205 protein-coding genes and 8 pseudogenes are annotated in these 223,707 nt (G+C 71.4%); 94 read left to right on the plus strand and 119 right to left on the minus strand.

Going from position 1 to position 223,707, the window contains the following annotated elements; genetic code table 11:
- Nucleotides 1-635, minus strand: a 635-nt coding sequence (locus ABZX61_RS43640) for a LacI family DNA-binding transcriptional regulator (RefSeq protein ID WP_355203298.1), incomplete at its 3' end; no start/stop codon positions are given.
- 113 nt (nt 636-748) lie between these two features.
- Between ABZX61_RS43640 and ABZX61_RS43645 the strand changes: the two genes are divergently transcribed.
- Nucleotides 749-1,834 (plus strand): helix-turn-helix domain-containing protein, encoded by a 1,086-nt coding sequence (locus tag ABZX61_RS43645; RefSeq protein ID WP_355203301.1) that lies wholly within the window; start codon nt 749-751, stop codon nt 1,832-1,834.
- 4 nt (nt 1,835-1,838) lie between these two features.
- Here the strand turns inward: ABZX61_RS43645 and ABZX61_RS43650 are convergent, their stop codons facing one another.
- From ABZX61_RS43650 to ABZX61_RS43675, 6 genes are all read right to left on the minus strand, one after another.
- Nucleotides 1,839-3,665, minus strand: coding sequence for a rhamnogalacturonan lyase (locus ABZX61_RS43650; RefSeq protein WP_355203304.1), 1,827 nt, complete (start codon nt 3,663-3,665; stop codon nt 1,839-1,841).
- 243 nt (nt 3,666-3,908) lie between these two features.
- Nucleotides 3,909-4,925, minus strand: a complete 1,017-nt coding sequence (locus tag ABZX61_RS43655) for an aminotransferase class V-fold PLP-dependent enzyme (protein WP_355203307.1) — start codon at nt 4,923-4,925, stop codon at nt 3,909-3,911.
- Nucleotides 4,926-4,956: 31 nt separating this feature from the next.
- A complete protein-coding gene (locus ABZX61_RS43660) occupies nt 4,957-6,462 on the minus strand; it encodes a protein kinase (RefSeq protein WP_355203310.1) in 1,506 nt (501 codons plus the stop codon).
- Nucleotides 6,459-7,790 (minus strand): serine/threonine-protein kinase, encoded by a 1,332-nt coding sequence (locus tag ABZX61_RS43665; RefSeq protein WP_355203312.1) that lies wholly within the window; start codon nt 7,788-7,790, stop codon nt 6,459-6,461. The genes ABZX61_RS43660 and ABZX61_RS43665 overlap by 4 nt, the downstream gene beginning before the upstream one ends.
- Nucleotides 7,787-9,499, minus strand: a complete 1,713-nt coding sequence (locus ABZX61_RS43670; RefSeq protein WP_355203315.1) for a serine/threonine-protein kinase — start codon at nt 9,497-9,499, stop codon at nt 7,787-7,789. The genes ABZX61_RS43665 and ABZX61_RS43670 overlap by 4 nt, the downstream gene beginning before the upstream one ends.
- A gap of 1 nt (nt 9,500) precedes the next feature.
- Entirely contained in the window at nt 9,501-11,069 is a 1,569-nt protein-coding gene (locus tag ABZX61_RS43675; RefSeq protein WP_355203318.1) for a serine/threonine-protein kinase, read from the minus strand.
- A gap of 96 nt (nt 11,070-11,165) precedes the next feature.
- Here ABZX61_RS43675 and ABZX61_RS43680 point away from each other — a divergent pair, with 96 nt between their 5' ends.
- Nucleotides 11,166-12,164, plus strand: a complete 999-nt coding sequence (locus ABZX61_RS43680) for a winged helix-turn-helix domain-containing protein (RefSeq protein ID WP_355203321.1) — start codon at nt 11,166-11,168, stop codon at nt 12,162-12,164.
- A gap of 109 nt (nt 12,165-12,273) precedes the next feature.
- Here the strand turns inward: ABZX61_RS43680 and ABZX61_RS43685 are convergent, their stop codons facing one another.
- The 7 genes from ABZX61_RS43685 to ABZX61_RS43715 all read right to left on the minus strand — a co-directional run bounded on the left by ABZX61_RS43685 (nt 12,274) and on the right by ABZX61_RS43715 (nt 21,942).
- Nucleotides 12,274-13,113, minus strand: a complete 840-nt coding sequence (locus ABZX61_RS43685; protein WP_355203324.1) for a helix-turn-helix domain-containing protein — start codon at nt 13,111-13,113, stop codon at nt 12,274-12,276.
- A gap of 111 nt (nt 13,114-13,224) precedes the next feature.
- Nucleotides 13,225-14,718 carry a carboxylesterase family protein gene (locus ABZX61_RS43690; RefSeq protein WP_355203327.1) on the minus strand — a complete coding sequence of 498 codons (1,494 nt, stop codon included), beginning with the start codon at nt 14,716-14,718 and terminating at the stop codon, nt 13,225-13,227.
- Between the two features lie 153 nt (nt 14,719-14,871).
- A complete protein-coding gene (locus tag ABZX61_RS43695) occupies nt 14,872-17,643 on the minus strand; it encodes a discoidin domain-containing protein (protein ID WP_355203330.1) in 2,772 nt (923 codons plus the stop codon).
- The gene (locus ABZX61_RS43700) at nt 17,640-18,941 is read right to left on the minus strand and encodes a Gfo/Idh/MocA family oxidoreductase (RefSeq protein WP_355203333.1); all 1,302 of its coding nucleotides are present in this window, start codon (nt 18,939-18,941) and stop codon (nt 17,640-17,642) included. The genes ABZX61_RS43695 and ABZX61_RS43700 overlap by 4 nt, the downstream gene beginning before the upstream one ends.
- Nucleotides 18,938-19,753: a carbohydrate ABC transporter permease gene (locus ABZX61_RS43705; RefSeq protein ID WP_355203336.1), complete on the minus strand. Its 816-nt coding sequence runs from the start codon at nt 19,751-19,753 to the stop codon at nt 18,938-18,940. The genes ABZX61_RS43700 and ABZX61_RS43705 overlap by 4 nt, the downstream gene beginning before the upstream one ends.
- Nucleotides 19,750-20,649: a sugar ABC transporter permease gene (locus ABZX61_RS43710; protein ID WP_355203339.1), complete on the minus strand. Its 900-nt coding sequence runs from the start codon at nt 20,647-20,649 to the stop codon at nt 19,750-19,752. The genes ABZX61_RS43705 and ABZX61_RS43710 overlap by 4 nt, the downstream gene beginning before the upstream one ends.
- The gene (locus ABZX61_RS43715) at nt 20,650-21,942 is read right to left on the minus strand and encodes an extracellular solute-binding protein (protein WP_355203342.1); all 1,293 of its coding nucleotides are present in this window, start codon (nt 21,940-21,942) and stop codon (nt 20,650-20,652) included. It lies immediately after the preceding gene.
- A gap of 103 nt (nt 21,943-22,045) precedes the next feature.
- Here ABZX61_RS43715 and ABZX61_RS43720 point away from each other — a divergent pair, with 103 nt between their 5' ends.
- The 3 genes from ABZX61_RS43720 to ABZX61_RS43730 are packed head-to-tail and all read left to right on the plus strand — an operon-like array spanning nt 22,046 to nt 25,473.
- The gene (locus ABZX61_RS43720) at nt 22,046-23,176 is read left to right on the plus strand and encodes an ROK family protein (RefSeq protein ID WP_355203345.1); all 1,131 of its coding nucleotides are present in this window, start codon (nt 22,046-22,048) and stop codon (nt 23,174-23,176) included.
- On the plus strand, nt 23,173-24,285 hold the full coding sequence (locus ABZX61_RS43725; RefSeq protein ID WP_355203347.1) for an ABC transporter substrate-binding protein: 1,113 nt from the start codon (nt 23,173-23,175) through the stop codon (nt 24,283-24,285). Before ABZX61_RS43720 ends, ABZX61_RS43725 begins: the two co-directional genes overlap by 4 nt.
- Before the next feature lie 45 nt (nt 24,286-24,330).
- A complete protein-coding gene (locus ABZX61_RS43730; RefSeq protein WP_355203350.1) occupies nt 24,331-25,473 on the plus strand; it encodes an FAD-dependent oxidoreductase in 1,143 nt (380 codons plus the stop codon).
- Nucleotides 25,474-25,492: 19 nt separating this feature from the next.
- Here the strand turns inward: ABZX61_RS43730 and ABZX61_RS43735 are convergent, their stop codons facing one another.
- Nucleotides 25,493-26,686: an erythromycin esterase family protein gene (locus ABZX61_RS43735; protein ID WP_355203352.1), complete on the minus strand. Its 1,194-nt coding sequence runs from the start codon at nt 26,684-26,686 to the stop codon at nt 25,493-25,495.
- Between the two features lie 42 nt (nt 26,687-26,728).
- On the opposite strand from ABZX61_RS43735, the gene ABZX61_RS43740 reads away from it, so the two are divergent.
- Together ABZX61_RS43740 and rph are read left to right on the plus strand one after the other, a co-directional pair.
- Complete coding sequence (locus tag ABZX61_RS43740) at nt 26,729-27,481, plus strand: TioE family transcriptional regulator (RefSeq protein ID WP_355203355.1); 753 nt, start codon at nt 26,729-26,731, stop codon at nt 27,479-27,481.
- A gap of 31 nt (nt 27,482-27,512) precedes the next feature.
- On the plus strand, nt 27,513-30,167 hold the full coding sequence (gene rph, locus ABZX61_RS43745) for a rifamycin-inactivating phosphotransferase (protein ID WP_355203358.1): 2,655 nt from the start codon (nt 27,513-27,515) through the stop codon (nt 30,165-30,167).
- A 42-nt stretch (nt 30,168-30,209) separates the two neighbouring features.
- Here rph and ABZX61_RS43750 read toward each other — a convergent pair whose 3' ends face one another.
- Nucleotides 30,210-31,343: an epoxide hydrolase gene (locus tag ABZX61_RS43750; protein ID WP_355203361.1), complete on the minus strand. Its 1,134-nt coding sequence runs from the start codon at nt 31,341-31,343 to the stop codon at nt 30,210-30,212.
- An 88-nt stretch (nt 31,344-31,431) separates the two neighbouring features.
- Between ABZX61_RS43750 and ABZX61_RS43755 the strand changes: the two genes are divergently transcribed.
- Both ABZX61_RS43755 and ABZX61_RS43760 read left to right on the plus strand, forming a co-directional pair.
- The gene (locus ABZX61_RS43755; RefSeq protein WP_350736510.1) at nt 31,432-32,412 is read left to right on the plus strand and encodes a YafY family protein; all 981 of its coding nucleotides are present in this window, start codon (nt 31,432-31,434) and stop codon (nt 32,410-32,412) included.
- A gap of 10 nt (nt 32,413-32,422) precedes the next feature.
- Nucleotides 32,423-32,998, plus strand: coding sequence for a TetR/AcrR family transcriptional regulator (locus ABZX61_RS43760; protein WP_355203364.1), 576 nt, complete (start codon nt 32,423-32,425; stop codon nt 32,996-32,998).
- Between the two features lie 3 nt (nt 32,999-33,001).
- Here ABZX61_RS43760 and ABZX61_RS43765 read toward each other — a convergent pair whose 3' ends face one another.
- Entirely contained in the window at nt 33,002-33,979 is a 978-nt protein-coding gene (locus ABZX61_RS43765) for an Lrp/AsnC family transcriptional regulator (protein WP_355203367.1), read from the minus strand.
- Nucleotides 33,980-34,110: 131 nt separating this feature from the next.
- Between ABZX61_RS43765 and ABZX61_RS43770 the strand changes: the two genes are divergently transcribed.
- The 3 genes from ABZX61_RS43770 (at nt 34,111) to ABZX61_RS43780 (ending at nt 39,346) form a co-directional block, all read left to right on the plus strand.
- Nucleotides 34,111-35,565, plus strand: coding sequence for an MFS transporter (locus tag ABZX61_RS43770; protein WP_355203370.1), 1,455 nt, complete (start codon nt 34,111-34,113; stop codon nt 35,563-35,565).
- A gap of 93 nt (nt 35,566-35,658) precedes the next feature.
- On the plus strand, nt 35,659-38,214 hold the full coding sequence (locus ABZX61_RS43775) for a DUF6493 family protein (RefSeq protein ID WP_355203373.1): 2,556 nt from the start codon (nt 35,659-35,661) through the stop codon (nt 38,212-38,214).
- A 13-nt stretch (nt 38,215-38,227) separates the two neighbouring features.
- Nucleotides 38,228-39,346 carry a phosphotransferase gene (locus ABZX61_RS43780; RefSeq protein WP_355203376.1) on the plus strand — a complete coding sequence of 373 codons (1,119 nt, stop codon included), beginning with the start codon at nt 38,228-38,230 and terminating at the stop codon, nt 39,344-39,346.
- A 181-nt stretch (nt 39,347-39,527) separates the two neighbouring features.
- On the opposite strand, the gene ABZX61_RS43785 is transcribed toward ABZX61_RS43780, so the two are convergent.
- Nucleotides 39,528-40,535: a hypothetical protein gene (locus tag ABZX61_RS43785; protein ID WP_355203379.1), complete on the minus strand. Its 1,008-nt coding sequence runs from the start codon at nt 40,533-40,535 to the stop codon at nt 39,528-39,530.
- 382 nt (nt 40,536-40,917) lie between these two features.
- On the opposite strand from ABZX61_RS43785, the gene ABZX61_RS43790 reads away from it, so the two are divergent.
- Nucleotides 40,918-41,229 (plus strand): hypothetical protein, encoded by a 312-nt coding sequence (locus tag ABZX61_RS43790; RefSeq protein WP_355203382.1) that lies wholly within the window; start codon nt 40,918-40,920, stop codon nt 41,227-41,229.
- A gap of 16 nt (nt 41,230-41,245) precedes the next feature.
- Here ABZX61_RS43790 and ABZX61_RS43795 read toward each other — a convergent pair whose 3' ends face one another.
- Nucleotides 41,246-42,223, minus strand: coding sequence for an NmrA/HSCARG family protein (locus tag ABZX61_RS43795; RefSeq protein WP_355203385.1), 978 nt, complete (start codon nt 42,221-42,223; stop codon nt 41,246-41,248).
- A 100-nt stretch (nt 42,224-42,323) separates the two neighbouring features.
- Between ABZX61_RS43795 and ABZX61_RS43800 the strand changes: the two genes are divergently transcribed.
- Together ABZX61_RS43800 and ABZX61_RS43805 are read left to right on the plus strand one after the other, a co-directional pair.
- Nucleotides 42,324-43,145 (plus strand): helix-turn-helix transcriptional regulator, encoded by an 822-nt coding sequence (locus ABZX61_RS43800; protein WP_350736484.1) that lies wholly within the window; start codon nt 42,324-42,326, stop codon nt 43,143-43,145.
- A 451-nt stretch (nt 43,146-43,596) separates the two neighbouring features.
- Nucleotides 43,597-44,493, plus strand: coding sequence for a LysR substrate-binding domain-containing protein (locus ABZX61_RS43805; protein ID WP_355203389.1), 897 nt, complete (start codon nt 43,597-43,599; stop codon nt 44,491-44,493).
- A gap of 188 nt (nt 44,494-44,681) precedes the next feature.
- Here ABZX61_RS43805 and ABZX61_RS43810 read toward each other — a convergent pair whose 3' ends face one another.
- From ABZX61_RS43810 to ABZX61_RS43820, 3 genes are all read right to left on the minus strand, one after another.
- Nucleotides 44,682-45,929 (minus strand): FAD-dependent oxidoreductase, encoded by a 1,248-nt coding sequence (locus tag ABZX61_RS43810; RefSeq protein WP_355203392.1) that lies wholly within the window; start codon nt 45,927-45,929, stop codon nt 44,682-44,684.
- Nucleotides 45,930-46,047: 118 nt separating this feature from the next.
- The gene (locus ABZX61_RS43815) at nt 46,048-46,611 is read right to left on the minus strand and encodes a YceI family protein (protein ID WP_355203395.1); all 564 of its coding nucleotides are present in this window, start codon (nt 46,609-46,611) and stop codon (nt 46,048-46,050) included.
- A gap of 62 nt (nt 46,612-46,673) precedes the next feature.
- A complete protein-coding gene (locus ABZX61_RS43820; protein WP_355203398.1) occupies nt 46,674-47,114 on the minus strand; it encodes a nuclear transport factor 2 family protein in 441 nt (146 codons plus the stop codon).
- A gap of 447 nt (nt 47,115-47,561) precedes the next feature.
- Between ABZX61_RS43820 and ABZX61_RS43825 the strand changes: the two genes are divergently transcribed.
- The 3 genes from ABZX61_RS43825 (at nt 47,562) to ABZX61_RS43835 (ending at nt 48,479) form a co-directional block, all read left to right on the plus strand.
- The gene (locus tag ABZX61_RS43825) at nt 47,562-47,723 is read left to right on the plus strand and encodes a cytochrome ubiquinol oxidase subunit I (protein ID WP_355203401.1); all 162 of its coding nucleotides are present in this window, start codon (nt 47,562-47,564) and stop codon (nt 47,721-47,723) included.
- Nucleotides 47,720-47,812, plus strand: a complete 93-nt coding sequence (locus ABZX61_RS43830) for a cytochrome ubiquinol oxidase subunit I (RefSeq protein WP_355203404.1) — start codon at nt 47,720-47,722, stop codon at nt 47,810-47,812. Before ABZX61_RS43825 ends, ABZX61_RS43830 begins: the two co-directional genes overlap by 4 nt.
- Before the next feature lie 103 nt (nt 47,813-47,915).
- Complete coding sequence (locus ABZX61_RS43835; RefSeq protein WP_355203407.1) at nt 47,916-48,479, plus strand: dihydrofolate reductase family protein; 564 nt, start codon at nt 47,916-47,918, stop codon at nt 48,477-48,479.
- Between the two features lie 40 nt (nt 48,480-48,519).
- On the opposite strand, the gene ABZX61_RS43840 is transcribed toward ABZX61_RS43835, so the two are convergent.
- The 4 genes from ABZX61_RS43840 to ABZX61_RS43855 all read right to left on the minus strand — a co-directional run bounded on the left by ABZX61_RS43840 (nt 48,520) and on the right by ABZX61_RS43855 (nt 50,610).
- Nucleotides 48,520-48,675: a hypothetical protein gene (locus tag ABZX61_RS43840; protein WP_355203410.1), complete on the minus strand. Its 156-nt coding sequence runs from the start codon at nt 48,673-48,675 to the stop codon at nt 48,520-48,522.
- Nucleotides 48,657-49,685 carry a methyltransferase gene (locus ABZX61_RS43845; protein WP_355203412.1) on the minus strand — a complete coding sequence of 343 codons (1,029 nt, stop codon included), beginning with the start codon at nt 49,683-49,685 and terminating at the stop codon, nt 48,657-48,659. The genes ABZX61_RS43840 and ABZX61_RS43845 overlap by 19 nt, the downstream gene beginning before the upstream one ends.
- A gap of 123 nt (nt 49,686-49,808) precedes the next feature.
- Entirely contained in the window at nt 49,809-50,225 is a 417-nt protein-coding gene (locus ABZX61_RS43850) for a VOC family protein (protein ID WP_350736462.1), read from the minus strand.
- A 10-nt stretch (nt 50,226-50,235) separates the two neighbouring features.
- Complete coding sequence (locus ABZX61_RS43855) at nt 50,236-50,610, minus strand: helix-turn-helix transcriptional regulator (RefSeq protein ID WP_350736641.1); 375 nt, start codon at nt 50,608-50,610, stop codon at nt 50,236-50,238.
- A gap of 170 nt (nt 50,611-50,780) precedes the next feature.
- Here ABZX61_RS43855 and ABZX61_RS43860 point away from each other — a divergent pair, with 170 nt between their 5' ends.
- The 5 genes from ABZX61_RS43860 (at nt 50,781) to ABZX61_RS43880 (ending at nt 57,019) form a co-directional block, all read left to right on the plus strand.
- Entirely contained in the window at nt 50,781-51,137 is a 357-nt protein-coding gene (locus tag ABZX61_RS43860) for a VOC family protein (protein ID WP_355203415.1), read from the plus strand.
- 101 nt (nt 51,138-51,238) lie between these two features.
- Nucleotides 51,239-53,632: an excinuclease ABC subunit UvrA gene (locus ABZX61_RS43865; protein WP_355203418.1), complete on the plus strand. Its 2,394-nt coding sequence runs from the start codon at nt 51,239-51,241 to the stop codon at nt 53,630-53,632.
- Nucleotides 53,633-53,704: 72 nt separating this feature from the next.
- Entirely contained in the window at nt 53,705-55,135 is a 1,431-nt protein-coding gene (gene purB, locus ABZX61_RS43870; RefSeq protein WP_350736453.1) for an adenylosuccinate lyase, read from the plus strand.
- A 6-nt stretch (nt 55,136-55,141) separates the two neighbouring features.
- Complete coding sequence (locus ABZX61_RS43875) at nt 55,142-55,876, plus strand: GNAT family N-acetyltransferase (protein ID WP_355203421.1); 735 nt, start codon at nt 55,142-55,144, stop codon at nt 55,874-55,876.
- A 90-nt stretch (nt 55,877-55,966) separates the two neighbouring features.
- Nucleotides 55,967-57,019 (plus strand): DUF4037 domain-containing protein, encoded by a 1,053-nt coding sequence (locus tag ABZX61_RS43880; protein ID WP_355203975.1) that lies wholly within the window; start codon nt 55,967-55,969, stop codon nt 57,017-57,019.
- A 56-nt stretch (nt 57,020-57,075) separates the two neighbouring features.
- Here ABZX61_RS43880 and ABZX61_RS43885 read toward each other — a convergent pair whose 3' ends face one another.
- Together ABZX61_RS43885 and ABZX61_RS43890 are read right to left on the minus strand one after the other, a co-directional pair.
- Nucleotides 57,076-57,876: an SRPBCC domain-containing protein gene (locus tag ABZX61_RS43885; RefSeq protein WP_355203424.1), complete on the minus strand. Its 801-nt coding sequence runs from the start codon at nt 57,874-57,876 to the stop codon at nt 57,076-57,078.
- The gene (locus tag ABZX61_RS43890) at nt 57,873-58,187 is read right to left on the minus strand and encodes a metalloregulator ArsR/SmtB family transcription factor (RefSeq protein WP_350736441.1); all 315 of its coding nucleotides are present in this window, start codon (nt 58,185-58,187) and stop codon (nt 57,873-57,875) included. The genes ABZX61_RS43885 and ABZX61_RS43890 overlap by 4 nt, the downstream gene beginning before the upstream one ends.
- A gap of 89 nt (nt 58,188-58,276) precedes the next feature.
- Between ABZX61_RS43890 and ABZX61_RS43895 the strand changes: the two genes are divergently transcribed.
- The 5 genes from ABZX61_RS43895 to ABZX61_RS43915 all read left to right on the plus strand — a co-directional run bounded on the left by ABZX61_RS43895 (nt 58,277) and on the right by ABZX61_RS43915 (nt 61,545).
- Nucleotides 58,277-59,062, plus strand: coding sequence for a MerR family transcriptional regulator (locus ABZX61_RS43895; RefSeq protein WP_355203428.1), 786 nt, complete (start codon nt 58,277-58,279; stop codon nt 59,060-59,062).
- On the plus strand, nt 59,059-59,571 hold the full coding sequence (locus ABZX61_RS43900) for a hypothetical protein (RefSeq protein WP_355203431.1): 513 nt from the start codon (nt 59,059-59,061) through the stop codon (nt 59,569-59,571). Before ABZX61_RS43895 ends, ABZX61_RS43900 begins: the two co-directional genes overlap by 4 nt.
- A 200-nt stretch (nt 59,572-59,771) precedes the next feature.
- Complete coding sequence (locus ABZX61_RS43905) at nt 59,772-60,860, plus strand: hypothetical protein (protein WP_355203433.1); 1,089 nt, start codon at nt 59,772-59,774, stop codon at nt 60,858-60,860.
- A gap of 104 nt (nt 60,861-60,964) precedes the next feature.
- Complete coding sequence (locus ABZX61_RS43910; protein WP_350736431.1) at nt 60,965-61,156, plus strand: DUF5999 family protein; 192 nt, start codon at nt 60,965-60,967, stop codon at nt 61,154-61,156.
- Nucleotides 61,153-61,545, plus strand: coding sequence for an ATP-binding protein (locus tag ABZX61_RS43915; RefSeq protein ID WP_355203436.1), 393 nt, complete (start codon nt 61,153-61,155; stop codon nt 61,543-61,545). Before ABZX61_RS43910 ends, ABZX61_RS43915 begins: the two co-directional genes overlap by 4 nt.
- A 4-nt stretch (nt 61,546-61,549) precedes the next feature.
- On the opposite strand, the gene ABZX61_RS43920 is transcribed toward ABZX61_RS43915, so the two are convergent.
- Nucleotides 61,550-62,158 carry a hypothetical protein gene (locus ABZX61_RS43920; RefSeq protein ID WP_355203439.1) on the minus strand — a complete coding sequence of 203 codons (609 nt, stop codon included), beginning with the start codon at nt 62,156-62,158 and terminating at the stop codon, nt 61,550-61,552.
- A gap of 205 nt (nt 62,159-62,363) precedes the next feature.
- Between ABZX61_RS43920 and ABZX61_RS43925 the strand changes: the two genes are divergently transcribed.
- Nucleotides 62,364-64,691 (plus strand): LuxR C-terminal-related transcriptional regulator, encoded by a 2,328-nt coding sequence (locus ABZX61_RS43925; protein WP_355203442.1) that lies wholly within the window; start codon nt 62,364-62,366, stop codon nt 64,689-64,691.
- Nucleotides 64,692-64,932: 241 nt separating this feature from the next.
- Here the strand turns inward: ABZX61_RS43925 and ABZX61_RS43930 are convergent, their stop codons facing one another.
- On the minus strand, nt 64,933-65,442 hold the full coding sequence (locus tag ABZX61_RS43930; protein ID WP_355203445.1) for a hypothetical protein: 510 nt from the start codon (nt 65,440-65,442) through the stop codon (nt 64,933-64,935).
- Between the two features lie 229 nt (nt 65,443-65,671).
- Between ABZX61_RS43930 and ABZX61_RS43935 the strand changes: the two genes are divergently transcribed.
- Both ABZX61_RS43935 and ABZX61_RS43940 read left to right on the plus strand, forming a co-directional pair.
- A complete protein-coding gene (locus ABZX61_RS43935) occupies nt 65,672-66,292 on the plus strand; it encodes a TetR/AcrR family transcriptional regulator (protein WP_355203448.1) in 621 nt (206 codons plus the stop codon).
- A 365-nt stretch (nt 66,293-66,657) separates the two neighbouring features.
- Entirely contained in the window at nt 66,658-67,191 is a 534-nt protein-coding gene (locus tag ABZX61_RS43940) for a DUF1062 domain-containing protein (protein WP_355203451.1), read from the plus strand.
- 119 nt (nt 67,192-67,310) lie between these two features.
- Here ABZX61_RS43940 and ABZX61_RS43945 read toward each other — a convergent pair whose 3' ends face one another.
- Nucleotides 67,311-67,685: a VOC family protein gene (locus ABZX61_RS43945; protein WP_355203977.1), complete on the minus strand. Its 375-nt coding sequence runs from the start codon at nt 67,683-67,685 to the stop codon at nt 67,311-67,313.
- Nucleotides 67,686-68,256: 571 nt separating this feature from the next.
- Between ABZX61_RS43945 and ABZX61_RS43950 the strand changes: the two genes are divergently transcribed.
- Nucleotides 68,257-68,964: an SDR family oxidoreductase gene (locus tag ABZX61_RS43950; protein WP_355203454.1), complete on the plus strand. Its 708-nt coding sequence runs from the start codon at nt 68,257-68,259 to the stop codon at nt 68,962-68,964.
- A gap of 14 nt (nt 68,965-68,978) precedes the next feature.
- A complete protein-coding gene (locus ABZX61_RS43955) occupies nt 68,979-69,341 on the plus strand; it encodes a nuclear transport factor 2 family protein (RefSeq protein WP_355203457.1) in 363 nt (120 codons plus the stop codon).
- Nucleotides 69,342-69,403: 62 nt separating this feature from the next.
- Here the strand turns inward: ABZX61_RS43955 and ABZX61_RS43960 are convergent, their stop codons facing one another.
- Nucleotides 69,404-69,736 (minus strand): YnfA family protein, encoded by a 333-nt coding sequence (locus tag ABZX61_RS43960; protein WP_350736405.1) that lies wholly within the window; start codon nt 69,734-69,736, stop codon nt 69,404-69,406.
- Between the two features lie 104 nt (nt 69,737-69,840).
- On the opposite strand from ABZX61_RS43960, the gene ABZX61_RS43965 reads away from it, so the two are divergent.
- The 6 genes from ABZX61_RS43965 (at nt 69,841) to ABZX61_RS43990 (ending at nt 76,749) form a co-directional block, all read left to right on the plus strand.
- The gene (locus ABZX61_RS43965) at nt 69,841-70,497 is read left to right on the plus strand and encodes a DUF402 domain-containing protein (protein WP_355203460.1); all 657 of its coding nucleotides are present in this window, start codon (nt 69,841-69,843) and stop codon (nt 70,495-70,497) included.
- A 156-nt stretch (nt 70,498-70,653) separates the two neighbouring features.
- A complete protein-coding gene (locus tag ABZX61_RS43970) occupies nt 70,654-72,390 on the plus strand; it encodes an NAD-dependent malic enzyme (RefSeq protein WP_355203463.1) in 1,737 nt (578 codons plus the stop codon).
- Nucleotides 72,387-73,847: a class II fumarate hydratase gene (locus ABZX61_RS43975; protein ID WP_355203466.1), complete on the plus strand. Its 1,461-nt coding sequence runs from the start codon at nt 72,387-72,389 to the stop codon at nt 73,845-73,847. Before ABZX61_RS43970 ends, ABZX61_RS43975 begins: the two co-directional genes overlap by 4 nt.
- Nucleotides 73,848-73,992: 145 nt before the next feature.
- The gene (locus tag ABZX61_RS43980) at nt 73,993-74,748 is read left to right on the plus strand and encodes a hypothetical protein (RefSeq protein WP_355203469.1); all 756 of its coding nucleotides are present in this window, start codon (nt 73,993-73,995) and stop codon (nt 74,746-74,748) included.
- 328 nt (nt 74,749-75,076) lie between these two features.
- Nucleotides 75,077-75,928 carry a hypothetical protein gene (locus tag ABZX61_RS43985; RefSeq protein WP_355203472.1) on the plus strand — a complete coding sequence of 284 codons (852 nt, stop codon included), beginning with the start codon at nt 75,077-75,079 and terminating at the stop codon, nt 75,926-75,928.
- On the plus strand, nt 75,925-76,749 hold the full coding sequence (locus ABZX61_RS43990; protein WP_355203475.1) for a hypothetical protein: 825 nt from the start codon (nt 75,925-75,927) through the stop codon (nt 76,747-76,749). The genes ABZX61_RS43985 and ABZX61_RS43990 overlap by 4 nt, the downstream gene beginning before the upstream one ends.
- 292 nt (nt 76,750-77,041) lie before the next feature.
- Here the strand turns inward: ABZX61_RS43990 and ABZX61_RS43995 are convergent, their stop codons facing one another.
- The gene (locus tag ABZX61_RS43995) at nt 77,042-78,001 is read right to left on the minus strand and encodes a zinc-binding alcohol dehydrogenase family protein (protein WP_355203478.1); all 960 of its coding nucleotides are present in this window, start codon (nt 77,999-78,001) and stop codon (nt 77,042-77,044) included.
- Nucleotides 77,998-78,258 carry a hypothetical protein gene (locus ABZX61_RS44000; protein ID WP_355203481.1) on the minus strand — a complete coding sequence of 87 codons (261 nt, stop codon included), beginning with the start codon at nt 78,256-78,258 and terminating at the stop codon, nt 77,998-78,000. Before ABZX61_RS44000 ends, ABZX61_RS43995 begins: the two co-directional genes overlap by 4 nt.
- An 81-nt stretch (nt 78,259-78,339) precedes the next feature.
- Between ABZX61_RS44000 and ABZX61_RS44005 the strand changes: the two genes are divergently transcribed.
- Nucleotides 78,340-78,972 carry a TetR/AcrR family transcriptional regulator C-terminal domain-containing protein gene (locus tag ABZX61_RS44005; protein ID WP_355203484.1) on the plus strand — a complete coding sequence of 211 codons (633 nt, stop codon included), beginning with the start codon at nt 78,340-78,342 and terminating at the stop codon, nt 78,970-78,972.
- A gap of 47 nt (nt 78,973-79,019) precedes the next feature.
- Complete coding sequence (locus ABZX61_RS44010; RefSeq protein WP_355203487.1) at nt 79,020-79,205, plus strand: hypothetical protein; 186 nt, start codon at nt 79,020-79,022, stop codon at nt 79,203-79,205.
- Between the two features lie 319 nt (nt 79,206-79,524).
- Here ABZX61_RS44010 and ABZX61_RS44015 read toward each other — a convergent pair whose 3' ends face one another.
- The 13 genes from ABZX61_RS44015 to ABZX61_RS44075 all read right to left on the minus strand — a co-directional run bounded on the left by ABZX61_RS44015 (nt 79,525) and on the right by ABZX61_RS44075 (nt 90,622).
- A complete protein-coding gene (locus tag ABZX61_RS44015) occupies nt 79,525-80,325 on the minus strand; it encodes a MerR family transcriptional regulator (protein WP_355203490.1) in 801 nt (266 codons plus the stop codon).
- 9 nt (nt 80,326-80,334) lie between these two features.
- On the minus strand, nt 80,335-81,129 hold the full coding sequence (locus tag ABZX61_RS44020; RefSeq protein WP_355203493.1) for an ABC transporter permease: 795 nt from the start codon (nt 81,127-81,129) through the stop codon (nt 80,335-80,337).
- Nucleotides 81,126-82,073 carry an ATP-binding cassette domain-containing protein gene (locus ABZX61_RS44025; protein WP_355203496.1) on the minus strand — a complete coding sequence of 316 codons (948 nt, stop codon included), beginning with the start codon at nt 82,071-82,073 and terminating at the stop codon, nt 81,126-81,128. Before ABZX61_RS44025 ends, ABZX61_RS44020 begins: the two co-directional genes overlap by 4 nt.
- A 134-nt stretch (nt 82,074-82,207) precedes the next feature.
- Nucleotides 82,208-82,459 carry a helix-turn-helix transcriptional regulator gene (locus ABZX61_RS44030; protein WP_355203499.1) on the minus strand — a complete coding sequence of 84 codons (252 nt, stop codon included), beginning with the start codon at nt 82,457-82,459 and terminating at the stop codon, nt 82,208-82,210.
- A 76-nt stretch (nt 82,460-82,535) separates the two neighbouring features.
- Nucleotides 82,536-83,540 (minus strand): tyrosine-type recombinase/integrase, encoded by a 1,005-nt coding sequence (locus ABZX61_RS44035; RefSeq protein ID WP_350736364.1) that lies wholly within the window; start codon nt 83,538-83,540, stop codon nt 82,536-82,538.
- Between the two features lie 122 nt (nt 83,541-83,662).
- Nucleotides 83,663-85,192 carry a UDP-N-acetylglucosamine 1-carboxyvinyltransferase gene (locus ABZX61_RS44040; protein WP_350736361.1) on the minus strand — a complete coding sequence of 510 codons (1,530 nt, stop codon included), beginning with the start codon at nt 85,190-85,192 and terminating at the stop codon, nt 83,663-83,665.
- Nucleotides 85,193-85,208: 16 nt separating this feature from the next.
- A complete protein-coding gene (locus tag ABZX61_RS44045; protein WP_355203503.1) occupies nt 85,209-86,912 on the minus strand; it encodes an enoyl-CoA hydratase-related protein in 1,704 nt (567 codons plus the stop codon).
- A 521-nt stretch (nt 86,913-87,433) separates the two neighbouring features.
- Nucleotides 87,434-87,688 carry a hypothetical protein gene (locus ABZX61_RS44050; protein ID WP_350736356.1) on the minus strand — a complete coding sequence of 85 codons (255 nt, stop codon included), beginning with the start codon at nt 87,686-87,688 and terminating at the stop codon, nt 87,434-87,436.
- Between the two features lie 676 nt (nt 87,689-88,364).
- Nucleotides 88,365-88,739 carry a nuclear transport factor 2 family protein gene (locus ABZX61_RS44055; RefSeq protein WP_350736353.1) on the minus strand — a complete coding sequence of 125 codons (375 nt, stop codon included), beginning with the start codon at nt 88,737-88,739 and terminating at the stop codon, nt 88,365-88,367.
- A gap of 98 nt (nt 88,740-88,837) precedes the next feature.
- The gene (locus tag ABZX61_RS44060) at nt 88,838-89,131 is read right to left on the minus strand and encodes a DUF952 domain-containing protein (protein ID WP_355203506.1); all 294 of its coding nucleotides are present in this window, start codon (nt 89,129-89,131) and stop codon (nt 88,838-88,840) included.
- Nucleotides 89,128-89,682, minus strand: coding sequence for a GNAT family N-acetyltransferase (locus tag ABZX61_RS44065; RefSeq protein ID WP_355203509.1), 555 nt, complete (start codon nt 89,680-89,682; stop codon nt 89,128-89,130). The genes ABZX61_RS44060 and ABZX61_RS44065 overlap by 4 nt, the downstream gene beginning before the upstream one ends.
- A 20-nt stretch (nt 89,683-89,702) precedes the next feature.
- Nucleotides 89,703-90,302, minus strand: a complete 600-nt coding sequence (locus tag ABZX61_RS44070) for a TetR family transcriptional regulator (RefSeq protein ID WP_355203512.1) — start codon at nt 90,300-90,302, stop codon at nt 89,703-89,705.
- A complete protein-coding gene (locus tag ABZX61_RS44075) occupies nt 90,299-90,622 on the minus strand; it encodes a multidrug efflux SMR transporter (RefSeq protein WP_350736343.1) in 324 nt (107 codons plus the stop codon). Before ABZX61_RS44075 ends, ABZX61_RS44070 begins: the two co-directional genes overlap by 4 nt.
- Nucleotides 90,623-90,728: 106 nt before the next feature.
- On the opposite strand from ABZX61_RS44075, the gene ABZX61_RS44080 reads away from it, so the two are divergent.
- A complete protein-coding gene (locus ABZX61_RS44080) occupies nt 90,729-91,706 on the plus strand; it encodes a radical SAM protein (RefSeq protein ID WP_355203515.1) in 978 nt (325 codons plus the stop codon).
- 42 nt (nt 91,707-91,748) lie between these two features.
- Here the strand turns inward: ABZX61_RS44080 and ABZX61_RS44085 are convergent, their stop codons facing one another.
- The 17 genes from ABZX61_RS44085 to ABZX61_RS44165 all read right to left on the minus strand — a co-directional run bounded on the left by ABZX61_RS44085 (nt 91,749) and on the right by ABZX61_RS44165 (nt 110,301).
- Complete coding sequence (locus ABZX61_RS44085; RefSeq protein ID WP_350736337.1) at nt 91,749-92,396, minus strand: response regulator transcription factor; 648 nt, start codon at nt 92,394-92,396, stop codon at nt 91,749-91,751.
- A 138-nt stretch (nt 92,397-92,534) separates the two neighbouring features.
- Nucleotides 92,535-93,722, minus strand: a complete 1,188-nt coding sequence (locus tag ABZX61_RS44090) for a M20 family metallopeptidase (protein ID WP_355203518.1) — start codon at nt 93,720-93,722, stop codon at nt 92,535-92,537.
- A complete protein-coding gene (locus ABZX61_RS44095; RefSeq protein WP_355203521.1) occupies nt 93,719-95,056 on the minus strand; it encodes a SagB family peptide dehydrogenase in 1,338 nt (445 codons plus the stop codon). Before ABZX61_RS44095 ends, ABZX61_RS44090 begins: the two co-directional genes overlap by 4 nt.
- Nucleotides 95,053-96,432 carry a pitrilysin family protein gene (locus tag ABZX61_RS44100; RefSeq protein WP_355203524.1) on the minus strand — a complete coding sequence of 460 codons (1,380 nt, stop codon included), beginning with the start codon at nt 96,430-96,432 and terminating at the stop codon, nt 95,053-95,055. Before ABZX61_RS44100 ends, ABZX61_RS44095 begins: the two co-directional genes overlap by 4 nt.
- A 10-nt stretch (nt 96,433-96,442) precedes the next feature.
- Entirely contained in the window at nt 96,443-97,699 is a 1,257-nt protein-coding gene (locus tag ABZX61_RS44105) for a pitrilysin family protein (RefSeq protein ID WP_355203527.1), read from the minus strand.
- 73 nt (nt 97,700-97,772) lie between these two features.
- On the minus strand, nt 97,773-97,988 hold the full coding sequence (locus tag ABZX61_RS44110) for a hypothetical protein (RefSeq protein ID WP_355203530.1): 216 nt from the start codon (nt 97,986-97,988) through the stop codon (nt 97,773-97,775).
- Between the two features lie 186 nt (nt 97,989-98,174).
- Nucleotides 98,175-101,171: an AAA family ATPase gene (locus tag ABZX61_RS44115; protein WP_355203533.1), complete on the minus strand. Its 2,997-nt coding sequence runs from the start codon at nt 101,169-101,171 to the stop codon at nt 98,175-98,177.
- Nucleotides 101,168-101,353 carry an aroma-sacti cluster domain-containing protein gene (locus ABZX61_RS44120; RefSeq protein WP_355203536.1) on the minus strand — a complete coding sequence of 62 codons (186 nt, stop codon included), beginning with the start codon at nt 101,351-101,353 and terminating at the stop codon, nt 101,168-101,170. Before ABZX61_RS44120 ends, ABZX61_RS44115 begins: the two co-directional genes overlap by 4 nt.
- Entirely contained in the window at nt 101,350-102,036 is a 687-nt protein-coding gene (locus ABZX61_RS44125; protein WP_355203539.1) for an iron-containing redox enzyme family protein, read from the minus strand. The genes ABZX61_RS44120 and ABZX61_RS44125 overlap by 4 nt, the downstream gene beginning before the upstream one ends.
- Nucleotides 102,026-103,018 (minus strand): 4Fe-4S cluster-binding domain-containing protein, encoded by a 993-nt coding sequence (locus ABZX61_RS44130; RefSeq protein ID WP_355203542.1) that lies wholly within the window; start codon nt 103,016-103,018, stop codon nt 102,026-102,028. Before ABZX61_RS44130 ends, ABZX61_RS44125 begins: the two co-directional genes overlap by 11 nt.
- Nucleotides 103,006-104,097, minus strand: a complete 1,092-nt coding sequence (locus tag ABZX61_RS44135) for a hypothetical protein (RefSeq protein ID WP_355203545.1) — start codon at nt 104,095-104,097, stop codon at nt 103,006-103,008. The genes ABZX61_RS44130 and ABZX61_RS44135 overlap by 13 nt, the downstream gene beginning before the upstream one ends.
- A 7-nt stretch (nt 104,098-104,104) precedes the next feature.
- Nucleotides 104,105-104,752: a GAF domain-containing protein gene (locus ABZX61_RS44140; protein ID WP_355203548.1), complete on the minus strand. Its 648-nt coding sequence runs from the start codon at nt 104,750-104,752 to the stop codon at nt 104,105-104,107.
- An 8-nt stretch (nt 104,753-104,760) separates the two neighbouring features.
- On the minus strand, nt 104,761-105,579 hold the full coding sequence (locus ABZX61_RS44145; RefSeq protein ID WP_355203551.1) for a S8 family serine peptidase: 819 nt from the start codon (nt 105,577-105,579) through the stop codon (nt 104,761-104,763).
- A complete protein-coding gene (locus ABZX61_RS44150; protein WP_355203554.1) occupies nt 105,576-106,901 on the minus strand; it encodes an MFS transporter in 1,326 nt (441 codons plus the stop codon). Before ABZX61_RS44150 ends, ABZX61_RS44145 begins: the two co-directional genes overlap by 4 nt.
- A 19-nt stretch (nt 106,902-106,920) precedes the next feature.
- Nucleotides 106,921-108,153, minus strand: a complete 1,233-nt coding sequence (locus ABZX61_RS44155) for a YcaO-like family protein (protein WP_355203557.1) — start codon at nt 108,151-108,153, stop codon at nt 106,921-106,923.
- Nucleotides 108,135-108,962 (minus strand): TOMM precursor leader peptide-binding protein, encoded by an 828-nt coding sequence (locus ABZX61_RS44160; protein ID WP_355203560.1) that lies wholly within the window; start codon nt 108,960-108,962, stop codon nt 108,135-108,137. The genes ABZX61_RS44155 and ABZX61_RS44160 overlap by 19 nt, the downstream gene beginning before the upstream one ends.
- Nucleotides 108,955-110,301, minus strand: coding sequence for a radical SAM protein (locus ABZX61_RS44165; protein WP_355203563.1), 1,347 nt, complete (start codon nt 110,299-110,301; stop codon nt 108,955-108,957). The genes ABZX61_RS44160 and ABZX61_RS44165 overlap by 8 nt, the downstream gene beginning before the upstream one ends.
- A 146-nt stretch (nt 110,302-110,447) precedes the next feature.
- Here ABZX61_RS44165 and ABZX61_RS44170 point away from each other — a divergent pair, with 146 nt between their 5' ends.
- From ABZX61_RS44170 to ABZX61_RS44185, 4 genes are read left to right on the plus strand one after another with little or no spacing between them, the layout of a single operon-like run.
- Nucleotides 110,448-111,350 (plus strand): TIGR03621 family F420-dependent LLM class oxidoreductase, encoded by a 903-nt coding sequence (locus ABZX61_RS44170; protein ID WP_355203566.1) that lies wholly within the window; start codon nt 110,448-110,450, stop codon nt 111,348-111,350.
- A complete protein-coding gene (locus ABZX61_RS44175) occupies nt 111,350-112,687 on the plus strand; it encodes a YcaO-like family protein (protein WP_355203568.1) in 1,338 nt (445 codons plus the stop codon). Before ABZX61_RS44170 ends, ABZX61_RS44175 begins: the two co-directional genes overlap by 1 nt.
- Nucleotides 112,666-113,346 carry a TOMM precursor leader peptide-binding protein gene (locus ABZX61_RS44180; RefSeq protein ID WP_355203570.1) on the plus strand — a complete coding sequence of 227 codons (681 nt, stop codon included), beginning with the start codon at nt 112,666-112,668 and terminating at the stop codon, nt 113,344-113,346. Before ABZX61_RS44175 ends, ABZX61_RS44180 begins: the two co-directional genes overlap by 22 nt.
- A 14-nt stretch (nt 113,347-113,360) precedes the next feature.
- Nucleotides 113,361-114,986, plus strand: a complete 1,626-nt coding sequence (locus ABZX61_RS44185) for a DUF692 family multinuclear iron-containing protein (protein WP_355203573.1) — start codon at nt 113,361-113,363, stop codon at nt 114,984-114,986.
- A gap of 15 nt (nt 114,987-115,001) precedes the next feature.
- Here the strand turns inward: ABZX61_RS44185 and ABZX61_RS44190 are convergent, their stop codons facing one another.
- The 4 genes from ABZX61_RS44190 to ABZX61_RS44205 form a co-directional block, all read right to left on the minus strand.
- Nucleotides 115,002-117,875 carry a BTAD domain-containing putative transcriptional regulator gene (locus tag ABZX61_RS44190; RefSeq protein ID WP_355203575.1) on the minus strand — a complete coding sequence of 958 codons (2,874 nt, stop codon included), beginning with the start codon at nt 117,873-117,875 and terminating at the stop codon, nt 115,002-115,004.
- Between the two features lie 130 nt (nt 117,876-118,005).
- Nucleotides 118,006-118,524, minus strand: coding sequence for a GNAT family N-acetyltransferase (locus ABZX61_RS44195; protein WP_355203578.1), 519 nt, complete (start codon nt 118,522-118,524; stop codon nt 118,006-118,008).
- A 1-nt stretch (nt 118,525) separates the two neighbouring features.
- Nucleotides 118,526-119,734, minus strand: a complete 1,209-nt coding sequence (locus ABZX61_RS44200) for an Ig-like domain-containing protein (protein ID WP_355203581.1) — start codon at nt 119,732-119,734, stop codon at nt 118,526-118,528.
- A gap of 122 nt (nt 119,735-119,856) precedes the next feature.
- Complete coding sequence (locus ABZX61_RS44205; protein ID WP_355203584.1) at nt 119,857-122,016, minus strand: ATP-dependent RecD-like DNA helicase; 2,160 nt, start codon at nt 122,014-122,016, stop codon at nt 119,857-119,859.
- A gap of 171 nt (nt 122,017-122,187) precedes the next feature.
- Between ABZX61_RS44205 and ABZX61_RS44210 the strand changes: the two genes are divergently transcribed.
- Entirely contained in the window at nt 122,188-122,511 is a 324-nt protein-coding gene (locus tag ABZX61_RS44210) for a GntR family transcriptional regulator (protein WP_355203587.1), read from the plus strand.
- 550 nt (nt 122,512-123,061) lie between these two features.
- Here the strand turns inward: ABZX61_RS44210 and ABZX61_RS44215 are convergent.
- The 3 genes from ABZX61_RS44215 to ABZX61_RS44225 are packed head-to-tail and all read right to left on the minus strand — an operon-like array spanning nt 123,062 to nt 126,439.
- Nucleotides 123,062-124,369 (minus strand): FAD-dependent oxidoreductase, encoded by a 1,308-nt coding sequence (locus ABZX61_RS44215; RefSeq protein ID WP_355203590.1) that lies wholly within the window; start codon nt 124,367-124,369, stop codon nt 123,062-123,064.
- Nucleotides 124,359-125,213, minus strand: a complete 855-nt coding sequence (locus tag ABZX61_RS44220; protein WP_355203593.1) for an alpha/beta hydrolase-fold protein — start codon at nt 125,211-125,213, stop codon at nt 124,359-124,361. Before ABZX61_RS44220 ends, ABZX61_RS44215 begins: the two co-directional genes overlap by 11 nt.
- Nucleotides 125,210-126,439: an amidohydrolase family protein gene (locus ABZX61_RS44225; protein ID WP_355203596.1), complete on the minus strand. Its 1,230-nt coding sequence runs from the start codon at nt 126,437-126,439 to the stop codon at nt 125,210-125,212. The genes ABZX61_RS44220 and ABZX61_RS44225 overlap by 4 nt, the downstream gene beginning before the upstream one ends.
- A 93-nt stretch (nt 126,440-126,532) precedes the next feature.
- Between ABZX61_RS44225 and ABZX61_RS44230 the strand changes: the two genes are divergently transcribed.
- Nucleotides 126,533-127,186: a TetR/AcrR family transcriptional regulator gene (locus tag ABZX61_RS44230; RefSeq protein WP_355203599.1), complete on the plus strand. Its 654-nt coding sequence runs from the start codon at nt 126,533-126,535 to the stop codon at nt 127,184-127,186.
- A gap of 18 nt (nt 127,187-127,204) precedes the next feature.
- Nucleotides 127,205-127,372, plus strand: a complete 168-nt coding sequence (locus ABZX61_RS44235) for a recombinase family protein (protein WP_355203980.1) — start codon at nt 127,205-127,207, stop codon at nt 127,370-127,372.
- Nucleotides 127,373-127,469: 97 nt separating this feature from the next.
- On the opposite strand, the pseudogene ABZX61_RS44240 reads toward ABZX61_RS44235, so the two are convergent.
- A pseudogene (locus ABZX61_RS44240) lies at nt 127,470-127,706 on the minus strand (DUF4158 domain-containing protein); the annotation flags it as partial.
- 286 nt (nt 127,707-127,992) lie between these two features.
- Nucleotides 127,993-128,655: a dihydrofolate reductase family protein gene (locus tag ABZX61_RS44245; RefSeq protein WP_355203601.1), complete on the minus strand. Its 663-nt coding sequence runs from the start codon at nt 128,653-128,655 to the stop codon at nt 127,993-127,995.
- A 133-nt stretch (nt 128,656-128,788) separates the two neighbouring features.
- Between ABZX61_RS44245 and ABZX61_RS44250 the strand changes: the two genes are divergently transcribed.
- Nucleotides 128,789-129,481 (plus strand): TetR/AcrR family transcriptional regulator, encoded by a 693-nt coding sequence (locus ABZX61_RS44250; RefSeq protein ID WP_355203602.1) that lies wholly within the window; start codon nt 128,789-128,791, stop codon nt 129,479-129,481.
- 256 nt (nt 129,482-129,737) lie between these two features.
- Here ABZX61_RS44250 and ABZX61_RS44255 read toward each other — a convergent pair.
- Both ABZX61_RS44255 and ABZX61_RS44260 read right to left on the minus strand, forming a co-directional pair.
- Nucleotides 129,738-130,064 (minus strand): annotated as a pseudogene (locus ABZX61_RS44255) (TetR/AcrR family transcriptional regulator); the annotation flags it as partial.
- Between the two features lie 591 nt (nt 130,065-130,655).
- Nucleotides 130,656-131,267 carry a DUF4158 domain-containing protein gene (locus ABZX61_RS44260; RefSeq protein ID WP_355203605.1) on the minus strand — a complete coding sequence of 204 codons (612 nt, stop codon included), beginning with the start codon at nt 131,265-131,267 and terminating at the stop codon, nt 130,656-130,658.
- 292 nt (nt 131,268-131,559) lie between these two features.
- Between ABZX61_RS44260 and ABZX61_RS44265 the strand changes: the two genes are divergently transcribed.
- Nucleotides 131,560-131,949, plus strand: coding sequence for a hypothetical protein (locus ABZX61_RS44265; RefSeq protein WP_355203608.1), 390 nt, complete (start codon nt 131,560-131,562; stop codon nt 131,947-131,949).
- Between the two features lie 24 nt (nt 131,950-131,973).
- Here the strand turns inward: ABZX61_RS44265 and ABZX61_RS44270 are convergent, their stop codons facing one another.
- On the minus strand, nt 131,974-132,255 hold the full coding sequence (locus ABZX61_RS44270; RefSeq protein WP_355203611.1) for a hypothetical protein: 282 nt from the start codon (nt 132,253-132,255) through the stop codon (nt 131,974-131,976).
- 13 nt (nt 132,256-132,268) lie between these two features.
- Nucleotides 132,269-132,661 (minus strand): hypothetical protein, encoded by a 393-nt coding sequence (locus ABZX61_RS44275; RefSeq protein WP_355203614.1) that lies wholly within the window; start codon nt 132,659-132,661, stop codon nt 132,269-132,271.
- A gap of 340 nt (nt 132,662-133,001) precedes the next feature.
- Here ABZX61_RS44275 and ABZX61_RS44280 point away from each other — a divergent pair, with 340 nt between their 5' ends.
- The gene (locus tag ABZX61_RS44280; protein ID WP_355203617.1) at nt 133,002-133,421 is read left to right on the plus strand and encodes a hypothetical protein; all 420 of its coding nucleotides are present in this window, start codon (nt 133,002-133,004) and stop codon (nt 133,419-133,421) included.
- A 33-nt stretch (nt 133,422-133,454) separates the two neighbouring features.
- Here the strand turns inward: ABZX61_RS44280 and ABZX61_RS44285 are convergent, their stop codons facing one another.
- Complete coding sequence (locus tag ABZX61_RS44285; protein ID WP_355203620.1) at nt 133,455-134,594, minus strand: tyrosine-type recombinase/integrase; 1,140 nt, start codon at nt 134,592-134,594, stop codon at nt 133,455-133,457.
- Nucleotides 134,595-135,044: 450 nt separating this feature from the next.
- On the opposite strand from ABZX61_RS44285, the gene ABZX61_RS44290 reads away from it, so the two are divergent.
- The gene (locus ABZX61_RS44290; protein WP_355203623.1) at nt 135,045-136,487 is read left to right on the plus strand and encodes an MFS transporter; all 1,443 of its coding nucleotides are present in this window, start codon (nt 135,045-135,047) and stop codon (nt 136,485-136,487) included.
- A 38-nt stretch (nt 136,488-136,525) separates the two neighbouring features.
- Nucleotides 136,526-136,915 (plus strand): cupin, encoded by a 390-nt coding sequence (locus tag ABZX61_RS44295; RefSeq protein ID WP_350736276.1) that lies wholly within the window; start codon nt 136,526-136,528, stop codon nt 136,913-136,915.
- 20 nt (nt 136,916-136,935) lie between these two features.
- Here ABZX61_RS44295 and ABZX61_RS44300 read toward each other — a convergent pair whose 3' ends face one another.
- From ABZX61_RS44300 to ABZX61_RS44310, 3 genes are all read right to left on the minus strand, one after another.
- Nucleotides 136,936-137,193 (minus strand): hypothetical protein, encoded by a 258-nt coding sequence (locus ABZX61_RS44300; RefSeq protein ID WP_355203626.1) that lies wholly within the window; start codon nt 137,191-137,193, stop codon nt 136,936-136,938.
- A gap of 225 nt (nt 137,194-137,418) precedes the next feature.
- Nucleotides 137,419-137,685: a hypothetical protein gene (locus ABZX61_RS44305; protein ID WP_355203628.1), complete on the minus strand. Its 267-nt coding sequence runs from the start codon at nt 137,683-137,685 to the stop codon at nt 137,419-137,421.
- A 29-nt stretch (nt 137,686-137,714) separates the two neighbouring features.
- Nucleotides 137,715-138,263, minus strand: coding sequence for a YciI family protein (locus tag ABZX61_RS44310; protein ID WP_355203630.1), 549 nt, complete (start codon nt 138,261-138,263; stop codon nt 137,715-137,717).
- A 261-nt stretch (nt 138,264-138,524) separates the two neighbouring features.
- Between ABZX61_RS44310 and ABZX61_RS44315 the strand changes: the two genes are divergently transcribed.
- Nucleotides 138,525-138,704: a hypothetical protein gene (locus ABZX61_RS44315; protein ID WP_355203632.1), complete on the plus strand. Its 180-nt coding sequence runs from the start codon at nt 138,525-138,527 to the stop codon at nt 138,702-138,704.
- A 71-nt stretch (nt 138,705-138,775) separates the two neighbouring features.
- On the opposite strand, the gene ABZX61_RS44320 is transcribed toward ABZX61_RS44315, so the two are convergent.
- Nucleotides 138,776-139,375 (minus strand): helix-turn-helix domain-containing protein, encoded by a 600-nt coding sequence (locus ABZX61_RS44320; protein ID WP_355203634.1) that lies wholly within the window; start codon nt 139,373-139,375, stop codon nt 138,776-138,778.
- Between the two features lie 112 nt (nt 139,376-139,487).
- Here ABZX61_RS44320 and ABZX61_RS44325 point away from each other — a divergent pair, with 112 nt between their 5' ends.
- The 4 genes from ABZX61_RS44325 (at nt 139,488) to ABZX61_RS44340 (ending at nt 144,088) form a co-directional block, all read left to right on the plus strand.
- Nucleotides 139,488-140,390, plus strand: coding sequence for an NmrA family NAD(P)-binding protein (locus ABZX61_RS44325; protein WP_355203637.1), 903 nt, complete (start codon nt 139,488-139,490; stop codon nt 140,388-140,390).
- Nucleotides 140,387-141,253 (plus strand): TIGR03620 family F420-dependent LLM class oxidoreductase, encoded by an 867-nt coding sequence (locus ABZX61_RS44330; protein ID WP_355203639.1) that lies wholly within the window; start codon nt 140,387-140,389, stop codon nt 141,251-141,253. Before ABZX61_RS44325 ends, ABZX61_RS44330 begins: the two co-directional genes overlap by 4 nt.
- 355 nt (nt 141,254-141,608) lie before the next feature.
- Nucleotides 141,609-143,174 (plus strand): serine hydrolase domain-containing protein, encoded by a 1,566-nt coding sequence (locus tag ABZX61_RS44335; RefSeq protein ID WP_355203642.1) that lies wholly within the window; start codon nt 141,609-141,611, stop codon nt 143,172-143,174.
- 131 nt (nt 143,175-143,305) lie between these two features.
- Nucleotides 143,306-144,088 carry a MerR family transcriptional regulator gene (locus ABZX61_RS44340; RefSeq protein ID WP_355203644.1) on the plus strand — a complete coding sequence of 261 codons (783 nt, stop codon included), beginning with the start codon at nt 143,306-143,308 and terminating at the stop codon, nt 144,086-144,088.
- A 386-nt stretch (nt 144,089-144,474) separates the two neighbouring features.
- Here ABZX61_RS44340 and ABZX61_RS44345 read toward each other — a convergent pair whose 3' ends face one another.
- From ABZX61_RS44345 to ABZX61_RS44410, 14 genes are all read right to left on the minus strand, one after another.
- Nucleotides 144,475-145,383: a MerR family transcriptional regulator gene (locus tag ABZX61_RS44345; RefSeq protein WP_355203646.1), complete on the minus strand. Its 909-nt coding sequence runs from the start codon at nt 145,381-145,383 to the stop codon at nt 144,475-144,477.
- 138 nt (nt 145,384-145,521) lie between these two features.
- Nucleotides 145,522-146,937, minus strand: coding sequence for an MFS transporter (locus tag ABZX61_RS44350; RefSeq protein WP_355203649.1), 1,416 nt, complete (start codon nt 146,935-146,937; stop codon nt 145,522-145,524).
- 120 nt (nt 146,938-147,057) lie between these two features.
- Complete coding sequence (locus tag ABZX61_RS44355) at nt 147,058-148,044, minus strand: NAD-dependent epimerase/dehydratase family protein (RefSeq protein ID WP_355203652.1); 987 nt, start codon at nt 148,042-148,044, stop codon at nt 147,058-147,060.
- Between the two features lie 124 nt (nt 148,045-148,168).
- Nucleotides 148,169-148,678, minus strand: a complete 510-nt coding sequence (locus ABZX61_RS44360) for an N-acetyltransferase (RefSeq protein ID WP_355203983.1) — start codon at nt 148,676-148,678, stop codon at nt 148,169-148,171.
- 530 nt (nt 148,679-149,208) lie between these two features.
- Nucleotides 149,209-150,291 (minus strand): ribosome small subunit-dependent GTPase A, encoded by a 1,083-nt coding sequence (gene rsgA, locus ABZX61_RS44365; protein ID WP_355203655.1) that lies wholly within the window; start codon nt 150,289-150,291, stop codon nt 149,209-149,211.
- Between the two features lie 237 nt (nt 150,292-150,528).
- The gene (locus ABZX61_RS44370) at nt 150,529-151,017 is read right to left on the minus strand and encodes an Ohr family peroxiredoxin (protein WP_355203658.1); all 489 of its coding nucleotides are present in this window, start codon (nt 151,015-151,017) and stop codon (nt 150,529-150,531) included.
- 50 nt (nt 151,018-151,067) lie between these two features.
- Nucleotides 151,068-151,778: a hypothetical protein gene (locus tag ABZX61_RS44375; RefSeq protein ID WP_355203661.1), complete on the minus strand. Its 711-nt coding sequence runs from the start codon at nt 151,776-151,778 to the stop codon at nt 151,068-151,070.
- 168 nt (nt 151,779-151,946) lie between these two features.
- Nucleotides 151,947-152,843 carry an RNA polymerase sigma-70 factor gene (locus ABZX61_RS44380; protein ID WP_350743416.1) on the minus strand — a complete coding sequence of 299 codons (897 nt, stop codon included), beginning with the start codon at nt 152,841-152,843 and terminating at the stop codon, nt 151,947-151,949.
- 65 nt (nt 152,844-152,908) lie between these two features.
- Nucleotides 152,909-153,463 (minus strand): alpha/beta hydrolase, encoded by a 555-nt coding sequence (locus ABZX61_RS44385; protein WP_355203664.1) that lies wholly within the window; start codon nt 153,461-153,463, stop codon nt 152,909-152,911.
- Nucleotides 153,460-155,232 carry a ferritin-like domain-containing protein gene (locus tag ABZX61_RS44390; RefSeq protein WP_355203667.1) on the minus strand — a complete coding sequence of 591 codons (1,773 nt, stop codon included), beginning with the start codon at nt 155,230-155,232 and terminating at the stop codon, nt 153,460-153,462. The genes ABZX61_RS44385 and ABZX61_RS44390 overlap by 4 nt, the downstream gene beginning before the upstream one ends.
- Before the next feature lie 34 nt (nt 155,233-155,266).
- Entirely contained in the window at nt 155,267-155,497 is a 231-nt protein-coding gene (locus ABZX61_RS44395; RefSeq protein ID WP_355203670.1) for a hypothetical protein, read from the minus strand.
- A complete protein-coding gene (locus ABZX61_RS44400) occupies nt 155,494-156,285 on the minus strand; it encodes a class I SAM-dependent methyltransferase (RefSeq protein WP_355203672.1) in 792 nt (263 codons plus the stop codon). The genes ABZX61_RS44395 and ABZX61_RS44400 overlap by 4 nt, the downstream gene beginning before the upstream one ends.
- 155 nt (nt 156,286-156,440) lie before the next feature.
- Nucleotides 156,441-157,196, minus strand: coding sequence for an SDR family oxidoreductase (locus ABZX61_RS44405; RefSeq protein WP_355203675.1), 756 nt, complete (start codon nt 157,194-157,196; stop codon nt 156,441-156,443).
- Between the two features lie 140 nt (nt 157,197-157,336).
- Nucleotides 157,337-159,067: an FAD-dependent oxidoreductase gene (locus ABZX61_RS44410; RefSeq protein ID WP_355203678.1), complete on the minus strand. Its 1,731-nt coding sequence runs from the start codon at nt 159,065-159,067 to the stop codon at nt 157,337-157,339.
- Nucleotides 159,068-159,246: 179 nt separating this feature from the next.
- On the opposite strand from ABZX61_RS44410, the pseudogene ABZX61_RS44415 reads away from it, so the two are divergent.
- Nucleotides 159,247-159,717: pseudogene (locus tag ABZX61_RS44415) on the plus strand (sigma-70 family RNA polymerase sigma factor); the annotation flags it as partial.
- A 474-nt stretch (nt 159,718-160,191) separates the two neighbouring features.
- Here ABZX61_RS44415 and ABZX61_RS44420 read toward each other — a convergent pair.
- From ABZX61_RS44420 to ABZX61_RS44445, 6 genes are all read right to left on the minus strand, one after another.
- Nucleotides 160,192-160,989 (minus strand): Cof-type HAD-IIB family hydrolase, encoded by a 798-nt coding sequence (locus ABZX61_RS44420; protein ID WP_355203681.1) that lies wholly within the window; start codon nt 160,987-160,989, stop codon nt 160,192-160,194.
- Entirely contained in the window at nt 160,986-162,188 is a 1,203-nt protein-coding gene (locus tag ABZX61_RS44425; protein WP_355203684.1) for an MFS transporter, read from the minus strand. Before ABZX61_RS44425 ends, ABZX61_RS44420 begins: the two co-directional genes overlap by 4 nt.
- On the minus strand, nt 162,188-163,144 hold the full coding sequence (locus ABZX61_RS44430; RefSeq protein ID WP_355203687.1) for a hypothetical protein: 957 nt from the start codon (nt 163,142-163,144) through the stop codon (nt 162,188-162,190). The genes ABZX61_RS44425 and ABZX61_RS44430 overlap by 1 nt, the downstream gene beginning before the upstream one ends.
- Complete coding sequence (locus ABZX61_RS44435) at nt 163,141-164,295, minus strand: NAD(P)-dependent oxidoreductase (protein ID WP_355203690.1); 1,155 nt, start codon at nt 164,293-164,295, stop codon at nt 163,141-163,143. The genes ABZX61_RS44430 and ABZX61_RS44435 overlap by 4 nt, the downstream gene beginning before the upstream one ends.
- A 61-nt stretch (nt 164,296-164,356) precedes the next feature.
- Complete coding sequence (locus ABZX61_RS44440) at nt 164,357-165,058, minus strand: SDR family NAD(P)-dependent oxidoreductase (RefSeq protein ID WP_355203693.1); 702 nt, start codon at nt 165,056-165,058, stop codon at nt 164,357-164,359.
- Nucleotides 165,055-165,765 carry a phosphoribosylaminoimidazolesuccinocarboxamide synthase gene (locus ABZX61_RS44445; RefSeq protein ID WP_355203696.1) on the minus strand — a complete coding sequence of 237 codons (711 nt, stop codon included), beginning with the start codon at nt 165,763-165,765 and terminating at the stop codon, nt 165,055-165,057. Before ABZX61_RS44445 ends, ABZX61_RS44440 begins: the two co-directional genes overlap by 4 nt.
- 269 nt (nt 165,766-166,034) lie before the next feature.
- Here ABZX61_RS44445 and ABZX61_RS44450 point away from each other — a divergent pair, with 269 nt between their 5' ends.
- The 4 genes from ABZX61_RS44450 to ABZX61_RS44465 are packed head-to-tail and all read left to right on the plus strand — an operon-like array spanning nt 166,035 to nt 172,480.
- Nucleotides 166,035-167,588 carry a hypothetical protein gene (locus ABZX61_RS44450; RefSeq protein WP_355203699.1) on the plus strand — a complete coding sequence of 518 codons (1,554 nt, stop codon included), beginning with the start codon at nt 166,035-166,037 and terminating at the stop codon, nt 167,586-167,588.
- An 18-nt stretch (nt 167,589-167,606) separates the two neighbouring features.
- Nucleotides 167,607-168,938, plus strand: a complete 1,332-nt coding sequence (locus ABZX61_RS44455; RefSeq protein WP_355203702.1) for a serine hydrolase domain-containing protein — start codon at nt 167,607-167,609, stop codon at nt 168,936-168,938.
- Between the two features lie 39 nt (nt 168,939-168,977).
- On the plus strand, nt 168,978-172,061 hold the full coding sequence (locus ABZX61_RS44460; protein ID WP_355203705.1) for a BTAD domain-containing putative transcriptional regulator: 3,084 nt from the start codon (nt 168,978-168,980) through the stop codon (nt 172,059-172,061).
- Entirely contained in the window at nt 172,055-172,480 is a 426-nt protein-coding gene (locus ABZX61_RS44465) for an SRPBCC family protein (RefSeq protein ID WP_355203708.1), read from the plus strand. Before ABZX61_RS44460 ends, ABZX61_RS44465 begins: the two co-directional genes overlap by 7 nt.
- Nucleotides 172,481-172,483: 3 nt before the next feature.
- Here the strand turns inward: ABZX61_RS44465 and ABZX61_RS44470 are convergent, their stop codons facing one another.
- Nucleotides 172,484-173,170, minus strand: a complete 687-nt coding sequence (locus ABZX61_RS44470; RefSeq protein WP_355203711.1) for a gamma-glutamyl-gamma-aminobutyrate hydrolase family protein — start codon at nt 173,168-173,170, stop codon at nt 172,484-172,486.
- Between the two features lie 70 nt (nt 173,171-173,240).
- Between ABZX61_RS44470 and ABZX61_RS44475 the strand changes: the two genes are divergently transcribed.
- The 3 genes from ABZX61_RS44475 (at nt 173,241) to ABZX61_RS44485 (ending at nt 175,963) form a co-directional block, all read left to right on the plus strand.
- Entirely contained in the window at nt 173,241-174,107 is an 867-nt protein-coding gene (locus tag ABZX61_RS44475) for a LysR family transcriptional regulator (RefSeq protein ID WP_350742632.1), read from the plus strand.
- Between the two features lie 72 nt (nt 174,108-174,179).
- Complete coding sequence (locus ABZX61_RS44480; RefSeq protein WP_355203715.1) at nt 174,180-175,127, plus strand: ATP-binding cassette domain-containing protein; 948 nt, start codon at nt 174,180-174,182, stop codon at nt 175,125-175,127.
- Entirely contained in the window at nt 175,124-175,963 is an 840-nt protein-coding gene (locus tag ABZX61_RS44485; RefSeq protein WP_355203718.1) for an ABC transporter permease, read from the plus strand. Before ABZX61_RS44480 ends, ABZX61_RS44485 begins: the two co-directional genes overlap by 4 nt.
- A gap of 4 nt (nt 175,964-175,967) precedes the next feature.
- On the opposite strand, the gene ABZX61_RS44490 is transcribed toward ABZX61_RS44485, so the two are convergent.
- Entirely contained in the window at nt 175,968-177,083 is a 1,116-nt protein-coding gene (locus ABZX61_RS44490; protein ID WP_355203721.1) for an SWIM zinc finger family protein, read from the minus strand.
- Nucleotides 177,080-179,809: a DEAD/DEAH box helicase gene (locus ABZX61_RS44495; protein ID WP_355203724.1), complete on the minus strand. Its 2,730-nt coding sequence runs from the start codon at nt 179,807-179,809 to the stop codon at nt 177,080-177,082. Before ABZX61_RS44495 ends, ABZX61_RS44490 begins: the two co-directional genes overlap by 4 nt.
- A 101-nt stretch (nt 179,810-179,910) precedes the next feature.
- Here ABZX61_RS44495 and ABZX61_RS44500 point away from each other — a divergent pair, with 101 nt between their 5' ends.
- Genes ABZX61_RS44500 through ABZX61_RS44510 form a run of 3 tightly spaced genes read left to right on the plus strand, consistent with a single transcriptional unit; the run spans nt 179,911 to nt 182,232 of the window.
- A complete protein-coding gene (locus ABZX61_RS44500) occupies nt 179,911-180,528 on the plus strand; it encodes a DedA family protein (RefSeq protein WP_350742642.1) in 618 nt (205 codons plus the stop codon).
- Nucleotides 180,512-181,597, plus strand: coding sequence for a histidine kinase (locus tag ABZX61_RS44505; RefSeq protein WP_355203727.1), 1,086 nt, complete (start codon nt 180,512-180,514; stop codon nt 181,595-181,597). Before ABZX61_RS44500 ends, ABZX61_RS44505 begins: the two co-directional genes overlap by 17 nt.
- Nucleotides 181,588-182,232 carry a response regulator transcription factor gene (locus ABZX61_RS44510; protein WP_192784190.1) on the plus strand — a complete coding sequence of 215 codons (645 nt, stop codon included), beginning with the start codon at nt 181,588-181,590 and terminating at the stop codon, nt 182,230-182,232. Before ABZX61_RS44505 ends, ABZX61_RS44510 begins: the two co-directional genes overlap by 10 nt.
- Before the next feature lie 50 nt (nt 182,233-182,282).
- Here the strand turns inward: ABZX61_RS44510 and ABZX61_RS44515 are convergent, their stop codons facing one another.
- Entirely contained in the window at nt 182,283-183,785 is a 1,503-nt protein-coding gene (locus ABZX61_RS44515) for an FAD-dependent oxidoreductase (protein WP_355203730.1), read from the minus strand.
- A 125-nt stretch (nt 183,786-183,910) separates the two neighbouring features.
- Between ABZX61_RS44515 and ABZX61_RS44520 the strand changes: the two genes are divergently transcribed.
- On the plus strand, nt 183,911-187,111 hold the full coding sequence (locus tag ABZX61_RS44520) for a BTAD domain-containing putative transcriptional regulator (protein ID WP_355203733.1): 3,201 nt from the start codon (nt 183,911-183,913) through the stop codon (nt 187,109-187,111).
- Between the two features lie 212 nt (nt 187,112-187,323).
- Here ABZX61_RS44520 and ABZX61_RS44525 read toward each other — a convergent pair whose 3' ends face one another.
- Nucleotides 187,324-187,743: an SDR family NAD(P)-dependent oxidoreductase gene (locus tag ABZX61_RS44525; RefSeq protein WP_355203736.1), complete on the minus strand. Its 420-nt coding sequence runs from the start codon at nt 187,741-187,743 to the stop codon at nt 187,324-187,326.
- Nucleotides 187,744-188,362: 619 nt separating this feature from the next.
- Between ABZX61_RS44525 and ABZX61_RS44530 the strand changes: the two genes are divergently transcribed.
- The 9 genes and pseudogenes from ABZX61_RS44530 (at nt 188,363) to ABZX61_RS44570 (ending at nt 198,005) form a co-directional block, all read left to right on the plus strand.
- Nucleotides 188,363-190,774 carry a xanthine dehydrogenase family protein molybdopterin-binding subunit gene (locus tag ABZX61_RS44530; protein WP_355203738.1) on the plus strand — a complete coding sequence of 804 codons (2,412 nt, stop codon included), beginning with the start codon at nt 188,363-188,365 and terminating at the stop codon, nt 190,772-190,774.
- A complete protein-coding gene (locus ABZX61_RS44535) occupies nt 190,771-191,709 on the plus strand; it encodes an FAD binding domain-containing protein (RefSeq protein ID WP_355203741.1) in 939 nt (312 codons plus the stop codon). The genes ABZX61_RS44530 and ABZX61_RS44535 overlap by 4 nt, the downstream gene beginning before the upstream one ends.
- On the plus strand, nt 191,709-192,191 hold the full coding sequence (locus ABZX61_RS44540; RefSeq protein WP_350742241.1) for a (2Fe-2S)-binding protein: 483 nt from the start codon (nt 191,709-191,711) through the stop codon (nt 192,189-192,191). Before ABZX61_RS44535 ends, ABZX61_RS44540 begins: the two co-directional genes overlap by 1 nt.
- Before the next feature lie 388 nt (nt 192,192-192,579).
- A pseudogene (locus ABZX61_RS44545) lies at nt 192,580-193,080 on the plus strand (IS21 family transposase); the annotation flags it as partial.
- Nucleotides 193,077-193,421 carry a hypothetical protein gene (locus tag ABZX61_RS44550; protein ID WP_355203744.1) on the plus strand — a complete coding sequence of 115 codons (345 nt, stop codon included), beginning with the start codon at nt 193,077-193,079 and terminating at the stop codon, nt 193,419-193,421. The pseudogene ABZX61_RS44545 and the gene ABZX61_RS44550, both read left to right, overlap by 4 nt.
- The gene (locus ABZX61_RS44555) at nt 193,376-193,882 is read left to right on the plus strand and encodes an ATP-binding protein (protein ID WP_355203985.1); all 507 of its coding nucleotides are present in this window, start codon (nt 193,376-193,378) and stop codon (nt 193,880-193,882) included. The genes ABZX61_RS44550 and ABZX61_RS44555 overlap by 46 nt, the downstream gene beginning before the upstream one ends.
- 972 nt (nt 193,883-194,854) lie before the next feature.
- Nucleotides 194,855-195,460 carry a TetR/AcrR family transcriptional regulator gene (locus ABZX61_RS44560; RefSeq protein WP_355203747.1) on the plus strand — a complete coding sequence of 202 codons (606 nt, stop codon included), beginning with the start codon at nt 194,855-194,857 and terminating at the stop codon, nt 195,458-195,460.
- On the plus strand, nt 195,457-196,248 hold the full coding sequence (locus ABZX61_RS44565; RefSeq protein ID WP_355203750.1) for an ABC transporter ATP-binding protein: 792 nt from the start codon (nt 195,457-195,459) through the stop codon (nt 196,246-196,248). Before ABZX61_RS44560 ends, ABZX61_RS44565 begins: the two co-directional genes overlap by 4 nt.
- Complete coding sequence (locus tag ABZX61_RS44570) at nt 196,233-198,005, plus strand: hypothetical protein (RefSeq protein WP_355203753.1); 1,773 nt, start codon at nt 196,233-196,235, stop codon at nt 198,003-198,005. The genes ABZX61_RS44565 and ABZX61_RS44570 overlap by 16 nt, the downstream gene beginning before the upstream one ends.
- Nucleotides 198,006-198,093: 88 nt before the next feature.
- Here the strand turns inward: ABZX61_RS44570 and ABZX61_RS44575 are convergent.
- Nucleotides 198,094-198,563, minus strand: a pseudogene (locus ABZX61_RS44575) (DUF899 family protein).
- Between ABZX61_RS44575 and ABZX61_RS44580 the strand changes: the two are divergent.
- Nucleotides 198,555-199,181, plus strand: a complete 627-nt coding sequence (locus tag ABZX61_RS44580; RefSeq protein WP_355203756.1) for a pentapeptide repeat-containing protein — start codon at nt 198,555-198,557, stop codon at nt 199,179-199,181. The pseudogene ABZX61_RS44575 and the gene ABZX61_RS44580 sit on opposite strands and share 9 nt — an antisense overlap.
- 335 nt (nt 199,182-199,516) lie before the next feature.
- Here the strand turns inward: ABZX61_RS44580 and ABZX61_RS44585 are convergent, their stop codons facing one another.
- Together ABZX61_RS44585 and ABZX61_RS44590 are read right to left on the minus strand one after the other, a co-directional pair.
- Nucleotides 199,517-200,083, minus strand: a complete 567-nt coding sequence (locus ABZX61_RS44585) for a hypothetical protein (protein WP_355203759.1) — start codon at nt 200,081-200,083, stop codon at nt 199,517-199,519.
- Nucleotides 200,084-200,296: 213 nt separating this feature from the next.
- Nucleotides 200,297-203,533, minus strand: coding sequence for a tetratricopeptide repeat protein (locus tag ABZX61_RS44590; protein WP_355203762.1), 3,237 nt, complete (start codon nt 203,531-203,533; stop codon nt 200,297-200,299).
- On the opposite strand from ABZX61_RS44590, the gene ABZX61_RS44595 reads away from it, so the two are divergent.
- On the plus strand, nt 203,532-203,843 hold the full coding sequence (locus ABZX61_RS44595; RefSeq protein WP_355203765.1) for a hypothetical protein: 312 nt from the start codon (nt 203,532-203,534) through the stop codon (nt 203,841-203,843). The two genes, ABZX61_RS44590 and ABZX61_RS44595, sit on opposite strands and share 2 nt — an antisense overlap.
- Before the next feature lie 873 nt (nt 203,844-204,716).
- Nucleotides 204,717-204,974: a hypothetical protein gene (locus tag ABZX61_RS44600; RefSeq protein WP_355203768.1), complete on the plus strand. Its 258-nt coding sequence runs from the start codon at nt 204,717-204,719 to the stop codon at nt 204,972-204,974.
- Nucleotides 204,975-205,349: 375 nt separating this feature from the next.
- On the opposite strand, the gene ABZX61_RS44605 is transcribed toward ABZX61_RS44600, so the two are convergent.
- Nucleotides 205,350-205,715 carry a hypothetical protein gene (locus tag ABZX61_RS44605; protein WP_355203771.1) on the minus strand — a complete coding sequence of 122 codons (366 nt, stop codon included), beginning with the start codon at nt 205,713-205,715 and terminating at the stop codon, nt 205,350-205,352.
- A gap of 919 nt (nt 205,716-206,634) precedes the next feature.
- On the opposite strand from ABZX61_RS44605, the gene ABZX61_RS44610 reads away from it, so the two are divergent.
- The gene (locus ABZX61_RS44610) at nt 206,635-206,988 is read left to right on the plus strand and encodes a hypothetical protein (RefSeq protein ID WP_355203774.1); all 354 of its coding nucleotides are present in this window, start codon (nt 206,635-206,637) and stop codon (nt 206,986-206,988) included.
- 547 nt (nt 206,989-207,535) lie between these two features.
- On the opposite strand, the gene ABZX61_RS44615 is transcribed toward ABZX61_RS44610, so the two are convergent.
- Together ABZX61_RS44615 and ABZX61_RS44620 are read right to left on the minus strand one after the other, a co-directional pair.
- A complete protein-coding gene (locus ABZX61_RS44615) occupies nt 207,536-208,555 on the minus strand; it encodes a serine hydrolase domain-containing protein (RefSeq protein ID WP_355203776.1) in 1,020 nt (339 codons plus the stop codon).
- Nucleotides 208,556-208,622: 67 nt separating this feature from the next.
- Nucleotides 208,623-208,745 (minus strand): annotated as a pseudogene (locus ABZX61_RS44620) (transposase); the annotation flags it as partial.
- A gap of 345 nt (nt 208,746-209,090) precedes the next feature.
- Here ABZX61_RS44620 and ABZX61_RS44625 point away from each other — a divergent pair.
- Nucleotides 209,091-210,231: pseudogene (locus tag ABZX61_RS44625) on the plus strand (Tn3 family transposase); the annotation flags it as partial.
- Between the two features lie 384 nt (nt 210,232-210,615).
- Here the strand turns inward: ABZX61_RS44625 and ABZX61_RS44630 are convergent.
- A complete protein-coding gene (locus tag ABZX61_RS44630) occupies nt 210,616-211,185 on the minus strand; it encodes a TetR/AcrR family transcriptional regulator (RefSeq protein ID WP_355203779.1) in 570 nt (189 codons plus the stop codon).
- A gap of 90 nt (nt 211,186-211,275) precedes the next feature.
- On the opposite strand from ABZX61_RS44630, the gene ABZX61_RS44635 reads away from it, so the two are divergent.
- Nucleotides 211,276-212,241, plus strand: coding sequence for a 2-dehydropantoate 2-reductase N-terminal domain-containing protein (locus tag ABZX61_RS44635; RefSeq protein WP_355203782.1), 966 nt, complete (start codon nt 211,276-211,278; stop codon nt 212,239-212,241).
- Between the two features lie 135 nt (nt 212,242-212,376).
- On the opposite strand, the gene ABZX61_RS44640 is transcribed toward ABZX61_RS44635, so the two are convergent.
- From ABZX61_RS44640 to ABZX61_RS44650, 3 genes are all read right to left on the minus strand, one after another.
- The gene (locus ABZX61_RS44640) at nt 212,377-212,502 is read right to left on the minus strand and encodes a hypothetical protein (RefSeq protein WP_355203785.1); all 126 of its coding nucleotides are present in this window, start codon (nt 212,500-212,502) and stop codon (nt 212,377-212,379) included.
- A 215-nt stretch (nt 212,503-212,717) separates the two neighbouring features.
- Entirely contained in the window at nt 212,718-213,650 is a 933-nt protein-coding gene (locus ABZX61_RS44645) for an oxidoreductase (protein WP_355203788.1), read from the minus strand.
- Nucleotides 213,647-214,156, minus strand: coding sequence for a hypothetical protein (locus tag ABZX61_RS44650; protein ID WP_355203791.1), 510 nt, complete (start codon nt 214,154-214,156; stop codon nt 213,647-213,649). Before ABZX61_RS44650 ends, ABZX61_RS44645 begins: the two co-directional genes overlap by 4 nt.
- Before the next feature lie 176 nt (nt 214,157-214,332).
- Between ABZX61_RS44650 and ABZX61_RS44655 the strand changes: the two genes are divergently transcribed.
- From ABZX61_RS44655 to ABZX61_RS44665, 3 genes are all read left to right on the plus strand, one after another.
- Entirely contained in the window at nt 214,333-214,665 is a 333-nt protein-coding gene (locus tag ABZX61_RS44655) for a hypothetical protein (protein WP_355203796.1), read from the plus strand.
- Between the two features lie 133 nt (nt 214,666-214,798).
- Nucleotides 214,799-215,584 (plus strand): hypothetical protein, encoded by a 786-nt coding sequence (locus ABZX61_RS44660; protein WP_355203799.1) that lies wholly within the window; start codon nt 214,799-214,801, stop codon nt 215,582-215,584.
- 472 nt (nt 215,585-216,056) lie between these two features.
- Entirely contained in the window at nt 216,057-216,842 is a 786-nt protein-coding gene (locus tag ABZX61_RS44665) for an SDR family oxidoreductase (RefSeq protein ID WP_355203801.1), read from the plus strand.
- A gap of 185 nt (nt 216,843-217,027) precedes the next feature.
- Here the strand turns inward: ABZX61_RS44665 and ABZX61_RS44670 are convergent.
- Nucleotides 217,028-217,135, minus strand: a pseudogene (locus ABZX61_RS44670) (IS630 family transposase); the annotation flags it as partial.
- Nucleotides 217,136-217,389: 254 nt separating this feature from the next.
- Between ABZX61_RS44670 and ABZX61_RS44675 the strand changes: the two are divergent.
- Both ABZX61_RS44675 and ABZX61_RS44680 read left to right on the plus strand, forming a co-directional pair.
- On the plus strand, nt 217,390-218,217 hold the full coding sequence (locus tag ABZX61_RS44675) for an alpha/beta hydrolase (protein ID WP_355203804.1): 828 nt from the start codon (nt 217,390-217,392) through the stop codon (nt 218,215-218,217).
- Between the two features lie 1,359 nt (nt 218,218-219,576).
- On the plus strand, nt 219,577-220,140 hold the full coding sequence (locus ABZX61_RS44680) for a dihydrofolate reductase family protein (RefSeq protein WP_350742258.1): 564 nt from the start codon (nt 219,577-219,579) through the stop codon (nt 220,138-220,140).
- 325 nt (nt 220,141-220,465) lie between these two features.
- On the opposite strand, the gene ABZX61_RS44685 is transcribed toward ABZX61_RS44680, so the two are convergent.
- A complete protein-coding gene (locus tag ABZX61_RS44685) occupies nt 220,466-221,479 on the minus strand; it encodes an RNA polymerase subunit sigma-70 (protein ID WP_355203807.1) in 1,014 nt (337 codons plus the stop codon).
- 552 nt (nt 221,480-222,031) lie between these two features.
- Between ABZX61_RS44685 and ABZX61_RS44690 the strand changes: the two genes are divergently transcribed.
- The 3 genes from ABZX61_RS44690 (at nt 222,032) to ABZX61_RS44700 (ending at nt 223,422) form a co-directional block, all read left to right on the plus strand.
- Nucleotides 222,032-222,367, plus strand: a complete 336-nt coding sequence (locus ABZX61_RS44690; RefSeq protein ID WP_355203810.1) for a hypothetical protein — start codon at nt 222,032-222,034, stop codon at nt 222,365-222,367.
- 125 nt (nt 222,368-222,492) lie between these two features.
- Entirely contained in the window at nt 222,493-222,672 is a 180-nt protein-coding gene (locus ABZX61_RS44695; RefSeq protein ID WP_355203812.1) for a hotdog domain-containing protein, read from the plus strand.
- 339 nt (nt 222,673-223,011) lie between these two features.
- Nucleotides 223,012-223,422 (plus strand): hypothetical protein, encoded by a 411-nt coding sequence (locus tag ABZX61_RS44700; RefSeq protein ID WP_355203815.1) that lies wholly within the window; start codon nt 223,012-223,014, stop codon nt 223,420-223,422.
- Nucleotides 223,423-223,707: the final 285 nt, after the last annotated feature.

Raw genomic sequence — 223,707 nt, forward strand, 5'->3', positions numbered from 1 at the left:
CCGGCGGCGGCCAGCGCCTCCCGCCAGCCGCGCGCCCGGTCGCGCGCCGCCGGCCACCGGTGCGGCCCCGCGACGTGCCAGACGGTGGCGTGCCCCAGGCCGAGCAGGTGCTCGGTCGCCTGCCTGCCCGCTTCCACGCCGGACGGGCCGGTGACCACCACGCGCGGCCCGTCGAGCCCGGGGATCGGCCGGAAGCTCAGCACGGGCACGTCCGGGTCGACGCGCAGGTCCTGGTCCCCGTCGATCGGGTCGGAGATCACGACGGCGTCCACGCCCTGGGCCAGCAGCGACTCGACCGCGCTCGTGACGGCGCCGCCCTCGCCCGCGTAGGCGACCGCGAACGCGTACCCGATCTGCCTGGCCTGCCGCTCCAGGGCGACGAGCAGGGACGCCGGGCCGTAGAGCGAGCTGCCGATCGAGGCGACCCCGATGCGGTGGAAGCGGCCCAGGTGGAGCGCCCTGGCCGCGGTGTTGCGGCGGTAGCCGAGCTCGCGCGCCGCGGCCAGCACCCGCTCGCGGACCTCCTCGGTGACGTACGGCTCGCCGTTGAGCACCCGCGAGACCGTCTTCTGCGACACGCCCGCGAGGGCGGCGACGTCGGTGCTGCTCGGGGGCCTTCGCCTGGCGTCGGACACTCGCGGCTCCTGGGTTATGACTACGTAGTCAGATTCGCCTGTGGGACGTGTCGATGTCAAGAGCGGGCTATCATCAGATGATGTGAACATCTGAATGATGGGAGTGTGGCTCGATGGTCAGGCTGACCCGGGCGCAGCAGCAGGAACGCACCCGAGCGGCCGTGCTGGCGGCCGCGAGGGAGGAGTTCGCCGAGCGCGGATACGCCGAGGCCAAGGTCGACCGGATCGCTGAACGGGCCGAGCTGACCCGCGGCGCGGTCTACTCGAACTTCCCGAGCAAGCGCGCCCTCTACCTGGCGGTCCTGGTCGGCTCGATCGGGCCCGTGGCGGCCGAGGAGGGCCCGCCGCCGTCCGGCGTGGCCGAGGCGCTGGGCGCGTTCGCCCGCGTGTGGCTCGAACGGCTGCCCCTGACCGGCGACACGTCCGCCGGGGGCAGGCTGCAGTCGCGCTCGCTGGCCGGGGTGTTCGACGACGAACCCGGCCGCGCCGCGCTGGGGCAGCTCGGCAGGCTGGAGGCGCTGCTGCTCGCCCTCGCGCTGGAGCCGCGCGCGCCGGGCCACGCGCGGCGGGTGCGGCTGGCCGAGCTGGTCCTCACGCTGCTGAGCGGAGCCGCTCACCTGGCCGAGACGGCGCCCGGCTTCGGCGACCCCTTCGACGTGGCCCGCGCCTGCCGGCACCTGGCCGGCCTCGACCTCGCCGACACGTGGGACCCGCCCCACCTGCCCTACGTCACCCCCGCACGAGCCGTCCAGGACACCTGGGAGCCGCCCGCGGAGCTACCGGACGAGCTCACCGGCCGCCGGACGAGGTTCGACGCCGACGGCGTGATCGCCGTCCTGGGGACCGGCCGGCTGGAGGCGGCCGAGGAGGCCGTCCGCGCCGCCCGCCCGGGGGATCGCGTCACCATCGCCGTGGCGACCGGCGATCCCGCCGAACTGGGGCGGCTCGTACGGCTCAGGATCGGCGACCTCGCCGGCAGCCTGCGCCGGGTGTTCGGCCCGGATCCCCGGCCGGGCCTGCACCTCGTTCTCGACGAGCACGCCGCCGTCGCCTCGGCCGCCGGGATCCCGGACGCGGACGACGCCACCGAGGCCGCGGTACGCGTCCACGCGGGCCGGATCGTCGCCCGCGCCCACGGCCGGGGCGCCGCCCACGCCGCGGCCGTCACCGGACCCGCCCTCCCCCGTACCGACCAGTAGTGCGTCAGCGGACGTAGATGTTCGGTCTGGGCGGGGTGGGCATGCCGTCGCCGATGAAGAAGCTCGTGTGCGGCGGCTGGTTGTAGGCGGTGTTCTGCCACGCGACCGACACCCGGTAGAGCGGGTCGTGCATCAGGGTGTAGATGCGGCGGTCCGTGGGCGTGGTCGTGGCGTAGATCCGCAGGGCGCGGTTGTCGCTGGTGGGCCAGACGACCTCTTCGCGCCAGTCGCCGAACAGGTCCGCCGACAGCGACGGGGTGGCCTTGGTGCCGTTGTTGGAGTGCACGCCGGAGGCGGTCAGCAGGCGGGTGTCGCCGCTGGTGCCGTACTTGTCGATCCTGGTCTGGTCGAGCAGCTCCCGGAGCGGGTCGGCGTCCCACCAGATGAGGAAGTTGACCGAGGACGGCTTGCGGCCGGCGTTGTTGCCGGTGACGCTGCGCAGATTGCCGTCGGCCGCGGACCAGAACTCACTGGCGATCCTGACCATCGAGATGTCGCCGGCCACGCCGCGGCCGTTGTCGCCGTTGGCGGGGGTGGACCAGAGGATCTGGCCGGTGCGCGGGTCGATGTAGAGCGAGGACGGCTGGGAGCCCGACTCGCTCACCTTGAAGTACTCCAGACCCGCCCTGCCCGGGTCGAAGTCGCCCAGGTGCTGGGCGTCGCCGTGGCCGGTGCCCGTGGTCCACATGCCGGTGCCGTTGTCGTTGACGGCCATGGCGCCGTACACGATCTCGTCCCTGCCGTCCTGGTCGACGTCCCCGACGGACAGGCTGTGGCTGCCCTGGCCGGTCCACTGGGAGCCCGCCGAGTTGCTGTCGAACGTCCAGCGCTTGGTGAGCGTGCCGTTGCGGAAGTCCCAGGCGGCGATGACGGAACGGGTGTAGTAGCCGCGGGCCATGATCAGCGAGGGGCGTTCGCCGTCCAGGTACGCGGTGCCGGCCAGGAAGCGGTCCACCCGGTTGCCGTACGAGTCGCCCCAGCTCGACACGGTGCCGCGGGGCGGGTCGTAGGAGACCGTGGACCTGGCGGCGCCGGTCTGGCCGTCGAACATCGTCAGGTATTCGGGGCCGGACAGGACGTAGCCGCTGGAGTTGCGGTAGTCGGCCGACGCGTTGCCGATGACCGTGCCCACGCCGTCCCTGGTGCCGTCGGCGGTCTTCATCGCGACCTCGGCCCGGCCGTCGCCGTCGTAGTCGTACACCTGGAACTGGGTGTAGTGGGCGCCCGCGCGGATGTTGCGGCCCAGGTCGATGCGCCACAGGCGGGTGCCGTCCAGCCGGTACGCGTCCACGTACACGTTGCCGGTGTAGCCCGACTGGGAGTTGTCCTTGGCGTTGGTCGGGTCCCACTTGAGCACGATCTCGTACCGGCCGTCGCCGTCCACGTCGCCCACGCTGGCGTCGTTGGCGTTGTAGGTGTAGGCGACCCCGTCCGGCGTCGTGCCGCCCGACGGCGGCTGGATCGGCACGTCGAGGTGCGAGCCGCCGGTGAAGCGGAGCGAGGCGGGCGAGGCTGCCTGCTCGGCCCCGCCGACCACCGCCCTGACCGTGTACGAGGCGTCGGCGGCGGCGCCGTTGTCGAGATAGTTGGTGGAGGCGGTGAGGTTCGTGGCGACCCTGGTCGAGCCCCGGTACACGTTGAAGGCCACGCCGTCGGGGTCGGTGCCGAGCAGCCGCCAGGACACGAGGTTGCCCGAACCGGACCGGACGCTGGTCAGGCCGCGGTCGAGGTCCTCCATCTGCTTCGTGGGCGGGGCGGCGTGGGCGGGGACACCGCTGATCGTCGTAGCCAGGGCGAGGACTGCCGCCGCGCCGGCCAGTCGTAAGCGCATTCGCTCGGTTCCCTTCTTGGTAAGCGCTTTCCCGATGGGCGAAAAAGAAAGTTTCATCGGGGTGTTAGCGTTAACGGACGCAGGCCGGGACCGCGGATGTCAGGGACGAATGTCAGACCTGCGGAAATGGCCACAATGTCTCCTCGTCGGCAAACGGGGTCGCCGCGTCCGCGGCCCGGCGTATTAAAGCGGCCCCGTCTCCCGCTCGCAAGGGTCCGCTGTCATGACCGAGTCACGGCCTCGTCAGGTGAGGGCGTCCAGCGCGCGGTCGACGTCGTCGGCGGTGGTGTAGACGTGGAAGCTGGCCCGCACCTTGCCCGCCCGCACGGCCGCGCGGATGCCGGCCGCCTCCAGGCGCTCGCCGGGGGCGTCCACGGAGACGATGGCCGAGTCGGACGGTTCGAGGCCGAGCCCGGCCCTGAAACGGTTGGCGAGGGCGACATTGTGGTCGCGGATCCGCTCGACGCCGAGCTCGTCGAGCAGCTCGATGGCCGGGGCGGCGCCGACGTACGAGAACCAGGCCGGCGACAGGTCGAACGCGCGGGCGTCCGGCGCGAGCCGCAGCGGCGGGCCGTAGTAGGAGCCGCCCTCGTCGGCCCCGGCGTACCAGTTGGCCGCCAGCGGGCGCATGCGCTCGCGCAGGCGGGGCGACAGGTAGCCGAACGCGGCCCCGCGCGGCGCCATCAGCCACTTGTACGCGGCGCAGGCCAGCGCGTCGATGCCCTCGACCCGGACCGGCAGCCAGCCGCAGGCCTGGGAGGAGTCGGCGATGACCAGCGCGTCGTGGGCCCGGGCGGCGGCCACGATGTCCTGGAGCGGGGCGACGTACCCGGTGGCGGACTGGACGAGGCTGAAGGCGACGGCGTCGGTGGAGCCGGTGACGGCGTCGGCCAGCCGGTCGGCGGGCACGGTCTCGACCTCGGCGGCCACCGCCCACGGAAACAGGTTGCTGGTGAACTCGATCTCCGGCACCAGGACGCGCGCGCCCGGCGGCAGCGCGGTGGCGACCGTGGACATGATCTGGGAGGCGGTGGAGCTGACGGTGATGTCGGCGACAGGCGCGCCGACGAGCCGGGCGAAGGCGGCGCGGGAACGGCCCACCGAGGCGTCCCATGGTTTCCAGTCGCCGCTGCCGTGCCGCCATTCGGTGAGGACGGCTTGGAGCTCTTCGAAGGCGTGGCGAGGGGGCAGGCCGTAGGAGGCGGTGTTGAGCCAGCCGGGGTCGGCGTCCCAGAGGTCGTGCGCCGAGGCGATGTCCATGGGGCCAGCCTAAGGTCGCCGGCCGCCGGTTTCAGTTGGGGCGTTTCAGCAGGCGGCCGATGACCAGGCGGGTGAGCTTCTCGGCGTTCCCGGCTATGGAGCCGTCCGGGTCGACGCCCACCGAGCGGCCGTACTCGACCGTTCCCTGGAGGTTGCTCAGCCGGAACTCGTACGTCACCTTGTACCGTCTGAGGCTGCTCGTCGCGGCGTCGGTGTAGGTGAACGCGTCGTGGGCCAGGCCGTCGACCTCGCGGTAGTTCGTGTGCAGCCGGGACGCGACCCGCTTCGAGAGGTCGAACGTGGCGTCCGACATCGTCTCGCTGTCCAGCGTGTTCAGCGTGATGGACAGCTCGCCGCGCTTGGCCTCCGGGATCGCGTAGTCGCTCTTCCACGAGCACGAGGTGAAGTCGCCCTTGACGTACGTGAACGGTTTGCCCGCCGAGGGGGCGAGCTCCCGTACGAGGTCGTCGGAGACCAGCTTGCACGGTTCGGGGGGTTTGGCGAACGGCGGGATGTCGTCCGGCACGGGCGCGGCGGCCGGGCCCGTGCCGGAGGCGGCGGCCGGGGGCGCCGCGGTGGCGCCGACGGGGACGAGCAGCGCGAGACCCGCGCCCAGGACCGCGGCGACGGCCACGGCGGGGATGAGAGCGGCCGGCCTGACGCGCGTCGAGCCCTTGGCCGGGGCCGGGGGAGGGGCGGGGGCGTCGGCGGGGACGGGCCGGCCGACGATCTCGACGCCGCCGACCGTGACGGTCGCGACCTCGAAGGCCGGCCGCGCGGCGGCGCCCCGCAGGGCCGCGTGGACGGCGGCCGCGTCCGGGCGGCGGGCCGAGTCGGGGTCGAGGAGGTCGCGCAGGAGGGCGGTGAACGGGTCCTTCGCCTCGATCGCGATCCCCTGCCGGACGGCCTCCGCGGTGGCGGCGGGTGTGGCCCGGACGAAGGGCGGCCTGCCGAGCGCCGCCGCGTAGAGGATCGCGCCGAGCGCCCAAAGGTCGGCGGCAGGCTCCGGCACGACCCCGTCACCGTCGTCGGGGGTGGGCTCCGGTGCCGTGAAGCCGGGCAGCCTGGCGGCCGTTACGGTGGCCAGGGCCGGGATGGCGAAGTCGTTCAGCACCACGTGGCCGCCCGGGGCCAGCAGGACGTTGCCCGGGTGCAGGTTGCCGTGGGTGACGCCGTGCCGGTGCGCGTACGTCAGCGCGTCCAGCACGCGCAGGCCGATCGCGGCGGCCGCGGCCGGGCCGAGGGCGGCGCGCTGGTGGAGTTCGGCGCGCAGGGACCAGCCGTTGACGATCGGGGAGAGGATCCACACCTCGGCGCCGACGCCGACGACCTCGTGGACGGGGTGGATCGACGGGTGCCGCAGGCTCCCCGCGGCCATGGCCTGCCGGCGTACCTCGTCGAAGTCGGCCCGGCCCTCCGGGAGCGGCAGGCGCTTGGCCGCCACCTCCATGCCGGTGCGGCGGTCGAACACCCGCAGAGCGCGGCCGGGCGCGCCCTGGGCGAGGGGGCCGATCGGGTGGAAGCGGTCGCCGCTCATGATTTCCCCTGGAGTCTGGCCGCGGTGGTGCGTGCCGCGCGCATGGCGGTGTCCCGCATCTCGGAGGTGACCGCGGAGCCGTTCCCCATCACGGACACCTCGATCACCATCGTGCGGACACGCAGCCAGACGTTGCTGCTCACGCTGGACAGGATGCCCACGGTGGTGTCCTGGGAGAAGCACTCGTCGCCGAGGCCGGGCACGTTCTTGACGGGGGTGGTGACCGCGCGCTCCACCTTCGAGGTGCCGGTCTGCGACTGCCGGCGTATGCGGAGGGCGTCGAACACCTTGCGCGCGGTGTCCACGTTCGGCTGGGTCTTGATCGTGACGCCGGCGCCGTCCACGGTGACGGAGCACGTGGACGACTTGCTCGGCAGCACCCGGTCCGTGGGGACGACCACCGCGCACGGGTCGGGGGAGGGGGCCGCCGCCGCGGTCCGGGACCGGCTCGGGGTCGCGGTCGGGGTGGCGGGGGTGGTGGTGGCGGTCGAGTGGCGGGTCGCGGTGCCGGGTCTGGCGACGGCGAGGGCCGCCACGGTGGCCACGAGCGCGGTCGCGGCGGTGACCGACACCCAGAGCGTACGGCGCCCGCTCGCGGACCTGACCTCGGTGGGCACGGTCCGCACCTCGGCCGCGACGGCCGCCGCGCGGGCCGCCGCCTCGGCGAGGACGGCACGGACCTCCGCCCCGTCGCGCGCCCGGTAGAGCGCGGCCCGGAACGCGGCCGCCTCCCGCAGCTGGGGAAGGAGCGCTGGGGAGGCGGCCGCGTTGCCCGGGTGGGGCGTGGAGCCCCCGTCCAGGGCGAACATGAGGGTGGTGACGAGCATGCGCACATCGAGGGCGGGGGCGGCGTCCGGCGTGGTGGTGCCGAGGCCCGCGAGGACGGTCTCGCCGGTGGCGGCGATGAGGACGTTGTCCGGCGTGACCGCGCCGTGCACGTGCCCGTGCGCGTGGACGACGGCCAGCGCGTCGAGCAGTCGCAGCCCCATCGCGGCGATCCGGCCCGGCTCCAGCGGCCCCTCGGCGGCGGTGATCCGGTCGAGCGAGCCGCCCCTGATGAGGTCCATGACGACCCAGGGCTGAGGGCCGGAGGTGAGGACGTCGTGCACGGTGACGAGCCCGGGATGGCTCAGCGACGCCGCGAACCTGGCCTCGGCCAGCACCCGCTCCCGCTCACCCGCCCCTGAGCCCGGCCGGGCGGTGGTGAGGGGGATTCGCTTGACGGCCACGTCGCGGTGCAGGACCTCGTCCCTGGCCAGCCAGGTGCCGCCGCCCGGGCCGAGCGGCTCGACCAGGGTGTAGCGTCCCGCCAGTACGGTGCCCCTCATCGCGTCAGCGCCTCGACGACCGAACGGGCCGCGGCGCCCGCCTGCTCGGGCAGGGTGGGGTCCTTGGCGACCTCACGCCGCAGCGTCAGCTTGGCCACCAGGTTGCTCACCCGGAAGACGATCGCGACCTCGGTCTGCGGCCGGCGATCGTCGGTGACGGTCCACGTCATCGCCTCGTCGCCGAGCCCCTTGAGGTCGGTGATCTCGGAGCTCTTGCCCAGGGAGGAGTATTTCCTGCTCCGTTCGGCCTCGTCGCGCCGCGAGTTGAAGTCGTCGGCGGCCAGCGCGATCTCCGCATGGGTGCCGGTCGGCTCCTGCATCTCCAGTTCGAGCCGCAGCGACCGGGATTCCTTGGCCAGGCTCTGATGCCAGGTGCATTCGGCGTTCTCCCTCGGCATGATCAGCGCCTTCGGGACGGCCTTGGCGGCCTGCTCCGGGGTGAGGAGGCCGCACGCGCGCGGGATTGCGGCGAACCGCCCCGCCCCGTCCGTCGCCGACGGTGCGGCGGCGACGGACGCGGGGGCCGCCGCGGAGGTTCTCCCGAGCTGGGGTACGACGACCGCGCCCGCGCCCACCAGGGCCGCGACGGCCAGGGCGCCCAGCACGACCGGTAGCCGCACCCCGGGCGGGGTGGCCCGCGGCGGTTCGGGAAGTACGGCTGTAGCGGCCGGCCCCTGCACGACCGCCTCCAGCCAGCCCCGGAGCCGTTCTGCACCGGGACGCTTGTGTGGATCCTTGTCCAGCGCGGCGGCCAGCACCGGCCACAGCACGCTCCCCGAAGGGGTGGGTGGCTCGGTGAGGACGGCGCTCAGCGTGGCGACGGCGCTGTCCCTGGCGAACGGGCCGCGCCCTTCGACGGCGGTGTAGAGGGTGGCGGCCAGCGACCACAGATCCGAGGCCGGTCCCGCGGCCCCTGACCAGGCATCCGATCCGGGCCCGGCGGCTCGTGGCGACGTCGGGCCGGTCGGCTGGATGGCGGTCCGATCCGCAGGCCCCGCACCGGTCGGGTCGGTGGGTTGAACCACGGTCCGGTCGGTGGCGTGACCATCGCTCGGGCCTGTGGGCTGGATGAGGGTGTGGTCCGTGGCGGGGACGTGGTCTGTGGTGCGGGCGTGCTCTGCGCTGGGAGCGTGGCCTGTGCTGGGCGCGTGGCCTGTGCCGGGAGCGTGCAGGCATTCGGGGGCCGTGTAGCCGGGGGTGCCGACCGGTGTGCCGGGCAGGCCGCCGACCAGGGTGGCGATGCCGAAGTCCGTCAGCACCACGCGCCCGTCCCCCGCCAGCAGCACGTTGGCCGGCTTGACGTCGCGATGCAGCACCCCCGCCGCGTGCGTGGCCGCCAGTGCGGACAGCACCCGCAGCCCGATCTCGGCCGCGCGGCGCGCGGGCAGCGGCCCGTTCTCGCGGAGGACCTGCTCCAGGGACGGCCCGTGGACCAGCTCCATCACGATCGCCGGATCCCCGTCCTCGACGATCAGGTCGTGCACGGCCACGATCGAGGGATGCCGCAGCGCGGCGGCCGTCCTCGCCTCGGCCAGCGCGCGGTCGCACAGGGCGGCCCGCGACGCGGCGTCCAGCCCGGGGGCCAGCCGCACCCGCTTGACCGCCACCTCCCGCCCCAGGCTCTCGTCGCGGGCGCGCCAGACGACGCCCATGCCGCCCTCGCCGACGGGCTCGATGAGCCGGTACCTGCCTCCGATCAGCGACGTCATGTCACCTCCGCCTGCTAAGCGCGGCGGCCGTGAGGTTGGCGGCCCGCAGCGCGGCCGAGCGCACCCGCGCCGCCTCCGTGCCGTCGAAGTCGACGTACTCGACCTCCACCACCATGTTGCTGACCCGGAACACGACGTTGGACCTCACCATGGTGCCCGACTTCCGCTCGGAGACGTCGTACTGGAACGCCTCCTCACCGACCCCGGCGACCGGGGTGGCGGCGGTGGACGTGGTGCCGATCGGCCACTGCATCCCGACGGAGCCCCACTGCCACACCCCGCCGCTGGACGCGTCGCCGTTGATGGTCCGCTTGTTGAGGAACTCCTCGTGGGCCTCCACGGGGAGGGCCTCCCAGTAGTCCTTGTTCTGGGCCTTCGTGGGCTTGACGGAGAGCCCGACCTTCCGCTTCGTCCAGGCGCAGCCGTCCTCCTCGTGGTCGCGCTTCAGCTCGCGCCCGTACGCCGTCTCCTTGACCTGCGCGCCGGTGAGCAGCGTGCAGAAGTCGACCGGCACCGTGAACCTGCCCTTCGCCGGCTCCTTCGCCGGCAGGGTTGCGGCCGGGGGAGCGGCGGCGGACGCGGGCGGGGCGGCCGCGCGGGGCGGCGGCGGGTCAGGGGTGTCGCGGGCGACGCCGTACCAGGCGAGGGTCCCGACGACGGCGAGCCCGGCGACGGCGGCGGCCACCGGAACGGCCCTGCCGAGGTGCGGGCGCGGACGCCGGGGACGGTCTATGGGAGCCGGTACGCCGGAGGCGGCGGCCTCCAGCCACCGGCCCGCCGGCGCGGGGTCCGGGCGGTCGGCGGCCTCGCGCGACAACATGCGCAGCAGCACCGGCCCCAGCGCCGCACCCGCCCGCGCGGACGGCCTCGGATCCTCGGTGAGCACCCGGTGCAGCGTCGCCAGCGGTGACGCGGTGTGGAACGGCGAGGTGCCCTCCACCGCCGTGTACAGCGTGGCGGCCAGCGACCACAGGTCCGACTGCGGCCCGCCGCGCTCGCCCCGCAACCGCTCCGGCGCGATGAACCCCGGCGAGCCGATCAGCAGCCCCGACTGCGTGATGGTGACCTGGCCGTCGATCCTGGCGATGCCGAAGTCCGTCAGCACCGCCCGGCCGTCGTCGCACAGGAACACGTTGCCGGGCTTGACGTCGCGGTGCTGGATGCCCTGCCGGTGCGCGACCGACAGGGCCGTCAGCAGGTCGGCGCCGAGCCGGGCCACCCGCTGCGGCGCCCATGGGCCGTCGTCGCGGATCGAGTCCTGCAGCGTGCGCCCGCGCAGCAGCTCCATGACGATCCACGGGCGGCCGTCCTCGGAGAACACGTCGTGGACGGTGGCGATGCCCGGATGGCTCAGCCGCGCCGCCGCGTACGCCTCCCGCACCGTGCGCTCGCACAGCTCGGCGCGCTCCTCCGCCGCGATGTCGGGCGAGAGCAGCACCTCCTTGACCGCGACCTCGCGGTCGAGCGTCTCGTCACGGGCGAGCCAGACGGTGCCCATGCCGCCTCGGCCGAGCGCCCGGATCAGCCGGTAGCGCTCGGATAACAGGGACTCGGGGGGATTGTCGATCATCGTTGGTCACATGGTGGTCGTTGGTACGATGCCTCGGCCAGACCCTTTGCAGCCTAGTGAAAACAAGCTGCTCGCCGGTGTCCGAGAAGAGGGTTCGTGGGGCTGCTGCGCATTCATTTCACGGCGGACGACGTGGCGCGCACGACAGTGGCCGCGGGCGCGGACCCGTTGTGGGAGGTCGTGCTCAGCAGTTTCCGGCTGCAGGACAAGGACAAGGCGCCGGCCTTCCGGCCCTGGGAGCGCGCCCTGCGCGAGAGCCCGGCCAGGCTTTCCAGGATGGCCTCCGGCCTGCGCTGGCTGACCGCGCTGGCGCCCGAGGCGCCGTACTTCCCCGACTTCCTCACGCCGGCGGCGGCCCGCGAGGGTCTGCAGGCCGGGCTCGACGCGTTGCGCGCCACCCCGAGCCGCCGGTTCCGCCACGAGCTGGAGCTGCTCGCCCGGCACGTGCCCATCCCCGCCTGGCTGGGCGCGCTCGCCGACCGCCCGTCCGCGCCCGTGGCCGAGCTGGCCGCCGCCCTGGCCGGCTACCACGCCGCGGCCATCGCCCCGTACCACGACCTCATCCAGCCCGCGGTGGAGGCCGACCGGGCCTGGCGCGCCGGTCACCTGCTCAACTCCGGCGTGGAGGGCCTGCTGAGCAGCATGAAGCCGATGATGCGCTGGCGCTCGCCGGTACTGGAGGTCGACTACAGCGTGGACCGCGACCTGCACCTGCACGGCCGGGGGCTGACGCTGGTGCCGTCCTTCTTCTGCCGCCGCGTGCCGGTCTCGCTGGCCGACCCCGAACTGCCGCCGGTGCTGATCTATCCCATCGACGCCGCGTTCCGGTGGCAGCCGGGCGAGCGGACGCCGGGCTCGGTGGAGGCGCTGATCGGCGCAGCCCGCGCCGCCGTCCTGCAGGCCGCCGACGGCGGGGCCACCACCACGGAGCTGGCGCGGCGGGCGGGCGTGTCGCTGGCGGCGGCCAGCCGGCACGCGAAGGTGCTGCGGGAGGCGGGCCTGATCAGGAGCGTGCGCCGGGGCCCCGCCGTGCTCAACCTGCTGACCCCGCTGGGCAGCGGCCTGCTCGGGCCTGTGCCGCCGGCCTCGAAGTAGCGGTCCTGTTCGAAATGCCAGGCCTGCCCGCGCCACCTGGATCTACGGGTGCGGTTCCGCGAGCTTCGCGTGTGTCGCGGCGCCGGTGAAGAGGTGCCCATGCAGGAGTTCATCGATGGCGCCACGCGACGTCGTCGAGTGCGAGGAACGGCGAGAGCGCGACCGCGGTCGGCGTCATCCCGGCGAAGGCCACGACGTCTCTGTGAAGGTGCGACTGGTCGGCGTAGCCGCTTTCCGCCGCCACCGAGGCGGCACGGTGGCCGGCGGCGAGACGGTGGGCCGCGTGGTCGAAGCGGATGAGCTGGGCGACCCGCTTGGGGGTGAGGCCGACCTGGGCGCGGAACCGAGACCAGAGGCGCTTACGGCTCCATCCGGTCTCGGTGACCAGTCGTTCGACCCGGATCCGCCCTCGGGCGGCCACCATCTGCCCCCAGGAGAAGGCGACTTCCGGGTCGACAGCCCGGCCCGCGTCCTCCCGCCGGGCAAGCGCGGCCTCCGCGATCGCGAATCGCTCCTCCCACGACCCGGCGGCACGCAGTCGCTCCTGGGTTCGTACGGCGTCTCGTCCCCAAAGGTCATCGAGGGCGACCACCGTCCCGCCCAGCTCCGAGGAGGCGCCCAGGACCGCGTGCGCGACCATCGGCGAAAGCCGCACCTGGAGGCACTCGGAGCTTCTGGCCATCCCCCGCCCTCGGGCCCCGTTGGGTGCGAGTCCGGCGACGACGCGTTCTCGCTGCCGCGCACCACGGCCGTCCTCGACGACGAACGGCTGGTCGCCGAGGTCGAAGATCACCGTGACCGCGGGGTGCGGGACCAGCGCGACGTCGCGGAACTCGTTCGCCCGGTCGCTGAACCCCGCCATCACGACCCCCGGCAGCCGGCCGGGCCGCGACGGGACCGTGATCTGCCATCGAGGCGCACCGGCGCGAACCGGCTCGGCTGGTCGCACGCCGACATGGTAGTTCGCGGTGTCCACAACGCGACAATCCCCGGTCAGCGGCGAGCTGCCGGCCGGTGGCCGAGTCGGGCCGCACGGCCGGTCACCGGATGACAAGCCCGGTCAGAGCCGGCCGGTCCACACCTCGCGCTCGGCACCGCCGGGGTCGTCGACCACGGTGATTCCTTCGTCGATCAGCGCGGTGGCCCGGCCGGCCAGGTCGTATCGGGGCCAGCCGGGGTCGCCGTCGGCGACGAAGCGGACCCAGGCGCCGTGGGCCGTATCGGCGACGACCTGTGGTGGGTCGTCGCCGATGAGTGCGTGGCTCGACTCCTCATCGAGGAGGTCGAACACGTACGGGAGCTCCACGGCGTGGGCGGCGCCGAGGCGGCCGGCGAAGTTCGGCGACTCGTGGTCGAAGCGGTACATCCAGGTGTCGGCCTCGCCGGCCTCGAGGCGTGCCTCGGCGACCCGGATCGCCGGAACCCGGACGAAGCAGTCGGTGGTCACGGCGGCGAGCAGGTCGCCGCTGCTCGCACCCGGCCGCGCCGCCCGGTAGCGCTCGACCGTCCCGCCGGGCGCGCCGAGGGCGCCCACGACCGCGGCCAGGATGGGCTCGTCGACGATGTCGATCATGCCGGTGGGGACGAGGCCGATCCGGGTGTCGTCCCGGTTCCACCCGGCCAGGAGCCGTACGCCGCTGCCGGCGCCCTTCCTCAACGCGTCGAGCGGATGGTCGGGCAGGGTGTCGCCGTCGACGACCGGGGCGAAGGGGAGGCTCGCCCACCTGGCCGGATCCGAGGCGGCCTGGACCTCCTTGAAGAGGACGGACGCCGCCCGCCCGAGCCGTTCGGCCGGCACCTCGCCGAAGGCCTCGCGGGTCGGGGCCACCCCGAGCGACTCGGCCAGCCTTGAGGCGACGCCCGCGGCGGCCTCGGCCGTGAGCGTCTGGGCGACCGCCCCGCTCTGGGTGACCGCCTGGCGGAACAGTCCTCGGGCGCGGGGCATGGCCATGAGAGTGACGACGCTCATGGCCCCGGCGGACTGGCCGGCGACGGTCACCCTCCCCGGATCGCCGCCGAACGCGGCGATGTTGCCCTGGACCCACTCGAGCGCGGCGATCTGGTCCAGCAGTCCCAGGTTGGCGGTGCCGTCATCGAGGTGGAGGAAGCCCTCGGCGCCGAGCCGGTAGTTGATCGTGACGCACACGACCCCGTCGCGGGCGAAGGACGTGCCGCGGTAGCCGGCGACGGATCCGGACCCCTGCGTGAACATACCGCCGTGGATCCAGACCAGCACCGGCAGGCCGGATCCCCCGGGATCGGGGGTCCACACGTTGAGGTTCAGGCATTCCTCGCCAGGGATCACGACCTCCGGGAACAGCGCCGCGCTCTCCAGGCCGTCGTCGCCCTTCGGGCAGGTCGGCCCGTAATCGGCGGCGCGGCGCTCGCCCTCCCACCGCGCGGGTGGCTCCGGAGGCCGCATGCGGCGCGCTCCGAAGGGCGGGGCGGCGTACGGGATCCCGAGGAACGCCGCCACTCCCCGGTCCGTCCGGCCCCGCAGCCGGCCAGTCGCCACCTGAGCCCCTGGCGCGCTGTCCACGGTGTTCGTCATCATCTCTCCCGTCGCTCGGAGCTCCGCGGCCGTCGCACGTGGAGCCGTGCCTGACGCGAGATCGAGCATCACAAGCGCGGGGCCAGGGTGTCTTGGACGAATGTTCCGTCGCAGGAGACGGCGCGGGCCCGCGAACGGGCCCGCGCATGAGCGTGGTCAGCGGGCGGACGCCGTGTAGGTGTGGCCCGGCTGGGTGTCGAAGGCGAAGGTCGTCTCGCCGGTGTTCGTGGCGCGGCCGAAGGTGAGCGGCACGGGCCGGTGCGTGGCGGTGTCCACCACGACCGGGCGGCCCGAGCGCCACGGGCTCGCCAGGGTCGCCCGTCCGCCCTTCTCGCTGGTCAGCGTGATGGGCGAGACCTCGCGTCCGGCTCGCCGCTCGGCGGAGAGCAGAAACGCGCCCTTGGCGCGCAGTCGTACGAACGTGCCGTCACGGCCGGCGGGCCAGTCCGGGAAGACCCGGATCACGCCCTCGAACGTCTGCAGGAACATCGAGTTCACGGTTTCGAGCGAGCCCGAGGTCTCCAGGCCGCCGCCCGACTGCGCCACGGTCAGGTTCGGCCGCCACAACAGCTTGATCACGGCCGTGAACTTGCCGATGAGGTCCTCGGGATCCCAGCCCGCGCGGGCCGCGATGGTGAACGTCTTCGGGAACCCGTTGATGGAGGAACCGCGCGACCCCGGCAGGAACGGATCCACCCATTCCAGGGTGTTCCGCACCTTCCGCAGCTGTTCCGGGTCGCCGCCGATGGCCAGGTTGTCGCTCGGGTGGACGACGCCCTCCAGGTTGATGGGCTGGTCGTTCTTGTTGAGCAGCGCGTTGCCCTTGATGGGGTTCTCGATCTTGGTGGCGAGCAGGATGACGTCCAGGCCGTCCATGGTCGCCGTCGGGTACGGCGCCAGGTCGTCCAGGTGGCCCTGCCAGACCGGCCGCAGCTCCGCGTCCACCCCGAGCACCCGGCTGTACTCGATCAGCGCGGTCAGCGTCCGCCGGATGTAGCCGAGGTCGTAGGTCGAGTCGACGTCGTCGCCGCCCTCGTTCACGGCGCTGTTCAGGACGTGGTACTTGCCGTCGTCGCCCTTGACCACGTAATCCATCCAGAACTCACCCAGTTCCTTCAGGAACGGGTAGGCCGTGGTGCGCAGGAACTCCTCGTCCCGGGTGTACTCCCAGTTCCACAGGAACGGGATGGCGGCGAATGTCCCGTTGGTCTTCTGGTCGGCGAGCTTCTTCGGCGACTTGGGGCCGGTCACCGGGACCTCGGCGGGGGCGGGACGGGTCTGGTTGTACGGGTAGATGGTCCGGCTGAAGGTCAGCCCCTTGTACCCGGCGGCATGAGTGGTGTTGCGTTGGTACGGAAGCTCGGCCACCACCGTCTTGTAGTAGGGGGCGGCCAGCTCGGGCCGGTTGGCGGAGTAGACGCCGTAGAACGGGGCCTGGGTGTTGTAGTTCAGCCAGTAGCGGTTGGAGCCGCCGGTCTGGTCGATGGTGCGCCACGGCGAATAGGTGCCGGGCAGGAACGAGCCCGCGCGGCTGGCGGCGCCCATCGCGTACAGGGCGCCGTAGTAGTACTTGTTGAGGATCGGGTCGCCGGTGTCGACGTACGACCTCAGCCAGAACCGCTTCCACCACTCGCGGTGCGCGGACCGGGCCCGGTCGAGGTCACGGCCGTCGAGGCCGTGCACCCGGTCCACCGCCTCGGTGACGAAGTCGTTCAGCGGCGTGGGGTTGGCGTAGCCGCCGTTGCCGTGCAGCGTGGTGACCAGCCGCACGGGCCGGCCGGGGGCCAGCTCGAAGGCGAGGCGGGCGAGGTTGCCCGACGGCGTGCTCGCGGTGACCGGGGTGCGCGAGCCGATGACCCTGGCCGACGCGGCCGCCTTGGACACCCAGCCGCTCTCGCCGTCCGCGCCGGTCGTGCGGGTGATCCACACCTGACCGTCCCCGGCGACCCCCGTCGTGCCGGCGGGCACGGTCAGGTCGGCCTGGAGCGGCAGCGGCTGCGCGCCGTCGGGGATCGACAGCTCGGTGACCAGCAGGTTCTCGCCGTCGGCGGTCCAGGTGCGGGTGCTCAGCACCCGGCCGTCAACCGTCTGGGAGCCGCGGACCTCCCCGTTGAGGATGTCCTGCCGCTGGCGGTAGTTCGGGTCGTCGCCGAGTGCGCCGGTGAGGACGTTCCGCTGGCCGTCGAACAGCTGCAGGTCCCGGACGAAAGCCTTCTGATTCGGGTCGGCGGGGTCGCGCACCGCACCCGTGACCAGCAGGCGCACGTGGCGGGCGGTGAAGGCGGGCACGGTCCGGTCGGTCAGCTCGGCCGTGTTGCCCGTGACCGTGTCCACGTCGGTCCAGGTGACGCCGTCGTCGCTCTTCTGCAGGGCGAAGCTCCGGGTGTTGAGCGCCTGGAAGTTGGCGGCCCTGCCCTGGTAGCCGTTGTGCCTGACCACCCAGCGGTCGACCGCCTTCACCCCGCCCAGGTCGACGGTGACCCATTGCGGGTCGGACGCGCTCGCGCCGGTCCGCGACACCCAGCGGGTCTCGGGGTCTCCGTCGATCACGCAGGCGGCGGTGCACTCGAGGGTGTCCTTCGCGGCGGGGGTGGCCGCGGCGTGCGCGGGGCCGATGGAGATCGTGCCGAACGGCAGCTGCCCGTTGCCGCTGTGCCAGAAGTCGGACTTGGACAGGTAGTACGTCTGCCGCTGGTCGCGGGCGTCGGACGTGACGTGCAGGTCGCCGTTGCCCAGGAGCAGGCCGGCGGTGTAGCGGGCGGTCTGCACGGCGTTGAGGGCCGGGGGAGCGGTGTAGGCGTCGTCGATGGCCGACAGGAGCTTGCGGATGTCCTGCCACTCCGACGCGCCGGCCTGGGCGGGCGCCGGAGTGAGGCCGACCACCGAGGTGGTCAGCACGGCGAGGGCGAGCAGGGCGCGGTGCCTCATAGGGGGTGCTCTCCGTTCGAGAGGGTTTGTACGGTCGCGGTACGGCGGGCCCGTTCGGCGGCGAAGACCACGCGGTGGCTGTCGACGCTCTCCTGGATCCCGGACAGGATCAGCTCGGGCCGCCCCTCGTGCAGGGCGGTGACGAACGACTCGATCAGGGCGGCGTCGCCGCCGGCGTGGCCTTCCGCCGCGCTGGAGCCGTCCAGCGAGGTGTCGATGATGGTCGTTTCTTCCGACAAAAAGTCATAAATGCGGATAAAGCGGCCGTCGCCGGTCAGCTGGCCCGCGGTGCCGAACAGCTTGGTGTGCCGGTTCTCCAGCGGCGTGAACGCGGTCATCGTGAACGACGCGGTGACCCCGCCCTCGTACTCGATGGTCACCACCTGGTGGTCCACCACGTCGTTGTCGCTGGCGTACACGCAGCGCCCGTAGGGGCCTTCGGCCAGCGCCGCGGTGACCGCCTCCTCGGTGAGCGGGCCGCCCGTCATGACCCGGGTGAAGTACTGCTTGGTGCCGCCGTCGCGCAGCCCGTCGCGGTAGAGCCGCACGGCCGAGTACGGGCACCCGGGCTCGATCGGGCACTCCAGGCACCGGTCGGCGGCGCCCGGAGGCCGCCGTTCGGCGCGGAAGTGGCGCAGCCCGCCGAAGGAGGACACGCGCTCGGCCCTGCGCCCCACGACGTGGCCCAGCCAGTCGATGTCGTGACACGACTTGGCCAGCAGCGCGAACGTGGCCTCGTCCGCGCGCCGCCAGTTGCCGCGGACGAACGAGTGCGCGAAGTGGTACCACCCGACCGGCTCCAGGTGCTCCACGCTCACGACGTCGCCGATCCGGGGGAGCACCTCGCGGAGCCTGCGCGTGTAGGGGGTGTAGCGCATGACGTGGCAGATCGCGATCATGGCGCCGGTACGGGCCGCCGCCTCGCCGATGGCCACCGTGTCCGCCTCGGTGGGGGCGATGGGCTTCTCCAGCAGGATGTCGTAGCCCTGCTCGGCGAAGACCTCGGCCGGCGCCAGGTGATCGGCGTCCAGCGTGGCCACGATCACCGCGTCGGCGATCCTGCCGAGGCCGGCCAGCTCCTTCCAGTCGCGGAAGACCCGCTCGGGCGGGAGCGCGTGGCGTGCCGCGAACTCCTGCCGGGCGGCCGCGCGCGGCTCCGCCACCGCCACGATCCGCGCCCGGTCCGGCCGGCGCGCGGCCAGCTCGGCGTAGGCCGTGCCGCGCGCGCCCGCGCCCACCACGGCCAGGGTGATCGGCCGGTCGAGGGCCTCCCCGATGTGGTCCCTCAAGTTGATCATCCTTTGACCGCTCCCCCGGTGAGTCCTTTGACGAAGTGCTTCTGCAGCGCGAAGTAGAAGATGAGGATGGGCAGGGCCGACAGCACCATCAGGCCGAACATGTCGCCGTAGTCCCGCTGGAACTGGCCGAGCGCGCGGTAGACGCCCACGGTGACCGTGGTGCCGCCGGCCGGGCCGAGGATGATGAGCGGGTTGAGGAAGTCGTTCCAGATCCACACGCCCAGGAAGATCAGCACGCTGGCCGTGGCCGGGCGCAACAGCGGGAAGACCACCCGCCAGAACGTGCCGAACGGGCCCGCCCCGTCGATCGAGGCGGCCTGCTCCAGCTCGACCGGGATGGCCCGGATGAAACCGGAGAAGACGAACACCCCGAACGGCACGTAGTACCCGACGTTGAACAGCACCAGCCCGCTGATCGTGCCCATCAGGCCGGTCAGGTTGAGCACCTGCGTGACCGGCACCAGGATCACCTGCGGCGGGATCATCAGCCCGGCCAGCAGCACCAGCAGCGTGATCCGCGCGAAGCGCGACGGGGTGCGGCAGATGTAGTGGCCCAGCATGGCCGACACGACCGTGAGGATCACGATCGACAGCAGGGTCACGGAGACGCTGTTGATCAGCCCGTTCCAGAACAGGTGGTCGGGGCGCGTCAGCGCCTGCGTGAGGTTGTCCAGCGTCGGCGGGATCGGCGGCGCCGCCGGGGAGGCGGTGATGTCCGGCCCGTGCTTGAAGACGTTGGCCACGACCAGGTAGAGCGGCAGGAAGAACGCGCCGGCCACCACGATCGAGACCAGCGGGCGCAGCCACTTCACAGGTCCACCTCCCTGCGGTTGAGCAGGCGCAGCGCGACGGCGGAGACCGTCGCGACGATCACGAGCATGAGGATCGCCATCGCCGAGGACTCGCCCGTGCGGTTGGCGGTGAAGCCGACCTGGATGACGTTGAAGGCCACGGTCGCCGTGGTGCCCAGCCCCGGACCGCCCGCCGTCAGCACCTGGATGTGGTCGTACGCCTTGAACCCGGTGATCAGCAGCATCACCGTGTTCGTGGTTAGCGCGGGCGCCAGGAGCGGCCAGGTGACCTTGCGGAAGCGGGTCCAGGAGCCCGCGCCGTCGATGGCCGCCGCCTCGTGCAGCGACTGAGGCACGCCCTGCAGCGCGGCCAGGTAGACCACCGAGCAGAAGCCGAGCATCTGCCAGCTGATGATGAAGCCGATGGAGTACAGCGCCAGGTCGGGGTCCGACAGCCAGCCGACGCGGACCCCGAGCAGCCGGTTGACCAGGCCCTCGTCCTGCAGCATGGCCATCCACACCACGCTCACCACCACCGAGCTCAGCACGACGGGGACGAAGAAGACGCTGCGCAGCGCCCGGTAGAGCCAGCCGGCGCGGTCGAGCAGCACGGCCACGCCGACGCCGGCCACGTTGGGCACGATCACGATGATCAGCGTCAGGATCGTGGTGACCTTCAACGAGGTCAGGAAGGACGGGTCGGCCAGCAGGCGCAGGTAGTTGTCCGGCCCGACGAAGCGCGTCCGCGTGGCGAACAGGCTGGCGTCGGTGAGGCTGTAGCCGAAGCTGAGCAGGATCGGCGCGAGCACGAAGCAGGCGTAGACCAGCACGCCCGGGGCGACGAAGCTCAGCAGGTACGTCAGCCGCTGCCAGGGGACGGCCGCGGTGCGCGCGGCGGCCCGCTTGTCGGGGAACATCTACCGGCCGCCCGCCTTGACCCACTCCGCGTCCAGCGCCTTCGCCGCCGCGGCGCCGTCGGTCTTGCCCGCGATGATCTCCTGGGCCAGCGCGAACACCTTGTCGCCCACGCCCGGCAGCAGCGAGTCGTCGCCGGTCTCGACCGTGAAGGCGTTGACCGCCTTGCCCGCCTTGAACACCTCGAGCGTGGCGTTGTAGACCGGGCCCATCGGCGGCGGCTGGTAGCCGTTGATCGCGATGATGGCCGCGTCGCTCCTGACGAGCACGTCGTTGTTGGCGGCGTCCTGATTGAACTCCAGCGCGAACGTCCTGGCCGCCTCGAGGTTCCTGGATCTGGCGTTCACGATGGGGCCACCGCCCGTGTACGAGGGCACCACCACCTGGCCGTCGTCGGTGGGCCAGGCGAAGACGCCGATCTCGAAGGGCGGCTTGCCGGCGCCGGCCCCCGCGTCGGCCCCTGCGTCGGCTGCGGCGGCGAACCAGGACCCCATCGGGTACATCGCGCCCTTGCCGTCCAGGAACGCCTTCTCGGTCGACGGGTAGTCGCGCGACAGCCCGGCCTTGTCGACGTACCCCTTCCCGACCAGGTCGGCGAACTTCTGGGTCGCCTTGACGAAGGCCGGGTCGCCGAACCTGACCTGCCCGGCGCGCCGCTTGACCAGGAAGTCCGGCTGCCGGGCGTAGACGTCGGCGCCGACGAGCGCGATCCAGATGTAGCCGGCCGCGAACGCGTCCTTGCCACCGCCGCCCACCACGAACGGGTTGATTCCCTTGGCCTTGAGCTTGGCCGAGACGTCGAGCAGCTCCGGGTAGGTCTTCGGCGGCGCGTCGACGCCGGCCTCGGCGAAGAGCTTCTTGTTGTAGTAGACCAGCGGGGTCGGCTGGGAGTTGTAGGGGAGCTGGTAGATCTTGCCGCCCAGCGGGTTGGAGCGCGGGTGGGCGTAGTTCTTCAGCTCCTCCTCGCTCCAGGCGTACAGGTTGCCGCTCTCCGCGAGCCCGCTGGGCGCGATGGCCTGCATGACGTCGGGCAGCTGACCCGAGGCGAGCAGCTGCTTGGCGTACGCGTTGCGCTCGCCCGCGCTCGGCGCCACGAGCTTCTTCACGGCGATGTCGGGGTGCTTGTCGGTGACGCGCTTGATGGCCGCGTCCCAGTACTCCGGCGTCAGGTTGGGCGTCTCGAACACCAGGAAGGAGATCTCCTTCTTGCCGTTCGCCACTGGCTGCTGTGACCCTGCCGGCGCGCACGCGGCGAGTGTCAGGGCAGCGGTGGCCAGCACGATGGCCTTGTTCACCTGGGGTCCTCTCTAGGGGGTGGCCGACCGGCGGCACCGCGCCGCGGGTGGGTCTTATTTTTAGTAGTTCCTCAAATAATTCGCAATGCCCTACCATCGGATCGTGACCTTGACCGGACAGGATCCGGCGCTCCTGCGCCGCCTCAACGCCGCCGCCGTGCTGCGCACGCTGCACGCCGCGGACGAGCTGACCCTGACGCAGCTCGTGAAGACCACCTCCATCTCCCGGGCGACCGTCGAGGACGTCATCGCCGGGCTCGACGAGCTCGTCGAGGAGGTCGGCATCAAGGTCGGGGATCCGCGCCCGGTCGGCCGGCCGGCCAAGCGCTACCGCTTCCGCGCGGAGGCCGGCCACGTCGTCGGCCTCGACATCGGCCCGCACAAGGTCCTGGCGCTCACCGCCGACCTCAAGGGGCGCATCGTCGACCGCAGGCGCACGGTCGTCACCCCCGAGACCGGCACCGCCGACAGGATCGCGGCGGCCAGGTCGGTGGTGCGCAGGACGCTCCGCGCGGTCGGCGTCGAGCCCGGCCAGGTACGCGCGCTGGGGGTGGCTACGACGGGCGTGGTCGACCCCGCCGATGGCCGGATACTGATCAGCGACCGGCTGCCCGGCTGGGCGGGTGTCGACCTGCCCGCCGCGCTCGACGGCCTCGCGGACGGCCCGGTCCTGGTGGGCAACGACACCAACCTGGCCGCGCTGGCCGAGCACTGGTGCGGCGCCGCCGTCGGTGCGAAGGACGTGATCTGCCTGCTGGCCGGGCGCAGCGTCGCGGCGGGCCTGCTCATCGGCGGCAAGCTGCACGCGGGCCGCAACGGAGCGGCGGGGGAGATCGGCGTCATGCGCGCCTTCGGGTGGTACACCGCGTTCGACCGATTCCTCGCCTACGGCGGGGACGCCCCCTCCGGGGAGGCGGCCGTGCGGGTGTTCGAGGCCGTGCGGGAGGGCGATGCGGAGGCCGCGGCCATCGTCCGCGCCTTCGCCCGCGACCTCGCCAAGGGTGTCGGCGCCGCGGTGCTCACGATGGACCCGGAACTGGTCGTCCTGGGCGGCGGCCTGTCGGGCGCGGGCGAGCTGCTGGCCGCGCCCCTGCGCGAGGAGCTCGCCGAGCTCTGCCTGTTCCCCGTGCGCGTGGAGAGCTCGGAGCTGGGCGGCGAGTCCGTCGCGCTCGGGGCGGTACGGCTGGCGCTCGACCACGCCGAGCACGCGATGTTCGGCGTGGGCCCCGCATGACCATCGGCCCATCGCCACCTGGAGCGGAGCGGGCTGACGGATCACCCGTCCAGATCGGCGCTCTCGTTCCGCTGACCCGGCCGGGCTGGGTCGAGGCGGGCCGGCACCTGCTCGCCGGACTCGAGCTGGCCGTTCGCGAGGTCAACGACGCCGGCGGGAGCGCCGGAAGACCGCTCGAGCTGGTGGTCCGAGACACCGCGGCTGATCCGCAGAAGGCCGCGGCGGCCGTGGACGAACTGGCCGGCCTGGGCGTGGCCGCCTTGGCGGGGGAGTATCACAGTGTCGTCGCTCGCGCCGCCGCCGCCCGGGCCGACGCCCTCGGCCTGCCGTTCCTCTGCTCGTCGGCGGTTCTCGACACGCTCACCGAGCAGCCGACGCGATGGGTCGCGCGCCTGGCCCCGGCGCAGTCCCACGGCTGGCAGATCTACGCGGACCACCTCCTCGGCGCCGGCCACAGCCGCATCGCCGTAGCAGCCGACCCGAGCGTCTACTGGGCATCCGGGACCCGCATCCTGCGGGACCACCTCGCTCCACGCGGCGGCACCGTCATCGAGCTCGACATGCGCGCGCTCACCCCCGCGGCCGTGTGCGACGAACTCGCCGGCAATCGCGCGACAGCCCTCCTTCTTCTGGTCGGCCACCCGGAGCCGGCGGTGCCGATCGTCAAGTCCGTCCGCCGCGACCGGCGCCTCGCCGAGATCATGATCGGTGCTCCGGCCGGGCAACCGGAGTTCGCCGGATGGGCGAGGTCGCTGGGCGGCGACGGCGCCGCGATCCCGTTCTTGCGCTACCTGCCCGAGCGCCTCGGCCCACTCGGTACGCGAGTCGAGACGGCCCTGCGCGAGCGGCTGGCCGAAGTGCCCTCCTTCGTCGCCTTCGAGGGCTACGACACCATCACGGTCCTGGCCGAGATGCTGCGTACGTACGGCGCGGACCGGGCGCGCACCGCCGGATCCTGGCCGCGCGTCGCGGTCGAAGGCACCCGCGGGCAGATCCGGTTCTCCCGCACGCCGGGCATCAGCGTCTGGCAGTGGGCCTGGACGCCGGTCCAGGTCGTTGATCGGGATCCGGCGGAACCGGATCGCTTTCGGGTCCTTCACGCCGGCTGAGAGAGCACGGAGGTCACAATTGACCTCTAAACGGAAGGAGTCAGCGTGCGAGTCGTCGTCATCGGTGCGGGGGTGGTCGGAGCGGCGGTCGCGGCGGGACTCACCCGGCGCGGCGCGCAGGTCACCGTCCTGGAGGCGCGTACTCCGGGATCCGGTACGACCTCCACGTCCCTGGCGTGGGTCAATGCCAACGACAAGACGCCCAAGGAGTACTTCGACCTCAACCACGCCGCCGTCCGGGCGCACCACCGGCTCCCCGGCGACTGGTTCTTCCCCACGGGCAACCTCGAGTGCGCGGTCTCCGACGAGCACAAGGAACGCCTGGAGGCCCGCGTACAGCGGCTGGCCGGCATGGGCTACCCGGTCGAGCGGATCACCGCCGCGCGCGCCTTGACCCTGGAGCCCGACCTGGTGCCCCCGCCTCCCGGCACCGAGTACGTGTTCTTCCCCGAGGAGGCGCACGTGCACCCGCTGCGCCTGCTCGGGAGCCTGCTCGGCGAGGCCCGCGACGCCGGGGCCGCGCTCGCGTGCGGGGCCGAGGTGACCGCGATCGAGACCTCGTCGTCGGGCGTCAAGGTGACGGCGGCCGACGGGCGGGCCTTCGACGGCGACCTGGTGGTCACCTGCGCCGGTCGCTGGACGCAGGGGGTGGCGGCGCTGGCCGGGGCCGAGGTGCCCATGCTCGACCCGGCGGTGTCCGGCGCGGTCACCAACGGTTTCCTCGTCACCACGACCCCGGTGCCCGCCCGCCTGTCCCGCGTGCTCCATTCCGACGGGCTCAACCTGCGGCCGGACGGGGGCGGGCGGCTGCTGCTGCAGTCGCTGCCGCTGGACGGGCGGGCGGACCCGGCGGTCCCGGTGCCCGGCGACGTCCAGGACTCGATCCTGGCCCTGATGGCGCGCGTGCTGCGGGCCGTGGACGGGGCCACGGTGGAGCGGGCGGTGGTCGGCCGGCGGGCGATGCCGGGGGACGGGCTCACGGTGGCGGGTTTCGCGGACGCGGAGCGGCGCGTGTACACGGTGGCCACGCACAGCGGGGTCACGGTGGCGCCGCTGCTCATGGGGGAGGTGGCGGGGGAGGTGTACGGCGAGGAGTCGCCGCTGCTGGCGCCGTTCCGGCCGTCCCGCTTCGCCGACGGCACCGCCGGCCCCGCCCCTGCCCCGGCGCGGCGGCCGGGACAGCAGTAGGGTCCTCGGAAAGGCGTGGTTACCCGGTCTTGAGGAAGAGGATGCCGTCGGTCGTGTGCACCTGGCCGGGGTCCAGGGCGAAGTAGCCCGAGCTCGTGTCGGTCTGGGGAGTCAGCTCGATGCCCTCCAGCGCCCCGGCCAGGCGTTCGGAGGCGATGAGGTAACCGCCGTGCGGCAGGGTGGCGTGCAGGACGCCTTCCAGGGTGTCCGGCGGGGTCGCCGCGCCGCCCGCGGTCGAGGCGATGAAGGCGTACGCCTCGCCCAGCTGCGCCGCGACGATCGAGCCGGCGCTCCACCACTCCAGCAGCAGGTCGCCGCCCTGCCAGCCCTCCGTCTGCCAGACACTCCTGTCCCGCTGGAGGTGCCGGTTGTGGGCGTGGACCAGCGCCGGGCCGTAGCGGGGTGCGATCGCCAGGAGGTTCTCGGCCATCATCGTGTCCCGCAGCCCCATGAGGCGCATGACCCTGGTCGGCGACGTGTCCGCCATCCCCGCGTGGTAGCGGAGCAGGCCCGTGGCCGTACGCCCGAACAGGCAGGCCCGCCACCACGCCTCCCGCGAGGTCGCGGCGATCAGGCGCGGTGAGTCCGCCGTGAGCAGGGCCACGAGGTCGTCCGCCATGAGGCGCAGCTCGACGGCGTCGGGCGAGCGGCCGACGGACTGCGCGGGGTCCATGGTGGCGGCGGGGTTCGTCCACCGGGAGTCGGCGCCGAGCAGCCGGTCGACGGCGTCGAAGGACGGCACGTCGAGGTGGGCGGCGAGATAGCCGTGCAGCCCGGCGAGGGCCGGACGGGGGCTGCCGGGCCCGGCCAGCTCGAGCGGCCCGTCGAAGCCGAAGAAGCGGATCCGCTCGGCCGCGGGCCGGTGCCGGTTGTGCTCCCGCATCCAGCTCACGAGCTCCCGGTCGGCGGCCGAGCCGCCGAGCCCGTGACTGAAGCCGCGCCGCATGACGTCGTCGAGCGTCCCCACGCCCTCCGTGACGTACGCGTCCACGACCAGCGCCGCGAGGCAGTCGCTCTCGATCGCGATCGACCGATGGCCCTCGTGCTCCACGAGGTGGCGGAAGGCCTCGTTGCGCTGCCGGAGGAACGCCTCCTCGCCGTGCGTGGGCTCGCCGAGGCCGAGCAGGCGTGGCGGGGCCGGGAACGACCTGAGCAGCTTCGTGATCGCGGCGCCCTCGAAGGGCCAGCCGGAGTCAAGGATCGCGGATTCCATGCCTTCAACCGTATCGTTGAACCTTCTGTGTAAACTTTGCCCATGCCCCGCGAGCGACTCCGGCCCGTGGATCTGGCGCGCGAGCACGGCCTGTCCACGCAGGCGATCCGCAACTACGAAGAGGCGGGCATCCTCCCGCCGGCCGCGCGCACTCCCCACGGCTACCGCACCTATACCCCCGTCCACCGGGAGGCCCTGCGCGCCTTCCTCGCCCTGATCCCCGGCCACGGCCACCAGACGGCCACCTCGATCATGCGGGAGGTGAACGGAGGCGCGGTCGAGGAGGCCCTGCGGCTCATCGACGAGAGCCACGCGCAGCTGCTCGACGACCGCCGGACGCTGCAGGCCGTGGAGCGGGCGCTGCGCGACCTGACGGCGGAGGAGCGGCCCGGAGCGCCGGCGCCGGTGGAGCGGCCCGGGCCCGGCGGCGTCACCTTCATCGGCCCGCTGGCCAGGAGGCTCGGCATCAGGCCCGCGACGCTGCGCAAGTGGGAGCGCGCCGGGCTGGTCAACCCGAGCCGCGACCCTCAAACCGGCTACCGCGTCTACACGGCCGCCGACGTGCGCGACGTCCGGCTGGCCCACCAGCTCAGACGCGGCGGCTACCTGCTCGAACAGATCGCCCCGCTGCTCGCCCAGGTGCGCTCCGCCGGGGGGATCGCGCCCCTGGAGGCGACCCTGCGCGACTGGCAGACCCGGCTGACGGCCCGTGGCCGCGCCATGCTGACCGGCGCCGCCGGGCTCGACGCGTACCTGGGTCACCCCGGAGGTCCCGCCGCGGTCGCGGAGGATTAAGATACAGGGCAGCTCTGTATCCTAATTGGCCATGACAGGCAGACGGGAACACGCCATGGGTGCCTACGTGCTCGGCTTCCACGACATCGACAAGACGCTTCTCCCCCTGGTCGGCGGCAAGGGGGCCAACCTCGGCGAGTTGTCCGCCGTCGAGGGGGTGCGAGTGCCGCCGGGCTTCTGCGTCACCACCGAGGCCTACCGCGCGGTCGTCGAGTCGGACGCGACGATCGCCGCGCTGATCGACGGGCTCTCCGGGCTGCGCGCGGACGACCGCGCCGGGATCGCCGAGGCGTCCGCCCGTCTCCGGGAGGCCGTCGAGACGCTGCCCGTACCGGCCGAGATCGAGGACGACATTCTGCGCCGCCTCGGGGAGCTCGGCGACGTGCCCTGCGCGGTGCGCTCCAGCGCCACCGCCGAGGACCTGCCGTCCAGCTCGTTCGCCGGGCAGCAGGACACGTACCTGAACGTCAGGGGAGCCCCTGCGGTGCTCGCGAGCGTGCGGCGCTGCTGGGCGTCGCTGTTCACCGACCGGGCGGTGGCGTACCGGATCAAGAGCGGCTTCGAGCACCGCGCGGTGCGCGTGTCCGTGGTCGTGCAGCAGATGGTCTTCCCCGAGGCGGCGGGCATCATGTTCACCGCCGACCCGGTGACGTGCAACCGGAAGGTGGTCTCGATCGACGCCGGGTTCGGCCTCGGGGAGGCGTTCGTGTCGGGCGTGGCGAACGCCGACAACTACCGCGTACGCGCGGGCGAGATCGCCACGCGCAACGTCGTCACCCAGGACATCGAGCTGCGCCCGTCCCCGGACGGCGGCACGGAGGAGCGGGAGATCGAGCCCGCGCGCCGGCACGTGCAGACCCTGAGCGACGAGCAGATCCTCCGCCTCGAACGCCTCGGCCGCCGCATCGAGAGCCACTTCGGCCGCCCGCAGGACATCGAGTGGGGCCTGGCCGGCGGCGAGTTCCAGATCCTGCAGAGCCGCCCGATCACCACCCTCTACCCGGTGCCCGGGACGGCCGACGGCAAGAACCACGTCTTCATGTCGTACGGCCACCGCCAGATGATGACCGACGCCTTCAAGCCCCTGGGCCTGTCGCTGTTCGCGCTCCTGCACGACCGGCTGGGCCGCTCGGCGGGGACGGTGTCCGGCAGCCGGTTCTACAAGGACGTCTCGCCCGAGCTGTCCTCGTCGTGGGCGCGCGCGGTCACGCTCAAGAGCCTCGGCCAGGTGGACGTCCTCATGGCCAACGCCCTGCGCCAGGTCCTGACCAGGAAGGACTTCGTGCGCGACCTGGCCCACGGCAAGACCTCGATGCTGGACTTCGGCGAGGGCGGGCTGCTGCCGATGGCCCGCCAATATCTGAAGATGTCCGGCAAGGACGACACCGAGGCCGTGCCCGAGCTGATCGCCGAGAACGAGCGGACCGTCGAGGAGCTGCGCCGCGGCATCGCGGGCAAGTCGGGGGACGAGCTGTTCGCGTACATCCTGGACGACCACGACGTGCTGGCCCGGCTCACGTTCGACCCGCGCAGCGTGGCGGCGGCCTTCGTCGGCATCCAGGCGGTGAACTGGGTCAACAAGCGCATGAAGGCCTGGCTCGGCGTGCAGAACGCCGCCGACGCCATCGCCCAGTCCGCCGACCACAACGTGGTGGCCGCCATGGGCCTCGACCTGCTGGACGTCGCGGACGCCGTCCGCCCCTACCCGGCGGTGGTCGAGCACCTCGAACGCGCCGGCCGGGACACGCTCCTCACCGGGCTCGACGGCCTGGAGGGCGGTCCCGAGGCCCGCCGCGCCCTTGAGGGCTACCTGCGCACGTACGGGATGCACTGCTCGGGCGACATCGACGTCACCCGGACCCGGTGGAGCGAGGACCCCACCCAGCTCGTCCCGCTCCTGCTGAGCAACGTCCGCAACTTCGCGCCCGGCGAGCGCGCCCGCAAGGTCGAACGCGGCCGCGCCGAGGCCGAGAGCACCATCGCCGGCCTGCTGGAACGCCTCAGGGCGCTGCCGGGCGGTGAGCGGAAGGCGAAGAAGGCGGCCCGGCAGATGAGCCTCATCCGCCACTTCATCGGCTACCGCGAGTACTCCAAGCACGCGCTGCTCCAGCGCTACGAGCTGTACAAGCGGGCGCTGCTCGCCGAGGCCGCCGAGCTCGTCGCCCGCGGGGTGATCAGGGAGCCGCAGGACGTGTACTTCCTGTCGCTGGAGGAGTTCAGGGAGGTCGTGCGGAGCGGGAGGATCGACCCCGCGCTCGTCGACGGGCGGCGGGAGGCGTTCGAGGAGGACCGGAAGCTGACGCCGCCGCGCGTCATCACCTCCGAGGGCGAGGTGATCTCCGGCGAGTACGACACCGGCGCCCTGCCCGAAGGCGCGCTGGCGGGCATCGCCGTGTCGTCGGGCGTCGTCGAGGGGCGCGCCCGCATCGTGCTGAGCATGGACGAGGCGGACGTCGAGGAGGGCGACATCCTCGTCACCGTCTACACCGACCCGAGCTGGTCGCCGCTGTTCGTCTCGGTCAAGGGCGTCGTGATGGAGGTCGGCGGGGTGATGACCCACGGCGCCGTGGTCGCCAGGGAGTACGGCCTGCCCGCGGTCGTCGGCGTGGAGAACGCCACCCGGCGCATCGAGGACGGCCGGCTCATCCGCGTCAACGGCACCGAGGGCTACGTCGAACTCCTCTGACCCTGGTGCGGCCGCGTCACCGGCGCGGCCGCACCAGGAAAGTCAGCGGACCTTGGCGAAGAACGCGCGCAGGTCGGCCGCCAGGCGGCCGGGCTGCTCCATGGCGACGAAGTGGTGTCCGGCCGTGTTGTCCTCCGGCCAGTGCAGGATGGTGTTGTACCGCTCGGCGAGCCGCCGGATCCCGGGCGGCCCGCTGTAGACGCCGGTCGGCGCCGCCGTCTGCCCCTTCGGCCAGCCGAAGCCCGTGCTCTCGTAGTAGGGCCAGGACGAGGTGCCGAAGGTCCCGGTGAGCCAGTAGAGGCTCACGTTCGTCAGGAGGAGGTCGCGGTCGATCACCTCCTCCGGCGTCTTGGCCGCGACGGTGAACTCCTTGAACTTGTGCGTCATCCAGGCCAGCGCCCCGACCGGGGAGTCGTGCCAGCCGTAGGCGAAGGTCGCCGGCGCCGCGCGCAGCAGCCCATGGTGGTCCACGCCGTTCATCCAGTCCTGCTCCTGCAGCCGGGCGAACGCCGCCCGCTCGTCCTCGGTCATCTCCGGGACGTCGTCCTGGGTGGGGAAGCCGAGCCCGCTGATGACGTAGACGCCGATCACGTGTTCCGGGTCGGTCGTGGCGACCTCCGGGGCGACGTACGCGCCGTAATCGCCGCCCTGGGTGCCGTAGCGGTCGTACCCGAGGCGGCGCATCAGCTCCGCCCAGATCCGCGCCACGCGCGTGACGTCCCAGCCCGTCTCGCGCGGCGGCGCGGAGAACCCGAACCCGGGCAGCGACGGCACGACGACGTGGAACGCCTGGGCGGGGTCGCCGCCGTGCGCGCGGGGGTCGGTGAGAAGCTCGATCAGGTCGGCGAACTCCACGAAGGAGTTCGGCCAGCCGTGCGTGAGGATGAGCGGCAGGGCGTCCGGCTCGGCGGAGCGCACGTGCAGGAAATGGATGTCCTGACCGTCGATCTCCGTCATGAACTGCGGGAACCCGTTCAGCCGCGCCTCGTGCCGGCGCCAGTCGTAGCCGTCGCGCCAGTAGGCGGCCAGCTCCTCGAGGTGGGCGGCGGGGACGCCGCGGCTCCAGCCCTCACCCGGCAGCTGCCGGGACCACCGGGTACGGGCCAGCCGGTCGTTCAGGTCGTCCAGGTCGGCCTGGGGGATGTGAATGTGAAAAGGGCGGATCTCGGTGCCCATGATTGTCCTCCTGCGGTCGCGATGACGTGCCGACAGTAGGAGCCATCTAGGTCGATCCATGTCCTACATGGCACGCATACTTGGACTCATGAGCGACACCCCCGCACGGCTGCTCGCGCTGCTGTCGTTGCTGCAGACCCCGCGCGAATGGCCCGGCAGTGAGCTGGCCGAGCGGCTGGAGGTCAGCCCTCGCACGGTCCGCCGCGACATCGACCGCCTGCGCGAGCTCGGCTACCCGGTGCAGGCGACGATGGGGGCGGCGGGCGGCTACCGGCTCATCGCCGGCAAGGCCATGCCGCCGCTGCTGCTGGACGACGAGGAGGCGGTGGCCATCGCGGTGGGCCTGCGCATGGCGGCCGGGCAGCCGGTGGACGGCATGGAGGAGGCCTCCGTGCGCGCTCTGGCCAAGCTGGAGCAGGTGCTGCCGGCCCGGCTGCGGCAGCGCGTCGGCGCGCTCGGGGCCGCCACGGTGTCGATGACGGCCGCGAACGGGCCGAGCGTCGATCCGCAGAACCTGGCGGTGCTCGCCTGGACGGCTGCCAACCGCGAACGCCTGCGCTTCGACTACCAGGCGAACGACGGCAGCCGGTCCAGCCGGCTGGTCGAGCCCTATCGCCTGGTGGCCGGCGGGCGCCGCTGGTATCTGCTCGCGTACGACAACGACCGCGACGACTGGCGGATCTTCCGCGTCGACCGGCTCAGCGCCCCGCGGCCGACCGGCGTCCGGTTCGCGCCCCGCGAACCGCCCGAGCCGGACGCGGCCGCCTTCATCACCCGCAAGATCTACTCGCTCGCCCCCACCTACGAGGTGCGGGCCACCCTGCGCCTGCCGGCCGAGGAGGCGATCGAGCGGCTCGGCGCCGCTCCGGGCGACGTCCGGCCCCTGGACGGGCACAGCTGCGAGCTGCACGGACACGCCGACACCCTAGAGTGGCTGGCCGCGCGGCTGCTCATGCTCGGCTGCGAGTTCGAGGTGCACGAGCCGCCGGAGCTGCTGGCGTACCTGCGGGCGGTTGGCGGCCGCGCCGTCCGGGCCGCCGGTGTTGCCGCGGGCTTTACTGACCTGTAAGTATGGGCGGATGGAGGATCGGCGGCTCAGTCCGGGCGGGCAGCGGTTGCTGGAGGTGGCGACCGAGGTCTTCTACGCCGAGGGCATCCGCGCGACCGGCGTCGACACGCTGGTGGAGCGGGCCGGGGTGTCCAAGCCGACCCTGTACGCCCAGTTCGGGTCCAAGGAGAACCTCGTGGCTGCGGTCCTCGCCCGCCGCAGCGCCGCCCGGCAGGCCGCCCTGGGCGCGTACCTGGCCGGCAGCGGGGTCCGGGGCGGGCAGGCGGTGCTGGCGGTCTTCGACTGGCTGGCCGAGGGACACGGCCGCGAGGGCTTTCGCGGGTGCCCGTTCACCAACGCGGCGGTCGAGCTGCCCGATCCCGGGCATCCGGCGCGGGCGGTGATCTCGGCCTACAAGTCGTGGCTGCGCGGGACGCTCGCCACGCTGGCCGGGCAGGCGGGCCTGGCGCGGCCCGAAGAGGTGGGCGACGCGTTGCTGCTGCTCATCGACGGCGCCAACGCGCGCGTGGTGGTCGACGACGACCGTACGGCGATGCTGCGCGCCAGGGCGGCGGCGGCCAGGCTGATCGGCGCGGCCGGCTCGTGAGGGTCAGACGCCGGGCCGGAGCGGTCCGGCGTGCTTGATGGTCTGCAGGACGGGGGCGGTCTCGATGGTGCGGATCTCGGGCAACGCCCCCAGCCGGTGGGTGATGTAGCGGTGCAGGTGATCGGTGCCGGAGCACAGCGCGTGGGCCAGCAGGTTGGTGGGGCCGGTGGTGTGGGCGACGGCGGCGAGCTCGTCGTGGCCCGCCAGGGCGGTGGCGACCTGGTCGAGGTGCGCCGGGGCGATCGCCATCCAGAGCACCGCCTGGGTCGCGACGCCGAGGGGGACGGGGTCGATCTCGAGGTCGAAGAAGATCGTGCCGTGGGCGCGCAGGTCGGCCAGGCGCCGCGCCACCGTGGCCTCGGACCAGCCCGTGCTCCTGGCGAGGTCGGCGTAGCCGGCCCGGCCGTCATGGCGCAGGGCATCCAGCAGGGCCTGGTCGGCGCGATCCAGTGAAGGCCGGCCCGACGGCGCTGCGGGCACGTCAGCCGCGGCCGGCCTGAGCTGCCGCTGCTGTCCCTCGTCGAGGGTCTGGGCGATGCCCTGCCACGCGGTGGGCCCGCCGCGGTAGGGGTGGAGCAGGTACTGGGCGGAGACCGACGTGATCCCCGCCTTCCTGGGCAGGTCGTGCAGCAGCATCGAGGGCGGGTCGTCCACGCCGTGCGGGACGTGGACCATGGCGAAGATCTCGGTGCCGCCGGACAGCAGCTTGATCCATGACGTGTCGGGCCGCCGGGCCAGGGCCTGGGCGAGGGTACGGGTCGCGACCGGGCTGGTGGTGAGGCGGACCACCCACTGGCTGCGCCCCACCCGGGACGGGTCGGGCAGCCCGACGACGCGCAGGGAGGCGTTCGCGCGCAGCCGCTGGTAGCGGCGGGCCACGGTCTGGGTGGACACGCCCAGCGCCCGGGCGATGGCGCTGAACGGCGCCCGCCCGTCGATGTGCAGAGCATGGATCAAACCGCGGTCCAGATCGTCGAGCATGAGCAAATCATGCATGAAATCCGGCTTCGTGGAAAAATTGCCCGAACATCTCGGGCATTGTGGAATCGCCGATGCCGGTGGCCGCAGCCTTGGTCGCGGAAGTCATCCGTACGACTGAGGGGGACTGGGACATGCCGGTTCGGGAGGATCCGACGGTGGCCTACCGGTGGCGGTGGGTCGTGCTGGGCGCGCTGCTGACCGCTGAGGCGATGAACGTGCTGGACTCGACGATCGTGCAGGTCGCGGCGCCGGTGATCCGCGCCGGGCTCGGCGGCTCCGAGTCCGCCATCCAGTGGTTCAGCTCGGCCTACACGCTGCCGTTCGCGGCGTTCCTGATCTTGGGTGGCCGGTTGGGGGACATGATCGGCCGCAAGCGGGTGTTCCTGATCGGGATCGCGGGGTTCACGCTGGCGTCGTTGTGCTGCGCGCTGGCGCCCGGCGCGGGCGTGCTGATCGGCGCGCGGGCGCTCCAGGGCACGGCCGCCGCCTTGATCATCCCGCAGACGATCGGGTTGATCCGCTCCATGTTCGCCGGAGCCGAGCTGGCCAGGGCGATGAGCACCATCGGGCCCGTCATGGGCCTGTCGGTGATCTTCGGGCCGATACTCGGGGCCGTGCTCACCCACGCCGACCTGTTCGGCTCGTCGTGGCGGTCGGCGTTCCTGGTCAACGTGCCCCTCGCCGTGGCCGTGCTCGCCACCGGACCCTTGCTCCGCGAGGACCGGGCCGCGCGGCCGCCTCGCCTGGACCTGACCGGTACCGGGCTGGCGGTGCTGGGCGCCGGGCTGGTGGTCTACCCGCTCATCGAGGGCGGCGACGCCGTCCGGCCGGGGTGGGGCGCGGTCCTGCTCGTCGCCGGGGTTTTCGTCCTGGTGGCGTTCGGGCTCCACCAGCGTCGCCGGGCCCGGCGGGGGCGTGCTCCCCTGGTCGAGCCGAGCCTGTTCGGCGAGCGGGTCTTCCCGGCCGCGCTGGCGACCTCGACGCTGCTGTTCGCGGTGACCAACGGGCTGATGCTGGTCGTCGTGCTGCAGGTGCAGCTCGGCCTGGGCCGCGACGTCCTGACCGCCGGGCTGACCCTGCTCCCGTGGTCGGTCGGGCTGGCGATCTCCTCCGGGATCGTGGGCGCGCGGATGACGCCGCGCCGCCTGTCACGGGTCATGTTCGCCGGGCTCGCCGTCCTGTTCGCCGGGGTCCTCGGGGCTCTGGCCGCCTACGCGGGCGCGTACTCGTGGCCGCTGCTCGTGGCGCTGGCGGTGTGCGGGGCCGGGAACGGCATGATCACCGTCCCGTTCTTCACCGCCGCCCTGGCGCGCCTGCACCCCCATCAGGTCGGGTCGGCGGCCGGTCTGCTCAACGCCGTCCAGCAGTTCGGCGGCACGCTGGGGATCGCGCTGCTCGGCAGCGTCTTCCTGCACGGCCTGGGCGGCGGCTCGGACGCGAACGCCGCGGCGGCGCCGGCGTTCGGGCTCGGCCTCGTGCTGCTGGCCGCCACGGCCGTCGCCGCGGCGTTCATGAGGGCCCCCGTCGCCCCCGAGCCGGAGCGGGAGCGCGCGGCCGCGGGCGAGCCGACCCGATCCAGGCTCTGACCCCGTCGAAGGGCTGGTCGGCGCGCGGGGCCCGAGATTGTCGTGGGTGATCGCTAGGGTCACCGTCATGGTTGACGCAGCGGAGGTGTGGTCATGCGCCGGTTCTTCCCGGTCCGCATCGGAGGTGGCCGGATGAGCGCGTGGGAGCACCTGCTGAAGACGGCCAAGGGCGGTGACGTGGCCCGCGTCTTCCGCCTGCTCCTGGAGCTGGACGCCGACGATCGCAAGGCGGTGGCGGCGCAGCTGCCGCGCCACCTGTCGGGGCTGCGGGTGGAGGATTGGTGGTCCTGGCGGCACCAGCTCAGGCCGTTGCGGCTGGTGGGCGCGGCGTGCCTGGGCGGCGCGGCGGCCGTCACGGCGTGGCTGTTCAGACGCGAGTTCCAGTGGGTCGAGAGCGACGACGAGCGCGTGATCCTGCTGCTGCGGCAGCGGCCGGCCGGGTGGCGGGCCGACGTGGCCCGCCGCATCGCCGCCCGCCTGCGCCTCAACGACATGCGCTGCTGGGAGGTGGCCGCGGCGCTCGTGCGCGAGACCGGGATCGAGCCGCCGGACGGCGACGCGTTCATGGTGGGCTGGTTACGCGCGCTCCACCCGGGGACGGCGGCCACCGATCCGCTGTTCACCGCGTTCGCGCCGCGGCTCTTCGAGGTCGACGGCCTGGGCGAGGCCCTTCCCGCGCAGGTGGGGACCGTCGCCCGGCTCGTCGAGGGCGGCCTGCTGGAGCGCAAACCGGTCATCGACGGCATCGTGGGGCGGCTGCTGCGTGACGGGCCGTCGGCGCTGAGCGCCCTGGCCGTCCTGCACGATCGGCTCGACCTCGACATCGACGAGTCCGCCGAGCGGGCCAGAGACTACACCCGGCTGCTGCCCGCCGGGCCGGTGGCGGTGGCCGACCTGGCGCTGGCGCAGCTGCGGCGGCTGGAGGAGGCGGGGCGGCTGGAGGAGGAGCTGTTCGCCGAGGCGATGGAGGCGCTGGCGTTCCGGCCGGAGAAGAAGCTGCTGCGCGCGGCCCTGTCGTGGGCGGGCGACGCCGTGCTGCGTGACGCCCGCCGCGCGGACGTCGTGCTGGCCGCCATGTCCCTGATCTTCGCGCAGGACACGCTGGCGTTGCAGGAGCGGGCCGTGCGGCTGGCCGTCAAGCTGGCCCCGCGGGCGGGGGAGGCCGGCCGGGAGGCGGTGCGGCAGGCGGCGGCCGGGCTGCCCGAGGAGCTGCTGGAGCGGGTCTCGGCGGCGTACGGGGGTGACATCGCCGCCGAGGAGGTGATCGTCACGCCGCTGCCGGCGGTGGGGCAAGGGCCGGCGTTGCCGCTGCCGTACGCCTCGCCGGACCAGCTCGTACGCGCGGTGAGCGTCCCCGAGGTGGATCCGCACACGTACGAACGCCTGCTGGCCGGGCTGGTCGAGTGGTCGCATCGGGCGCCCGACGCGCTGCGCGAGGCGTTACGTCCCTGGCTGGAGCCGTTCGATTCGATCTTCTTCGGTCACAACCGCGAGGACCCGGTCCACGCCGTGCGCCGGGCGTTCCTGGCGTTCGCCGCGCCCGGGGCCGGGGATGCGCTGCCCAAGGACGCCATCCGGCAGCCGCCGACCCTGGGCGGGTTCAAGCAGCTCTACTTCGGCCGCGCGGCCGAGCTCGCGCGCTCGTTCGAGGAGGGCGACGGCTACCCGGTCCTGCTGGCCACACCCACGGCGGGCAGCGGCCACGTCGATCCCGGGGTGCTGCTCGACCGCCTCGAGCTGCTGGAGGCCGCCGGGGCGCGGGCACTGCCCGGCGACCTGGTCCAGGCCCTGCTGCGGCTGCCCCGCGACCTGCCCGACGCGTGCGTGCGGCGGGCGCGGCGGCTGACCTCCGAGGCGGGCCGCGCGTGCGCCGCCTGGATGCGCGACGGCGGGGCCCCCGATCCGCGGGTGACGGTCCACCTGCGCAAGGAGCGTAACGGCTACTACCTGTCGGGTATGCCGGCCCTGCGCCCTGTGCTGGACGTGCCGGACGATCTTCCCGAGGAGCTCCGCCCGCTCTACCGGCCGGAGGCCGGCTACGCGTTCACGCTCGAGTGGTGGCCGCTCGCCATGCCCTCGCACCCGGAGATCGTGGCCGCGCACATGGTCTGGATGATGTCGATCTGCATCGACTCCAGCGAGGCGCAGACGCAGTCGCTGGTCGGCCTGGCCCACGCCGACGGGCCGCTCGGCAGCGCCGTGGCGCACGCGCTGGCGTGCGGCATGGGCCACGAGAACGCCGCCGACCGCGCCGCGGCCACCGACGCCCTCCTGACGCTGGCCGCCCGCGGCCGGGTTCCGGCGCAGGCGCTGGCGGAGACGCTCACCAAGCTGGTCGCCGAGGGGTTCCTCAAGCTCAACCGGGTGGTGTCGGTGCTCGACGACGCCACGCAGGCCGGGGCGCACGAGGCGGTGTGGGAGGTGGTCGTACGGCTCCTGCCCGGGCTGCTGCCCCAGGAGGGCGAACGGCCCCGCGCAGGCGCGGCCGACCTCCTGGCGGCGGGGGCTCGGGCGGCCAGGATCGCCGGCGTACGGGCCGAGCTGCCGGACGTGGCGGCGGTGGCGGCCCGCAAGGGGTCGAGCAGGCTGGTCCAGGAGGCGCGGCGGCTGCAGCACCTGGTCGCCCTCCCTAAGAAATCTACTTTGTAAAGGCGCCGGGCTGATGATCATCCTCGATCCCACGGAAAGCAGCCTTGTCAGCAAGGTCGAGACGCTGCTGTCGCCTGCCACCATCGTCGGGTGGCGGCGGCTGGAGCCCTGGGCGGTCGCGCGGGCGGAGCTGAGCGGCTCGCACGGCTCGGTGATCGTGAAGTGGATGCGGCCCCATGCACCCGGCCCCGACCGTTCGGAGCCGTGGCGGCTGCGGAGCGAGGTGGCCGCCTTGGGGTTCCTGTCCGACGATCTCGGCGTGCGGCTGGCGCCGAGGGTGGTGGCGGCGGATCCGGCGGCGGGGCTGGTGGTGCTGGAGGATCTGGCGCCGCGGGTGCCGTTGGACGGCCTGCTGCGGGCGGACGGGGCGGCGGCGCACGGGGAGCGGCTGGCGGCGTTCGCCCGGGTGCGCGGTGAGCTCAACGCCGTGACCGCCGGCCGGGCTGAGGTCTATTACGCGCGCAGGGCGGCTCTGGGGGCGGTCGATCGGGTGGCGGACTGCGCGGGGAGGTTCGCGAGGTTCCGGGAGGAGGGGCGGCTGCAGGTCGCGGCCTTGGGGGTGGAGGTCGCCGGTGGTGCTGAGCGGGAGCTGGCGGTGGTGCTGGAGGAGCTGGGGGATCCGGGGCCTTTTCTGGCGTTGAGCAACGGGGATCCGGAGGCGAACAACGTTCTCGTGCGGGCGCCGGGGGCGCCGGACGCTCGGGTGATCGATTTCGAGTTCGCCGGGTTCACGCATGCCCTGCATGACGCGGTCTGCCTGTACGTTCCGGGTCCCGCGTGGCTGTCGGTGGACGGGCGGATGGGGGAGGCGTATCGGCGGGCTCTGGCCGTGGGGGTGCCGGAGGCGGAGGATGATCGGCGGTTCGGGTTCGGGCTGGCGGCGGCGTGCTTCTCCTACGTGTTGCTGCGGTTGCAGCGGTTGTCGCAGGTGGATGGGCGGGCGGCGGGTGATGACAGCCGGGTGCAGCTGGTGGCGACGGTGGAGGCGGCGGCCCGGGTGGCGGAGTCGTTCGGCGTGCTGCTGGGGCTGGCCGGGTGGTGCTGGCGGGTGGGCGAGGCGCTGCGGCGGCGGTGGCCGGACGCGGATGTGGACGTGGCGAAGTTAACGCCGTTCGCGCCGCGCCGCCGGTGAGAGGGCCGCCGGTGAGAGGACCGTCTGCGGTGTAGCGGTCCCGGTGGGGACGGCCGACCCCGGTATCGCCTGTGTGGTGTGGCAGGTCGTGCCGGAGCGGCCGTCCCTGGTGCGGGAGCGCAGGCGGGGGTGGCGCTGCTGGTCGACGATGATCGCGGTGGTCGGCCCGTCCCGTACGGGGTCAGGCGGTGATGTCGGCTTCGATGTGGGTGACGGCGGTCATGGCGCCGTAGGCGAGCAGGAAGACGGTGCAGTGGTCGCTGAAGCGGCGGTCGGTGGCGCGCCAGGCGGCGACGTGCTCGTCGGTGATGGCGTGCGGCGCCAGGCCGGCGAGGACCGCGACCCGCGCCCCCGCCCGCTCGTCCGGTGTCAGGCCCGCCAGCTGCCGGTCGAGCCGGTCGCCGACCGGCAGCAGGCGGCCCCGGTGCTCGGCGATCACCTCGGCCGTGACGTCCGCGGCCTCAGGCGTGAGCAGGCCGGCGCCCTGGGCGGCGGTGGCGGTGAGGGCGGCGTACGCGGCGCCGATCGGGTGGTCGGCCGCCCACGGCGGGGGTGGCGCGGTGGGCAGCCCGTCCAGCAGGGGGAGCGTGGCGCCGGGGCGCAGGTCCTGGTCGAGCGGGCGCAGGACGGGGGCGCCGTCGAAGGGCGGTTCGTCGTCGGGGGCCAGGGTGCCGGGGGTCAGCCCGGCGGGCAGCATGGCGGCCGCGACCCGGTCGACGAAGTGCGTGAACAGGAGCGTGCCGAGGAATTCGGCGGCTTCGGGTCCGGCGGGGAACGGGGGCCGTTGCGGCTGCCGGGTGGCCACTCCGGTGGAGGCGGCCCAGTCCAGCAGGGCGGCGAGCCTGGCGTCGGCGGGCGGGTCGCCGCGTTCGATGGCCTCGGCCAGGTGCGGCTCGCCCAGCAGGCGCAGCACCGACAGGAACGCCTGGATGTCATAGTCGAGGTCGTTGGCCTGCGCCGCGCCCAGCGCCACGACGGCCTTCTCCAGCGCCGGGGCGTCGCCGGCCAGTTGGCTCTCGCGCATGAGCGACCAGCCCGCGGCCATGAGCTCGGGGGAGGGCGACATCATCATCACGGCCGGTCCGATGCTGCTGAACTCGGCGTTGACCTGCGCGTACACCTCGGCCACCACGCCGCGGGCGCGGTGCGGGAGGACGGGGGTGATGTGCCGTACCAGGGTCGATGACATGGGGCGATGCCTTTCTTCCGGATGAGGTGTCGAGCATCGCGGTCCGGGCGTGGTGGTGTCGTCGTCCCGGTGACGTCACCGGCCTATACTCCCCGGGGGGTATCGGGAGGAGCGGCTACAGCGGGTGGAGTACGGACGACGACACCGCCACCGAAGGTCGGGCGTGGCCGGGCAGGCGACGGCGCTCGGCCACGCGGTCGGGTTCGCCCTCGACATGCGGTGCTCGACATGCGGTGCTCGACATGCGGTGCTCGACATGCCGTGGGAGAAGCTGCGGGCGCGACACCGCCCCTGCGCTTGAGGCGTCGAGGAGGGTCGTGGCCGGGCGTCCGTGAAAGGATCGTGGATGGACGCCGTCGTCTCCCGTGAAGGACGTGGTCGGATGCGCCGTTACAGGAACGGCAAGGTCGCGGCTGTGCTCGCCGTCGTCTACGCCGCTCTGGTGCTGGTTCTCGGCGTGGTCTCGCTGGTGATCCTGCTGACGGTGCGGGATCCGATCCTGCTGAGCGGCGTCGCGCTCATCGGCGTCACCTTCCCCCTCGGCTGGCTGATCTGGTGGGGATGGGACCTGGTGCCGCCTCAGATCGCGAACCCGGTGCTGCTCACCGTGGTCCTGGCCGGCGCCGGTCTGCTGCAGGCGTGGTTGATCTGGCGGATCTTCCGGGGGCGCCCTGTCCCCGGAGACGGAGTGTGATCGTCCGCCGCGGCCGTCAGATGGCGGCCGTGATCTCGTCGCGGTGCTCGTTCAGCCAGTCGTCGAGGGAGCGCAGCCGGGGGTTGAGCTCGCGTACCAGGCCGAGGTCGCGTACGCCGGTGAAGTAGGCGGACGCCTCGGAGTAGAACTCGAACATGTTGCCGATCTCGACGGCGCCGGGGAATCCGGCGGCCCGCATCTGGTCGTAGGTCAGCGGCGCGTAGGTCACCGGCTCGCCGAGCAACGTGGTGAACTTCTCCGCGAGCTCCTTGCCGTCGGCGTGCTCCCCGGCGATGCTCACGGTGCGGCCGACGAACTCCGGGCCCCGCCGGAAGATGCCCAGCGCGGTGCGGCCGATGTCCTCGGCGGCGATCATGGACATCGGGTTGCCCGCCATGGGCAGGGTCAGCACGAGGCGGCCGCTCGCGTCGCGGTGTGGGCTCTGTCCCTGGAGGAAGGCCTCGTAGTAGAAGGTGGTCTGCAGGAACGTGGTCGGCACGCCGAGACCGGTGAAGGCCGCGTTGGCCTCGGCCTTGGCGTCGAAGTGCGGCACCGCGTACTCCCCGAGCAGCGTCGGCACCCGGCGGCCCAGGTGGGCGAAGTGCGGCCGGGTGTCCTCGAGCGTGGACCACACGACGTGCCTGAGCGCGGCGGCCTTGGCGGCGCGGGCGGCCGCGTGCGCCTGGTCGATCTCCATGCGGGCGGCATCGCGGGCGGCCTCCTGCTCGGGGGTGCGCCGGGCCCAGAAGTTGGTCACGACGTACGCGCCCCAGGCCCCGGCGAAGGCGTGATGCGCGCTGTCCTCGTCGTCGAGGTCGGCGTACACGACCTCGGCGCCCTGCTCGGCCAGGGCGCGGGCCTGCGGGGAGGCGGTGTCGCGGGTGAGGGCGCGGACGGTGAACGGTCCGTCGGGGTCGGCGAGGATGGCGCGGACCAGTCCGCCGCCCTGCGCTCCGGTGGCCCCGACCACAGCGATGATCTTCTTGTCGGTCATGCCTTCACCTTGGCGGCGTTCTCGCGCGGGCGCCTGCCCCTGTCCTGGGTACCCATGCCAGGGGATGGGAGCGGCCGGCGGATGTGGCGACAATGGGGGCATGGGAGAGCAGCTGGGGGAGTTCCTTCGCGCCCGCCGTGCCGCGTTGACGCCCGAGGCCGGCGGCGTGCCGACCTACGGCATGGCGCGCCGGGTGCCGGGCCTGCGCCGCGACGAGGTGGCGCAGCTGGCCGGGATCAGCGTGAACTACTACACGCGCCTGGAGCAGGGCGAGAGTCATCAGATGTCGGACTCGGTGCTGGAGGCGCTGGGCAACGCCTTCCAGCTGACCGCCGATGAGCGCATGCACCTGGTGCGGCTCGCCCGTCCCGAACAGGTGCAGGTGGCGCGCCGGCCCTACGGCCCCGAGCGGCTGCGTCCGTCGGTGGTGGCGCTGGTGGAGGGGGTCGCCGACCAGGCGGCGATCATCCTCGGCAGGTACTTCGACCTGCTCGGCGGCAACCGGCTCGGCTACGCGCTGTACGGCCTGAACCCCGGTCAGCGGGTGAACCTGGCCAAGAGGATGTTCCTCGACCCGGCCATGCGCGACCTGTATCCCGACTGGGAGACGCACGCCGGCGAGGTCGCCGCCTACCTGCGCATGGCCACCGGCGACATGCCGGACGATCCTCTGCTGGCCGAGCTGATCGGCGAGCTGAGCATCAAGAGCCCCGACTTCACCCGCGTCTGGGGCGGCCAGCGGGTCGCCGAGTGCACCTACTCGGTACGGCGGATCAACCATCCCCTCGTCGGGCCGCTGGAGCTCAACGAGGAGACCATGCGCGTGCCCGACGACCCCGGCCAGCGGATCCTCTTCCTCGGCGCAGCGCCCGGGACGGACTCGGCCGAGCGCCTGCGGCTGCTCGACTCGCTGAGCGCCTGACCGCGGGGGCGAGGGCAGCAGGATCATCAGCGCCACCAGCACGGCCGCGGCCGGCTCGCCCCAGAACAGGACGTCGGTGATGGCCGCCGCGGTCGCCTCCGGGCTCGGGGCGCGGCCCTGGAGCTGCCGGGTCAGGAGGTTGCCGAAGATCGCCACGCCGAGCGAGAGGCCCAGCCCGCGGACGGACACCGTGGCCGAGGTGGTGGCGGCCAGATCCGCGGGGGAGGCCGCGTTCTGCGCGAGGACGACCAGGTTTCGGTCTCATCCGACCCGTGGCATGTCGCGCCGATCCTGAGGCATTCGCCCGCATGCCTCAGGTGTGCCAGACAGCCGGCGCTTGTCCCGTGAGGGATCCTCCCCACTCGATGTGCGAACAGATCCAGACACCATGGCTCACAGGCTATCTTGACTATGGTTAATATCGCCGGAGTGCTATGTACCTGGAGACGTGATGGAGTTGAACTCGCTCAGGCAGTTCCTGGTGGTGGCGCGGCTGGAACACCTCAGCGGCGCGGCCGAGGAGCTTCGCGTCGCCCAGCCGTCGCTGAGCCGTACCATCGCCAGGCTGGAGAGCGAGCTGCGCACACCACTGTTCGACCGGAGCGGCCGGCTGCGGCTGAACGACGCGGGCAAGCTCTTCCGCGATTACGTCGAACGCTCCCTGGGGGAGCTGGATGCGGGGCGGCGAGCCGTCGCCGAGGCCGTCAGCGAGGGTGTGGGCACCGTACGACTCGCGTCGGAGACCTTCCTCACGCTCACCGGGCCGCTGGCGGCCTTCAAACGAGCTCACCCGACCATCGAGGTCGAACTCCGCTGGATGGCGGCCGAGGACATGGGCCGTCACCTGCGGGCCCAGGACGTTGACCTGTGCGTCGCCTCCCAGCCGATTTCCGCTGAGGGCCTGGAGGCGGTCCAACTGCTCGATGAGGCGGTCGGTGTAGCCACGCCGCTCGGCCATCCGCTGGCGAGCCGTACGTCGGTGAGCATCGACGAGCTCACCGGCCAGCCCTTCGTCAGCGCCCGCAAAGGGCACTGGCAACGCCGGCTCCTGGACCGGCTCTTCGCCGCACGAGACCATACCCCGAAGATCGTCTGCGAGGTCGACGAGCCCAGTGCCATCGCGGCCCTGATCAGCGCTGGGCTCGGCATCGGTCTCGTCCCCGCCTTCGCCCGGACCGGCTCCACGCGGGTCCCGGCCGCCTGGGTCCCTGTCGACAGCCCTGACTGCCGACGCGCGGTCGCCCTGTACTGGGGCGCCGGCAGCCACCTGTCCACCGCCGCCCGCCTGATGCGCACCACGATCGCCAACTGGAACTGGATCACCGGCGAACCACAGGAGAAGCGCTAAGGGGGTCCGGCCGGCGACGTCGACGATGTGAGGCGTGATCCGCTCGCCGCTTCGATCGGGCGGTGCGCGGTGACGACCAGCCCTCCGCCGTCGGTGGCCGCCCACGGGGCTCGCAGCCGAGAGAGCAGCCTGGTACTCGCGCCGCCCTGGCCTGATTCGGCCCCTTTGGCCTGTCGTACGAAAGGGTCTCACGAGGTACGGCTCGGCGCGTTCGGCAGGAGGTTCAGCAAGGGGGTGTCGGGGTCGGCGAGTTGTTGCGGGTCGGCGGGGTGCCCGGTGGCGATGAGGGTGCGCAGGTGATCGGCGGCGCCCCGGTTGTCGATGGTCAGGGCGGCCACGGGGATGCGGCGGTCGAGCCAGAACGCGGTGAATCCGTGAGTGGCGTGCTCGCCGCGGGTGATGATGCGGTCCCAGGTCGTGGGGAGTCCGAGGTATTCGAGGGTGGAACCGTACTGGGTGGAGAAGAAGTAGGGGACGTGGCCGATGGTCGAAGGCTTGCCGACCATGGTGGCCGCGGCGGCGGTGCCGTGGATCACGGCGTTGTCCCAGTGTTCGATCCGTACGGGGTTCAGGTAGCGCGGGTGCTGGTGGCGGGTGACGTCGCCGGCGGCCACGGCGGCCGGGTGCGAGGTGCGCAGGTGCTCGTCGGTGAGGATGCCGCCGTCGACGTGCAGCCCCGCTGCCTGGGCGAGTTCGGTGTTGGGGGTGGCGCCGATGCCGACGATGACGAGGTCGGCGGGGATCGTCCGTCCGGTGATGGTCTGGACGGCTTCGACCGAGCGCGTGCCGAGGATGGCCTCGACGCCGTCGCCGAGGAGCAGGTTCACGCCATGGTCGCGGTGCCGGCGGGCGATGAGGCCCCCGATCCGGTAGCCCAGCACGTGGTAGAGCGGTGTGGGCAGGGGGTCGATGACGGTGGTGTGGTTGCCGAAGGTACGACTGGCGGCCACGAGTTCGGAGCCGAGCCAGCCGGCGCCGATGACGACGACATTGCCGGCCGCGCGCAGGGCCGTGGCCAGGCGTTCGCTGTCGTCGCGGTTGCGCAGGTAGTAGACGCCGTCGAGATCGGCGCCCGGCACCTGGAGGCGGCGCGGGCGGGCGCCGGTGGCGATCAGCACCCGGGCGAAGGGGAACACGGTGCCGTCGCCTAGCCGTACCCGCCGGGCGTCCAGGTCGAGGGCGGTGGCGGGGGCGCCGAGTGCCAGCGCGATGTCCTGGTCGGCGTAGAACTGCGGCTTCAGGACGTCGAGGTCAGCGGGCCCCGTGGTGCCCAGGAGGTAGCCCTTGGACAGGGCAGGGCGTTGGTACGGCAGGTGGGGTTCGTCGCCGACGAGGGTGATCGGCCCGTCGTAGCCGTGGTCGAGCCGCAGGGCCTGGGCGGCCTTCGCGCCGGACAGGCTCGCTCCGATGATGACGATGCCGGGATCAGTGCTCATGGCAATCCTCCAAAGCTCGACGAGGCGCTGAACCACAGGGGGGCGTCCCGATCCCACTCGGTCGAACCGCGGAATCGGGACACCACACGATCGGTGGTTGGGGGCCGTCCGGGCCGGGTCACTTCTGGAGAACGGCCTGGACCTCGAGGCTGATCGACACCTTGTCGCCGACCACGACGCCACCGGCTTCCATCGGGGTACTGATGTCAATGCCGAAGTCGCGCCGGTTGATCTCCGCGGTCGCGGAGAAGCCGGCCCGCTGTGCACCCCACTGGTCCGAGCCGAACCCGTTCACCTCGACGGCCAGCGGTACCTGCCGCGTGACGCCGTGCAACGTCAGCTCACCGTCGATGGCCCAACCGTCGCGGGTCTGGCGGATGCCGGTCGAGCGGTAGCTCATCGTCGGGTACTTGTCGATCTCGAGATAGTCGGCGGTGCGCAGGTGGTTGTCACGCATTTCGTGGCCGGTGTCGATGGACGCAAGGTCGATCGTCGCGGCCACCGACGAGCCCAGCAGGTCCTCGCTCGTGACGATCGTGACGTCGTAGGTGGTGAACCGGCCACGCGTCTTGCTGATCATGAGATGACGGACGGTGAAAGCGATCTCGGAGTGCACCGGGTCGGCTTTCCAGGTGCCGACCAGATAACCCGGGATCTCGACGGTCGCGGGGACGGGGATCATGGCTTTCCTCCATGGATGGGGTGCCGCGGTGACGCGGCGCAGGGGGGAGTGGGGCGGCAGGATCAGGGCTCGAGATCGACAACGCCTTTGCCGCTGGAGATGTCGAGCGGCACCGAGACCTGGTCGTGCACGATCAACCAGGTGCCGTCGATCTTCTGGAGGCAGTAGGTGACCCTGACCCACATACCGCTCGTCGCCGTCCCGTTCTTCAGCGTGCCGCTGAGACGAGCGAACGCGTGCCCGAACGCCACATCATCGCCCACAGTGAGCGCCAGGTCGCGAACCTCATAAGTCACACGCTCGAAGAACGTAAACACGGGCGCCCAGTTCTTGAGCTTCGCCTCGATCCCCACATGCTGGAGCGGCGGCTCGATGTCGAAGGACACGATGTCCGTTGCGTAAAGCCGCTTCAGACCCTCGAGATCCTTGCCTTGGAGCCCTTCGACGATCTTGCCGACCAGCTGGCGGATCTTGGCTTCATCTACCTCGCGTTGCGTGGGCATCGCTACCCCAGCCCTTCCCTTTGCGGCGGAATCTTGGCTTCTCACACCTCCGACGCTATGGCTCTGGAGTTATCTTGTCTAAGATTAATATTGCTATGGCGTTATGCTCCGGGTGCCATGATGGAGTGCTGCCGGGCCGCGATGCGCTTCGCATCGCCTGGCCGTACCGCCGCTGGGCTGGAGAGGGCGAGCCGGGCGCGCCTCCGTTCGATCGCAGCGGCCTGGCCCTCTGCTGACGACACGGGCAAGCTCAAGCTCTTCTGCGTCGAACGCCCCTTGGGCGAGCCAATGCGGGGTGGCGAGCTGGATGGGGGCCCTCAGCGAGGGACTATGCATTTCGAGTTATCTGTTCATGGCAAAGCCGGTCTTTGACGGCATAAGCGCCTATCCTCTACGGTCGCAATGGCGCCCACATCACGCCACTGCACCAGGAAGGCCGCACGCACCATGAGCGCTGCGGATCTGGCCCGACTCCACTTCGCGGCCACCACCGGCATCCACTGGCTGTTCGTGATCCTCACGATGGGCCTGGTCCCCATCGTGGCGATCATGCACACCTGGGCCACGTTCACCCGAGATCTCGCCAAAGCGGCCGTACGCAGCGCATGACGCGCTTCTGGGGCCAGCTCTACCTCCTCGACCACGCCGTCGGCATCGCCACCGGCATCGTCATGGAGTTCCAGTTCGGGCTCAGCTGAAGCGCTCGGCCGGAGCGCTCTTCCAGCCCAGATAGCCGGCGGGTCGTACGGGCGCGCCGCTACGCTCTGGATCACCACCCCTCGGCCCGGAAGGAAGCACCTCGTGCGCACGTTCAAACTCCAGGTCCAGATGACCGTCGACGGTTACATGGCCGGCCCGAAGGGCGAGATGGACTGGCTGAACTTCCCGTGGACCGACGACATCAACGCCTACATCGGCGCGCTCACCGACCCCGTCGACTGCATCGTGCTGGGCCGCAGGCTCGCCGAGGGGTTCATCCCGGCGTGGGCGGCCGGGCCCGAGGGTGAGGACCAGAAGTCCATCGACAAGATGAACGACACGCCCAAGGTCGTCATCTCCAACACCCTCACCGAGTCGCCGTGGGAGAACGCCGTGGTCGCGGGTGGTGACCTCGCCGAGATCGTCAACGGGCTCAAGGCCCGGCCGGGCGGCGACATGATCGCCTATGGTGGTGGCACGCTCGTGTCGAGCCTGATCGCCCAGGGGCTGCTCGACGAGCTCCACCTGTTCGTCAACCCGGTGGCCATCGGCTCCGGGATGCCGGTGTTCGGCGACGCCGGCGACTACAAGTGGCTGCGCCTGGTCGCGGCCCGGCCGTTCGACTGCGGGATCACCGCGTTGCACTACGAACCGAAGCGCGCCTGAACCCGCCGCCGCCAACGGGCCCGGCGGCTTCCGCGCCGGCCTAACCGACGAGGTCGGCAAGCTCCTGCGCGGTGGCCCGGATGTGCCGCTGTCCGTTCTCGGTCTGCACCGTGATCGCGAGCATGGCGTCCACTCTGGCACAGGCCACCGACAATTCCGGGCCGCGCGCGAGGATCGTCAGGTGGCGGGGACGCACTCGATGACGGTGTGCCACGGTGGGATGTCGTGCACGGCGGCGACCCGCAGTTCGGCGGTCGCGGCCAGCGTCCGGTAGTCGTCGAGGGTCCGTTCCCGGCCGCCGGTCAGGACCAGCATCCGCAGGTTCATCTCCGCGAACATGGCCGGATCGACCTCCGAGGTGCTGGGCGACTCGAGGATCAGCACCCGTCCGTGCGGGCCCGCGGCGCCGGCGCAGCGGCGCAGGATGGTGGTCGCCTCGGCGTCGGCCCAGTCGTGCAGCACCCGGTTGAGCACGTACGCGTCGGCGCCGGTGGGCAGTTCGTCGAAGAAGCTGCGCCCGACCGTCTCGCACCGGTCCGCCAGTCCGTGCTCGGCCAGGTAGCGCTGCCCGCGTGAGACGGTGTCCGGCAGGTCGATCAGCAGACCGCGCAGGCCGTCGTGGCGCAGCAGCAGTTCGGCCAGCAGCCTGCCGGTGCCGCCGCCGACGTCGGCCACCCGGCCCAGCGCCGGCCAGTCGTAGCCCTCCGCCAGCTCGCGGCCCGCGGCGTTGACCGCCATCGTCGCGTCGAAGGACGCGCTCAGCTCGGGATCGGCGTCGAGGTGGTCCCAGAACGGCGCCCCGAACACCGCCGGCCAGGCCGGCAGGCCGGTCCGCACCGTGTCCTGCAGGCCGGTGAAGGCCAGGTCCATCCGGCCGCCGAACCCGTCCAGGTCGAGCCACCGCCACGCCGCGGACGGGTGGTCGCGGCGCAGCAGGGCGGCGGTCGCGTTCACCGCGAACGTGCCGGGCCGGGGCTCGGTGAACACGCCGCGGCCGACGAGGTGACGCAGCACCCGGCCCAGCGCGTCGGGGTCGGCGCCGGCGCGGGCGGCCAGGTCGTCGAGGTCGGAGCCGTGCTCGTCCACCAGGTCGGGCAGCCGCAGGGTCACGGCCACCCGGAGTGCCATCGGGGTCATCAGGTCCATCAGCGGCGTCAGGGCCCGCCATGCGGCGGCCCCGTCCAGGGGGGTGTCGTCGCTCGTCATGCACTTATCATGCGCCCCAGCTTACGAATCTACATTGTAAAGGGCATGGGGCTGTGGACAACCGACCGCGCAAGAGCAACCCCCAAAGCCCCGACATGGGGCGGCTGTGCTGCTCCGCGGGGCTTACTTGGCGAGGGTCTGGTTGAAGCGCAGCATGTTGCCGGCGGGGTCGCGGAAGGCGCAGTCGCGGACGCCGTAGAACTGGTCCATCGGCTCCTGCAGCACCTCGCCGCCCGCGGCGCTGATGCGCTCGAAGGTGGCGTCGCAGTCGTCCGTGGTGAAGATGATGCCGCGCAGCAGGCCTTTGGCCATCAGCTCGGCCATGGCTTGCTTGTCGGCCGGTGAGGCGTTGGGGTCGGCGAGTGGTGGTTCGAGGACGATGTCCACGTCCGGCTGGGAGGGTGACCCGATGGTCACCCAGCGCATTCCCTCGTATCCGACGTCGTTACGTACCTCCAGACCGAGGACGTCGCGGTAGAAGGCGAGGGCCTTGTCGTGGTCGTCGACGGCGATGAAGCAGGTGGAGAGCTTGATGTCCATGCGCTTCAGCCTATGGGCGGGCGGAGGGGCCCGCTTCTCCGTTCCTGACCGGTCGCGTGTAGATCTTGGCCATGCAGGCGGGGATGTCGGCGGCGTGGTCGTGGTCGCGGGCCCGGTAGGCGCTGGGGCTCTCGCCGACCAGCTGGGTGAATCGGGTGCTGAACGACCCGAGTGACGTACAGCCGACCGCGAAGCAGACCTCGGTGACGGAGAGGTCGCCGCGCCGCAGCAGTGCTTTGGCGCGCTCGATGCGGCGGGTCATCAGGTAGCTGTAGGGCGTCTCGCCGAAGGCGGCGCGGAAGCTGCGGGAGAAGTGGCCCGACGACATCAGGGCGTCACGCGCCAGTGCCGGGACGTCGAGGGGCTCGGCGTAGTCGCGGTCCATCCGGTCGCGGGCCCGCCGCAGCCGGACGAGATCGTCGAGGTCCTGCCGTCTCACCTGGTCAGTTTCTCACAGGATCCGGGCGCGACCGGTCAGGAATGGAGAAGCGCGCATCGGTAGGGTGCGGCTAGCGTGACCAGCACAGACCTCACCTTTTCGAACAGGAGTGAACCATGAGCGACTCTTCCACCCAGGGGATCAAGACGGTGCTGCACCCGGTGGCGGACCTGGCGAAGGCCAAGGTGGTGTACGCGGCCCTGCTGGGCGTCGAGCCGGTGGCCGACGGGCCCTACTACGTCGGTTTCGAGGCCGCGGGCCAGCACATCGGGCTGGTGCCGGCCGGTGGACCGCAGGCGATGACCTCGCCGGTGGCCTACTGGCACGTGCTGGACATCGAGGCGAAGCTGGCCGAGGTGACCGCTGCCGGTGCCACCGTGAAGGACCCCGTGCGCGACGTCGGCGGCGGCCGTCTGGTGGCCACCGTGACCGACCCCGATGGCAACGTGCTGGGGCTGCTTCAGGATCAGTGAGCGGGGGGTTCCCGCTCACCGTACTGACACCAAATACCAGACATAATGCTCGAAACTGGTCGGATCGAGCCAGGCGGTCCTGCCCAACAGATGGAGAGACGATGAGCAAGGCCACGAGGACGGACCCGCAGTCGCCTGCGCCGCACGTTGCCGACAGCCACGATCTGATCCGCGTGCACGGCGCACGCGAGAACAACCTCAAGGATGTCAGCATCGAGATCCCGAAGCGCCGGCTGACGGTGTTCACGGGGGTCTCCGGCTCGGGCAAGAGCTCGCTGGTGTTCAACACGATCGCCGCGGAGTCGCAGCGGATGATCAACGAGACGTACAGCACGTTCGTGCAGGGCTTCATGCCGACGCTGGCGCGGCCCGAGGTCGACGTGCTGGACGGGCTGACCACCGCGATCATCGTCGACCAGCAGCGCATGGGCGCCGACCCCCGCTCCACGGTCGGCACCGCCACCGACGCCAACGCGATGCTGCGCATCCTGTTCAGCCGGCTCGGGCGGCCGCACATCGGCTCACCCAACGCCTTCTCCTTCAACGTCCCCTCGGTACGGGCGAGCGGCGCGATCACCGTCGAGCGCGGCGCCAAGAAGACGGAGGTGCAGACCTTCACCCGCACCGGCGGCATGTGCACGCGCTGCGAAGGCCGGGGCGCGGTCTCCGACATCGACCTCACCCAGCTCTACGACGACTCCAAGTCGCTGGCCGAGGGCGCGTTCACCATCCCGGGCTGGAAGTCCGACAGCTTCTTCACCGTGCGGGTCTACGCCGAGTCCGGCCTGCTCGATCCGGACAAGCCGATCCGCGACTTCACCAAGAAGGAGATGCAGGACTTCCTCTACCGGGAGCCGACCAAGGTGAAGGTCGAGGGCGTGAACCTCACCTTCGAGGGGCTGATCCCCAAGATCCAGAAGTCGTTCCTGTCCAAGGACCGGGAGGCGATGCAGCCGCACATCCGGGAGTTCGTGGACCGGGCGGTGACCTTCACCACCTGCCCCGAGTGCGACGGCACCCGGCTCAGCGAGGCGGCCCGCTCCTCGCGGATCGACGGCGTCAACATCGCCGACGCGTGCTCGATGCAGATCAGCGACCTGGCCGAATGGATCCGCGGCCTCGAGGAGTCGTCGGTGGCGCCGCTGCTGGCGATGCTGCTGCGCACGCTGGAGTCGTTCGTGGAGATCGGGCTGGGCTACCTGTCGCTGGAGCGGCCGGCGGGCACGCTGTCGGGCGGCGAGGCGCAGCGGGTCAAGATGATCCGCCACCTCGGCTCCTCGCTCACCGACACCACCTACGTCTTCGACGAGCCCACCATCGGCCTGCACCCCCACGACATCCAGCGGATGAACGACCTGCTGCGCCGGCTGCGCGACAAGGGCAACACGGTGCTCGTCGTGGAGCACAAGCCGGAGGCGATCGCGATCGCCGATCACGTCGTCGACCTGGGCCCCGGCGCCGGTACGGCGGGCGGCACCGTCTGCTTCGAGGGCACCGTCGAGGGGCTGCGGGCCAGCGGCACCGTCACCGGCCGCCACCTCGACGACCGGGCCGCCCTCAAGGAGAGCGTGCGCAAGCCCACCGGCACGCTGGAGATCCGCGGCGCGAGCGCGAACAACCTGCGCGAGGTCGACGTCGACATCCCCCTCGGGGTGCTGGCCGTCGTCACCGGTGTCGCCGGCTCCGGCAAGAGTTCGCTGGTGCACGGGTCGATCCCGGCCGGCGCGGGTGTGGTGTCGATCGACCAGGGTGCGATCCGCGGCTCGCGGCGCAGCAACCCGGCGACCTACACCGGCCTGCTCGACCCGATCCGCAAGGCGTTCGCGAAGGCCAACGGGGTGAAGCCGGCGCTGTTCAGCGCCAACTCCGAGGGCGCCTGCCCCGCCTGCAACGGCGCCGGCGTCATCTTCACCGACCTGGCGATGATGGCGGGCGTCTCCACGGTGTGCGAGGAGTGTGACGGCAAGCGGTTCCAGGCCTCGGTGCTGGAGCACCGCCTCGGCGGCCGTGACATCAGTGAGGTGCTGGCGATGCCGGTGGCCGAGGCCGAGGAGTTCTTCGGCGCCGGTGAGGCGCGTACGCCGGCCGCGCACGCCATCCTCGGGCGGCTCGCCGACGTCGGGCTCGGCTATGTGAGCCTCGGCCAGCCGCTCACCACGCTGTCCGGCGGCGAGCGGCAGCGGCTCAAGCTGGCCACCCGCATGGCCGACAAGGGCGGCGTGTACGTCCTGGACGAGCCGACGACGGGCCTGCACCTGGCGGACGTCGAGCAGTTGCTCGGCCTGCTGGACCGGCTGGTCGACTCCGGCAAGTCGGTCATCGTCATCGAGCACCACCAGGCGGTCATGGCGCACGCCGACTGGATCATCGATCTCGGCCCGGGCGCCGGTCACGACGGCGGCCGGATCGTGTTCGAGGGCACGCCCGCCGATCTCGTCGCGGCCCGCTCCACCCTCACCGGTGAGCATCTGGCGGCCTACGTCGGCGCCTTCTAGTCAGGGCGTGATCGCGGCGCTCGCGTGGCCTGGTGCCGTGCGGGCGCGGGCGTGTGAATAGACTTGTCCGACGTGACGTCCAAGCCGCGTATCCCGAATGTCCTGGCCTCGCGTTATGCCTCGCCGGACCTGGCCCGCCTGTGGTCCCCCGAGTACAAGATCATCGCTGAGCGGCGGTTGTGGCTGGCGGTGTTGCGGGCGCAGGCCGAGCTGGGGGTGACGGTCCCGCAGGGCGCGGTCGACGACTACGAGAAGGTGGTCGAGCAGGTCGACGTCGAGTCGATCGCGGCGCGTGAGCGGGTGACGCGGCACGACGTGAAGGCGCGCATCGAGGAGTTCAACGCGCTGGCCGGGCACGAGCAGGTGCACAAGGGGATGACCTCGCGTGACCTGACCGAGAACGTCGAGCAGTTGCAGATCCGTGACAGCCTGCTGCTGGTGCGCGACCGGGTGGTGGCGTTGCTGGGGCGCCTGGCGTCGCTGGCCGAGGAGCACAAGGCCACGGTGGTCGCCGGGCGCTCGCACAACGTGGCGGCGCAGGCGACCACGCTGGGCAAGCGTTTCGCGTCGGCGGCCGACGAACTGCTGGTGGCCTACCGGCGGCTGGAGGAGCTGATCGGCCGCTACCCGCTGCGCGGGATCAAGGGGCCGGTGGGCACCGCGCAGGACATGCTCGATCTTCTGGGCGGCGATCTGGGCAAGCTGGCCGAGCTGGAGGAGAAGGTGGCCGCGCACCTGGGGTTCGCGCACCGCTTCACCAGCGTGGGGCAGGTTTATCCGCGTTCGCTGGACTTCGAGGTGGTGACGGCGCTGGTGCAGCTGGCGGCGGCGCCGTCGTCGCTGGCCAAGACGATCCGGCTGATGGCCGGGCACGAGCTGGTCACCGAGGGGTTCAAGGAGGGGCAGGTCGGCTCGTCGGCGATGCCCCACAAGATGAACACCCGCTCCTGCGAGCGGGTCAACGGCCTGGCCGTGGTGCTGCGGGGGTACGCCTCGATGGCGGGCGAGCTGGCGGGCGACCAGTGGAACGAGGGTGACGTGTCGTGCTCGGTGGTGCGCCGGGTGGCGCTGCCGGATGCGTTCTTCGCCTTCGACGGGCTGGTGGAGACGATGTTGACGGTGCTGGACGAGTTCGGCGCCTTCCCGGCGGTCATCGCCGCCGAGCTGGACCGCTACCTGCCGTTCCTGGCCACGACGAAGATGCTCATGGCGGCGGTGCGGGCCGGGGTGGGCCGGGAGAGCGCGCACGAGGTGATCAAGGAGCACGCGGTCGGGGCGGCGCTGGCGATGCGCTCGCGCGGCGCCGGCAACGAGCTGCTCGACCAGCTGGCGGCCGACACCCGCTTCCCGCTGGACCGGGCCCACTTGGAGGCGCTGCTGGCCGACCAGGTGTCGTTCACCGGCGCGGCCGCCGATCAGGTGGAGGCCGTCGCCCGGCAGGTGGGCGAGGTCGTGACGGCGCACCCGGAGGCGGCGGCCTACCGGCCCGGCGCCATCCTGTAACGAGCTGTGGCGATACGGGAGTTACGCGACGACGCCGAGGTGCGCGCCGCGTGCGGTGACGACGACCTGCTGGTGTGGGTGGCGCAGGGGCTGCGCGGCGGCGCGCGGGCGTGGGCGCTGGGCGGGGCGGTGGTGGCCGCCGGCCCAGGGGCCTCGCGCCGCGACCGGCTGGGCGTGTGGGGTCCGGCCTCGGACGCGGTGGAGCTGGTCGGGTACGCGCTGGCCGAGCTGGGGCCCTCCTACCGGCCGTTCGGGGAGCTGGAGCTGGTACGCGAGGTGACGGCCAAGCTCGACGGCCTGCGCGAGTCCGGGACGTTCTCCTGGATGAGCCTGCCGGCGCTGGACGGCCCCGCTCCCGGCGGGGTGGGCTGGCTGGAGCCGGAGGCCGAGGACGAGGTCGCGGCGCTGCTGGCGGCTGATGCGCCCGACTCCTACGCGGTGCCCGGCATCGCCGGGGTGCGGCGGTGGGCCGGGGTGCGCGTCGGCGGCGAGCTGGCGGCGGTGGCGGCCGATGCCTGGCCGGCGCCCAGCGTGGGGCTGCTGGCCGGGGTGGCGACGAAGGCGGGCCTGCGGGGGCGTGGGCTGGCCGATCGGGTGTGCCGGTGGGCGTCGGCGGAGTTGCTGGCCGCCTACGGGCGGGCGGCGCTGATGGTCGACGACGGCAACGTGGCGGCCGTCACGATCTATGAGCGGATCGGCTACCGGCGCCGGCGGGTGATGGCCTCTCACGTGGCCGGCTGACTCCCTGGCTGACCCCCCGGCTGACTCCAGGGCGGGCGCCGGGAAAATCGGGTGAGGTTCGGGCGGCGCTGGGGCAGAGTTGACGGCGTGATGTCCGATTTTGTACCAGGTATCGAGTTGTCCCGCGCCTTCTACGGCGAGGTGGTGGCGCCTTTGGTGTCCGGGGTCGCGCACAGTGCGGCGTTGATCGGGCCGGGGTCGGAGGTGCTGGAGTTCGACACGGCCCGCTCGGCCGATCATGACTGGGGGCCGCGGGTGCTGGTTTTCGTGGCGCCCGGGATGGCGCCCGAGGTGCAGGCGAAGGTGGTGGCGGGCCTGCCGGAGCGGTTCGGCGGGTTTCCGACCGTGTTCGGCTATCACGGCAGCGTGCAGCCCGGGGTGGCGGTGACGGAGCTGGGGTCGTGGCTGGTGGAGCGGCTGGGTTTCGATCCGCGTGAGGGGGTGTCGCTGCTGGACTGGTTGTCGGCGCCGTGGCAGAGCCTGGCCGAGGTGACGCGGGGCGAGGTGTTCCACGACGGGCTGGAGGCCGCCGTTCCCGGGGGCGGGCTGGAGACGGCCCGGGCGGCGTTGCGCTGGTATCCCGAGGATGTGTGGCGGTATGTGCTGGCGTGTCAGTGGCGGCGGATCGCGCAGGAGGAGCCGTTCCCGGGCCGATGTGGCGAGGTGGGCGATGAGCTGGGCTCGGCCGTGGTGGGGGCGCGGCTGGCGCGGGAGGTGATGCGGCTGGCGCTGCTGTTGCGGCGGCGCTACCCGCCGTACGCGAAATGGCTCGGCAGCGCGCTGGCGCGCATGCCGGGCTCGACGGAGCTGGGGGAGTGCCTGGGGGCGGCGGTGGCGGCGCGCTCCTGGCGGGAGCGGCAGGAGGGGCTGTCGGGGGCGTACGCGCGGGTGGCGGCGCTGCAGAACCGGGTGGGGCTGGCCGAGCGGCTGGATGAGCGGGTACGGGGGTTCTTCGACCGGCCGTTCGAGGTGATCGGCGGGGACCGGTTCGCGCAGGCGCTGCTGGAGTCGGTGTCGGACCCGGTGATCAGGGGGTTGCCCCTGGTGGGGTGCGTGGATCAGCTGTCGGATTCGACGGACCTGCTGACGGCGCCGGGGCGGGCGCGGGCGATGACGGCGGCGGTTCTCGGCCTCCAAGGTTAGTGATCTACATTGTAAAGGGCGTGGGTGATTGCACCGCCCTCTTCACCCTTTCAAAATCACAGATCCACCAGGGAGGAAGCCAGCTCCTCGACGTGGATGCGCCAGGCGTCGAGGGTGGTGGTGTCGCCGGTGTGGGTGACGATGAGCCGGGCGCCCTGGCCGGTGCCCTGGGTGAGCTCCCAGCGGACGGGGCCGGTCGGGGTGTCGTATTCGAGGAGTTTGGCGCTCTCGGCGCGGGTGACCGGCCCGGGTCGGAGGCCGGGTGCGGTGAAGGGGGCGGGCGGCGGGTCGCCGGGGGTGGCGTCGTCGCCGTTGAGCAGGTGCCAGATGTCTTCGGCGGGGCGGGTGAGCTGGCGTTCGACGCGTACGTCGCCGTTTGCGGCGGTGGCGGGGACGAGGCCGAGGATGGCGACGTAGTCCTCGTGGAGGCGGGCGAACTCGGCGGGTTGTTTGTCGGCTGGTTGCTGGGCGGGGCGTTCGTCGAGGGTGTGGAGCAGGGCCGTGAGGCAGGTGTGCCAGCCGGAGGCGAAGCTGGCGGCGCCGTGGTGGTCGGTGAAGGTGTGGGTGAAGGTGAGGATGCTGGCGCGGGGGCCGTCGGGGTGGATTTCCCAGCGGAGTTCGTCCTCGCCCCAGGTGTGGGCGTAGGTGTGGGGTGGGTTGTTCTCGGTGATGTGGCCGTCGGGTCCGAAGCCGTAGTTGATGCGGTCGCCGTGGATGGTGATGGTGGCGGGGAACCAGTGGGCGAGGTGTTCGGGCTGGGTGATGGCGCGCCAGACCTTTTCGGGTGGGTGGGGGAGGCGGCGTTGCATGCGCAGGGTGGTGCGGCCGTCGGGGTGGATGGTGAGGTTTTCGTTCATCGGTCGTCTTCCTCTTCCATGGTGTCGAGGTGGTGTTCGAGTCGGTCGAGGCTGTGGTTCCAGAGTTTGCGGTATGGGGTGAGCCAGGCGTCGATTTCGGCGAGGGGGGCGGGGCGGAGTTCGTACCAGCGGCGTTGGGCGTCTTTGCGGACGGTGACGAGGCCGGCTTCGCGCAGGACTCGGAGGTGTTTGGAGGTGCCGGGTTGGGTGAGGCCGAGGTGGGTGGTGAGTTCGCTGACGAGGCGGGGGCGTTCGAGGAGGAGGTCGAGGATGTGGCGGCGGGCGGGTTCCGCGAGCACGTCGAAGCGCATGGCTCGTTAATATACCCGCTTGGCTATATGCCTGCAAGGGCATGTATTGGTCGTGGAGCGGGCTGGACTCTCCCTCGGTGGGAGGGTCCATGCTGGTGCGCGTGGACGAGGAGTTGCTGCCGATCGGGCAGTTCGCCCGGTTGGGGCGGTTGAGTGTGAAGCAGTTGCGTCACTATGACGAGCTGGGGTTGTTGCGGCCGGCGCAGGTGGACGCGGTGACGGGTTACCGGTTTTACCGGGCGTCGCAGGCTCGGGTGGCGTTGTCGATCGCGTTGCTGCGGTCGCTGGACGTGCCGCTGGCGGTGGTGGGTGAGGTGCTGGCGGGCGGGGCGCAGGCGCTTGAAGGGGTCAGGGAGGAGTTGGAGGCGGAGCTGGCGCGGCGGCGTCGTACGCTCGCGTCGCTGGAGCGGGTGATGGCGCAGGGGTTGCCGTCGGTGCCGGTGCGGGTGGTGGAGGAGCCGGCGCGGCGGGTGGCGGTGGCGACCGAGCGGGCGGCGGGGCCGGAGGATGTGGGGCGGGCGGCGTCGGCGGCGTTGTCGCGTCTGCTGGGGCCTGCCGGGCCGGTTCAGCTGATCGGGTTGTTCCCGGTGGATTTCGGTGAGGTGTTCGACGTGGAGGCCGCCCGGGTGCTCGGGGACGGGGAGGGCGGTGGGGGTGCGCCGGTGCGGGTGTTGCCGGGGGGCAGGTTCGCCTGTGCGACGCATGTGGGGCCTTATGACCAGATGTCTCTGACGGCGCATGCGGTGCTGGCCTGGTGTGGTGAGCGCCGGTGTGCGGTTCGGGGGCCGATTCGCGAGGTGTACGTGTCGGATCCGGCCGTGACCTCGCCTGAGTATCTCGTTACGCATCTGATGATCTGTTTGGAGGAGTCATGAGTCCTGAGCTGGCCACGTACGGTCCGGTGACCTGCCTGAATGTGACGGGCATGGGTGAGCCGGGCGGGAGTGAGCACGTGTCGGCCATCGGTGCGCTGTATGCGGTGGCGGCGGGGATGGGCGGTCCGGCGGGGCCGCTGGAGGGGTTGTGGTTCGTGGAGGACGAGCGTCCGGGGCTGGAGGTGCCGCGGGAGTTGTGGCGCTGGCATCTGCTGCTGCCGCTGGCGGGGGTGCCGGAGGCGGGGCTGGTGGAGCGGGCGCGGGAGGGTGCGCGTTCGTCGGGGGCGGCGGTGGATCGGGTGCGGGTGGCGACGTTCACGGAGGGTGAGTGTGTGGAGGTGCTGCATGTGGGTGCCTTCAGTGAGGAGTATCGGTCGTTGGCGGTGATGGAGGCGTTCATGGCGGAGCGGGGGCTGGTGCCCAATGGGCTGCATCATGAGGTGTATTTGACGGCGTTCGATGGTCCGGAGCCGCGTACGGTGCTGCGTCAGCCGGTGCGTCCGGGCTGAGGGGTCTCGCGGGGGCCGGTGGGGCGGGGTTAGCATGGCCGATGGCGGCCGTCCCCGCCCAGCCTCCGGCTACCCGCCCCAGCCGGGTCACCTGATGGAGGCAAAGGGAGGTTCACCTCTCGGACGGAGGATCTGCCGGTTGGTCGTGCGTCTGCCGCGCCGGTGGCTGGGGGCGCCGCGGCGGCGTTCGGGAGATGTTCATGACCAAGCAGGCGGATTTCAAGCGGCGGGTGCGTGCCCGTATGGCCAAGACGGGGGAGTCGTACGCGGTGGCGCGCCGCCGGCTCCTGGGCGAGCAGGACTGGCTGGGGGCGCTGCACATCAGTAACGGTGACGGCACCGATCTGGCGGGCACGGGGCTGGCCCGGCGCATCGTGTTCTGGCGGGATGTGCTGCACGAGGGGCCGGTTCCGGCGGTGGGGCGGGAGGAGTTGCGCCGGGTCAGGGCCGCGTTCCTGGTGGGGGCGGGCGCCGATGACCGCGGTGAGGGGCTGCGGATGTTCGTGGAGCGGGATGCGGCTGTGGAGGCCAACCGGGGCGGCGAGTATGTGCTGTGGTTCGAGGCTGATCTGTACGATCAGTTGCAGATCGTGGAGATTCTCGCCTGGCTGGCGGAGTTGGGGGTGCCGGCCGAGGCTGTCACGTTGATCTGTATCGGGGAGCATCCTGGCATCGCGCGGTTCGGCGGCTTGGGTGAGTTGCGTGCGGAGCAGTTGCGGGAGTTGCCGTCGACGCGGGCGTGCGCGAGGTTGTCGCCGGCGGCGCTGGAGTTGGCGACCCGGGCGTGGGCGGCTTTTCGTGCTCCGACGCCGGAGGGTCTGCCGGGTGTCGCGGCGGTCCGCTCGGGTGAGTTGCGTTTCCTGGGTGAGGCGTTCGAGCGTCTGTGCCGGGAGTATCCCTCCACCCGTGACGGGCTCTCCCTCACCGAGCGCCGGGTCCTGGCCGCTGCGGCGCAGGAGGGTTCGGCCGGGGACGTCTTCGTGCGTGCCACGGCCCGGGAGGCGCGCCGGTATCTGGGGGACACGTGGTGTTTCGCGATGATGGATCGCCTGGCGGGGGCGCCGTATCCGCTGCTGGATCTGCGGCCCGCCGGCGGGCCGGTCGGATGGGCGACGGTGGTGGGTCTGACCGCCGTGGGCGCGCGGGTGCTGGCGGGTGAGGAGGATCATGTGCGGTTGAACGGCGTGGACCGCTGGATCGGTGGGGTGCACCTGAGTGGCCGGGATGTGCGGTGGCGGTGGGATGAGGGCCGGGAGGCGCTGACGACAATAGGTACCTACCAGACGTAGGTACCTATAAGGGTATTTTTCACCTCTTCTTGGCGTGGTGTTGTGAGGCACGTTGGAAGCGTACGGATAACCAGCTGGATGCGAGGAACGGGGGAATCCGCACCATGTGTACGCACCAGCCTCCCTGTCCTCCGGCGAACTCCGCCGCTCACCAGGCCGCGCGCCTGGTCGCCTACCACCCCGAGCAGGGATGGGGACTGCTGTGCAACGGGGTGGTGTTCTTCGACGACACCGGCGAGCTGCTGCCCGACGGGCGCAGCATCGTCCCGGCGGCCGTCCTGGAGCGGGCCGCGTGAGCGCCGCGCGGGCGTCGTGGACGTTCACCGCCCAGGCGCACTCGGTGCGCCGGGCCCGGCACGCCGCCCGCGCCCAGCTCGCGGAGTGGGGGCTGCAGCAGGCGTGCGACCACGCCGAGCTGCTGATCAGCGAGCTGGTCACCAACGCGGTCCGGCACGCGCGGGGCCTGGTGCGCATGAGCCTGTCGGCGGCCGACGGGCTGCTGCGCTGCGAGGTGGAGGACTCTAGTCCGGTGCCGCCGAGCCCGCGTGCCGCCTGCCGCGACGACGAGGGCTCGCGCGGGCTGCTGCTGGTGGAGGTGCTCTCCTCCGGCTGGGGCAGCGTTCCCACGGGCCGGGGCAAGCTGGTCTGGTTCGAGGTGCCCGTACGGATGCCGGCCCATGTGTGAGCGGTTAGCGCGGCGAGTACAGCCACGGCTCGCGCAGGTCGAAGAAGTCCACGTCGGAGACGAACAGTTCCTGCCAGGCCCGCAGCAGCTCGCGGATCGCCGGCGGTTGCAGCTTGTCCTCTCCCTGCCGGGCCGCCACCTCGCTGGTGAAGTAGGCGGTCTCGACGCAGCTGTCCTGACCGCACAGCGCGGCGGTGGCGCCGATGAGGTCCGTACGGAAGGCCGCCAGCTCCTCCTGCCCCTGCTGCAGCACCTCGCGCACCCGCGCGTGGTCGCGCACCCGCCCCTGCAGCACCTGGACGAACCCCGCCTCATCGGACCCGCCGCCCAGGATTTCGATGACCTCGTCGCATTCGAGGAAGGTCACCTCGCCGGCGAACAGTTTCGCGGTCTCCACCCACCACTGCCCCTGCTCGGGCCGGTCGGCGTTGCGGTGCGCGAGCTCTCGCCCGGCGAAGCGGGCGACGTTGACGAACAGGCCGTCGTCGGTGACGCCGGCCGTGGTGCCCAGCCAGCCCTGCGCGCCGGGCGAGAGCTCGCGCACCCACCGCTCCAGCGCCTGGTGCAGATCGTCGACCTCGATCGCCCGGCCCTCGATGACCTGGATGAACATGGTCTGCTCCCCTCCCTCCCTCCACGCTAGGAGCGGCCGGCCGTCAAGGTCGAGACGCCGTTACACCATGCGATGGCCAAAACTTGTTGTGGGTTCTTGACCGTGCTCGTCTGGGATAACGGCCGCGACATAACCTGGGGGCGACGACGTGGGATGCGGGCCGACGGCAGCGCCGGCCGCGTCGCGGAAGGCGCCAATGACAGCGGTGACTGCCAGCACCTACGGAGGGCGGCCCAACGGCGGGCTGCCGGCCGAGGTGACGAGTTTCGTGGGGCGTCGGCACGAGGTGGCCGAGGTCAAACAGCTGCTGTCCGCCTCCAGGGCCGTCACGCTGACCGGCGTGGGCGGCGTCGGCAAGACGCGGCTGGCGGTGCGGGTCGGCCAGGACGTGCGGCGGGCCTTCCGGGACGGGGTGTGGCTGGTGGAGCTGGCCGAGCTGGACGGCCCGGCCATGCTCGCCGAGGCCGTGGCCGAGGCGCTGGAGATCCGCGACCACACCGGCGACACGCCGATGCGGGTGCTGACCTGTCATCTGCGCGACAAGCAGGCGCTGCTGATCCTCGACAACTGCGAGCACATGATCGCCGAGTGTGCGGCGCTGAGCGACGCGCTGCTGCGGGCGGCGCCGGATCTGCGGGTGCTGGCCACCAGCCGGCAGGCGATGGGCATCGCCGGCGAGCAGGCGGTGCCCGTGTCGCCGTTGCCGCTGCCGGATCTTCAGGTGCCGCTGGAGAAGCTGATCCGGCAGGACGCGGTCCGGCTGTTCGCCGAACGCGCCCGTGCCGTGCTGCCGTCCTTCACCGTCACGGAGGACAACCGGGAGGTCGTCACCCGGATCGTGCGCCTGCTGGACGGGCTGCCGCTGGCGATCGAGCTGGCGGCGGTGCGGCTGCGGGCCCTGTCGGTCGGGCAGCTGCTCGACCGGCTCGACGACCGCTTCCGCCTGCTGACCGGAGGGTCGAGGGCGGTGCTGCCCCGGCATCAGACGCTGCGGGCGCTGATCGATTGGAGTTACGCGCTGTGTTCGCAAGAAGAACGCCTGTTGTGGGAACGGGCCTCGGTGTTCGCGGGGGGCCTGGATCTGGAGGCGGCCGAGGCGGTGTGCGGCGAGGACGGGATCGACCCGCGGGACGTCCTCGACCTGGTGATCGGCCTGGTGGACAAGTCCGTGCTGATACGAGAGGACCATCCGGGCGGCGTACGCTACCGGATGCTGGAGACGCTGCGGCAGTACGGTCGCGAACGGCTCACGGGCTCCGGCTGCGAGCCCGCCCTGCAGCGACGGCACCGCACTTATTACCGCGATCTGGCGGCGCGGGCCAGGGCGGAGCTGTTCGGGCCCGGCCAGGTGGCGTGGTTCGCCCGGCTGCGGCGCGAGCATGCCAACCTGCGGGCCGCCCTGGACAGCTGGCTGAACACGCCGGAGGAGGCCCGCGCGGGGCTGAGCATGTCCGGCGACCTGCTGTATCACTGGATCACCAGTTATTACCTGGCTGAGGGGCGCGGCTGGCTGGAGCAGGCGCTGGCCGCCGACACCGAGCCCAGCCCGGTGCGGGCCGGCGCCCTGTGGGCCGGCAGCTGGCTGGCGATCATTCAGGCCGACATACCGGCCGCCACCGCCCTGCTCGAGGAGAGCCGCCGGCTCGGCGAGGAGCTGCAGGACGAGCCGGTGCTGGCCTACGTGGCCCTGTTCCGCGGAATGGTGGCCATGTGCGAGGGGCGAACGGAAGCCGCGATCGAGCTATACAGGGACGCCCTTGCCCGCCATCGCCGTACCGGCGACCCGGTCGGGATCGCGCTGTCGCTCATCCGGCTGACGCTCGCCCACTCGTTCCTGGGTGACTCCTCGGCCGCCATCGCGGCGGGCGAGGAGTGCCTGGCCGAGTGCGAGGCCTATGGGGAGGGCTGGCACAAGGCGTACACGACGATGGCGCTGGGCGTGCAGGTGTGGCGCCAGGGGGATCTGGAGCGGGCGACCGAGCTGGAGAAGCAGAGCCTGACCTTCAACCGCGCGGTAGGCGACCCGCTCGGCGCGGGCGTCAACATCGAGGCGCTGGCCTGGATCGCCGCCAGCCAGGGCCGTCACCAGCGGGCGGCCCGCCTGCTGGGCGTGCTGGAGACCATGTGGAGCTGTGCCGGGGCGCCGCTGTCGGGGTACGGGCATCTGGCCCGTTACCACGACGACTGTGACCGGGCGATGCGTGAGGTGCTGGGGGAGGCGGCGTTCGAGTCGGCCGTGCGGCACGGGGCGCGTCTGCCGCTGGAGGAGGCTCTGGCCTACGCCCTGGAGGAGGACAGGCCCGAGCGGCCCGCCAAGGCGGCGGAGGAGACGCCGTTGACGCGGCGGGAGAAGGAGATCGCCGAGCTGGTCGCCCAGGGGATGACGAACAAGGAGATCGCGGCGTCCCTGGTGATCGCGCAGCGTACGGCGGAGGGGCACATCGAGCACATCTTGACCAAGCTGGGGTTCAACTCGCGGGCGCAGATCGCGGTGTGGGTGGGGGAGCGGGCCCGGGCCAACGGGCACGGCTGAGGATCGGTGCTGAGGGGTCGGTGCTGAGGAGGCGGGAACCGGCTCCAGGGTGAGGGCCGGTTCCGGCCGTCGGCGGTGTCAGTAGGGCAGTGCCCGTCCTGACGGGGTCCGCAGGTCCACACCCTGGGCGGGGCGGCGCGTCGGCCGCTTGGAGACGCGGATCCTTGTGTGGCGCACGATGCGTCGTTCCTTTCCTCGGTGCCGCTCGGGCGGCAGGTACGGGTGTACGTGCCGGGCGGGCTCAGGCGGGCTCGCAGGCGCGGTCGCCGGTGACGAGTTCGAACCAGACGACCTTGCCGGCGACCCCCCAGCAGCAGGCCAGCCGGGCCAGCACCGGGTTGTGCCCGCGATCGGCGGCCTTGCGGCACGATGCGGTGAAGGCGAGCGCGCTGCGGTCGTCCTCGATCTCGCAGCGCAGCAGGTCGTCCTCGACCCACAGTGAGAGCCTGACCTTGGCGGTGGCGTGCCGCAGGGCGTCGGCGACCAGCGCGCCGACCAGCAGGTCGGCGTTCTTGGCGTGTTCGCACAACCCCCAGGCGGCCAACCGGACCGCGGTCATGCGCCGCGCGCTCGGCACCGCCGAAGGCCGTGCCGACAGCAGCCACGAGGCCGAGCGGTCCTGCCCCGCCCACCCGGCGCGAACGGCCAGGCCGTCCCCCATGGCCAGGAGCCCGTTCCAGGACAGCAGGCGCAGCGTGGGCTGCTGTCCGGCGGTGCCGTGCTCGATGTGCGGCTGCAACATGGCTGGCACGTGTATCGTCTCCTCCCCGTGTTGGCGCATGTGTTCAGAGACACGTTTAGCTTCGCTCCGACCCACCCACGGGGAAGACGGGATAAATCCCCATATGGGTACCTATTCACCCGTATGTCCGTACGGGGATGTCCGCGCCACGACCGGATGATCAAGGACGTGACCTGCACCGGAAGGGCCACCCAGGACGGCCCCGCGGATAGTAGTCGACCGGTCGTAAACTGGCCTCATGGGCCGAACCAGTGATGCTCGCGAGCGGATCCTGAGCGCCGCACGCTCGCTCATCGAGACGCATGGTTACTCGGCCCTGGGGGTGGCCGAGATCTGCCGGGCGGCCGGCGTGCCCAAGGGCAGCTTCTACTACTTCTTCGACTCCAAGGAGTCCCTCGCGCTGGCCGTCATCGATGAGCACTGGGCCGCTCAGCAGCGCGCCTGGGAGACCGCTCTCAACGGTGAGGCGCGGCCGCTGCCCCGGCTGCGCCGCTTGTTCGAGGAGACGGAGGCCGGCCTGCGTACCGCCCAGCAGAGCTGCGGCACCGTCTCGGGGTGCCTGTTCGGCAACCTCACCCTGGAGATGAGCAACCAGACCGAGGCCATCCGCACCCGGCTGCAGGAGATCTTCGACGCGCAGGTCGAGATGGTCGCAGCGGTCATCGCCGAGGCTCTTGAGCGGCAGGAGGTCGAGGTGGCCGACCCCCGGGAGGCCGCGCGGGCGGTGGTCGCCCAGCTCGAGGGCCAGGTGCTGTTCGCCAAGCTCTACAACAGCACCCACCGGCTCGGCCCCTTGTGGGCGAACTGCCTTGCCCTGCTCGGCGCCCGTACGCCACAAGAGGCCGTGGCCGGCACCTGACCATCCGCCCTGTCCACCGGCGCCCTCGGGGACGTCCTCTCCCTCGCCATGACGGTCGCTGCCGCTCGCCCCAGCCGGCGCCGTCGCGCTGCCATCCTCGTCGCCGATGATCGGCAGGAGACAAAACCGATTGTGGCGCTCGCCGGTGATCCAGTAGCCTGCGGCCAGCACTATCGGATCCGTCGTGGGGACTGTCGCGTGACGCCGCCTGCTCTCGCTGCCTGACATCTTCTTCTGCGCTTTCTCACCGACCGCGCGGTCGGTCTCGCCGGGCTGCTCTGAATCACTGAGCCGCCCCGGCCACTCAGCGTTTTGTGTCAGGTCTTAGAGAGATCATGTCTTCACAATCCCATAGAGATCATTTCGTGCTGCCCTGGACCGTACGGAGGACCCGGCTGCCGCTGCTCACCGTGCGTTGCCTGGACTGCCGGGCGCAGGCGGCCACCGTCGGCGAGGGCAGGTTCCGGATCAACGCCAACGGCAAGCTGCTCGACGTGTGGCTGCTCGTCCGTTGCGTCGGCTGCGACCGGACCTCGAAGATCACCGTCCATGAGCGGGTGCCGGTCCGATCGCTGGATCCGGCCAGGCTCCGCGCCTTCGAGGACAACGATCAGGCGCTCGTCGCTCACGCGCTCCTGGACCCCGCGGTCGCACGGCGCAACCGGTTCACCCTCGATTGGCGCGGCGCGTGGCGGCTGGAGTCATCGGCTGCCGAGACGGCATGGCCATACCGGGTGGACGTCGGTTTCCTCGATCCCGTGCCCGTCCGCCCGGAGCGGCTGATCGCCCAGGGGCTCGGGATCAGCAGGGGCGAGGTCGGGCGCCGCATCAAGTGCGACCTCCCCCTCAACCGCACGACGACCGCGGACTTCTCCTTCGTCGTCATGCCCGCTGAATAGGGCCGGGAGAAGTGGTGGGTGGGACTGAGGCTACGGCGGACGGGTGCAGTGTTTCTGCTTGCCGTCACGGCGACCGCCTCAGTCCCGCTCCACAACCTGGCACGAACCCGGCCAGAGGGTCAGCTCAGGCACCTTCGCAGGAGGCAGAACTCGTTGCCTTCGGGGTCGAGCAGGACGTGCCAGGACTCCTGGCCGGTCTGGCCGATGTCGGCCGGGCGCGCCCCGAGCTTCAGGAGGCGTTCGAGTTCGGCGTCCTGATCGCGGTCGGTGGCGTTGACGTCGAAGTGCAGTCGCGGCCTGCCCGCATTGAGCTCGGCAGCGGGGCTGAAGACCAGGGTCGGCTGCAATCCGCCGAACCCTTCCCGTGGTCCGATCTCCACCGCGCCGTCGTCGGTGTCGTCGAGCACGATGAAGTCCAGCACCTCGCACCAGAACGCCGCCAGCCGTTGCGGGTCCCGGCATTTGATGATCAGTTCGGAAATACGACAAGCCATGATCGGCACCTTACGGGGCATCCACCCCACGCCGCCAATCCGTGAGCGGATGCGGGTGGGGCCGTCGGTGACCCACGGGATCAGCCGGGCCGGATTCGCCCCGGCCGTCACCCGTTGTTCGGGGTTGTCGGGCTCCGGCTCCCACCTGGTGTTCTTGGGCTGTACCAGCCGGGCGAGGGCGTAGGAGGTCGTGCGGCCGTAGTGGCGTGGGCCGTTGGGGTGGTGGTGGCCGCTGATGTGCAGGCTCGGCCGCAGGTGTTCGATGAGCCGGGTCGGCTTCGCCGAGCCTCGCACGTTCCCGCGCCGGTCGAGTGACATCCCGTACGGGCCGTCGTGGGTGACCAGGACGTCCACGCCACCCGGTTCGACGGCACTCCAGTCGCGCGTAAGCGCTACCACCGGTGTGCACTGGGAGTCCGGGCCTCTCAGGTGCGAGGAAACACGTCCCGGCGCAAGCCCTCCTGACCTTTGACTTCGCCCCGCCCGGAACCCTACGGTCCAATAGTCGACCGGTCGGCTAGCTATGAGGCGGCAGGCCGCGGCATCCCACCCCATCCCGGAGAAGGTCATCATGAGCACCCAGAAGGTCGCAGTCATCACCGGCGGCTCGCAAGGCATCGGCGCCCACCTCGTCGAGGCCTACCGCAAGCTCGGCTACGCCGTCGTCGCCACCTCCCGCACCATCACCCCCTCCAATGACGCGGACGTCCTGACCGTCCAGGGCGACATCGCCGACCCCGCCACCGCCGAACGTGTCATCGCCGCCGGCGTGGAGCGGTTCGGCCGCATCGACACCCTGGTCAACAACGCCGGAATCTTCGTCGCCAAGCCCTTCACCGACTACACCCAGGGCGACTACGCCGCCGTGATCGGCGTGAACCTCGCCGGCTTCTTCCGCATCACCCAGCTGGCCGTCGAGCGGATGCTCACCCGGGGCGGCGGCCACATCGTCAACGTCACCACGAGCCTGGTCGACAACGCCGACGCCCGGGTCCCCTCCGTCCTGGCCTCGCTCACCAAGGGCGGACTGCAGTCCGCCACCAAGTCCCTCGCCATCGAGTACGCCACTCGCGGCATCCGCGTCAACGCCGTCTCGCCCGGCACCATCAAGACGCCCATGCACCCCGGGGACACCCATGAGATCCTCGCCGGCCTGCACCCGGTCGGCCGGATGGGGGAGCCGGGCGACATCGTGGACGCGGTGACCTACCTGGAGAACGCCCCGTTCGTCACCGGCGAGATCCTCCACGTCGACGGCGGCATGAGCGCGGGCCACTGAGGGAGAACAGCGATATGACAGACACCGAAACGATCCTGCGTGGCGTCCTGGACCGGTGGAAGGCGGGCGTCGACGGCCACCGGCCGGATCGGGTCGCGTCGGTGTTCACCGAGGACGCGATCTTCCAGGGGCTTCGTCCCTACAGCGTGGGACGGCAGGGCGTCGCCGACTACTACGCGTCCCAGCCTGCCGGCCTGTCGGCCGCGTACCACGTCCTGGAAAGCCGGCGCCTGTGCGACGACATCGTGCTCGGCTACCTGAGCGTCGACTTCTCGTTCACGGACCGGCCCACGGTCAGCGTCAACCTCCTCGTCCTGCTGAAGCGCTCGCAGGCCGATTGGCTCATCAGCCACTACCAGGTCTCCCGCCTCGGCTGAGACCGGCCTGCCGGGTCCGGGCGCGGCGATGCGCCCGCCCGGACCCGGCCGCCGGGGACCCGTCAGCCGCGGGGCGCGTACATGATCACCAAGACGCCCACCAGGCACACCAGCGCCCCCACGACATCCCACCGATCCGGCCGGAACCCGTCGGCCACCACACCCCACAGCAGCGACCCCGCCACGAACACCCCGCCGTACGCGGCCAGAATCCGCCCGAAATGCGCATCCGGCTGCAACGTGGCCACGAACCCGTACAGGCCCAGCGCGATCACCCCCGCGCCCGCCCACACCAGCCCACGCTGCTCCCGCACCCCCTGCCACACCAGCCACGCGCCGCCGATCTCGAACAGGGCGGCCAACACGAACAACACCAGCGAACGCACCACACTCATGCCCGCCATTGCACCAGCCCCCACCCGCGCCACGCACACGGGGCTCACCCGCTCCACCACCAAGATCGTGACAGGCCCTCGCCGGAGCCGACATGATCGAACGCATGACAGCCGACGGGAACACCCGCTTCGACGAGGGCGCCACGGCGGTACGCCGCCACGTCTGGAACGGCAAGGTGTGGACGGCCGCGCCGTACCGGGTCCTCCAGGACACCGACGAGTACTTCGTGGTGGCCGGCTGGCCAGGGCTGAAGAGCCTCGCCTCGACCACCTGGATCACCTCCTTCCTCAACGGCGGCAGCCGCCGCGAGCAGACCATCGACGAGCTGGCCTCGGGCCGGTGGGAGCTCGGCTGGTGGACCTGGCGGGGCACCGTCGTGCGCAGCTGGTACGGCATCGACAAACACTTCACCGTCCGCCAGTTCTTCGACGCCGACCACCGCCCGCTGACCTGGTACATCGACTTCGACCTGCCCAAACAGCGCACCCGCCTGGGCATCGACACCTTCGACCTCCTGCTCGACCTGATCGTCGAACCCGACCTGTCCCGGCACCGGTGGAAGGACGAAGACGAATACCGGCACGGCAGACGGCTCGGGCTCATCGACGACCGGGTGCACCGGCACGTCACCGCGGCCCGTGACGAGGTCGTCGGACTCGTCGAGACCCGGCAGGGCCCCTTCGCCTGCGACTGGTCGCCCCCGGCCCACGAGCTGTGGCAGACGCCGACGCTCCCCGGCGACGCCCTCGAGACCCTCTGAGAGCCCCGGCGGGGGCTACATCCTGCGCGTCCACAATGGGTCATTTGCCTACATAGGGGATGGTCCTGACTTCAGCCCGGCATCCACCCCCGTGGCAGGGGAAGGCCAGAGAGGGGATGGCAGCCTTCGTCCCGGACGCTCAGGAGGGGGACGACCATGTCGCCAGGCAAGAGGAAACCGGATCTGCCGAGCCTGATGTTCGCCGAGCAGCCGGACGGGAGCTTCGTGACGTCCCTGCGCGGGCTCGCGGTGCTGCGGGAGCCGCTGCTGAACAAGGGCACCGCGTTCTCCCCACAGGAGCGGGCCGAGCTGCTCCTCCAGGGCCTGCTCCCACCGGCGGTCGAGACGCTGGAGGAGCAGGTACGCCGCACGTACGTACAGTACGGGCGGCAGCAGACGAACCTGCTCAAGAACGTCTACCTGGAAGCGCTGCGCGACCGCAACGAAGTGCTCTACTACCGGCTGCTGAGCGACCACCTGCGCGAGATGCTGCCCATCGTCTACGACCCCACGGTGGCCGAGGCGATCCGCACCTACAGCCACGAGTACCGCCGCCCGCGAGGGGTGTACCTGTCGATCGACGACGTGGACGGGATCGAACGGGCGTTCCAGAGCCTCCAGCTGGGCCCGGACGACGTCGATCTCATCGTGGCCTCCGACGCCGAGGAGATCCTGGGCATCGGCGACTGGGGAGTGGGCGGCGGGGCCGGCATCGCGGCCGGCAAACTGGCCGTCTACACCGCCGCCGCGGGCATCGACCCCGCCCGCGTCATCCCGGTCGCCCTCGACGTCGGCACCGACAACGAGGCACTGCTGAACGACCCCGCCTACGTCGGCAACCGGCACTCGCGCGTGCGGGGGCGGCGCTACGACGCCTTCATCGACGCCTACGTCACCACGGCCACCCGGATGTTCCCCGGCGCCATGGTGCACTGGGAGGACTTCGGCCCCTCCAACGCCCGGCGGATCCTGGAGAAGTACACCGAGCGCATCTGCACCTTCAACGACGACATGCAGGGCACCGGCGCCATCGTGCTGGCCGCCATGCTCAGCGCCGTCAAAGTGTCGAGAACGCCGATGCGGGACCAGCGGATCGTCATCTTCGGCGCCGGAACCGCCGGCATCGGCAACGCCGACCAACTGCGTGATGCGATGATCCGCGACGGCCTGGACCGCGAGGAGGCCATCCGGCGGATCTGGCCGATCGACAAGCAGGGTCTGCTGGTCGACGACATGACCGACCTGCGTGACTTCCAGCAGCCCTACGCCCGCCCAAGGGACGAGGTGGCCGACTGGGCCCGAGGCGGGCATGGCATTTCGCTGGCCGAGGTCGTCGAGCGGGTCAAGCCGACCATGCTGCTGGGCACCTCCACCGCTCACGGCGCGTTCACCGAGAAGATCGTGCGCACCATGGCGGCCGGCGTGGACCGCCCGATCATCTTCCCGATCTCCAACCCGACCGAACGCATCGAGGCGATGCCCGCCGACCTGATCCGCTGGACCGGCGGCCGCGCCTTGATCGCCACCGGCATCCCGGTCGAGCCGATCACCCACAAGACCGTCACCTACGTCATCGCCCAGGCCAACAACGCCCTGCTGTATCCAGGGCTGGGGCTGGGCGTGGTGGTCTCGCGAGCCCGCCGGGTCAGCTCCGGCATGCTGCAGGCGGCCGCCGAAGCCGTCGCCGGCATGGTCGACGTCTCGGCCCCGGGAGCCTCGCTGCTGCCCCAGGTGGACAATCTGCGCGAGGTCTCGGCCACGGTGGCCGTGGCCGTCGCCAACCGGGCGGCCGAGGAGCACCTGGCCCGCATCACGCTGCGCGACACGGTGCAGCAGGTCCACGAGGCGATGTGGCAGCCGGCCTACCGCGCGATCCGCGGGAACGGGCGATGAGCACGCCACGGGTCCGGGACGTGCCGATCGGGCTGCATGAGAGCGGCACCCGGACGGAAAGCGACTCGCTCGGCGAGATCGAGGTCCCGGCCGGGCACTACTGGGGCGCCCAGACCCAACGGTCGCTGATCCACTTCGACATCGGCGACGACCGCATGCCCAAAGCCGTCTACCACGCCTACGGCTACATCAAGAAGGCCGCCGCGATCGTCAACGCCCGCGCGGGCCGCCTGCCCCGGTGGCAGGCCGACCTGATCAGCCGCGTCGCCGACGAGGTCATCCGCGGCGACCTGGACGGCGAGTTCCCGCTGTACGTGTGGCAGACCGGCTCGGGCACCCAATCCAACATGAACGTCAACGAGGTGATCTCCAACCGGGCGATCCAGCTCGTCGGCGGGCGGCTGGGCAGCAAGGATCCGATCCACCCGAACGATCACGTGAACATGGGCCAGTCGTCCAACGACACCTTCATCACCGCCATGCACATCGCCGCCGCCGAGGCCATCGACGACCACGTGCTGCCGGCCGCCGCCAGGCTGCGCGACAGCGCCGAGAGCAAAAGCCGGGAATGGGCGCACGTGGTCAAGATCGGGCGCACCCATCTGGAAGACGCCACCCCGCTGACCGTCGGTCAGGAATGGTCCGGCTACGCCGCCCAGCTCGGCGACGCCATCGACCACCTCGAACGCACCCGTACCGGCCTGTACCGGCTGGCCGTCGGCGGCACCGCGGTCGGCACCGGCCTGAACGCCCCGCCGCAGTTCGGCGAACAGGTGGCCGCGCAGATCGCCGAGCTCACCGGGCGGCCCTTCGTCAGCGCGCCCAACAAGTTCGCCGCCCAGGCCTCCTGCGACGACCTGGTTCGCGCCTCGGCGGCGCTGCGCACCCTGACCGCGCCGCTGTTCAAGTTCGCCAACGACCTGCGCTGGCTGGGTTCCGGACCCCGTACCGGCCTGCGCGAGCTGATCCTGCCGGCCAACGAGCCGGGCTCGTCGATCATGCCGGGCAAGGTCAACCCGACCCAGGCCGAAGCCATGCTGATGGTCGCCATCCAGGTGGCCGGCAACGACACCGCAGTCTCGATGGCCGGCGGCGAGGGCAACTTCGAGCTGAACGCCTTCCGCCCCGTCATCATCAGGAACGTGCTGCACTCGGCGCGCATCCTGGCCGACATGATGGACCACTTCCGCACCTACCTGGTCGAAGGGGCCCGGCTGAACACCGAGACGCTGCACCACAACATCGAACACTCGATCATGATGGTGACCGCGCTCAGCCCCGTCGTCGGCTACGACCGGGCCGCCCACATCGCCCACCACGCCCTCGACAAGGGCCTGCCGCTCAAGGAAGCGGCGCTCCAATGCGGCATCTCAGCGGACCTCTACGACAAGATCGTCGATCCCGAACGCCTCACCCGACCCGGCGTCCCCAGCCCTGACGGCGGCACCCGGCACTGAAGAACGACGCTGAAGAACGACGCTGAAGAACGACATCGCTCCGGCCGCACTGAGCCGTGCACGCCTGTTGAAGATGGTCGACACTGCGGCGTCCGAACTATGAAATGTGCTGATTCTAGGCCGCTGCCCGATCTAGGGTGCGGGCATGTCGTACGATCTGCGCGGTGTTGTCGGTGACTTCGACCATCTCCGGTTCCTGTCGGATGACGTGCCGCGGGCTGTGGTGGTGCCGCTTCGGCAACGCTTGGGGCTGCTGCCGGTTAGCGACGAGGTTTTCGACGAGCTGACCGACGTACGGCAGGAGGCCGGGCCGTTCAGGTGGATGTCCCCGGCGTTCGCCGAGAGGCTGGAGGACTGGTCACGCGGCGGTCGAGTCGCTTACGTGGAGGCGGACTTCTGGGGTGGTGACGGCAGCCAGGCCGCTGCCCTGTGGGAGAACGGCCGTCAGACCTGGGGTCCCGAGCACGCCTGGATCCCTGCGACTGCGGGGCCTTGCGAGGACTGGCCGATCAACGCCGTGCTCGCGCGCCTCGGAGCGGTCGGGACGGCTGCGCTGGACCTCTTCGACGCGGTCGGCTTCGGGCAGGAGCGCGACATGGAGGGGTGGCGCCGGGCGGGCGTGCGTGCCCTGGACGCCGCCGACTACGACGCCTGGGAGGCGGCGCGCCGTGCGAAGGAGGAGGCCGATGCCCGCGCCGCCGCCGAACGTGACAGGTACGTCAGGCGTGACGATGTCCCCGTCGTACTCGACGGCAGGGCGGTGATGGAGGTGCTCGGCATCCCGTCGTCCCCGCTGGTGGGGGCCGCGATCCGGCATCTTCAGGAGGTTCACCTGGAACGCGGCTCCCTTGCCCCCGACGAGGCCGCCACCGAGCTTCGCCGCTGGGCCCAGAGTCTGTGAAGTGCTCGGTGAGGTCGCCCGCTGACCAGGCCGGCCCCCAGCGCCGACATCGGGTCCGCCATCGATGCAACATGCCTTCATACGCCAGCCGACCGGACCCATACGCACCGTCTCCTCGGGCCGAACACCACCACCCGTTACGTCCGGATCACCGACGAGGTGGAGGTGCGCACCATCTGACTGGACCCCAGTTCCGGCTTCCGTCCGGGTCCGTCCGAGCGCTGACCGTCCCCGTCCGGCGACGTGTCCGGAATCGGCCGCGCCCGGTCCGCGAAACTGGCGGGCCGGCTAGTAGGCGCCACCGGGACGCCCTACGACATTGGTCCGCATGAAGAGAGGCAACCAGAAACGGGGAAGCCGGAGCCCGTCCCCCAAGAGGACCAAAAAGGCGACAGGCGAGCAGAGCGAGCCCATCCGCGCCCTGGTCAAAACCAAGCGGGACGCACTGCCTGTGAACGCACCGCCGCCGAGCACCCTGGCGGAACTGATGTCGCTCAGGGATGTGTCCGAGTCACATCTTCTGCCTTTTCTCGATATGAATGACCTCTTCGAGCTGGCCGCGACGAACAGCTCTTTTCTGGTCAAGGTGGCCGACTTCGTGTTCAACCCCGCCTCGGCGGGCCCCGGCAGGAGCTTACGGATCCCGCCGCCCTCCCTGGCGTCGACTCAGACCAGGCCCGCCGCCCCCGGGAACGCCGTTGATCTGTTCGAGGCGATCTTCGACCGCCGGACGGAACGGGAAAAGGCCCTGTACTCCGCCGTGAAATATTGGCTCATCCACGTGGCCAGGCTCGGCCCCCGGGTGCCTCCCGGGCAGCTTCTGTGGACCTTGAAAGAAATGTACGGGCGCGGCCTGGACCGGCAACTCGTGACGGCCCACGAGCAGAGATCCGATGAGTCTGAGGACACCGAGGTCGTCCCTGAGCTCTACGACGGCGCTCGCAAGCTCTTCGAGATAGCGGCCGACGTCGTCGCACCGACCGAGCTGGGCGAGGTCCAGCTTCCCGTGCTGGTCGCCGACCTCGCGGCGGTGAACGACCTGCCCTTCACCCAGCAAACCTTCAACGAACTGCACGACATGATGGTCGACCTGCCCATCTGGAACAGGGATCGGGACGACCCGCTGTTCGAGGACCGGATGAACAAGCACGCAGAAGAAGCGGAAAAGGAGCAGAAGTGACCGGCGACCCGGTGGCCATCGCCGATGCTGTACGCGGCAGGCTGCGCAGCAAGCTCGACCTGTCCAGGGGCTGGGTGACCGCCGCCGGGCACAGCGGCCTGGACGCCGTCTATCGCCGCGGCGCCCGGCGTGACCCGCTGCCCGAGCAGGCCGGCGCCGAACCGCTGGCCTGGGCGCTGGCCCATCTGCGTGACGCCGGCGAATGCCTGGGCACCCTGAACGGCTTCCCGGACGCCGACGCCTCCGCGCCCGTCAAAAGGGTGAGCGCGGCGATGCCGCAGGCCGTCACCGCGCTGAGCCAGGCGTACGACTCCTGCCAGGACCTCGCCACGTCACCACCGCAGACCGACGCCAGGACCAAGCGGCACGCCGACGTCAGCCGGCGGCTGGACTCCATCATCAGGACCCTGGAGGACCTGCAACTCGAATGCGAGGACCTGCGCGCGAACTTCGACCCCTCCGCGCGCGCCCAGCAGAACAACGCCGGGCGCGCCACGGTGCCCGCGCTCAACCGCCTGGCGCAGATCATCGACCAGGCGAAACGCTGCTGTCTCAAGGCCGCGATGGCGCTGCGGGGCGTCGCGGACGAGGCCGTCCTGGGCGCGGCAGAAGGTACGAGTGCGACCCCGTACGCCTGGCCCTTGCTGCCTTACCTCGACGATCAGGAGGTGGTGCTGGCGTATTTGGACATTCCCGCCGATGCGACGCGGCGCGACGCCACCGACACCCTTCTCGCCCAGGCCGTGCTCGACCCGGGGAGCAGGCAGCACATCCACGAGGCCGTCCAGGCGGTCAACGCGGAGCGAACGGCCCGGACCTGACGGCCCATCAACTGACGCCTTGTGCCCGCTGCCCGAAGCCCGTCCGGGCAGCGGGCACAAGGCGTGCTGATGAAGGGAAGAGGACGTGGCCCGGCTGTCTCTCTGCCGGGTCACCCCCCATCCCGGCCGCCCAGGGCCGCTAGGTGATCGCCTCGTGGGGTCCCGGATCGTGGCCTGCGGCCGCTGGGGCCAGGCACCGCCGCTCGGAGACGGTTCCGTCGACGTCGTGGGCGGGGACGGCGACGGAACGCTGACCGATGATCACCGCTGGTGTGTCGTGGGCGCGGGCCTGTCATGGCATCACGACGAGTCGCCTGCCTTTGAGGTCGGTTCGCTGCCAGGCGGTCGCGATGTCGCTCAGCGGGACCTTCTCCACCTCGAAGGTGAGCTCGCCGGACCGCGTCCACGTCACGACCTGCTGGTACACCTCGTCCATGGTCTGCGGGTCGAGGCCCTTGGCCGCGCCGTAGATCTCCACGCCGGAGGTGCGCAGGCTCGACCCGGCGATGGCGACCTCGGTGCCGACCGACTCGCCGATCTGGACCACCCGGGTCGGCTTGCCGAACGCGAACGACCGCGGCACCAGGGCGCGCAGCAGGATCTCGCTGGGCCTGCCCCACAGGTAGTCCACGACGACGTCGTAGCCGTCCCCTCTGGCGTCGAGATACGCCTGCGCCAGCGCCTCGTCGGAGACCGCGGTGTTGATCACTGTGTCGGCTCCGATGGCCTGCACCTCGCGCAACTGGTTGTCGTCGCGGCCGGTGGCCACGATCCGGTCGGCGCCCAGCAGCCGGGCCACCTTGACCGCGAGCCGCCCGGCGACCCCGGTGGCGCCCTGCACCAGCACCGTCTCCCCGGGAACGAACCCCGCGGCCGTCTTCATCGACATCGCGGTGACGGCCGAGGCCATCACCGCTACCACGGCCGGGTCGATGCCGTCGGGGATCGGCATGTAGGAGCCCTGGGGCACGACGGTCTTCTCGGCGAGCGCGCCGTAGGGCAGGCGGATGTTGCCGAACCCGACGAGCGTGCCGTCCGGGAGGGCGCCGATGCCGTCGAAGGCAGGGATCACCGGAAGTCGGCCGATGTACTTCTCGCTGGCGTAGTGCGTACCGGCCGCGATCGCCTTGTCGACGTTCTCGACGGCGACCGCCTTGACATCGATGATCACCTCGCCGTCGCCGGCCACCGGATCGGGGAAGTCCTCATAGCGCGGGATGCCGCCGGCCTCGTGGAGCACCGCTGCCTTCATCCCAGCTCCTGCCCGAACAAGCGGGCGATCCGCGTCTGCCACGCCGCCAGGACGCGAGGCGGACGGGCCGGAGAGTGGTTGAACCCGTGGTGGTGCGAACGGTGGTGGGAACGGTGGTGCGTGAGCGAGCGCCGCCACCCATGGACGTGGCGGGCCTGGCCCTGGTGCCCGGCCGGCTGCTCGATGTGCGCGGGAACCCCCGGTATGCGATGGGTCGCCCAGTGCAGCAGGTCGCGAAGCGAGTGCCGGTGTCTCATCGTTGCCTCCTCTGGCGCGCGAGTCTCTATCACCGATAGAGAACTCTATCACTGATAGACTCCGGAAGGGAGGTGCCGGAATTGGCTTTGGACAAGCAGCGGATCGTCACCGAGGCCGTCGCACTACTGGACGCCGAGGGTCTCGACGGCGTGACCACGCGCAAACTGGCCGCCCGGCTCGGCGTACAGTCGCCGACCCTTTACTGGCACATCCCGAACAAGGCGGCGCTGGTCACCGCGATCGCCGAGGCGATTCTCGAGCAGCAGTTCCCCGAACTGGCGTCGCCCGCGACGGAGGAGCGCTGGCAGGACTGGCTGATCGGCCTGGCCGAGCGGCTGCGCCGCGCGCTGCTGGCCCACCCGGACGGAGCCCGGATCATCGCGGCCTCCCAGCTGTCACTCAAGATGGCCGCCATCTCCGAACTGGCGATGAGCACACTGGTCGGGCGGGGCATTCCCCTGCGGCAGGCTCGCCTGATCGTGTTGACGGTGTTGCGCTTCACCGTCGGCTACGTCCTGGAGGAACAGGCCGGCCGCCCCGACGCGGACGCCCTGGACGGCTTCGACATGGCCGCCTACGCCACGGCGTACCCCACCGTGATGGCCGGCGTGACAGAGTACTTCCAGGACGGCCGCACCGTCGACGACCTGTTCCGCGACTGCCTGGAACAGATCATCCACGGTCCTGCCGCGCAGTCCGGCCCCACGTCCTGACCAGTCAGCCGCTCCGCAAGCGAGTGAGCGACGACGACCTTTCCCGCGTGGAAGCCTTCGACTGCCCGATGTCCTCCTGCGCCGCCCCCGCCGGACCGCCCTGCCGGATCGGCCGGGGCAAGGTGGCCGCCCGGTACCACACCGCCCGGTTCCGGCTCGTGCCGTCCCTGGCCAAGGTGCTCAACGTGCCGACCCCGGCGCAAGGCCATCGGCGGCGCCACCGTCACCGATGAGGCCATGCTGTCCATGCCCCTGCACCTGCGCGACCAAGACCTCAGCATGCGCGAGATCGCCTCCCGCCTGATCAGCACCCAGAGCGCCAAGAGGGGCCCGCACCCCGCCCCAGCCACCGTCATGCGCATGCTCCGTCGGCGAGGCGAACGGCGGCGCCAGAGCGGGCACCGCGCCGCCGCTCCTCGGCGCGAGCATGCGCGCCACCCACCGCACGGCCGACGGCAGCAGCATCCTCTCCGGCCGGTACGCCGGCGCCCCCACGGCCCCGGCAGGAACACGAACTCCAGAACCGGGACCTCCGCGGGAGCCCGCCCGCCGTCACCGGGAACGCCGCCCCTCTCGGGGTGGTGGGTCCACGCGCTCGAGCCGGGTCCAGCCCGTCCAGCCGCGCTCCTTCAGCAGCTCGATCAGCCGGCGGGCCGGCGGCGCCGAGTCGAACGCCAGATCGTCCATCAACTGGACGAACGGCGGCTCGACCCCCGCCACGTCCACGTAGTCCTCACCCTGCTCCTCGGCCATCCGCGTGATGTAGGCGGCCAGCTCGTCGGCCAGCTCGGCCAGCCTCGGGTCCCCGGCGCTCCAGTCCAGAGCCCGGCCCAAGGTGAGATAGAAGTCGACGAGCTGCGGGTCGGCGAGCTGCTCCCGCTTGCGCGCCACCCACTCCGCCACCCGCGCGGGGGAGTGCGCCGCCAGCGGGATCCAGCCGTCACGCTCGACCTCCACGATCCGCTCATCCACCCCGAGCACCCGCAGCCGGTCGAGAAACTCCACCACCTCCGGCGGCAGCACCAGCTGGTCCCCGGCGGCGAGCCGGGCGATCCGCTCCCGCAGCCGCTGCCGCTCCCGGATCTCCGCCCGCAGCCGCCGGTCGATGTCCGCGACCGCCGCCGCGAACTCCTCCTCATCGGCCCGCAGCAGCTCCCGCACCCGCGCCAGCGGCACCCCCGCCCCGGCGAGCGTCCGGATCTTGATCAGCTCGACCACGGCGCCGGCGTCGTACCGGCGATAACCGGAATGGTCCCGCTCCGGCTCCGGCAGCAACCCCTTGGCGTGATAGTGCCGCACCGCGCGCACCGTCACCCCGGCATACGACGCCAGCTCGCCGATGGTCAGCATCATCCCAGTCTCCTAGCGCGCGGCGCGGGTCCGGTAGAGGCGCCGCGACCACGCATAGCCGGCCGACCCGATCACCGCGCACCAGCCCACGGCCCACAGCACCTCCGGCCCCGCCGGCGACCCGGCCAGCAGACCGCGGAAGGCGTCCATGATCGGCGTGAACGGCTGATGCTCGGCGAACCACCGCAACCCCGACGGCATCGACGCGACCGGTACGAACCCGCTGCCCACGAACGGCAGCAACACGAAGATCGTCGGCAGGTTGCTCGCGGTCTCCGGGTCCGGACTGGCCAGCCCCAGCGCCACGGCGAACCACGTCATCGCCAACGACACCAGCGCCAGCAGAGCGGCCAGGCCCGACCACTGCATCACCGACGCGCCGCTGTCCAGACCGATCAGGAACGCCACCCCCACGACCACCACGAGCGCGAACGCCGTCTGGATCATCGCGCCCAGCACGTGACCGGTGAGCACCGAGACCTTGGCGATGGCCATCGTCCGGAACCGGTCGATGATCCCGTTCGTCATGTCGGTGGCGACCAGGACCGCCGTCCCGATGGACACGCTCGCCACCGTCATCATCAAGATCCCGGGCGTGATGAACGTCAGATAGTCGCCGCGACCCCCCGCCGAAGCCCCCGGCAGACCGGCGCCCATGGTGCCGCCGAAGACGTAGACGAACAGCAGCAGGAACAGCAGCGGCTGGCCGACCAGCATCAGCGTCATCGATGGGTAGCGGGCCATACGCTTCAGGTTGCGCCGCAGCATGGTCGCCGAGTCACGCACGGCATAGCCGACGCCGCTCATGCCGGCACCTCCTCGGCGGCGGGGCGGCCGGTGAGGGCCAGGAACACGTCGTCCAGATCCGGGGTCCGCACGGCCAGCCCGGTGACCGCGCCGTCGTCCCCGATCCCGTCCAGCAGCCGCCGCAGCGCGGCCAGACTGCCGTCGTGCGGCACGGTCACGGTGAGCGCCCCGGCGTCCGGGACCGCTCCCGGCAGCCGGCGCGCCAGCTCCGCCACCCGCTCGCCGTCGGCGACCTGCAGCTCGATGTGACCGCCGGGGACCAGCCGCTTCAGCTCGGCCGCGCTGCCCTCGGCGACCAGCCGGCCCCCGTCCAGCACCCCGATCCGGTCGGCCAGCTGGTCGGCCTCCTCCAGGTACTGGGTGGTGAGGAAGACGGTGACCCCGCCGGCCACCAGCTCCCGCACGATGCCCCACAGGTCGCGGCGGCTACGCGGGTCCAGGCCGGTGGTCGGTTCGTCGAGAAAGATCAGCCGCGGCCCGGCCACCAGGGTCATCGCCAGGTCCAGCCGCCGCTTCATGCCGCCCGAGTACGTCACCGCGCGCCGGTCGGCGGCACCCACCAGATCGAAGCGCTCCAGCAACCGCCCCACCACACTCTCGGCCCGCCGCCGGTCCAGATGCCCCAGGGCGGCCATCAGCCGCAGATTCTCCCGCCCGGTCAGCAACTCGTCCACGGCCGAGAACTGCCCGGTCACCCCGATCGACGCGCGCACCCGCTCGGCCTCGCGGCGCACGTCGTACCCGGCCACCCGGGCCTGCCCGGCATCCGCGGGCAGCAACGTGGACAGGATCCGCACTGTGGTGGTCTTACCGGCCCCGTTGGGGCCGAGCAGGGCATAGACGGTGCCCGCGGGAACGCTCAGGTCGACTCCGGCGATCACCTCGAGGTCGCCGTACGCCTTGCGCAGCCCGGCCACCTCGATCGCACTGGTTTTCGTGGTCATGCCGACCATGCTGAGAGATTGACCCTGCGTCAGGGTCAAACCGCCGCCGCGCGACCTCCGCGCAGGCGGCACCGCCGCAGGCATGCGGGCACGGCAGGGGAGAGCACCACCATCGTCCCGGCCGGGACGGCAGGTCAGGTGGCGGCAGGAGTGGAGCGCGTGGCCAGGTGATCGAGCGAGATGCCGAGCACATCGGCCAGGGCGGCGATCGTGAAGAACGCAGGCGTGGCGATCCGGCCGGTCTCGATCTTGCGAAGGGTCTCGGCCGACATCCCCGCCGCAGCGGCCACCTCGACGATGCTGCGCTCGCCACGGGCCCGGCGCAGCACCGAGCCCAGCTGCTCGCCACGCAGCCGCTCCTCGAGAGTCAGCGGAGGTCGTACCATGACACCCACTCTATACCCAGGGATACAAATACCGGGATAGTTATCCACCCCGCGGACCGGGGGAGCGCCCCCACCCTCAGCGGCCCCGCAACAACGGATGAGCACGCATCGCCACCTCCAGCTCACCCGGCAGCTCATCCCGATACCGCCCCAACGTCGCCAGATCGCTGTGCCCCAGCACCCGCCGCACCGCATCCATGTCCACCGCATCGGCCAGCAAATGCGTCGCCGTCGTATGCCGCAACCCATGCGGCGTCACCGAACGCCGCTGATCAGGATCCACCCGCTGCTGCACCCGATCGATCACCGCCTGCACATCACCCCGCGCCAGCCGCCGCCCCCGCCACGACAACAGCAACGCCTTCTCCGCCGCCGCCGGCCGCCCCCGCGCCAGATACTCCTGCAACACCGCCGCCACATCATCCGGCAACGGCACATCCCGCGTCCGCCCGCCCTTGCCGAAGATCCGCCAATACCGCACCCCGTCGTTGGTGAAGAAATCCTCCACATTCGCCCGCACCAACTCCGACACCCGCGGCCCCATCGTCGCCAGCAACAGCACGATCACCGCATCACGCAACTCCGTACGCTGATCACGCCGCTTGCCCTCCGGCGGGGGAACATCCCCCAACGTCCGCGCCGCCCCGATCAGCCCCTGCGCCTGCTCCCGCGTCAACGCCCGCCGCTGCGGCCGCAACCCCCCACGCTCCTTCGACGTCACCGTCGAGGCCGTCATCGGATTGATCTGCACCCAGCCCGCCAGCGTCGCATGCTTGAACAACGCCGAGATCGACCGCCGAAACCGCGCCTGAGACGACGGCGACTGCCCCCCGCTCGGAGTACGCAGCCGCCCATCCGGCCGCCGGGCGAACGCCAGCAGCAGCGCATCCACATCCGCGCCCGTCAGATCGTCCAGCACCGCATCCGCGCCGGCCAGCTCCACCAGCGTCGCCACATCCCGCGCATACACCTCGGCCGTCGACGACGACAACGCCCCCGTCACCGTCCGCGCCCGCACCAGCTCCACATAGCGGTCACCCGCCTCCGCCACCGTCAACCGGTCGAGCTCCGCAGGCCGCACCGGCCACCCCTTCCCTCGCGCCACGACGAACCAAGCACGACGGTAGCGGCAGGCACCGACAGAAACACCGCCCCGGGCGGGCACCTCGACACAGGCAGAGGCGCCCGCCCGGGACCGACGCCCTAGATGTCGCGGAAGGTCTCGATCCGCGCCCCCAGAGCGTTCAGCCGCTCCGCCAGATCCTCATACCCGCGGTTGATCACGTACACGTTCCGCAACACCGACGTGCCCTCCGCCGCCATCATCGCCAGCAGCACCACCACCGCCGGCCGCAACGCCGGCGGGCACATCATCTCCGCGCTGCGCCACCGCGTCGGACCCTCCACCAGCACCCGATGCGGATCCAGCAACTTCACCGACGCCCCCAGCCGCGTCAGCTCCGTCAGATAGATCGCCCGATTGTCGTAGACCCAGTCATGGATCAACGTCGACCCCTGCGCCGAAGCCGCGATCGCCGCGAAGAACGGCACATTGTCGATGTTCAGCCCAGGGAACGGCATCGGATGGATCTTGTCGATGGGGGAGACCAGCTTCGACGGCCGCACCGTCAGATCCACCAGCCGCGTACGACCGTTGGCCGCCGCGTACTCCCGCCCCCGATCACAATCGAGGCCCATCTCCTCGAGCACCGCCAGCTCGATCTCCAGGAACTCCACCGGCACCCGGCAGATCGTCAGCTCCGACGACGTCACCACCGCCGCCGCCAGCAGGCTCATCGCCTCCACCGGATCCTCAGAGGGGGAGTAGTCGACATCCCGCTCGATCTCCGGCAGGCCGTGCACCGTCAACGTCGTCGTCCCCACCCCCTCCACGCGCACCCCGAGCTGCTCCAGGAAGAAGCACAGATCCTGCACCATGTAGTTGGAGGAGGCGTTACGGATCACCGTCACCCCGTCGTGCCGCGCCGCCGCCAGCAGCGCGTTCTCCGTCACCGTGTCACCCCGCTCGGTCAACACGATCGGCCGCGACGGCGCCGCCCCCCGATCCACCCGCGCGTGATAGAAGCCGCCCGTCGCCGTGATGTCCAGCCCGAAATGCTTCAGCGCCGACATGTGCGGCTGCACCGTACGCGTCCCCAGATCACAGCCCCCCGCATAGGGGATCTGGAACTGCTCCGTACGGTGCATCAGCGGCCCCAGGAACATGATCACGCTCCTGGTACGGCGCGCCGCCTCCGTGTCCATCGCCTCCAGCTCCAGCCGGGCCGGAGGAACGATCTCCAGATCGCTGCCCTCGTTGATCCACCGGGCCCGCACCCCGATCGAGGCCAGCACCTCCAGGATCCGGTAGACCTCCTCGATCCGCGCCACCTTGCGCAGGATCGTCCGTCCCGAATTCAGCAACGACGCGCACAACAACGCCACGCACGCGTTCTTCGACGTCTTGACGTCGATGCTGCCCGACAGCCGGCGACCGCCCACCACCCGCAGATGCATCGGCCCCGCATACCCCAGCGAGACGATCTCACTGTCGAGCGCCTCACCGATCCGGGCGATCATCTCAAGACTGATGTTCTGGTTGCCGCGCTCGATCCGGTTGACCGCGCTCTGCGACGTCGCCAGAGCATCCGCCAGCTGCAGCTGCGTCCAACCACGATGCTGGCGCGCATCCCGGATCAACCGGCCGATCCGTACAAGGTAATCATCTGACACAACACGAGACCATATCTCACATATGAGATGCCCCAGCCTCAGCAGACGCCGACGCGCCGGACAACCCACCAAGACGCACCAAATGCTCCGGAGTCGCCTGCGCCCGCACCTTATGCACGAACCCCCGCCGCGCCGCCCGGAACTCATGCCGATCGTCGAACATGTCCCGGCTCATCTCCGCCAGCTCCTCAGCCCGGTACGCGTCCAACGGCCTACGCCGCTCATCCACTTCCCGAACCTGCCGCCGACCCGCAAGCAGCCGATCATAACCCGAATCCACCGCCAACCGCTCCGCGTACTCCAGCACCCGCCGCTCGAAGTCCAACCGCGAACCCCCCAGCATCCGATCCGCCAACCCCAACTCCACCGCCTCGGCAGCACCCACCGGCAACGCCTGCCGCGTCAACCGCCGCGCCGTCTCCGCCCCCACCCGCCGCGGCAGCACATACGTCCAGAACTCACTCCCGAACAACCCCATCGTCCGATAATGCGGATTCAACACCACCGAATCCCGGATGATCACCCGGTCCGCCCCCAGACCCATCATCACCCCACCGGCACCCGCATTCCCCCCGATCGACGTCACCACCAGCTGACTCGTACACCCCACGATCTCCCGGCACACCCCGTTGATCGCATTGATGTTCATCCACGCCTCCAGCTCCGGCTGACGCGACGCCTCGATCACATTCAGATGAATACCGTTGGAGAACGTCTCCCCACCCCGAACCACCAGCACCTTCGTGTCCTGCGCCACCGCATACCGCAACGCCGACGCCAACCTCCGGCACTGATCCGACGACATCGCCCCGTTGTAGAAGTCGAAACTCACCACCCCCACACCATCACTGCGGTCGTACGTGATCTCGCTGTACCCCGAACGCTCCGGAGCCGAAGCCACCCGATCACCCAACGCCAACGCCGCCGGAAGCTTGATCGACCCCTCCTGCTCCAACCGCACATGCCCCACCCACACCGAACCATCACCGGTGTTCACCAGCACCGCGCCCTCACGCCGCGCCACCACCTCACCCGGCCGCCCACCCAGCTCCGGACCCCGATACACGTCGAACACCCGCACCGGCACCTCACACAACACCGACCGCCCACCAGGCGCACCATCAGCCGCCCGCACCCGCCGAACGATCTCCTCCGTCGACTCCTCCCACGAGAACTCCCGATCGGAGTGCCGCATCGCCCGCCGCAACCGCCCCCGCACCTCCGGCGACCGGTAATCCAACGGAGCCGGCACGAACGACGGATCCGCCGCCTTGGCCGCCACCTCCGCCACCAACTCCACCGCCGCATCCGCCACCAGCCCGTTGTACAACGCCGACTTACGCGGCGCCTCCGACGGCATCGCGAACGTCCGGAAACCCCAGATCGGACCCGCGTCCATCTCCTCCACCGCCTGCAACGCCGTCACCCCCCACTCGGGCTCGGCCTCCAAAATCGCCCAGTCCAGCGACGACGGCCCCCGGTCCCCAGGAGGACCCGGGTGAATGATCACCGTACGATGCGCCTGCCACAGCCGCTCAGGCACCCGCTCCTTCAAGAACGGGCAGATCACCAGATCCGGCTTGGCCAGCTCGGCCGCCTCCACCATCGCCTGCTCCGACACGGCCAGCTCGACACCGACGTCATGACCGGCCCGGCGCAGCTCCAGCCAGCAACGCTGGGTCAGGCCGTTGAACGAGGAGCACAGCAGCAAGATACGCAACGGGGGACTTCTTTCCAGGCAAGGGGAACGACACGGGTTCGGGGGCGGGGGACTGCTCAGCGGGAGGGGCGTTCCCTTCGGCCCCATGCATTTAAGACAGCCCCATATGGCCCATACATGCCTTTGATGCTGACACGAATCGTCGACTGGTGGTGACAGTTCCGGACAAAAACCCGCCCTGACCAGCCCTAATTGACCTACTTTGCCCGAAACATCCACCTGTGGTGGGAACGCGACCGTGCGTGACGCCCGAGCCGAAACCCCCATCCCGGAGCTCCAACCCCGGGGGAGCGGCCCGCACAAGGGGCCCTCGCGTGAACCCGCAACAGTCCCAAACCCCCGGCAGTCTCGCGCGCCACACGGCCTCGGCCGCCGGCAAGCGGGCAGGGACCGGCGCGGGGATGGCCCGTCCGGGCGCTTACGCCCTTTAAGCGCCGTTTGCTGCTTTATATCCCATACCAAACAGAATTCAGCTTCTGTTCGGTATGGGAGTAAATGTCGAGATCGGGGCCGGGAGGGGGTCAGAGGCGGTTGACGAAGCGGGCGGCCGCCCGCTGGCTCATGCCGGTCTCACCGCGTACGAAGAACACGGCTTCCTGGATCTGGCCGAGCGACTTGAGCTCACGAGCTTGATCAACCATGTCCATGCTGACGCCGGGCCGGTTGCGCGGGTTCCTGGTGAGCCGGGCGGCCAGGATGATCAGCCAGATGGCCAGGGCGGTGATCACGCCTGTGAGTGCGACGAGACCGGGGGTTGTGATCTCCAGGGCAGGCATGTTAAAGCGTCTGCCCGCGCTCGGACGGTTCATGCCGTTTGCTTGATAATGAACATTATGTCAAGTAGCCGCTTTCGGGAGGGGCCCGCTGCTCCCCTCGGCGGGTGGGACCGGTGGGTCTGCTGGGATTTTTTTCCCGGCTGCGCGGCGGTGGCCCCGGTGGTGTGGCGGGGGGCGGTTTCGGGGGTTGAGCGGGGGTTTTGGGGTTCGGTGCGGTGGTGTGGCGGGCTCCCCTGGGCACTTACGGAGAGTTTGACGTTCTGTCGATTCGCTGTCCTTGGCGCGAGGTGTGGTTTTAAGCTGGAAGTCCTGCTATTCGCGCCGCGAGAGGAGCAGCACGTGGGGAGCCAGTCGGTGTTATGCCCGGTGTGTCAGGGGGTCGTGCCTGCGACGGGTAAGGAGGCGTACACGGCGCTGCGGGGTCGTCTCATTCTGACGAACGGTTATTGCGCGGGTGGGTGCGCGGAGCGGCGTGCCGAGGAGCAGGCCCAACAGCAGATGCAGCAGCAGACGCAGCAGATGGCGCGTCCGGAGCCGGCTCCGGCGCCGGTGGCTCCTGTGCAGATGCCGGTGCGGACGCCGCTGCGGGTGGTGCGCTGATCGTTTCGGTGTGTTCTTTGCCCGTGCGGGGGTGCGGGGTGAGCGGTCGTGCGGGCCGGGTGTGGTGTTGTCGGGGTTATGAGTGGCCGTCGGTGGTGTGCCAGTAGTCGCGGGTCTCGGTGGCGAGGCCGTCGGGGTCGAAGCGGGCGAAGACGCAGCCTGCGAGGGTGATGGGGCGGCCGTTGTCGTGGGCGTGGACCCGGAATTCGATGGCGGCCGTGTCGCCGTCGACGATGGGGTCGGCGAAGGTGACGTGGGGGTCGGTTTCGCCGGCGAATGACCATTGGATGTAGTCGGCGATGGCTTGTCTGCCCTGGTGTGGGGGGCGGAAGGGCATGCTGGTGTGGACGGCGTCGTCGCGGTAGAGGGCGATGATGGCGGCGGTGTCGTGGTGGGTCCAGCCGTGTTGCCAGGTGTCGGCAAAGCGTTGGGCGGCGGTTCGGGGGTCCATGGGCCCATTGTGCGGGCGGGGGGTCGGCTGTGAGGCCGGTTTGGCTCGGGTTGGGGTGAGTGGCCGCTCCCCCGCGGCCGTCCTGCTTTCCTGTGGTGTCACCAGGGGTGTACGGCGGTTACGGCGGTGATGGGCAGGGGCCCGTACAGGTGGGGGAAGCCGTTTTCGAGGCGGATGTCGAGGCCTGTGGGGTCGATGTCGAGGATGAGCAGGGGTTCGGTGACGTGGGCGTAGAAGGTGGTGTGGACGCCGCGTAGTTGGGCCTGGTCGCGGCTGCAGTGGATGAAGCCGATCTCGTCGAGGGTGTGGCCGAGGGTGGAGATGCGGTACTCCCCCGCTTTCTGGGCGGTTTCCCAGTCGGTTTGCAGGGCGAGGTGGTGGATGGGGTTCATGGCGTCCATTCGGAGTGGAGGATGGCGTAGATGGTTTCGCTGCTCCATTCGCCTTTGACGTATTCGTTGTCGATGAGGGTGGCTTCGCGGCGCATGTGGAGTTTTTCCAGGACGCGGGCGGAGGCGGTGTTGCGGGCGTCGAGGCGGCCGGTGATGCGGTGGAGGCCGAGGTCGTCGAAGCCGAGGCGGAGCATTTCGCGGGCGGCTTCCGGGGCGTAGCCGTGGCCGTGGTGGTCGGGGTGGAAGATGTAGCCGATTTCGCCTTGGCGGTGTTGTCTGCTGGTCCAGATGAGCAGGGTTTGGCCGATGAGTTGGCCGGTGTGGCGCAGGGTGACGGCCAGGTCGATGGCGTCGCCTTCGTCGTGGAGGGCGGTGCGGGTGGCTCTTTTGTCGAGGAAGGTTTGGGTGGCGTCGCGGTCGCGGGGTTCCCAGTAGAGGTAGCGGGCGACGTCGGGGCGGGATTCGTAGGCGTGGACGGCGTCGAGGTCGTCGGGGGTGAAGGGGCGGAGGTGGAGGCGGTCGGTGGTGATCGGGTAGTGGGGTTTGAGCACGGAGGAAGTGTAGGGAGGGGTCAGGGGGGCGGCAACGCGTTTTCGGCGGTTTTGACGGCGAGGGTGAGGAGGGTGCGGGCTTCGTCGAGGGGGCGTTGTTCGACGACTTGCTCGAGCCAGAGGGCGCTGAGGGTGGTGTAGAGGAGGCGGACGCGGGTGTCGGTCTCGGGCAGGTGGAGGGTGTCGGCGATGATGCGGATGCAGCCGTCGGCCCAGCGGCGGGCGATCTGCTGGAGGACGGGGTCGCGGCCGGCGTGGACGTAGAGCTCCCAGAGGCCGAGTTGGCGGGTGCGGTCGGCGGTGGCGATCTGGTCGGTGAGGGCGGTGAGGCCGTGGTCGGTGATCCAGGTGCGGGTGGTGGTGAGTTCGGTTTCGACGAGTTGGGCGAAGGCTTCGGCGAGGAGTTGGTCGCGGGAGGCGAAGTAGTAGGTGGTGGCGGCGAGGGGGAGGTTGGCGTGGTGGGCGACGGCTCGGTGGGTGACGGCGGCGAAGCCGCCTTGGGTGAGGAGGTGGACGGCGGAGGTCAGGAGGGTGGCGCGGCGGCGGCGTCCGCGTGCTTGGGTGGGCGGGTGTGGTGGGGGCCGCTCCCCTGTTTGGGTGGGGTCCTGGTCCGGGTTCAATGGCCACCTGCGAGGTTGAGGGTGACGACGCCGCCGATGATGAGGAGGATACCGCCGATCTTGGTTGGGGTGAGGGTCTCCCCCATGAATGCGGCGCCGATGAGGGCGATGGCGGCGGTGCCGGCGCCGGCCCAGATGGCGTAGGCGGTGCCCATGTCGAGGTGGAGTTTGAGGGCTTGGGCCAGGAGGGTGAAGGAGGTGATGTAGCCGGCGGCGACGGCGATGGTCCAGCCGGGGTGGGTGAGGCCGTTGCTGAGTTTGAGTGCGGTGGTGGCCAGGACTTCTGTGGTGATGGCGAGGGCGAGCAGGAGCCAGGGCATGGGGGTCCCCCAGACGTGAAGTGGTACGTGCGTGCCAGTTTATCTGGGGTGCCGGATCCGGTCCGGGGGCGGTGTGGTTGGCGGAACAGCTTGAAAAGGCTGTCGAATGCGTGTTCCATTGGTCGGTGTGGGTTGGGACGCGCTTGCGCTTGTCGACGAGGCCGCTGATGAGCGTCCGCTGATCGAGCGGCGTGCGGTGGTGCGTGACGGTTTCTACGAGTTGCAGGCCCGCACGATGATCGAGCGGGTGCCACAGACCGCGGGCATCGCCCAGCAGTGGGCCCTGTCCCCCTATCGTGGGTGTGCGCATGCCTGCCGTGGTTGTGGTGCCCGGGCGGGTCATGGGCGGCTGGGGCTGGATGCGGGGCGTGATTTCGACACGCGGATCGTGGTGAAGCCGAACGCGGTGGCCAGGTTGCGGGCGGAGCTGGTGCGCTGGGACGGTCAGGAGCTGGCGGTGGGGGTCAGCGGCGACTGTTATCAGGCGGCCGAGGAGACGTATCGGCTGATGCCGGGGGTGATCGGGGCGCTGTCGCAGGCGGCGGTGCCGTTCACCGTTTACACCAAGAGCGCGCTGGTGTTGCGTGATGCGGGGTTGCTGGCGCGGGCCGGGGCGCGGGTGGCGGTGTCGATCGCGTTCGTGGACGAGCGGATCCGGCGGGCGGTGGAGCCGGGTGCGCCGACCGCGCAGGCGCGGCTGGAGCTGGTGTCGGCGCTGGTGGAGGCCGGGGTGGAGTGCCGGGTGCTGATGGCGCCGGTGCTGCCGTTGCTCAGTGACGCGGCCGATCAGCTGGGGGCCACGGTGCGGCGGATCGCGGCGGTGGGGGCGCGGGCGGTGGAGCCGGTGGTGTTGCGGCTGCCGCCGGGGACGCGCTCGTGGTATGGGGAGTGGCTGGCGGGGGCGCATCCGCAGTTGGTGGAGCGTTATGAGGAGTTGTACGACCGGGCGGGGATGCCGTCGCCGGATTATGAGCGGCGGATCACGGGGCAGATCGCGCAGTTGTGCCAGATGTACGGGATGGGGTGCGGGGCGCCGGAGGCGGGGCCGCGGCGGCCGCGGGCGGCGCAGCTGGCGCTGGTGTGAGGCGGGCGTCCGGTTGGTCCGCGGCTGCGGGCGCGGGGGTGGTTACGTCCGGGTGGGCCGGTTGGTCGGATCGCCGCTGATGTGTGTGTGGTGGTAGAGGGCGGCCTGGACTCTGTTGCGCAGGCCGAGCTTGCGGAAGATCTCTTTCACGTGGCCCTTGACGGTCGAGTGGGCGATGCCCAGGACATCGGCGATGTCGGTGTTCGACAGTCCTTGGGCGATGAGGCCGGTGATTTCCTGCTCGCGTCTGGTGAGGGTCTGGGCCGTGTGCGCTTCGACGTCGTCGTCGTGGCGGGGGGTGAACGCGCTCGCCAGGTATCCCGCGTTGCGGCGGTCCACGATGGCGTAACCCGCGATGATCAGGCGCACGGCGGCGATCAGTTCGGTGGCGGTGAGCTGCCGTTGGGGCAGGGTGTAGCAGCCGAGCCGGAGCAGGTCCAGTTGGAGGCCGGCGGGGTCGGCGGTGACGATGAGGACCGGCACGCGCGAGGGCCGGTCGGTCATGAACCGGACGGTGTCCAGGGTCTGGGTGGTGACCGACGGGGAGTCCACGACGAACAGGTCGGGTCGGGCCTGGACGAAGATCCGGCCGGCCTGGGTGAGGTTGTCGGCCTCGCCCACGACCTGGAGGTCGGACTGCTGGGTGAGGATCGATCGCAGCCCGCTGCGCGCCAGCAGGTTGTCGTTCACGAGTAGGACTCTGCCTGGCCTCATCGTCGGTCCGCCCGTCGGAGGGTTGGAGTGCCCGTCGGGGCGAATATGTCAGCGGTCGATCACACCTCGTTTTCACGGCGTTCTCATCGGGCGGCGCCGGGCGGTGTGGGGTTTTCAGGTGGGTAACGCCGTCCGGCGGGCGGCCAGTTCGGCGTACATGGCGGCGCCGTCGGTCAGCACGGCGTCGTCGAAGGCGGCGTAGGAGGAGTGGTTGGCGGGGGCTCGGCCGGGGTCGCGGTCGGCGGGGCAGGCGCCGAGCACCGCGACCGCGCCTGGGATCTCTTCGAGCACGAAGGAGAAGTCCTCGGCGGCCATGGAGGGCTGGGCGGCGAGCGCGGTGCGCTCCTGGCCGTAGAGGTCGCGGGCCACCGTGTGGACGAACGCGGTCTCGTGTTCGGCGTTGACGGTGGGTGGGTAGGCGGAGGCGGTGTCGATGTCCACGGTCAGGTCGTGGGCGGCGGCGATGTCGCGCAGCAGTCGTACGGCGTGGTCCTGGGCCTGGCGCTGCAGGCGCGGTGCCGGCGACCGGATCGTGACGGAGAAGCGGGCCTGGTCCGCTATGACGTTGTGGGTGGTGCCGGCGTGGAAGTCGGCGGCCGAGACGGTGACCGGGTCCTGGTGCGGCAGGCGTATGGTGCTCAGCGCGGTGACCATCCGGCAGGCGGCCGGCAGCGGGTCCTTGGCGAGGTGGGGCAGGGCTGCGTGTCCGCCGGCGCCGCGTACGGTGACCGTGAGCACGGTGCGGCCGGCCATGACGCATCCGGCCCTGGTGACGAAGACGCCGCGCGGGATGCCGGCGGAGACCACGTGCAGGCTGTAGGCGGCGGCCGGGCGGGGGCCGGCGGCGTCGAGCACGCCCTCCTCGATCATGATTCTGGCGCCCGCGTGGCTCTCCTCCCCCGGCTGGAACATGAAGATGACGTTGCCGTGGAGGGTGTGGCGGCGGTCGCTGAGCAGTCGTGCGGCTCCGGCCAGCATCGTGGCGTGCATGTCGTGGCCGCAGGCGTGCATCCGGCCGGGGAAGCGTGAGGTCGGGCCGGTGTCGCCGTGTTCGTGGAGCGCGAGTGCGTCCATGTCGGCGCGCAGCAGTACGGTCGGGCCGGGACGGGCGCCGCGTAGCACCGCGGTGATCGACGTGGCTTTGGTGCCGGTGCTGATCTCCAGCGGCAGGTCATGCAGGGCTTGGAGGAGTTTGTGCTGGGTGCGGGTGAGCGTCAGTCCGATCTCTGGCTCTGTGTGCAGGTCGTGCCGGAGCCGTAGGAGGTGTTCGTGGAGGGTGCGGGCGTCGTCTGCGATGGTCACGGTGTGGGCTTCTCCCCCGGGTCGTCGGGGCGGCGGGTGCCGAGGGTGAATTCGCCGAGGCTGCTTTCGGTCATCGGGTCGAGGCCGGTGGCGTCGGCGAACTCGGTCGCGCCCGCTCCCCCGATGGCGCATGGGGCCAGGCCCATCGCGGTGGCCACGGTGTACATGGTCTGGGTCAGGACGCCGACGTCTTTGAGGATGAGCGCGTAGGCCATCTCCTGGTATTTCCACATGACGCGGCCGAAGCGTGCCGCGATGACGAGCAGGACCTGGGGTGGGGTGGTGGTGCGGGCGCAGGCGGCGGTCACCTCGAGCAGGCGGCGTACCGCGGCCGTCATGGGTGCTACCTGTTCGAGCCGGTGCGTGGCCGGGTCGTAGTGATACAGGCCCTGGTCGAGGCCGTCGACGTGGCGGATGAGCGGGTAGATCTCGAGTTCGTGGGAGGCTCCTCCGCTGGGGTGGGGGCGGCGGACGTGCTCGACGGCGTCGCGCAGGTAGGCGCCGGTGTCGCGGCCGCACCGGTAGAGGAACTCGCCGAGTTGCGCGGCTGTGAGGGGCCGGGTCTCGTCGTGGTCGCGGATGGATCGCCGGTCTTCGAGGACGGTCGTGACGGTGGGGTCGTCGCGGCGCAGCCGTGCGAGGTCGGGGGCGTGGAGGGCGACCTGGGGTCCGGGGAAGGGGTCGTGGCGGGCGGGCAGGGGCGCGAAACGTTCCCGCGCCCACCAGGTGACTCCGAAGGGGGTGTCGCGGACCGTCCGGCTGCGCGCGTGGAACCACAGCTCGTGCGGGCTCCATTGGCGTAGCCGGAAGTCCTCCTCCTCTTGTCCGTGCGGGACCGCGAGGCGGGCCCAGACCAGATCTCGCAGCAGGTGGTCCGGGACGTCGTCCTGGTTGGCGGGGAGCCCGGCCAGCGTGGCGAGCGTCAGGGGGTCGTGGACGTCCAGGGTGCACCAGGATCGCGGGGAGTCCACGACCATGGTCGCGTTCTGTTTCGTGATGAGGGCGAACCTCGACAGGCAGAGTTTGGCCGCGGGCTGTTGCGGGGGCGGGGCGGGCGGTGGCCGGTGGGGTCGCAGCGTGTAGAGGGGGCGTCCCCGTTGCTCGATGATGATCGAGAGCCAGCCCTGGCGCAGAAGCTGCTGGACGAGGTCGTCGTGGGTTTCGCGGTCGGGCAGGCCGGCGCTCAGGTGTCGCAGCAGTGCGCGCTTGTGCGGGGAGGCCGGGCCCAGGGACGCGGTGCGCAGTTGTGTGACCACGTGCAGCCGGCCGTCGGCGACCAGGGCGCGGACGTGCGGGAGCAGGCGCAAGGTTCGGCGGAACGCCGCCTGTGTCATGGCGGGTTCCCTTCGATGGTCTCCGGGGCCAGCCCGACGGCGGACAGTGCGGGGTGGATGATGTCGGCGTCTCCGGCCACTGCCAGCGTGAGGCGTTCCGGTCGCAGGTGTTGCGGGTCGAAGGTGGCGATGCCGGGCCGGGCAGGGCCGATGGCGGCGGCGATGGCGGTGGTCCGGCGCTGCAGGAACCCTGGCGGGTAGCCCTTTCTGACGAGGTGGGCGTAGGCCTCGGTCAGGTGGCGTGCCGCTTCCCAGCGGACGCCCTGCACGCCGATCAGGTGGTCGGCGGCCGAGCGCAGGTCCGCGGGCGTGAGGTCGCCGCCGGCCGCCGCGGCTGCCGTGTCGATCAGTTCGCGGGCCGTGTGGCCGAGGTGTGGGTTGGCCGTGGCGGCCCGGAGTTGGAGGGTGCACTGGTGCCGGCCGCGCGCCGCCGGGCGTGAGACGAGCCAGCCCTGGACGCCGTAGGCGTGGCCGCGTTCCTCGCGCAGTACCCGGTTGATCCGCGATCCGAACCAGCCGCCGAGCGCGTGAACGGCGATCTCCAGGCCCGCGCGGGGGCCGAGCGGTAGTACGGGGCCGGTCCGGCCGAGGACCAGGGCGGCCTGTTTCGCGCCGGGCAGGTGCGTGATGAGGCATCGCCCGGCTCCGGCCGCGGCTGGGGTGAGACGGGGCGGGGGGTGGCTCGGTTTCCGCCACGCGCCGAACGCCTGCTCGACCTGTTGGCGGATGCGGGTGGCCGACAGGTCGCCTACGACGATCAGGTGGGCGTGTTGGGGGCCGATCCTGTGGTCGTAGAACTCCTGGAGGTGCTGTGGCCGCAGCCGGTTGATCGACTCCGTCGTCCCGCCGGCGGGCCGGCCGTGGCCGCGACCGGGGTGGACGGCGGCCGCGAACAGTTGCGCGGCTCGGTGGTGCGGGTCGGCGGCGGCCCGCCGGATCTCGACGAGGTGCCGGTCCACGACCTGCCGGATCGGCCGGGCGTCGAGGGCGGGCCAGGTGACGGCCTCGGCCAGCAGGCGCAGCGCCGGGACGAGGCATGTGGCGGGGGCGACGACGTCGATGTGGGCGCCGTCGGGGTCGCAGCCGGCGGTGAAGGTGGCTCCCATGCCCTCCACCGCGAGCGCGAACTCCTCCTGGCCGCGCGTCGCGGAGGCGAGGATGAGAGTGTGGGCCAGGACGTGCGACAGGCCCTGGAGTCCGGGTGGGTCGTGCGCTCCGCCGCCGGCGAAGACGAGTTGCGCGGCGGCCACGTCGCGGCCGGGCAGGTCGACGTACGTGGTGCGCAGTCCGGTGTCGAGCGCGGTGCTGTGGGCCGCCGGCAGGCCGCCGTCCTGTGCCTTCGGTAGCGGCGGCCGGGGCGGGCTGGTTCCTGTCATGGGCCCTCTTCTAGGGGGATCGGGTCTGGTACGTGAGCACCACCCGGTCGGCCGGGTCGGCCCATTCGGCGGCGCATCGTCGCACGTCGGCCGCCGTGACCTGGCGTAGCCGGGGCAGGATCTGGCCGGTGTGGGCCGCGGCGCCGGTCAGGAGGGCGTGCCAGGTGAGCTCCTCGGCTCGGCCGCCGGTGGTCTCCAGGCGGGCGGCCCAGCCTGACTCCAGCCGGGTCGTCGCCCAGCGCAGGTCGGTGTCGGTGCAGCCGTCGGAGGCGAAGGCGGTGAGCTCTTCCTGGTAGGCCTCCTCCACCGCGGCCGGCGTGACGCCCGGGCGGGGGGTGATCTCGGCGATGCCCAGGGAGGCGCCGCCCACGAGCGGGGTCAGCCGGAATCGCAGGTCGGTGACGAGGTCACGGGCGTGGGCGAGCCTGCGCCACAGCGGGCCGCCCCGGCCGTGGCCGAGCATCACGGAGGTGACGCGGGCGGCGTCGAAGGCGGGTGTGCCGGCGGGGGCGACGCGGTGGCCGAGGAAGAGTTTGCACGGGATGCGGCCGGTGACGTCCAGGCGCTGGACGCCGGTCGCGGATATCGCGGGTTCGGGTGGCGGCCGGGGTGGCGGGGTGGCGGCGGGGATCTGTCCCAGATATTTTTTCGCCCATTTCGCGGCTGCGGTCGTAGGGAAATCGCCGACCACTGCGACGACCGCGTTGCGGGGGGTGTAGAAGCGCGCGAAAAAGGCGGTGAGGTCGTCGAGCGAGACGGTTTCGATGCCGTTCCGGGTTCCTATCGGATGGTGGTGGTAAGGGTGTCCGGGGGGAAACAGGCGAGCCAGCAGGAGTTCTTCGGCGGTGCCGTACGGGATGTTGTCGATTGTTTCGAGCCGCTCGTTCACGACGACTTTTCGTTGCGCGTCGAGGCGGTCCTGTCCGGCTGTTTCGAGAAAGGTGCCCATGCGTTCGCCCTCCAGCCACAGGGCCAGTTCCAGCCCATCTCTGGGGAGGGTTTGTGCGTAATAGGTGCAGTCCATGGACGTTCGGGCGTCGGTCCGGCCGCCGAGGGATTCGACCAGGCGGACGTGTTCTCCGGGGGCGACTTGGCGTGAGCCCTGGAACATGAGGTGTTCCAGGAGGTGGGCCTGGCCGGAGTGGCTCTCGTGCCGTGCGCCGGCGCCGTAGCGGACGGCCACGGTGACCACGGGCATCGTACGGACCTCGGCGAGGATCGCCCGCACCCCGTTGTCGAGTTCGAGTTCCGTGCACCTGTCGCGCATGCCTCAGTGCTCCTCGCAGGCCGTGTGCGGCCCTCCGGGAGGAGGGCCGCACACGTTTTTCGGTTACGGCGTTTCAGGCGCAGCAGAAGCAGCCGCTGTTGGTCGGCCCGAACCGGCCCGAGACCTCTTCGCCCTCTTCGAACAGGTCCACGTCGGAGTGGCCCTCGACGTCGGCGTTGACGCGGTCGCGGGCGGCGCCGAGGGTTTTGCCCACGCGGATGGCGGTGGCCAGGTCGTCCGCCGGAATGGAAGCGGCGGCTTCTTCGGTGGCCAGGGTTTCGGAAGTCACGCGTCCTCCTGATGTGGTAAGTCAGCCGACCGTCTTCGGCTTCTTATATTGAGATTAACATGACTGGATGGGCCGGTCGAGATTTGTTTTGCAATTATTTTGAGGCCAGATAATTGTCATTTAATTTGCATGGGAATATGCGCCGCCGGCCGTGGCCGGCGGATTTGTTTTTCGTTTTGCCGGTTGTCAGGTCTTTCTTTTTTCCGCCTCCATGAGCGCGGCCCCGATGCGTGTCGTGTCCGCCTCGGACCCGAACGACGCCGACAGGCGCAGGCACGAGCGCAGCGCGATGATGACGGCCCCCTCTCCCCTGACGCCTTCGATCTCGTGGAGCGCGGCGGCCAGGTGCTCGCGCGCGGCCTCCACGTGTCCCAGCCGGTGCTGCCGCAACGCCGCCACCTGGTGGGCCAGGGCACGCATGTCCCAGGGCGCACGGGGACCGGGCCGCAGGGGGGCCTTCGGGGCCACCCCGGTGGCCAGCGCGCTCTTCATGCGGCAGCGCTCGGCCGCGGCGGCCAGGCCCATCTCGCGATACAGCGCCGCCGCCCGATCCAGCCAGCCGGCCGCGCCGGGCAGGTCGTCCTGCAACTCCCTGACCATGCCGCGGAACTCATAAGCGCCCGCCTTGCCGATGAGATGGCCGGTGCCGGCGAAGACGGACTCCGCCTCGGCCAGCAGGCTCTCGGCCCGCCGGCCGTGGCCGCGCATGGCGAGCAGGAACGCCATGGGGCAGGCGACCGCGGCGTCGCGGACCGGGGTCTCGGCCAGGCGCCGGCGCAGGTCGGCGCATTCGGCGAGCGCCTGCGTGACCGGCGTGCCGCCGTAGGCCAGGCACAGCGCGAGGTTGCCGAAGATCTCGCTCTCCCCGAAGCAGTAGGCCGCCCGGCGGGCCTGGGACTCGGCGACTCTGAGGCTCGCCTCCGCGGCCCGGTAGTCGCCCGACTGGGCGGCCCGCAGGGCTTCGAGCAGCAGGAGCCGGGCCCGGGTCCCGGCGTCGCCGGACAGCTCGGCCAGGCGGTGGGCCTGGCGCAGCAGTTCGGCGTCCCACGTGCCGCGGGTGAAGAGGATGGCCAGCTCGTTGGCGCGCAGGTTGGCCGCCGCGGGGAGGTTGGCCCTGGCGGGGACGCGGGCGCGGGTGCGCCTGATCCGGGCCAGGGCCTCGGCCGGACGGCCGCAGGCCGCCAGGGCGTAGGTCTCGATAGCGCCGATCTCCGCCTCCAGGGCGGGGCCGGCGATGCGCAGCCGCCGGGCGCGCCCGGCCAGCTCCAGCCCGAGCGAGACGTCAGCGCGGGAGATCGCCAGGCGGGCGGCCGCGCACAGGCAGCCCGCCGCCCGCGCGGCCGCCGAGCGGTCCTCGGCGGCGCCCGGCGCGAGGTCGTGCCAGGCGCGGTGGGCGTGCTCGGCGTGCAACGCGGCGGAGTCGATGTCGCCGGGGTGGCGCAGCGCGCGCCGCCGCAGATGCTCGGCGATGTCGGCGTGGACGCGGGCCCGATCGGCCAGGCGCAGCCGCGTGTAGGCCACCTCTCCCACGAAGGCGGAGGTGAGCTCCAGGCCGCCCTCGGCCAGCTGGGAGAGGGCGGCGTCCACCTCGGCCTCGCCCATCCCGCAGGTGGCCAGGAGATCGGTGAGGGCGACCTGCCCGCCCCAGGCGCCCGCGCAGCCGAGGATCCGCACCGCCTGAGGGCCGAGCCGGTCGATCCGGGAGCCCAGCGCGGCCTCGGCGCTGGGCGCGATGAGGTCGCGCCGGTCGGCGCCCGCGCCGGTCTCAGCGCCGGTCTCAGCGCCGGTCTCTGTGGCAGTCTCTGAGGCGGTCAGGGCGGCGAGCTGCTCCAGGAACAGGGGGTTGCCGCCGCTGCGCAGGACGATCTCATCGGCGTGCGGCAGCGCCCCAGGCAGGCTCAACCGGGCGGACAGGCTCTCCAGCAGGGTACGGGACTCGGCGGGCGCGAGCAGGGGCACGGCCAGCCGATCGGCCTCGGGGATCGGGAGCGCGGGCAGCACGCGCCCGCTCAGCAGGAGGACGACGCTGCCGCCACCGGGCTCGTCGGGCCCGCCGCAGAGCTGGGCCAGCTGGTCCAGCGCCTTGTGGCAGTCGTCCACGATCACCACCACGGGGCGCCCGCGAGACAGCCGGGCCAGGCGGCGGCGCAGCGTCCAGCGCAGCTCCTCGGCGCTTGGGTGCGCGGCCGAGCGGCCGGCCCGTTCGTCGCGGGCGGGCCCGACCTGCCCGGCCTGCCCGCCGCTCAGCCGGGCCAGCTCGTGGTCGAGCTGCTGGAGCGGCCACAGCCCGCGCCGGTCGCCGTCGTGTTTGCAGGTGACGAACAGCACCTGGCCGCGGCTTTCCAGGGCCCGGCCGAGCTGGTGCAGGATCCTGGTCTTGCCGACGCCGATGTCCCCCTCCAGGGCCAGCGTCGACAGGCCGGGCTCGCGCATCGCCCGCTCCAGCCTCGTGGTCAGGTCGGCCATCAGGCGCCGCTGGTTGACCAGCTCGTCGACCGGCTGGCCGACCGGAGGGCCGCCGTGCTGCTCCACCAGCCAGCACCGCAGCGGCTGGGCGAAGCCCTTGGCCTCGACGGGGTCCAGGGGGCGGCAGCGCACGGCCTGCCTGGCCAGCAGCCAGGTCTTCAGGTCGAGGACGACGCCGCCGGACGGGGCGAACTGCTGGAGCCGGGCGGCGCGGTTGGTGACAGGCCCGACGGCGAAGGAGGCCGAGCGGGTGGTGGTGAGCACTCTGCCGGACGCGATGCCGAAGCGTACGGACAGCTCGATGCCGCGGCGGCGCAGGGCCTTGGCCCGCGCGGCCAGCCGGCGCAGGGCCTCGCCCGCGGCCTGGACGGCGCGCACCGCGTCGTCCTCGTGCTCGCCGTCCGCGCCGAAGACGCCGACCACGGCGTCCCCGATGAACTTCTCCAGGCGGCCGCCCCGGGCGTGCAGTGCCTGGCTGACATCCGTGAAGTACGCCTCCAGGACGTCGTTCCAGAGTTCGCCGCCGAGCCGTACGGCGAGTTCGGTCGAGCGTTCGACGTCGCAGAAGACGACCGTGACCAGCCGGATGCGTGCCTGCGCCGGCTGGGTGGCCGTGATCGCGACGCCGCAGGCCATGCAGAAGCGTGCGGCGGGCGGGCCGGTGGCGCCGCAGCGGCGGCAGACGGCGTCGTTCCTGGGCGCAAGGGTGGTGTTCACCAGCAGAACCCACCACCGTCCATGTGGCCCTCGACGTCGCCCGCCGCCTCCTCCAGCCGGCTCTTGACGTCGGCCAGCAGTTCGATCTCCTCCTGCGACAGCGACTGCAGCACCGCGCGCTGCTCGGGGGTGGCCAGCTCCAGGTCGAAGCCGAGTTCGGCGAGGCGGGACAGGTCGGTCATGGTCGGTCGCTCCTTTCTGCGCGCGGTACGAGCTCCCGGACGACGTCGCCCAGGCCGTGTACGGAGGTCAGCGCGCTGCGCGTGAGCAGGGACTCCTGGCGGCGGCTGATCGGGCCGGTGTCGAGGAGGCGGGCGAGCCGGTCGCCGTGGTGAGCGTCCAGGAGCGCGTGGCCGGTGATCGTCCTGAACGCCGTGCCGGGCAGCCCGGTGCGGCCGGCCAGCGACCGGGCGAGTTCACCGGCAGGGGGATACCACTCCAGCACGGCCATGTGGCCGAGCAGCGCGATGGGATGTTCGTGGCGCAGCCAGTAGTACTGCGCGCCCACCAGCCGGGCGACCGCGGGGGCGGCCAGGCGTTCGCGCAGGTTCCGGGGGGTGCCGCCGGCTGCCGCGTAGTCGGACATGACCCAGCTGCTGTGCCCTGATTCGTCCTTGATCTGTGCGGTGTAGTAGGAGGCGAGGGCGGGCGCCACCGGGTCCGTGCGCCGCTCGCTCTCCTGCAGCGCGGCGCGCAGCAGCGGGACGGTCGCCCGCGTCATGCTGTAAGAGACCTCCAGCCAGGACAGATACGCCTCCCGGACGCGGTCGCCGCAGAACATCCGGCCGCTCGCCCGGGCCAGGCCGGGGGCGAGCAGGTCGAGCAGCGCGCGCAGCCGGGTGCCCGTCGTCGTCCTACCGGCCATGGCGCCCCTCGGGAATCGTCGCGGCCAGCGCCACGGCCATCCGCCGGGCCTCGGGCGCGGCCTCGGCGCTGTCGTGGGCGGCCCAGCAGGCGCGGCAGATGTCGGCGTAGCGCGTTTCCCGGAGCCCGGCGAACGGCGGGAGGGCGGCGAGCGCGCCGGGGCCGTGCGCGCCGACGATCTGCAGGACGGGCGAGGCCCGCAGCGAGCGCAACGCGGCGGCGACCTGGCCGCGCTCACCCGCGAACGAGCGCAGCGCGGCGGGTCCGCCGCCCGCGATGACGGCCTCGCCGCAGCAACCCAGGACCGTGCCGTCGTAGCGGATGGTGGGAGAACGGGTGAGCGGGCAGCGGCCGAAGTCCGCGCACCGCCTGCGGGGCGTGGGGTGGAAGACGCCGGCGCCGCGTCCGTGCCGCAGCGGCGTGATGACGTTCACCTCCGCGGTGGCGCCGGCCACGGCGGCAAGGGGTCCGGGCAGGCCCGGCTCGGGGCCCGGCTCGGGGCCCGGCTCCGCGAGGAGCTGGACGATGAGATGGCAGCCGGCGTCGATGATCGCCTGTGCGGCGGCGGCCGGCCGTGCCGCGCCGACCGGGTGAAAGCGGTCGGTGCTCAGGACGACCGTCGACACCTGGCGCAGGATCCGCGTGATCCAGGAGTCCGGCCGGGCCGGCGCCCAGTAGCCGCTGGTGAAGACGACGACGTCCTTGCCCGCATCGCGCAGGACCGAGACGGCGTGCGACAGCCCCCGCCGCTCGGCGAACGGCTCGCCGCCGGAGATCGCGACGGCCTGGAGTTCGGGCACGGCCGCGATCCCCGCCACGATCTCGGCGAACAGCTCCCAGTCCGTGATGCCGGCGCCGTCTGCCTCGGCGGAGACCGAGCAGTGGCGGCAGCCGACGGGGCAGCGGTCGGTGATGAACAGCAGCGCGCTGGCGCCGGGTGTGGCGCGCAGCCGCTCGGTGTCCGCCAGCGTCAGCCTGCGCACGCGTCCTCCCATCCCAGCGCGACCAGGCGGCTGTAGCGGGCCGAACCCCACCGCGCCACGAAGCGGTAGGGGTCACGATCCTCGGCCAGGGCGCGGGCCATCCTCTCCACGGCCTGGCCGGCCGCTCCGGCCAGGTACTGCTGCGCGCGCGCCGCCGTTGCCGGCTCCTCGGACAAGCCCATGCACGTCGCGCATGGGCCGCCGGCGCGCTCGCCGGAGCCGAAACGCCGCTGGGTCAGCTCGGGGCCGATCGCCCGGACCATCCGCAGCAGGGCGCGGGCCTCGCGCCGGGCACGCAGCGCCGGCCAGCCGTCCGCGGCCTGGCCCAGGACCAGATGCGCGGGGCGATGCCGCTCGAGCAGGCTCTGGCGGGCGCAGCCGTACACGGTGCCGTCGTAGCCGACCAGCGGCCAGGTGGCGAAGTCGCAAGGCGCGGGCCCATCGGCGGGCCCAGGGGCCGGCCCGGCAACAGGCGCGGAGGGCCGGGCCACGGCGCGGGCCCGGCCGGTCGGCTGGAGATGGGTGACCAGGACGGGCACCCGGTCGGCGAACTCGCGCCTGATGTCGGCGACGGCCTCGGCCAGGTACGGGTCGTCGTCGTCGACGCCGGTGAGCTGGAAGCTCACGCCGGGCACGAGGTCCAGCGCGGCGTGGACCGCGCGGTAGACCTCCGCCCTGGCCACCTCGCGCTCGTGGTGGGCATCCAGGCTGGCCGCCAGGTGGTCGACGGAGCCGAGCGCGCGCCGGATCGGCCCCGGCAGCCCTCGCCCGGATCGCGCGAAGTACATGCCCGACAGGACGTAGCTGCGGGTCCCGGCCTGCCTGGCCCGTCCGGCGAGCTCGGCCACGAGGCCCGCCCGCAGCAGCGGTTCGCCGCCCGACATCAGCATGACCTCGGGATGGTCGTCGCGGGTGAACGACTCCACCAGCCGTCGGAAGGGGCCGCCCGGGAACTGCGTCCCGCCCATCGAGGAGTCGGTCGAGCAGTGAGCGCACGACAGGGGGCAACGCTGCGTGAGCGCCAGCTGGATCCCGGCGGCGGGGATCGCGCGCAGTGCGGCTATCTCGGCCAGGTGCATGCCGTGCCTACCCGCGCTCGCCCAGCAGCTCGGCCAGGGCGGTGACCAGGGCGTCGGCGGCCTCGCGGCCCTTGCCGTCCCGGCGGCCCAGCGCGGCGTCCAACCGCCGCAACGGGTCCGACTCCTGTTGCGCCCGCAGGCCCGGTCCCAGGGATCGGGCCGCGACCAGCAGGGACAGCGCCGACGACGACTGGCGGGTGATCTCCGTGAGCAGCTCGATCGCCGCGGCGTCGCCGTAACCGTCCAGCCGGGGATCCAGCACCTCCAGCACGCCGATCGACTCGCCGTCGAGGTCCAGAGGGCCGGCCATGATCTCGTTCGGCACGAATCCGGTGCTCTCGGCGAACTCGCGGTTGAACCGCGGGTCGCGCCGCAGATCGTGCGCGATGATCGTCTCCCCGGTGTTCCAGACCCACCCGACGATGCCCTGGTCGCAGGGGACGGACACGCCCAGCAACCGGTCCTCGCCCGCGCCCGAGGAGGCCTCGAAGACGAGCTCGTCGCGCCGGCGGTCGTACAGGAACACCGAGGCCGCGCCGGATCGGAAGGCGAGGCGGGCCAGCCGTACCGACGAGCGCAGCAGCTCGTCGTGGGTGGCCGGGTCGAGGAGCCGGCCGACCGTGGGGCGCAGGGCGCCCGGGATCTCGTAACTCACGTCTCTCCTCACCTGAGATTGCCTGCCGCGCCCGCCAGTACCTGCTTGAGCTGCGCCGTCCTGAACCCCGGGTGTTTTTGCAGGATGCGCGCGCACAGTCCGGTGACGTGGGGGGCGGCGAAGCTGTTGCCGGATACGGTCAGCCTCGCGCCGGGCGGTCCCGCCGCCGGGATGCCGACTCCGGGGGCGAAGAACTCGACGGGCGGGTCCGGGCTGAGTTCGATGTGCTCGGGGTCTTGCGAATCGTGGGAGCCCACGGACAGCACGGAGGGGAAGCGCCACGGGTAGCTGTCCACCGGGCTGTTGTGCGCGGCCGACACCAGGGTCACCCCGGCGAAGTAGGCCTCGTCGGCCAGGTCGTGGAGCCGTTCCTTGAAGGCCGGTTTGCGGGTGGACAGGCTCAGGTTGACCAGGGCGAAGCGGTGCCGGATGGCCCATTGCAGGGCCGCGAGCAGCGCCTCGCCCTGGCCGTGCAGGTTGCGTCCCAGGACGCGGACGCTGACCAGGTCGCAGTCCGGCGCCAGCCGGCGGATGATCGCCGCGCACGTGGTCCCGTGTCCCGCGCTGTCGCCGTCCTGGTCCGGCTCGACCGTCCAGGAGGTCCCGCTCTCCCGTACGGCGAAGCAGTCGACGCGGCCGGGGGCGTCCTCGGCCCGGACGCCGCTGTCGATCAGGCACACGCGTACGTTCCTGCCGGTGGCCTCGCCCCAGGCCCAGTGGCGCGAGATCGCGCCGGGCAGCACCAGGCTGCGCGCGTCCACCGTGGCTCCCGTGGAGGTGTGGGCGAAGCGGATGGTCCTGCGCGGGCGCGCCGCCGTGCCGGTCATGACCGGTGACCGGCGCCGTCGTGGGCGCGCAGGCGGTAGTGCAGGCCGCCGACCGCGGGCGTCTCGACCGTCAGCGCGCCGCGCAGGGCCGAGGCGGGCGCGGGTAGCGCGTGCGCCACGACTTCGGCGGCCTCGCCGCGCGCCGAGCCGTCGCGCAGGAGGATCAGTGCCACGGGGACGAGTACCACCATGGCCGCCACGACGATCGGCTGGAAGGAGCCCATGGCGCCCAGCCAGAGCGCGCCGATCGCCAGCCCGCCCACCTGCGCGAGGTTGGTGTAGGCGTCGAGCGTGGCGAAGGAGCGCCCCAGCAGCTGTTGCGGTACGGCGTTCTGCACGACCGTGACGTAGACCACGAAGAGCACCGACGTCCCCAGGCCGACCAGCGCGATGCCCGCCACCGCCAGCGGCGCGACACCCGACAGCAGGGCGGGGCCGACCGCGCAGAAGGCGGCCGTCACGCACAGGCCCGCGCCGCGGATCCGGTGGGCGGCGGCGAACCAGGTGCCCAGGGGGCCGCCGAGCATCCCGCCGATGGCCTGGCCGGTGGCCAGGACTCCGGCGAAGTCCGGTGATGCGCCCAGCCCCGAGGTGATCATCGCGAACCAGCTGCTGGACAGGAACCCGGCCGCCAGGCCGCACCCGAGGTTGAGCAGGGTGACCGTGCGCAGTTCTGGCCGGCTGGTGATGAGCCTGGTGCCGCGCCGCAGGGACTGGATGTAGCTTTCGGGCTCCGGGCGCGCCGGCCGGTGTCTCGCCGCCCGCGCGAGGGGGGCGAGCAGTGCCAGGGACACGAGGAACGTGGCGATGTCGAAGACGATCACGGCGGTGATGCCGCCGGACATCGTGAAGATCAGCACCCCGGTCCCCGGGGCGGCGAGCCGGCCGGCCTGCATCGCCGACTGCAGCCACCCGTTCACCGACGACAGCCGGCCGGCCGGGGCGAGCTGGGGCAGCAGCGCGTCGCCCGCCACCGAGATCAGGCCGGCGTTGACGCCCTGCAGGAGCTGGACGATGTAGACGATCCAGATGTCGGAGCGGTCGTCGACGAGGAAGAAGCACGAGATCATCGCCGCTCCGGCGGCCTGGCTCGCGGCGAGGGCGGCCAGCCGGTCCATTCTGTCGATCAGCTGGCCGATGAGCGGGTAGGCGAGGGTCGGCAGAGCGAACAGCAGCATCGACAGGGCGGCCGCGTCGTCGCGTCCGGTCAGGGTCCTGACCCAGATGACCACGACCATGCCGGACGCCCAGCTGCCGAAGGTCGACAGGGCGCGGGAGCCGACGAAACACACCAGGAGCGCACGGCCAGGGTTGGCGATCATGGACCTCTCTCCAGTGGGGTCAGGCCAGCGGGATCGGCGCGAGGTTGACGGGCCGCCCGCTGACCAGGGCCTCGCGGGCGGGGTGGCGACGCAGGCGGCGGGCGAGGTCGGGGCTGCCGGGTCCCAGTTCGAGCGGATACAGGTCCGGGGAGCGGGCGACGATCGTGTGGATCCCGTGGGGGCGCAGCCAGGCGGGCGTGATGTCGGCCACGTGGAGCGCGACGCCGCTGCGGGCCAGCCGCTCGGCCAGAGCGCGCACGCTCTGCTCGCTGTCGTCCTGCCCGCAGTCGTCCTGCCCGCAGTCGTCGGCGGGCGCGGCGGCCCGGGCGGTGGTGAGGGGTCCCGAGTCGAGGAGGTCGAGCAACCGGGCCTTGTCCGGATCGAGGTAGTAGAAGGCGTGGTCGATGAAGTCCGCGAACGTGAGCTCCTCGTGCCGTCCCCGCCTGAGGCGTTCCGCGGCGACCTGGTGGACGCTGCCGGCCTCGACGGCGGCGCGCGCGGCCGCCCGCCGCAGCGTGCGGTCCGCGGCGCTGCCGACGGTGCGCACCTGGTGGCCGTCCACCTGCCCGCCGGCGACGCTGACGACGGTCGGCAGGTCGTGCAGGGGCGACAGGTCGGCCAGGGTGAGGGTCAGGCCCTGCCCGCGCAGCGCTTCGACCTGATCGGGAACGAGGTCGCCGGCGGGCAGGCGCGGCGGGCGCAGGCCGAAGCGCCACGTCGTCATGAGGGCGTCGCGTTCCAGCAACTCCAGGAGGCCGCGCTCCACCGCGCTCCAGTAGGAGTCGCCGGCGGCCGCCCCGTTCGAGGTCGGCCGGCCGGGGCCGGCCGACCTGGGGCAGGGTGGCGGGTGAAGGTAGAAGTCGCCCGCGGGACCCTCGAGCATGGCGCCGCAGGCGAGGTCGCGCACCGGGATGGTCCGGCCGGCGAGCGGGCAGCCCGGGCCGGCCGGCGCTTGCCCGCGGCCCGGAGGCTCCCTGAGGGCCAGGCGTTCGGCGCATTCGTAGAGCGCGTTCCTTCTGGCCGACGCCCTGTGCGGCGAGCGTCCCGCACCGCTCGTCGGGATGTACGCGCCGTGCAGCCGATCGACCGCCACCCCTGAGGCGATCACCAGCCAGTCCGCGCTGCCGTGGGTGTGCGGGGCGTGTTCGGTGACCTCGAACACGGGTCCGGTGCGCGCCGAGACCAGGGCCTGCTCCAGGGCCTGCTCCGGGGCCTGCTCCGGGCCCGCGGGCATCACCATGACGCCTCGCATGACGCCTCGCCCCCGCAGGCGGGGCAGGCGGCCACCGGCACGAGGGTGTGACGCGTGATGGCGGCCCCCGGCCGGGTCGGCACCTCGACGTACGATCCGGGCGGCGAGGGGTCCGCGCGCAGCCAGTCCAGCGCCATGCGGGCCGCCAGGCCGGCGATCATGTGGAGGTGCCACGGGCCGGCAGGTCCCGATCTGCCCGAGCGCATCAGGACGCCGTACTCGGCCGGGTGGGCGTAAGCGCTGGCGCGCCTGGACCAGTAGCACTCCAGGCACCCGGTGCGGCCGGGCACGAACAGCGGGCCGACGAGCACCGGGGCCGCCGCCCGCGAGTCCACCAGCAGCCACGGGGCCCCGGCGGCCAGGAAGGCGCGGTTGACCCCCGGGAGGTCGCCCGGCCCCGCGACGACCACGGCCAGCCCGCCGGGCGGGCACGGCCCCGGGACGGGCTTGCCGTACACCTCGTGGGGTTGCCCGCGCAGCTCGGCGCGCAGCAGGTCCTCGATGAGGGCGGCGCTCGCCCCGCTCCCCTGCACGGTGATCGACCGGCCGGCGGTCGCACCGGCCCCGGGGTCGCGCTCACGCAGGACGCCCCGCTCGGCGAGCCGGCTCAGCCGGGCGGCGGTGTCCGGGCCGGAACGGATGACCCGCTGCCGGCCGGCCAGCAGTTCGCGCACCTGCCGGCCGATCCGCCCCCGCAGGATGGCGTACCAGCCGTGTGCCGAGACGATGACACCGCCAGGCCGGTCGTGGAGGTCGGCCCAGCTCGCGTGCGGCGTCGGCTCGTACTCGATCGGCGGCGGGTCAGTCACAGCGGACCAGCCCCTTCGACTGCGCGGCCAGGTCCAGCCGCTGCCGCCAGTTGAACTTGTAGCTGGGGCAGGGCGGGGCGCCGTCGTGCCACAGCTTCGGGCAGCTGCCGCCGCACACGGGCAGGAACGGACAGCGGGCGCAGGGCCACCGGTCCTGCTCGATCTCGTCGTACCAGGTGTCGAACATGCCGGCGGGCCGCAGGGCGGTGGTGGCGAGTTCGTCGAGCGTGGCGAGCACGCCGCTGTCCCGGTCGCGGGGCACCAGGGGGTGCTCCGAGCAGGAGTAGACGGCGCCGGACGGGTCGAGAAGCTCGCCGTTCCTGGTCGTGGCCAGGCACGTCGTGCTCCTGCGCCGGGTGGGCAGCAGCCGGAAGCGCAGCCCCAGCGAGCGGGCCAGCGCCAGCCACTCGGCCTCCCGCTCGGCGTAGCCCGCCGGGGTGAGCTCCACGTCGGAGACGTCGTTGCCCCAGGAATGCACCGGCATGAGGTCGAGGTCGACCGACGGGTGCCCGAGCCCGTGCGCCGCCAGGGTCTGCAGCAGGCCGGGGATGTCGTCCTGGTTCTCGGCATCGACGTTCACGCGGATGTCGAAACGCAGCTGCGGATGGTTGCCGGCGGCCAGCACCGATGACAGCAGAGCGACGATCTTGCCGAAGGTCCGGCGGCCGTTCTTCATCTTCCTTCTGCGGTCATGGGTGTCGGCGGCGCCGTCCAGCGTCACCTGGATGGCGCGCACCCCGCACTCCCCGTACAGGACGTCCACCCGGCGCTCGTCGAGGAGGCTGCCGTTGGTGATGATCGCCGCGGAGTAACGGGTGCCGTGCCGGGCGGCGGCGGGCAGGAACCGCCCGCTCATCTCGACGATGGTGCGAAAGCCCAGCAGCGGTTCGCCGCCGAACCAGGTGACCTCGACGTGGCCGGTGCCGGGGTCCGACATGGCCGCCAGGACGCGGGCGATCATCCGTTCCATCCGCTCGTGCCGCAGCGAGCCCTTGCGATGCTCCTGGCCGCAGTAGCTGCACGCCATGTTGCAGTAGGCCGTCGGCATGATGGTGAATCCGCGCAGCCCGGGACGGGCGGAGGTGTCCCTGATGCCGTCCAGCACCGAGCCGAGCTCGTCTTCAGGGGGCACCAGGATCTCGCGGCGGGCCAGGTCGTCGCGGACGTCCTGGCCCAGCTCGGCCAGGGCGCCCGTTTCCAGCAGGCGCGCGGTCCGCGGCGAGACGGAGAAGACGCGGCCGGTCCTGGACGAGTAGCCCAGGCACACCCGTTCGCCGGCCTGGGTCCGGTATTCGTGGGGCGACAGGAGAAGGTATCTGCTGCGTACCAGAGGTGACATCGGCGGCATCCGATCCATGGCTGGCGTGTGGTTCAACCGTGCGCGCCGGCCGATGCGCCCGAAACCCTCCTCCAGAGGGGTGTTGCGGCCGCTCCCCCGCCGTCGAGGGGCGGACCTCGGCGGCGCTTTGCTGGAACGTGATCGGCATGCGGGATTTTCGCTTCGGGTGCAACGTGTTCAGCGTCGGCACGCGCACGGAGTTCGTCGCCACGTGCCGCGAGGCGGACGCCTACGGCTTCGACGTCGTCCTCGTGCCCGACCATCTGGGCAGCGGGGCGGGCAAGCCGTCGGCGACGGCGCCCTTCCCCGCTCTGGTGCTGGCGGCCGAGACCGGCGGGCGGATGCGGGTGGGTACGTTCGTGCTCAACATCGCCTACTGGAACCCGTACCTGCTGGCCAGGGAGGCGGCCACCACCGACCGGCTCATCGGGGGCAGGCTCGAGATCGGGCTGGGAGCCGGGCATCTGCCCGGGGAGGCCGCGGAGGCCGGGATCGCGTGGGCGAGGTTCGGGGACCGGCTGGCGCGGCTGGAGTCCGCGGTCGAGCGGCTACGGCTGCTGCTGGAGCAGGACGACAGGTACGCCGGCGCCCAGCGGCCGCGCCCGCCCCTGCTGATCGCCGGCACCGGCGACCGGATCCTGCGGCTGGCGGCGCGGCGGGCCGACATCGTGGCGGTGGCGGGCGCCTACCCGTGCCCAGGGGGGCGGCCGCGGCTCGGGACGGCGCGCGAGATCGACGAGCGGGTGCGGTTCGTGACCGGCCAGGCGGGCGAGCGGGCGGGCGAGCTGGAGCTGAACCTCCTCGTCCACGAAGTGATCATCACGGGGAACAGGCGGTCGGCCGCGGCGGACCTGGTCGCCGCGCACTATCCCTACTACAGCGTCGCCGACGCCCTGGACAGCCCGTTCCTGCTGATCGGCACCAGGAAGCAGATCGCCGAGCAGATCCTCGAGCGCCGCGAGCGCTACGGCTTCAGCTACATCGCCGTCCACGACTGCGAGATGCGGAGCCTGGGCCCGGTGATCGGGGAGCTGGGGCGGGCGGGCTGATGACGGATCCGGACTCCCTGAACGTGCTGCTGTCCCCGTACGGGGTCGTCTCCCGGGTGGAGGCGGCACACGAACTGGACAGTCCCGAGCGGCTGTCGTTCGCCGTGGCCGGCATCGGCAGCGGCATGCCGGGGCGGGCCACCTCCAGCTACGGCCGGATCCAGAAGGGCGGCCTGGCGGCGGTGAACCACGTGTTCAGCGGCGGCCGGGCCTGGGACTCCCCGGCCATGGCGCGCTTCGTGGCCATCGCGGAGGGCGCGGAGCGCTACGCCGGGTTCGACATCCTCGGCGAGGAGCGGATCTGGGCCAGCGCCGACGAGCTCGGCGGCGACTGCCTGGACCCGGCGCGCTACCCGCGCTGCTCCCCCGCAGAGTACGCCGCCGCGGACTGCCCGATGCGCCCCTTCGACCCGGCGGCCCGCATCCGGTGGTCGCGGGGGCTCGACCTGGTCACCGGGCGCGAGGTCTGGGTGCCGTCCGTCATGGCCTGCCCGGGGCTGCGGGACGCGGTGCCGGCGGAGGGCTTCACCTTCCGCATGTCGACGGGCATGGCGGTGCACACCGACCCCGTGGAGGCGGTCGTCCAGGGGATCTGCGAGGTCGTGGAACGGGACGCGGCGGCGCTCACCTGGCTGCAACGCCTGCCGCTGCCCCGGATCGCGGCCGGCGACCGCTCCGAGGCGGCACAGGTGACGATCGACTGGTGCGCGGCCCGGTCCGTCGAGACCCACCTGTTCGACGCCTCGACCGAGCTCGGCGTCCCGGTCGCCTACTGCGTCCTGGCCGACCGCCGCGACCGGCGAGCCTGCCACGCCGTGGGCGCGGGCACCGGGCGCACCCTTCGCGCGGCGGCGGACAAGGCGCTGTTCGAGGCCGTCGGCATGCGGGCCGAGCTGCGCCGGGCGACGGGCCCGGCGCCGGACTCCCCCGCGGACTTCCGCGCGATGGAGGACGGCGCGCGGTACATGGGCGCGGCAGGCCGGGCGCCGGCGTTCGCGTTCCTGCTGGGTCAGGCGGGGACGGGCGCCGGGCGGCCCGCGCCGCCGGCAGCGCCGCCGGACGTGCTGCCGGACGTGCCCGATCTCGCGTTGCGGCGGCTCGTGAGCGGCCTGGCCGCGGCGGGGATGCGGGCCGTCGTGGTCGACCGCACCCCCGACGAACTGGCCGGCGCGGGACTGACCGCGGTCAACGTCATCGTCCCTGACCTCCAGCCGCTCAGCCTGCATCCGCGCGCCCAGTTCAAGGGCCATCCCCGCCTGTACGAGGCGCCCGCCCGCATGGGCCACAGGGTGCTGGCAGAGGAGGAGCTGAATCCGTGGCCGCAACCGTTCGCGTGATCGCCGTGGGGCAGGGGCCGTTCGGCGCCCGGGTCGCCGACCGTCTCCGGGACCGGCCGCCCGGCTCCCGGGTCGCCGTCGACGATCTCGACGCCCGGTTCACCGTCGACGATCTCGACGCGGTGTTCGCCGCCGGGGCGCAGGCCGTCGTGGTGGCGCTGTGGCGGCCGGCGCCGGGCCTGTGCGAACGCGCCGACGAGCTGTCGCACGCCACCGGTACGGCCTGGCTGCCGGCCGTCATGGAGGATGCCTCGATCACCGTAGGGCCACTGGTGCGGCCGGGCAGCGGTCCGTGCTTCCGCTGCTACGCCGACCGGCGCGTCCAGCACGACCCGCGCTGGCACCGGACGCGGGCCAGGGACGCGGCCTACGACTGCGACCCGGCCCTCGGCCCGGCCGGGTTCCGGCCGCGGCATGCGGACGTGGCCGCGACAGCGGCCCGCCTGCTGCTGCGCCCGGCCGGGGACGGCCAGGCAAGGGCAGCCCGAGATGCGGCGGGAGATGCGGCGGGAGCGGTGATCACCCTCTCGATTCCCGGTCTGTCCCTCTCGCGCGACCGGGTGGTGGCCTGTCACGGCTGTGACCGCTGCGGCCGTCCACGGCCGGCCCGCGACCTACGGCGCCTGCTTCGACTCGACGAATGGCGCACCCCACAGTGAACGACGGAGGGCAGATGGCCACGTTCGGACCCGGATACTTCCAGGCTCTTCCCATCTTCGGCGTCGGGGTCGGGGTCAACCCGTCCGACCTGCACGCCGACTACCTGGCGGACTCGCCGGGACGGATCGACTACTTCGAGATCACCGCCCCGTCGGCCCGTCACCTGGGCGGGCCGACCGGCTACGCGGAGATCAGGCATCGCCGCAACGCCAGGAGCAAGGGATTCGTCGCCATGAAGATCCCGCAGGTGGCCGGCGAGAAACGGGTGCTGGTACACAGCACGAACATCAATCCCGTCTATCCCGACCCGCCGACGGCCGAGGACCTGGCCGAGCTCGCCGAGCTGGTCGAGGTGACCCGTACCCCGTGGATCACCGAGGACCTCGGGGTCTGGCTCATGTCCGAGCGGCACGTGTACCCGCACTTCATGCCGTTCCCGCTGACCGACGCGACCCTCGTGGTCACGGCCGGCAACGTCCGCGAGGTGCAGGAGCGGCTCGGCGTCCCCTTCAACGCGGAGTTCCCGCCGACCACGCTGGTCGCCGGCGACATGCACGCCTTCGACTTCTTCGCCGAGCTGACCCGGGAGACGGGCTGCGGCATGTGCTTCGACGTGGGGCACGTGCTGAGCTACCAGATCGCCCGGGGCGCCGCGCCCACGAGCGACTTCCACCGGCTGCCGTGGCCGTACATCACCGAGATCCACGTCGCGGGCGGCGGCATCGACCTGCGCGAGGACGGCTACCACTACGACGACACGCACGGCGACCAGCCCATCATCTCGGTCTGCCTGGACATGCTCGACGAGGTCGTCCGCAACGCCCCCAACCTGCGGGCGATCACTCTGGAGGTGTTCGGCGCGAAGATCCCGGCCCGCGCCCTGGCCAGGATCGCCGAGATCAGGGCCAGGCCGGCGGTCGCCTCCTGGCTCGCCGGGACGCGGCCGGCGCCGCCGCCGCGCCCCTCGCGCGAGCAGGCACGTCTGAAGACCAAGAAGGCGACCGTGGGGATGTACGACCTGCTGCACGGCGGCTCCCCCGTCCGGCTCCCGGCCGCCGGCGAGGAGGTGCTGGAGGTGTTCGCGGTCGCCGAGCAGCGCAGGTGGGAGTACGAACGCCTGTCCCGGATCCAGCTGCACGGCCGCTTCGCCACCAGCTATTACCCCCTCGCGACCCGCTGGCTCATGCGCCGGACCGGCCTGGACCGGGGCGCGTTCTACGACCTGCTGGTCCCGCCGCTGCTCCAGGACAGGTCGCGGGAGCTGTGGGAGAAGGCCAGGGCGGCCTACGAGGACCTCGTCGCGCAGGACCCCGGCGACGCCGTCGGGCCCGAGCTCGTCCGCGTCGAGAGCTGGATGAACCTCTGCGCGTCCGGGGCGGCCGCCCCGGACACGATCGACGTCGGGGTCGACCTGACCTATCTCAGCGACGCCTTCCGCGGCGGCTCCCTCGACCCGCAGCGGGCGCTGCTGCCGGCCCGGGTTACGGTGCGGCACCTGGGCGAGTGCCGGTTCGCCTTCGTCGCCGGGCCCGCGTGCACGGCCGACGGGCCAACCGACGGAGCGGAGGCCGATCTGGCCGATCTCAACTACCACACCCTCGTCGAGCCGGGGACGGCGACCTGCTGCACGGGCCAGTGAGGCGCACGCGGCCGGTCAGGTGTTCCTGCGGATGATCTCCGGCGTCGGCGGGTGCGCCTCGGCCTCGATCAGCTGCCGCTCCTGCGCCCCGATCAGCCCCAGACGGTGGAGCAGGGTGCCCGCCGCGCGCCTGCACTCCTGGGCGGGCCCCGACTCGCCCAGGTCGTCGTGGCAGCGGCCCAGCCCCCACCAGTGCTCGGCCTCGTCGTACGTGCCGGACCGGCCGGCGTCGTCGTCGGCCCGCAGCGCCTCCTGGAACAGGCGGACCGCCAGGTCGGGCCGGCCCGCGAGCCGCCGGGCCTCGGCCAGGTTGCCCAGCAGGCAGCCGAGGCCGAAGGGGCTGTCGGTCTCGCGGTGGATGGCGATGGACTCGCTGTGGGCCTGAACGGCCTCGGCGAAGCGGCCGGCCTTCTGGTAGGTCAGGCCCAGGTTGCTGAGCGTGATCCCCTCGTTGAACCGGTCGCCCTGCTTGCGGTCGAGCGCCAGCGCCTGCAGGTAGCAGTCGATGGACTCGTCATAGCGGCCGAGCAGGCCGTAGGCGCCGGCCAGCCGGTCCAGCTGCGAGGACTCCCCGCGCGGATGCCGAAGGCGGCGGTAGGCGGCCAGGGAGTCCCGCAGCCGCGCGATGGCGTCGCTCAACTGGCCCAGCTGGGACTGCACGTCGCCCAGGTCTCCCTGGACGACCGCGAACTGCAGTGGGTCGCCGGTGCGCCCGGCGGCGTCGGCCGCCAGTTCCTCCAGCGTGTACTGGTCCTTCCACAACCGTTCGTACCCCAGGGGGAGGTAGAGCGCCGCGGCCAGGCCGACCGCCAGCGACGGGCCGTCCTCGAGCTCGCCGATCGCCTGGCGCAGGACCACGGGGAAGTTCGCGGTCTCCGCCTTGATCCAGGTCTGGATCTGCTGGTGGCTGTCCAGGCCGGCCCCCGGCACGGCCAGGTCCTGCGGCCCGATGCCGGTCCGCCATGCGGCGTCCGGATTGACCCGGACGCACACGGTCCGGGCCGTCGCGAGGTACCAGTGCAGCACGTTCCGCAGGGCCGTGGCGCGCCGGCCGGCGTCGTCCTCCTCGTGCGCGCGCTCGTAGGCGAACTGGCGGAGCAGGTCGTGCATGCGGTAGCGGTGGGGGGCGTGGTTCTCCACCATATGGAGGTCGACGAGATAGTCCAGGACATCCTCCGCCTGCCGTTCGGGGATGCCGGCCAGGGCGGCGGCGACCCCCACGCCGACGTCGGCGTTGGCGAGCAGGCCCAGGAGCCGGAAGAGGCGGGCGTGGCCGGCGTCGAGCTCGTCGTAGCCGACGGCGAAGCTGGCGCGCAGCGCCCGGTCGCCGACGTGGAGTTCGGCCAGCCGGTGCCGGTCCGTCGCCAGCCGGTCGGCCAGGGCGCGAACGCTCCAGGTGGCCCGGGCGTTGAGTCGGGCGGCGGCGATGCAGACCGCCAGGGGCAGGTGATCGCACTGGCGGACGACCGCCTCCGCGGCCGCGGTCTCGGCCCGGACGCGGTCACGGCCGACCAGGCGCGCGAAGAGCTCCAGGGAGTCCTCTTCGGGCAGGAGCTCCAGGCGCAGGTGCGTGGCGCCGTCCAGTTCGGTGAGCACCTTGCGGCTCGTGAGCAGTACCGCGCCGGCGCCGTGGCCGGGCAGCAGGTGGCGGATCTGGGCGGCGTCCAGCGCGTTGTCCAGGACGATCAGCAGGCGTTTGCCCGCGGTCAGCGACCGTAGCTGGCCCGCGGCCTCCTCGACCTCGGCCGGGACCGCCTCGTCGTCCGTCCCCAGCGAGCGCAGGAGCCGGGCCAGCGCCGCGGACGTCTCGACGGGCCTGGTGTTGGGGGTGGATCCGTGCAGGTTGAGGTACAGCTGCCCGTCGGGGTAGCGGGCGGCCAGACGGTGGGCCACGTGGATCGCCAGCGCCGACTTCCCGACCCCGCCGCCGCCCGAGATCGACACGACGACCGGGCTCTCCTGGCGTGCCGCTCCGAGCAACGCGCACAGGTGCTCGATCTCTGGTCTGCGCCCCGTGAACGTCGCCACGTCCATCGGCAGCTCGGCGGCCACCGGCCGGGCCCGCTCTGGTGGGGCCTGCTCTGGTGGGGCCTGCTCTGGTGGGGTCTGTGCCGCGGGCTCGGGGGCGGGCCGATGCTCGCGCAGCAGCTCCGCGTGCGTGGCGCGGAGCTCGTCGGAGGGGTCGACGCCGAGTTCGTCGGCCAGCCTGCGCCGGATCTCCTCGAAGCAGCGCAACGCCTCGGCTCTGCGGCCGGTGGCGCCGAGCAGCCTGATCAGCCGGGTCTGGAGCGGCTCCTCGTACGGCATGTCCGCGGCGACCTCCCGCACGTGCGGCAGGGCCGCCTCCGGCCGGCTGGTGTGCAGCGCCAGGTCGGCGGCCCTGGCCGCGCAGCCGGCCCGGGCGGTCTGCAGCCGGCGGATCCCCGCGTGCGCGCGGACCTCCTCCGGGGCTCCTTCCAGTACGAGCCCGCGCCACTGCCCGAGCGCCCGCAACAGCAGGTCGAGCCCGAGCGCGGGGTCGGGCTCGCGAGCGGCGGCGCGGTAGCGGCCGAGGAAGCGGGCCGCGTCCACATGGCGCGCGTCCAGGTCGAGGACGTAGCCGCCGGACCTGGTGTACTTGACCGCCTCGGTCATCCCCGTGTGGTCGCGCAACCACGATCGCAGCCGCGACACGCTGGTGCGCAGAGCCCGCAGGCTGACCTCGGAGGTGCCCCAGACGTGGCTCAGGAGCTGGCCTTCGGCGACCGGCTCCCCCCTTGACAGCAGCAGCACGGCCAGGAGCCAGCGGACGTGCTGGCCGGGAAGCGGGACCTCTCGGCGGGACAGGCTGATCTCCATTGGGCCCAGGATCCGGAAGTCGGGGGAGGGGCCATCGTCGTCGGCGGGCATCCAACCTCCACCCGAGGCGCTGTCCGGCAGGAATTCCGATATCGGGCGTATGGCTTCACCATGACACAGATCAAGATCTGCTCCAAACCGGGTGCCCCCGCAGGTCGGCCCGCCGCGACCGGGCCAGGGGTCAGATGCGGCGCTGCAGGAGCATGCCGGGCCACTCCCCCACGGTGAAGGGGGCGATGCGGGTGAAGCCGCAGCTTTCGTAGTAGGCGACCAGGCGGCCGTCGTCGCCGGCGTAGCAGTCGACGCGCACCAGGCCGACGCCGCGTTCGGCGGCTTCGGTGGTGGCCCGGTCGAGCAGGGCGCGGCCGATGCCGTGGCCGTGGTAGCGGCGGTCGGTGACCAGGGCCTGGATGTAGAGCTCGGGTTCGGTGGCGGGGGTGACGTAGTCGTGGGCGCCGCCGACGACGAGGCAGCCGGCGGGGTGGTCGTCGACTTCGGCGATGCGCATGCCGCCGAGTTCGAGCCAGCCGGTGACCTGGCGGGTGCGGCGTGGGTTGCCGGTGAAGGGGCTGCTGCCCCATTGGCCGGTGCGTCCTTGGGCGGTGAGCCAGGCGACGGCGCTGTCGAACATGCTCAAGACGACGGGGACGTCGCCGTTGCGGCCGTCGCGGATGCGCGGGAGGGTGCTGGGGTGGGTCATGTCAGGCCTTGCTGCTCTTCAGGGCGCTGCCCTTCTTCCACTCCTTGAACGGCAGTTGCCAAAAGCCCCAGCCGTTGTTCCATTCGAGTTCGCGGGTGGTGCCGGTGATGTCGACGACGTCGCCGCGCTGGAAGTTGTCGTAGAACCATCGGGCCTGGTCGGGGCGGGCGTTGAGGCAGCCGTGGCTGACGTTGCGGACGCCTTGGGCCCAGACGTTGTCCTTGGCGTGGACGTATTCGCCGGAGTTGGAGATGCGGACGGCGTGGTCGATCATGACGTCGTAGTAGCCGGGGTCGCCCTTTTTGCGGCCTGGGGAGATCATGCGGACGGGGCTGCCACGTTCCATGGTGAGGTGGACGCCGGAGGTGGTGGTGTATTCGCGGGTGGTGGCCATACCGGCGCTGATACGCATGGTTTGGACGCGTTTGCCGTCTTTGTAGACGTACATCATGTGCTTTTTGGTGTCGACCTTGCTGATCTGCCGGGCGCCGATCTTGAGGGTGGCGGAGTAGTCCTTGACCCCGTACAGGCCGTCGCCGCCCTTGATGCCGGTGATGCGGGCATTGAGGGTGACCTTCTGGTGGGCGGGCCAGTATTTGGCGGTGCGGTAGATGGCGACGGTGTCGTTGATCCAGCGCCAGGCGCCGGTGACGGGCTTTTCGGCCTCGACTTCCAGGGCGCGTTCGATGGTGGCCTTGCTGGTGACGGGCTGGTTGAAGGTGACGATGATGGGGGCGCCGACGCCGATGGTCTCGCCCTTGGTGTGGGGGGTCACGTCGGCGATCTGCAGGGCGCGTTCGGGTTTGGCGGTGGTGAACGTGCTGGTGGCCGTGGTGGCGCCGGCGGTGGCGTTGACGGTGTAGTCGGTGGAGGGCTTGAGCGCCGTCTTGGAGACCCACTTGGTCTTGTCGGCGTTGTACTTGCCCTCGACCTGTTCGCCCGAGGCCTCGACGGTGACGTTGTCGAGGACGCCGCCGTCGGAGGTGACGACGACCTTCTTTTCGGGGCTGACCTTGCCGCTGCCCTCGGCGGGGCTGATCTTGACGGTGGGGGCCTGGGGGGTGGCGGACGTGGTGACTTCGGGCGCGCCCGCTCCCCCGCTGCCGCCACCGGGGGTGGTGCCCGATGAACACGAGGCCGTCAGTGTGGCTGCGGTGAGCAGCGCGACTGCGGTGGCGGGCTTCCTCCAAGCGGGCGTAACGTTCAACACTGTCCTTTCCCCCACGGCACCAAACGCACCTCAAAAACCTTAATGCTGCTGCATGTAAGACGAGGAATCATTTGGGAGAGTTCGGTCACATTTCAATCACTTGTGCCTGGGAAAGGGACCCGTCAAAGGCGGTGGGTCAGGCCGGTGTGCCGCCGTCCGGCGCCCTTGGTGCGGACGGCCTGGGCCAGGGCGCGGCGGGAGCCGACGATGACGACGAGTTTCTTGGCCCTGGTGATGGCGGTGTAGAGGAGGTTGCGCTGCAGCATCATCCAGGCGCTGGTGGCCAGCGGGACGACGACGGCCGGGTATTCGCTGCCCTGGGAGCGGTGGATGGAGACGGCGTAGGCGTGGGCGAGCTCGTCGAGTTCGTCGAAGGCGTAGTCGACGGCCTCGTCCTCGTCGGTGACGACGGTGAGCTTGTGCTCGTCGGGCCGGATGTCGGTGACGATGCCGACGGTGCCGTTGAACACCCCGGCGGCGCCTTTGTCGTAGTTGTTGCGCAGCTGGGTGATTTTGTCGCCGACGCGGAAGACGCGGCCGCCGTAGCGGCGTTCGGGCATGCCTTCGCGGGCGGGGGTGAGGGCTTCCTGCAGGGCGGTGTTGAGGGCGCCTGCGCCGGCGGCGCCGCGGTGCATGGGGGCCAGGACCTGGATGTCGCGGCGCGGGTCGAGGCCGAAGCGGCGCGGGATGCGGCGGGCGACGACGTCGACGGTCAGGGCGGCGATGTCCTCGGCCTCCTCGCAGGGGAACAGGAAGAAGTCGTTCATGCCCTGGAGGATGGGGTGGTTGCCGGTGTTGACGCGGTGGGCGTTGACGACGACGCCGGACTCCTGGGCCTGGCGGAAGATCTGCGTCAGGCGTACGCGGGGGATGTCGTCGGCGGCGAGCAGGTCTTTGAGGACCTCGCCGGCCCCGACCGAGGGCAGCTGGTCGACGTCGCCGACGAACAGCAGGTGGGCGCCCGGCGCGACGGCCTTGACGAGTTTGTTGGCCAGCAGCAGGTCGAGCATGGAGGCTTCGTCGACGACGACGAGGTCGGCGTCCAGGGGGTTGTCGCGGTCGAAGGTGGCCTCGCCGCCGGGGCGCAGCTGCAGCAGCCGGTGGACGGTGGTGGCCTCGTGGCCGGTCAGCTCGGCCAGGCGTTTGGCGGCGCGGCCGGTGGGGGCGGCCAGGATGACCTTGGCGCGTTTGGCGCGGGCCAGCAGGACGATGGAGCGTACGGTGAAGCTCTTGCCGCAGCCGGGCCCGCCGGTCAGGACGGCGACCTTCTCCGTCAGGGCCAGGCGGACGGCCTGGCGCTGCTCGGCGGCCAGGTCGGCGCCGGTCTGACCGTGCAGCCAGGTCTCGGCGCGTTCCCAGTCGACGTCGGCGAAGGCCTTGAGCCGGTCGTGGCCGGAGCGCAGGAGGGAGAGCAGGCCGGAGGCCAGGGAGTTCTCGGCGCGGTGGAAGGGCGGCAGGTAGACGGCCGGTACGACGTTGTCGCCGGCCGGGATGGGTTCGCGTACGGCGCCTTCGGCTTCGATGAGGTCTTCGAGGCAGGTGGTGACGAGGTCGGCGGGCACTTCGAGGATCTTGACGGCGTCGGCGGCGAGGTTGGGGGCGGGCAGGTAGCAGTGGCCGTCGTCGGCGGCCTGGGACAGGGTGTAGCGCAGGCCGGCTTTGACGCGTTCGGGGCTGTCGTGGGGGATGCCGACGGCCTGGGCGATGGTGTCGGCGGTCTTGAAGCCGATCCCCCACACGTCGTCGGCCAGCTGGTACGGGCGGGTCTTGACGACGGAGATGGACGATTCGCCGTACTGCTTGAAGATGCGCACCGCGATCGAGGTGGACACGCCGACGCCCTGCAGGAAGATCATCACCTCTTTGATGATCTTCTGCTCCTCCCAGGCGGCGGCGATCATCTTGGTCCGCTTGGGTCCCAGGCCCGGGACTTCGACCAGGCGCTGCGGCTGCTGTTCGATGACCTCGAGGGTGTCGGTGCCGAAGTGGTCGACGATGCGCTCGGCCATCTTGGGGCCGATGCCCTTGATCAGGCCGGAGCCGAGGTAGCGGCGGATGCCCTGGACGGTGGCGGGCAGGACGGTGGTGTAGGAGCGCACCTCGAACTGGCGGCCGTAGCGGGGGTGGGAGCTCCAGCGGCCGAGCAGCCGCAGGGACTCGCCGACCTGGGCGCCGAGCAGCGGGCCGACGACGGTGAGCAGATCGGAGCCGGAGCGTTCGGTGGCGACGCGGGCGATGGTGTAGCCGGTCTCCTCGTTGGCGTAAGTGATACGTTCCAGCACGGCGGAAAGCTCTACAACGCCGACGCTAGACGCACCTTCGCTCACCGTTCAACCCCTCGCGCCGCACCCACTTCCGCGCCCAGAGTAGAGGAATAGCCGGACATGGGCGCCTCGCGGGAAGCGCTGTGCGCCCGGACGGCGCACGATTTGTGATGTGAGATGGTGTTGATCGTGAGAACCCGTGACGAGGCGTTTGCTGCCGCCGGGCGAGTCCTCGCCGAGACGTCCTGGCAGCTCGCCCGAGACCTAAGCCTGGCCACCGCGACGGTCGCTCGCGCCTTCCGCGAGCTCGAGCGTGACGGCGTCATCGAGACCCGCGGGCGGCACGGCACCTACGTCTGCGAGGCTTCCGATTCCGCCCCCGCCGTGGACGCCGAGCAGCGCCTGGCCGAGGCGGCGCAGGCGTTCGCCGTCCAGGCGCGGCAGCTCGGCGTCGACGCCGCCCGTGCGTTGCAGCAGGCCAAGCTGGCCCTGGAGGCGGTCACGGGCCGCTGAAGGATCATTGATCCCGGCTTGCCTCCGTGTTGTGGTCGCCGGGTGTTCCCGTTCAAATCCTTGACGAGGCGGCATACCCTCGTGCTCGGTGGCGGGCCGGCCCTGGGAGCCTGGCGCGGCCCGCTCCGCCGTCCACGTGCCCTGGCCGACTACTGCGCGGAGATCGTTCGCAGGTACCGCGAGCGGGGCCGCCTGGTCGGAGAGGCACAGCCGAAAGCCAGGACCGACACGATCACGAACCGCAATCGTGATCTCCCACTCCGCTACCTGGCGGCTGGGGACACGTTCGGGAGCGGAGGGCCTCTTCGCCTGGCTTATCTCACCGTCACGAACACATTCGTCGCAGTGCGACCGCTGCCCGTGGGCGCTTCTGACCTTGTCGCCGGGCAAGGTCCTGCACCGGCTATGGCTCCTCATCCGACCGGACACCGCCAGGATAAGTGGATCTCCACTGCGGACGGTCCTGGACGCGCCACAACCGATACCGTACGGATTCAGCCGACGAATCCCAGGCGGATGACATTAGTCGACGGGATGCCAAGAAGGCGCATCAGCCCAGGACTGTGCCCGAGTTCTCGGTGCCGCGGGGACGCTTGCGGGAGAACGCCGAAAGGTCTATGGCCAGGCCGGTGTGCTCGCCGACGAATCGTACCGGCCGTTCGTCGTGATCTACGCCGTTCTCGGTCTGTTCGATGATCGCGGCGAGGAACTTGCCGACGACCGGCGCGTTCTTGAACTGGTTGCCGCTCGTCCCCATGGCGACGTAGAACCCGTCCAGCTCCGTACGGTCGTAAATCGGCGTCCAGCCGTCGGCGACGTCGTAGACTCCCACGACTCCGCGAGCCCGATTCGGTATCTCCAACGCCGGTAGCCGTCGCGCAGCCCTCGTCACCTGGGCCTCGAACACCGCCGTCGTCGGATGCGCGGTGACGGCATCCGGGTCGTCCACCCACTGCAGCGGGTCGCATTCCGGTTCCGTACCACCCACCAGCAGTCCCCCGCCGGCCTCACCGCGCAAGTAGATACCCAGGTCCATGTCCGCGACGCAGATCCCGGCGCGGTTGTCGGCGCCGAAACCCACGGGGGCCGCGACGTGCGCGACCTCCTGCCGTAACGGCCGGCATCCCACGGTGAAGTCGGATCCGACCGAGGCCAGCTCGTTGATGCGGGTCGACCATGGGCCTGCGGCGTTGACCACCACGCCGCAGGGGATCGTGCTCCCGTCCGCGAGTGTCACCGCGGTGACCCGGCCATGAGCCCGCTCGATCCCGCGCACCGACGTATGGAACCGGAACTCGGCACCGTGTGCCCGCGCGGCGGCGGCCAGATTCTGCGCCGCCAGTTGCGGATCGTTCACGAACCCCGCATCAGGTGTGTACACGGCACCCAGCGTGGTTTCGGTCTCGGCCCAGAAGTCGTCGTCGTCGATACGTTTCGGTGGCCAGTACCTGCCGACGTCGATACCCGGGATCCGCTCCGACAGGTCCGCACTCGTCCACTCCTCGAACGGGATACCCGCGTTCTGGAACAACGGCAGGTACACCGACCGAGGAGCCACGTCCACGTCCAGCATCGCCATCCCGCACTGTACGTACCGAGCCAACGGCCCGACGTCGCGGCCAAGGTGCTCCGCCCACGACTTCCAGCCGAAGTGCGCCTCCCAGGCGGTGGCGACGCCCGCGGCGGTGGAGAAGTTGAACCGCACCACCGCGCTGGACGCACTCGTGGAGCCGTGGCCGGCGCCCCCGGCCTTGTCGACCACCGTCACCTGCCAGCCACGGCGGGCGAGTTCCAAGGCGACCGACGCGCCGATCACCCCCGACCCGATCACCACGACGTCCGTGCGCTTACCGGGCACGGCAGGTCCTGAGATAACTGAGGAACGAGGCCTGCAGCCCAGTCACGTGCGTTTCGTGCATGAGTGCGCTGGTGACGGATCCGTTGCGTGAGGTGAGGCGGTGAAGGAACGTGGCCGCGTTCTTCGCGAGATTCTGGTAGACCGCCACGTCTCCGAGGATCTCTCGGTCGTTGAAGGTCACGTGAAGCTTGGTAGCAGGCAGGGTGTCACCCATTGCTTGAAGACGAGCGAAGACCTGACTGTCTGCATCGACAATGCCGGGGCTGCCCGCGCCGATGCTCTCGAAGAAGGTGCTATTGGTGAGCCAGGCGTAGAGACTGAAGAGTCCGCCGTAGGAATAGCCGAAGAGGCCGTGACCGCTCGGGGCTGTGCCGTAGTCGCGTTCGATCCGCGGGTGTAGGTCGTCGGTAAGGAAGTTCAGGAACATATCCCCGCGGCTGTGGCTCAATTCAGCGAGGTAGGCGTCGGCTTGCTCGCGAGTCATCGTGCCCGCTTCGACCCCCATCTCCACCGCATCGATGTACTCCTTCGCGATGGGTTCGCCGGGGGGCACGAGGTCGCGGTTGCGCAACCGCTCCCAGTGCTCTGCCTCCTCGCCTGCGTAACCCACGCTGACTTGGACGTAGGGCTGAATCGACTGCATGGGGTCCAGTTGCGTGACGATGAGTGGGGCGGTCATGCCCACAGCCCAATTGCCGTCGAGCACGTACACGACAGGCGCTTGCGCCGCGGCAGGGTCGTAGCGCGGTGGCGTGGTGACCCAGACGCCGTAGTCGTACCCACCGCTGGAACGCAACTCGAAGTAGTCGGTGTCGGCGAGGCAGCCCTGCCACATGGTGCTCATCTGAGGTCCTTTACGATTTGGCCAGCCTGGATCACGAGGACGGCGTTGGTGGGGTTGGAGAACAGTTCTGGGTCTTCGAGCGGGTTGCCGTTCCAAAGAACAAGGTCTGCCTGCGCGCCGGGAGTGATGACACCCACCTGGCCGGCCAGGCCGAGGATCTCGGCGTTGGTCTGGGTCGCCGCCACGAGCGCTTCCATCGGTGTCTCGAGGGCTGCGCGGAGGCTGAGTTCTTTGCCGCGACGGTCCTGAGCCGGACCGATGAGATCGGAACCCAGCCCGATCCGCACTCCGGCCTCCTTGGCGGCAGCGAGCGCCTCGGTCATCCGCTCACGGACACCCAGCACACGATCGCGGACCGACTCGCCGAGGCCGGCTTCCGCGGGGTCGTGCAGCAGTCGCTCGACGACGGCGAACGTGGGCACAAGGGCGACCCCGCGCGTGGCCATCAAGGTGGCCGTGGGCTCATCGAGGTCGGTGCCGTGCTCGACACAGCGCGCCCCGGCCTCGACCGCGTTCCGAATGCCCTCATTGTTGTGGGCGTGAACCGTCACGTAAGTGCCCCGTGCCGCGGCTTCCTGCACGGCGACGGCGATCTCCTCCACGGTGAACTGGGTGTCGGTCAGCCGGTCGTGAGCGCCGACCACTCCCCCGGTCACACAGAGCTTCAGAAAGGAGGCTCCGCGGCGGAAGGCCTCACGTACGTTGCCTCGCAGCTCGTCCGCGTTGCCCGACATCATGGACAGGGCACACAGACCCGGAAGGTGATGGCCGCTCCACAACTCGGTGGGTTCCCAGTCGGCTCCGTAGTAGCCGTGCCCACCGATCTGGCACTGCACAGGTCCGCACGACAGGACGCGCGGTCCCCTGACCTTGCCCTTCGCGATCGTGGTGACGACGCCGCCGTCGATCCCGCCGGTGTCCCGGACGGTCGTGAAGCCGGCGTCGAGCGCTGCGCCGGCCGTGGCGAAGATGTCCGCCGCGATCTCGGCCGCACTGATCTGGAACGAGAACTGCGGCTGGATCGGGCTCGACAGGCCCAGGTGAACGTGCGCGTCGATCAGGCCGGGCGTCATCGTCAATCCCCCGGCGTCGAGCCGCTCGCCGGGTTCGTCACCGGAGGCCCCGAGCTGGGTGATCCACCCGTCTTCGACGGTGACGTCGACGTCTAAGGGGTCGCGCCCCGTCCCGTCGGCGACCGCCGCGCCGACCACCTGCAAACGTCCCACGAGTCGTTCCCTCCGCCGTCGCGAGCTGACTGCGACCATGTACGAAGCAACACGGCGCCGCCAGCAATCTTTTCCAATGGATAAACTCTAGGAGTGATCCTGTCAACCACGGAACGCAAAGGCGACGCACGCGAGCGCCTCCTGGCCCGGCTCCTCGACGCCTTCGACGGGGCCCTTCCCTCACCGGAGATGTCGCTCCGCGAGATCGCCACCCGGACCGAGACCAGCCACGCCCTCCTGCGATACCACTTCGGGTCACTCCCGGGCGTCCTGGCGGCCATGCTCAAGGCACAGCGATCTCGTGACAACGAGGCCCTTTTCGCAGCCGCCCAGCAGGGCACCTTCACCGACCTCGTCGTGGCGATCTGGCGGACCTACACCCGCCCGGAGCAGTTGTCGCGTGTCCGCGGCTTCTTCCACGTCGCAGGACTGGCCGCGTACAGGCCGGAGGACTTCCGCGAGTTCATCGACTCGCTCGACGACCTGACCAAAATGCTGGCCTCACTCGCGGAACGCGAAGGGCACGACACCGGGGAAGCGCTGGCCATGGCTACCGTCGCCGTTGCCGCGATCCGCGGCCTGCTCTTACAGGAAGTCCTGACTCCAGGAGTCCACTCGGAGGACGCCGTCGACTTGATCCTGCGCATGCTCCCCGGCAACGCGGCCGGTGTTCACTCAGGCGATGGAGTACGCCCGCACCCTCAAGCAGGCCGTCCCGCACCGGCGCGTGATCGTCATGGTGCATGAGATGAAGCGAACTTCGATCTGGGCACCAAAGAAGGCCGGTTCATGTTCGCGGTCCTGGCGGCGGCCGCGGAATACGAACCGGAGCTGCGAGCCGAGCGCCAGTCCGAGGGCATGACCGCCGCCAAGCGCCGCGAGGCCACCGGTGCCACGCTGCCCGGCAAGAAGAGACCGGCCGGCCGCGCGTGATCGGCTTCGCCGAGCTGGCCACCCTACGCCGTCTGGTCGGCGACGGTGTCTCGATCACCGAGGCTGCCCGTACCCTCACTATCGGCCGCTCCACCGCCTACACGGTACCGGTGGAGCGCTGACCAGCAGTTATCCCCCCGCATCCCGCTTCTGTCCATTGAGAGGTCAGGTCGGCGGCCGCCTTGCGGGCCGTGCCGACCATCTTGGCCAAGATGAGCACGCCGGGCCGGATCACCTCGGCCGCCATCAGATACTCGCGCGCCAGGTTGAACAGCAGCGTCGGCGAGTCGTGCTCCGTCGCCCGGTCCAGCAAGAACTGCTCCAGCTCCTTGGCGCCGACCTTGTCGAGGCTGCTCCCACCCTCCCCGGCGACCCCCGGCTTAGGCTGCCTCCAACTTCACCTCACCGCTACGACGGCAAAGCGACGGCGGTCTTTCACCTCCGTCCCAACAGAACAGCGCCTCGTGGCGCACTGGCGGGTTTTGAAGATCCGCTCGTAGTGGGCGATCGCCTCCCCGCGTGCCGTACCGGAGGTCTTCAGGGCTTCGGCGTTCATGCGCACGGATCTTACGAGTCGCCACCCCCCGATTGCCGGACCGAGCCATTAACCGCACTCCACGTCAAAGCGCGGCGCCGGGGTCGCGGCGGGTGATGTGCAGGTGTGTGGCGGCGCTGGTGCTGGCCTGTTCGACGCACCGGAAGCCGTCGAGGCCGCCGTCCAGGTCCTCGAACAGGCGTTCCCCGCCGCCGATGAAGATCGGGGCGATGACGAGGTACATCTCGTCGATCAGTCCGGCCCGCAGGAACTGCCTGATGGTGGCCGCCCCTCCGGCCAGCAGGACGTCCTTGCCGTCGGCGGCGTCGAAGGCGAGCTTCAGAGCGGCTTCGGGGCCTTGGTCGACGAAGTGGAAGGTGGTGCCGCCTTCCAGGCTGAAGCTGGGCCTGAGGTGGTGGGTCATCACGAAGACGTCGTTGTGGTACGGCGGGTTGGGGCCCCACCATCCCGTCCACGAGTGGTCCGGCCACTCGCCCCGCACCGGGCCGAACATGTTGCGGCCCATGACGGTGGCGCCGATGCCTTGCTCGGCCAGCAGGATGCGGTCGTTGTCCAGACCTTCCGTACCGCCGTCGAGTCCTTGCGCGGCCCGCACGGTACGGGTGGCGAACATCCAGTCGTGCATGCCCTCTACGCCGTCGCCGAACGGGGCGTCCAGGCGCTGGTTCGGGCCGGCGGCGTAGCCGTCCAGCGAGATCGTGAAGTTGTGTACGCGCAGCTTGGGCATGGCGGTCCTTCGTCCTCGGTGTCCTGCGGTAACTGATGTGTCCGGCGGACACAGTGGTATAAGCTAGACACAGTTACGCAGAGAACGCAACCCCGCCTCAGCGAGAGCAGGACCCGACATGTCGAGTTCCCCGATGCCGAACGCTTCCCGGCTTCTGTGGTCGCAGCCCCGCAGTCCAGGCAGGCGACCCCCGCTGTCCCTGGAGAAGATCGCACGGACCGCGATCGACATCGCCGACGCCGAGGGCCTGGACGCGGTCTCCATGCAGCGCATCGCCGCCGACCTCGGGTTCACCAAGATGTCGCTGTATCGCCACGTCGGCAACAAGGCGGAACTGCTCGCGGTCATGATCGACATGGCGGTGGGCGAGCCGCCTGCCGTCTCGGCGGTCTCCGGCGGCTGGCGCCCGCGCATGGAGCACCTTCTGCAAGCTCTGACCGAGACATGGTCTCGTCATCCCTGGCTCCCCGGAGCCACCATGGGCGAACGGCCGATGGGACCCAACGAAGCGGCCTGGACCGACCGGGCGGTCCAAGCGTTGTCCGGCACTGGCCTCGGCGGCGACGAACGGCTGGCGGCCGCCTTCATCCTGTTCGGCCACATCCGCAACACCCAATCCATGACCACGGCGGGAACCCAGCCCTGGGCCTCCGGCGGACACTTCGACGCCACCCTGACCGAACTGCTGCACAGCAGGCGCGACGACTTCCCCGCACTCGCCGAAGCGATCTCCGGCGGCGCGGACGCCTTGACCGACAACGGCAGGCGCTTCGGCCTCGACCGCATCCTCGACGGCCTGGCCGCCCTCATCGCGCAACGGACATGACCCCGCGGACCTGCCGCCGGACGCGTGGATCACCGCTGCGGCCGACGACGGCGGCTTGACACCCGCCGGCTCGATCCGAAGGTTGGAGACGTACCTGACAGAGGTCAGCGGCCCTTCAGATGGGTCTCGACGATCGTGTCGACCAGGTTCTCCAGCGGCGGCCACAGGACCGTCGGGCGGGCGGTGCGCAGCGCGAGCACCCCGTGCAGCGCCCCCACAGGCACAGCGTGGCCAGGTACGGGTCGCGGGTGGAGGACACGCCGGCCTCGGCGCACGCGCTCAGCACCCGGTGCACCGCCATGATCGCGGGCAGCCCTGGGCGCTCGCTCGCGGTGATCTGCCGGTCGGGCGCGGTCGTCGTGCCGGGGACGGTGAACATCACCTGGTAGGCGTCCGGATGGTCGGCCGCGAACTGACAGTAGGCGCGGGCCAGAGCGTGCAGCTGCTCCGACGAATCGGAGTGTTCGGCGATCGCCTCCTCCAGGTATTTGGCCAGGTCGGCGAAGTGTTGCGCGTACACGGCCAGCACCAGCGCCCGTTTGTCCGGGAAGTGGAGGTAGATGCTGGTCGCGGCGATGCCCACCTCGCGGGCGACCGCGCACAGGAACAGGGACTCCGCATCTCCACCTCAACCGCGGTGTAGGAGGACTCCAGCTCCGACAGCCGGCCGTGGTCGCGGGGCAGCGGCTTCCACGCATCAGAGGTGATCTCCCGCAGCCGCTGCATGCCGATCCGCTCACGCAGCATCCCGCCCACCTCATCGTCCGGGATCGACGGGTCGGCCAGCACCGGCAGGATCAACTCCATCACCAGTTGCCGGGCCTCGCCCTTCTTGGCCCGCTCGACCAGCGCCTCATCCGTCTTGGACTTCGCCCGCGACTCCCGCGCCGACACCGCCTGATCGAACAGGGCCACCACCTCATCGAGCTGGTCGACCGCGGCCTGGGCCACAAACGCCAGCAGGATCGGGAACTTACGCTCCTTGCGCCGCTCCAGCCCCTGGTTGGTCGAGCGGCGCGCGACCTGCGCCAGGAACCGACGGCGCTCGTTCGGCAGCACCGACACATCCATCTGGTGCGCGTCGATCGCGCGCAGCCAGGTCAGCTCGTCGATCGCGGTCTTCACCGACGTCGCCGAGGCGTCCCGGGCCGGGCTGACCAGCCACTCCAGCGGGTCATCCCCAGCCCAGCATCCGTTCCAGGTCAGCGCGGACCTCAGCTGTCAGCAGGTGCCCCACCAGCTGCGAGGTCAGATCGGCGGCCGACTTGCGGGCTGTGCCGACCATCTTGGCCAAGATGAGCACGCCGGGCCGGATCACCTTGGCCGCCATCAGATACTCGCGCGCCAGGTTGAACAGCAGCGTCGGCGAATCGTGCTCCATCGCCCGGTCCAGCAGGAACTGCTCCAGCTCCTTCATCGCCTGGCTGCCCGCCGGGGCCGTCTGCCACTCCAGATACTTGGCGACCAGGCCCAGATGATCCGAGCGGGTCTGATCGCGCTTGCCGTACAGCCGCAGCGCCGCCAGCGCCACGCCCAGCCGCTCCGCGACCCGGGCCACGGCCGCCGGCGGCGCCGAGGCCACATCATCGGGCACGAACCCGAGCCACGGCAGCGTACAGAGCTGGACCAGCATGCCCAGCCGATCGACAGGGCCCCGCCCACCGGGACTCACGAACGCCACGTCGGCCGCCGTCGGCGTGAAATACCTGATCAACTCATCGCCGGTGATCTCCGGGTACGAGCGCAGCTGCTCCAGCTGCTCCTCGGAGAACATCTTCTCGGACAACACGCCACCTCTACCTGCCGTACCGGACGAAACCGGAACGAACGTAGCGGCAGTGATCACCAACCCGTCAAACGCGGTCGTTAGTGCACGTCAGGCGTTACTTCGTTGGAAATTTCTTCATTGCTACCGGGACCCCCTGCATGGGCCCGGAATCCCCAAAGGTGCATCGAGCCGCGTTTCTGAACCCCGCTTGCGGCAGACCAGCGAGGTACGACGCAGGAGACCGGGGGAAGGGCGCCGTCCGCGAAGCGGCCATGGTGACGGGGCAGCGCCCCTATGCCATGGTGACGGCATGTCCGAAGATCAGATCCCCACGCCGGTCCCGCTTCCCCCGCCCCTGCGCCTACTGACTGAACAGGAGGATATCCACGTCGGGAATGCCCTCGTCGGCAAAGCCCAAGAGTATTCCGTGGATTGGTTTGTGGCCCAACAGCTCGTCTACGGCGCTCTGGGCGCTCTGGGCCTGTTCCCGCTGCCGGGGGCAATGGATCCCCCCGGCGAGCACTGCAGTGCGCTGAAACTGGCGTGGGACACCAAGAAGCACCCGGACAGCGAGTATCTCGGGCAGTGGGTCCGGTGCAGCGAAGCTGCCGGCCACGGCAGCACCGACCACCGCGCTTCCGGAGTAGCCGATTGGTCTGACGGCGAGCCCGGCACTGTGCCCGACACCAGGACAGCCTGACGGCCTCACGACGCGCTGCGCCGCTCAGGGCCCGGACGGCGGTCCGTCGGCCGGGCCCTGAGCGAGGTACCGGCAGCACTGCGCCCACTGACGGCCGATGCGGGGCCGCTGCGGGGCCGATGCCCCCTGCTCCTCGCCGGAGAGGCAGGCTCCGGGATGGCCAGGGGCGCGAACCAGGCTGCAGGCCGTGGTGGGTTCCGTCTGGGCCCGCGGCTCGGAGCCGTCCGGCTGGGTGTCCAGGACGTACAGCACGTCCGAGACGCGCCAGCCCGCGTTCAGGACTGCTGCGTGGCCGGTTGCGCCCACGCTGGGATATCGGTCATCGTGTCCACCTCTCGCTGTAGCTGATGGGGCCGCCGAGCCGGGTCTGGTTCGCCCGCTCGTACGCGTCGCGGCGGGCGTGCTGCTCGGCCACCAGCGCCGCGTGTTCGGCAGCGCGCTGCCGGATCGGCCACGGGGTGACGAGTTGCCCGTCCGGGGTGATCCACGCGGACAGTCGGTGCCGTATCCAGCTCGGCAGCCAGCGGGGGTCATGGGTGTGAAGCGACGGAGTGCCGTCCGGCCGGTGGTCGAGGGTGTGCTGGATGTCGCTGATGGTCGCGCCGAGCTCGAACGCGGGCCGCAGCACGCTGCCCAGGTGCCGCGCGGAGAGGCGGCGGAAGAGCGCCGAGCACGCGCATGGCCTGGATGAACCCCGGCCGGTACAGGTCATTCGTGTACCGATGGCCGAGCTCGAAGTGCTTCGCGGGGCAGGTCGCCGCACCGATCGCACGCCACCCGACGCGCCGCGTTCCCACCCGGTACGCACGGACCATGCCCGTCGACCACCGGCCGGTGCCCGCGGAGGCGGCACGACAGCATCAGCCGGGGCACGTTGTGATACCAGAAGCCGCGGTGAACGAGCATGCCGCGCCGGCGGCCGTCCCGCTCGAGTGCCACCACATGAAAGGGCCCTTCCGGAAGGAGGCCGAGCGCGTCGTCGGTGTCAGCAGGGGTGACCAAGAGGTTGATCGGCGTGGACCCATGGCTTGCATGGCTGGAATGGTGGGCGCATGAGCGATCCCAAGTCGCCGCTGCCACCGCCAAGCCGCGAGGATGTGGCTGCTCGATGGCGAGCGCTGGCAGCAGGTGACGTGACCCGTGAGGCCGTGCATGCCTGGGCGGCTCCGTGGGTGGAGGGTGAGGGGGCATCCGCCTACTGCCCTCCCTTGGTCCTCACGGCTCTGCAGTACCTGCATGGGTTCGATCTTTGTCGTGATCCAAGTCGTCCCGGCGTCGTGTGGCACGGAACGGCGGGCGAAGGCGAGTGGCTTCATTCACTCGACGACATCTGTGATGGACTCGCCCGCTGGCAGGAGAAGTGCGAGCTCTACGATGCGGATCCGCAGGGTTGGATGCAGGCGGTACGTCAGCGGGCGAGGGCTCTTGTCCAAGGCGGCAAGGGGCCTTTCGGTGCCGGTGAGGGCATGTGAAAGGCCCCTGGGCAGGTGCTTCATGGACGGTGCTCACTTCGCCACCGCCTCGGCCTCGTCGCGGAAGTCGGACTCGTGCGCGGCCTCGCCCTGCGCGAACGCCTGGCCGAGCCTGTAGGCCGGCGACCGGTTCAGCGCGGACTGCTCCTTGTCGTACCGGCGGGTGGTGCGCGGGTCCGCGTGGCCGAGGAGGTCCTGCACGACGTGGAGCTCCACGCCCTCGCTGAGCAGGTATGTGGCAACCGCGTGCCGCAGCGAATGCGGGGAGATCGCATCCCAGTGCGGGACCCCGGCCTTGCGAGCGATCTCGCGGATCTTCCTGAAGATCGCGGGCTGGTCGAGCGGCCTACCGGTGTCCGTGCGGAACAGCGGGCCCTCGTCGCCGCCGCGCAGCGTGATGTACCGGTCGAGGGCGGCGCTCGCGTATGGCGGAACAGCCAGCCGCAGCGTCTTCCCGGCCGGGCCCTTCACGGGCAGGTCGATCACCCGGTGGCCGGTGTCCCACCCGAGGGACGACAGGCGGGACTCGATGACACCGCCGACCCGGCAGGCTGTCACAACGACCAGGCACAGCATCGCGTACGCTCGGGCGCTGTCCCGGACCCTGGACGCAGCGGCCCGGCCATCCTCATGCGCGGCTGCGGTCTTGTCGGCCTCTGCCTTGGCCCAGGCGAGCATCCGGTCCATGTCGGCCTTCGCCAGGCCGCGCGTGGTCGACAGGGACGAGGGCTGCGCGCGCTCCATGTCGAGGAACGGGTTCCGGGCGGCGGCGCCGGCGCGCACGAGGTACCGGTACCACGACGATGCCGCGGAGATGCGCCGGGCGCGGGTCGAGGCGGCAAGGCCCGCGTCACGCAGGGCCGCGCCGTACAGGTCGGCCTCGATCGGCGCGATGTCCATAGGGTCGAGGCCGCGGGCCAGGATGTAGGCGAGCCAGAACGACAGGTCCTGGGAATAGCCGCGGCGCGTCTTCGGGGAGCTGCGCTTCTCGCTGGACAGCCATCCGGCCGTGGAGGTGAGCACGATGGGGTTCGTGCCGGAGGCTCGCATGAGCTCGGCCAGCTCGTACTCATCACTCGCGGGCGGGGCGCCTCGTACGGCTGGGCGAGACACGGTGATGGCGACCCCCTGTTCGTCGGGGGCCGAGTCGTGGCGTAAGGGGGAAACGGTCACAAAAACGATCTTACATGATAAGAGACATTGGCATGTAAGATCATTCGTCGCGAGGAGTCGTTCCAGAAAGCCACTGACTCGAACTCCAGCAAACCGCCACCAGATCCTCGCCGAAGCTTGAACGCAGGCGCCCGCGCGGCCGGCGGCGGAGCGGGGGTGGAACGGAAGCGCTGTGTCCAGCGTGCGCCCGGCGGTGCTGCAGCGGCGACTACTCCCGGCGGCGTAGTCCGGTCGGTCGCTGGTCCCGGGGCGGTAGCGGCAGATGACTTCGCTTGCAGGACGCCCCCGAGCAGCAGTTGAACGACGATTGCGGTCATGACGACCCCAGCCGATACATCCACCGGGCTCCCCACCCGCATCGCCGCCGCGCAGCCGGGTCCGAACCGTGACGACCCCTCCGGCTCAAAGGACTGAGCCGCGTTGACCAGTAGACAATCAGCAGGCCGAAGCGTGCCCGCCGAGCCGGGTGCCCGGCCGGGGCTCACCCTCGCCGCGGTGGCCGTCGTGCAGTTCATGGTGTCGTTGGATCTGTCGGTCGTGAACGTCGGGCTTCCGCAGATCGCCGCCGGCCTCGGATTCAGCGCGGTGGGCCTGACCTGGGTGATCCACGCCTACGCGCTCACCTTCGGCGGGCTGCTCCTGCTGGGTGGCAAGGCCGCCGACCGCTACGGCCGCAAGCCGGTCCTGCTGCTCGGGCTCGCCCTGTTCGGCCTGGCCTCGCTCGCCGGCGGCTTCGCCCAGGAACCCGGTCAGCTGGTCGCCGCCCGGGCCGCGCAGGGCATCGGGGCCGCCGCCCTGGCTCCGGCCGCGCTGGCGCTGCTGACCACGACGTTCCCCGCGGGCAAGGAACGCGTGCGCGCCTTCGGGATCTGGAGCGCGACGAACGCCGCCGGAGGCGCGCTCGGCGTCCTGATCGGCGGCCTGCTGACCGAGTACGCCGGCTGGCGCTGGGTGATGTTCGTGAGCGTGCCCATGGCCGCCTGCGCGCTGGCGCTGACCTGGCGGGCCGTGGCCGCGGGGCCGCCTGCGGTGCGCGCCGCCCGTCCGGATGTGCTCGGCGCGGTCCTGGCCACGGCGGGCATGACCCTGCTGGTGTTCGGCATCGTCCGCACCGACCGGTACGCGTGGAGTTCGCCGGTCACCGTGGCGACGTTGGCGGTCGCGGCCGTGCTGCTGGCCGCGTTCATCCTCGTCGAGCGGACCACGGCCCGCGAACCGCTGATCCGGCTCGGCCTGTTCGCCAACCGCTCGGTCGCCGGCGCGAACGCCTACAACCTCCTGGTCGGGGCGGCCATGGCCGCGGCCTTCTACTTCGCGTCCCTGTACCTGCAACGCGTGCTCGGGACGGGGCCGGCCCTGACCGGGGTCGAGTTCCTGCCGTTCGCGCTCGGCGTGGTCGCCGGATCCGTACTGGCCGTCAAACTCGGCTACCGGCTCGCGCCACGTACCCTTCTGGTCATCGGCGGGCTGCTGACGGCGGCCGGGTTCGCCTGGTTCGGCCTGATCAGCCCGGACGGCGCCTTCGTCACCGACGTTCTGGGGCCCCCGATCGTCGCCGGCGTCGGCTTCGGGCTCTGCCTCGGACCGGTCGTCTCCACCGCGACCGTCGGCGTCGCGGCCCACGAGACCGGCACCGCCTCCGGCCTGCTCAACAGCTCACGCCAGATCGGCGCCTCACTCGGGCTGGCCGCCCTCGGCACCGTCGCGCACAACCGCACCGGCCGGGCTGTCACGCCCGAGACCCTCAACGACGGTTACGCGCTCGGCCTGAGCCTCGGCGCCGTCCTCCTGCTCGGCGCCGTCCTCATCGCCCTCACGGTCCTGCGCCGGACCAGCCCGCCCACACGGGCCGAGCAGCCCGATGACCGCGTTCCGCTCTCCGCCCGGGATTGACCGGCGATTCACCCACCGCAGAAAAGGGGCGTCTCGGCATGTCTGTGAACCCGATCGATCTCTTCGCGTCCTCCGTTCACCTGCGCCAAGGCGGCAAGATCCACGCCGGGAAGGCGACCATGGACGCCGACCAGGACGGCTGGCAGCTGACGGCCTTCCACGCCAAGACCGGCGCCGACGTCCACGCCGACCACTGGGAGGTCCATCCCGAGGCCGAGGAGGTCGTGTCGTGCCTCGTCGGGAAGATCCGCCTCTACCTGCGGCCGGAGCGGCCGGGGCAGCAGGAGGAGGAGATCAGGCTGACAGCCGGGACCGCCGCCATCGTCCCGCGCGGCCGATGGCACCGCATCGAGCTGGACATCCCCAGCAACATCATGGCCGTCACCCTGCCGCGGGGCAGCCGGCTGGAGAAGCGCACCGAAGCCTAGGCCAGGTCGGGGTGGCGAAGTCACCGAAGGTGGCGTCGGTGAAGGCGCTGTCCGCCGGCTCGGGCGCTGTGCTTCAGGTCTTGCGAGGCGAGGACCTTCGTCGGGCTCAACCAGCCCTGCGAGGGTTTGTGAAGCGCCCAGCCGTCCCCGAGGGTGACCGCGGCGTGCTGCGCGGCTCCATTGGCACCCCGCCAGACCAGGACGGTCCCCGGCTCGTCGTCATGCCCTCCCTTCACGGTGTGCTCCGCGAGCCAGTCCTCGAACAGCTCGCGGAGCATCCACCTCTCCTCCGCGCCCTCGGCGCCGCAGGCCGCCATCACCGTGCCGAAGCAGTTGGGGCCGCTCCGGGCGGGGAAGGTCCCGGCGAGGTGCCGCGCTCCGGGCAGCGCGCAGGCGATGGCGTCCCACGTGGCGGGGGCGACGTCGCCGTGCCGGCTGGGGCGGCGCCCCTTCTCGACGTACGCGACGACCGTCTCGACCTCACGCCCGGCGATCGAGCCGGGTCAGCGGTGCGCCGCGGGCTGGCTGCGCCTGACCGAGGCCGGCAGCCAGCGCGCGCCGGCCTCGGTCAGCCACACGAGCGCCGACGAACCCAGGCCGTAGAGGTAGAAGGTGTCCCTGACCTCGGGCGTGAGCCGGTCCCGGTCATCCTCGAGATCGAGGGAGCCGGCGAGATCGGACGGGATGACGAAGGGCTGCACCGGCGGCGCGAACCACCCGAGCCACCGTTGGAGCAGGTCGTCCGGCACCTCGATCCCCAGTACGAGCATGACGCCACCCTAAAACGGTCATGTGCTCATCACCGCCGCCCGCCGAACTCCCAGTCATGCACCTCGATGTCGGCATAGCGGTCCTGGGTCAGGACGGCGCGGGCCACGTCCGGGTCCGGCGCCCGGACCAGCAGCGCCGTACCCAGCCAGGTGGCGCCGTCGTCGGACAGCAGCGGCCCGTACGCGATCAGCTCGTCCCGGCCGGCCGGCGGGACGAGGTCGGCCGCCTGCCCGAAACCGAGGCCCAGCACCAGATACCGGTTGCCGCCCTCCCTGCCGCCGGGGAAATCCCACATGGTGCGGCCCAGCACGTTGCGCCATCGCCGCAACATCACATCCCGGTACACACCGGCCTGGTAGTTGGGCTCATCGAACACGAACGCCCGCGCGGTGGCCGGATCCGGCAGGTCGACGATATGCACGCTGCCGGTGGCCCGCTCGCTGCCGCGGCCGAAGGTCGGGCCACGGGCGATCATCTCCGCCGCGTACCGGTCCATGTAGGACCAATGCTCTTCCACCAGCTCGACGCGCAGCGCCGCGGTGTCGGACCGGTCACGGTGATAACAGAAGAATTCCATGCCGAGAGTACCTACCACGCTCCGCGCCGGTGGCTCCATTCCGGCAGGCGCGGCTACCGAGTTCGGGCGCCGGCATCTCGTTGACGGCGACCCGCCGCTACTGCCGCTCGCACCGGTCAGCGTTGTTCACCCTGGTGGAGTCGGACGACGTCCCGGTGACGGCGGCGCCTTCTCTGGCCGGGCTGCAGCGCCTCACGCGCTGTGACCTGGCGCCGCAGTTCGTCGACCCGCTCGGCGAGGGCGGCGCTGGTCGGTCTTGGGGTGGGTCTCGTCGCGTCCGCCGTCTTCATCGGCGCGTTCGTGGGTGACGAGGGCAACCCTGGAAACGCCGCCCTCACCTTGAGCATGCTGGTCTCCTTCCCGCTGGGCGCCGGCCTGTCCTGGCTGACCCGGCTGCCGCTCTGGTGGCTCGTGGCGATGGCCGGGGACCTCTGTGGGTGAGGAGGCGTAGGTGGCGACCTCCGCGATGATGGCCGGTTCGGCGGCACGTACGCCGCACCGACCGTCCGGCGTCACATCTCCCCCGTGGGGCCCACTCCGGTGAGGGCGAGGTCGAGGAGCCGGTGGGCCTGGGCGGCGCCGTCGGGTTCGTGTTCGACGGCCAGGCAGATGGCGTTGACGAGGGTGAGCAGGTCGACGATGGCCACGTCGGCCCGTACGGCGTTCGCGCGGCGGGCGCGGGCCAGGAGGTCATCGCCGGCGCTCACGATCATCGTGTGGCAGGTGGCGCCCAGGGCGGGGTCTCCGTCGTGGGCGCCCCGCATCAGCGAGGCCGCCAGGCCGCGGTTGGAGACGACGTGCGTGGCGACGGCGCCCAGCCAGGTCACCAGCGCGTGCCCCGCGTCCGGGTCGCCGGCCAGGTCGGCCGCGGTGGCGCACAGGGCCTCGACCTTGTCCCGGAAGACGGCCTCCAGCAGTTGCTGCCGGGCCGGGAAGTGCCGGTGCAGCGTGGCCGAGCCGACGCCGGCGCGCCGGGCGATCTCCTCCAGGGACGCCTCGGCTCCCTGCTCGGCGATGGCCTCGGCGGCCACGGCCAGGATGCGGTCGTAGTTGCGGCGCGCGTCCGCGCGCATCGGCCGCGCGGGCGACGTCGTACGGCTGTCGTGCGGCATGTGGTCTCCCAGCGGGCTTGCAAAAACGGGGTGGCCCTCCATATCGTACTCACCCAGAACCGGAGGGCCACCCCGGTTATCTGGATGGCCCCTAACCTCTGGAGACAGCATCGTGAAGACCATCGTCGTGATGGGGGCGACCGGCCTGCAGGGCCGCGCCGTGACGGCCCGGCTGCTCACCGGCGGCTGGCGCGTACGAGCGGTGACGCGCGACCCGGACGCCGCCGGGGCCCGGGCGCTGGCGAAGGCGGGCGCCCGGCTCGTACGCGCCGAGATGGACGACCCCGCCTCCCTCGCCGCCGCGGCCGAGGGCGCCTACGGCCTGTTCAGCGTGCAGCCCACCGTCGGCTCCCCCGGCACCCCGGCCGGCTTCACCGCCGATCACGAGGTCGCCTGGGGCCGCAACGTCGCCGACGCCGCCCACGCCGCAGGCGTGCGCCACCTGGTCTACGCCTCCGTCGCCGGCGCGGGCCGCCACAACACCGAGAAGCTGCCGCAGAACGTGGTGAGCAAGTGGCGGATCGAACAGCACATCACCCGGCTGGGCCTGCCCGCGACCTTCCTGCGCCCGGTGTCGTTCATGGAGAACTACACCGGCGCCTACCACCTGCACGACGGCGCCGTGACCACCGCGTTCGACCCGGCCGTACCGCAGCAGATCATGGCGGTCGACGACGTCGGCGCCTTCGCTGCCCTGGCCTTCGCCCGGCCGGAGGAGTGGATCGGCCGCGCGGTGGACCTGGCCGGGGACGAGCTGACCCCGCTGGAGATCGCCGCGGCCATGTCCGAGGCCGTCGGCCGGCCGCTGCCCTACGTACAGATCCCGATCGAAGTGATCGCCCGGGCCGGCGAGGAGTTCGCCTTCGCCTACACCTGGCTCAACGAACGCGGCTGGCGCGCCGACGTCTCCTTCGCCCGCGCGCTGCACCCAGGGCTGATGGATCTGCGTACCTGGCTGGCCCGCACCGGCGCGGCCGCGATCGACGGCTTCCTGACCGCCCAGAGCGCCCGATGACCGCACCCGAACTCGGACAGGTCGGCATCTGGGCGGGCGAACTGGACCGCCATCCGGCCCCCGTCCTGCGCGAAGCTGCCACGGCCGTCGAGGACCTCGGCTACCCGGCGCTGTGGTTCCCCGAGACGACCGGCCGCGAGGCCATGGCGCAGGCGGCCCTGCTGCTGTCGCTCACCCGGCGGACCGTCGTCGCCACCGGCGCCGCCGGCGTCTACGCCCGCGACGCCGTCACCACCGCGGCCGCGCAGCGCACCCTCGCCGAGGCGTTCCCCGGGCGGTTCCTGCTCGGCCTCGGCGTCGGCCATCCCGCCCTGGTCACCGACGTGCGCGGCCATCGCTTCGGCCCGCCGGTCGCGACCATGCGCGCCTACCTGGACGCGATGGACGCCGCCCCGTTCGGCCCGCCGGTCCCGGCGGCGCCCCGGGTCCTGGCCGCGCTGGGCCCGAAGATGCTCAAGCTCGCCGCCGAACGAGCCGCTGGCGCCCACCCGCTGGGCATGCCGGTCGCGCACACCCGCCACGCCCGCGGCCTGCTCGGGCCGCGGGCGCTGCTCGCGGTCACCCAGCTCGCCGTCCTCGACCCGTCTCGGCCCCGCGCGGCCGAGCTGGCCCGCGCCCACGCGGCCGCCGCCCTGCCCAACCGGCTCACGCCACTGCGCGATCTGGGCTTCGACGACCCCGAGTCACTGGACGAACGGCTGGTCGACGCGCTGGTGGCGACCGGCGGCCCCGAGGACGTCGCGCGCCGCGTCGGCGAGCACCTCGAGGCCGGCGCGGATCACGTCAGCCTGCACGTGCTCACGGCCACACCAGACCGGCCGCCACTGCGTCAATGGGAAGATCTCGCCACGCTGCTGCTGTGAACGGGGCTCCCGGCAGCGGAGCGGCCGACGCTGTACTCGGTGGCCAGGTCTGCCAGGGAGACCTCGCCCTCGGCGTAGCGGCGGCGGATGGAGCGTCGGGCGGGTTCGGGCAGTTTGGGTTGCTTGCCCTTGAGCTTTGCCGTTCTTCTTCGCCAGGGCCATGCCTTCGCGGGTACGCAGGTGCGAGATGCGACTGTCACCCGGCGGGTGACGGCTTCCTCCACCCGAAGCTGGCTCAAACCCCAATGCGGCTGTGAGCTAGATCACGGTTGAGGTTGACCTTGGGTCAGGGTGGAAGCTCGGCGCAGCGGCGCGACGCCGACATGGACATAACAGATTCAAAGGACAAACCACCATGACGATCACCCTTTCCGACCAGGACAAGAGCACCCTGCGGATTGCCGCGTACGGCGCCGTGTCGCTGATGGCCGCCGCCGGCGCCGCCGGCAAGCCCCACAAGATCGCCACCACTGGCAGCATCGCGCTGGGCTCGGCCACCGGCCTGACCGGACACGTGCTCGCCGACTACCCTGAGGTCTCGGACCTGACCGGCGAGTCCGTGGCCGAGATCGCCGACCGCGTGCTGCCGGCCCTGACCGCGGCCATGAACCTGCTGAAGCAGCAGGACCCGGCCGAGGCCGGCAACTTCCGCAGCACCGTTCTCATCGCTGTCGAAACCGCCCAGACGCACCAGGGCCCGCCGAGCCCCGCCGCGGCCGCGATGGCTCGCAAGATCACCGAAGCCCTCGACGCCGCCAGGGCAGCCACCGCGGACAGCGGGGCCGTACCGGAAGCCGCGGCCGGGCAGGATCGCCTGGAACTGCAGAAGGCGATCGAGGAGATCGTCGAATTCGGTTTCCTCGGGGTGTCGCTGCGCGTGCACGATGAGCGCGGCGAGTGGGCCGGCAGCGCCGGGGCACGCGAGCTGGGCGGGACCGCCAAGCCGCCGATCGACGGGCATGTCCGGATCGGCAGCAACACCAAGACCTTCACCGCGACCCTGGTGCTGCAACTGGTGGCCGAGGGCAGGATCGAGCTGGACACCCCGGCGGCGGACTACCTGCCCGAGTTCGGGCTGGACCGGCGGATCACGGTGCGGATGCTGCTGCAGCACACCAGCGGGCTGTTCAACTTCACCGGCGAGGTCTACGACGACGGGACGATCGTGCACGGGATCCCCATCCCCTACAGCACCACGGGCAAAGAGTGGGTGGACAACCGGTTCCGCACCTACCGGCCCGAGGAGCTGGTACGTCTGGCGCTGTCCAAGCCGGCCCGGTTCGAGCCGGGGACGGGCTGGAGCTATTCCAACACCAACTACGTGCTGGCCAGGCTGCTGATCGAGAAGGTCACCGGCCGCTCACTGGCCGAGGAGATGCGGCGGCTGATCCTGGGGCCGCTCAACCTGTCGGGCACCGTGGTGCCGGACGCCTCGCCGGAGATCCCCAAGCCGCACGCCCACGTCTACTACCGCTACGAGGACGCCGGCGAGCAGAAGACGATCGACATCACCCGCCAGAACCCCTCCTGGGTCTCCACCGGCGGTGACATGATCTCGACCAGCCAGGACCTGCACACGTTCATCTCCGCGCTGCTGGGCGGCAAGCTCCTGCCGGCCCCACTGCTGGCCGAGATGTGCACCCCGCACGCCACGGGCCTCCCGAACATGGACTACGGGCTGGGAGTGTTCGTCCAGAAAACGGACTGCGGCGGCACCGTCATCACCCACAACGGCGGCACGGTCGGCTCCGCGGCACTGATGTACAGCACCCCCGACGGCAGCAAAACCATGACCGCCGCACTGAACTGGGTGGACGACGCCGACCTGTCCATCGCAGCAGCGTTCCAGAACGCCCAGCAAAAGCTCGTCAACGAGGTGTTCTGCGGCGAGCAGGCCGATCCGGCTCAGCCGACGGACTGAACACCTGTGACCCGTACGCCTCGAAAGGCGACCCCTTCCGGTCGTGCATCAGGGAGAACGCGAACGGGGGCCACCTGCTCGGCTGTGGTCCGCCCAGTCGCCGAGCTCGAGCACAAGGCAGGATTGCGCAGATGAACGGAGTCACGATCGGGCAGGCGGCGGCATTCGTCGGCATCACGGTGAAAACGGTGCGCCACTACCACAAGCTCGGCCTGGTGAAGGAGCCGGAACGCGACAGCTCCGGCTACCGCAGGTACGGATCGGCCGAGCTGTTGCGGCTGGTGCAGGTCCGGACGCTGGCCGCCGCCGGGGTGCCGCTGGCCGAAGTCGGGCCCCTGCTCGACGCCGACCCCGCGCTGTTCGCCGCCGCGCTCGCCGACGTCGAGCGGCAGCTCACCGAACGGATCGAGGAGCTGATCGCGCGCCGCGACACGCTGCATCGACTCGCCGACGGAGATCGGGCGCTGCTGCCGGACCGCGCCGTGGCGCTGCTGGAGCGGCTGTCCGGCCTCGGCTTCCCCGCGGAGGAGGTGGCGGCCACCAGGGAGGGCTGGGTGCTGGCCAGGGCCCTGGTCCCCGAGGGCTTCGACGACTACCTCACCCATGTCGAGCACGCCCTCGACGACCCCCGCTTCGTCGCGTTGAGCAAGCACGCAATCGAAGCCACGACATGGAAGCCGGACGACCCGCGCCTGGCCGAACTCGCCACCGCCATGGCCGACCACTTCCTCGCTAATCCCGCACACCTGAAGATCGTGACCGGCCTGCAAGCCCGCACCGACGCCGCAGCCCGGTACACGCTGATCGCCCACCACGGCGAAGAGCAGGGATCGGCCACGGCCCGGGGGATCGCGCTCGTCGAGGCCAAGCTCCGCGCCGCCGGCATCCATATCCCCAGACCAGACACCCACTGACCGCGCCGGTCCCCAGTCCTTCGGCCCGGGGACCGGCCGGGATCTGCCGGCAGACGCCGCTGGAGCGGCTCGTCCCACGCTGGGTGCATCGCCTCAGCCATCCACGCGTCCTTCGAAGGAGCGGCCAAAAGGGCAGAATCGCGCAGCCAGGCCGGGCACGACGGACGATTCGCCGTCCAGCTCAAGGAAAGCCTCAGGACAGGGACGCCGGTCGTGGCCGCGATCCTGGCCGCCACGCCCCCTCCTCGTCCACGCCGCCGTCGCCCTCGGGCACGTCAGGTATCTCGCCGAGCTGCCGCAGGCCCTTCGGCCGGCGCGGAGGAGGCGATGGCGTAGCGGCCCAGGACGTTGAGGTGGACGTGACCAAGCGGGCTGAGCCGGGCGGATCAGCGGTGGGCGCGCAGCGCGGCCAGCACCCATGCGAAGGCCGGGACCGCCGGCGGGGACGGTTTCTGGCCCTTGAGGATGCTCAGGAGCTGCCAGTACCGCTCCACCCGGGGCTCGGCGACCATGTCCAGCCACATGATCACGGCGGCGGTCTCCTCGGCGGGAAGGTCGTCGGGGATGATCCGCTTCAGGATCGGTCGCGCCCCGGCCGATTCCGGCGCGATGCCGCGCGACAGAGCGGCGCCCGCGTGCTCCAGGACCAAGGGCCGGAGGTTGAGGCCGTACTCCAGGCGGTTGTCGTCCTCGCCGCTGAGAACCATCCCTCGGACCGTCTGCCGGAAGCCGTCGTCGCCCACCAGTTCGGCCAGTTCCACCCACGCGTTGATCTGTTCGGAGGTGGGGTCCTCGGGCAGGTCCGGCGGCAGGTCGCGCATCCAGCCCGCGACCAGCGCGGCGTCCTCGTCGACGACGCCGGCGAACGCGCGGTCGACGAAATCGTCGATGATCTGCTGACGTTCCCGTGCCGACAGTCGGGCCAGTGCGTTGATCAATGCGATCTCCTCGGTTGAGCTGTCACGGTTGGCGAGCACGCGCAGGACGGACCGGCGTACGTTCAGGGTGCGGATCTCGGCGTCGAGCGCTTTGACGTGCAGGTCCGCCACTTCGCTCAGCGTGGCCCGCTGCTCCAGCACCTGCTGGACGGCGTCGAGACCGAGCCCGAGATCGCGAAGCGTCCGAACCAGGTCCAGCCGCGCGACCGCCTCCGCGTCATAGAGCCGGTAGCCGCCCCCCGACCTCTGGACCGGGGGGACGACACCGCAATCGGACCAGAAGCGGATGGTGCGCGCCTGCAGCCCCGTACGCCGGGCCAGCTGCCCGATCGTGTACAGACCCGTCGCGTCGTTCATGATTCAAATCTGCACCTTCCACCCGGTGGAACCTCAAGCGATTTGTCGGAGATTCTCGCCGTGGAGCAGCCGTTGAAGGGGCGCAGACCAAGAACGACATCCGCTGTCATCGGGTACCAACCCCGACCCACGGCAGCGTCAATCGCGATCCGCGGCGAGCGCGGGATCCGTCCGGTTTGCCGCGTGTGCGGTCAAGGTGCCGAGTGCGCACAGGAGCGCGAGCCCGAACAACACGTACCGCGCCGAGTCGAGCATCGACGCGCCGCCCAGGTTGACCAGGACGCCCGCCACCGCCGTGCCGAACGCGATCGACAGACTCGTCACCGTGGCGATCCCCGCGGCCGCCCGCCTGCCCTCCTCCGGATCCCGCGTACTGGACATCGCGGCCACCGACAGGTGCGGATAGGCCAGCCCGATGCCCGCCCCGGCCGCGAACAGCACCGGCACCCACACCGCCACCAGCCACAGCGGCGTCTCCTCGCGCTGCAGCAGCCCCTGGACGAGCAGGCCCGCGGCCAGCAGCACCGGGCCGAGCACGCGCAGCCGGCGCACCGCGCGCCCGCCCGTCACCGACGCGCTGCCGATCTGGGTGAGCGACCAGCCCAACGAGATGGCCGCGGCGAAGAACCCCGCCACCAGCGGCGCCAGCCCGGCCAGCCGCTGGCCGAACAGCGGCAGGAACGACTCGGCCGCGACCCCGCAGGCCAGCAGCCCCAGCGTCAGATAGACCCACTTCAACGACGAACCGCTCCGGTACGTCGCCTGCGGGAAGACCCGCAGCTCACTGCCCCGCTCATGGATGACGAACCCGGCCATCAGCAACGCCGCCGCCCCGATGCCGGCCGCCTTCGCGAGCGTGCCCGCCAGCACCCCCGCCACGCTCACGGCCCCGGCGGCCGCCATGACCAGCAGCAGGGACACGACCGGGACCGGCGGGCGCAGGTCCCGGTCGTGCGACAGGCCGCGCGGCAGCACGCGGGGCACGAGCGCGCCGCACGCCGCCGAGACCGCCGCCATCACCGCGAACGCCAGCCGCCACGAGCCCAGCTGGGCGAACAGGCCGCCGAGCGCCGGACCGGCGAAGTTGCCGACGCCGTACATCGCCGACATCAGCGCGGTGCCGCGCGTCCAGAGCCGGGGCGGCAGCGCCGACCGGATGACGGCGAACCCCAGCCCCGACAGCAGCCCCGCCCCGAACCCCTGGACGCCGCGCGAGGCCAGCAGCACCGCCATCGCCGGGCTCAGCGCGCAGGCCAGCGAACCCGCCGTGAAGACGGCGAAGCCCAGCAGGTACGCGCCGACGTTCCCCCACCGGGACAGGAACCGGCCGGCGAGCATCGTCGCGATCACCATGGCGACGAGGTAGATGGTCATGTTCCAGGCGTAGAAGCCCGCGCCGCCGAGGTCGGCCACCGCGGTCGGCAGCAGGCTCGCCGCGAGGTAGATGTTGATCGCACCGACGAGCACCCCGCCGGCCAGCACGATCATCGGACCCGGCAGCCCCGCCTCGGCGTGGGTTCCCCCGGATATCGGTTCGTAGTCGTCAGCACTCATGGCTTCAAGGCTGTCGTTGAACCGGTGCCGGAGAGTTTGCGCCGCCTGCCGGGTGACGGTGCTGGGCCGGGCGGCGGGAGAGCTTCAACCCGCGGTGGAACCCCGGCCCGCGCAGGGCCGTCAGCCGAGGGCGTCGAGCAGTTCGCGCTCGCGCTGGGTGCTGAGGCCGGCGCGCCGGCCGCGCTCCAGCCCCTGCTCTCGCTCCCAATCCAGCGTGTCGGCCAGCATCTCCGCCCGGGGCCGATGGCGCAGCCCCGCGGCATGCGCCGCGGCCCCGGTCCGGGACGCGAACCCTTCCCAGCCCGGCTCGACCAGCCACATCGGCAACGACTCGGGCCCCATCCACTCGGCCACGCCGTTCGCCAGCAGCCATGCCGACTCGGCGGTGACCACCGGGCCGGTGTGCCCGCCGGCGGCACGGGACAACTCGATCCACTCCCCGAACGGAACGACCGGCCCGACAGCGTCGAAGGTGCCGGCGACGCCCTTCTCGCCGGCGTCCAGCAGCCAGGCTGCCAGGTCGCGTGCGTCGATCGCCTGGGTCGGCAGGTGCGGCGCGTCGGGCACCAGCATCGGCCCCTGCCGGTCGCGGGCGGCACGGGCCGCCCAGTAGCCGGTACGTCCGCTGTGATCGCCCGGGCCGCCGATGAGGCCGGCGCGGGCGATGAGCAGGCGCTCGCCCACGGCCGCCGTGGACGCCAGCTCGCAGGCGGCCTTCGCCTCGCCGTACAGGTCGCGGTCGACCTCGTCGCGATCGGTCGCGGGGAGCAGGGCCGTGGACTCGTCGGCGTCCGGTGCGGCATGGGAGGCGTAGGCGCTGACGGAGGAGACGTAGGCCCAGTGCCGGGCCCGGTCGCCCAGCGCGTGCAGGGCCTCGCGGACGAAGCCCGGCTGCCATGACACCTCGATGATGGCGTCCCATTCCCGGTCGAGCAGCGGCTCGTACGCCGAAGGATCGCGCCGGTCGGCGGCCACCAGCCTCGCTCCGTCCGCCACCTGGCCGCTCTCGCCGCGCGCCAGGCACGTCACCTGATGGCCGCGCTCGATCGCCTGCCGCGACAGCTCCCGGCCCAGCCAGGCCGTTCCCCCCAAAACCAAGATCTCCATTCCGACACCCAATCATTGCAAACGCCGAGCACCCAGCCGGGTTCACTGACAGCGCACCGGATTCGCCGAGAGCGGAGCGGAGCCTGCCCGGGACGCGGTTCGTCCCGGGCAGGCCCGTTGAGCGTCAGACGCCGAAGGGCGCGGGGTAGACGATGGTGCCGCTGGGCACCGCGATGGCGTCGTCGAAGACGAGGGCCATCATCGCCTCGTCGGGCACCTCGAAGGAGGGGCGGATCCCGTACGCCGAGGCCGGGGTGAAGCCGAAGCGCGGGTAGTACTCGGGGTGGCCGAGCACGAGGACGAGGTTCTCGCCCTTGTCGCGTGCGGCCTGGAGACCGGCGCGGATGGCGGCCGAGCCGGCGCCGGTCCTCTGGTACTCCGGCAGGACCGCGCACGGGCCCAGGGCCAGGGCCGGAGCGGCGTCGACGTGGCAGCGGGTGAGCAGCGCGTACCCGGCCACGGTGCCGTCGGGGGCCTGGGCGACGATGGACAGCTCGGGCGACCAGGCCTCATCGACGCGCAGCGCCTCGATGAGGTCGGCCTCCAGTGGCGTGGGGAAGGCGCCGAGGGCGACCGTGCGGATCGCGGGGATGTCCTGAGGGGTCTCGGCGCGGGTGATCCAGGTGTGCGACATGGTGTTCTCGTCTCTCGTCATGGGAGTGGTCGTGGGGCTGGTGGTGGCGGTACGCAGGACGTCGCCGGTGTAGGCGTAGTCGGCGGCGTACCGGCGGCGCAGGTCGATCTCCTGGCGGGTGGCGGCGATGGCCTGGGCCATGCCGGGGACCGAGGGATCGGCGGCGGCGGGGTTCTGCTCGGTGCTGCGCAGCGGGTGGCTCTCATCCCAGTAGGCGCGCAGGTCCGGGGCGGGGTCGGGGGTGGTCCATTCGCATTCGGTGACCACCAGGACGTCGCCGAGGGCCGGCAGCAGTGCGGCGCGGCCTGGACCGCAGCCCAGGTCCGGCGTCCTGGGCCGGTCGGGCAGCGGGCCGGCCAGGGTCAGCAGCCGCTGCGTGGTGGCATCGGAGCCGGGCCCCTGGCGGGGCAGGTCGCGATGCAGGTCGTAGAACGCGTTGATGATCGCGTCATCGTTGAAATCGGGCACTGTGCCAGATGTTCCTTCAGTAGAAGGGAGGCCAGCGGGCCGCGGCGCGGCCCGCGACCTGGTCACGACCGGCGCTGCCGGTCCCGGAAGGCGTAGGTCTCACGCAGCGAGCGGGTGATCGCCTTCTTGCGATCGTCGTGCTGGGCGCGCAGGCGCGCGTCGCTGCGGGAGCTGGCCCAGGCGTTCTCGCGCTGGAGCTTGCGGTAGCTGTCGAGGCGGCGTTCGCTCAGATCACCTGAGGCGATGGCCGCCTGGACCGCGCAGCCGGGCTCGGAGTCGTGGTCGCAGTCGCCGAAGCGGCACTGCTCGGCGAACTCCTCGATGTCGGCGAAGACCTGCTGCAGGCCCTCGTCGGCGTCCAGGAGGCCGACGCCGCGCAGACCGGGGGTGTCGATCAGCACGCCGCCGCCGGGAAGCGGGACCAGACTGCGGCGGACCGTGGTGTGGCGGCCCTTGCCGTCTTGCGCGCGTACGTCGCCGGTCTCCAGGACCTCGGTGCCCAGCAGCGCATTGCCCAGCGTGGACTTGCCCGCTCCGGAGGGGCCGAGCAGGACCACGGTGCCGGTGAGCGCCGCGGTGAGCGTGTCCATGCCCTGGCCGGTGGCGGCGCTGGTGGCGATGATCTCCACACCCGGGGCGAGCTCGGTGATGGCGGTCACCGCCTGGCCGGGATCGGCCGACTGGTCGGCCTTGGTCAGGACGATCACGGGCTGGGCGCCGCTCTCCCACGCCAGCGCCAGCAACCGCTCGATCCGGCTCGGATTCAGCGGGCCGCCGAGTGAGACGGCCACGACCGCCGTGTCGACGTTGGCGGCCAGGGCCTGGCCGTAGGAGGTACGCGACGCCGACGACCGGACGATGACACCGCGCCGTCGCAGCAGCGCGACCAGCTCGGGCGTGGGGCCGGGCCGCAGCGCCGCCCAGTCGCCCGTGCACGGGGACTCGACCGGATCCGCCACCGCCGGGAGCGAAAGGCGGGCCCGGAGCGGGCCGGTTTCGATGATGACGTCGCAGGCGCCGCGATCGACGCCGACCACGCGGGCGGGAATGAGCCTCGCGGAGCGGTAGGAGGCGAAGGACTGTTCGAGCCCTGCGTCCCAACCGTACGCGGACAGGCCATCGTCAAAGGAATGCTCGAATGACAACGGAATGGAACCCTTTGCAGAAAAGGGGCCTTGGCGGATGGGACATGCCGCATCCGTGCCAGGGAAGGCGCCTCGAAAGGTCAGCCAAGGCCCGGGGACGTGAGGATGGACCGAGTGCCGCAAATGGCAGCCATCACCACGACGGTCATTTAACCTCACCTCCCTCGAAGAGTTCCTGTTGTCACGAACGTGTCTTGCGTTGGTCAAGATAGCAGCATGAGCGGTCCCCCGCAAAGATCAGGGGGTGGCGAGGTTGATGGTGGCGGGGATGCCCTGGCGGGTCATCTTGGCGTACGGGCACAGCGCGGTCGCCTGGGCGAGCAGCGGGGTGACCCGGTCGGGGTCGGCTCCGGGCCAGGTCACGACGAGGTCGGCGCTCAGTTGGTAGCCGCCGTCGGCCGGGTCGCGGCCGAAGGCCACGCTCGCCTCCACGGTGATCGACGCGGGGTCGAGGAGGTGCCGGCGGGCCAGCAGGCTGAGGGCGCCGTGGAAGCAGGCGGCGTATCCGGCGGCGAAGAGCTGCTCGGGGTTCGGGCCGGGATTGTCGCCGCCGAGCTCCTCGGGCATCCGCAGCTGCAGGTCGAGGGTGCCGTCGGCGGAGCGGGCCCGGCCGGTGGCCCGGCCGTGGGCGGAGCTGCCGCCGCTGACGGCGACGCGCGTGACATAGAGGGGTTTGAACGTGGAGCCGCTGTAGTCGTGCTCCGTGGACAGCATCGGTTCGTTCACCGGTCCGCCTTTCAGCGGCGCATGAGGCGCCTGGGGTGAGGGCATGCTGGTCATGGGCGGTGCCAGCGCTGCAACTTGTCGGGGTTCAGGACGATCCACACCGCGGTGATCTCGGTTTCGGCGACGCTCACGCCGACCACCGCCACGGCCCGGCCCGCCTGGCGCAGCACCAGGCCCGTCCGGCCGTTCACGGACTCGACGGCCACCTCGGTGCCGGGCCGGCCGGCCAGCAAGGACGTGACGAACCGGGCGACCGCGTCCGCGCCGTAGGTGGGGCGTACGGGGGCACGCAGTTTGCCGCCACCGTCGCTGACGACGATCGCGTCCGCGGCCAGGACCGCCCGCAGCGCCGCCGTGTCCCCCAGGTCGCAGGCCGCCGCGAAGCGGCGCGCGACCCGGTCGTGCCGGACGAGCATCGCCCGGTCCGGCCTGGCCTGCTGGTGTGCCGGGCGCCTGGCGGGCTGGGGGCGGGGTGCCGGGGCGGCGGCGGGGGACGGCGCTTCGGCCGTACCCGGTCCGGGCAGGGGGCCGGGGGCGGCGAGCAGTTCCAGGCAGATGCCTCCGGCGACCCGCGTCAGCCAGGCGCGCGGCACCGCGATGCCGGCGCGTTCCTCGTCGTCGAGGGCGTACCAGCGGCGATAGGTCTCCTGGACGATCCGGTCAGCCGTGCTCTCCGAGCCGAACATCCACAAGGCGATCTCGAGCAGGTGCTGCCGCTCGTCGAGCATCTCCGCCAGCGTCCCGGCGCTCACGTCGGTCATGTCCGGCCACCCTCACGGCCAGGAGAGCAGGCCTGTATCCATGCTGTGAAGGTGCCGGCGTGGCCGCCGGGCAACGAGGTCGTCCGCACGATGTCCTCTGTTCTTTCGGAGTCGGCAGTTAAGACAGGACAGCCGCTCAAGTTGTGACACCCCACAGAAGCCGAACGTCTAACCCCCTCGTGAGCGGTCGTACGCGCCGAGTTTGGCCGGGTTGACGATCCACATGACGTGGTGGATGCCCTCCGGCGAGGCCTCGATGGTGAGCAGGGTGACGTCAGTGCGGTTGCGGGGGACGAGCACACCGGCGCGCCCGTTCACCTCGACCCAGGTCAGTTTGGCGCCCGGCCAGAACCGCGGCGCGTACGCGGCCAGGAACTTCGCCACGCGGCGGCTGCCCAGCAGGGGGAAGCGCGCCGCCCCTCGGATGCCGTTGCCGTCGGAGGAGCTGACGACGTCCTCGGCGAAGAGGTCTTCGAGGGCGGCGATGTTCCCCGTCTGGGCGGCGTCGAGGAAGACCGCCAGGAGGCGCCGATGCTCCGTCTTGTCGATGGGCTCGCGCCGTGCGGCGGTCAGCCGTTTACGGGCGCGGCTCACGAGCTGGCGCGCGTTGACCGTGCTGACCTGCAGGATCTCCGCGATCTGCGGATAGGGGTAGACGAAGGCCTCGCGCAGCACGTACGCGGCCCGCTCGGTGGGGGTGAGCCTCTCGAGCAGCAGCAGGAAGGCGAGTTCGAGCGCTTCACCCCGTTCGGCGCCCAGCGTCGGGTCCATGCTGGTGTCCACCGGTTCGGGGAGCCAGGGCCCGATGTAGGCCTCGCGCCGCGAACGGGCGGACTGGGCGACGTTGATGGCCAGGCGGGTGGTGATCAACGCCAGGAAGGCCGGAGGGTTCTCGACGGTCGAGCGGTCGGTGTTCTGCCAGCGCAACCAGACTTCCTGAAGGACGTCCTCGGCTTCCACCGCGCTGCCGAGCATCCGATAGGCGATGCCGAACAGCCGCGGGCGCAGCTCAACGAAGGCGGACGCGGCCCGTTCGAGTGCGTTCGCCTGTTTCAGTGATCCCACTTGCATGATTCCCCCACGCCTTCGCTCTCCACATCGATCCGTCCCCCCGGCCGGGCGAGCCCCGTTCAGCCCCGTACGTGGCCGGCGGCGTCGAGCACGGCGGCGGCCACGGCGTCAGGCTGGGACGCCGCGATCGCGTGCGAGGCCCCGGCGACCTCGCGGGTGCCCCGCGACCTGGCCCGCTCGGCCATGAAGCGCAACGCCGCGGCCGGGATGTTGAGGTCGCGCTCGCCGTGGACGAACCACGACGGTTTGGTATGCCAGCCCGGCTGGCTCGCCGCCAGCCCGTCGGTGAGCGCCCGCTCGGTCACCGGCCGCTGGGTGGCGGCCATCAGCGCGGCCTCCTCGGCGTCCACGTCGGCGCAGAACTGGTGGTGGAACTTGTCCGCGGCGATGCGGAACTCGTTGCCGCCGGAGGCGACCGGGTAGGCCTCCAGCGCGCCGCCGAGGGTGCTGCCCTCGAACTTGCCCGACAGCAGGAACGCGCTCTCGCCCGGTTCGGGAGCGAACGCGGCCGCGTAGACCAGGGCCTGGACGGCCGGGTTGCCGGCCGCCGCCTCCGTGATCACCATGCCGCCGTACGAATGACCGACCAGGACGATGACAGGCTGCTCGCTCATGAGTGGACCTTCCCTGCGTTCAGTTCGGTGGGCCGGGGTTCCTCGCGGAAGCCGATCTCTCGGTGGGTGCCGTCGCACAACGGCTTGTTGCCGGAATGGCCGCAACGGCACAGCGTCATCCGGTTGCGGGCCTCCAGCGGCCGGCCGTCCGACCGCACGACCGGCACCTTGCCGGTGACCCACAGCGCACTGGCCAGCCCGTCCTCTTCCTCCAGGACCGAGATCGCCTGCGGCAGGTCGGGCTCGATCGTCTCGCCGCCGCGCTCCAGGGCGTAGCTGTAGGAGCCGGAGGGGCAGTGGTCGATGCGGCCCATGACGGTGGAGCGCACGTCGCTGTCGCCGGTGTCGGCGAGCATCGCGGCGATCGGCCTGGTGCGCCCGATGCAGAAGGCGGCATGGACGCACAGCTCCCCCACCCGCTGGGCCGAGATGCCCACCCCGTCGTGCACGTGCTGCAGCTCCTCGTACGGCCGCATGACCGCGCTCTCCGTGCCGTCGAACCCGATCACGGCGTGGGTCCCGTCGCAGAACGGCTTTGACGACGAGTGGCCGCAGCGGCACAGGGCGTAGGTGTCCTCGGTCTCCAGGGGCTCGCCGGTCTTCCAGGTCAGCGCGTCGTTGTTCTCGGCAGAGACGATCTTGCGTTTGCGTCTGAGGGGGACGCCGCCGTACACGACGTACGGGCCGTCGCGCAGCACGACGATCCGCTGCCGGTCGCCGACGCTCCACCGGCGCAGCTCGGGCGGCACGTACTCGAAGGTCGGGCCGGCCGTGGTGCCGTCTTCGTCGGGCATCCGCATCAGGGCCTGGGCCTGGCCCTTGAGCGCGTACATGGTGCCGGTGGCGGCCCCGAGCAGCTTCGGGCTGCCGTTGAACGCCCGTTCGAGCAGGTGCAGGACCGCGCAGTAGGTGTGGTTGAACTCTTCCTGCGCGGTCCTGATCGCGCTGCCCGGCTCGTGGTCGGACAGCCGCGGGTTGTGGCGCATCGGACGTACGCCGGTCGGGTCCACCGAGATCGTCTCGCCGGTGGGCCCGGACTGGGGGGTGTCGCCCCGCTGGTAGCGGCGGCCGAGCTTGAGCTCCTGGAAGCGGTAGTAGTGGCCGACTTCTTGGCGTTCGGGGTGGAAGACGTCCTGGTCGCCGTCCCAGACGCCGCCGCGGGCGGTGCCCTCGCCCTGCTCGACGATCTCCTCCAGCGCCGCCAGCGCCGAGGCGAGGTCACCGACCTGGACCAGGTGCCCGGCGGTGTGGCGGAAGTGGTCGGCGCTCACCTGGCGGGCCGGGTCGCCGCTGAAGACCGCCTGCTCGCCGAGCCGTTCGCACAGGTGGCGCAGGCCCTCCTCGATGGCGGCGTAGAACTGCCCGATCGTCTCGTAGCCGTCTGCTTCCGCCGGAGCGCCGGGCGGTGCCGGCTGTTCGATCCGCAGGAACATCTCAAGGGCTTGCGGCCCGAAGGGCACCAGAGACAGCTCCAGCGAGCCGTGGGGCAGGGGGCGGGGGGGCGGCGGCAACATCCCCGGCGTGTCCAGTCGCGGCCGGCCGCCGACGGCGTTGAGCAGGTTGGCGGCCAGCGCCAGGTGCAGCATCTCCTCGACGAAGACGCTGCCCACGACCTCGACCGCTTCGGGGTTGCGCTCCGGGTCGAGCGAGTACAGCGCGCACAGGTACGGCGGCAGGGTCGCGTGTTCCAGCTCGATCGCCCACTGCAGGTGTTCACGCAGGCTTTCGAGGGTGTCGATCCGGGTTCGCCGGGGTTCCAGGTGTTTCATCGATGTCCTGACTCGGTTGCCGGAAGGGGGCCTGTCACGCGACGTGATCGCCGGGCCGGGAGTCGTCCTCCAGCGCCTCGACCGCGTCGAGCAGGCCCCGCAGGCCGATCTCCTCGCGCTCGGCGTCCGTCGGGTCGAACAGCCACTCGGTGACCGGCAGCTCGGCGACCTCCTCCGGATGGCTCGACTCGACCAGGGTCACCTCCGTCTCGACCTCGATCTGGAGCTCGTACAGGAAGTCGTCCTCGCCGCTGGGAACGCTCATCTTTCCTCCATGCGTGGCTTGAGTGGATGTCCGGCAGACCGGCTGACCGCGTGGATCAGGCGTACAGCGATCTGGCCGGAGGCGAACAGGCGGGTGAAGCGCTCCCCCTGGTGAGCCGCCAGCGCGTACGCGGGCTCGGCCCGGTGGCGGGTCGCGATCATCGCGGCGACCTGCTCGGCGCGGCGCGACCAGGACCGCGGCGCCCCGCCGGGCTGGTCGATCTGCTCGACGATCTCGAATCCCACGCCGGCGAGCAGTTCGAGAAGCTCCCCCTGGGTGGGGAAGTGGTTGCCGTCCGGCACCGGAAGGAGCTGCGGGCCCCGGGCGACGACCACCAGCAGCCCCAGCGAGGCGCCGGGCTTCAGCACCCGGTGGATCTCGCCGAGCACCGCGGCCTTGTCCTGTACGGTGCACAGCACCCCCAGACACCAGGCGGCGTCGGCCGACCCCGTACGGAGCGGAATCCGTCGCCCGTCCCCCGCGACGACCGGCAGCCCGAACAGCCGGGCGGCGGCCCGGCGCGCGGCCGGCATCGGCTCCAACAGGATCGGCCGGACCCCGAACCGCTCCGCGGCCCAGGCCGCCGGCCCGCCGGCGCCCGCGCCCACGTCCAGCAGCGTGATGCCGGCCGACAGCTCGCACGCCTCGGCCAGCCAGGCCAGTGCCGCCGGACTCGCGCTACCGCGGCAGGCGGCCGGGATGGCGTGCCGCTCCCCCAGCTGCTCGACGGCGTCGGCGGTCCAGCCGGCGACATCATCGAACTCGGCGACCATCGCCGATGCGGTCACTGCGTAGCTCCTGTCCCGTCGCGGGCGCGTGCGTCGCCCGCCGGCCGTCCGGTCGCCGTCATGGCAGTCGTCGGGGCTCGGGCCGGACGCCGGGCATGACGGCCGGGCCCGTTGGTCGCCGCGTCGCCGCCGCACCTGGAACAACCTCTCCTGCACTACTTGCCGGCGGCGTTCCGGCGGGCCCAGTCGAGGTAGTGGATGGTGCCGAGGATCGCGTCCTCGCCCGGCACCAGCGTCCGCTCGCCCGGCACGCTGCCGTAGTAGCGGGCCTGCGGGTCGGCGACCACCGTGCGCGGGTCGCCCCAGGCGGCCAGGGCATCGCGGAAGAACCCGTCCATCCGGACGTCGTCGGGGCCGCCCACCTCGACCCGGCCGTTCAGCGGCTGCCCCACCGCGACCCGGCCGACCGCCTGGGCGACCTCCTCACCCGCGATGGGCTGGAACCGCACCGGCGCGATCCGCACCGTGTCGCCGTCCGTGGCCTCCTCCGCGATGGCCCGTACGAACTCGAAGAACTGCGTCGCGTGCACGAGCGAGAATGGGATCCCCGACTTCTCGATCAACTGCTCCTGAGCGATCTTCGCCGCGAAATAGCCGTTCTCGGGCATCCGTTCCGTGCCCACCACCGACAGCGCGACATGATGACCGACCCCGGCCGCCGCCTCCGCGGCCAGCAGGTTGCCCGTGGAGGTCTCGAAGAACTCCATCACCGCCGCGGGCTCGAACGACGGCGAGTTCGACACGTCCACCACCACCTGCGCGCCCGCCAGCACCTCCGCCAGCCCCTCACCGGTCAGCGTGTTGACACCGGTGCTCGGCGCCGCCGCCACCGCCTCGTGACCGTGCTCCCCCAGCATGGCCACCACCTTCGACCCGATCAGGCCCGTCCCGCCGACCACGACGACCTTCATTGGTGCCCCCTGATTTCTCCGCCGGGGCACCCACGTGCCGACCGGTCGTCAGCTAAGACAGGGCAGCCTTCAGGCTTGTGACAGCAGCCGTGAAATCTTTTCCTTTTTTCTGGATGAAGACCTCGTCAAGGCCGCCGGTGCTATTCGACGAGTTTTCCGGCGGTTGAGACCTCGCGCATGAGGGCCGCGATCTCGGCGGGAACGGGCGGGATGGCCTCCCTGGCCACCGATCCGGGACCGGACCACACCAGGTTGACCTGCAGCGCGGGGTCGAGCTCGGGGTAGTCGGAGCGGTTGTGGCAGCCGCGGGTCTCGCGACGTTCGAGGGCGGTCTCGATCGTCGCGCGGGCGGCCAGCGCCGCGGACTTCAGGTCGAAGGCGTGGGCCAGGTCCTGGAAGCCGGCCAGGTCCGGATGCACGCCGACGTCGGCGATGCGCGCCTCCGCCGCGGCCAGTTCGGCCAGGCCCTTGCGCAGGCCGCCCTCGTCGCGCACCACGCCGGCGTGCTCCGTCATGATGTCGCGCAGGGTCCGCTGCAGCGCGCGTACGTTCTCGGGGCCGTCCGCGGCCAGGAGGTCGTCCACCTCGGCCTGTGCCGCGTCGAGCGCCTCGGCCGAGCGGCGCTGGGCGTCGAGGCCCGCGGAGTACTCGGCCGCCGCCTGACCGACGATGCGGCCGAAGACGAGGAGCTCGATGAGCGAGTTGCCGCCCAGGCGGTTGGCGCCGTGCAGGCCGCTGGCCGCCTCCCCGATCGCGTACAGGCCGTCGACCCCGGTGCCGTGATCCTCGGGCCGCACCCAGACGCCGCCCATCGAGTAGTGCGCGGTCGGCGCGATCTCGATCGGGTCCTTGGTGATGTCGAGCATCTGCAGTTCCAGGAGCGTCTGGTAGACGCGCGGCAACCGCGTCATGATCGTCTTGCGTGGCAGATGCGACACATCCAGCCAGACGCCGCCGTTCGGGGTCCCGCGGCCTTCTTTGATCTCCGTGTACGCGGCCAGGGCGATGCGGTCGCGCGTGGACAGCTCCATCCGCTCCGGGTCGTACCTGGACATGAACCGCTCGCCGAGCTGGTTGCGCAGGATTCCGCCCTCGCCCCGGGCGGCTTCGGAAACGAGGGTGCCGGCCGCGTTCTCGGGCGCGATGAGACCGGAGGGGTGGAACTGCACCAGCTCGGCGTCGCGGATGCGGCAGCCGGCCAGGACGGCGAGGCGGAAGGAGTCGCCGGTGTTCTCGTCCCTCCGCGAGGAGGTACGCCGCCAGATCCGGGTGTGGCCCCCGGCGGCCAGGATCACCGCGTCGGCATGGATGACGTAACGGCTGCCATCGGTCAGATCGAACCCGTACGCGCCGAAGACCGCGTTGTCGCGGACGAGAATGCGCGTGATGTACACGGTGTCGAGGATGGGGACATCGAGCTGCGCCGCGCGGTTGATCAGGGTGCGTTGGATCTCCAGCCCGGTGTAGTCGCCGGCGTAGGCGGTGCGCCGGTAGGTGTGGGCGCCGAAGAAGCGCTGCGAGATGCGCCCGTCCTGTTCGCGGGCGAACGGCATGCCCCAGCGTTCGAGGTCCTCGATACCCTGCGCCGCCCCCTCGGTGACGATCTGCACCGTCTGCGGATGGGCGAGGAGATAGCTCTCCTTGAGGGTGTCGGCCGCGTGCTGCTGCCAGCTGTCCTCGGGGTCCATCGTGGCCAGCGCCGCGTTGATGCCGCCTGCCGCGAGGGAGGTGTGCGCGTCGGCCTTCGGCCGTTTGCCCACCGCGAGGACGCCGACCCCGCGCTCGGCGAGCTCGATGGCCGCCCGCAGCCCGGCTCCTCCCGTGCCGATGACCAGGACGGAGGTGGCGATCCGGTGCTCTGGTGAGTGCATGGTGCTCCTTTGGCAGCGTCTATGGAAAGCCGTTACGGGAGCAAGACCGGGTAGTGCCGCGATTTGTGACAGGAAGAATCTTCCTGGCCTGTACCTGGCCACCGGCCTGTCCCCGCTGTCCGGGGGGTAGCAGTCGAGGAATCGCACTTCCGGCGAGGGGGACGCCGGAGCAGGGGGCGATGGCGGTGGCCGATCTGGAGCAGGCGGCGGCGGTGTTCGCCGGGGTGCGACCACGCCTGTTCGGGATCGCGTACCGGATGCTGGCCAGCGTCACCGAAGCCGAAGACCTCGTCCAGGACGTCTGGCTGCGCTGGCAGGCCTACGACCGCGCCACCGTCGACGACCCCGCCGCGTTCCTGGCCACCACGACCACCCGGCTGGCGATCAACGCCACCCAATCCGCCCGCGTCCGCCGCGAAACCTACCTCGGCCCCTGGCTGCCCGAACCCGTCGACACCGCCGCCGACCCCTACCTCGGCGCCGAACGCGCCGAAGCCCTGGAATTCGCCGTCCTGCTCCTTCTGGAACGCCTCTCCCCCACCGAACGAGCCGCTTACGTGCTACGCGAGGCGTTCGACTACCCCTACCGGCAGATCGCCGACATCCTCGAACTCAACGAACCCGCCGTACGCCAGCTCGTCAGCAGAGCCCGCAAACGCGTCCTCATCGCCCGCCGCACCCCCGTCACCCAAGCCGAACAACGCCGCCTCCTCACCGCCTTCGTCGCCGCCGCCCGCTCCGGCGACATGACCGCACTCGAAGAGCTCTTCGCCGCCGACGTGCTCGGCTACTCCGACGGCGCCGTACGGGCCTCCCGGCTCTGGAGCGAACTCGGCGTGGCCTGGGCGAGCACGAACGGCCGAACCTGCGCACCGCTGAAACGCGTCATCTCGCCCGGTTGGCGAGGGCCCGGTTGGCAAGGGCTACGTAGGCGTGCGCCACCTTGGCGTCGATCTCAGGGGGCACAGGGACGACGCACTGCCCGGCCGGCACGAGCCCGCGCGCGATGGCCTCCAGGCAGCGGGCCTGGAGGGCCGATGACGGTGACCCGGAGCCCGTTCGTGGCCCGGTTGGTGATGCGCATGAACGACTCGAGCACGCTCTGGCACCCATTCCAGAAGCGGTCAGCGCAGGATGGCGTGGATCAGCGAGGCCACGCCGTCGTCGTCGTTGCTGGGCAGCACGATACGGGCGGCCGCCTTGACCTCGGGGTGCGCGTTGGCGACGGCCGCGGGCAGGCCGGCCTCGCGGAGCATGGGAAGGTCGTTGGGCATGTCCCCGACGGCGGCCGTGGCCGTGAGGGGGATGCGCCGGTGCGCGGCCGCCCAGCGCAGGGCCTCGCCCTTGTTCGCGTGCTCCGGCGAGATCTCCAGGAAGTGCGCGGTCGAGAAGGTGGCCCGCAGCCCGGTGACCGCCTGGCCGGCGAACGCGTCGGCGAGGCGGGGCGCCGACAGCTCGGGGTGGGCCAGGAGCACCTTGACCGCGCGGTTGCCGCGAGTGGCGCGGCCGATGAGGTCGGCCGAGACGGTGTGGGGCCAGCAGCCGGGCACCAGGTCGGCGAAGCCGGGTTGCAGCACCAGCTCGTGCTCGGTGTCGAGCCCCAGGACACCGCCTCGCACCGACCGTTCGGCCCAGACGAAGACCTGCCTGAGCTGGTCGGCGGTGAAGCAGTGGTCGAACAGCACCCGCTCGGTGCGGGTGTCCCAGATCACCGCGCCGTTGCTGCAGGCGAGCAGACCCTGGAGGCCGGCCTCCAGGGCCCAGTCCAGAGCGTCCCGGGTGGGCCGCCCGGTGGCGACCATGACCTGGAGGCCGGCGGCGCGGGCGTCGGCCAGCGCCTTCCTGGTGTCGTGGCTGAGGCCACCGGCGCTGGTGAGCAGTACCCCGTCCAGATCCGTGCAGACCAGCTGGATCCGCGTCATACGGCGGCGCCCGCGGGGTCGTCGGCGGTGTCGGCGCTCCCGACCGCGAGGCACCGCTGCCCGGCCGCCAGGACGACGACGCCCACGGCCACGCCCAGCGCTCCGACGGACGCGGCCCAGGACTCCGTGGCGTGTTCCAGGACGAGGCCCGCCGCGGTCGATCCCAGGGCGATCCCCGTCGTCATCAGCGTGACCAGCCAGGCGAAGGCCTCGGTGACCGTACCGGCCGGCGCGAGCTTCCCGACCAGGACGAACGCGGCCGTCAGCACGGGCGCGAGGAAGAGCCCGGTGAGGATCATGAGGCCGGCCATGTACGGCGGGGACGGCACCAGGCACAGCAACGCGTACGCGGCGGCCAGCCCGACGGTCAGCAGCAGCGTCCGCCGCGGCGGCGAGGACGACCAGCGCACGGCGCCGTAGCCGAGACCCCCGACCAGGGCGCCGAAGGCGTTCAACGCCAGCAGCGTGGCCGCCCCGCCCACCACGTAACGGTGCTCGGTGTAGAAGACCACCAGGACGTTGAGGCCGCCGATGGCGGCGCCGACCCCGGTCAGGCTTACCAGCAGCACGGTCAGACCGCGGCTGCGCAGCGGACCGAGCCAGTCGGGCGAGCGGACCGGCGCCTTCCAGTCGCGGGTGGGCGACGCGGTGGCGACCACGAACACGCCCAGCAGGCCCAGCAGCGCCCCCACCCACAGGGCGCCCGCCGCGGACCCGGCCGCCACGCAACCGGCCACGACCAGAGGGCCGCCGACGAAGACCAGCTCCTGGGAGGCCGAGTCCATGGCGTAGGCCGACTCCAGCCGGGCGGGCGGAACAAGATCAGGCCACAGCACCCGGAGGCAGGGCTCCAGCGGCGGGGTCGCCGCCCCCGCCAGGAGGGCGCCCGCGACCACGGCCACAGGCTCGGAGGGGGCCATCGCGATCGCGATCAGGCCCGCGCCGGCCGCGACGGCGGCCGGCACCAGGACCCGGACCTGGCCGACCCGGTCCACCAGCCGGCCGAGCACCGGGCCGCCTCCGGCGGCGGCGATGGCGAACGCTCCGGCGGCCAGGCCGACGAAGTCGTAGCTCGCGCCCGCCTGCCGCAGGACCAGCGGGATCGCCAGCGCCGCCATCGCGCTGGGCAGCCTCCCGACCAGGGTCCCCAGCAGCAGCCGGGTCACGTACGGGGCCTGAAGCAGGCTGAAATAGCCCATTACTCGCCTCGCAGGTGCAGATGGAGCGCCACCGGTTGATTCTTGCGCAGTTGCAGCTCGATGTCCGCGATCCCCTCGATGTGGTGGTGCGGCCGGCCCTGGGACAGGACGATCCGCCCGTCGGTGGCCGGCAGGTCCGGCGCGTCCAGCAGGTGGACCGCCGCCGGCTGCCCCTGCTCGTCGAAGGTCAGCGAGACCGGGCCGCGGAAGCCGACCCGGACGACCGGCTCCTCGGCGTCACCGCGGGGCTCCTCCACCGACAGGAAGCGGGTGCGCGAGTCCCACCGGACCCGCGAGCCGGCGGCCTGCCCCCTGTCCCACTCGGATCGGAACCCGGCGGCGAACCGGTGCAGCAGCAGCGCCCGGTCGGCCGCCATCCGGCGCGCGGGCTCCGTGAGCATGTCCTGCTCCAGCCGGATCAGCTTCTCGTAGAGATGGGCCAGCACCGACGAGGTCTCGCCCTCCTCGTAGACCTCCTTGAGAGCGGTCGCCGGGTCCCACAGCGGCTCGCCGAGCAGCCCGCCGTAGGCGAAGGCCCGGCCGATGCCGATGGCCCCCATCGCGTCGAGGTTGTCGGCGTCGTGCACCGCCGCGGCGATCGCGCACCCGTCGTCGAGCTCCTCCTCGGCGAAGCGGTAGCGGCCCGTCAGCTCGACCGCGCGCAGGATCGGCGGATGCCAGTCCTGCGGCACTCCGCACCCCTCCAGCACGTCCAGCACGGCCGCGCAGGCGTCCTCGGGCCGGATGGGCCGCCGGTTCTGCCGGGCCTCCTCCACCCGGTGGTAGTCATGGACGTACGCCGCCACCTGCGCGATGCACGGGTCGGCGCCCGTCCGGGCCGCGATCTCCCCCGCCAGGGCGGCGACCCGGTCGACGTGGCCGATGTCGTGGGCCGAATCGGCGGTCGCGAAGTCGACGACCACGCGGGCCCGCACCTTCTCGAGAATCGCATTCACCGCTGTCCGTACTCCTCACGCCAGCGCTGCGCCAGCTCCTGCTGCAGCCGCGGGTCGAGGCGGTGCAGCCCCGGCGCCCAGGTCTGCCGAGCCAGCTCACGCGTGCACAAATACAGCTCGGTGTAGACCAGGTCAAGGACCGATCCGAGGATGCTGTGCTCCATGAAGTTCACGGGCTTGCCGTCGTTGAGCAGATAGACGGTGCGGTCGGCCACCCGCAGTTCGAGCACCTCGTCGACCTCGGCCGACGTCGACGCCGCGCGGCGCAGGCCCTTGACGTCGAACTCGACCTGCTTGGAGCTTCCGCTGGCCAGCACGACGCCGTCGCGCAGGTGCGGCACGTCGGCCGTGGTGAGGGCGCGGTGGCCGGAGACGCCGATGATCACCTCGGCCCAGGAGAGCAGGTCCTGGCGCGGGCCCACGCGGAATCCGTGCACCAGGGCGGCGGACATCCGGATGTCGTCGGGATCGTAGACGGCGACCTGGACTCCGGTGCGTCGCAGGTGCTCGGCCAGAGCCGTTCCTATCCCGCCGTAGCCGAGCACGAGGACGCGGCGTTCGCTGAGGAGCCGGTAGAAGCGCAGCCGCAGGAGGCGTTCGACGCTGTAGGCCACGGACCGCCCGACCTGGACGTCCTCGAGGGCCTTCAGCGGGCTGTCGGCGATGGTGAACACCGGCAGGGGAAGCGGCGCGGCGCGCTCGTACTGCCACTGTCCTTGCTTGGTGTCCTCCACGATGCCGCGAAAGCCCGGCACCCCGGCCAGGTCCCGCACCGCCCCGGCGCAGTATCCGCCGACCTCCTGGATCATCACGGGCGGCCCGCCCTGCCGCGCGGCCCGCTGGGCGGCGGCGACCGCCATGGGCCCGACCTCCTCGATCGAGGCCGGCATGCTCACCGGAAGGTCTCCCAGCAGCGACAGCGCCTCCGGCTGGGCGCTGTAGGGCACCGGCACGATCTGGGCGAGTTCGGTGGATCGGCTCAGCGACCGCACGTACGGCACCGCGGTGTCGAGCAGGTGCGCGATCAGGATCGTGCGGGCGGGCGGCATCGGCCAGTCGGCCTGGGCGCTGCGCAGCACGGGCAGGTCGCAGGCACGCGACGCGTGCCTGGCGCGTGAGGGCAGGGGTTGGCGCTCGAGAATCGATGTCATGGGAGGTCCCCCTCGGAGAGATGGAGAGATTGCGGCGCGGCTCGACGCCGGGCTGGCGGCTTCAGACCGCCTGGAGCCGGTTCAGGCCGGTCACGGCCATGGCGGGCAGGTGCGCCGGGCGCAGTTCGATCTCGCCGATCGCGGTGTCGGCGGGTGCTTCGACAACCCACCGCACGGCTTGGGCGACAGAGGACGTCGACAGCTTGAACGGTGAGTCGTCACCGATCTCGTTGGCGATCGCGCCGGGATTGATCAGCGTGGTGCGGACCCCGTTCGGTCGCTCTTCCAGCAGGAGGACCTCGGCCAGCGCCTTCAGGGCCGCCTTGCTGGCGCAGTAGGCCCCGCCGCCCTCGAAGTAGCGGCTCCCGGCGTGGCTGCCCATCAGGACGATGCTGCCCTTGCGCGGGCGCAGGTACGGCAGGGCCGCCTGGAGCAGCGGCAGCACGGAGACGATGTTGACGTCGAACGCGGCCCGCCAGTCGGGCAGGCTGAGCGTGCCGATCCTGCCCAGTGACCGCGCCACCGCGTTGACGACGAGCGCGTCGATCCGCCCCCGCCGGCGCGCGACCGTCTCGACGGCGGCTGTCACCGCATCGGCCGACTGCAGGTCGCACCGGGCTTCGGGGAGCCAGGACCGCCCCGCCGAGGTGCGGTTGAGCCCCCATACGTCCCAGCCGCCCGCGTGGAGCTCCGCGGCGATGGCCAGACCGGTGCCCCGGTTCGCCCCGGTCACGATGGCGACCGGGCGGTGCGCCTCGGTCATGCCGGGAGCCTGCCGACCAGCTCGGACCAGACGGAGACGATGTGCTCGTGGCCGGCCCCCTGGCGGAACAGGTCCTTGTCCAGAGAGTTGCCCTGGCGATCGCGCAGCCGCATGCAGTCGGGCGATATTTCGGAGTTGATGATGAGATCGCCTTCGGACCTCGGGCCGATGATCAGGCAGAAATCCCAGAGTTCGAGCGGCTCCAGCCACTTGCGGAGGCAGTCATTGCATTCTCGGGCAATGCGGCGGAACTCCTCGACGTCCACTCCGTAGGCCCACAGATAGTCTTCGCCGATGGGCTGATCCTCGGGATCGATCCGGAAGTCGAACTTCACCACCGGGGGATGGAAGACATGGCCTTCGGGGAAGAGGCCGGGATACTTGCGGACGGTCGATCCGACGGACCGGTTTTTGACGATGACCTCGAAGGGCGGAGCCGGCACGTAGTCGGCGAGATAGGTGGTCTCGCCGACCCGCTCCCTGAACACCGTGCGGATGCCGGAGGCGTGCAGCGCGCGGGCCGCACGCTCGTAGAAGTCGAGGCGCAGGCGCGCGGTCGCCGGCACGAGCTCGTCGCGGTCGAAGGTGTAGCTGCGCAGGCTGGGGATCAGTTCGACCATGCAGGTGCCGTCGTCGCGCCGCCAGATCCGTTTGCTGCGACCTTCGACGGCAGGCGGCCCGGTAATGCCATTCTTTGGAGGGGTCACAGAACAGCATGGTCATTCTTCCGACTGGCGATGTCAAGCATAATTCAGCCGGGAAATCTTCAGCCCTTTCCGGAGATATTCGCAGATCAGGCTATTTGTATTGTCGCCCGCCTTCGCCTCAACGGATAAGCGAAATACGCGTGGATATCCTCTTTAAGCGGTAGGGCCGCATGAGCCTCAGGATCGCCGCCGCGGGCTAACGTCGCGGCGTCCCGGCCCGATAACGCACCAGCGGCCCTTGCCGACCAGCCGTGCCGAGGAGACAGCCCATGAGCGACGATGTACGCGTCACGATCGAAGCGGTTCCCCGCGCGGGCCTGACCGCGCAGCAGCTGCGCCAGGCGGTCGCCGAGCACCCGGATGCGCTGGCCGCGCTCGAGGTCGCCGACCCCGAGCGGCTCACCGTGGCCTTCGCGCCCGGCCTCGGCCACGACCCCGGGGAGAACGCCCCGTTCCAGGCCACCGTGTTCGACCCGGTCGGCAACCGCGCCGTCGAGCTGCGCGGCACCCTCGACCGGCCCGAACGCGCCGAGCTGCGCCCCAGCGCCTACCGGCCGCAGCCCAGCCGTGAGGAGCTGGCGGCCGCCGCCGAGATCCTGCGCGCCGACCCGGGCTTCCCGGCCGGCGAGGACGTGGTCGTCTACCGGCCCATGCCGCCGCTGGCCGACCTGGAGAACCCCGACGGCACCACCGTGCGCCGCCCCACCCTCGGCGTCTACACCCCCGGCGAGCCCACCGGGCTGCGCCACCGCGTCGTCGCCGTCGACCTGGTCAACCGCGCCGTCGACTGGACGCCGTCCGGGATCAACGTGCGCATGCACCACGACTGCGAGCACAGCGTTCCCGAGGGCGTCGACGCGCTGACCGATCGCGGCGGCCCCGACCAGGTACGGGTGCGCGTGCACCGCGGCTCCACCGAGCTGTGGAACCTGCTGGTGGTGCGCCCGCGTGCCTCGGCCCCGCAGAACCCCGGCGTCGGCGGCGGCGTCGAGCTGCGCGACGTGCGCTACCGCGGCCGGCTCGTGCTCCGGCAGGCCCACGTGCCCGTCCTGAACGTCGAGTACGAGGAGGGCACGACCTTCCGCGACGACGCGAGCTTCGAGACCCGCTTCAACGCGGTCGGCACGGATCCGGTCGGCTGGGGGTGGCGGTTGTGCGACAGCCCGCCCCGTACCATCCTGGAACGCCCCTCGACCGACGCCGGCAACTTCCAGGGCGTGGCCTTCCACTACGACGGCGAGCAGCTGCGGATCGTCAGCGAGCTGGCCGCCGGCTGGTACCGCTACGCCTGCGACTGGCGCCTGGCCGACAACGGCGACATCAGCCCCCGCTTCGGGTTCGCCGCCACCGCCAACCCGATGACGTGCATGGTGCACCGCCACCACGCCTACTGGCGGCTCGACTTCGACATCGAGGGCTCGGGCAACGACGTGGTCGAGCAGATCGACGACACCGGTTCGATCATCCCCGAACCCGTGCCGATCATCCGCGAGACCTCCCGCAAACGCCTCCACCCCGCCCTGTACTGGCAGGTGCGCGACAAGTCCTCGGGCCGCGGCTACCAGATCCACCCCGGCGAGTTCGACGGCACCGCCGACGCCTACGGCGTGTCCGACCTGTGGTTCCTGCGCCACCACCCCCGCGAGCTCGACGACGGCAACCCCGGCCCGCGCGACCGGGCCGCGCTCAACCGCTTCCTCAACGGCGAGAGCCTGGACGGCACCAACGTCGTGGTCTGGTACGCCGGGCACTACTACCACGACCAGGCCCACCCGCAGCCGCACCAAGGTGAGCTGATAGGCCCGCAGCTGGTGCTCATCTAGCGGCTAATCTTGTCGCTCATGAGCCAGGTGGGACAGGCGACGGCGCGCGCTCTGCTGCGCAGACTGGCCGTCGAACAGGCCGAATGCAGGGTGCCGTCGCTGGCGGCGGCGATCGTGCGGGACGGGAGGCCGGCGTGGTTCGGCGGGCGCGGCCGGGTGGACGGCGCGCCGCCGACCCAGGCCACCCAGTACCGGATCGGGTCGATCACCAAGAGCATGGTCGCCGTCGTGGTCATGCGGCTGCGCGACGAGGGCGTGCTGCGGCTGTCCGACCCGCTGGAGGCGCACCTGCCGGGCACCCCGCTGGGCCACCTGACCATCGCCCAGCTGCTGTCGCACACCGCCGGCCTCACCGCCGAGCCGCCCACCGCCTGGTGGGAGCGCACCCCCGGCGTCCCCGTCGCCGAGCTGCTGGAGCGCCTCGGGCCCGACGAGCTCAAGCACCGGCCAGGGCGGCGCTTCCACTACTCCAACGTCGGCTTCGCCCTGCTGGGCGAGCTGGTGGGCAGGCTGCGCGGCACCACCTGGCTCAAGGCGCTGCAGTCGGAGGTGCTCGACCCGCTCGGCATGAACGACACCACCGCCCGGCCGCGCATCCCGCACGCCACGGGATACGCCGTCCACCCGTACGCCGACGTGGTGCTGGCCGAGCCGGAGCACGACGCCGAGGCGATGGGCCCGGCCGGCCAGCTGTGGTCCACGCCGCACGACCTGGCGCGATGGGCCGCGTTCCTGGGCGGCGACACCGCGGGGGTGCTGTGCGGCGACACGCTGGCCGAGATGCGCGAGCCGGTCGGGGTGGACGACGGGGACTCCTGGACCGTCGGGTTCGGGCTGGGCCTGCAGCTGTCGCGCCCCGGCGGGCGGCGGCTGGCGGGGCACTCCGGGTCGATGCCGGGGTTCCTGGCCACGGTGTGGGCCGACCCGGCCGACGGGGTGGGGGTGCTGTTCATGGCCAACACCACCTCGGGGATGAACGGCTCGCTGCTGACCGACCTGCTGGACATCCTGGAGGAGTACGAGCCGCGCCTGCCGGACGAGTGGCAGCCGGTCGCCGCCGATCCCGGGCTGCTGGCGCTGACAGGGCTCTGGCATTGGGGGCCCAAGCCGTACACGCTGCGGTTGCTGCCCGAGCGCGGTCTGTCGCTGGAGCCGGTCGGGGGCGGCGGGCGGGCCTCGCGGTTCGTGCCGCAGGCCGACGGGACGTGGCTGGGGCTGGACGGCTACTACGCCGGGGAGACGCTGCGGGTGGCCGCCGACCACCTCGACCTCAACACGTTCATCTTCACCCGCACCCCGTACGACCCGCAGGCGCCGGTGCCGGGCGGGCCCGGCGACTGGCACGCCTGAGGGACGGGCACGCCGCCGCGGAGGTGGCAGCATGGTCGTGTGCGCGTGGCGATCCTGGGGCCGCTGGAGGTCGAGTCCGCCGCGGTCGGGGGTGCCCGGCTGCGCTGGCTGCTGGTGCGCCTGGCGCTGGCGGCCGGTCGGGCCGTCACCGTCGAGGAGCTGGCCGCCGACCTGTGGCCCGAGGAGCCGCCCGCCGCCCCCGGCAACGCCCTGCAGTCGCTGGTCTCCCGCCTGCGCCGTGCGCTGCCGGAGGCCGGCGCGCTGGTGTCGGTGCCGGGCGGCTACCGGCTGGAGGCCGACACCGACGCGGGCGAGTTCGACCGGCTCACCGCCCGGGCCAGGCAGCATGGCGACCCGGCGGTCAGGGCCGAGCTGCTGGAGCAGGCCCTGCGCCTGTGGCGGGGGGCCGCGCTGGGCGAGGTGGCGGCGGCCCCGTTCGCGCTGGGGTACGCCACGCGCCTGGAGGAGGCCCGCCTGACGGCCGTCGAGGACCGCGCGGAGGCCGAGCTGGCCCTGCTCACCCGGCCGGAACCGCGAGAACCGCCAGGCGGGCTGGCGGCTCTGGCGAGCGAGCTCGGCGAGCTGGCCGCCCGCCACCCCCTGCGCGAGCGCCTGCACGCCCTGCGCGTCCAAGCGCTGCACGCCGACGGCCGGCGGGCCGAGGCGCTGGCCGCCTACGCGGAGTGCCGCCGCCACCTGGCCGACCAGCTCGGCGCCGACCCCGGCGCCGAGCTGCGCGAGATCCACCTGGCCGTGCTGCGCTCCGAGCCGCCCCGCCCGCCGCGGACCAACCTGCGCGCCCCGCTGACCAGCTTCGTCGGCCGCGACGCCGAGCTGGCCCGCGTCCGCCGGCAGCTGCGCGCCGGCCGGCTGGTCACCCTGGTAGGCCCCGGCGGCGCGGGCAAGACGCGGCTGGCCACCACCGTCGCCGCCGAGCTCCTGGGCGAGTGCGGCGCCGTCTGGCTCGTCGAGCTGGCCCCCGTCACCGACCCCGGCGACCTGCCCCAGGCCGTGCTGGCCGCCCTGGGCAACCACTCGGTGATCGGCCACCCCATCCGCCCGGTCGACACCACCGCCGCCCTGGTCGAAGCCCTGTCGGCCGGGCAGGTGCTGCTGGTGCTGGACAACTGCGAGCACCTCGTCGAGGCCGCCGCCCACCTGGCCGAGGAGCTGCTGGGCCGCTGCCCCGCACTGCGCGTCCTGACCACCAGCCGCGAACCCCTGGGCATCCTCGGCGAGACCCTCAGCCCCGTGCCGCCCCTGCTGCCCGAACCGGCCGTGCGGCTGCTGGCCGAACGCGCCGCCGCCGGCAACCCCGGCCTGAGCATCGAGCCCGCCGTGGCCGCCGAGATCTGCCGCCGCCTCGACGGGCTGCCGCTGGCGATCGAGCTGGCCGCCGCCCGGCTGCGCACCCTGACGCCCAGGCAGCTGGCCGCCCGGCTCGACGACCGCTTCCTGCTGCTGACCGGCGGCAGCCGTACGGCGCTGCCCCGCCACCAGACGCTGCGCGCGGTCGTGGCCTGGAGCTGGGACCTGCTCAACGGCCCCGAGCGCCGGCTGGCCGAGCGGCTGGCGGTCTTCGCCGGCGGGTTCGACCTGGCCGCGGCCGAGCACGTCGGCGGCAGCCTCGACCTCGTCGCCGCGCTGGTGGACAAATCCATCGTCCAGCCCGCCGACGACGGCCGCTACCGCATGCTCGAGACCATCAGGGAGTACGGGCTCGAACGCCTGGCCGCCGACGGCCGCATCGCCGCCGTCCGCGCCCGGCACGCCGCCTACTTCCGCGACCTGGCCGAACACGCCGAGCCGCGGCTTCGCGGCCGTGACCAGCTCGCCTGGATCGCCCGCCTGCTGGCCGACCACGACAACATCCTGGCCGCGCTGCACCACGCCGTCGACAGCGCCGACGCCGCCACCGCGATCCGCCTGGCCGCCGCCATGGGCATCTTCTGGACCATCCGCGGCACGCGCGCCGAGTCGGCCGGCTGGATCGGGCGGGCGCTGGACGTACCCGGTGAGACGCCCACGCGGGAGCGGCTGATCGCCAGCGCCGTCTACATCATCAATGCCAGCCTTGACGGCGGCCACACCATGGTCGCCCCGGCGGCGCGCGAGCTGCGCCGGGCCGCGAGCCTGCAGGACGGGGAGGAGGCCGGGCATCCGGTGCTGGCGATGCTGCAGCCGGCGCTGGCGCTGTTCACCGACGACGCCGAGCTCGGCTTCGCCGTGATCGAGCGGCGGCTGGCGCACCCCGATCCGTGGACGCGCGGCATGCTCTACGTGACCAGGGCCGCGCTGAAGGAGAACGGCGGCGACATGGCCGGCTCGCGGGCCGACCTGCTGGCCGGCTGCGCCGAGCTGCGGCAGGCCGGCGAACGGTGGGGGTTGTCGATGGCGCTGACGTCGCTGGCCGAGACGCACGCCGTGTTCGGGGACTTCGGCCAGGGGCTGGAGGCGATGGACGAGGCCGTACGGCTGCTGCTCGAGCTCAACCCCGAGGCCGACGTCGCCCACCAGCGGGTCTGGCAGGCCTCCATCCTGGTGCGCCAAGGGGACGTCGAGCGGGCCAGGGCCGTGCTGCGAGGGCTGATCGACGCGCCGGAGGGCCGGGAGACGCCCGCCCGCAATGTCGCGTTCGCGCAGGTCGAGCTGGGCCATCTGGCCCGCCAGGAGGGAGACCTGCGGGCCGCCGAGCGCTACTACGCCGCGGCCGGCCACGCGATGGAGGACGGGACGGCGATCGCGCCGCAGTTCCGGGCGCTGCTGCTGGTCGGGCAGGCCCACCTGGCGGTGGCCACGCACGACCACCAGGCAGCGGCCCGCCACGCGGAGCGGGCGGCCGAGCTGGTCACGGCGGCGGCCGACATGCCGGTCCTGGCGCGGGTCGCGGTGGCCGTGGCCGAGCTGCGCGCGGCGCGCGGGGACCTGCTGCCGGGCGCCACCGCGCTGGGCGCCGCCGAACAGCTGCGCGGCGCGCCCGATGCCGCCAACCCCGACGTGGCCCGCGTGGCGGCGCGCCTGCGCGACGACCTCGGCGAGGAGGCTTTCGCCGCGGCCTTCGCCCGCGGCCGCGCCCTCGACCGCGCCCGTGCCGTTGAGCTGGCCACCGGAGGTCCATGGTGAGGTACGTCTACGCGGGCGCCGCCGTGCACGTCCCGGCGCCACCGGAGCGGGTGTTCGCGCTGATCACCGACTGGCCGCGGCACCGGGAGTGGATGTTCATGACCGACGCCCGCCAGGTCGGCGAGCACGCGGTCGAGGCCTACACCGGAGTGCGGCCGTTCGGATTCCTGGACACCATGACGATCACGACCTGGCAGCCCCCGTTCCTGGTGCTGGTCACCCACACCGGCCGGTTCGTACGCGGCCACGGCGCCATCCGGATCCGGCCCCAGGACGGCGGCAGCCGCGTGATCTGGGCCGAGCGGCTGCAGGTGCCGTTCGGGCCGCTGGGCCGGGCCCTGTGGCCGCTCGCCCGCCCCGTCGGCATCGCCCTCCTGCGCCACTCGCTGCGCAATCTGTCCGCCCTGCTGGCCCCGTAAAGGTCAGGCGTGAACCGCCTGGCGGGCCACCGCGGCGGCGAAGGCGGAGATCACCGGGTGTGCGCGCCGCCCGTCCCCCGACAGCTCCGGCTGGAACAGCGTGCCCAGGAAGAACGGGTGACCGGGCAGCTCGGCCGCCCGCACCGCCCCGTCGTCGGCGTGCCCGGAGAACACCAGCCCGTGCTCGGCCAGAGTCCGGGTGTAGGTCTCGTTGAGCCCGTAGGAGCAGACGTAGGACTCCATCGTGACGGACTCGCCCATGATCTGCTCCATCAGCGTCCCGGGCGAGATCCGCACCCGCCCCTCGTGCCCGGCCAGCGAGCACGCCAGCGGCGTCAGCAGGAACTCCCGCGCCTCCGGCTCGTTCTCGGCGTGCGCCACGTCCAGCCCGCACACGTGCCGCGCGTACTCCAGCAGCATGTGCTGGAACCCCGCGCAGGTGCCCAGGATCGGGATCCGATGCTCGCGGGCGACGCGCGCCGCCTCCACGGCGCCCTCCTCGTCCCGGTACGGGCTGCCGGGCACGATCCAGATGCCGTCGAAGCGCTCCAGGCCGGACACGTCGGTGGTGGCGATCCAGTACGGGTCGAGCGCGATGCCGTCCCGCTCCCGCAGCGCCTCGACGACCAGCGGGATCCGGGCATGCGAACGAACACTGGGGGACCGATCCCCCACAAGGGCGATTTTCATGCCCTCATCCTGAGGGCCACCCCTGGTTAAGCGCCAACGATGATTTCTGGACCTGCTATAAGCAACACTGATGGATCCTCATTTGCTGACCACGTTCGTGACCGTCGCCCGGCACGGCTCGTTCTCCGCGGCCGCCGCCGAGCTCGGCTACACCCAGTCGGCCGTCTCCCAGCAGATCGCCGCGCTGGAGGCCGACCTCGGCCTGCCGCTGCTGCTGCGCCGCCCGGTCGAGCCCACCGAGGCCGGCCGGCGGCTGCTGGAGCACGCCGGGCCGCTGCTGCTGCGCCACCGCGCGGCCCGCGCCGACGTGCTGCGCGCCGCCGCCCGGCCCGGGCACCGGCTGCGGCTGGCCGCCACCCCGCTGGCCGTCAACCCCGTCGTGGCCGCCCGGCTGGCGCGGGCGCGTGCCGGGAACCCGCGCCTGGAGGTGAGCCTGCACACCTGCGGGCGCGACCAGGCCGTCGCGATGGTCGCCGAAGGGCGGGCCGACCTGGGCCTGGCCGACGGGCTGGCCGCCCCGTCCGACCCGCTGCGCCTGCTGGACGCCGGACCGATGACGGCCGTCGGGGTGAGCGAGGAGGAGCTGGTCGTGGCCCTGCCCGCCGGTCATCCCCTGGCCGGGCGGGCGGCGCTGGCGCTGGCCGACCTGGTGGACGCGCGCTGGCTGCAGACCCCGCTGTGCCCGCTGGCCCGGCTGCGCGACCTGGTGGGCGACGGGTTCCCGGTGGGGCTGGACTATCACGGGGACAACGTGCACACCGTGCTCAACCTGGTCGCCGCCGACCACGGCCTGACCCTGCTGCCCGCCTCCGCCCTGTCGGGTGCCGCGCGCGGGGTACCGCTGGCCGCGCCCCGGCTGGTGCACCGCGTCGAGCTGCTGCACGGCGCCCTGCCCCCGGGCCCGGCGGCCGACCTGGCCGCCGTCCTGTCCGGCTGACGACGAGCCGTCCTGTCCGGCTGACAGCGATCTGTGCGCGCGCTGACAGCGGCGCCTCCCACGATGCGTCATATGAACGCCTTCGAAGCCGAAGGGCTGGTCAAACGCTTCGGCGCGACCACCGCCCTGGACGGCATCACCCTTTCGGCCCCGCCCGGCACGGTGCTGGGCGTGCTCGGGCCCAACGGCGCCGGCAAGACCACCGCCGTCCGCATCCTGGCCACGCTGCTGCGCCCCGACGCCGGCCGCGCCACCGTCAGCGGCCTGGACGTCGTCCGCCACGCCTCCCGCGTGCGCCGCCTCATCGGCCTGACCGGCCAGTACGCCTCCGTCGACGAGGACCTGACCGGCACCGAGAACCTCGTCCTCATCGGCCGTCTCCTGGACCTGCGCATCGCGGACGCCAAGGCCACGGCCGCCCGGCTGCTGGCGGACTTCGGCCTGGCCGAGGCCGCCGACCGGCGCGCGAGCACATACTCCGGCGGCATGCGGCGCCGCCTGGACCTGGCCGCCAGCCTCGTCGGCCGGCCCGACGTGATCTTCCTCGACGAGCCCACCACCGGCCTGGACCCGGCCAAGCGCGAAGACGTGTGGGCCATCGTCCGCCGCCTGGTCGCCGACGGCGTCACCGTCCTGCTCACCACCCAGTACCTGGAGGAGGCCGACGCGCTGGCCGACGCCATCTCGGTCGTCGACCACGGCAAGGTGATCGCGCACGGCACCGCGGCCGAGCTCAAGCGCGTCGTCGGCGGCCAGACCGTGCTGGTGCGCCCCGCCGACCCCGCCCGGCTGGACGAGGCCGCCGCCATCGTCGCCGCCGTGGCCGGCCGGCCCGCCGAATCGCCCGGCCGCGACGTCGTCACCGTCCCGGTGGACGGCGACGCCGCCTTCACCGAGATCGTCGCCAGGCTGGCCGCCGCCGGCGTTGCCGTCAACGAGCTGTCGCTGCGGCTGCCCAGCCTGGACGAGGTGTTCTTCACCCTCACCGGCCACCACACCGAGCAGGAGGCCGCGGCATGAACCCCATCGCCGTACGAGAGGAGACGCTCCCCCCTCAGCCGGCCCGCCCGGCGGCCCCGGCGCGCCCCGAGCGGCGGCCGTTCGGGCTGGCCCGTCACAGCCTCGCCCTGGCCCGCCGCAGCGTGCTCAAGACGCTGCGCACGCCCGAGCAGCTGCTGGACGTCACCCTGCAGCCGATCATCTTCGTGCTGATCTACGTGTTCCTGCTGGGCGGCGCCGTGTCCGGCTCGACCCACGACTACCTGCAGTTCCTGCTGCCCGCGATCCTGGTGCAGACGGTGCTGTTCGGCGGGATGGCCACCGGAGTCAGCCTCAACACCGACATCAAGAAGGGGGTGTTCGACCGGTTCCGCAGCCTGCCGATCGGGCGCTCGGCCCCGCTCATCGGGTCGATGCTCGGCGATCTGATCCGGTATCTGGTGGCGGTGGTGGTGCTGCTCGGGTTCGGCTTCGCGCTGGGGTTCCGCGCGGAGACCGGGCCGCTGGAGGTGCTGGCGGCCTGCCTGCTGACGGTGTTCTTCGCCTTCTGCGTGAGCTGGGCGTTCGTGCTGCTGGGGGTGCTGATGCGCGAACCCGGCGGGGTGCAGGGGATGGCGTTCATGGTGCTGTTCCCGCTGACGTTCGGCACCAGCATGATCACCCCGAAGAGCACCCTGCCGGGCTGGCTGCAGGCCTGGCTGGACATCAACCCGGTCAACCACGCCATGAACGCCTCCAGGGCGCTGATGCTGGGTGGGCCGGCGGGGGCGTCGGTGTGGTGGACGCTGGCCTCCGGCGCGCTGTTCCTGGCCGTCTTCGCCCCGCTGGCCGTGGCCGCCTACCGCCGCCGCGCCTGACGGCTCAGCCGCTGACCAGCGCCGCCGGGTCACGCTCCGGCGGGCCGGCGGGCCACCACTCCCCCTCGACCCGGGTGAAGGGGTACCAGCGGCCGTCGCGGCCGTAGCGCAGTTGCAGGGGGCCGAGGGTCCAGCGGTTGCGCCACGCCTCCAGCGGCGGCGGCTGCTCGGCCTCCCAACCGGCCTCCAGCAGGGCCTGCGACCTGGCCAGATCCTGGCGGGGCGGCGTCCAGGCGTGCTCGAGCACCTCCAGGCCGTGCGCGCCGCCGTACCGCCACGCCTGCACGGGCGCCTCCAGCCCGAGGTCAAGGTCGTGCTCGGCGGCCAGGCGGACGCGGTCCTGGTATTCGGACAGCTCCGGCAGCCGCCCGTGCAGCAGCACCTCGCGCGCCCGCCAGGCGGCCGAGGCGATGAGCACCCCCAGGGCGGTCACGTCCAAGCCCGGCGCCGGGTCCAGCACGGGCGGAGCGAAGGCGGCCTCGAACGGCGGGGGCTCGGGCAGCGCGGCCACGCCCGCCGCGAACGCCTCCACCGCCGGCACCCCCGCGGCCGCGGCCGGCTTCTTCGGGGCCTCGCGCCCCTGCAGCGCCTCCAGCAGCTCCTGCTCGCCACGCCCGCGCATCAGCAGCAGCACGAACGGGTCCGCGTCCAGCAGCCACGACGCCTGGTAGCACAGGGCGGCGGCGTGCTTGCACGGATGCCCCCAGTCCGGGCAGGAGCACTCCGGCTCCAGGTCGCCGACGGCCGGCAGCAGCGGCACGGCGGCGTCCTCGGCGGCCTCCACCAGGTCGTGCGGCATGTCACGGTCGAGCAGGGCCGCGATGTGCCCGCTCTTGGCGGCCACCTGGTCGAGGAAACGTTCCCACGCGGCCTCGGTGAGCTGCTCGACGCGTACGACGGTGTCGTACTCGCTCTCGGTCACGGCGGCGATGCGGCCGGGACTGACGGTGATGGGGCCGACCTGGCCGGTCTTGGCGTACGCGCGGCCCTTGCGCAGCAGCCCCTGGTCCAGCGAGGTGTCCTCCATGGCCTTGACCCAGGCCCGCCCCCACCAGGAGGTGGCGAAACGGGCTCCGGCGCGTTGCGGCGGGAAGGCGGCGAAGCCGCGGGCGGCGGTCATCTCAGCTCCACGAGGGCGGCGAGTTCGGCGTCGGTCAGCTCGGTCAGGGCGGCTTCCCCGGAGGACAGCACGGCCTCGGCCAGCGCGCGTTTGGCGCCGAGCATCTCGGCGATGCGGTCCTCGATCGTGCCCTCGGCGATCAGCCGGTGCACCTGGACGGGCCGGGTCTGGCCGATGCGGTAGGCGCGGTCGGTGGCCTGGTCCTCGACGGCGGGGTTCCACCAGCGGTCGTAATGGATGACGTGGTCGGCGCGGGTGAGGTTGAGGCCGGTGCCGGCGGCCTTCAGCGACAGCAGGAACACCGGCACCCGGCCCTCCTGGAAGCGCTCGACCATCTCCTCGCGGCGGGCGACCGGGGTGCCGCCGTGCAGCAGCTGGATGGCCACGCCCCTGGCGGTCAGATGGCGTTCCAGCAGGCGGGCCATGGTGACGTACTGGGTGAACACCAGCACCGCGCCGTCCTCGGCCACGATGGTGTCGACCAGCTCGTCCAGCAGCTCCAGCTTGCCCGAGCGGCCGGCCAGGCGAGGCGCGGCCTCGTGCAGGTACTGGGCGGGGTGGTTGCAGATCTGCTTGAGGCCCGTCAGCAGCTTGACGATCAGGCCGCGCCTGGCCATGCCGCTCGCGTCGGCGATCTGGGCCATGCTCTCGCGGACGACGGCCTCGTACAGGCCGGCCTGCTCGGTGGTGAGCGCGACCGGGCGGTCGGTCTCGGTCTTGGGCGGCAGCTCCGGCGCGATGCCGGGATCGCTCTTACGCCGCCGCAGCAGGAACGGCCCCACCAGCCGCGACAGGCGTTCGGCCGCCTCGCCGTCGCCGGACTCGACCGGTTTGGCCCACCGCGCCTTGAACCTGCCCAGCGGGCCCAGCAGCCCCGGCGTGGTCCAGTCGAGGATGGCCCAGAGCTCCGACAGGTTGTTCTCCACGGGGGTGCCGGTCAGCGCGACGCGCGCCGCGGCCGGGATCTCGCGCAGCGCCTTGGCGGTGCCGGAGGCGGGGTTCTTGACGTGCTGGGCCTCGTCGGCCACCACCAGGCCCCACGGGTGCGCGGCCAGGCGGGCCGCGTCCAGGCGCATGGTGCCGTACGTGGTCAGCAGGAACCCCTCGTCGGGCAGCGTGCGCTGCGCCCCGTGGAAGCGGCGCACCGGCACGCCCGGCGCGAACTTGGCGATCTCCCGCTCCCAGTTGCCCAGCAGCGAGGCCGGGCAGACCACGAGCGTGGGCCCGGCGTCGGCACCCGAGCGGTGCAGGTGCAGGGCGATCAGCGTGATCGTCTTGCCCAGGCCCATGTCGTCGGCCAGGCAGCCGCCCAGCCCGAGCGAGGTCATCTGGGCCAGCCAGCGCAGCCCGGCCAGCTGGTAGTCGCGCAGTGTCGCCGCCAGCCCTTCGGGAGGGCCGGCGTCGGCGGGTTCGGCCAGGCGTTCGCGCAGCTCGCGCAGCCAGGCGGTGGGCTCCACGGCGACCTGCTCGCCCTCGACCTCGACCGCGCCGGTCAGGGCCGCGCCCAGCGCCTCGATGCCGGTCAGGGGCTTGAGGTCGCGCTGGCGGGCCTTGCGGGCCAGGTCGGGGTCGATGAGGACCCACTGGTCGCGCAGCCGCACCACCGGGCGGTGGGCCTCGGCGAGCCGGTCCATCTCGGCCGCGCTCAGGCGCTCGCCGCCGAGTGCGAGCTGCCAGTTGAAGCTGGTCAGGTGCTGTCCGCCGAGGAACGACGGCAGGTCGGACGGCTTGGTGTCGCGCTCGCCGATGACGGCTCGCGCGCTCAGGCCGCGTACCAGGGCCTTGGGCCAGTGCACCTCGACGCCGGCGGCGGCCAGGCGTTCGGCGGCGCCGGCGAGCAGCTGCTCGACGTCGCCGTCGGTGAGCGCGAGCTCGTCGGGGACGGCGTTGTCGAGCAGCCGTTCCAGGCGCGGCCAGATACGGGCGGCCCGGCGCACGGCCAGCGTGGCCTCGATCCTGGCGCGCGGGCCGAAACCCGCCTCGCGGCCCTGCCACAGGTCGGCCGCGTCGACGACGAGCGAGGGGTCGGCCAGGCTGTGCAGCTGGACGATCGCGCGGAACTCGGCGGCGGCCAGGTCGTCGGCCTCCAGGCGCAGCGACAGCCGTACGCCCGAGTCGAGGCCGGCCGCGACCTCCTCGGCCCAGGGGCGCAGGTGCGGCACCTTGACGGGCTTGGCGGCGGCGAAGGCGGTGGCGCCGGTGGCGCGTACGGCGCCGGGCGAGCGCGGCATGGCGTCGGCGACGGCGTCGAGGAACGCGCGTACGAGTGGCTCCGCCTCCGGCAGCCACGGCTCCGCCTGCTGCCCGGGCTGCAGAGGGATGGCGCGGGCCGCGGCGGGCATGGCGGCGGCCAGCTCGCGTACCCGCTGGATGTCGGCGGCGTCGAGCGGGCCCGCGCGCCACGAGTCGTGCTCCCCCGCCGACACCCCCGGCAGGATGCGGCCCCGGGTGACCAGCTGGAGCGCCACCAGCGCGGCCGCCCCCCAGAAGCGCGTCGCCGGGTGGGCCCGCGCGTCCATGCGGGCCCTGGCCAGCCCCGCCACCGCCTCCCCGACCGGGACGTGGGTGGCCGCGACCTCGCGCGTGCGCATCGTGCCGTCGTGCTCGTCGGCCACCGTCACCGCGGACGGCCCGTCCGGGTCGAGGAAGGTGACATGACCGGACCTGGGTGGGTCGCCGGGTTGGAACACTGCCGCGTGCTGGGCCAGATCCGTCGGGAAGCTCACGACCGTACAGTGTACGGTACGTAGGGGTGTGGTTTACCGCACCCCGCGATCAGAAGTCCGCCTCATTCCGGGCATATCCGATCATCCCTAGGCTTGAGCCCATGACTGATTGGCTGGTTGGACTGATGGAGACTCTCGGCGCGCCCGGGGCCGGGCTCGCGATCGCGCTGGAGAACCTCTTCCCTCCCCTGCCCAGCGAGGTGATCCTGCCGCTGTCGGGCTTCACCGCGTCCAGAGGCGAGATGGACCTGCTGGACGTGCTGGTGTGCACGACGCTCGGCTCCGTGATAGGGGCGCTGGCGCTGTACTGGGTGGGGGCGCTGCTGGGCCGCGAGCGCACGCTGGCCATCGCGGCCAAGCTGCCGCTGGTCAAGACGTCCGACATCGAGAAGACCGAGGCGTGGTTCCTCAGGCACGGCCGCAAGACGGTGTTCTTCGGGCGGATGATCCCCATCTTCCGCAGCCTCATCTCCGTGCCGGCGGGCGTCGAGCGGATGCCGCTGGTGCCGTTCACGCTCCTGACGACCACCGGCAGCCTGATCTGGAACACCATCTTCGTGATGGCCGGCTACCTGCTGGGCGAGAACTGGTCGCTGGTGGAGGCGTACGTCGGCATCGGCTCCAAGGTGGTGCTCGCGCTGGTGGTGCTGGCGCTCGTGGTGTTCGTCGGGGTGCGGCTGGCCGAGCGGCGCAAGGGCAGGCATGCGAGTCGCCGTTGAGGGGCTGCGGCTGCTGGGCGCGGTGACACTGGGCGCCGTCACCGCGCTGGCCGAGCTGGTCTTCCTGCTGCCGGCGCTGCCGTTGCTGGGCAATCCGAACGTCACCGCCGCGGCCCGCCGGCTGGCTCGCCTCGAGGCGCGCCGCCTGCGCCTGGACCCCGACGCCCTCCAGGACGGCAGGCCCGTGCCCTACCTGGCCGCCCGCGTCCCGGTCGGGGTGCTGGGCGGGCTGGTGATCACGTTGCTCGTGTACGGGGCCCGCGCCTACGTCCTCCTCCTCACCGCCTGGGCGCGCGGCGAGCGGTTCGACGGGATGGCTCCCTCGCTCCCGCTGGTCGCCTACCTCGTGGTCGGCGGGACCGTCCTGCTGTTCCTGGCCCTGTCGGGCGTGGTGGGCGTGCACGCGCTGGAACGGCGGCTGGCGGTGCGCATGCTCGCCCCCGACCCGACCCAGGCCCTCGAACGCAGGATCGCCGAACTGTCCGAGAGCCGCGCCGGCATCGTGACCGCCGTGGACTCCGAACGCCGCCGGATCGAGCGCGACCTGCACGACGGGCTGCAGCAGCGGCTGGTGGCGCTGTCGATGCTGGTCGGACGGGCCAGGCGGGGCCGGCCGGAGCTGCTGGAGCAGGCGCACCAGGAGGCGCAGCAGGCGCTGGCCGAGCTGCGCGAGGTGGCCTGGCGGGTCTATCCCAGCGGCCTGGACACCCTGGGTCTGGGCGAGGCGCTGGCGGGGCTGGCGGAACGGTCGAGCGTTCCGGTCAGGGTAGCCTGCGACCTGCGGCGTCGGCCGCCGATGGCGGTGGAGACGGCGGCGTACTTCGTGGTGTGCGAGGCCGTCACCAACGCCGCCAAGCACGCCGGCGCCACGCTCATCACGGTCGAGGTGCACGAGGAGGACGCTGCGGTGCTCGTACGGGTGCGAGACGACGGCGCGGGCGGCGCGCGGGCGGCCGGCGGCGGCCTGTCGGGGCTGGCCAGGCGGGTGGCGGCACTGGACGGCGGCTTCGAGGTGAGCAGCCCGATCGGCGGGCCGACCACGATCACGGCGGTGCTGCCGTGCGGGTGATCCTGGCCGAGGACTCCACGCTGCTGCGCGAGGGCCTGGTGCGGCTGCTGCTGGAGGAGGGCCACGAGGTGCCGGCCGCGGTCAGCGACGGCGACGCGCTGGTCACCGCGGTGGCCGAGCACCGGCCGGACATCGTGGTCGTGGACGTCCGCATGCCGCCGACCCACACCGACGAGGGCCTGCGGGCGGCGCTGGAGATCAGGCGGCGCTGGCCCGCCGTGAAGGTGCTGGTGCTGTCGCAGTACGTGGAGAAGCGGTACGCCACCGAGCTGATGAGCGCGGACGTCGAGGGCGTCGGCTACCTGCTCAAGGACCGGGTGGCGCAGGTCGGCGACTTCCTGGACGCGCTGGAGCGGGTCGGCGCGGGCGGGGCGGCCTTCGACCCGGAGGTGGTGCGTCAGCTGCTGGCCCGTACGACGCAGGTGGATCCCCTGGCCCGGCTGACGGCGCGGGAGCGCGAGGTGCTGGAACGGATGGCGCAGGGGCTGACCAACGCCTCGATCGCCCAGGCGCTGCACGTGTCGCAGAGCGCGGTGGAGAAGCACGTGAACTCGCTGTTCGACAAGCTGCGGCTGTCGCACACGACCGGCTACAGCCGCCGGGTGCTGGCCGTGCTGCACTTCCTGGAGTCCTGACCTGCCGCTCATCGAGGACCTCAAGGAGACGGCAGCTCCTCGACCCCCGTTCACGGGCTGCCGAACCAATGGCCGGCGGCCCGCTCGAACGCTTCACGATCAGGGGCGCGATCACCTGCCCAGGCGACCACGCCGTCAGGCCGGACGAGCACGGCACCCAGTCCGAGGTCGTCTCTCGCCGGCCCGGCCGCATACCGCATCCGGCTCTCCCAGCCCGTCGCCGAACCATGCAGGCGTCGGCCGACGCTGAAATCGAGCGCGACGCCTCGTCCGTCCTGCATCAGGTCGCCGAGGCGGGTGCCGTCCTCAAGACGGAAGTCCGGGGCGTTGCGGCCGACCAGCGGATGCTCGCCGCCGAGGTCGTGGCGGATCGACGATCCCGAGATCCTGTCGAACGCGTAGGTCGTTCCGTCGCGGGTCCCGAGCAGGTCGCGCATCAGTCCTTGGATCGCCTGGGCATGCGGGTCCGGCCTCATGGCGGCCGTCTGGGCGCGCGTCCAGTCGAGCACCCGGGCGCCGATCGGATGGCGCTCGCGGGTGTAGGTGTCGATCAGCCCGACCGGCGGGTGCCCGTGCACGGTCGCCGCGAGCTTCCATCCCAGGTTCATGGCGTCGCCGAGGCCGAGGTTGAGTCCCTGTGCCCCGAGGGGAGAGTGGATGTGCGCGGCGTCGCCGGCGAGCAGGACGCGCCCCTGCCGGTAGGTCGTCGTCTGCATCGCCCGATCGGTGAAGCTCGAAGCGAGATGGACGTCGTTCAGCGTCACGTCGGTGCCGGAGACACGGCGCAGAACCGCCTGGAGGTGTTCGCGGGTCGGCCGCTGCGAGCGATCGAAGGCGCCGCCGTCGAATTCCAGCATGCCGACGTACCCTTCCGCGGGCGTGCGCAGGTACATGCCCGTCGGCGTCAGATTGAACCCTGGGCGCAGCTTCCCGGGATCGGCGATGCCGGCGAGCACGACGTAGCCGGTGAACTGCGGCTCGGTGCCGGTGAAGCCGAAGCCCGCGAGCCCGCGCACCGCGCTGCGCCCGCCGTCGCAGCCGACGACCCAGCGCGCCGCGTACTCGTGCTCGCCGCCCCGCGCGACCGCGATCTCGTCGTCCTGCGCGATGGCCGAGACCGTGACGCCGCGCCTGATCTCCACGCCGAGCGCGGAGGCCCGCTCGGACAGCACCGTCTCGACCGCTTCGAGGTTCGTCATCACACCCTCCATCGCCGGGCTGGGAAGCCGGAAGGGCAGGGCGGCGACGTCGACCTTGGCCGGATCGAGCATCATGCCGGCGAAGTGGCCCGCGCCACGAGGGGGTCCCGGCTCGTCCGCGCCGGGATAGTCGTCGACGCCCGACGCCTTCAGCAGCGGGTCCAGCATCCCGCGGCGGTAGAACGCCTCGACCGACGTGGCGGAGAGACCCCGCATCCCGAGCGGGTCCGCCTTCCACGGGGAGCGCGGCTCCGGCTCCCGCTCCAGCACCAGGACAGAGCAGCCCGCCAGGCCAAGCTCGCAGGCGAGGAAAAGACCGACCGGGCCGGCGCCCACGATCACTACGTCATGCACGAGAAACTCCCTTCAGAAGCCTCTTCTCCGAGGCAGGTGAAGACTGACGCGGGCCGCTCACACGGGGCACACACGGCGCTGACACGGATTTGGGGACTCGAGGGTGCGTGCGCGAGGATCGAGCGATGAACGGGGATGCGCGGCTTCACGTCACGCTGCTCGGCGCCTTTCAGGCGTCTCGCGGTGACGCCGCACTGCCCGTTCAGGGTGCGCGGTCGCAGGGCCTGCTCGTACGGCTGGCGCTCGCCGGCGGGCGCGCGGTCGAGCCGGGCATCCTGGTCGACGCGATCTGGGCCGAGGACCCGCCGGCCGGCCCGGCCCACGCCCTGCAGGCCCTCGTCTCGCGGCTGCGCCGGACCCTCGGCTCGGCCGGCGACGTCGCGCAGGTCGCGGGCGGCTACCGGCTGGAGGTGGACGCGGCCGACGTGGACGCGCTGCGCTTCGAGCAGCTCACCGCAGCCGGCCGTGACCGCCTGCGCGCCGGCGACCCGCATGCCGCGGCCGCCGTGCTCGGCGAGGCCGTGGCGCTGTGGGACGACCGTCCCGGCGCCGAGCCCGCGGTCGTCGCCGCGGTGGAGCCCGCCGCCGCGACCCGGCTGGCCCACGCCTCGGTCGAGGCCGTCGCCGACCTCGCCGACGCCGAGCTGTCCCTGGGCCGTGCCGACGCGGCCGCCGCCCGCCTGACCGCCCTGCTCGCCGAGCACCCCGTCCACGAGCGGGCGGCCGCGCTGCTCATGGACGCGCTCGCCGCCCAGGGGCGCCAGGCCGAGGCCCTGGCCCTGTACGAGCGGGTCCGCGAGACCCTGGCCGACGCCCTCGGCGCCGACCCGGGCACCGCCCTGCACGAGCGCCACCTGCGCCTGCTGCGCGCCGAGCGGCCCGCCCCGGAAGCCTCGCGGACCAGGTCGGGCAACCTGCCCGCGCCGCTGACCAGCTTCATCGGGCGCGAGGACGACCTGGCCCGGATCGACACGCTGCTCGCCACCGGGCGCCTGGTCACCGTGCTCGGCCCCGGCGGCGCCGGGAAGACCCGGCTCGCGCTGGAGGCCGCCCGTCGCCACCGCCACGAATACCGCGACGGCGCCTGGATGATCGACCTCGCCTCGGTCACCGAGCCGGCCAAGGTCGGCGCGGCCGTGCTCGCCGGGATCGGGCTGCGCGGCGGCGCGATGTTCGAGGCCAGGATGCGGGTCGAGGGCGACGACCTGGACCTACTCGCCGACCGGCTCGGCGGCCGGGAGAGCCTGCTGCTGGTCGACAACTGCGAGCACCTGATCGACGCCGTGGCCCACCTGGTCGCGGCGCTGCTGTCCCGCTGCGCCGGGCTGCGCGTGCTCGCCACCAGCCGCGAACCCCTCGCGGTCGACGGCGAGGCGCTGGTGCCGCTCGGCCCGCTCGCGCTGCCCGAGCCGGACGACGGCGTCGAGCAGGCCCGGCGGGCGGCGTCGGTACGCCTGTTCACCGAGCGGGCCGCGGCCGTGCGCCCGGGCTTCGAGGTGGACGAGGCGACGCTGCCCGAGGTCCGGCGGGTGGTCCGCGGCCTGGACGGGATGCCGCTGGCGCTGGAGCTGGCCGCGGCCCGGCTGCGGACGTTGTCGCTGCCCGAGCTGGCCGACGGGCTGTCCGACCGCTTCCGGCTGCTCACCACCGGCAGCCGCACCGCGCTGCCCCGGCACCGCACGCTGCGCGCGGTCATCGCCTGGAGCTGGCAGCTGCTGAGCGAGCACGAGCGTACGGTCGCCGAACGCGTCTCGATCCTGCCCGGCGGCGTCACGCCTGCCTCGGCCACCGCGCTCTGCGCCGGCACCGCGGTGCCGGCCGCCGAGATCCCCGAGCTGCTCGCGGGCCTGGTCGACCGGTCGCTGCTGCAGCTCGCGCCCGACCCGGGCCGCTACCGCATGCTGGAGACGCTGCGCGCGTACGGCACCGACCGCCTGGCCGAGACGGGCGACCTCGGTGCCGTCCGCGACCTGGCCGCCCGATACTTCGCCGAGCTGATGGCCCGCTACGACCCGCAGCTGCGCGGCCCCGGCCAGCTGGCGGCCATGCGCGTCATCAGCGCCGAGTACGACAACGCGCTGGCCGCCCTGCGCCGGCGGTGCGACACCGGCGACGCCCCCGGCGCGGTCGCTCTCGCCCTGAACCTGACCTGGTACTGGCAGATGTTCGGCCGGCAGCCCGATGCGGCCTACTGGCTGGGCGAGGCACTGGCGGTGCCCGGCGGCGGGCCGACGCCCGCCCGCGACTGCGCGCACGCGATCTACCTGATCGACCGGGTCGAGACCCGGCCGGGGATGACCGCCGAGGAGGTCGCCGACGACCAGGCGCAGATGCGCGAGCTGGCCGACCGGCTGCTCGCGTACCCGGAGCTGCCGGGACCGTACGGCGTGATCACCGCGCTCATACAGGAGGAGAAGACCAGGCTCCCGATCATCGAGCGCCTGGCCGAGGGCGACGACGTCTGGCTGTCCGGGCTGGCCCGCCTGTTCCGGGCCCGGTTCGCCGAGAACGCGGGCGAGCTCGACACGATGCGCACCGACGTGGAGGCGGCCCTGGCCTGCTTCCGGCGGGCCGGCGACCGCTGGGGCCAGGCCGGCGCGCTGCCGATGCGCGCCCAGCTGCGGCAGTACGACGACGACCTCGACGGCGCGCTGGCCGACCTGCACGAGGCCCGGACGCTGGCCGGCGAGTTCGGCTCGCTCAGCCTGCGCGACGAGGTGTACAGGGACCTGCGCTGGATCGACCTGCACCTGCGGCGCGGCGAGACCGACGTGGCGATCGCCATGATCGACTCGACCCGGGAGCGGGCCCGGCGCGCGGCCTCGGACGAGATGCTGATCCTGGTCGACGCGCGGGAGGCCGCCTTCTGGCTGCGGCACGGCGACCTGGACCGGGCACGGCAGCTGCTCGACGACGCCGAACGGGGTCTGCAGGGCGACGTCACGTTCCCCGGTGACCACGTGCGGACGCTGGTAAGCAACGTACGGGCCTCGCTCTGCCTGGAGCTGGGCGACCTGGCCGGCGCGGAGCAGATGCTGGCGAAGGCGTACGCGGCGGCGCTGGAGACCGGGGACCTGCCGATCCTGTCGCTGGTGGCGGTGAACGCGGCCGCGCTCGCCGAGGCGCACGGGCGGCATGACGAGTCGGCCGTGCTGCTCGGTGCCGCCGCCCGGCTGCGCGGCACGCACGACCGCAGCGATCAGCAGGTTCGCGAGCTCACCCGCCGGGGGCGGGCCGCGCTGGGCGAGGAGGCCTTCGCCGCGGCGTACGGGAAGGGTCGCGGGAGTAGAGACGTCTTGGACCGGCATTTCCTCGCTGGTCAGTGAGCCGTCGGGCTGAGGGCGAGTCCCGCTCGCGCGTGCCGGCGAAGGACCCGCGGTGGCCCGTAGCGGGGGCGGGTCAGCGGAGGTCCGTGGACAGGGTGATCTCTTTGTTCTGCTCGATCCCGGCCGCCAGGTTCTCGATCTTCTGGGTCGCCAGCCGCAGCGCATCCGATCCGAGCAGGAGTCGCAGCGGGGCGGGAGTGCGTGAGGCTACGTCAAATGATGGCTTCGGCCGCACGTACGGGGTCGCCGAGCTGATCTCCTTCCATCTTGTTGTGCGCCTCGGTCATGTCGCGAACCGCGGTGTAGGCATCGATGGTGTTCTCGGGCAGTGCGAGAGATCCGCCGCCGAGGAAGCTGGTCCGGAAGTATCCGGGCTCGATGAGAGTGACCGAGATGCCGAACGGCTCGACTTCCTGCGCAAGCGCCTCGGAGAGGCCTTCTACGGCGAATTTGGTCGCGTTGTACAGACCCCATCCGGCCCCGGAGACCAGACCGAAGATGGAGGACATGTTGATGATGCGCCCCCCGCGCTGGGCGCGCATCTGCGGGAGTACGGCACGTGTCACGTTCCAGAGCCCGAAGAAGTTGATGTCGAACATCGCGCGGGCCTCGGCGTCGCTCGTCTCCTCCACGGAGCCGAGCAGGCCGTACCAACAAGTCGCTCGTCCTCGCCGAGGTTCTCACGCAGACGGGCGGTGTCGCGGGCGGTGGCCGCCACGCGGCGCCCGCCGGCCAAGAGCTGCTTGACCAGCTCCAGCCCGAAGCCTTGCGAGGTGCCGGTGATGAACCACGTCGTTCCTGGCGAGTTGGCGTCCGTCGTGGGCATGTCGACGCACCCTTCGAACATATAGATAGCTGGTCCGGTGGATCCGTTCGCTTCGTACGCTAATCGCCCTGAGGGAAAGTCAAAGTAACGCGCGCCTTATCACCGGGTCGTCCAAGGAGGTGGACGTTGGGGTCTGCCCTGCCCGTAGCGGTTGCGTGCTTTTCCGGGTCGGTGAATTCCGACGAAGGACATCGACGTGATCGGGCATGGGATGGAATGCCATTCGGGTAGGTGCTGGTGCAGTCGGCGGCGTCCGGCACGGTGCGGGCTCTTGAACAGGAACTGGGGGTGCGACTGGCACGGAAAGCGATGGGCTGCCTGGTGCGCTGTGAGGGCGGACCTGCGTCGTACGTCCCTTATCGGTACAGGTCAGGCAAAATCGGTTCGAAGTTTTCCACGGCCTATCGAGGACTCTTCGAGCTGACATGTACCGTCGAATCGAGATACGGATATTCGATTCTTATTCACGTCGAAAAATAAAATCTGGCCAACCGTGGAACACGGGCGGAGCGGAGGTCTCGGTTGTGGAGCGTTGGTCGAGGCGTGAGGACGAACGATTGCTCACCGGCGCGGGTCGCTATGTCGCCGATATGCACGTGCCGGGCTGTTTGGACGCCGCTTTTGTGAGAAGCGATGTCGCGCACGGCATATTGCGCGAGGTGGACTGCTCCGTCGCCTGTGAGGTGCCGGGTGTGGTGGGGGCCTGGTCCGCCGCGGAACTCGCGGATCTTCCCGGGTGCCCGGACTCGGCCGCCACGTTGCAGGATCTGCCTCCGGTTCCGCACACGCTGCTGGCCAAGCTGTCCACGGAAGAGGCCGTGGCCGGCCGGGAGTGGCCGGTGCTGGTCAAGGATCGGGTGCGATACTCCGGTGAGGCGCTGGCGGTGGTCGTGGGACAGGACCGCTACCAGGCCGAGGACGGGGCCGCCGAGGTCGTCTTCCAGATTGATCCCCTGCCGGCGGTGGTGTCGCCGTCAGCCGCGGCGGCTGACTCCGTTCGCCTGTTCGACGGTCTGAGCAACATCGCGTTTCTAGGGGAGGCCGGGGAGCCGATCGAGGAGTCGGTGTGGCGGGACGCGGCGGTCGTGGTGGAGGCGCGATATCGCCAGCAACTGCTGATGCCCACGCCGATGGAGTGCCGGGCCATTCTGTGCGTGCCTGGACACGACCGGCTGACCGTGTGGTCGGGGCACCAGATGCCGCACCGGTTGCGCCGGGAACTGGCCGCGTTGCTGGGCTGGCCGGCCGAGCGGATACGGGTCGTGGTGCCGGACACCGGGGGCGCGTTCGGGTCGAAGAGCGCGGCGTTCCCGGAGTTCGTCGCGGTCGCCTTCCTGGCGGTGCGGCTCGGCCGTCCCGTTCGATGGGTGGAGGACCGGCTGGAGTCCATGCTGGTCGCCAGCCGGGGCCGGGGGCAGGATCAGCGGGTCCGGCTCGCCGCGGACGCCGATGGGCGCCTGCTCGCCTACGAGCTGACCATCGACGCCGACGTGGGCGCCTACCCCCACCTCGGGGTCGGCCTGCCCATGCAGACGGCCTGGATGGCGACCGGGCCGTACGCCACGCCCCGGGTTCATGCCGGCGTGCGCTCGGTGCTCACCAACACCATGGTGACCTACCCGTATCGAGGCGCGGGCCGGCCGGAGGCCGCGATCGCGCTGGAGCGGTCGATGGACGTGCTGGCCCGGCGGCTGGGGATGGATCCCGCGGAGCTGCGGCGACGCAACTTCATCTCGCCCGACGACTTCCCGTACCAGACGCCCACCGGGCGGCGCTACGACAGCGGGAACTATGCCGCCGCGCTCGACCTGGCGCTGCAGACCCTCGATTACGACGGGTGGCGGGCCGAACAGGACCGCCGCCGGGCTGATCCTGACGCCCTGCCGGTGGGGATCGGCCTGTCCTGCTACGTGGAGCGCTCTGGAGGCGAACCCGGAGGGCTGCACGAGTTCGTCAGCGTCGAGGCGGGCGAGGACGGCACGTTCACCGCCCGATGCGGCGCCTCCCCCAGCGGCCAGAGCCACGAGACGGTCTTCCCCGCGCTGGTCGCCGAGACCCTCGGCGTGGATGCTGCGCGGGTGCGGCTGGTCGAGGGCGACACCGACGCCCAGCCCGACGGGCTGGGCTCCTTCGCCAGCCGTTCGGCGCAGGTCGACGGAGCGGCGCTGCAGCACGCCGCCACCCTGCTCATCGAGCAGGCGCGCGAGCGGGCCGCAGCCCTGTGGGGGGTGCCGACGGAGGAGGTGGCGTGGTCCCACGGCACCGTGCACCCCGTCCGGGACGGCTCGGCGGCCATGGACCTGTCCGAACTGGTGAAGGCGACCGGGCCGATGCGCGTGGACGACCGGTTCGAGGCGGGCATGGCCTTCCCGTTCGGCGCCCACGCGGCCGTGGTCGAGGTCGATCCGGAGCTGGGCACCGTACGCGTGCTGCGGGTGGTGGCCGTGGACGACTGCGGACGGGTGCTCAACCCCATGGTGGTGCACGGGCAGGCCTTCGGATCGGTCGTGCAGGGCATCGGCCAGGCACTCTACGAGGGCATCCCCTTCGACCAGGACGGCGTTCCCCTGCTGGCCAACGGCCTGCTGGACTACCTGCTGCCGACGTTCACCGAGATCCCGCCCATCGAGATCAAGGACACCTGCACGCCGAGCCCCACCACACCGCTGGGTGCCAAAGGGGCGGGCGAGTCGGGCTGCATCGGCACGCCGGCGGCGATCGTCAACGCCGTGGCGGACGCGCTGCGCGTCGCCGACCCCGACCTGCTGCAGATGCCGCTCACCCCGGACGTGGTGTGGCGAGCGGCCCGCGCCCCGAAACTGGAGGAGATCCGGTGAAGCCCGCCGCCTTCGACTACGTCGCGCCGCGCACCGTGCACGAGGCCGTCGACGCGCTCGCCGGCAACGGGCGCAAGACCCAGGTCCTGGCCGGTGGACAGAGCCTCATCCTGGAGATGCACCTGCAACGCATCCGCCCTGAACTGATCGTCGACATCAACCGCGTCGCCGAGCTCGACCGCATGGACGTGCAACTGGACGGGGACGACAGCACCTTGCGGATCGGCGCCCTGATCCGCCACGACGCCTTCGAGTCGGAGCAGGCCGTGCCGGGCCCGATCGGCAGGCTGTTCGCGCGCGCTGTCGCCAACATCGCCCACCCGCCCATCCGCTCCCGCGGAACCATGGTCGGCAGCCTCGCCTGGGCGCACCCCGCCTCGGAATGGTGCGCCCTCGCCCTCGCGCTCGACGCCGACCTCGAGCTGCACGGCACCGGCGGCCCACGCGAGATTCCGGCCCGCGACTACTTTCATGGGCCGTTCCAGACCGCCCGCAGGCCGGACGAGCTCATCACCGCCGTGCGGTTCCCGCTGCTCACCGGCGACACCGGGGTCGGCTTCATCGAGCACCGGCGCACGCACTTCTGCTTCGCCCAGGTGGCCGTGGCGGCGACGCTCACCGCACGCGACGGGGTGATCATCGGGGCCAGGATCGGACTCGTCAACTGCGCCGACAGGCCGGTGCGGGCCAGGGCCGCCGAGCGGGCGCTGATCGGTGCCGACCTCGCGCCCCCGGCAGGACGCCGGGTGCCCGGCGACCACCCGTTCGCCCGGGCGGGCCGCATCGCCGCCGAGCAGGACGCGGCTCCCGTGGCCGAGCCGTACGCGGACGTGGAGTACCGGCGGCAGGCCATCGCCGTCCTGGTCGGCAGGACCCTGCGCGAGGCGGCGCGAGATCAGCGCGCGCGGGTCGCCGCGAGCGAGGGAGGCCACTGATGAAGATCACTCTCACGGTGAACGGCGAGCAATACCCACTCGACGTGGAGCCCCGCCGGGTGCTGGCCGACGTGCTGCGTGACGACTGCCGTCTTACCGGCACGCATCTGGGCTGCGAGCACGGCGTCTGCGGGGCGTGCACGGTGCTGGTCGACGGCCGGGCCGTGCGATCGTGCCTCATGCTGGCCGTGCAGTGTGACGGCAGTTCGGTGCGTACCGTGGAAGGGCTGGCCGGTCCCGACGGCGAGCCCCATCCCCTGCAGCGGGCTTTCTCCGCCGAGCACGCCCTGCAGTGCGGCTTCTGCACGCCGGGCTTCTTGATGGTGGCCGCCGGGGCGCTGGAGCGCGATCCCGGCATCGGCGACGACCCGGAGCGCGTCGCCGCCCTGGTCGGCTCCAACATCTGCCGGTGTACCGGCTACGAACCCATCAGACGCGCGATCACGCGCGCCGCACGCGAGTGGCCGGGCAAGCCAACCTGAGACAACCCGCGCGAACGCGACGGCGACGACGGCCGCCCTAGAAGCCAGGAGCGCCGGCCCGGCCGCTGCGTGATCGTGCCATTGTGCACACCATGCTGAGCACTAGGCTGCGCCGCGCCGAGAACGCCGGCGTGGACCTGGCCCGGTTGGAGCCACGCGCCCCCGCCCAGCTACGGCGGGTGAAGAAGGCCAAGCTGAGCGGGGTGCGCGGCAAGGGCCGCACCAGCCGCAGCGCCTTCCTCGGCCTGGACGCCTGCACCGCGCCGGCCGAGCGCCTCGAGCACGAACGCGGCCTCGACCTCACGCCCGAGGCGGCCGCGCCGTTTCTGGCAGCCTCCTCCATCGCCGCCCGCCGGCCCGGCGGACGATCGCCAAGGGCGGAGCCCGGCTGGAGTTGGATCACTACCTGGAGGCTCTGGCGCACAAGCCGGGCGCGCTGCCCGGCGCCACCGCGCTGGAGCAGGCCCGGGCCGCGGGAACGTTCACCGCCGCCCATGAGGCGTGGTGGGCGGCGGCGCGGCGCAAGCACGGGGATGCGGCCGGCACCCGGGCGCTGATCGAGGTACTGCTGCTGCACCGGCAAATGGAGCATCGGCATGTGGCGGCCGGGATCGCGGCCGCGCTGAGGGTGGGCGCACTGACCGCCGATGCCGTCGCGCTGGAGGCCCGCAAGATCGCCGAGGCCGATGACGGGGTCGACTTGCTCCCGCCGCCGCCCTGGCCGCGGCGGCCGGCCTGGCTGGATGAGCCCGCGGTGGTGTCGCTGACCACCCGGCGGCTGGCTCAGTTGCCGCCCGATACCCGGCCGCTGCCGTCGGTGGCGGTCTATGACCAGTTGCTGCGCCGCCGGCCCGGCGGCGGGCCGGCCTGCGAGGGAGCGCTGCCATGACGACTTTTCACCGCCGCGGGTTGACCGAGGAAGCGGCCGAGGCCTCGATCTATCAGGCCTGCCAGCGGTTGCGGCTGCCGACCATGCGCGGCCAGTTCGCCGATCTGGCCGCCCAGGCCGCCCGTGAGCAGATGAGCTATCTGGGCTTTTTGGCCGAGCCGCTGATAGTGCGACTACCGGGCCCGAAGGGCGTCGGAGCGGCGGATCAAGATGGCGAGTTTTCCTCGGCAGAAGTCGCTGCGCGAGTTCGACTTCGACGCCAACGCCAACGTCGACCCAGGCCGTCATCCACACGCTGGCCACCTGCGAGTGGGTACGCAAGCACCAGCCGCTGTGTCTGATCGGCGACTCAGGAACCGGCAAGTCGCATCTGCTCATCGCGCTGGGCACCGAGGCCGCGATGGCCGGGTTCAAGGTCAAGTACACGCTGGCCGCCAAGCTGGTCAACGAGCTGGTCGAGGCCGCCGATGAGAAGGTGCTGACCAAGACCATCGCCCGCTACGGCCGCGTCGACCTCCTTTGCCTGGATGAGCTCGGCTATATGGAGCTTGATCGCCGCGGAGCCGAACTGCTGTTCCAGGTTCTCACCGAAAGGGAGGAGACCAACAGTATCGCGATCGCCTCAAACGAGTCGTTTTCGGGATGGACCAAGACATTCACCGAACCGCGGCTCTGCGCCGCCATCGTGGACCGGCTCACCTACGGCGGCAACATCATCGAGACCGGCACCGAGTCCTACCGGCTCGCCCAGACCACTCGCGCCCAAGCAGAAGCCGCCGCCGCGAACACGGCCGCCGGCTGACCCCTTCTTTCTGCCCTTCCTCGACACTGCCTGGCCCCGCCGCTGGGAGGAACGGGTCAAGATGCAGCGCCCGCAGGCGAAGCCGAGGACGAACGATCTTGACGCGGGACGAGCAGCGACGACCATCAACGGCGTCGAGGAAGAGCCCCGGTGATGGCGGCAGCGCCCCAGTGATAGGACACATGACCTTTGAGACTTCCGGAGACGACGATGAGTGACGACAGGCAACAGCATGAGACGGGAGAAGCGGCCCGGCGGGATCGAGTTGCGGCACGACGCGATGCAGCCGGCCAGGAGCGGGACCGGGTAGCATCGCGGCGCGATGAGGCGGCTCAGCAGCGCGATCAGGACGCCGACGCGCACGCGCAGCAACAAGGGGTGCAGCCCGCGGAAGAAGATGCCGCCGACCGGAGTCTGCACGACCTGCTCTGGGCGGCCGAACTGCGCGACCGCGCCGCCGAGCAACGTGACCAGGCCGCCGCCGAGCGCGAGCAAAATCGGCAGGACCGTGAGAGGGTATCGCCGAACTCCTGGAGCCCTCGTCGCTCATCGCGAGCGCTCCACACCGCCGCCTCGACCGGCGGCCCCGGCAGGAGGACACGCTCCTCGCCATGGCGGCCCGGCAGATGTCCGGCCAGCCCGCCGGAGTCAGTCTGGCCGCTCTGGTGCCGCAGACCGGATGTACACCGGTCAGCTGGATCGCCACCTCAGGCGGGCAGGTCGCGATCCAGCCGGGGTAGGCAGCATCGAGAGGCGACGACGGCCAGCTGGCCGAGCCGCACGTGCGGGTCAGGCGGGTCGATCTCAACGCGTCGCACCGTTTGCGCCCTGACGGTGTCGTTGCGTCACATCGACGATCGATGACGGCAAGGGGCGCGTCGTGCCCCTCCTCCATACGGTGGTGACATGGGCCGGCCGTGTCCTGGCCGAAGCTGTTGCCAACCATTTGAATGACCGTTTAAGATTTTGATTGTGCCATCAGAAAGTCGAACGTTCATTGAAGAGGCGCGGCGGGCCCAGATCATCGAGTGCGCCATCGACGCCATCGCCACCCTCGGGTACGCGCAGACGTCGCTGGCGAAGATCGCGCAGCTGGCGAAGATCTCCCCCGGATCGATCTCCTACCATTTCGGGAGCAAGGACGAGCTCATCCAGGCCGTCGTCAGCGAGGTCGCCAGGCTGGCGACCGAGATGATGGAGCCGGCCATCGTCGCGCAGCCCACGGCGACTGACGCGCTGCGCGTCTACCTGGAGACGAACCTGGCGTTCATGGGCCGCCACCGCAAGCCGCTGCTGGCGCTGGTGGAGATCATCACGCACGCACGCGGCGGCACCGACACCCCGGGCCCGTACACGGCGCAGCACGAGATCGCGCTTCAGGACATCGAGAAGGTGCTGGCCTGGGGGCAGAAGAGCGGGGAGTTCCGCGACTTCGATCTGCGTTCGACGGCCATCGCGATCCGAGGAGCGGTGGACGCCGTGCCCGCCCAGCTGTTGCAGAACCCAGAGCTCGACCTGGAGCTGCTGGCTCGGGAACTGACCACCCTGTTCACGATCGCCACGCGGAGGCAGCCATGACGGCGGCACTCGAACCGGCCGCTCTCGATCTGGCCGCTCTCGATCTGGCCGGTCTCACCAAGACGTTCGGCACGAACGCCGCCGTGGACCACCTCGACCTGACCATCCCGCAGGGATCCTTCTACGGCCTGGTCGGGCAGAACGGGGCGGGCAAGACCACCACCCTGTCGATGGCCGTCGGGCTGGTGCGGCCCGACAGCGGCACCGCGCGGATCTTCGGGACCGACGTCTGGGCCGATCCGCGGCACCGGGCCAAGAGGCTGGTGGGCGTCCTGCCCGACGGCCTGGCGATGCCTGAGCGGCTGACCGGGCGGGAGGTGCTGACCTACCTCGGCCTGCTGCGCGGACTGCCCGAGCCGTTGGTGGCCGAACGGGCCGGTGAACTGCTGGAGGTGCTGGAGCTGGACCAGGCCGGCAGCACGCTGGTGATCGAGTACTCGACCGGCATGCGCAAGAAGATCGGGCTGGCCACGGCGCTGCTGCACGCGCCCAGGCTGCTGGTACTGGACGAGCCGTTCGAGGCGGTGGACCCGATCTCGGCGGCGACGATCAAGCAGATCCTGCGCGCCTTCGTGGCGGGCGGCGGCTCGGTGGTGCTGTCCAGTCACGTGATGGCGCTGGTCGAGCAGCTGTGCGACCACGTCGCGGTGATCGACAAGGGCAAGGTCGTGGCGGCGGGCACGCTGGAGGAGGTCAGCGGTGGCGGCTCGCTGGAGGAGCGGTTCGTGGACCTCGTCGCGACCGGCGACCGTGCCGCGATGAAGGGGCTGACGTGGCTGCCGAGCTGATCATGGTACGGATGAAGACCGCCGTACTGCGGCACTCCCTGACCGGCCGCCGTGCCGGGATCGTGGCCACAGGCGGGCTGCTCGGGATCGCGCTGGCGGGCGGCACGATCGTGCTGGCCCTGTCCGCGCCCGCGCTGCTGCCCGCCGCCTACGCCGTGTGGATGCTCGGCTGGATGCTGGGGCCCGTCTTCGCCGGAGGCGGGGACGAGACGTTGCGGCCCGAGTACTTCGCCCTGCTGGGATTACCGCCGCGGCGGCTGGCCAGGGCACTGCTGGCGTCGGCGTTCGTCGGGGTGGCGCCCGCGGCGAGCCTGCTCGCGCTGGGCGGGCTGCTGGTCGAGGGGGTACGGCACGGCGCCGGAGCCGCCGTCGTGGCCGTGCCCGCGATGGTGCTGCACCTGGCCATGTTCGTGCTGCTGTCGAAAGTGGCCGTGGCGGTGCTCGCGATCGTGCTGCGCTCGCGGCTGGGCGCGGTGCTGGCCGGGGTGATCAACGCGACGATCCTGGCGGCGCTCGGGCAGGGCTGGGTGTTCGCGGTGGCGTTCGGCGTGAACGGGACGGTGCCGCAGTTCGTCAGGTATCTGCCGTCCGGATGGGGGGTGCTGGCCGTCCAGGGCGACTGGCGGCGGGCGGTGATGGCACTGGCCGCGATGGCGCTGCTGGTGGCCCTCCTGCTGGCCGCATGGGCCGCGCTGCTGGCCAGGCGTACGAGCGCGAACCGGACCAACGGACGAGCGCCCACACCGACAGGTCGCCGAGAGGGCGGCCAGCCGAAAGACAGGCAGGCGGTGCCGCAGAGCCGGGTCGTGCTGGGCAAGGAGCTGCGGACCTGGTCGCGTGACCTGCTGCGCACCCACCAGCTCACCTTCGCTCTCGCCTACGGCCTGGCGTTCGCCGCCGCCCCGCTCATTCTCGGCTGGCCCGGCATGCTCTGCTGGGCGGGTCCAATCTTCGTCGCCATGGCCGCGGGCATGTCCGCCAACCTCTACAGCGGTGACGGCACCGCCTTGTGGCTCACCCTCATGATCCCGGACGCCAAGGACGTACGAGGCAGGCAACTGGCCTGGCTGGCGACCGTCGGCCCGCCCGCGACCGCCCTGACCGTGACGCTGACGGCGCTGGTGGACGGCCCGTGGCCGATGGTGCTCGCCCTCCTGGTGGCACTGCTGGGTGGCGGAGCCGGGCTGGTGCCGCTGATGTCGGTGTACGCGCTGGTCCCCGGCACCGACCCGCACCGCAGGCCGGGCAACCCGCTGCGCTCCACCGACGACGACGGCTCGGCCAGCGGCCTGGTGTACGCCATGCTCGCCCTGTGCGCGCTCACCGCCGCCCCCGCCGCACTGGTGGCCTGGCTGTACGGCTGGCCGGGCGTCGCCGTGGGCCTGCTGACCGGCCTCTCGTGCGCCTGGGGCCTCGGCCACCTGGCCCAGCGGCGACTGAGCACACACGGCCCCGAACTGCTCCACCTGATGCGGACCGGCCGCCCGCCCACCACCGCCAAGACCCCGCAGAACCTGCCCAGACGCGAGCAGATCATCACCGCCATCTGCTGGGGCTTCGGCGCGATCCCGCTCATCCCGCAAGGCATCGTGCCAGGCATCCTCAAGGTGACCGGGACCGGGTCACGCGGCTGGTTCCTGGCCCTGTACCTGCCCGAATGGCTGCAATGGCCGACCATCGTGTGCATGACGCTGCTCGGCCTGACCATGTACGGCCTCGGCCTGTGGATCCCACGCCGGCACCGCAGGCAGCCGTAACGCTCCGGCGACCGAGCCTCACCTAACAGGACCACCCGATCGGGCCTAGCGGGCGGCCCGAGCCAATCGAAGAGGACCAGGGCGAGCGTTACGGGGTGTATTCGTCGTGGCGGCGGACCCAGGCCATCGGGTAGGACAGGTCGTCCTCGTTGCGTCCGCGGGGTGCGCGGTCGAGGAGCTGGTAGGCGGCGATCATGGAGTCGGCGCCGCGGGCGTAGCTGGAGTAGGTGTGGTGGACGGTGCCGTCCTGGAGGGCGAACGCGCTCATCCCGGGCAGCTCGGCGGCCGGGTGCGGCTCCGGCCGGAAGTTGTAGGTGGCGCCGTTGGCCTGTTGCTCGGGCGTGAACGAGACGCGGAAGTCGTAGTTGAAGTCGCTGCCGTGGGAGGAGACCCAGGTGAACCGCCAGCCCATCCGCCGCCTGTAGGCGTTGATCTTCTCCAGTGGCGCGCGGGAAACGCTGATGAGGGTCACGTCGCGGCTGTTGAGGTGGGGGATGGCGGCGTCGAAGCGGTCAGCGAGCAGCTGGCGCAGCCGGCGTCGGAGCCGGGATGGAACATGAAGTGCTTGACCAGCAGCTGGGACCGTCCGTCGAACAACTCGGCCAGCGTGGGAAGGTCGCGGCGCAGGCGGGCCAGGTGGTCGCCGTTGCGGCTGTGTGCGGCGCCACTCTCATCGACTTCGACTGGATCGACGCCCACATCTCCACCGCCGAATTCAGCCGCGCCCACTTCATTGGGGACGCCCGGTTTTTGCGCGCGACCTTCGGCGAAAGGGCCTCGTTCAAGGTGACCTCATTCGAGGCGGCGACCTTCACCGGGTACGCCGACTCCGGCGAGGCGACCTTCGGCGGAGGGGCCCGGTTCGAGGGGGCGACCTTCGCAGATACAGCCTGGTTCGGGTGGGCGACCATGTGGGGCGCCGACTTCAGGAGGGTGACCTTCGCCGGAAACGCCTACTTCGAGGAAGCGAGCATCCCCGGGAGCACCTCGTTCGAGGCGTCGACTTATACCGGGGACGCCAACTTCACGGGAATGGGTGCCGCGGGGGAGGTCAGGTTCGCGAATGCGACAGCCGATCCTTCAGGTAATCACGTGTGGCCGGACGGGTGGCATCTGCAGGTGACATCCGAGGGCGTGGGGCGTCTGATGTGGGCGCCCGGGGGCGAGAACCCCTGACCGGTCGGGTCGGGTTCGGCGCGCAGACCGCACAGTGCTTCAATTCTGCTCGGCATCGATCTCGGGGCGCGGCGCGCTGACCTGTGCAAACGCCCGGCGCGGATCGAGGCATCGACGGGCCCCCGACGTGACCGCCTGGTGCCGCCGGGCCGTCGCCAAGTACATCGCGCCCGCCCCCGACCCGGTCGCGACCGGCATCGCCGGGTTCCGTCCTCAGGACACCTGACGAACCGGGCGGGCTCCCTGCACGACCGAACCCCCGGCCGGAGCCGGGGGTTCCTCTTTTCCAAGGTCGTTTGAGGCGTGCTGCTGTTGATCGCCTGGCTGTGGTCGGTCTAGTCGGCGATCCTGGCGTATTGGTAGCTGGTCTGGCCGTTCTCGTCGCCGCTGTGCTGGCGGCCGGTCATGACCTCGTAGTCGCCGGCCTTGGAGTAGCTGCTGCTTTCCCGCTGTCCCGGGGTCCAGCGGTAGGAGGTCAGTTCGACGGTCCGCCCCCACGCGGTCAGGGAGGCGGTGGCGTAGCGGGTGGGGCCGTTCTCGTCGCCGGAGTGCTGGCGGCCGACCAGGGCCTCGTTGGTCGGGGCGGCGAAGAAGGAGTTGCTTTCGCGCTGGGAGTCGCTCCAGGACGGTGTGCCAACCCTGACTTGCTGCCCGTCGATGAGGATCAGGCCGCAGTAGTAGGTGGTGTTGCCGTTCTCGTCGCCGTAGTGGTCGCGGCCGAGCAGGACCTGGTTGGTCGGGCAGGTCACGGGGACGCCGGACGATTCCTTCACCGTCTGGGTGTAGCCGTCGATGATGATGATCTCCGCCGCGTGGGCCGGGTTGGCCGGTGAGAGTCCGGCGAGGGCCAGGGCGAGGAGTGTGCCGGTGAGGACGGCGCGGGTTGGGCGGATGTGTCGCATGGGGGTCTCCGGTGCCTGACGGGCCATATCCATGGCAGCGTCACTAACAGTAACTACACCATTACATTACGTGTCCATGGTCTTGGCAATCGGCGCCGCCCTGGCTAGCGCACCGCAGGCGGCCGAGCCCGCACGCTCAGCAGCGATAGCCGTCCCAAAAGCGGTCGAATGCGGGACGACCTAGATGGCCGTACATACGCGGTCACGCTTGCCTTAACGAGGCGAAGCCGCGTTGTCAGTCACAGGGAGCGGATGACAGCCACGCATCCAGCCGGGAACGTCCTGGCCGGTGATCGCGCGGTACTCGCGGGAGACCCCCGCGGAGTCGCCCGCGTAGGCAAGGTACAGCTGTGCCATGATCGTGATGATGATGTCCCGGCCGTCGTCAGGCAGGTAGCGACTGGCCGGCAAGGCGTGCAGCAGGGGTGCGACCGCTTCGCGAAACCTGGCCTCCTCCACCAACATGAGCCCGAGGACTGTCAGAGCCTGCACATACGACGGCATATGAGCAACCGAGTCGAGCTCGGCCAGCTGCGCGTACAGGACAACGGCCTCCTGCGCGAGCGGGACGGCCTCGGCGCGCCGCCCGGCCTCCGCCAGCCGAAGCGCACAGTTGCGCAGCGAGAGCGCCAGATCCGGCAGATACTCGGCCCGGTCGAGCTCCACCATCTCCCGCCACAGGGCCACCGCCTCCTCGGCGACCGGGGCCGCCTCCGCCGCCCGCCCTGCCTCGGCCAGCCGCCCGGCGTGGTTGTTCAACGCGCTCGCCAACATGGGCAGGTGAGGCGGGCGATCGAGCTCGGCCAGCTCTCGCCACGAGGCGACCGCCACTTCCGAGTACGGGAGCGCCTCGGCCCGCCGCTCCTGGCCCACGAGCCGCAGCGCGTGCCTGGATGACAGGTCCGCCAGGCTCCTCAGCGTGGACACCAGCTCAGGAAGGCGAACGGCCGGGTCCCGCCCGGCCAGCTCCCGCCGCAGCGAGACGGCCTCCGAGAAGAACCCGACCGCCTCCGCCTCGCGCCCAGGCGGGACGAGCTTGAGCGCGTAGTTGTGCAGCGAGGCAGCCAGCAGGGGCAAGTAGGCCCTCCGGTCGAAATCGGCCAGCTCCCGGCACACGTCGATCGTCTCCACCGAGAGCCGGATGGCCTCGTCCATCCGTCCGGCCTGTGCCAACAGCCCGATGTGGTTGTTCAGCGACACGGACAGGTCGGGCAGGTGGGCCGCCCGGTTGAGCTCGGCCAGCTCCCGGTACAGGGTGAGGCTCTCCTCGGAGAGGGGAAGTGCCTCGTCCAGCCGCCCTACCTCAGCCAGCCGTCCGGCGTGCCTCTCCAGGGCGGTGGCCAGGTCGGGCAGGTAGGCGGCGGGGTTGAGTGTGGCCAGCTCCCGGCCGATGGTGACGGCCTCCTCCGAGAGCAGGACCGCTTCGGCCAGCCGCCTCATGTCCGCGAGCTGGAGGGCGTGGTTGATCAACGACGGGGGCAGGTTGGGCAGGTGGGCGGCGCGGTTGAGCGCCACCAGCCGCCGCCTCAGGAGAAGGGCCTCCTCGGAGTGTGGGAGCGCCTCGTCCAGCCGCCGCGCTTCGGCCAGCGAGGCGGCGTGGTTCGCCAGGGCGGTTGCCAGGTCCGGCAGGTGGGTGGCCGGGTCGGCGGCGGCCAGCTCACGCCGGAACGCGATGGCCTCTTCGAGCAGCGGGAGCCCTTCGTCCCGTCGGCCCAGCGACATCAGCCTCGTGGCCTGGTTGTTCAGGGAGGCGGCCAGGTTGGGCAGATGCCTGGCGCGGTCGAGCGCCGCCAGCTCGCGCATGATCTGGACGGCCTGCTCGCCCTCGGCGAGGGCGCGAGCGTGCAGCCCGGCATAGCCCAGGCGGATGGCCAGATCCTCGTGGACGCGGGCCTGCAGGGCGGGCTCCGTGGTGGCCGCCAGCCGATGCCTGGCGAGCCGGGAGGTCACGGCGGCGATGCCGATGTCCAGGTCGATGTGCCGGTGATCCGGCAGGACGGCCGCGATGCCCTCCAGGAGATGAGGATCGATCCCGTCCAGCGCGGCCAGGGCGGCCAAGGTGGCGCCCCCGGCCTGCAGGGCCAGCTCGGGGTACGCATCCAGCAGCGGGTACAGCTGGCCGGCGGCCAGATGCGGCCATCGGCGAGCGGCCTCCACCAGGGTGGCCAGCGCGTGGGGCGCCCACACACGGCCGGGGTCCTCCACCGGCGTCTCCTCCGCCGGCGCGAGTAGCCGGGCCGGTGCGCCGTCGGCCCATGGGTCGGCCGGGAACTCATGAGAATGGCCGGAGGTCATCAAGGCGACGAAGTCCTCGCCCAACCGGTCCGGGTACAAGGGCTCCAAGACCGTGTCCCGCGCCCCGGGGTAGCAGACCGCGTGATCCTTGAGAAGCTGCCCAAAAGCCTCTCTGGAGTCGATCCCGGCCAGGGCCAGCGCCGCCCTCCCGTCGGCGTGGCCGAGCCGGCCGGTCAGCGTGGCGGTGTAGACGAGCTGCCCCAGTGCGTCGGGAGTCGTACGGAGCGGGTTGTCGCGAGAGGGCGCGGACATCGCCTCCCAGTGATCGCGCTCGCGGGCCAGGAGGAAGGCCGACACGGTCACGGGGTCGGCGGGCGGGGGATCACCGCGGTCGTAGGCCAGCACCGCGGCCAGTGCGGCCATGTGCACGGTCAGAACCAGCCGGTAGGCCTCGTGGCGGGCCCACGCGGGTGGCGGGTCCACATTCCCGGCGTCCGGTATCCCGAGCAGTTCGGCGAACCGGTCACGCGCGGCCTCGAACAGCCCGGCGCGCGTGACGCCGGGCCCGTCCTCCAGCGGCCCCAGCTCCGTGCGGCCGGGCGTCAGGTGGACGTCACGCTGGATCCGGTACGCCAGGCCCTGCCACCAGGTGCCGGACGGGCGGGCCAGCAGCAGCACGCGTACCGGCAGCCCCGTGCCGACGCGGGTGTCGGCCAGCAGCGACAGCACGTCGGCGGTGTCCCACCGCTCGGCGTAGTCCACCACCAGCAGCACCCCGGCGGCCCGCGCCAGATCGGGAACGACGAAGGGCTCGGGCGCGGAGCGGTCGCGCCGGTGATGTGCCGCCAGCACCACCCACCCGTCTTGCTGCCATGTCCGCGCCACCTCGTGGGCAAGGCGCGTCTTGCCCTGCCCGCCCGCTCCGTGGATCAGCCGCACCGCGAGGCCCGGCCCGTCCCGCCAGCGCCGCAGGTCGTCCAGCAGGTCGCGGCGTCCGGCGAACGCGATCAGCCCGTTCGCCGCCTGCAGCAGGCCGCTGGGCCGTGCCCGCGCCTGCTCCGGCGGTGGGGCGGCGGCAGGGGCCGGCCAGAGCGCCAGCCGGTACGGCTCCCCGCCGCCATAAACGATCATGTCGCCGGCGGCCTGGCAGATGCGCGCGAACCCCGAGCCGGTTGCGTGCTGGTGAACCCGGCGCACCCCTTCTGGACCGCTCATGACGGTCATCATCGGCCGTACCCGGGACCTCGGGCAATCGCTCCTCGGCGACCGGCTCAGCGCGTTGACCACCCGTGTACATGCACAACCGGGCTCAATGGTCGACCGCAAAGGCCGGACCTTCGCTCCCCCGGCCCGGAACCCGGTCGACGTCGCCGCCGACGACTGCAGGCGCTTCGCCACACACCTGGACCTGCCGGCCCACCAACTCGGCGAGACCTGCCTGGACCCGGGCGAGCGTGAGCGCCTGGCCGCCGCGCTGGAGGCGGTCGAGAAGGCGACCGCCAAGGTGCGGACTTTGGCCCAATGAGCAGGTGGAGATGCGGTTCGGCGCACGCCTGGCGGCCGTGGTCGACGCCGAGCGCTGAAGGTCCATGCCGCCCTTCGGGCCGTCCCGCAAATGGTCATGTGCGGAATAGTTTCGCAGGGCCTGCGTCGCGCTGACGACTACCTGCACGGTGGTGCCGTCCATCCCCCTGCAGGCATATCCCCCATCAAGGCGCGCGCCTGCTGGTGTGTGACCAGTTGAACGAGTGGATCTCCGGCGTGGTCGAAGAGGCCTGCCATAGTGTGGGGCCTCGCCCCGAAGGCGTCCCTGGCGCCCGCCGGAGCGCCGCGTGAGAGCCTCGTTCGGCGAGCCCTCGGCTGGGGATCCGGACGTCAGCGCGCCCCGTCGCCGGACTCCGTGGTGGGCATGGAGTCCGGCGACGGGGGCGCGGGTCGGTTGGGTTGGTCTAGCCGCCGGTACTCTCAATTCCTCGGATGATCGTCCGGCGGAGCTGTTGTTCCAGGTTTCAGTGCCAGGCGTAGTGCCGGTCGGCGTTGACGGCCCAGGAGCCGCAGTCCTCGCACTCGAAACCCGCTGGGGCTGTGTTGCCGGTTTCGGGGGCGCGGTCGTCGGGCTCGCCGGTGGTGGTGTCCTGGCCGGACGTGCTTACGAGGCTGATGACCGGGGTGATGGTGCTCGGCTTCGTCGTGTGTCAGGCCCGAGGGCGCGACCTCCTCGCGGGCCTTCGCCCGCAGCGGCCGCCAGAAGCCGTCGATATCAGCGCCGGAGTCGAGGCCTTTGCCCAGGAGTTGGCGCCGGAGGTTGCGCGGCGGCGGCTCCCCGGCCCGGCGCCAGGCCAGCTTCAACTCATCAGCCAAGGTCCGTCTGGCCGTGCCCGGCTCAGATGGTGCCGGCTTGGGCCGCACCTTCAGCACGCCCTCCTGCGCTGTCGTGTTCGGCCACCCAGGCGTGGTCGCCAGCGGGGGCACCGATGACACACCGCCCGCCGCCCTGCCCGCCACGGTGCCGCTCGAGGGCGTCACGGACGCGGTGGAGCTCTCCTGCGCGACCGGCCACGGCTTGACCTGCACCTTGGAGTCGCCGGCCCGGGTCGGGTCGAGCAAGTCCTTGACGATCGTCTCCGCCTGGCCCTCCATCATGGCCTGCGAGTAGGAGCGGTACGACGAGCCGGGGTTCGTCACATCTGTTGGCAGTGGGGTTCTGAGCAGGAAAGTCTTGCCCGATGGCGGAGTCTGAGGGTGTCACATTCGTCCGGGCGGATGTTGAACCGGGCAGCCATAAGCGCGAGGTTCGCGGCCCCGTCCCTCAAGCGCGGTGATCACCAGGAGGTGGTCGGCCGCGCGTTCCCCGGCAGCGGCGGCCGTGGCGCGGTATCGGCCAGCGCGTCCGCCGTTCCGCGGTCCGGCAGGTTGGGGGCAGGGCAATCCTCCGAGGTGATGCCACAGGCGGTGGTGGGCCAGGCTGGCGAGAAATGGGGTACGGCAGAGCCCGGCGCAGAGGCGGTCAGCGGGCACGGGGCCAGCGAAGTCAGCGAGCGAAGATGGTCTGGGTAGGGCCGCAGGTCATGGACTCCCATGCCGTCCACCGACAGACGGAGGCGCCGATGTGGGTGATCTCCTCGACCGGCCCGTCAAGGTACGTCTGGAACGGTGTCGTAGTCTCCAACGCCGTCGGCGAGCAGGCAGGCTCCGAGTATGACCACCGCTTGATGTAATATCCGGCGCCCGCAGGCTGGTAGCTGGTCTCGATGAAGGCCCTGGCGCACTGGCCGGCGTATGCCCAGATCTCCCCGCCGACCACGCCGTTCTCGTACGTCCCGGACATCGAGGCGAGGTACGTCGGGTGGTACAGAGGACCCCAGAACACTAGGAACAGTGCCACGAGTTTTGTCATGGTCAACAGCGTCAGGGATCACCGGCGGCGCATCATGAGTAGGGCATACTCAACTTCCGCCGGGCGATCAGCACGACAGGCAGAGGATGCCGATACACGAAGTCATTCGACCCGGATGTCCTCGTTCACCATGGCGGACGCCTGGATCGCGTCAGCTGGATGTTGGTCACCCGTGCCGTCCAGCCGGGGATTGCATGGCATGACGGGACGATGGAGCCGGGCTCCGTCAAGGTGAAGGCATGCTGCATGCTATATGGCGCGGCACCGGCAGGTTGAACAGCGCGAATTGATCCATCGGGGCCTCGCCGGGTGGATAGTCGGCCGCGAGCCTGATGTACGGCGGAGTCGTAGTCGTTCCGCAGCGAGAAGTACGCGCTCGCCAGATAGGAGCCTGCCGGCACGGACAGTCTGGCGACCTCCCGGAGCCTGCCTCTCCGACGAGGAGCAGGGGTGCAGGGGCAGGCCTCGATGAGCTGGCCGACGACCGGGGCGAAGGGCTTGGTGAATGGTCAGCAGATCTTGTTAGCCGGGACGTGTAGTAAGCAGACCGGGTAGCTCTTGCCTGGCCTTCGTCCCAGGTGATGCAGTCCAGCTCCAGGCGGCGGATCTCGTCGACGCGGCAGCCGGCGAACAGCCAGACGCCGACCAGCGCCCGGACCATTTCGATCGGGCAAGCCGTAACACAGCGAGGCTCACCTGATCGTGGCCGCGATCACGCTCACGACCCGGCGACAGACCAGGAAAAGGTCGCAGGCGTGGATCCGGAAGCCGACGTTTGCGCCGCGGGCCAAGCTGTCAGGAACCTTCATCCATTGCCTCCGGCTCTTCCCCGGTTCCCAGCATGCGCCGTCGCGCAGGGACCGGTCCCGGCCGGCCTCGCGCACACTACCGTCACCAACACCCCCTCCGAGGAGAAGCAATGCGCGTCACCTTCATCGCCGCCCTCACGGCTGCCGCGATCGCCGGCCTGGCCCCGGCCGCCCAAGCGTCCACCACCGCCGTCGCCAAGCCCAACGTGCGCGCCTGCTACGACGGCAACTGCAAGCTCACCTTGACCAAGAGCGTCTCGTTCCGGGTCAGCCCCAAGTTCGGCCTCACTCGCCTGTACATCAGCTTCACCGCGGACGGGCTGGCTGTGAGCGGCGAGGGCAACAGCAGGGTCGAGTCGTTCGGGTCGACGGACGGGTCGGTGACCGTCAACGGCATCAAGGTCCGCCCCCTGTCCCTGTCGGACAGCCGGGCCGTGCTGCGCCTCTCCACGAAGAAGCGGTAGCGTCGCGCAGCAGCAGGACCGCGATGTCGTCGGGCCGCTGCTCGGCCGTGGCCGGCTCGATGAGCGACTTCGCCGGTTGTGCAGGTTGTGCCCGTCGCCGGGCTCGAACCGCCCGGCCAGCGCTCAGCACGCTGTCTCCTGGTCATGCTCGTCGGCTACGCCCTCCAGCATGGCCAGCCGCGTCACGAGACGCGGCAGGTCAGTTCCCGCACGCCGGCGATCGGGAGCGATCTGCGCACATGCCTGACCCGCCGCCCGCCCCGCCTCGTACGAGGTCGATGAGCTATCGACCCTCCCGTTCGGGACGCTGCGGCCGCCAGCCCCTCCATGGGCGGGCCTGCCAGGCTTCACGAGCTATCCGCGCAGCGCGGCCACCGGGCTCGGCAACGCGGCCAACCGCCACTACAGCGCCGGGTGGGCTAGTGGTCAGCATCCCGCGAGTACCGCGTAGGCGGTGGAGCGGCCGATTTTGAGCGCCGGATTCCCCCCTCGCTCTCCTGAGCGGGAACCTTCGCCGCGGTTCCCCGGGACACGGTCCGCATCCGCATCACCGCTGTGTGAGCTCGTTCTCCAGCAGACGGGCGATCGGCCATGCTCCGGAGGAGGAGTTGGAGATCACGGTGTGCGTTAGCTGCGACTGGGGCCGGTGAACGCTGCGGAACGAGACGCCGGCGTCGTATCCCGAAAGCATCACCGCGTCTTTCGATCCTGGCGATTCGGGGAGCCAGAAGCCGAGGCCGTAGCGCCTGGACTGCGACGGGACTTGGCTGCGCGACCGCAGCATTTCCCCCACCCAGCTCGATGACACGATCTTCCCGCCGAACAGGGCACCCCAGAAGGAAGCGACGTCCCGCACGGTGGAGTAGATCCCGCCGTCGCCGCTGCCGCGCACCGGCAGGTGGAGCACGTTGGTCCTCGATGTGCCCTCGATGGGCAGGTAGCCGACAGCGGTGCGGCCCGGTAGTTCGTCCGAGCGCAGGAACTCGGTGTCGTGCATGCCGGCGGGCTCGCAGACCCGGTGGCGTACCAGGTCGTGGAAGGACCGGCCGTCGACGCGTTCTGCGATCAGCGCGAGTACCACGTAGCCGGAGTTGTTGTACGAGAAGCGCTCACCGGGTGCGAACTTGCTGGGATGCCCGTCAAGCACCGCCAGGTACTGTTCGGTGGTGGCCAGCGCGTGCACGGGGATCGGCAGCACATAGTCGGTGATCTCGTGCCCGGCGTTCTCGTCGAAGTAGTCGCCGATGCCAGACCGGTGGGCCAACAGGTGCTCGATGGTGACGCCGTCGTCGATGAGCGGGAGATCCTCGCCGAGTACCGAACGAGCGGTCGTGGACAGCTCGAGCACGCCCTGCTCGATCAGGCTGACGACCGCGAGCGCGGTCAGCCCCTTGGTGCCGCTGGCGATCGCGAACCGGGTGTCGACCGTGTTGGCGATCTTGTGACCGCGGTGGGCCAGGCCGTACGCCTTGGCGAACTCGTTCTCGCCACCGTGATCCACTGACACCACACCGGCGAACCCGGTCGCGTGGGCTATCGCGTCGACCACGTCTTCCAGAGGGGACATGTGAACCCTTTCAGAGTGGCAGCTTGATCAGATATCGATAACGGCTGTCCGCCAGTTCCTCAACCCCGGTGTCGACCGCGATATGCCACTTCTGCCCCTTGATCTTCTTGCCTGCGTCATAACCGCAGTCCGTAGCCCCGACGGTCTCCGCCGCCTTGACCGTCTGGGAATCGATGTACCCCGCCGTCGGCAGCTCGCAGCGTCCGGCCAGCACCCGCAAACGGCCGCGCAGCCGCCCGGCCAGTTGTTCGGGCAGCCCACGCCGGGACCAGCGCAGGAAGAAGGTGTACACCGCCTGATGCGGAGTTATGCGGAATCTGCGTCCAATGGTCAAGTCGTATCCGATCGGTTCGAAGGTGACGACCGTCGATGATAGTGATCATTCAGTGGCCGTCTCAGCGACTCCGTTGCCAGGTCACGATGAACGCCTCTGGTGAGGGAGCACTCCGTCCTTGATGATCGCCTTCTGAGGCAGATGGCCGGCCGTCTCGAAGAAGCCGGCGACGACGCCCTGGTCCGGGTGGTCACCCCAGCCGATGGGCACGCCCGATTGTCGGTGGAGAAGCTCGGCGCGCTGGGTGAGAGCCCGTCGCTGAAGTGGCTGCGCGCGGTCTGCCAGGCGATGCTGCCGCGCATCGACCTGCCCGAGCTGCTGCTGGAGGTGCACTCCTGGTCCGGGTTCCTGGACGCCTACGTGCACCTGGCCGACATCTCCACGCGCATGCACGACCTGCCCCGATCGCTGGTCGCGCTGCTGATCAGCGAGGCCTGCAACGTCGGCCTCACCCCGGTGATCAAGGATGGGGGCGAGGCGCTGACCCGCGGCCGGCTCTCGCACGTCGATCAGAACCACGTGCGGGCCGAGACGCACGCCGCGGCGAACGCGATCCTGATCGAGGCCCAGCGCGGCGTGCCGATCGTGGCGTTGTGGGGTGGCGGGTTGCTGGCCTCGGTGGACGAGCTGCGGTTCGTGGGGATCGGGCAGATGGTCGTGCCCGGCACGCCGCGCGACTCGCTGTACATCCTGGACACCCTGATCAACATCGACGCCGGGCCGCAGCCCGAGATAGTCACGACCGATCAGGCGTCCGATTCGGACACGGTGTTCGGGATTTTCTCCATGCTTGGCTACCGGTTCGCGCCCCGCTTCGCTGGTCGCCGGGTCGCTGGGGACCAACCAGGTGCGCGCTTACGACCTGCTGCGCATGTTCGCCCGAGGTGGGCGGCCTACCCCGCTCGGGCAGGCGTTCGCCGAGTACGAGCGGATCGACAAGACCCTGCACCTGCTGTCGATCTTGGACCCGATCGACGACACCTACCGCCGCAAGCTGAACAAGCAGCTCACCGTCCACGAGTCCCGGCACCGGCTGGCCCGCAAGATCTGTCACGGCAGCAGCGGGCAGATCCGCAAGGCTTACCGTGAAGGGCAAGAAGATCAGCTGGCGGCTCTGGGGCTGGTCGTCAACGTGGTCGCGCTGTGGAACTCCACGTACCTGTCGGCCGCGGTCGACCGGCTGCGCGCCGACGGCGTCCCGGTCAAGGACGAAGACGCCGCCCGGCTGTCCCCGCTCGCCCACGCCCATCTCAACGTCCTGGGCCGCTATTCCTTCTCCTCCTCCACGTCGCGGCAGCTCAGTAAGGTCCCTGACCTGCCCGACAGCAGCGACCTGAGGTAGGGGCGTAGACCTGCCGGCCTCCCGCGAGAGTGGCCCGTTGCGGGACGTCGCCCCTTCCTTCCTGTATCGGGTCAGCCTGTCTCGATGTGCGAGCAGGGGCGCCGCTGGCGGTAGCCGCCCGTTGTTATGTCAACAGGCAGGGTGTCGCAGACACAAAGCTGTCGCACCACAGCCTGCTACACAGGGTTAGACCAGTCTCACCTTCGGCGACGTAGGCGGATTTCGACAAGAGCGTCAGAACTGGCAGAGCCGCGCCCTCATCGCTCTCGCACACATCCTGAAACTTCACAGGTGTAGCCGGCATCAGCCGGGTGACCAGCATCTTCGCCGCCTTGCCACTAACCGGATCTTCGCTCGCGGCATGCGACCTCGTGTCGCACCTTGTTATAGCGGGCGGCGCAGCCCGTCCAGCACGAGGGTGATGACATCGTCGGCTTCGGCCCGCCAGTCGGGGCGGTCATGGGCCGCACCGATGCCGTGCAGCGCCATCATCACGGCCCCGGCATCCACGTCGTCGCGAACGGCGCCGTCCCGCACGGCGGCGGCCACCAGGTCGGTGACAGCCTGCTCCAGCGCCCGACTGCCCTCGGCGAGGGCACTCGAGCGATCGGTCATGAGCGTGGCCAGCGTCCGGGCCAGGCCCTTGTGGGCATCTATGTGGTCGACCATGCCGCGTAGGAAGGTCGCCAGAGCCTCCGCTGCGGGCAGCGTGGCCTGTAGCTGGCGGGCGCGGTCGCTCAGCGCGGCGACTTCCCCGTGGTAGACCGCCTCGGCCAGTGCCTCCCGGGTGGGGAAGTGGCGGTACAGCGTGCCGGTGCCCACCCCGGCCAGGCGGGCGAAGTCGTCGAAGCGCAGGTCGAAGAAGTCTCCGGCGTCGAACACCTCCCGGGCGGTGGCGAGCAGGGCCTCGCGCTTGCGCTGGGCGTCGGCCCGCAGCGGCTTGTCGGCGGTCATGCGCTACCTCGCGTTGACAAGTGGAGATGACCTCCATATTTTGAAAAGTGGAGATGGCCTCCAAATCGATCGTACCCCACGAGGTGCAGCGTGAAGATCCTGATGTTCGGCCGAGGCGTGATCGCCACTGTCTACGGCTGGGCCCTGCAACAGGCGGGGCATGACGTCGAGTTCTACGTCCGACCGGGTCGCGCGGCGACGTACGGGGACGCGGTGGACCTCGACCTGTTCGATACGCGGCGCCGAGTGTGGGGGCAGCGCGTCGCCGAGAAGTGGCCGGTGCGCTACCGCGAGGCGCTGGAGCCGGACCACGGCTTCGACCTGATCGTGCTCAGCGTGCCGCACCACCGCCTCGCGGGCGCGACGGCCTTCCTGGCCCCGCGTGTCGGCCAGGCCACGGTGCTGATCTTCGGCAATCTCTGGACCGAGCCGCTCGCCGCCATCGGCGCACTCCCCGCCGACCAGATCGCCTGGGGCTTTCCCCAGGCCGGTGGCGGTTTCGGCGCGGACGGCGTACTCCGCGGGGCACTGCTGCCGTCGGTCATCTTCGGCACACTCGGCCAGCCCCCGACCGACCGGGAACGGGCCGTGCGCCAGGCGTTTCGCGAGGCCGGGCTCCGGATCAAGGAGCGGCCTGACTTCCGCGGCTGGCTGTGGGTCCATTTCGCGTCGGATGCCGGCATGTTCTCGCAGGGCCTGCGGCTGGGATCCCTGTCCCAACTGGCCGGGGCAACGGGCGACCTGCGCGAGGCGCTGCTGGCCGGCCGCGAACTGCTGCCGCTCCTCCAGGCGCGCGGCCTCGACCTGCGACGGCACCGGGGCGGTGTGCTGCTGTTCCGGGCGCCCACCTGGCTGACGGCACCCGTGCTCGCCTGGCTGACTGCTCATGTCGCGCCCGCGCGCGTGAGCCTCACGGCGCACTCCGACCCCGACGCCGAGGAGCCGCGCGAGGTCTGCCGGGACACCCTGGCCGAAGCACGACGGTTGGGCATCTCGGTACCGCGACTGGAAGCGGCGGAACCGTACTTCGCCCGCGAGGGGACGGGTCGAGTCTGAATTTGCCGATGTCGTCGGTCCCGGGCCCCCGCTCCCGAAGATGTCCCCAGCCCCAAAGTGGATCTTCCTGGGGTCTACTGACAGGGACCGTTGATCAAGTGTTCTGTATTGTCTGGTTGCGCCTGGGAAGTGTCACTATGTGTGATCGTCGGGAGCGAAGGTCTTCCACGTCCCGCCGACCTCCGCAGCCAGGCTCTCGGCGTGGGCAACGTGGTAGTCGAGCCCCGCGATCAACGACCCCGTCCCGAAGAGATCGGGCACGTCTCACCAGACGAGATCCCAGCGCTGCATCCTGCCGCCCCGAGCGGTGGAGGAGTGCTCCACACCAGGACCGCGTACGGTGTGTCGGCGCTCATCGCGGTGACAGTGTTCATTCAGGGCGCTGGCTTGCTGGAACATCTCTAGCAAGGCGAACCAGGCGTGCCTGCCGGCCTGACGTTGCGGACGACCCCTCGGCCGCCCGCAAACGTGCGCGATCAGGCGAACTTGTCCAGTTCGGCGATGTTGTCTTCGGTCAGCTCGATCACCCCAGCCCCGAGGTTCTCCTCAAGGTGGGCGACGGACTTGGTGCCGGGGATCAGGAGAGTTGCCGGGGACACCGCCAGTAGCCACGCCAGGGCGATCTGGGTGCGGGTGGCGCCGTGTCGGGCGGCGATCGCATCAAGGGCCGTCTCCTGATCATCGGTCACCCTCAGGCCCGGGGGGAGCTGGGATTTGTCGATGCCCGGGTTCAGCACGCCCGACACGAGCGGGAAATACGGCGCGAACGCGATGTCGTGGTCCTCGCAGTAGCGCAACACGTCCAGCGCGCCCCGGTCGAGTAGGTGGAAACGGTTCTGCACGAACGCCACCGGGGCAATCTCGCGGGCCTTCTCCAACTGCTCAACGGTGACCCCGCTCAGTCCCAGGTGGCGAATCAGGCCTCGTTCGCGGAGCTGGACAAGCGCGCCGAAGGATTCCTCGAAGGGAGTCTCGGCGGGGAGCAGCATGCCGTCGCCGCCGACCCGCAGGTACACCAGGTCCAGCCTGGCCAGGCCAAGGGTTGCCAGGTTCTCCTCGACCTGGTCGCGGAGGGCCTGGGGGTCGGCCTCGGCGTTGAACGTCTTGTACTCGTCCCGGACGACACCCACCTTGGTGGCGATCACCAGGTTCTCCGGGTACGGGTGGAGCGCCTCCCGGATCAGTTCGTTGGCGATGTGCGGGCCGTAGGCGTCGCTGGTGTCGATGTGGTCGACGCCCAGTTCCACCGCCCGGCGTAGCACCGCAAGCGCGGTGCCCTTGTCGGCAGGCGGGCCCCAGATCATCGGGCCGGGAAGCTGCATGGCGCCGTAGCCGAGCCGGTTGACGCTCAGGCCGTCCGCCGGCTGGAGCCGCCCCGCGATGGCGGCGGGCTTACTCTCCTGACTCACTGCTGATCTCTTCTCGTAGTGCGCGCCGGCGAAGTCTCCCGCGCATTGGATGAAGTGATTCGTCGCTGTACCGAGGCGGTCGTCACGCCCCCGCTCTCGTGCCGGTCGAGCTTGCCCCGGGTCACCAGGTCGTGGACGCCCTGACGGGTGATGCCGAGCATCGCGCCCGCCACCGCGTAGGAGACGGCCTCCGCCGCCGGATGGCCGACCCTGCGGGCCATGACCTGGCCGAGCGGGGTCTGCCACCAGCCTGGTGGCGGGTTGAAGCCGTGGTCGCCGGGATAGAGAGTGATCACCAGCCGGATCGCGGTGCGCCGTGCGAAGTCCTCGTCTTCGCCAAGCAGCGCGAGAGCCCACGCTCCGGCCCGTTCGACCACCCGGCTGCGCGCCCGTGACAGCTCCGAGCGTGACTCCAGAAGGATCTCCAGCGGGTCGAGCAGGCGTACCTCCACCAGACCGATCAACTGGGAGGCCAGCTCGTCCCAGGATGGCAGTTCCTCGCTCATCGCAACTCCACCTCCTACTTGACGTCGAGTATCAAGTACTAGACAGTTGGCGTCAAGTATCGTGAGGGCGGCCTTCCGGGCCGCTTGGGGATCCCTGTAGCGAACGCCGAAAATCCAACGAACCCGTTTCCGAGCTGCGGTGATGCCGCCAGTTAGTGGTGCCGACGGGCGGGGTCGTGGTCGGCGAGGGCTTCTGCACTGACGTTGGTGTAGATGGCCAGCTGCGGGCGGATGAGGTCCTGTGGACGTATGCCTTCTGCTGGCTGATTGGTCCCGGAATCATGGGCCCGCTGATTCTGCCGTTCCTGATCCATGGGAACCAGGACCAGCCGTCGCTTTGGGTGTTGGTCGGCGGCTTGCTCGGTGGGATCTCGGCCGGCGGCGCCATCCCTGGGTATGCTGCTCACCGTCTATCGCAAACGCTGAGCACCCTTGCGCACCGTGCGCTGGCTCGCGGCGAGACCCAGCTGAGCCGGGTGAAGCTTCCCCTTGATTGGCGCGTTCAGTAAATACCGGATCTACCGCGGCAGGCCCTCTACCGTGATCTCTGCGGCCTGTGGCGGACCGATCCGGCCGCAGGGGCGAGGTGTACGCATTTACTGCGACAGGGCGCGAGAGGTGGGCGGACGTGGCGATCGACCGGTGACCGAACTCGGGAGCGGGGGCGCGCTGCGGCTGCCGCGGCCGCGCGCCCGGGTGGTGCCGCTGTCCGCCCCGTCCGCGTCGTACGCCGCGGCCGTCGAGCGGTACCTCACCGGCGCCGGGATCGCGAAGTCCTCCGCGCGGATCTACCGGATCTCCCTGACGACATGGGGATGGATGCTCGCCGACGAAGTGGCGCCGACCGGGCCCGCCCGCCGGGGCGCGAAGCCGCCCGCCTTCCCCGTCGCGGCGATCGACGGCCCGACGCTGCCCGAGGCCCTGGCCGAGCTGGCCGCGTCGCGGGCGGAGGCGATGGACGCCGACACCGTCAACCGCGAACTGTCCATCGCCCGCAAGGCGATCGGCTGGTGGCAGCGCCAGGGCTGGATCGCATCCGACCCGACCATCGGCATCGAGCGGCGCCCGGCACCGCCGGACCGCACCCGGGCCCTGGCCGAGAACCAGATCGCCGCCCTGCGGGAGAAGACGCTGTGGAAGATGCTCTACGAATCCGCCGCCCGCGCCGATGAGGTGCTGTGCCTGAACGTGGAAGACCTCTACCCCCAAGACAAGCGCGGGAAGATCACGGCCAAGGGCGGGGCGACCGAGTGGATTCACTGGCAGTCCGGCACCGCCCAGCTCCTGCCCCGCCTGATCGCCGGACGCACCCGCGGCCCGCTGTTCCTCACCGACCGCAAGGCCCCGCCGGGACACCGAGATCGACGACGTCATGGAGTCCGTCTGGGACACCATCCAGGGCAACCCCCAACTACTTCTTCGGGTTGAGGAACTGGCGGACAGCCGGACTTCGTCATACGGTTCCTTCCTTGCCGGCCCAGGGGAAGCGCCCGCCGGCGACCTCGCATGCCTGCACCGTGGGGGATCTCGATGTCTGGGACGAAGTCCACCTTGTCGCCGTGGCCGCCCGGTGCACGGATGCAGATGTCACCGCGCAGGCGATGAGTTCTGCTGGCGAACACGACCGCAACCGGCAGCACGACCACGGCCTTCGCCCCCGCTTCTCGAAGAAGACAGAGGCCGCGGCCCGGTCGCTGGACGACGGACACCTGGAAAAGCGACCCCTCGCCGGGCTGGTCGGCCCGCAAGCCATGCAACGCCTGCGCACCCGCGTGGGGGGACGCCGACTCCGTAGTACCGGCGCTGCCGGCCCTGGCCGACGCCCGCTGAAGTCGTCCCGTGAAGCCGATCACGTAGCCGGCGACTGGGCCCGGACAGGGCTGGATATGCTGATCACACCATGTCGGACAAACAATGGGGTGCCACCGCCCGGCTGAAGTCGAAAGTGGTCATGGTCGTCGGCGCCACCTCGGGCATCGGCCGGGCCATATCGTTGCGCGCCGCCGCTGAGGGAGCCATCGTCGTCGCCACCGGCCGGCGCGCCGACGTGGGTAAGGGCCTGGCCGCTGACATCGTCGCGAGCGGCGGCCAGGCGTTGTTCGTCCGCTGTGACGCGACCGTGGAGGGCGATGTCGCGGCGGCGGTCGAGGCCGCGGTGGCCGAGTTCGGCCGGCTGGACTGCGCCGTCAACAACGCCGGCGGGGTGCTCGCCACAGGACCGCTCGACCGGATCGCGGGCGACGCCTGGCGCGCCGAGCTCGACCTGAACCTGACCAGCGTGTTCCACGGCCTCAAACACCAGCCCCCCGCCATCCGCGCGGCAGGCGGCGGGGCCGTGGTCAACAACGCCTCCACCGCAGGGGTCTCCGCGATTCCAGGGTTGGCCGCCTACACCGCCGCCAAGCACGGCGTCGTCGGCCTCACCCGATCAGCCGCGCTGGAGTGGGCCGACCGCGGCGTACGGGTCAACGCGCTCGTCACCGGCAACGTCGACACGCCGCTGTACCGCCGGCTGCTCGGCGCGCCGGCGGAGCTGCCCACGCACGAGCTCTCCGCGCCCAACCCGACGGGACGAGTGGCCGATCCCCGCGAGATCGCCGGGCTGGTCGCCTACCTGCTCAGTGATGAGGCGACGTTCATCACCGGCGCGGCACTGCCGATCGACGGCGGAGCGACCGCCGGGTGAACGGTCAGACCCGCGGCCGGGAGGCCCGCATCACGGGGATCCCGTGCCGGAGGACCTGCTGACACCGGGGTGAGCCGGGACGCTTGGCGGCGCAGCCGCCGACCGATCCACGGCCCCGCGGACCTGGCCGGCAACCGAGCCTTCGAGGCCACCGACCGCCAGGCCGACGCCGGAGGCAGCGGCGGCAGCACCATCGCCACCCGAGTCGCCTGCCGCCAACGGCCCCGTAACTCCGCCTGCAGGTCCTCAACGGAGACGCCTGGAGCACCGGCGAACACGACAGGAGGGCGCATACTGACTGCGACCTCGCCGGGGCCGGACGGATGATCTGAGCAACCTCGATCCCCTGCTGTTCGCCGGAAATTACGCGCTCACCAGTGGTTTCGCTGATCGCCGAGGCCGGTGACATTCTGGGGCAGGCCGTGTAACGATTACTCACCAACGTTTCGGCCGGGCAACCTGCGAGTTGCCCCATTAGGGGTTGGCCGTCATCGGGACTCCTGGCGTAGCGTCATCGTCCCGAACGTGAGTTAAGTCAGGGGTGGCGATGAAGCCTTCGCGCAGTGGTCACCTGCCGATCAACGGTCTGAGCCTCTATCACGAGGTATATGGAGAGTTCGGCACGTCGAAAACGGCTCCGTTGCTGCTCATCCCTGGCGCGCACATGGCCACCGACTCGATGGAGCCATGGGTATCGGCTTTCGCAGGCACGCGCACCGTGATTGTCTTCGATCAACAGGGGCACGGCCGCACGCCGGACACGTCGCGCGAGCTGTCCTACCCGCGGTTCGCGGATGATGCCGCGGCGTTGCTGCGCGCGTTGACGGTCGAGCGCGCGGACGTGATGGGCTACTCACAAGGCGGCGGGGTCGCGCTGCAGCTCGCGCTCCGGCACCCGACATTGGTCAACAAGCTGGTCACGCTGTCAGCCGCCTACCGTAGGGACGGCTGGTATCCGTCAGTGGTGGAGGGCGCCGAAGATTCAGGTACCACATGGTGGGCCGGTACGTCCGTCAAGAAGGCGTTCATGGCGCACACGCCGGACGCCACGGCGTTCGAAACCTACCTCAAAAAGATGAGGATCTTCGGCAACAATGAACAGAACATCAGCGACGCGGAGATGCGTTCGATCTCTTCGAAGACGATGGTCATCGCCGGTGATACGGATGACGTGAAGCCGGAGCATACGCTGGCGATGTTCAAGCTGCGCGGCGGCGATGCGGACGCGGCAATGTCGCGGGCAGGGGTTCCGGCCGCGCGCTTGGTGATTCTGCCGACGACGCACGTCGGCATCTTTCGGGAGTCAGCGGTACTGGTGCCGATGGTGAACGCGTTCCTCGATGATGTGACGCCGACGGCGCCGGATTTGTTTTGAGCTTGGCTCACCGCGGCACGAATCTGTCGTAGCCGCTGCCCGCGACCTCGGTGCGCGTCTGCCGGTAAGAGGCACCGTCGTTACGGCGAGACCATGCTGTTGGATCGCCCGAGTGTCCCGCACTGCCACCCCACCGCCACTCCTCCGGCCGAGACCGTCGTCCGGATAGAACTGCTGCGCCGCACTGGTAAGTACTCGGCTCGCCGCATCGCCCTCGAGGCGTCCAACTGGGCGAGCCGTTTTGATGAGCGCCTTTGCCGCACTGCCACGAAGCCGTCCAGGGACATCGCGAGGTACCAGAGCACCTTCCCACCTGCGATCTGCTCACGGTTGGTGACTTGTCGAAGAGAGATGGCCCCAGTCCCCGTGCCCCCGGCCAGGAGCTCATCTGGATGGTTCGCCACCGAGAGACCCGGCAGGTCACTCTGCTTGGCAGGAATTGGTACACGCCGATAGGGTCCGTTCCCGTGGGGCGATTGAGGACCAATTCCGGGCTGGCCGTTCATCGAACTGGACCGTGACGCCGGGGTGCCACTGCACCGGCAGATCGAGGCGAGCATCCGGGCCGGTCGGTTGCGTGAACGCGCGGGTGGTGAGAAGAGACCAGAGCCGGCTGGAGAGTTCGGTATCAGGCGGGAGACCGTGTACGCCTACCTGCGCGCCGAGCCGGCCGCCAGCTGAGATCGAATGGTGCGTCGCCACCGGCTCGCCGGACCGTGAACATCCCGATCCGGACGGCCGGGTCGACCTGTGCAGGGGCAGCCCACCTGATGCGTCCGCACTCTGTTCCGCGCTCGCGCAACCTGCCGGGCAGGGAGTCCAAGATCGAGTTGTAGCCCTTTCCGACGTACCAGCTTTCCCCGCACGGCAATCCGCCCCGGCCGTGGGCCACGTGGCACGTTTCGCTCGTATTCCGGTGCCCCCTGGTCGCCGAGCGAGATGCCCAAGCGCCGGGGACTGGTTGGCGATCTCCAGCGCGGTGAGGGGGCCTGGCTGGCGCTATAGCTGTGTGATCAGGCGTTCGGGACCCAGGTCGCTCACACTCCTGCTCGCGCAGCGAGCGCGTCGAGCGCTACCGCAACGCCTCCGCGAAAGTAGACAGCCTCTGTTGCAGGTGGCCGTGCAAGGCTTTCCCGTCCGGGCAGACGGCAGCAGCGGTCGGGGAGAGCTGGCCATGGGTGCGCCGCTGCCCGTACGAGGGTGAAGTCGAGATCCGGTGGGTAGTGCTCGAGCCCAGCCGAGTACGCCGTGCCGAGTCCGGAACGCGAGGACTACCTGCGGACGCAGATCGCGCACCGATTAGGTTTCCGCGCCGTGCCCGTCTGTACGTGTGAGATCGACTCACGAGAGGCCGGCACGATGCGGAAACTGATCTTCGGCATGAACCTGAGCCTGGACGGCTACATCGCCGCGCCCGGCGACGACCTCGGCTGGAGCGTACCGAGCGACGAGCTGTTCCAGTGGTGGTCCGACCGGGTGGGGGCGACCGGCCTGGCGCTGTACGGGCGCAAACTGTGGGAGACGATGAGCTCCCACTGGCCGACCGCCGACCAGCAGCCCGGCGCCACACCGGCGGAGATCGAGTACGCCCGCCGCTGGCGGGACATGCCGAAGGTGGTGTTCTCCTCGACGACCAGCACGGTCGACTGGAACACCCGCCTGGTCACCGGCGACGCGGTCACCGAGATCACCCGGCTCAAGGCCGAAGACGGCGGCCCCATGGACATCTGCGGCGCCACACTTGCCGCAGCGGCCATGCGGGCCGGGCTGATCGACGAGTACGTGCTGGTCACCGCACCGGCCTTGCTGGGCGGCGGCACGCCGTTCTTCACGGCCCTGGACAGCTGGGTGAACCTGAACCTGGTGGAGACGCGGACGTTTCCCGGCGGCGTGGTGCTGACCCGATACGAGACGAGGCGATGAGCACGGGCCAGATGCTCGGCTCGTGAGGCCAGGTCGAAATCCTTCCTGGCGTGCTCACCGTGACCCTCGGCTATGAGGGAACCTTCCCCGGGCCCTTCCTTGCGTTCCGAGTGAGCTGTTGACCGACTTGCTGGAGATGAGGGCGACGGCGTCGTTGATCGTGACGATGTTCTTCGGGGATAAAGATGCCCCGCCGGCAACGCCGGCGGGGCGGTGGTGTTCGCGTTGTCGCGTTGGTGTTCAGCTGGTCGGGGTGCTCATTCCGCGGTGACTTCGGTGACGGCGGCCCGTGCGCTGGACTCGTCGACGATGGGGACTTGTCTGATCACAGTGTCGAGGGCAGGCCCAGCCATGGTTTGTCGGTGGCGTCGAATCCGGTGAGCTCGGCGATCTTCCCGTCGACGATGTGCAGGACCGCAATGGTAAATAGCCGGTACTCCGGGTCGTCGGGGGTGCGGAGGTACAGCACGGCGGCAGGCATGCGGTTGACCGTCGTGGTGATACAGCGCCAGTCGTCGTAGCCGCGCTGGAAGAGCCCACCGGAGACCCAGCCGTCCACCGCGTCCTTGGCCGTGATGACCGAGGTGCCCGGCTCGGGCAGCATCGCGAAGCGCAGGTCGTCGCGCAGCAGGGACATCAGCCCGTCGAGGTCGTTGCGCTCGTGAGCATCGATATACGACTTCACCACGCCGCGCTCGTCATTCGACAGCTCGTGGGTGGCGGGGCTCCGCCAGTCGAGGCGGCGGTCGGGCAGCTGCTCCCGCATCGTCCCACGGGCCCGCTGCAGTGCGCTGGTCACCGATGCGACGGTCAGCTCGAGGGCGTCGGCGGCTTTCGACGCCGGCCAGCCTAGGACGTCGCGCAGGATGAACACCGCCCGCTGCCGCGGCGGCAGGTGCTGGACGGCGACGATGAACGCCAGCTCGATCGTTTCCCGCGCCACCACCGATTCCTGCGGGTCCTCGGGCAGCATCCGGTCGGGGTAGGGCTGCAGGTACAGCACCTCGGAGCCGGGGTCCGGCAGCCCGGACGGTACGGGTGTGCGGTCGTTGCGCTTGGCCAGGAAGTCGAGGCAGGCGTTCGTCGCGATTCGGTACAGCCAGGTCCGCAGGGCCGCGTGGCCCTTGAACGACTCCCGCTTGTTCCACGCTCGCAGGAACGTCTCCTGCGTCAGGTCCTGGGCATCCTCGTAGTTCGCGAGCATCCGGTAGCAGTGCACCTGCAGCTCACGCCGGTGGCGCTCCGTGATGAGTGCGAACCGCGCCGTATCGCCTGAGCGGACCGCCGCGAGGAACGTGGCCTCGTCGGCGCCCAGCGGTCTGGAGTCGGTCATGGTCATCAATCCTTCCACCGGTGCGAGGGCTAACAGAACTGACGACGTGGCGGAGGATTTCTGATCGGTGAAGCCGCTGACACCGGGCCGTTCGCCAGGCCGGATGGGTCGGGGTCGATCCAGGGAACGTGCTCCGGGTCGGGCACACCCTCCATGTCGAGGTGGGGCCAGCACGGCCAAGCGTGGTTTCTCGGCGCCTGCTACTTAGGGGCCGCATCGGCGCGCCTCCGACCACGATGCCAAACCAGACGCCGCCTCGGCGAGGTCAGTCACCCGCGCGGCCTCGCCGAGGTCGGACAGGACGCCTAACCGACGGTTCAGACCGGCGGTGGCGCGGTCACAGCGTCGCGCTGAGCTTGGAGTTGCTTCATGTCGGTGGCATCCGACCGGCGGAGAACTAGGATCTTCGCCGGCGCGATGAGGCTGGGGCCGGTGAGGAGCGCTGCCAGTCCTGCGGGAACACCCGTGCGGGCCGTGCACCTTTCCCGCGTGTCATCTGACCCACCAGGGAAGCGGGTCAGATGGCGACAAACCGGCACCTCACCGCCGTGCCCGAACGTGACAACGCGGAGACGCCGGGAGGGGTGCCGACCACCGAGGCGCTCGCCTCGTTCCTGCGTCACCCTGGAGGCGCTGCACGACGAGGCCGTCCACGAGCAGGCGCGCCACGGCCTCGTCCAAGGACGGGCCCTCGTCGAGCAGTTGGTCCGCCAGGCGATCGCCGACGGGCACATCGACTCTCACTGCGACCCGGCGACCGAGACCAACCTGCTCCTCGCCCTCACCGGCTTCGCCCCCCTCATCGAACTGGACGTGATCAGGCCCCTGGACGCGCTTGCCGCGATCGACCTGTATCTGGACAGGCTGTTCAGCGGGAACGATCGGAGTGCGTGACCTGCGCCTGCGCGCAGGGACAGGGTCGGCGGTCCATCACCGGCGATGACGCCAAAGGCGGCTCGTCCGGGCGGTGTCCGCCCGGCTGCCGATCTGGGTCGGTGGTACTGGGCGCGTACAGGCCGATGACCACGGTGCAACAGTCCACGACGTTCCAGCAGGCGGTGACAGGCAGTGACGTCCGGATCGAAGCCGTCGTCACGAAGCTGGGCCGCCGGATGGCTTTCACCGACGTCGCCCTCACCCAAGCGAACAGCGGAGAAATAGCAGCCCGAGCCTCTACGGTCTACGTTCTCTTGGGCTGACACCGCCCCACGCCCGTCCTCGGTTCCCTCCACCTCGGACGGACAATGCGCTTCCCCCGGCGTACGGCGGGCGGTGCCCTGCATCGGGCCGGGTGGGAGAGGTGCCGGCCGGGGTCGACGTCGTCACCAAACAGGCCGACGATCCGGTTTTCTGGGACGAGCTGCGGTGGGCGGCCGGCGCCCGCGTCAGCGAGGCCGACCAGCAGGCCAAGCGCTGAGCGCGTGGTTCAAAGCGTCGTTGTGCGGCTGACCAGCGAGGTACGACTCAGGGGATGGGTTAGGGCGCCGTTCGCGAAGAGGCCATGGTGACGGGTCGACGCCCTCTGTCATCGTGATGGCATGTCCGAGAATCCGACCGGCGCGCCGGTCCCCCTTCCCTCGCCCATGCGCTACCTGACTAACGACGAGTACAGCACGGCCATTGGTTACGCGATCAAAGCAGGCGCCGCCTTAGGCGACAATGAGGTGGAGAGCAGAGTCATCGCCCGTGCTGCTCTGGCCTCGTTGGGCCTGTTCGCTCCCCCGGACTTGGAAGTGTCGCCCCCGGACGGGAGTCTGTGCTCCGCGCTGGGTCTGAGATGGGACATCGGGAGCGTGGATGATGCGGCGTATATCGGGATGTGGGCCGAATGCTCAAGAGAACCCGGCCACGGCACCACCGACCACGTCAGTGAGGTTGACTGGGTTCGTTGGTCTGACGGCGAACCTGGCTCTGTGCCCGCTCGACCCGCCGACACCGAGACAGCCTGACGAGGTCACTGCCCATTGCGCAGTTCGGGGCTCGCCCGGCTATCCGAAAGCCAGTGGCCGCGAGGTACTGGGAGCACTGCGCCACTGAGCCTCAGCACAACTCCCGTTCGTCTGCGTCACAGCGGGAAAGGCGCGGCATGGGCACGCGCGAGGACATCACCAAGGCAGTCACGGCCGGCCGCGAGGCAGGCCGACCGCGACGAGTAGCACGCCCCACCGACACCGGCGCCGCACCGCGCCACCCCACAGACCGAAGGGCCCGCCACCGGCGGGCCCTTTCGCATG

Origin of the sequence: Nonomuraea sp. NPDC003709 (genome assembly GCF_040610775.1) — a bacterium.
Lineage (GTDB): Bacteria > Actinomycetota > Actinomycetes > Streptosporangiales > Streptosporangiaceae > Nonomuraea > Nonomuraea angiospora_A.

Bases quoted from the DNA above. Each gene is read 5' to 3' on its own strand.
- ABZX61_RS43645 (WP_355203301.1), top strand. From the start codon at position 749: ATGGTCAGGCTGACCCGGGCGCAGCAGCAGGAACGCACCCGAGCGGCC.
- ABZX61_RS43650 (WP_355203304.1), bottom strand. From the start codon at position 3,665: ATGCGCTTACGACTGGCCGGCGCGGCGGCAGTCCTCGCCCTGGCTACG.
- ABZX61_RS43655 (WP_355203307.1), bottom strand. From the start codon at position 4,925: ATGGACATCGCCTCGGCGCACGACCTCTGGGACGCCGACCCCGGCTGG.
- ABZX61_RS43660 (WP_355203310.1), bottom strand. From the start codon at position 6,462: ATGAGCGGCGACCGCTTCCACCCGATCGGCCCCCTCGCCCAGGGCGCG.
- ABZX61_RS43665 (WP_355203312.1), bottom strand. From the start codon at position 7,790: ATGAGGGGCACCGTACTGGCGGGACGCTACACCCTGGTCGAGCCGCTC.
- ABZX61_RS43670 (WP_355203315.1), bottom strand. From the start codon at position 9,499: ATGACGTCGCTGATCGGAGGCAGGTACCGGCTCATCGAGCCCGTCGGC.
- ABZX61_RS43675 (WP_355203318.1), bottom strand. From the start codon at position 11,069: ATGATCGACAATCCCCCCGAGTCCCTGTTATCCGAGCGCTACCGGCTG.
- ABZX61_RS43690 (WP_355203327.1), bottom strand. From the start codon at position 14,718: ATGATGACGAACACCGTGGACAGCGCGCCAGGGGCTCAGGTGGCGACT.
- ABZX61_RS43695 (WP_355203330.1), bottom strand. From the start codon at position 17,643: ATGAGGCACCGCGCCCTGCTCGCCCTCGCCGTGCTGACCACCTCGGTG.
- ABZX61_RS43700 (WP_355203333.1), bottom strand. From the start codon at position 18,941: ATGATCAACTTGAGGGACCACATCGGGGAGGCCCTCGACCGGCCGATC.
- ABZX61_RS43710 (WP_355203339.1), bottom strand. From the start codon at position 20,649: ATGTTCCCCGACAAGCGGGCCGCCGCGCGCACCGCGGCCGTCCCCTGG.
- ABZX61_RS43725 (WP_355203347.1), top strand. From the start codon at position 23,173: ATGACCATCGGCCCATCGCCACCTGGAGCGGAGCGGGCTGACGGATCA.
- ABZX61_RS43735 (WP_355203352.1), bottom strand. From the start codon at position 26,686: ATGGAATCCGCGATCCTTGACTCCGGCTGGCCCTTCGAGGGCGCCGCG.
- ABZX61_RS43740 (WP_355203355.1), top strand. From the start codon at position 26,729: ATGCCCCGCGAGCGACTCCGGCCCGTGGATCTGGCGCGCGAGCACGGC.
- rph (WP_355203358.1), top strand. From the start codon at position 27,513: ATGACAGGCAGACGGGAACACGCCATGGGTGCCTACGTGCTCGGCTTC.
- ABZX61_RS43750 (WP_355203361.1), bottom strand. From the start codon at position 31,343: ATGGGCACCGAGATCCGCCCTTTTCACATTCACATCCCCCAGGCCGAC.
- ABZX61_RS43755 (WP_350736510.1), top strand. From the start codon at position 31,432: ATGAGCGACACCCCCGCACGGCTGCTCGCGCTGCTGTCGTTGCTGCAG.
- ABZX61_RS43760 (WP_355203364.1), top strand. From the start codon at position 32,423: ATGGAGGATCGGCGGCTCAGTCCGGGCGGGCAGCGGTTGCTGGAGGTG.
- ABZX61_RS43765 (WP_355203367.1), bottom strand. From the start codon at position 33,979: ATGCTCGACGATCTGGACCGCGGTTTGATCCATGCTCTGCACATCGAC.
- ABZX61_RS43770 (WP_355203370.1), top strand. From the start codon at position 34,111: ATGCCGGTTCGGGAGGATCCGACGGTGGCCTACCGGTGGCGGTGGGTC.
- ABZX61_RS43775 (WP_355203373.1), top strand. From the start codon at position 35,659: ATGCGCCGGTTCTTCCCGGTCCGCATCGGAGGTGGCCGGATGAGCGCG.
- ABZX61_RS43780 (WP_355203376.1), top strand. From the start codon at position 38,228: ATGATCATCCTCGATCCCACGGAAAGCAGCCTTGTCAGCAAGGTCGAG.
- ABZX61_RS43785 (WP_355203379.1), bottom strand. From the start codon at position 40,535: ATGTCATCGACCCTGGTACGGCACATCACCCCCGTCCTCCCGCACCGC.
- ABZX61_RS43790 (WP_355203382.1), top strand. From the start codon at position 40,918: ATGCGCCGTTACAGGAACGGCAAGGTCGCGGCTGTGCTCGCCGTCGTC.
- ABZX61_RS43795 (WP_355203385.1), bottom strand. From the start codon at position 42,223: ATGACCGACAAGAAGATCATCGCTGTGGTCGGGGCCACCGGAGCGCAG.
- ABZX61_RS43800 (WP_350736484.1), top strand. From the start codon at position 42,324: ATGGGAGAGCAGCTGGGGGAGTTCCTTCGCGCCCGCCGTGCCGCGTTG.
- ABZX61_RS43805 (WP_355203389.1), top strand. From the start codon at position 43,597: ATGGAGTTGAACTCGCTCAGGCAGTTCCTGGTGGTGGCGCGGCTGGAA.
- ABZX61_RS43810 (WP_355203392.1), bottom strand. From the start codon at position 45,929: ATGAGCACTGATCCCGGCATCGTCATCATCGGAGCGAGCCTGTCCGGC.
- ABZX61_RS43815 (WP_355203395.1), bottom strand. From the start codon at position 46,611: ATGATCCCCGTCCCCGCGACCGTCGAGATCCCGGGTTATCTGGTCGGC.
- ABZX61_RS43820 (WP_355203398.1), bottom strand. From the start codon at position 47,114: ATGCCCACGCAACGCGAGGTAGATGAAGCCAAGATCCGCCAGCTGGTC.
- ABZX61_RS43825 (WP_355203401.1), top strand. From the start codon at position 47,562: ATGAGCGCTGCGGATCTGGCCCGACTCCACTTCGCGGCCACCACCGGC.
- ABZX61_RS43830 (WP_355203404.1), top strand. From the start codon at position 47,720: ATGACGCGCTTCTGGGGCCAGCTCTACCTCCTCGACCACGCCGTCGGC.
- ABZX61_RS43845 (WP_355203412.1), bottom strand. From the start codon at position 49,685: ATGACGAGCGACGACACCCCCCTGGACGGGGCCGCCGCATGGCGGGCC.
- ABZX61_RS43850 (WP_350736462.1), bottom strand. From the start codon at position 50,225: ATGGACATCAAGCTCTCCACCTGCTTCATCGCCGTCGACGACCACGAC.
- ABZX61_RS43855 (WP_350736641.1), bottom strand. From the start codon at position 50,610: ATGGACCGCGACTACGCCGAGCCCCTCGACGTCCCGGCACTGGCGCGT.
- ABZX61_RS43860 (WP_355203415.1), top strand. From the start codon at position 50,781: ATGAGCGACTCTTCCACCCAGGGGATCAAGACGGTGCTGCACCCGGTG.
- ABZX61_RS43865 (WP_355203418.1), top strand. From the start codon at position 51,239: ATGAGCAAGGCCACGAGGACGGACCCGCAGTCGCCTGCGCCGCACGTT.
- ABZX61_RS43880 (WP_355203975.1), top strand. From the start codon at position 55,967: ATGTCCGATTTTGTACCAGGTATCGAGTTGTCCCGCGCCTTCTACGGC.
- ABZX61_RS43885 (WP_355203424.1), bottom strand. From the start codon at position 57,876: ATGAACGAAAACCTCACCATCCACCCCGACGGCCGCACCACCCTGCGC.
- ABZX61_RS43890 (WP_350736441.1), bottom strand. From the start codon at position 58,187: ATGCGCTTCGACGTGCTCGCGGAACCCGCCCGCCGCCACATCCTCGAC.
- ABZX61_RS43895 (WP_355203428.1), top strand. From the start codon at position 58,277: ATGCTGGTGCGCGTGGACGAGGAGTTGCTGCCGATCGGGCAGTTCGCC.
- ABZX61_RS43900 (WP_355203431.1), top strand. From the start codon at position 59,059: ATGAGTCCTGAGCTGGCCACGTACGGTCCGGTGACCTGCCTGAATGTG.
- ABZX61_RS43905 (WP_355203433.1), top strand. From the start codon at position 59,772: ATGACCAAGCAGGCGGATTTCAAGCGGCGGGTGCGTGCCCGTATGGCC.
- ABZX61_RS43910 (WP_350736431.1), top strand. From the start codon at position 60,965: ATGTGTACGCACCAGCCTCCCTGTCCTCCGGCGAACTCCGCCGCTCAC.
- ABZX61_RS43920 (WP_355203439.1), bottom strand. From the start codon at position 62,158: ATGTTCATCCAGGTCATCGAGGGCCGGGCGATCGAGGTCGACGATCTG.
- ABZX61_RS43935 (WP_355203448.1), top strand. From the start codon at position 65,672: ATGGGCCGAACCAGTGATGCTCGCGAGCGGATCCTGAGCGCCGCACGC.
- ABZX61_RS43945 (WP_355203977.1), bottom strand. From the start codon at position 67,685: ATGGCTTGTCGTATTTCCGAACTGATCATCAAATGCCGGGACCCGCAA.
- ABZX61_RS43950 (WP_355203454.1), top strand. From the start codon at position 68,257: ATGAGCACCCAGAAGGTCGCAGTCATCACCGGCGGCTCGCAAGGCATC.
- ABZX61_RS43955 (WP_355203457.1), top strand. From the start codon at position 68,979: ATGACAGACACCGAAACGATCCTGCGTGGCGTCCTGGACCGGTGGAAG.
- ABZX61_RS43960 (WP_350736405.1), bottom strand. From the start codon at position 69,736: ATGAGTGTGGTGCGTTCGCTGGTGTTGTTCGTGTTGGCCGCCCTGTTC.
- ABZX61_RS43965 (WP_355203460.1), top strand. From the start codon at position 69,841: ATGACAGCCGACGGGAACACCCGCTTCGACGAGGGCGCCACGGCGGTA.
- ABZX61_RS43970 (WP_355203463.1), top strand. From the start codon at position 70,654: ATGTCGCCAGGCAAGAGGAAACCGGATCTGCCGAGCCTGATGTTCGCC.
- ABZX61_RS43975 (WP_355203466.1), top strand. From the start codon at position 72,387: ATGAGCACGCCACGGGTCCGGGACGTGCCGATCGGGCTGCATGAGAGC.
- ABZX61_RS43980 (WP_355203469.1), top strand. From the start codon at position 73,993: ATGTCGTACGATCTGCGCGGTGTTGTCGGTGACTTCGACCATCTCCGG.
- ABZX61_RS43985 (WP_355203472.1), top strand. From the start codon at position 75,077: ATGAAGAGAGGCAACCAGAAACGGGGAAGCCGGAGCCCGTCCCCCAAG.
- ABZX61_RS43995 (WP_355203478.1), bottom strand. From the start codon at position 78,001: ATGAAGGCAGCGGTGCTCCACGAGGCCGGCGGCATCCCGCGCTATGAG.
- ABZX61_RS44000 (WP_355203481.1), bottom strand. From the start codon at position 78,258: ATGAGACACCGGCACTCGCTTCGCGACCTGCTGCACTGGGCGACCCAT.
- ABZX61_RS44015 (WP_355203490.1), bottom strand. From the start codon at position 80,325: ATGATGCTGACCATCGGCGAGCTGGCGTCGTATGCCGGGGTGACGGTG.
- ABZX61_RS44020 (WP_355203493.1), bottom strand. From the start codon at position 81,129: ATGAGCGGCGTCGGCTATGCCGTGCGTGACTCGGCGACCATGCTGCGG.
- ABZX61_RS44025 (WP_355203496.1), bottom strand. From the start codon at position 82,073: ATGACCACGAAAACCAGTGCGATCGAGGTGGCCGGGCTGCGCAAGGCG.
- ABZX61_RS44030 (WP_355203499.1), bottom strand. From the start codon at position 82,459: ATGGTACGACCTCCGCTGACTCTCGAGGAGCGGCTGCGTGGCGAGCAG.
- ABZX61_RS44050 (WP_350736356.1), bottom strand. From the start codon at position 87,688: ATGCCTGCCCTGGAGATCACAACCCCCGGTCTCGTCGCACTCACAGGC.
- ABZX61_RS44055 (WP_350736353.1), bottom strand. From the start codon at position 88,739: ATGGACCCCCGAACCGCCGCCCAACGCTTTGCCGACACCTGGCAACAC.
- ABZX61_RS44060 (WP_355203506.1), bottom strand. From the start codon at position 89,131: ATGAACCCCATCCACCACCTCGCCCTGCAAACCGACTGGGAAACCGCC.
- ABZX61_RS44075 (WP_350736343.1), bottom strand. From the start codon at position 90,622: ATGCCCTGGCTCCTGCTCGCCCTCGCCATCACCACAGAAGTCCTGGCC.
- ABZX61_RS44080 (WP_355203515.1), top strand. From the start codon at position 90,729: ATGCGTGTTCCATTGGTCGGTGTGGGTTGGGACGCGCTTGCGCTTGTC.
- ABZX61_RS44095 (WP_355203521.1), bottom strand. From the start codon at position 95,056: ATGACACAGGCGGCGTTCCGCCGAACCTTGCGCCTGCTCCCGCACGTC.
- ABZX61_RS44100 (WP_355203524.1), bottom strand. From the start codon at position 96,432: ATGACAGGAACCAGCCCGCCCCGGCCGCCGCTACCGAAGGCACAGGAC.
- ABZX61_RS44105 (WP_355203527.1), bottom strand. From the start codon at position 97,699: ATGCGCGACAGGTGCACGGAACTCGAACTCGACAACGGGGTGCGGGCG.
- ABZX61_RS44120 (WP_355203536.1), bottom strand. From the start codon at position 101,353: ATGACCGACCTGTCCCGCCTCGCCGAACTCGGCTTCGACCTGGAGCTG.
- ABZX61_RS44125 (WP_355203539.1), bottom strand. From the start codon at position 102,036: ATGGCCGGTAGGACGACGACGGGCACCCGGCTGCGCGCGCTGCTCGAC.
- ABZX61_RS44135 (WP_355203545.1), bottom strand. From the start codon at position 104,097: ATGCACCTGGCCGAGATAGCCGCACTGCGCGCGATCCCCGCCGCCGGG.
- ABZX61_RS44145 (WP_355203551.1), bottom strand. From the start codon at position 105,579: ATGACCGGCACGGCGGCGCGCCCGCGCAGGACCATCCGCTTCGCCCAC.
- ABZX61_RS44150 (WP_355203554.1), bottom strand. From the start codon at position 106,901: ATGATCGCCAACCCTGGCCGTGCGCTCCTGGTGTGTTTCGTCGGCTCC.
- ABZX61_RS44155 (WP_355203557.1), bottom strand. From the start codon at position 108,153: ATGCGAGGCGTCATGGTGATGCCCGCGGGCCCGGAGCAGGCCCCGGAG.
- ABZX61_RS44165 (WP_355203563.1), bottom strand. From the start codon at position 110,301: ATGTCACCTCTGGTACGCAGCAGATACCTTCTCCTGTCGCCCCACGAA.
- ABZX61_RS44170 (WP_355203566.1), top strand. From the start codon at position 110,448: ATGCGGGATTTTCGCTTCGGGTGCAACGTGTTCAGCGTCGGCACGCGC.
- ABZX61_RS44175 (WP_355203568.1), top strand. From the start codon at position 111,350: ATGACGGATCCGGACTCCCTGAACGTGCTGCTGTCCCCGTACGGGGTC.
- ABZX61_RS44185 (WP_355203573.1), top strand. From the start codon at position 113,361: ATGGCCACGTTCGGACCCGGATACTTCCAGGCTCTTCCCATCTTCGGC.
- ABZX61_RS44190 (WP_355203575.1), bottom strand. From the start codon at position 117,875: ATGCCCGCCGACGACGATGGCCCCTCCCCCGACTTCCGGATCCTGGGC.
- ABZX61_RS44195 (WP_355203578.1), bottom strand. From the start codon at position 118,524: ATGACCCACCCCAGCACCCTCCCGCGCATCCGCGACGGCCGCAACGGC.
- ABZX61_RS44220 (WP_355203593.1), bottom strand. From the start codon at position 125,213: ATGAGCACCATGTGGCAGGGCTGCCTCGCCGACACCGACTACTTCGAG.
- ABZX61_RS44245 (WP_355203601.1), bottom strand. From the start codon at position 128,655: ATGCCCAAGCTGCGCGTACACAACTTCACGATCTCGCTGGACGGCTAC.
- ABZX61_RS44250 (WP_355203602.1), top strand. From the start codon at position 128,789: ATGCCGAACGCTTCCCGGCTTCTGTGGTCGCAGCCCCGCAGTCCAGGC.
- ABZX61_RS44265 (WP_355203608.1), top strand. From the start codon at position 131,560: ATGTCCGAAGATCAGATCCCCACGCCGGTCCCGCTTCCCCCGCCCCTG.
- ABZX61_RS44275 (WP_355203614.1), bottom strand. From the start codon at position 132,661: ATGACCTGTACCGGCCGGGGTTCATCCAGGCCATGCGCGTGCTCGGCG.
- ABZX61_RS44280 (WP_355203617.1), top strand. From the start codon at position 133,002: ATGAGCGATCCCAAGTCGCCGCTGCCACCGCCAAGCCGCGAGGATGTG.
- ABZX61_RS44295 (WP_350736276.1), top strand. From the start codon at position 136,526: ATGTCTGTGAACCCGATCGATCTCTTCGCGTCCTCCGTTCACCTGCGC.
- ABZX61_RS44300 (WP_355203626.1), bottom strand. From the start codon at position 137,193: ATGCTCCGCGAGCTGTTCGAGGACTGGCTCGCGGAGCACACCGTGAAG.
- ABZX61_RS44305 (WP_355203628.1), bottom strand. From the start codon at position 137,685: ATGCTCGTACTGGGGATCGAGGTGCCGGACGACCTGCTCCAACGGTGG.
- ABZX61_RS44310 (WP_355203630.1), bottom strand. From the start codon at position 138,263: ATGGAATTCTTCTGTTATCACCGTGACCGGTCCGACACCGCGGCGCTG.
- ABZX61_RS44320 (WP_355203634.1), bottom strand. From the start codon at position 139,375: ATGCCGCACGACAGCCGTACGACGTCGCCCGCGCGGCCGATGCGCGCG.
- ABZX61_RS44330 (WP_355203639.1), top strand. From the start codon at position 140,387: ATGACCGCACCCGAACTCGGACAGGTCGGCATCTGGGCGGGCGAACTG.
- ABZX61_RS44335 (WP_355203642.1), top strand. From the start codon at position 141,609: ATGACGATCACCCTTTCCGACCAGGACAAGAGCACCCTGCGGATTGCC.
- ABZX61_RS44340 (WP_355203644.1), top strand. From the start codon at position 143,306: ATGAACGGAGTCACGATCGGGCAGGCGGCGGCATTCGTCGGCATCACG.
- ABZX61_RS44345 (WP_355203646.1), bottom strand. From the start codon at position 145,383: ATGAACGACGCGACGGGTCTGTACACGATCGGGCAGCTGGCCCGGCGT.
- ABZX61_RS44350 (WP_355203649.1), bottom strand. From the start codon at position 146,937: ATGAGTGCTGACGACTACGAACCGATATCCGGGGGAACCCACGCCGAG.
- ABZX61_RS44355 (WP_355203652.1), bottom strand. From the start codon at position 148,044: ATGGAGATCTTGGTTTTGGGGGGAACGGCCTGGCTGGGCCGGGAGCTG.
- ABZX61_RS44360 (WP_355203983.1), bottom strand. From the start codon at position 148,678: ATGTCGCACACCTGGATCACCCGCGCCGAGACCCCTCAGGACATCCCC.
- ABZX61_RS44375 (WP_355203661.1), bottom strand. From the start codon at position 151,778: ATGACCGACGTGAGCGCCGGGACGCTGGCGGAGATGCTCGACGAGCGG.
- ABZX61_RS44385 (WP_355203664.1), bottom strand. From the start codon at position 153,463: ATGAGCGAGCAGCCTGTCATCGTCCTGGTCGGTCATTCGTACGGCGGC.
- ABZX61_RS44390 (WP_355203667.1), bottom strand. From the start codon at position 155,232: ATGAAACACCTGGAACCCCGGCGAACCCGGATCGACACCCTCGAAAGC.
- ABZX61_RS44395 (WP_355203670.1), bottom strand. From the start codon at position 155,497: ATGAGCGTTCCCAGCGGCGAGGACGACTTCCTGTACGAGCTCCAGATC.
- ABZX61_RS44405 (WP_355203675.1), bottom strand. From the start codon at position 157,196: ATGAAGGTCGTCGTGGTCGGCGGGACGGGCCTGATCGGGTCGAAGGTG.
- ABZX61_RS44410 (WP_355203678.1), bottom strand. From the start codon at position 159,067: ATGCACTCACCAGAGCACCGGATCGCCACCTCCGTCCTGGTCATCGGC.
- ABZX61_RS44420 (WP_355203681.1), bottom strand. From the start codon at position 160,989: ATGACGCGGATCCAGCTGGTCTGCACGGATCTGGACGGGGTACTGCTC.
- ABZX61_RS44425 (WP_355203684.1), bottom strand. From the start codon at position 162,188: ATGGGCTATTTCAGCCTGCTTCAGGCCCCGTACGTGACCCGGCTGCTG.
- ABZX61_RS44435 (WP_355203690.1), bottom strand. From the start codon at position 164,295: ATGACATCGATTCTCGAGCGCCAACCCCTGCCCTCACGCGCCAGGCAC.
- ABZX61_RS44440 (WP_355203693.1), bottom strand. From the start codon at position 165,058: ATGACCGAGGCGCACCGCCCGGTCGCCATCGTGACCGGGGCGAACCGG.
- ABZX61_RS44450 (WP_355203699.1), top strand. From the start codon at position 166,035: ATGAGCGACGATGTACGCGTCACGATCGAAGCGGTTCCCCGCGCGGGC.
- ABZX61_RS44455 (WP_355203702.1), top strand. From the start codon at position 167,607: ATGAGCCAGGTGGGACAGGCGACGGCGCGCGCTCTGCTGCGCAGACTG.
- ABZX61_RS44465 (WP_355203708.1), top strand. From the start codon at position 172,055: ATGGTGAGGTACGTCTACGCGGGCGCCGCCGTGCACGTCCCGGCGCCA.
- ABZX61_RS44470 (WP_355203711.1), bottom strand. From the start codon at position 173,170: ATGAAAATCGCCCTTGTGGGGGATCGGTCCCCCAGTGTTCGTTCGCAT.
- ABZX61_RS44475 (WP_350742632.1), top strand. From the start codon at position 173,241: ATGGATCCTCATTTGCTGACCACGTTCGTGACCGTCGCCCGGCACGGC.
- ABZX61_RS44480 (WP_355203715.1), top strand. From the start codon at position 174,180: ATGAACGCCTTCGAAGCCGAAGGGCTGGTCAAACGCTTCGGCGCGACC.
- ABZX61_RS44485 (WP_355203718.1), top strand. From the start codon at position 175,124: ATGAACCCCATCGCCGTACGAGAGGAGACGCTCCCCCCTCAGCCGGCC.
- ABZX61_RS44490 (WP_355203721.1), bottom strand. From the start codon at position 177,083: ATGACCGCCGCCCGCGGCTTCGCCGCCTTCCCGCCGCAACGCGCCGGA.
- ABZX61_RS44500 (WP_350742642.1), top strand. From the start codon at position 179,911: ATGACTGATTGGCTGGTTGGACTGATGGAGACTCTCGGCGCGCCCGGG.
- ABZX61_RS44505 (WP_355203727.1), top strand. From the start codon at position 180,512: ATGCGAGTCGCCGTTGAGGGGCTGCGGCTGCTGGGCGCGGTGACACTG.
- ABZX61_RS44520 (WP_355203733.1), top strand. From the start codon at position 183,911: ATGAACGGGGATGCGCGGCTTCACGTCACGCTGCTCGGCGCCTTTCAG.
- ABZX61_RS44530 (WP_355203738.1), top strand. From the start codon at position 188,363: ATGTACCGTCGAATCGAGATACGGATATTCGATTCTTATTCACGTCGA.
- ABZX61_RS44540 (WP_350742241.1), top strand. From the start codon at position 191,709: ATGAAGATCACTCTCACGGTGAACGGCGAGCAATACCCACTCGACGTG.
- ABZX61_RS44550 (WP_355203744.1), top strand. From the start codon at position 193,077: ATGACGACTTTTCACCGCCGCGGGTTGACCGAGGAAGCGGCCGAGGCC.
- ABZX61_RS44565 (WP_355203750.1), top strand. From the start codon at position 195,457: ATGACGGCGGCACTCGAACCGGCCGCTCTCGATCTGGCCGCTCTCGAT.
- ABZX61_RS44580 (WP_355203756.1), top strand. From the start codon at position 198,555: ATGGAACATGAAGTGCTTGACCAGCAGCTGGGACCGTCCGTCGAACAA.
- ABZX61_RS44585 (WP_355203759.1), bottom strand. From the start codon at position 200,083: ATGCGACACATCCGCCCAACCCGCGCCGTCCTCACCGGCACACTCCTC.
- ABZX61_RS44595 (WP_355203765.1), top strand. From the start codon at position 203,532: ATGACGGTCATCATCGGCCGTACCCGGGACCTCGGGCAATCGCTCCTC.
- ABZX61_RS44590 (WP_355203762.1), bottom strand. From the start codon at position 203,533: ATGAGCGGTCCAGAAGGGGTGCGCCGGGTTCACCAGCACGCAACCGGC.
- ABZX61_RS44605 (WP_355203771.1), bottom strand. From the start codon at position 205,715: ATGACAAAACTCGTGGCACTGTTCCTAGTGTTCTGGGGTCCTCTGTAC.
- ABZX61_RS44610 (WP_355203774.1), top strand. From the start codon at position 206,635: ATGCGCGTCACCTTCATCGCCGCCCTCACGGCTGCCGCGATCGCCGGC.
- ABZX61_RS44615 (WP_355203776.1), bottom strand. From the start codon at position 208,555: ATGTCCCCTCTGGAAGACGTGGTCGACGCGATAGCCCACGCGACCGGG.
- ABZX61_RS44630 (WP_355203779.1), bottom strand. From the start codon at position 211,185: ATGACCGCCGACAAGCCGCTGCGGGCCGACGCCCAGCGCAAGCGCGAG.
- ABZX61_RS44650 (WP_355203791.1), bottom strand. From the start codon at position 214,156: ATGAGCGAGGAACTGCCATCCTGGGACGAGCTGGCCTCCCAGTTGATC.
- ABZX61_RS44665 (WP_355203801.1), top strand. From the start codon at position 216,057: ATGTCGGACAAACAATGGGGTGCCACCGCCCGGCTGAAGTCGAAAGTG.
- ABZX61_RS44675 (WP_355203804.1), top strand. From the start codon at position 217,390: ATGAAGCCTTCGCGCAGTGGTCACCTGCCGATCAACGGTCTGAGCCTC.
- ABZX61_RS44680 (WP_350742258.1), top strand. From the start codon at position 219,577: ATGCGGAAACTGATCTTCGGCATGAACCTGAGCCTGGACGGCTACATC.
- ABZX61_RS44685 (WP_355203807.1), bottom strand. From the start codon at position 221,479: ATGACCATGACCGACTCCAGACCGCTGGGCGCCGACGAGGCCACGTTC.
- ABZX61_RS44695 (WP_355203812.1), top strand. From the start codon at position 222,493: ATGACCACGGTGCAACAGTCCACGACGTTCCAGCAGGCGGTGACAGGC.
- ABZX61_RS44700 (WP_355203815.1), top strand. From the start codon at position 223,012: ATGTCCGAGAATCCGACCGGCGCGCCGGTCCCCCTTCCCTCGCCCATG.